186 protein-coding genes and 2 riboswitches (2 of these 188 only partly in view) are annotated in these 230,686 nt (G+C 67.0%); of the genes, 87 read left to right on the top strand and 99 right to left on the bottom strand.

All coding sequences use genetic code 11. The annotated features are described in order from the left end of the window. From BLS50_RS32215 to BLS50_RS32240, 6 genes are all read right to left on the bottom strand, one after another. A protein-coding gene (locus BLS50_RS32215; RefSeq protein WP_074807697.1) for an arsenic transporter crosses the window boundary here: on the bottom strand, positions 1-688 show its 5' portion. Its footprint begins 566 nt before the window's first position; 688 of the gene's 1,254 nt are visible here — the first part of the coding sequence; it begins with the start codon at positions 686-688; the stop codon falls past the left edge of the window. A gap of 37 nt (positions 689-725) precedes the next feature. Next, the gene (locus BLS50_RS32220; protein WP_074807699.1) at positions 726-1,991 is read right to left on the bottom strand and encodes an MFS transporter; all 1,266 of its coding nucleotides are present in this window, start codon (positions 1,989-1,991) and stop codon (positions 726-728) included. A gap of 21 nt (positions 1,992-2,012) precedes the next feature. Then, on the bottom strand, positions 2,013-2,561 hold the full coding sequence (locus tag BLS50_RS32225; RefSeq protein WP_074807701.1) for a hypothetical protein: 549 nt from the start codon (positions 2,559-2,561) through the stop codon (positions 2,013-2,015). Between the two features lie 42 nt (positions 2,562-2,603). After that, positions 2,604-3,176 carry a hypothetical protein gene (locus tag BLS50_RS32230; protein ID WP_244109193.1) on the bottom strand — a complete coding sequence of 191 codons (573 nt, stop codon included), beginning with the start codon at positions 3,174-3,176 and terminating at the stop codon, positions 2,604-2,606. A gap of 366 nt (positions 3,177-3,542) precedes the next feature. Beyond that, positions 3,543-4,919: a sigma-54-dependent transcriptional regulator gene (locus tag BLS50_RS32235; protein WP_074807705.1), complete on the bottom strand. Its 1,377-nt coding sequence runs from the start codon at positions 4,917-4,919 to the stop codon at positions 3,543-3,545. After that, positions 4,901-6,391: a sensor histidine kinase gene (locus tag BLS50_RS32240; protein WP_027809158.1), complete on the bottom strand. Its 1,491-nt coding sequence runs from the start codon at positions 6,389-6,391 to the stop codon at positions 4,901-4,903. The genes BLS50_RS32235 and BLS50_RS32240 overlap by 19 nt, the downstream gene beginning before the upstream one ends. Before the next feature lie 284 nt (positions 6,392-6,675). Here BLS50_RS32240 and BLS50_RS32245 point away from each other — a divergent pair, with 284 nt between their 5' ends. Beyond that, positions 6,676-6,981, top strand: a complete 306-nt coding sequence (locus BLS50_RS32245; RefSeq protein ID WP_027809159.1) for an alginate lyase family protein — start codon at positions 6,676-6,678, stop codon at positions 6,979-6,981. 36 nt (positions 6,982-7,017) lie between these two features. On the opposite strand, the gene BLS50_RS32250 is transcribed toward BLS50_RS32245, so the two are convergent. From BLS50_RS32250 to xylA, 5 genes are all read right to left on the bottom strand, one after another. Continuing rightward, entirely contained in the window at positions 7,018-8,217 is a 1,200-nt protein-coding gene (locus tag BLS50_RS32250) for a sugar ABC transporter permease (RefSeq protein WP_027809160.1), read from the bottom strand. Beyond that, the gene (gene xylG, locus BLS50_RS32255; protein WP_027809161.1) at positions 8,214-9,773 is read right to left on the bottom strand and encodes a D-xylose ABC transporter ATP-binding protein; all 1,560 of its coding nucleotides are present in this window, start codon (positions 9,771-9,773) and stop codon (positions 8,214-8,216) included. The genes BLS50_RS32250 and xylG overlap by 4 nt, the downstream gene beginning before the upstream one ends. 59 nt (positions 9,774-9,832) lie before the next feature. Beyond that, positions 9,833-10,861 carry a D-xylose ABC transporter substrate-binding protein gene (gene xylF, locus BLS50_RS32260; protein ID WP_011695050.1) on the bottom strand — a complete coding sequence of 343 codons (1,029 nt, stop codon included), beginning with the start codon at positions 10,859-10,861 and terminating at the stop codon, positions 9,833-9,835. A gap of 88 nt (positions 10,862-10,949) precedes the next feature. After that, entirely contained in the window at positions 10,950-12,428 is a 1,479-nt protein-coding gene (gene xylB, locus BLS50_RS32265; protein ID WP_074807709.1) for a xylulokinase, read from the bottom strand. Between the two features lie 4 nt (positions 12,429-12,432). Then, positions 12,433-13,755, bottom strand: a complete 1,323-nt coding sequence (gene xylA / locus BLS50_RS32270; protein WP_011549898.1) for a xylose isomerase — start codon at positions 13,753-13,755, stop codon at positions 12,433-12,435. A gap of 271 nt (positions 13,756-14,026) precedes the next feature. On the opposite strand from xylA, the gene BLS50_RS32275 reads away from it, so the two are divergent. From BLS50_RS32275 to BLS50_RS32310, 8 genes are all read left to right on the top strand, one after another. Continuing rightward, on the top strand, positions 14,027-15,220 hold the full coding sequence (locus tag BLS50_RS32275) for a XylR family transcriptional regulator (RefSeq protein ID WP_027809163.1): 1,194 nt from the start codon (positions 14,027-14,029) through the stop codon (positions 15,218-15,220). Positions 15,221-15,247: 27 nt separating this feature from the next. Then, positions 15,248-16,336 carry an aldose epimerase family protein gene (locus BLS50_RS32280; RefSeq protein ID WP_074807712.1) on the top strand — a complete coding sequence of 363 codons (1,089 nt, stop codon included), beginning with the start codon at positions 15,248-15,250 and terminating at the stop codon, positions 16,334-16,336. A gap of 175 nt (positions 16,337-16,511) precedes the next feature. Then, positions 16,512-17,471: an AraC family transcriptional regulator gene (locus BLS50_RS32285; RefSeq protein WP_074807715.1), complete on the top strand. Its 960-nt coding sequence runs from the start codon at positions 16,512-16,514 to the stop codon at positions 17,469-17,471. A gap of 122 nt (positions 17,472-17,593) precedes the next feature. Beyond that, positions 17,594-18,160, top strand: a complete 567-nt coding sequence (locus tag BLS50_RS32290; RefSeq protein WP_074807719.1) for a carboxymuconolactone decarboxylase family protein — start codon at positions 17,594-17,596, stop codon at positions 18,158-18,160. Beyond that, the gene (locus tag BLS50_RS32295) at positions 18,133-19,248 is read left to right on the top strand and encodes an acyl-CoA dehydrogenase family protein (RefSeq protein ID WP_074807721.1); all 1,116 of its coding nucleotides are present in this window, start codon (positions 18,133-18,135) and stop codon (positions 19,246-19,248) included. The genes BLS50_RS32290 and BLS50_RS32295 overlap by 28 nt, the downstream gene beginning before the upstream one ends. Continuing rightward, positions 19,245-20,039 carry an ABC transporter ATP-binding protein gene (locus BLS50_RS32300; protein WP_074807724.1) on the top strand — a complete coding sequence of 265 codons (795 nt, stop codon included), beginning with the start codon at positions 19,245-19,247 and terminating at the stop codon, positions 20,037-20,039. The genes BLS50_RS32295 and BLS50_RS32300 overlap by 4 nt, the downstream gene beginning before the upstream one ends. A gap of 16 nt (positions 20,040-20,055) precedes the next feature. Further along, the gene (locus tag BLS50_RS32305) at positions 20,056-21,246 is read left to right on the top strand and encodes an ABC transporter substrate-binding protein (RefSeq protein WP_074807727.1); all 1,191 of its coding nucleotides are present in this window, start codon (positions 20,056-20,058) and stop codon (positions 21,244-21,246) included. Next, positions 21,239-22,066 (top strand): ABC transporter permease, encoded by an 828-nt coding sequence (locus BLS50_RS32310; RefSeq protein WP_074807730.1) that lies wholly within the window; start codon positions 21,239-21,241, stop codon positions 22,064-22,066. The genes BLS50_RS32305 and BLS50_RS32310 overlap by 8 nt, the downstream gene beginning before the upstream one ends. 51 nt (positions 22,067-22,117) lie before the next feature. Here BLS50_RS32310 and BLS50_RS32315 read toward each other — a convergent pair whose 3' ends face one another. Continuing rightward, entirely contained in the window at positions 22,118-23,356 is a 1,239-nt protein-coding gene (locus tag BLS50_RS32315; protein WP_074807734.1) for an SfnB family sulfur acquisition oxidoreductase, read from the bottom strand. Between the two features lie 308 nt (positions 23,357-23,664). On the opposite strand from BLS50_RS32315, the gene BLS50_RS32320 reads away from it, so the two are divergent. Then, positions 23,665-24,936 (top strand): acyl-CoA dehydrogenase family protein, encoded by a 1,272-nt coding sequence (locus BLS50_RS32320; protein ID WP_074807737.1) that lies wholly within the window; start codon positions 23,665-23,667, stop codon positions 24,934-24,936. Further along, positions 24,933-26,333, top strand: coding sequence for an LLM class flavin-dependent oxidoreductase (locus BLS50_RS32325; RefSeq protein WP_074807740.1), 1,401 nt, complete (start codon positions 24,933-24,935; stop codon positions 26,331-26,333). Before BLS50_RS32320 ends, BLS50_RS32325 begins: the two co-directional genes overlap by 4 nt. A gap of 127 nt (positions 26,334-26,460) precedes the next feature. On the opposite strand, the gene BLS50_RS32330 is transcribed toward BLS50_RS32325, so the two are convergent. Continuing rightward, a complete protein-coding gene (locus tag BLS50_RS32330; RefSeq protein WP_074807744.1) occupies positions 26,461-27,888 on the bottom strand; it encodes an MFS transporter in 1,428 nt (475 codons plus the stop codon). 334 nt (positions 27,889-28,222) lie between these two features. Between BLS50_RS32330 and BLS50_RS32335 the strand changes: the two genes are divergently transcribed. The 3 genes from BLS50_RS32335 to BLS50_RS32345 are packed head-to-tail and all read left to right on the top strand — an operon-like array spanning position 28,223 to position 30,899. Continuing rightward, complete coding sequence (locus BLS50_RS32335; RefSeq protein ID WP_074807747.1) at positions 28,223-29,215, top strand: aliphatic sulfonate ABC transporter substrate-binding protein; 993 nt, start codon at positions 28,223-28,225, stop codon at positions 29,213-29,215. A gap of 17 nt (positions 29,216-29,232) precedes the next feature. Beyond that, complete coding sequence (locus tag BLS50_RS32340; RefSeq protein ID WP_074807751.1) at positions 29,233-30,090, top strand: ABC transporter permease; 858 nt, start codon at positions 29,233-29,235, stop codon at positions 30,088-30,090. Beyond that, positions 30,087-30,899: an ABC transporter ATP-binding protein gene (locus BLS50_RS32345; RefSeq protein WP_074807754.1), complete on the top strand. Its 813-nt coding sequence runs from the start codon at positions 30,087-30,089 to the stop codon at positions 30,897-30,899. Before BLS50_RS32340 ends, BLS50_RS32345 begins: the two co-directional genes overlap by 4 nt. A gap of 10 nt (positions 30,900-30,909) precedes the next feature. Here BLS50_RS32345 and BLS50_RS32350 read toward each other — a convergent pair whose 3' ends face one another. Continuing rightward, positions 30,910-31,818 (bottom strand): alpha/beta fold hydrolase, encoded by a 909-nt coding sequence (locus BLS50_RS32350; protein ID WP_074807756.1) that lies wholly within the window; start codon positions 31,816-31,818, stop codon positions 30,910-30,912. 88 nt (positions 31,819-31,906) lie between these two features. Here BLS50_RS32350 and BLS50_RS32355 point away from each other — a divergent pair, with 88 nt between their 5' ends. Both BLS50_RS32355 and BLS50_RS32360 read left to right on the top strand, forming a co-directional pair. After that, positions 31,907-32,293, top strand: coding sequence for a MerR family transcriptional regulator (locus BLS50_RS32355; RefSeq protein WP_074807759.1), 387 nt, complete (start codon positions 31,907-31,909; stop codon positions 32,291-32,293). Positions 32,294-32,382: 89 nt separating this feature from the next. Further along, positions 32,383-32,922, top strand: coding sequence for a P-loop NTPase family protein (locus BLS50_RS32360; RefSeq protein ID WP_074807761.1), 540 nt, complete (start codon positions 32,383-32,385; stop codon positions 32,920-32,922). Between the two features lie 27 nt (positions 32,923-32,949). Here BLS50_RS32360 and BLS50_RS32365 read toward each other — a convergent pair whose 3' ends face one another. Continuing rightward, positions 32,950-33,357 carry a VOC family protein gene (locus tag BLS50_RS32365; RefSeq protein ID WP_012336869.1) on the bottom strand — a complete coding sequence of 136 codons (408 nt, stop codon included), beginning with the start codon at positions 33,355-33,357 and terminating at the stop codon, positions 32,950-32,952. Positions 33,358-33,711: 354 nt separating this feature from the next. Next, a complete protein-coding gene (locus tag BLS50_RS32370; RefSeq protein WP_074807764.1) occupies positions 33,712-37,305 on the bottom strand; it encodes a YadA family autotransporter adhesin in 3,594 nt (1,197 codons plus the stop codon). Between the two features lie 1,128 nt (positions 37,306-38,433). On the opposite strand from BLS50_RS32370, the gene BLS50_RS32380 reads away from it, so the two are divergent. Next, on the top strand, positions 38,434-39,249 hold the full coding sequence (locus BLS50_RS32380) for a response regulator transcription factor (protein ID WP_074807770.1): 816 nt from the start codon (positions 38,434-38,436) through the stop codon (positions 39,247-39,249). A 21-nt stretch (positions 39,250-39,270) separates the two neighbouring features. Here the strand turns inward: BLS50_RS32380 and BLS50_RS32385 are convergent, their stop codons facing one another. Beyond that, on the bottom strand, positions 39,271-41,442 hold the full coding sequence (locus tag BLS50_RS32385; RefSeq protein ID WP_074807774.1) for a TonB-dependent siderophore receptor: 2,172 nt from the start codon (positions 41,440-41,442) through the stop codon (positions 39,271-39,273). Positions 41,443-41,721: 279 nt separating this feature from the next. Between BLS50_RS32385 and BLS50_RS32390 the strand changes: the two genes are divergently transcribed. Beyond that, on the top strand, positions 41,722-42,633 hold the full coding sequence (locus tag BLS50_RS32390) for a DUF72 domain-containing protein (protein WP_074807776.1): 912 nt from the start codon (positions 41,722-41,724) through the stop codon (positions 42,631-42,633). Between the two features lie 170 nt (positions 42,634-42,803). After that, a complete protein-coding gene (locus BLS50_RS36135) occupies positions 42,804-42,974 on the top strand; it encodes a hypothetical protein (RefSeq protein WP_006397039.1) in 171 nt (56 codons plus the stop codon). Positions 42,975-43,248: 274 nt separating this feature from the next. Here BLS50_RS36135 and BLS50_RS32395 read toward each other — a convergent pair whose 3' ends face one another. Both BLS50_RS32395 and BLS50_RS32400 read right to left on the bottom strand, forming a co-directional pair. Beyond that, entirely contained in the window at positions 43,249-46,680 is a 3,432-nt protein-coding gene (locus tag BLS50_RS32395) for a beta strand repeat-containing protein (protein WP_074807779.1), read from the bottom strand. 294 nt (positions 46,681-46,974) lie between these two features. Next, entirely contained in the window at positions 46,975-59,691 is a 12,717-nt protein-coding gene (locus tag BLS50_RS32400; RefSeq protein WP_074807781.1) for an autotransporter-associated beta strand repeat-containing protein, read from the bottom strand. Positions 59,692-60,427: 736 nt separating this feature from the next. Here BLS50_RS32400 and BLS50_RS32405 point away from each other — a divergent pair. Together BLS50_RS32405 and BLS50_RS32410 are read left to right on the top strand one after the other, a co-directional pair. Then, entirely contained in the window at positions 60,428-60,886 is a 459-nt protein-coding gene (locus BLS50_RS32405; RefSeq protein WP_074807784.1) for a (2Fe-2S)-binding protein, read from the top strand. A 21-nt stretch (positions 60,887-60,907) separates the two neighbouring features. Next, positions 60,908-63,400: a xanthine dehydrogenase family protein molybdopterin-binding subunit gene (locus BLS50_RS32410; protein ID WP_074807787.1), complete on the top strand. Its 2,493-nt coding sequence runs from the start codon at positions 60,908-60,910 to the stop codon at positions 63,398-63,400. Positions 63,401-63,499: 99 nt separating this feature from the next. Here BLS50_RS32410 and BLS50_RS32415 read toward each other — a convergent pair whose 3' ends face one another. Beyond that, positions 63,500-64,525 (bottom strand): AraC family transcriptional regulator, encoded by a 1,026-nt coding sequence (locus BLS50_RS32415; RefSeq protein WP_074807789.1) that lies wholly within the window; start codon positions 64,523-64,525, stop codon positions 63,500-63,502. 350 nt (positions 64,526-64,875) lie between these two features. On the opposite strand from BLS50_RS32415, the gene BLS50_RS32420 reads away from it, so the two are divergent. The 5 genes from BLS50_RS32420 (at position 64,876) to BLS50_RS32440 (ending at position 69,793) form a co-directional block, all read left to right on the top strand. Then, complete coding sequence (locus BLS50_RS32420) at positions 64,876-66,123, top strand: dienelactone hydrolase family protein (RefSeq protein WP_074807792.1); 1,248 nt, start codon at positions 64,876-64,878, stop codon at positions 66,121-66,123. 40 nt (positions 66,124-66,163) lie between these two features. Continuing rightward, positions 66,164-66,952, top strand: coding sequence for an SDR family oxidoreductase (locus BLS50_RS32425; protein ID WP_074807795.1), 789 nt, complete (start codon positions 66,164-66,166; stop codon positions 66,950-66,952). A 67-nt stretch (positions 66,953-67,019) separates the two neighbouring features. Further along, on the top strand, positions 67,020-68,258 hold the full coding sequence (locus BLS50_RS32430) for a styrene monooxygenase/indole monooxygenase family protein (protein WP_074807797.1): 1,239 nt from the start codon (positions 67,020-67,022) through the stop codon (positions 68,256-68,258). Positions 68,259-68,263: 5 nt separating this feature from the next. Then, the gene (locus tag BLS50_RS32435; RefSeq protein WP_074807799.1) at positions 68,264-68,791 is read left to right on the top strand and encodes a flavin reductase family protein; all 528 of its coding nucleotides are present in this window, start codon (positions 68,264-68,266) and stop codon (positions 68,789-68,791) included. A gap of 36 nt (positions 68,792-68,827) precedes the next feature. Further along, positions 68,828-69,793 carry a SphA family protein gene (locus tag BLS50_RS32440; protein ID WP_074808707.1) on the top strand — a complete coding sequence of 322 codons (966 nt, stop codon included), beginning with the start codon at positions 68,828-68,830 and terminating at the stop codon, positions 69,791-69,793. Positions 69,794-70,072: 279 nt separating this feature from the next. Here the strand turns inward: BLS50_RS32440 and BLS50_RS32445 are convergent, their stop codons facing one another. From BLS50_RS32445 to BLS50_RS32515, 15 genes are all read right to left on the bottom strand, one after another. Beyond that, complete coding sequence (locus BLS50_RS32445) at positions 70,073-71,047, bottom strand: type II secretion system F family protein (RefSeq protein WP_074807802.1); 975 nt, start codon at positions 71,045-71,047, stop codon at positions 70,073-70,075. 36 nt (positions 71,048-71,083) lie between these two features. Continuing rightward, on the bottom strand, positions 71,084-72,061 hold the full coding sequence (locus tag BLS50_RS32450; RefSeq protein ID WP_011695056.1) for a type II secretion system F family protein: 978 nt from the start codon (positions 72,059-72,061) through the stop codon (positions 71,084-71,086). A gap of 33 nt (positions 72,062-72,094) precedes the next feature. Beyond that, positions 72,095-73,459 carry a CpaF family protein gene (locus BLS50_RS32455; protein ID WP_074807806.1) on the bottom strand — a complete coding sequence of 455 codons (1,365 nt, stop codon included), beginning with the start codon at positions 73,457-73,459 and terminating at the stop codon, positions 72,095-72,097. Between the two features lie 18 nt (positions 73,460-73,477). After that, complete coding sequence (locus BLS50_RS32460) at positions 73,478-74,686, bottom strand: AAA family ATPase (RefSeq protein ID WP_011549049.1); 1,209 nt, start codon at positions 74,684-74,686, stop codon at positions 73,478-73,480. Positions 74,687-74,708: 22 nt separating this feature from the next. Continuing rightward, on the bottom strand, positions 74,709-75,152 hold the full coding sequence (locus BLS50_RS32465; RefSeq protein ID WP_011549050.1) for a TadE/TadG family type IV pilus assembly protein: 444 nt from the start codon (positions 75,150-75,152) through the stop codon (positions 74,709-74,711). After that, complete coding sequence (locus BLS50_RS32470) at positions 75,149-75,682, bottom strand: TadE/TadG family type IV pilus assembly protein (RefSeq protein ID WP_011549051.1); 534 nt, start codon at positions 75,680-75,682, stop codon at positions 75,149-75,151. Before BLS50_RS32470 ends, BLS50_RS32465 begins: the two co-directional genes overlap by 4 nt. Positions 75,683-75,695: 13 nt before the next feature. Next, complete coding sequence (locus BLS50_RS32475; RefSeq protein WP_074807809.1) at positions 75,696-76,967, bottom strand: pilus assembly protein TadG-related protein; 1,272 nt, start codon at positions 76,965-76,967, stop codon at positions 75,696-75,698. A gap of 25 nt (positions 76,968-76,992) precedes the next feature. After that, entirely contained in the window at positions 76,993-77,289 is a 297-nt protein-coding gene (locus tag BLS50_RS32480) for a hypothetical protein (protein WP_023477411.1), read from the bottom strand. A gap of 20 nt (positions 77,290-77,309) precedes the next feature. Then, the gene (locus tag BLS50_RS32485) at positions 77,310-79,253 is read right to left on the bottom strand and encodes a type II and III secretion system protein family protein (protein WP_074807812.1); all 1,944 of its coding nucleotides are present in this window, start codon (positions 79,251-79,253) and stop codon (positions 77,310-77,312) included. A 104-nt stretch (positions 79,254-79,357) separates the two neighbouring features. Further along, entirely contained in the window at positions 79,358-80,197 is an 840-nt protein-coding gene (gene cpaB, locus BLS50_RS32490; protein ID WP_011549055.1) for a Flp pilus assembly protein CpaB, read from the bottom strand. Between the two features lie 35 nt (positions 80,198-80,232). Next, complete coding sequence (locus BLS50_RS32495; RefSeq protein WP_027810920.1) at positions 80,233-81,633, bottom strand: P-loop NTPase family protein; 1,401 nt, start codon at positions 81,631-81,633, stop codon at positions 80,233-80,235. Between the two features lie 43 nt (positions 81,634-81,676). Next, a complete protein-coding gene (locus tag BLS50_RS32500) occupies positions 81,677-82,216 on the bottom strand; it encodes an A24 family peptidase (protein WP_011549057.1) in 540 nt (179 codons plus the stop codon). Between the two features lie 28 nt (positions 82,217-82,244). Further along, positions 82,245-82,451: a Flp family type IVb pilin gene (locus BLS50_RS32505; RefSeq protein WP_011549058.1), complete on the bottom strand. Its 207-nt coding sequence runs from the start codon at positions 82,449-82,451 to the stop codon at positions 82,245-82,247. An 82-nt stretch (positions 82,452-82,533) separates the two neighbouring features. Further along, the gene (locus tag BLS50_RS32510; RefSeq protein ID WP_011549059.1) at positions 82,534-82,725 is read right to left on the bottom strand and encodes a Flp family type IVb pilin; all 192 of its coding nucleotides are present in this window, start codon (positions 82,723-82,725) and stop codon (positions 82,534-82,536) included. A gap of 139 nt (positions 82,726-82,864) precedes the next feature. Then, entirely contained in the window at positions 82,865-83,056 is a 192-nt protein-coding gene (locus BLS50_RS32515; RefSeq protein ID WP_011549060.1) for a Flp family type IVb pilin, read from the bottom strand. A gap of 1,049 nt (positions 83,057-84,105) precedes the next feature. Here BLS50_RS32515 and BLS50_RS32520 point away from each other — a divergent pair. The 6 genes from BLS50_RS32520 to BLS50_RS32545 all read left to right on the top strand — a co-directional run bounded on the left by BLS50_RS32520 (position 84,106) and on the right by BLS50_RS32545 (position 89,588). Then, on the top strand, positions 84,106-85,344 hold the full coding sequence (locus BLS50_RS32520; RefSeq protein ID WP_074807815.1) for a glycosyltransferase family 87 protein: 1,239 nt from the start codon (positions 84,106-84,108) through the stop codon (positions 85,342-85,344). Further along, positions 85,341-86,720, top strand: coding sequence for a glycosyltransferase family 87 protein (locus BLS50_RS32525; protein ID WP_074807817.1), 1,380 nt, complete (start codon positions 85,341-85,343; stop codon positions 86,718-86,720). Before BLS50_RS32520 ends, BLS50_RS32525 begins: the two co-directional genes overlap by 4 nt. A gap of 24 nt (positions 86,721-86,744) precedes the next feature. Continuing rightward, the gene (locus tag BLS50_RS32530; RefSeq protein ID WP_074807819.1) at positions 86,745-87,788 is read left to right on the top strand and encodes a glycosyltransferase family 2 protein; all 1,044 of its coding nucleotides are present in this window, start codon (positions 86,745-86,747) and stop codon (positions 87,786-87,788) included. 12 nt (positions 87,789-87,800) lie between these two features. Then, a complete protein-coding gene (locus BLS50_RS32535; protein WP_074807822.1) occupies positions 87,801-88,184 on the top strand; it encodes a GtrA family protein in 384 nt (127 codons plus the stop codon). Between the two features lie 295 nt (positions 88,185-88,479). Then, on the top strand, positions 88,480-88,983 hold the full coding sequence (locus BLS50_RS32540) for an inclusion body family protein (RefSeq protein WP_006483191.1): 504 nt from the start codon (positions 88,480-88,482) through the stop codon (positions 88,981-88,983). 65 nt (positions 88,984-89,048) lie between these two features. After that, the gene (locus BLS50_RS32545; RefSeq protein ID WP_074807825.1) at positions 89,049-89,588 is read left to right on the top strand and encodes an AidA/PixA family protein; all 540 of its coding nucleotides are present in this window, start codon (positions 89,049-89,051) and stop codon (positions 89,586-89,588) included. 72 nt (positions 89,589-89,660) lie between these two features. Here BLS50_RS32545 and BLS50_RS32550 read toward each other — a convergent pair whose 3' ends face one another. Together BLS50_RS32550 and BLS50_RS32555 are read right to left on the bottom strand one after the other, a co-directional pair. Continuing rightward, the gene (locus BLS50_RS32550; RefSeq protein ID WP_074807828.1) at positions 89,661-90,602 is read right to left on the bottom strand and encodes an ABC transporter substrate-binding protein; all 942 of its coding nucleotides are present in this window, start codon (positions 90,600-90,602) and stop codon (positions 89,661-89,663) included. A 96-nt stretch (positions 90,603-90,698) separates the two neighbouring features. Next, entirely contained in the window at positions 90,699-91,820 is a 1,122-nt protein-coding gene (locus BLS50_RS32555) for a TauD/TfdA family dioxygenase (protein ID WP_074807831.1), read from the bottom strand. A gap of 395 nt (positions 91,821-92,215) precedes the next feature. Between BLS50_RS32555 and BLS50_RS32560 the strand changes: the two genes are divergently transcribed. Then, positions 92,216-93,658, top strand: coding sequence for an MFS transporter (locus BLS50_RS32560; protein WP_074808710.1), 1,443 nt, complete (start codon positions 92,216-92,218; stop codon positions 93,656-93,658). A gap of 51 nt (positions 93,659-93,709) precedes the next feature. Beyond that, a complete protein-coding gene (locus BLS50_RS32565; protein WP_074807834.1) occupies positions 93,710-94,978 on the top strand; it encodes an ATP-grasp domain-containing protein in 1,269 nt (422 codons plus the stop codon). Between the two features lie 18 nt (positions 94,979-94,996). Here the strand turns inward: BLS50_RS32565 and BLS50_RS32570 are convergent, their stop codons facing one another. Next, the gene (locus BLS50_RS32570; protein ID WP_074807836.1) at positions 94,997-95,872 is read right to left on the bottom strand and encodes a LysR family transcriptional regulator; all 876 of its coding nucleotides are present in this window, start codon (positions 95,870-95,872) and stop codon (positions 94,997-94,999) included. Between the two features lie 147 nt (positions 95,873-96,019). Between BLS50_RS32570 and BLS50_RS32575 the strand changes: the two genes are divergently transcribed. Both BLS50_RS32575 and BLS50_RS32580 read left to right on the top strand, forming a co-directional pair. Continuing rightward, entirely contained in the window at positions 96,020-96,964 is a 945-nt protein-coding gene (locus tag BLS50_RS32575) for a hypothetical protein (RefSeq protein WP_074807839.1), read from the top strand. A 37-nt stretch (positions 96,965-97,001) separates the two neighbouring features. Beyond that, positions 97,002-98,213: an ATP-grasp domain-containing protein gene (locus BLS50_RS32580; RefSeq protein ID WP_074807843.1), complete on the top strand. Its 1,212-nt coding sequence runs from the start codon at positions 97,002-97,004 to the stop codon at positions 98,211-98,213. Here BLS50_RS32580 and BLS50_RS32585 read toward each other — a convergent pair. Beyond that, a complete protein-coding gene (locus BLS50_RS32585) occupies positions 98,197-99,393 on the bottom strand; it encodes an MFS transporter (RefSeq protein ID WP_074807845.1) in 1,197 nt (398 codons plus the stop codon). The two genes, BLS50_RS32580 and BLS50_RS32585, sit on opposite strands and share 17 nt — an antisense overlap. Positions 99,394-99,488: 95 nt before the next feature. On the opposite strand from BLS50_RS32585, the gene BLS50_RS32590 reads away from it, so the two are divergent. Next, positions 99,489-100,382 carry a LysR substrate-binding domain-containing protein gene (locus tag BLS50_RS32590; RefSeq protein ID WP_074807848.1) on the top strand — a complete coding sequence of 298 codons (894 nt, stop codon included), beginning with the start codon at positions 99,489-99,491 and terminating at the stop codon, positions 100,380-100,382. Between the two features lie 66 nt (positions 100,383-100,448). On the opposite strand, the gene BLS50_RS32595 is transcribed toward BLS50_RS32590, so the two are convergent. Continuing rightward, positions 100,449-101,063, bottom strand: coding sequence for an NIPSNAP family protein (locus BLS50_RS32595; RefSeq protein WP_074807851.1), 615 nt, complete (start codon positions 101,061-101,063; stop codon positions 100,449-100,451). Positions 101,064-101,159: 96 nt separating this feature from the next. On the opposite strand from BLS50_RS32595, the gene BLS50_RS32600 reads away from it, so the two are divergent. Beyond that, complete coding sequence (locus tag BLS50_RS32600) at positions 101,160-102,080, top strand: LysR family transcriptional regulator (RefSeq protein ID WP_074807854.1); 921 nt, start codon at positions 101,160-101,162, stop codon at positions 102,078-102,080. 183 nt (positions 102,081-102,263) lie between these two features. On the opposite strand, the gene BLS50_RS32605 is transcribed toward BLS50_RS32600, so the two are convergent. From BLS50_RS32605 to BLS50_RS32615, 3 genes are all read right to left on the bottom strand, one after another. Next, positions 102,264-102,488, bottom strand: a complete 225-nt coding sequence (locus BLS50_RS32605) for a hypothetical protein (RefSeq protein WP_011549078.1) — start codon at positions 102,486-102,488, stop codon at positions 102,264-102,266. Between the two features lie 275 nt (positions 102,489-102,763). Continuing rightward, a complete protein-coding gene (locus tag BLS50_RS32610) occupies positions 102,764-102,967 on the bottom strand; it encodes a cold-shock protein (RefSeq protein ID WP_011549079.1) in 204 nt (67 codons plus the stop codon). 307 nt (positions 102,968-103,274) lie between these two features. After that, positions 103,275-104,378, bottom strand: a complete 1,104-nt coding sequence (locus BLS50_RS32615; protein ID WP_074807857.1) for an alpha/beta fold hydrolase — start codon at positions 104,376-104,378, stop codon at positions 103,275-103,277. A gap of 255 nt (positions 104,379-104,633) precedes the next feature. On the opposite strand from BLS50_RS32615, the gene BLS50_RS32620 reads away from it, so the two are divergent. Further along, positions 104,634-105,215, top strand: coding sequence for a TetR/AcrR family transcriptional regulator (locus tag BLS50_RS32620; RefSeq protein ID WP_175849094.1), 582 nt, complete (start codon positions 104,634-104,636; stop codon positions 105,213-105,215). 345 nt (positions 105,216-105,560) lie between these two features. On the opposite strand, the gene BLS50_RS32625 is transcribed toward BLS50_RS32620, so the two are convergent. After that, positions 105,561-106,481 carry a LysR family transcriptional regulator gene (locus BLS50_RS32625; protein ID WP_074807862.1) on the bottom strand — a complete coding sequence of 307 codons (921 nt, stop codon included), beginning with the start codon at positions 106,479-106,481 and terminating at the stop codon, positions 105,561-105,563. A gap of 81 nt (positions 106,482-106,562) precedes the next feature. On the opposite strand from BLS50_RS32625, the gene BLS50_RS32630 reads away from it, so the two are divergent. From BLS50_RS32630 to BLS50_RS32655, 6 genes are all read left to right on the top strand, one after another. Continuing rightward, positions 106,563-107,513 carry a ketopantoate reductase family protein gene (locus tag BLS50_RS32630; RefSeq protein WP_074807866.1) on the top strand — a complete coding sequence of 317 codons (951 nt, stop codon included), beginning with the start codon at positions 106,563-106,565 and terminating at the stop codon, positions 107,511-107,513. Further along, on the top strand, positions 107,510-107,902 hold the full coding sequence (locus tag BLS50_RS32635) for a VOC family protein (RefSeq protein WP_074807869.1): 393 nt from the start codon (positions 107,510-107,512) through the stop codon (positions 107,900-107,902). Before BLS50_RS32630 ends, BLS50_RS32635 begins: the two co-directional genes overlap by 4 nt. 2 nt (positions 107,903-107,904) lie before the next feature. Continuing rightward, positions 107,905-108,363 carry a MaoC family dehydratase gene (locus tag BLS50_RS32640; protein WP_011549085.1) on the top strand — a complete coding sequence of 153 codons (459 nt, stop codon included), beginning with the start codon at positions 107,905-107,907 and terminating at the stop codon, positions 108,361-108,363. Next, the gene (locus BLS50_RS32645) at positions 108,363-109,583 is read left to right on the top strand and encodes a CaiB/BaiF CoA transferase family protein (protein ID WP_074807872.1); all 1,221 of its coding nucleotides are present in this window, start codon (positions 108,363-108,365) and stop codon (positions 109,581-109,583) included. The genes BLS50_RS32640 and BLS50_RS32645 overlap by 1 nt, the downstream gene beginning before the upstream one ends. Beyond that, positions 109,583-110,416, top strand: coding sequence for a shikimate dehydrogenase (gene aroE, locus BLS50_RS32650; protein WP_074807876.1), 834 nt, complete (start codon positions 109,583-109,585; stop codon positions 110,414-110,416). The genes BLS50_RS32645 and aroE overlap by 1 nt, the downstream gene beginning before the upstream one ends. Before the next feature lie 177 nt (positions 110,417-110,593). After that, positions 110,594-111,826: an MFS transporter gene (locus BLS50_RS32655; RefSeq protein WP_027808449.1), complete on the top strand. Its 1,233-nt coding sequence runs from the start codon at positions 110,594-110,596 to the stop codon at positions 111,824-111,826. Between the two features lie 113 nt (positions 111,827-111,939). On the opposite strand, the gene BLS50_RS32660 is transcribed toward BLS50_RS32655, so the two are convergent. The 3 genes from BLS50_RS32660 to BLS50_RS32670 form a co-directional block, all read right to left on the bottom strand. Next, positions 111,940-112,989, bottom strand: coding sequence for a class I SAM-dependent methyltransferase (locus BLS50_RS32660; protein WP_229290909.1), 1,050 nt, complete (start codon positions 112,987-112,989; stop codon positions 111,940-111,942). 64 nt (positions 112,990-113,053) lie between these two features. After that, the gene (locus tag BLS50_RS32665; RefSeq protein ID WP_074807879.1) at positions 113,054-113,956 is read right to left on the bottom strand and encodes an NAD(P)-dependent oxidoreductase; all 903 of its coding nucleotides are present in this window, start codon (positions 113,954-113,956) and stop codon (positions 113,054-113,056) included. 57 nt (positions 113,957-114,013) lie between these two features. Continuing rightward, complete coding sequence (locus BLS50_RS32670) at positions 114,014-115,342, bottom strand: MFS transporter (protein ID WP_074807881.1); 1,329 nt, start codon at positions 115,340-115,342, stop codon at positions 114,014-114,016. A gap of 387 nt (positions 115,343-115,729) precedes the next feature. On the opposite strand from BLS50_RS32670, the gene BLS50_RS32680 reads away from it, so the two are divergent. The 4 genes from BLS50_RS32680 to BLS50_RS32695 all read left to right on the top strand — a co-directional run bounded on the left by BLS50_RS32680 (position 115,730) and on the right by BLS50_RS32695 (position 119,707). Further along, on the top strand, positions 115,730-116,650 hold the full coding sequence (locus tag BLS50_RS32680; RefSeq protein WP_074807886.1) for a LysR family transcriptional regulator: 921 nt from the start codon (positions 115,730-115,732) through the stop codon (positions 116,648-116,650). A gap of 303 nt (positions 116,651-116,953) precedes the next feature. Next, positions 116,954-118,057 carry a tartrate dehydrogenase gene (locus tag BLS50_RS32685; RefSeq protein WP_074807889.1) on the top strand — a complete coding sequence of 368 codons (1,104 nt, stop codon included), beginning with the start codon at positions 116,954-116,956 and terminating at the stop codon, positions 118,055-118,057. Between the two features lie 3 nt (positions 118,058-118,060). After that, the gene (locus BLS50_RS32690) at positions 118,061-119,509 is read left to right on the top strand and encodes an aldehyde dehydrogenase family protein (protein WP_074807892.1); all 1,449 of its coding nucleotides are present in this window, start codon (positions 118,061-118,063) and stop codon (positions 119,507-119,509) included. A gap of 48 nt (positions 119,510-119,557) precedes the next feature. Then, a complete protein-coding gene (locus BLS50_RS32695) occupies positions 119,558-119,707 on the top strand; it encodes a hypothetical protein (RefSeq protein WP_244109194.1) in 150 nt (49 codons plus the stop codon). 85 nt (positions 119,708-119,792) lie between these two features. Here the strand turns inward: BLS50_RS32695 and BLS50_RS32700 are convergent, their stop codons facing one another. From BLS50_RS32700 to BLS50_RS32710, 3 genes are all read right to left on the bottom strand, one after another. After that, on the bottom strand, positions 119,793-120,731 hold the full coding sequence (locus tag BLS50_RS32700; protein WP_074807895.1) for a PLP-dependent cysteine synthase family protein: 939 nt from the start codon (positions 120,729-120,731) through the stop codon (positions 119,793-119,795). Between the two features lie 46 nt (positions 120,732-120,777). Beyond that, entirely contained in the window at positions 120,778-121,308 is a 531-nt protein-coding gene (locus BLS50_RS32705; RefSeq protein WP_244109195.1) for an MAPEG family protein, read from the bottom strand. Positions 121,309-121,400: 92 nt separating this feature from the next. Further along, positions 121,401-122,267 carry an NmrA family NAD(P)-binding protein gene (locus BLS50_RS32710; protein WP_074807898.1) on the bottom strand — a complete coding sequence of 289 codons (867 nt, stop codon included), beginning with the start codon at positions 122,265-122,267 and terminating at the stop codon, positions 121,401-121,403. Between the two features lie 210 nt (positions 122,268-122,477). Here BLS50_RS32710 and BLS50_RS32715 point away from each other — a divergent pair, with 210 nt between their 5' ends. Beyond that, positions 122,478-123,398: a LysR family transcriptional regulator gene (locus BLS50_RS32715; RefSeq protein ID WP_074807900.1), complete on the top strand. Its 921-nt coding sequence runs from the start codon at positions 122,478-122,480 to the stop codon at positions 123,396-123,398. Positions 123,399-123,459: 61 nt separating this feature from the next. Beyond that, complete coding sequence (locus BLS50_RS32720; protein ID WP_074807903.1) at positions 123,460-124,512, top strand: RNA-guided endonuclease InsQ/TnpB family protein; 1,053 nt, start codon at positions 123,460-123,462, stop codon at positions 124,510-124,512. Positions 124,513-124,581: 69 nt separating this feature from the next. Here BLS50_RS32720 and BLS50_RS32725 read toward each other — a convergent pair whose 3' ends face one another. Further along, complete coding sequence (locus BLS50_RS32725) at positions 124,582-125,544, bottom strand: GlxA family transcriptional regulator (RefSeq protein WP_074807906.1); 963 nt, start codon at positions 125,542-125,544, stop codon at positions 124,582-124,584. A gap of 77 nt (positions 125,545-125,621) precedes the next feature. On the opposite strand from BLS50_RS32725, the gene BLS50_RS32730 reads away from it, so the two are divergent. Then, a complete protein-coding gene (locus tag BLS50_RS32730) occupies positions 125,622-126,620 on the top strand; it encodes an SDR family oxidoreductase (protein WP_244109196.1) in 999 nt (332 codons plus the stop codon). 167 nt (positions 126,621-126,787) lie between these two features. On the opposite strand, the gene BLS50_RS32735 is transcribed toward BLS50_RS32730, so the two are convergent. The 4 genes from BLS50_RS32735 to BLS50_RS32755 form a co-directional block, all read right to left on the bottom strand. Then, positions 126,788-127,528, bottom strand: a complete 741-nt coding sequence (locus BLS50_RS32735) for a GntR family transcriptional regulator (RefSeq protein ID WP_074807913.1) — start codon at positions 127,526-127,528, stop codon at positions 126,788-126,790. Then, positions 127,525-128,907, bottom strand: coding sequence for an aspartate aminotransferase family protein (locus BLS50_RS32740; protein WP_074807916.1), 1,383 nt, complete (start codon positions 128,905-128,907; stop codon positions 127,525-127,527). The genes BLS50_RS32735 and BLS50_RS32740 overlap by 4 nt, the downstream gene beginning before the upstream one ends. A gap of 10 nt (positions 128,908-128,917) precedes the next feature. Next, positions 128,918-130,252, bottom strand: a complete 1,335-nt coding sequence (locus tag BLS50_RS32745) for a glutamine synthetase family protein (RefSeq protein ID WP_011694940.1) — start codon at positions 130,250-130,252, stop codon at positions 128,918-128,920. A gap of 501 nt (positions 130,253-130,753) precedes the next feature. Further along, a complete protein-coding gene (locus tag BLS50_RS32755; protein ID WP_074807919.1) occupies positions 130,754-131,518 on the bottom strand; it encodes an SDR family NAD(P)-dependent oxidoreductase in 765 nt (254 codons plus the stop codon). Positions 131,519-131,658: 140 nt separating this feature from the next. Here BLS50_RS32755 and BLS50_RS32760 point away from each other — a divergent pair, with 140 nt between their 5' ends. Beyond that, on the top strand, positions 131,659-132,576 hold the full coding sequence (locus tag BLS50_RS32760) for a LysR family transcriptional regulator (protein WP_074807921.1): 918 nt from the start codon (positions 131,659-131,661) through the stop codon (positions 132,574-132,576). Between the two features lie 119 nt (positions 132,577-132,695). Here BLS50_RS32760 and BLS50_RS32765 read toward each other — a convergent pair whose 3' ends face one another. Further along, positions 132,696-133,619, bottom strand: coding sequence for a LysR family transcriptional regulator (locus BLS50_RS32765; RefSeq protein ID WP_074807924.1), 924 nt, complete (start codon positions 133,617-133,619; stop codon positions 132,696-132,698). 108 nt (positions 133,620-133,727) lie between these two features. Between BLS50_RS32765 and BLS50_RS32770 the strand changes: the two genes are divergently transcribed. Together BLS50_RS32770 and BLS50_RS32775 are read left to right on the top strand one after the other, a co-directional pair. Beyond that, positions 133,728-134,462 (top strand): SDR family NAD(P)-dependent oxidoreductase, encoded by a 735-nt coding sequence (locus BLS50_RS32770; protein ID WP_074807927.1) that lies wholly within the window; start codon positions 133,728-133,730, stop codon positions 134,460-134,462. A gap of 118 nt (positions 134,463-134,580) precedes the next feature. Then, positions 134,581-135,177, top strand: coding sequence for an NADPH-dependent F420 reductase (locus BLS50_RS32775; RefSeq protein WP_074807930.1), 597 nt, complete (start codon positions 134,581-134,583; stop codon positions 135,175-135,177). 67 nt (positions 135,178-135,244) lie between these two features. Here BLS50_RS32775 and BLS50_RS32780 read toward each other — a convergent pair whose 3' ends face one another. The 7 genes from BLS50_RS32780 to BLS50_RS32810 all read right to left on the bottom strand — a co-directional run bounded on the left by BLS50_RS32780 (position 135,245) and on the right by BLS50_RS32810 (position 145,174). Continuing rightward, on the bottom strand, positions 135,245-135,982 hold the full coding sequence (locus tag BLS50_RS32780; protein WP_074807933.1) for a transporter substrate-binding domain-containing protein: 738 nt from the start codon (positions 135,980-135,982) through the stop codon (positions 135,245-135,247). A 207-nt stretch (positions 135,983-136,189) separates the two neighbouring features. Then, positions 136,190-137,101 (bottom strand): ABC transporter ATP-binding protein, encoded by a 912-nt coding sequence (locus tag BLS50_RS32785; RefSeq protein WP_011694942.1) that lies wholly within the window; start codon positions 137,099-137,101, stop codon positions 136,190-136,192. A 45-nt stretch (positions 137,102-137,146) separates the two neighbouring features. After that, positions 137,147-138,121, bottom strand: a complete 975-nt coding sequence (locus BLS50_RS32790; RefSeq protein WP_023475128.1) for an ABC transporter permease — start codon at positions 138,119-138,121, stop codon at positions 137,147-137,149. A 64-nt stretch (positions 138,122-138,185) separates the two neighbouring features. Next, a complete protein-coding gene (atzF, locus tag BLS50_RS32795) occupies positions 138,186-140,057 on the bottom strand; it encodes an allophanate hydrolase (RefSeq protein ID WP_074807936.1) in 1,872 nt (623 codons plus the stop codon). Further along, positions 140,054-143,662, bottom strand: a complete 3,609-nt coding sequence (gene uca, locus BLS50_RS32800) for an urea carboxylase (protein ID WP_074807940.1) — start codon at positions 143,660-143,662, stop codon at positions 140,054-140,056. The genes atzF and uca overlap by 4 nt, the downstream gene beginning before the upstream one ends. Positions 143,663-143,750: 88 nt before the next feature. Continuing rightward, positions 143,751-144,407: an urea amidolyase associated protein UAAP2 gene (locus BLS50_RS32805; protein ID WP_074807945.1), complete on the bottom strand. Its 657-nt coding sequence runs from the start codon at positions 144,405-144,407 to the stop codon at positions 143,751-143,753. Positions 144,408-144,418: 11 nt separating this feature from the next. Continuing rightward, positions 144,419-145,174 carry an urea amidolyase associated protein UAAP1 gene (locus tag BLS50_RS32810; protein WP_074807948.1) on the bottom strand — a complete coding sequence of 252 codons (756 nt, stop codon included), beginning with the start codon at positions 145,172-145,174 and terminating at the stop codon, positions 144,419-144,421. A 57-nt stretch (positions 145,175-145,231) separates the two neighbouring features. Further along, positions 145,232-145,363: riboswitch (guanidine-I (ykkC/yxkD leader) on the bottom strand. Positions 145,364-145,795: 432 nt separating this feature from the next. Next, positions 145,796-145,920, top strand: a riboswitch (guanidine-I (ykkC/yxkD leader). 139 nt (positions 145,921-146,059) lie between these two features. On the opposite strand from BLS50_RS32810, the gene BLS50_RS32820 reads away from it, so the two are divergent. Continuing rightward, a complete protein-coding gene (locus BLS50_RS32820; RefSeq protein WP_027808423.1) occupies positions 146,060-147,082 on the top strand; it encodes an ABC transporter substrate-binding protein in 1,023 nt (340 codons plus the stop codon). A 148-nt stretch (positions 147,083-147,230) separates the two neighbouring features. On the opposite strand, the gene BLS50_RS32825 is transcribed toward BLS50_RS32820, so the two are convergent. From BLS50_RS32825 to BLS50_RS32840, 4 genes are all read right to left on the bottom strand, one after another. Further along, positions 147,231-148,031 carry a phosphodiesterase gene (locus tag BLS50_RS32825; protein ID WP_074807955.1) on the bottom strand — a complete coding sequence of 267 codons (801 nt, stop codon included), beginning with the start codon at positions 148,029-148,031 and terminating at the stop codon, positions 147,231-147,233. 342 nt (positions 148,032-148,373) lie between these two features. Then, a complete protein-coding gene (locus BLS50_RS32830; RefSeq protein ID WP_347879087.1) occupies positions 148,374-149,615 on the bottom strand; it encodes an MFS transporter in 1,242 nt (413 codons plus the stop codon). Positions 149,616-150,021: 406 nt separating this feature from the next. Further along, on the bottom strand, positions 150,022-150,633 hold the full coding sequence (locus BLS50_RS32835) for an ATP phosphoribosyltransferase regulatory subunit (protein ID WP_074807958.1): 612 nt from the start codon (positions 150,631-150,633) through the stop codon (positions 150,022-150,024). 527 nt (positions 150,634-151,160) lie between these two features. Next, positions 151,161-152,123: a LysR family transcriptional regulator gene (locus BLS50_RS32840; RefSeq protein WP_074808718.1), complete on the bottom strand. Its 963-nt coding sequence runs from the start codon at positions 152,121-152,123 to the stop codon at positions 151,161-151,163. 816 nt (positions 152,124-152,939) lie between these two features. Here BLS50_RS32840 and BLS50_RS32845 point away from each other — a divergent pair. After that, entirely contained in the window at positions 152,940-153,173 is a 234-nt protein-coding gene (locus tag BLS50_RS32845) for a hypothetical protein (protein ID WP_011549124.1), read from the top strand. Between the two features lie 216 nt (positions 153,174-153,389). Here the strand turns inward: BLS50_RS32845 and BLS50_RS32850 are convergent, their stop codons facing one another. Beyond that, positions 153,390-154,025 (bottom strand): hypothetical protein, encoded by a 636-nt coding sequence (locus tag BLS50_RS32850; RefSeq protein ID WP_143028397.1) that lies wholly within the window; start codon positions 154,023-154,025, stop codon positions 153,390-153,392. Positions 154,026-154,199: 174 nt separating this feature from the next. Then, positions 154,200-155,321 (bottom strand): sensor histidine kinase, encoded by a 1,122-nt coding sequence (locus BLS50_RS32855; protein WP_074807961.1) that lies wholly within the window; start codon positions 155,319-155,321, stop codon positions 154,200-154,202. Between the two features lie 395 nt (positions 155,322-155,716). Here BLS50_RS32855 and BLS50_RS32860 point away from each other — a divergent pair, with 395 nt between their 5' ends. After that, positions 155,717-156,832, top strand: coding sequence for an extracellular catalytic domain type 1 short-chain-length polyhydroxyalkanoate depolymerase (locus tag BLS50_RS32860; protein WP_074807963.1), 1,116 nt, complete (start codon positions 155,717-155,719; stop codon positions 156,830-156,832). Positions 156,833-156,879: 47 nt separating this feature from the next. Here the strand turns inward: BLS50_RS32860 and BLS50_RS32865 are convergent, their stop codons facing one another. From BLS50_RS32865 to BLS50_RS32890, 6 genes are all read right to left on the bottom strand, one after another. Next, on the bottom strand, positions 156,880-158,649 hold the full coding sequence (locus tag BLS50_RS32865; RefSeq protein ID WP_074807965.1) for a histidine kinase: 1,770 nt from the start codon (positions 158,647-158,649) through the stop codon (positions 156,880-156,882). 83 nt (positions 158,650-158,732) lie between these two features. Continuing rightward, positions 158,733-160,157 carry an HD domain-containing phosphohydrolase gene (locus BLS50_RS32870; protein ID WP_074807967.1) on the bottom strand — a complete coding sequence of 475 codons (1,425 nt, stop codon included), beginning with the start codon at positions 160,155-160,157 and terminating at the stop codon, positions 158,733-158,735. Between the two features lie 121 nt (positions 160,158-160,278). Then, entirely contained in the window at positions 160,279-160,734 is a 456-nt protein-coding gene (locus BLS50_RS32875) for a GNAT family N-acetyltransferase (protein ID WP_074807970.1), read from the bottom strand. 256 nt (positions 160,735-160,990) lie between these two features. Next, positions 160,991-161,395, bottom strand: a complete 405-nt coding sequence (locus BLS50_RS32880) for a hypothetical protein (protein WP_011549129.1) — start codon at positions 161,393-161,395, stop codon at positions 160,991-160,993. Between the two features lie 170 nt (positions 161,396-161,565). After that, complete coding sequence (locus BLS50_RS32885; RefSeq protein ID WP_074807973.1) at positions 161,566-162,804, bottom strand: dicarboxylate/amino acid:cation symporter; 1,239 nt, start codon at positions 162,802-162,804, stop codon at positions 161,566-161,568. Next, positions 162,788-163,450 carry a GntR family transcriptional regulator gene (locus BLS50_RS32890; protein ID WP_074807976.1) on the bottom strand — a complete coding sequence of 221 codons (663 nt, stop codon included), beginning with the start codon at positions 163,448-163,450 and terminating at the stop codon, positions 162,788-162,790. The genes BLS50_RS32885 and BLS50_RS32890 overlap by 17 nt, the downstream gene beginning before the upstream one ends. Positions 163,451-163,600: 150 nt before the next feature. On the opposite strand from BLS50_RS32890, the gene BLS50_RS32895 reads away from it, so the two are divergent. After that, positions 163,601-164,065, top strand: coding sequence for a GNAT family N-acetyltransferase (locus BLS50_RS32895; protein WP_074807979.1), 465 nt, complete (start codon positions 163,601-163,603; stop codon positions 164,063-164,065). Positions 164,066-164,830: 765 nt separating this feature from the next. Continuing rightward, positions 164,831-165,997, top strand: a complete 1,167-nt coding sequence (locus tag BLS50_RS32905) for a porin (protein ID WP_011549134.1) — start codon at positions 164,831-164,833, stop codon at positions 165,995-165,997. Between the two features lie 31 nt (positions 165,998-166,028). Here BLS50_RS32905 and gcvA read toward each other — a convergent pair whose 3' ends face one another. Continuing rightward, the gene (gcvA, locus tag BLS50_RS32910; RefSeq protein ID WP_175849098.1) at positions 166,029-166,973 is read right to left on the bottom strand and encodes a transcriptional regulator GcvA; all 945 of its coding nucleotides are present in this window, start codon (positions 166,971-166,973) and stop codon (positions 166,029-166,031) included. A 138-nt stretch (positions 166,974-167,111) separates the two neighbouring features. Here gcvA and BLS50_RS32915 point away from each other — a divergent pair, with 138 nt between their 5' ends. Together BLS50_RS32915 and BLS50_RS32920 are read left to right on the top strand one after the other, a co-directional pair. Further along, positions 167,112-168,332 carry an MFS transporter gene (locus tag BLS50_RS32915; protein ID WP_074807985.1) on the top strand — a complete coding sequence of 407 codons (1,221 nt, stop codon included), beginning with the start codon at positions 167,112-167,114 and terminating at the stop codon, positions 168,330-168,332. Then, positions 168,329-169,225 carry an oxidoreductase gene (locus BLS50_RS32920; RefSeq protein WP_074807988.1) on the top strand — a complete coding sequence of 299 codons (897 nt, stop codon included), beginning with the start codon at positions 168,329-168,331 and terminating at the stop codon, positions 169,223-169,225. The genes BLS50_RS32915 and BLS50_RS32920 overlap by 4 nt, the downstream gene beginning before the upstream one ends. Before the next feature lie 104 nt (positions 169,226-169,329). Here BLS50_RS32920 and BLS50_RS32925 read toward each other — a convergent pair whose 3' ends face one another. Continuing rightward, the gene (locus BLS50_RS32925) at positions 169,330-169,929 is read right to left on the bottom strand and encodes a DJ-1/PfpI family protein (RefSeq protein ID WP_012336965.1); all 600 of its coding nucleotides are present in this window, start codon (positions 169,927-169,929) and stop codon (positions 169,330-169,332) included. Positions 169,930-170,339: 410 nt separating this feature from the next. Between BLS50_RS32925 and BLS50_RS32930 the strand changes: the two genes are divergently transcribed. Then, entirely contained in the window at positions 170,340-171,497 is a 1,158-nt protein-coding gene (locus tag BLS50_RS32930) for a DUF4382 domain-containing protein (RefSeq protein ID WP_054928635.1), read from the top strand. A gap of 302 nt (positions 171,498-171,799) precedes the next feature. On the opposite strand, the gene BLS50_RS32935 is transcribed toward BLS50_RS32930, so the two are convergent. From BLS50_RS32935 to BLS50_RS32945, 3 genes are read right to left on the bottom strand one after another with little or no spacing between them, the layout of a single operon-like run. Beyond that, positions 171,800-172,261: a chromate resistance protein ChrB domain-containing protein gene (locus BLS50_RS32935; protein WP_027808404.1), complete on the bottom strand. Its 462-nt coding sequence runs from the start codon at positions 172,259-172,261 to the stop codon at positions 171,800-171,802. A 14-nt stretch (positions 172,262-172,275) separates the two neighbouring features. Then, positions 172,276-173,448 carry a chromate transporter gene (locus BLS50_RS32940; protein WP_012336968.1) on the bottom strand — a complete coding sequence of 391 codons (1,173 nt, stop codon included), beginning with the start codon at positions 173,446-173,448 and terminating at the stop codon, positions 172,276-172,278. Positions 173,449-173,467: 19 nt separating this feature from the next. Beyond that, a complete protein-coding gene (locus BLS50_RS32945; protein ID WP_074807990.1) occupies positions 173,468-174,430 on the bottom strand; it encodes a chromate resistance protein ChrB domain-containing protein in 963 nt (320 codons plus the stop codon). A gap of 362 nt (positions 174,431-174,792) precedes the next feature. Between BLS50_RS32945 and BLS50_RS32950 the strand changes: the two genes are divergently transcribed. From BLS50_RS32950 to rpsU, 4 genes are all read left to right on the top strand, one after another. Continuing rightward, a complete protein-coding gene (locus BLS50_RS32950) occupies positions 174,793-175,122 on the top strand; it encodes a hypothetical protein (RefSeq protein ID WP_011549144.1) in 330 nt (109 codons plus the stop codon). Between the two features lie 307 nt (positions 175,123-175,429). Further along, positions 175,430-175,714 carry a hypothetical protein gene (locus tag BLS50_RS32955; protein ID WP_027808401.1) on the top strand — a complete coding sequence of 95 codons (285 nt, stop codon included), beginning with the start codon at positions 175,430-175,432 and terminating at the stop codon, positions 175,712-175,714. A gap of 48 nt (positions 175,715-175,762) precedes the next feature. After that, entirely contained in the window at positions 175,763-175,972 is a 210-nt protein-coding gene (locus BLS50_RS32960) for a hypothetical protein (RefSeq protein WP_027808400.1), read from the top strand. Between the two features lie 33 nt (positions 175,973-176,005). After that, positions 176,006-176,218, top strand: a complete 213-nt coding sequence (gene rpsU / locus BLS50_RS32965) for a 30S ribosomal protein S21 (protein WP_011549147.1) — start codon at positions 176,006-176,008, stop codon at positions 176,216-176,218. A 213-nt stretch (positions 176,219-176,431) separates the two neighbouring features. Here the strand turns inward: rpsU and BLS50_RS32970 are convergent, their stop codons facing one another. Next, positions 176,432-177,709: an ATP-binding protein gene (locus BLS50_RS32970; RefSeq protein WP_074807995.1), complete on the bottom strand. Its 1,278-nt coding sequence runs from the start codon at positions 177,707-177,709 to the stop codon at positions 176,432-176,434. Then, positions 177,693-178,442, bottom strand: coding sequence for a response regulator (locus tag BLS50_RS32975; protein ID WP_143028398.1), 750 nt, complete (start codon positions 178,440-178,442; stop codon positions 177,693-177,695). Before BLS50_RS32975 ends, BLS50_RS32970 begins: the two co-directional genes overlap by 17 nt. Before the next feature lie 325 nt (positions 178,443-178,767). Here BLS50_RS32975 and BLS50_RS32980 point away from each other — a divergent pair, with 325 nt between their 5' ends. The 4 genes from BLS50_RS32980 (at position 178,768) to BLS50_RS32995 (ending at position 185,763) form a co-directional block, all read left to right on the top strand. Continuing rightward, positions 178,768-180,024, top strand: a complete 1,257-nt coding sequence (locus BLS50_RS32980; protein WP_074808002.1) for an efflux RND transporter periplasmic adaptor subunit — start codon at positions 178,768-178,770, stop codon at positions 180,022-180,024. A gap of 12 nt (positions 180,025-180,036) precedes the next feature. After that, positions 180,037-183,234 (top strand): efflux RND transporter permease subunit, encoded by a 3,198-nt coding sequence (locus BLS50_RS32985; protein ID WP_074808005.1) that lies wholly within the window; start codon positions 180,037-180,039, stop codon positions 183,232-183,234. Further along, on the top strand, positions 183,231-184,658 hold the full coding sequence (locus BLS50_RS32990; RefSeq protein WP_074808008.1) for an efflux transporter outer membrane subunit: 1,428 nt from the start codon (positions 183,231-183,233) through the stop codon (positions 184,656-184,658). The genes BLS50_RS32985 and BLS50_RS32990 overlap by 4 nt, the downstream gene beginning before the upstream one ends. A gap of 370 nt (positions 184,659-185,028) precedes the next feature. Then, positions 185,029-185,763 carry an ABC transporter substrate-binding protein gene (locus BLS50_RS32995; protein WP_074808011.1) on the top strand — a complete coding sequence of 245 codons (735 nt, stop codon included), beginning with the start codon at positions 185,029-185,031 and terminating at the stop codon, positions 185,761-185,763. 53 nt (positions 185,764-185,816) lie between these two features. On the opposite strand, the gene BLS50_RS33000 is transcribed toward BLS50_RS32995, so the two are convergent. Further along, the gene (locus BLS50_RS33000; protein WP_074808720.1) at positions 185,817-187,076 is read right to left on the bottom strand and encodes an aminotransferase class V-fold PLP-dependent enzyme; all 1,260 of its coding nucleotides are present in this window, start codon (positions 187,074-187,076) and stop codon (positions 185,817-185,819) included. 53 nt (positions 187,077-187,129) lie between these two features. Continuing rightward, complete coding sequence (gltP, locus tag BLS50_RS33005) at positions 187,130-188,458, bottom strand: glutamate/aspartate:proton symporter GltP (RefSeq protein ID WP_027808392.1); 1,329 nt, start codon at positions 188,456-188,458, stop codon at positions 187,130-187,132. Between the two features lie 176 nt (positions 188,459-188,634). Between gltP and BLS50_RS33010 the strand changes: the two genes are divergently transcribed. From BLS50_RS33010 to BLS50_RS33020, 3 genes are all read left to right on the top strand, one after another. Then, positions 188,635-189,552 carry a LysR family transcriptional regulator gene (locus BLS50_RS33010; RefSeq protein ID WP_027809824.1) on the top strand — a complete coding sequence of 306 codons (918 nt, stop codon included), beginning with the start codon at positions 188,635-188,637 and terminating at the stop codon, positions 189,550-189,552. Positions 189,553-189,866: 314 nt separating this feature from the next. Beyond that, positions 189,867-191,174, top strand: a complete 1,308-nt coding sequence (locus tag BLS50_RS33015; protein ID WP_074808014.1) for a dicarboxylate/amino acid:cation symporter — start codon at positions 189,867-189,869, stop codon at positions 191,172-191,174. Between the two features lie 13 nt (positions 191,175-191,187). Continuing rightward, on the top strand, positions 191,188-192,129 hold the full coding sequence (locus BLS50_RS33020; protein WP_074808017.1) for an amino acid ABC transporter substrate-binding protein: 942 nt from the start codon (positions 191,188-191,190) through the stop codon (positions 192,127-192,129). An 89-nt stretch (positions 192,130-192,218) separates the two neighbouring features. Here the strand turns inward: BLS50_RS33020 and uvrA are convergent, their stop codons facing one another. Continuing rightward, complete coding sequence (gene uvrA / locus BLS50_RS33025; RefSeq protein ID WP_074808021.1) at positions 192,219-198,113, bottom strand: excinuclease ABC subunit UvrA; 5,895 nt, start codon at positions 198,111-198,113, stop codon at positions 192,219-192,221. 272 nt (positions 198,114-198,385) lie between these two features. Continuing rightward, the gene (locus BLS50_RS33035; RefSeq protein WP_027805708.1) at positions 198,386-198,601 is read right to left on the bottom strand and encodes a DUF3820 family protein; all 216 of its coding nucleotides are present in this window, start codon (positions 198,599-198,601) and stop codon (positions 198,386-198,388) included. A gap of 159 nt (positions 198,602-198,760) precedes the next feature. Between BLS50_RS33035 and BLS50_RS33040 the strand changes: the two genes are divergently transcribed. Next, positions 198,761-198,949: a hypothetical protein gene (locus tag BLS50_RS33040; RefSeq protein ID WP_023475168.1), complete on the top strand. Its 189-nt coding sequence runs from the start codon at positions 198,761-198,763 to the stop codon at positions 198,947-198,949. A gap of 224 nt (positions 198,950-199,173) precedes the next feature. On the opposite strand, the gene BLS50_RS33045 is transcribed toward BLS50_RS33040, so the two are convergent. Continuing rightward, a complete protein-coding gene (locus BLS50_RS33045; RefSeq protein ID WP_074808024.1) occupies positions 199,174-199,836 on the bottom strand; it encodes an OmpA family protein in 663 nt (220 codons plus the stop codon). Between the two features lie 124 nt (positions 199,837-199,960). Beyond that, the gene (locus BLS50_RS33050) at positions 199,961-204,451 is read right to left on the bottom strand and encodes a YadA-like family protein (protein WP_074808027.1); all 4,491 of its coding nucleotides are present in this window, start codon (positions 204,449-204,451) and stop codon (positions 199,961-199,963) included. A gap of 140 nt (positions 204,452-204,591) precedes the next feature. Between BLS50_RS33050 and BLS50_RS33055 the strand changes: the two genes are divergently transcribed. The 3 genes from BLS50_RS33055 (at position 204,592) to BLS50_RS33065 (ending at position 209,085) form a co-directional block, all read left to right on the top strand. Continuing rightward, positions 204,592-204,927, top strand: a complete 336-nt coding sequence (locus BLS50_RS33055; protein ID WP_244109197.1) for a hypothetical protein — start codon at positions 204,592-204,594, stop codon at positions 204,925-204,927. 989 nt (positions 204,928-205,916) lie between these two features. Further along, positions 205,917-206,750, top strand: coding sequence for a response regulator transcription factor (locus BLS50_RS33060; RefSeq protein WP_074808030.1), 834 nt, complete (start codon positions 205,917-205,919; stop codon positions 206,748-206,750). Then, positions 206,743-209,085 (top strand): sensor histidine kinase, encoded by a 2,343-nt coding sequence (locus BLS50_RS33065; protein WP_074808033.1) that lies wholly within the window; start codon positions 206,743-206,745, stop codon positions 209,083-209,085. The genes BLS50_RS33060 and BLS50_RS33065 overlap by 8 nt, the downstream gene beginning before the upstream one ends. A gap of 40 nt (positions 209,086-209,125) precedes the next feature. Here BLS50_RS33065 and BLS50_RS33070 read toward each other — a convergent pair whose 3' ends face one another. The 7 genes from BLS50_RS33070 to BLS50_RS33100 all read right to left on the bottom strand — a co-directional run bounded on the left by BLS50_RS33070 (position 209,126) and on the right by BLS50_RS33100 (position 215,882). Continuing rightward, a complete protein-coding gene (locus BLS50_RS33070) occupies positions 209,126-209,413 on the bottom strand; it encodes a hypothetical protein (RefSeq protein ID WP_011549174.1) in 288 nt (95 codons plus the stop codon). A 33-nt stretch (positions 209,414-209,446) separates the two neighbouring features. Beyond that, entirely contained in the window at positions 209,447-210,535 is a 1,089-nt protein-coding gene (yjfF, locus tag BLS50_RS33075) for a galactofuranose ABC transporter, permease protein YjfF (RefSeq protein ID WP_011549175.1), read from the bottom strand. Next, complete coding sequence (locus BLS50_RS33080) at positions 210,532-211,575, bottom strand: ABC transporter permease (RefSeq protein WP_054928618.1); 1,044 nt, start codon at positions 211,573-211,575, stop codon at positions 210,532-210,534. Before BLS50_RS33080 ends, yjfF begins: the two co-directional genes overlap by 4 nt. Next, positions 211,572-213,086, bottom strand: coding sequence for a sugar ABC transporter ATP-binding protein (locus BLS50_RS33085; RefSeq protein WP_027812754.1), 1,515 nt, complete (start codon positions 213,084-213,086; stop codon positions 211,572-211,574). The genes BLS50_RS33080 and BLS50_RS33085 overlap by 4 nt, the downstream gene beginning before the upstream one ends. A gap of 60 nt (positions 213,087-213,146) precedes the next feature. After that, complete coding sequence (locus tag BLS50_RS33090) at positions 213,147-214,109, bottom strand: ABC transporter substrate-binding protein (protein ID WP_006481192.1); 963 nt, start codon at positions 214,107-214,109, stop codon at positions 213,147-213,149. A 281-nt stretch (positions 214,110-214,390) separates the two neighbouring features. Further along, on the bottom strand, positions 214,391-215,242 hold the full coding sequence (locus BLS50_RS33095) for a pirin family protein (RefSeq protein ID WP_074808036.1): 852 nt from the start codon (positions 215,240-215,242) through the stop codon (positions 214,391-214,393). Positions 215,243-215,276: 34 nt separating this feature from the next. After that, a complete protein-coding gene (locus BLS50_RS33100) occupies positions 215,277-215,882 on the bottom strand; it encodes an FMN-dependent NADH-azoreductase (protein WP_074808038.1) in 606 nt (201 codons plus the stop codon). A 118-nt stretch (positions 215,883-216,000) separates the two neighbouring features. Between BLS50_RS33100 and BLS50_RS33105 the strand changes: the two genes are divergently transcribed. From BLS50_RS33105 to proP, 3 genes are all read left to right on the top strand, one after another. Further along, positions 216,001-216,924, top strand: a complete 924-nt coding sequence (locus BLS50_RS33105; RefSeq protein WP_074808041.1) for a LysR family transcriptional regulator — start codon at positions 216,001-216,003, stop codon at positions 216,922-216,924. Positions 216,925-217,143: 219 nt separating this feature from the next. Continuing rightward, positions 217,144-218,172: a DNA topoisomerase IB gene (locus tag BLS50_RS33110; RefSeq protein ID WP_074808044.1), complete on the top strand. Its 1,029-nt coding sequence runs from the start codon at positions 217,144-217,146 to the stop codon at positions 218,170-218,172. Between the two features lie 279 nt (positions 218,173-218,451). Then, complete coding sequence (gene proP, locus BLS50_RS33115; RefSeq protein ID WP_074808047.1) at positions 218,452-219,921, top strand: glycine betaine/L-proline transporter ProP; 1,470 nt, start codon at positions 218,452-218,454, stop codon at positions 219,919-219,921. Positions 219,922-219,967: 46 nt separating this feature from the next. On the opposite strand, the gene BLS50_RS33120 is transcribed toward proP, so the two are convergent. The 4 genes from BLS50_RS33120 to BLS50_RS33140 all read right to left on the bottom strand — a co-directional run bounded on the left by BLS50_RS33120 (position 219,968) and on the right by BLS50_RS33140 (position 224,378). Then, positions 219,968-220,792 carry an alpha/beta fold hydrolase gene (locus BLS50_RS33120; protein WP_074808050.1) on the bottom strand — a complete coding sequence of 275 codons (825 nt, stop codon included), beginning with the start codon at positions 220,790-220,792 and terminating at the stop codon, positions 219,968-219,970. Between the two features lie 136 nt (positions 220,793-220,928). After that, the gene (locus BLS50_RS33125; RefSeq protein ID WP_006481185.1) at positions 220,929-221,921 is read right to left on the bottom strand and encodes a LysR substrate-binding domain-containing protein; all 993 of its coding nucleotides are present in this window, start codon (positions 221,919-221,921) and stop codon (positions 220,929-220,931) included. Positions 221,922-222,540: 619 nt separating this feature from the next. Next, positions 222,541-223,401: a ferritin family protein gene (locus BLS50_RS33135; RefSeq protein WP_074808724.1), complete on the bottom strand. Its 861-nt coding sequence runs from the start codon at positions 223,399-223,401 to the stop codon at positions 222,541-222,543. Positions 223,402-223,430: 29 nt separating this feature from the next. Continuing rightward, positions 223,431-224,378: a fatty acid desaturase family protein gene (locus tag BLS50_RS33140; RefSeq protein WP_074808053.1), complete on the bottom strand. Its 948-nt coding sequence runs from the start codon at positions 224,376-224,378 to the stop codon at positions 223,431-223,433. Positions 224,379-224,773: 395 nt separating this feature from the next. Here BLS50_RS33140 and BLS50_RS33150 point away from each other — a divergent pair, with 395 nt between their 5' ends. The 6 genes in view from BLS50_RS33150 to BLS50_RS33175 are tightly spaced (at most 13 nt apart) and all read left to right on the top strand, a layout consistent with a single transcriptional unit that may run on beyond the window. Then, on the top strand, positions 224,774-226,537 hold the full coding sequence (locus BLS50_RS33150) for a fatty acyl-AMP ligase (protein WP_244109198.1): 1,764 nt from the start codon (positions 224,774-224,776) through the stop codon (positions 226,535-226,537). Continuing rightward, positions 226,534-227,244: an ABC transporter ATP-binding protein gene (locus BLS50_RS33155; protein ID WP_074808059.1), complete on the top strand. Its 711-nt coding sequence runs from the start codon at positions 226,534-226,536 to the stop codon at positions 227,242-227,244. Before BLS50_RS33150 ends, BLS50_RS33155 begins: the two co-directional genes overlap by 4 nt. Further along, positions 227,216-228,433: an ABC transporter permease gene (locus BLS50_RS33160; RefSeq protein ID WP_074808062.1), complete on the top strand. Its 1,218-nt coding sequence runs from the start codon at positions 227,216-227,218 to the stop codon at positions 228,431-228,433. The genes BLS50_RS33155 and BLS50_RS33160 overlap by 29 nt, the downstream gene beginning before the upstream one ends. Next, complete coding sequence (locus BLS50_RS33165) at positions 228,430-229,182, top strand: outer membrane lipoprotein-sorting protein (protein WP_074808065.1); 753 nt, start codon at positions 228,430-228,432, stop codon at positions 229,180-229,182. The genes BLS50_RS33160 and BLS50_RS33165 overlap by 4 nt, the downstream gene beginning before the upstream one ends. Next, positions 229,172-230,500: a hypothetical protein gene (locus tag BLS50_RS33170; protein WP_074808068.1), complete on the top strand. Its 1,329-nt coding sequence runs from the start codon at positions 229,172-229,174 to the stop codon at positions 230,498-230,500. Before BLS50_RS33165 ends, BLS50_RS33170 begins: the two co-directional genes overlap by 11 nt. Positions 230,501-230,513: 13 nt before the next feature. After that, positions 230,514-230,686, top strand: partial view of a hypothetical protein gene (locus tag BLS50_RS33175; protein ID WP_074808071.1) — the 5' end (the start) only. Its footprint extends 925 nt past the window's final position; only the first 173 of its 1,098 coding nucleotides appear in the window; the start codon lies at positions 230,514-230,516; the stop codon falls past the right edge of the window.

The raw sequence follows: 230,686 nt of genomic DNA on the forward strand, positions 1-230,686 counted from the left end.
CCGTTGCGGCGATGCCCGCGAGCGCGATACGTCCGCCGCTCGTCAGCGGCTGCACCGGCAGCCCCGACTCGCAACGACCGGCAAGCGCACGTCGCTGCACGATCCTCAGCATGACGAACGTGCACGCGATCGACGCGACGGACGGCGCCGCGAAGTGCGCGAGCCAGACGCCGAGCGCCGGCATGTGCGCGCCGTACAGCACCAGGTTCGCCGGATTCGAAATCGGCAGCACGAAACTCGCGGCATTGGCGACGAGCGCGCAGCTGTACAGCAGCGGCATCGGGTCGGCCTTCGCGCGGCGAGCGGCGGCCAGGATCGCGGGTGTCAGCACGACGGCGGTCGCATCGTTCGACAGGAACACCGTGGTGACGACACCGACGCCGTAGATCAGCGCGAACAGCCGCCGCGGCGAGCCCTGCGCGAGATTGACGACGTGCGTCGCGACCCAGTCGAACAGCCCCTCGCGACGGGCCGCCTCGGACAGCAGCATCATGCCCGTCAGGAAGAGGTACACGTCGCCGCCTTTCGCGACGGCGTCCAGCGCCTGCGCGACGGGCAACAGGTTCAACACGACCAGCAGCAGCGCGCCGCTCACGGCCCAGATGGCCTCGGGCCAGCCGAACGGGCGCGTGATGACGCCCGCGGTGGCGAGCGCGGAAATCAGCCAGGCAAGCGAAACAGGATTCATGGGCACGTCAACGGAGGCATGAGAATCGAAAGGGCGTTCAAGACGACGCCGCCGACAGGTCGGCCGGCTTGCCGCACACGCTGCTCAGCGAGCGCGCATGACCGAGCCACAGCGCGAGCGAGCCCGTCGACACGGCGCCCAGTACGACGAACGCGGCCGGATAACCGAAGTGCTGCGCGAGCACGCCGCCCAGCACGGGGCTGAGCGCCGCGCCGATGCCCTGCGCGGTCGCGACGGCGCCCTGCCCGGCATTCACGCGGCCGGAGCCATGCAGCAAACGAACGACGAGCGCGGGCACGACCACGCTTTGCAGGCCGGCGCCGATGCCGTCGAGCACCTGCACCGGCCACACGCCCGCTTCGCTCATCCACGCCGCGGCGACCACCCCGCGCACCGGCAGCACGAGGTACGAGAACAGCAGCACCCGCCAGTACCCGTGCGAGCGAATCAGCCGAGGCGCGAGCCACGCCGCCGCGATCATCACGAACTGCGCGATGACGATGGTCTGTGCGGTGAACGCGCTCGGGTTGCTGCGATGCGTGACGACGACGCCCATCCCGTAGAGCGGCAGCATCGCTGCATTGCCGAGGTGAAACAGCGCGAGCGATGCACCGAGCAGTACCAGCGGCCGGTTTTCGGCGAGCGTGCGCAGACCGCTGACGTGCGACGTCGACGCTGTGCCGGACGCATCGGGATGCGCAGCATCCGTTCCCGGTGCGCCGCCGGCCGGATCGAGCCCTCGTGCGCTCGCATGATCGATCGCCTGCCCGGGAATCGCCAGCGTGCTCACGATGGCGAGGACCGTAAACACGCCGACGAGCGCGAACACCGCATCGAATCCGACATGCCAGCCGAGCCACCCCGCGAGCGCCGCCCCGACGACGTTGCCGGCGTGGTTCGCCATCTGGTTGCGCCCGAACTGCCGGTCGAACCCCTGCCGTCGCACGATGCCGAGCGTCACGCCCGCGACGGCCGGCGCGAGCGCCGCGCCGCTGACCGCGGCCAGGATCTGCGACGCCGCCACCGCCGGATAACCGTGGACGAACATCAGCGCGAGCGAGGTCAGTGCCGTCGCGGCGGCCGCGACGACGATCAGCGCCCGCTTCGCGCGCACCGCGTCGACGAGCGCGCCGGCCAGCGGCGTCGCGGCCATCGCGGCGAGCCCGGCCAGCGTCATGACCGAACCGATCGCGTCGGCGCCCCAGCCGCGCGACAGCAGGATGACGCCGATGAACGGGCCGATGCCGGCCTGCACGTCGGCCAGGAAGAAGTTGAGCGCTTCGAGCGCGCGTGCCGGCCTCATGGTCGCATCACCGTCGCACGATCATTCGGCATCCGCATCGACGAGCTCGGCGATCTCGCTCACGTCGAGCGTCGTGCCGTGCGGCGTGACGACGCCGTGCCCCCACGCCTGCACATGAACACCGGGACGCAGATAATCCTGCAGCGCTTCAGCCGCATGCGGCGGCACCCGCAGCGCGACGCCGCTCGTCAGCAACGCGCCGTTCAGCTCGCCCTTCGGTCCATGCAGCCCGAACGCGACTTCGCCGCTCGATTCCATCGGCTGTCGAGCAGCGTGCGCCGGCTTCGGCGGTGCAGCGTGCGCGGGCCCGTCGTCGACGATGCCGACGCCGTCGCGCCCGATCAGTTGCACGGCCGCGATCATCTCTGCGCGACGCGGCTTGACGCCCCGCACGCGGATGCGGTCGCCGACCGCGACACGGCGCGTCAGTTCGCGGCCCAGGTGCGGCGGTACGTGAACCTGCAGGTCGCCGTTCAGGATCAGGCCGTCGATTTCTCCGTGCGGATTGAGCAGGAACTGCGTGACGCGGCCGCGCGTTTCGGGCAGGCAGGCGGGATCGATCCAATGCATGGCAGGACTCCTTTCGATGGATTGAGGAACGACGTCACGCGATCAGCGCGCGACATCGTCATATAGATTCACGACGTGGCCCGGTGCGCCGAACGCCGTCGCCTGCAGCGCTTCGCCGTATGCGTTGCGCGTGCCGTAGCCGACCGCGGCCACGCGCTCGCCGGGTGCGAGCAGCGCACCGAATTGCTGGGCGGCCGGCACGGTCAGCTTGACAATCGCACCGCTGTCGAGCATCACACCGTCCGGCTCGCCGCGCGGCGCGCGCGTCACGCGGCGCACGACGCCGGACACGCTCAGGCGGGCAAGGTTGACCCCGCGCAGCGTGGGAGGCACGGGCGCGACGGGCGCGGGCGGCTGATCGGACAGCGACGCGCCGGTGCCGTCGTTGCGGACCACGCGTGCGCGGACTTCATCGTCGACGCGTCGTTCGCCGGCTACCGTCACGCGGTCGCCCGTTTTCACGAGCGCAGTCAGTTGCGAACCGAGATGCGGCGGCAGGCGGACGAGCGTGCCGTCGGTCAGCACGAATCCGTCGACCGCCCCTTCCGGATTGATTGTCAGGCGCGACAGCGTGCCGGACACCAGCGCGTCGGAGGCGGTGTCGTTTCCGGGCATGGCAGGCACAAGCGCACGAGGCCGAGGAGGAGGCGGCATGGCGCCGGCCGGGTCTTCCGCGCGCGGTGAGGGCGGCACCTGCGCCACGCTGACCGTTGCGACGGCAACGAGCGCGGCGGCGCAGAGCATGCGATACGAGCGGCGAACGGCAGCGCGGCGCCGCGGCCGCGATCGGACGACAGGCAGGCACGAGTTCATGGCGGGCTCCGGCGACGGGTTGCGATGCATCGGTATCCGCAATACCCGTGCCAACCTGCGGCGCACCGCGTGGCCGTGCGCCGAACGACGACGCGCGCCAAACGTGTCGGATTTCCCGACACATCGATTTGCCGGATGTCGTCGATCCCGACAGTTGACGCGGTGTGGCTAGTCGTCCCGCTCGATCCCGAGATTCGCCATACGCGCATAGAGCGACTGGCGGCCGATCCCGAGCTGCCTCGCGGCTTCCGCGCGATTGCCGTTCGCACGCTCGAGCGCGTGCACGATCGCCGCGCGCTCGACCGTCGCGAGCGCATCGGGCAGCGGCATGTCGAGCAGGTGCGCCGGCACCGCATCGGCGCCCGACTGGCGCGCCGGCACGGCGCCGAGGCCGAGATCGGCCGCGCTGACGGCCGGCCCGGGGGCGAGCGCGGCCGCCCGCTCCATCACGTTGCGCAGTTCGCGGACGTTGCCCGGCCAGCGGTGATCGAGCAGCGCGCGCTGAGCGTCGTTCGTCAGATGCAGCGCGCGCATGCCTGCCGCGTTGCCCAGGAAATGCGCGGCCAGCGGCAGGATGTCGGCTACACGCTCCGCGAGTGGCGGCAGGTGCAGCGGAATGACGTTGAGTCGATAGAAGAGATCTTCGCGGAACGTGCCGTCCGCGACGGCCGCGGCGAGGTCGCGATGCGTCGCGGCCACGACGCGAATGTCGATCGCCGTCGCGCGGTCCGCGCCGAGCGGCATCACCTGGCGCTCCTGGAGCGCGCGCAGCAGCTTGGCCTGCATCGCGGCGGGCATGTCGCCGATCTCGTCGAGAAAGAGTGTCCCGCCGTCGGCCTCGACGAGGCGCCCCGCGCGATCGGCATGCGCTCCGGTAAACGCACCGCGACGATGCCCGAACAACTCGCTTTCGAGCAGATCGGCCGGAATGGCCGCGCAGTTGACGGCGACGAACGGCCCCGCATGGCGGGCCGATGCGGCATGCAGCACGCGCGCCGCCACCTCCTTGCCCGTGCCCGTCTCGCCGGTCAGGAGCACGGTTGCGTCGCTCATCGCGGCCCGGCCGATCTGCTTTTGCACGTCGCGCATCGCGGCGCTCACGCCCAGCAATCGCGGTCGGTCCGCGGAAGGTTCGCCCGCGAAACCGCTGTCGGATGGCGCCGGCGCGGGCGGCTGATTCGCCGACACGATGCGTTCGAGCAGTTGCGCGATGTCCCGGCGCCCGATCGGCTTCGTCAGGTGATCGAATGCGCCGAGCCGCATCGCTTCGATCGTGTTGTCGCTGGTCGCGTGGGCCGTCAGCATGACGACCGGAATCGCGGCCAGCGCGGGATCGTCACGCAGTTGCGCGAGCACGGCCAGTCCGTCCAGATCCGGCAGGCGGAAATCCAGAAAGACGCATTCGATGCCGCCGCCGTCGCGCAGCGCGCTGAGCGCCGCCCGGCCGGATGCGGCCTCGACCGCCCGATGACCGAGATCGGCCAGCGTTTCGGCGAGGCCGTCGCGAAAGGCCGCGTCGTCGTCGACTATGAGGATGTTTGCCATGGAATTTCAATCACGAATGCGGCGCCCCCGTCGAGGCGCGCGTGCCCGCCGTGCGCCGCCGCCACTTCGCGGACGACGGCAAGGCCGAGGCCCGTGCCGTCCGCACGGCCCGTCACGAACGGCTCGAAGATCCGCTCGCGCTGCGCGGCCGGCACACCGGGGCCGCTGTCCGACACGGTGATGCACAGCCAGTCGCGCCCGGCGAACGCGCGCCGCTCGGCGGTGAGCGTGACCGCGCCGCCGTCGCCTGCGTGGTGCAGCGCATTGAGCAGCAGGTTGTCGAGCGCCCGGCGCATCTGGTCGGGATCGAAGGCCGGACGATCCGACGGCCACGCGAGCCGTTCGCCTTGCCCCGCGAGCGACACCGTCAGGTCAATCGCTTGCCGCTGCGCCAGCTCGCGGTGCGCGTCGACGGTCTGCGCGAGCCACGCGTCGACGTCGACGGGTGCCGCATGGGGGCGCACCGGCTGCGTCAGCGCGAGCAGGCTCGACAATTGCGCATCGATGCGCTCGATCTGCGCGAGGATCACGCGCAACGCGTCCTGCTGCCGCCGGCCGTCGCCGGCCAGCGCGTTTTCCGCCTTCAGCCGCATCGCGCCCATCGGATTGCGAATCTCGTGCGCGACCTGCGCGGCAAGCTTCCCCAGCATGCCGAAGCGCTCGGCCTGCGCGAGCCGCGTACGCAGTTCGTCGGCCTGCTGTTGCAGCCGGTCGGCGCGGCGCGCCCGCTCGTTGAACGCGTCGATGACGCGGTCGAGATCGGGTTCGCCGACGTACGGCAGGTGATGTTCGCGACCGTCGGGCCCCAGCCCGCTCTCGATCCGCGCGAGATTGCGTTTCCAGCGGCGCAGCGCCACGGCCAGCGCCGCCGCGATCGCCAGAATCACCGCGAGCACGGCCGCGAGCCCCGTGGCCAGCAATTCCCCGTGTCGGCCCAGCGGCGGGCGCGCACGCGTCAGCATCCAGACGTACAGCCCCGCACCGCCGCGTACCGGACAGGCCGCCGCGATCACGGCATCCTGCGCGCCTTCGACGACGTTCGTCGTCGCGGCATGCGTCGCGGCTGCGGCATGCAGCGTGCGGAGGATCAGCGGCGTTTCGGCTTCCGGAACGTCGCGTTTGACGCCGCTGCCCTGATAAGTGGGAAAGGAATACGCGAGAAAGCCGCTCGCCCCGGGCGCGGCGCCGGGCATCCAGAACCCGCCTTCCATGTCCGGCGCCCGCGAGAGCACGATGTCGAGGATCGCGTGCATCAGATCCGGGGCGGGCCCGGCGCCCGCCGACGCGGAAGACGCGCTGTAACGCGACGCGACCGCTTCGCAGGCCGACGCGCCGGCGGCCTTGGCACTGGCCACCTGCTGACTCTCGGCGGAACTCGCGGTGACCCAGACGACCGCGACCAGCGTCGCGCACAGCGCCGCGACGAGTGCCCAGAGCATGACGAGTTGGGTGGAGAACGACGGACGCTTCATCGGATCGGGCTGGCGGGTGAGGACGACAGAATAGCGTATTGCACGTCATGCGAAGCCGCCACGACCGCCATGCGTCGCACCGACGGCCGGCGGATCGGAACGGTAGCGGCTCGCCGTGGAAAGCCTCGCGAAAGCCCCGGAGGCTAGACTGCCTTCGGTCCCGATTCCGGCTTGCTGCCGGTACGCGAAGGCATTCGCGACATCGGCCCGGACGGTTCGCTCGCACGCGAGGTGAAGCGCGGCGACCGCGCGCTCCACTTCACACCTTCGCGCTGCTGCCGCTCGTGTTCGCGGCCGAACTCGTCCAGCGGCGCAACATCGATCTCTACCGCGAAAACGACGGCGCGATCGGCCGCCTCGCGAACCTCGTGATCGACGCGGTGGAAGATCCCGCAAGTTTCAGGAAGATCACGCCGATCAGGCAGGACCTGTTTCCGTGGACGTTCCGCGACGAACTGAGCTGGGTCGAGCCGTGCTACGCACGCTTTCACGATCGCCGCCTGCCGGCGATCATCGCACCGCGCCGCCCGTTCAGCGAATGGCGGCTCGGCGGCGACGTGACGGCGGCGTGGGGTGCGCCGCTGCCATGACGCGCTCCGCTATCGGACGCGCGACCGCGCCGCGCGTCACCGCCGGTTCGAGCGCGACACCACGTCGATCCACACCGCCAGCACCAGCACCGCGCCCTTGACGATCATCTGCCAGTACGCGTCGACGTCCAGCATCGACATCCCGTTGTCGAGGCTCGCCATCACGAGCGCGCCGATCAGTGCGCCGTAGACCGTGCCCGACCCGCCGCGCATCGAGGTGCCGCCGATGAAGCACGCGGCGATCGCGTCGAGCTCGCCCATCGTGCCGGCGGACGGCGACCCGGCCGCGAGCCGCGCCGTGTTGACGAGGCCGGCGAACGCGCACATCAGCCCCATCAGCGCGAAGATCGCGAGTTTCACGCGATCGGTGTCCACGCCCGACAGCCGCGTCGCCTCCAGGTTCGACCCCACCGCATAGATGCGCCGGCCGAATACCGTCTGCGTCGCGATCCACGAGAACACGCCGAGCAGCGCGAGCAGCAGCAGCACGGGCACCGGAATACCGCCGTAACGGTCGAGCGTCGCGACGAACGCGAACAGCACCGCCCCGGCGCCGACGATCTTCGCGACGTCCTGCCACAGCGGCGCGACCGCGAGCCGGTAGCGCCGCCGCGTGCCGCGCTGCCGCACCACCAGCAGCATCGCGACCACGAACAGCAGGACCGCGAGGCCGTCGCCGGCCAGGCGCGGCAGATAGCCCTGCCCGATGAACACGAAGCCGTCCGACACGGGCGCGATCGTCGAGCCGCCCGTCACGCCGAGCAGGATGCCGCGAAACGCGAGCATCCCGCCGAGCCCGACGATGAACGACGGCACGCGCCGATAGGTCGACCACCAGCCGTTGAAGAGCCCGATCAGCACGCCGAGCGCGAGCACGGCCGGGACCGTCGCCGCGACCGGCCAGTGGCGGTTGACGTCGAGGATCGCGGCGACGCCGCCGAGCAACCCGAGCAGCGAGCCGACCGACAGGTCGATCTCGCCCGCGATGATGACGAACACCATGCCGCACGCGAGCATGCCGGTGATCGACATCTGCCGCAGCAGGTTCGATACGTTGCGGGGCGTGACGAACGCGCCGTCCGTCAGCACCGAGAAGAATGCCCAGATCGCGACGACCGCGAACAGCAGCGCGAGCACCTTGTAGCGCGTGAAGACATGGCGCAATGGCAGCCGCGGCGCGCGGCCGGCGCCTGCATCCGGCGTCGCCGGGGTCGAGGAAGAAAGTTCGGAATTCATGTCGCACTCATTGCGGTGGGTTCGGCGGGCAGCCGCGCGGGCTTCAGCGCGGCGCCGAGAATCTGTTCCTGCGTAAGGCCCTCGTTGACGAAATCGCCGCGCAGCTCACCCTCGCCGATCACCAGCACGCGATCGGCCAGGCCGAGCACCTCCGGCAGTTCCGACGACACGACGATCAGCGCGACGCCGCGCCGGGCCAGCGCGAAGATCAGCCGGTAGATCTCCGCCTTCGCGCCCACGTCGACGCCGCGCGTCGGTTCGTCGAGGATCAGCACCTGCGGCTCGGTCAGCAGCATCTTCGCGAGCACCGCCTTCTGCTGATTGCCGCCCGACAGGCTCGCGATCGACAGGAACGGGTGCGCGGCACGCACCGACAGCCGCTGCATCTCGGTGCGGATCGTATCGAGCTCGGCGGCCGCGTCGATCCGCCCGCGCGCCGCGAAGCGCCGCAGCACCGCGAGCGTGATGTTGTGGCCCACGCCGAGCTGCGGCACGATGCCGTGGCGCTTGCGGTCCTCCGGCACCATCGCGATACCGGCGCGGATCGCGTCGGCCGGCGAGCGGATCGACAGCGGCTTGCCGTTCATCGTCACGCTCGCCGTGCACGCGCCCGGATACGCACCAAAGATCGCCTGCATCAACTCGGTGCGGCCCGCGCCGACGAGCCCGGCGACGCCGAGGATCTCGCCGCGCCGCACGCTGAACGACACGTCGTCGACGCGCTTGCGGCGTGCGTTCGTCACGTCGCGGCACGTCACGTGGCGCACGTCGAGCACGACGTCGCCGATCTCGTGCGGCTCGCGCGGATACAGGTCGCGGATCTCGCGGCCGACCATCATCGCGATGATCCGGTCGGTGGTCAGCGTGGCCATCGGCTCGGTCGCGACGTGGCGTCCGTCGCGGATCACGGTGACCGTGTCGCACACGGCCGCCACCTCGTCGAGCTTGTGCGAGATGTAGACGCACGCCACCCCACGGCGCTTCAGGTCGCGCACGATGTCGAGCAGGATGCGCGTCTCCGACGCACTCAGCGACGACGACGGTTCGTCGAGGATCAGCAGCTTCGCGTGCTTGTTCAGCGCCTTCGCGATTTCGATCAGCTGCTGGTGGCCGCCGCCGTAGTTCATCACCGGCTGCGCGACGTTGATCGTGTCGATCCGCAGCTCGCGCAGCAGCTCCTCCGCGCGCTGGACCATCGCCGCGAAGTTCATGCGCCCGCCCGGCAGCGTGATCTCGTTGCCGAGGAAGATGTTCTCGGCCACCGACAGTTCGGGCACGAGCATCAGTTCCTGGTGGATGATCACGATGCCCGCGCGCTCGGTGTCGCGCACGCCGGACGCCGCGAGCGGCGCGCCTTCCCAGCGGATTTCACCGTCCCACGTGCCGTGCGGGTACACACCCGACAGCACTTTCATCAGCGTCGACTTGCCGGCGCCGTTCTCGCCGCACAGCCCGACGCATTCGCCCGGGCGCACGGTCAGGTCGATGCCGTCGAGCGCCTTCACGCCGTCGAATGCCTTGACGATGCCGCGCATCGTCAGCAAGGGTTCCGTCATTCGTTCATGCCTCGCAGGATGCGCGCGGGCGGCCAATGAGCCGCCCGCGCGTCGTGCCGTTACTGGCTCGCCAGCTGGGCCTGAGTATAGAAGCCGTCCTTCACGACGACGTCGACGTTGCGCTTGGTCAGCAGCGTCGGCTGCAGCAGCACCGTGTCGACCTTCTTCTTGCCGTTGTCGTATTGCGCGTTGAACGCGGGCTTCGTGCCCTTCGCGAGATCGACCGCGAGCTTCGCGGCTTCGCTCGCGATCAGCTTCAGCGGCTTGTAGACGGTCATCGTCTGCGTGCCGGCGATCACGCGCTTGACCGCGGCCAGATCCGCATCCTGCCCGGACACCGGCACCTTGCCGGCCAGATGCTGCGCGGCGAGCGCCTGGATCGCGCCGCCGGCCGTGCCGTCGTTCGACGCGACGATCGCGTCGATCTTGTTGTTGTTCGCGGTCAGCGCGTCCTCGACGATCCGCAGCGCGGTCGACGCGCTCCATTCGGGCACCCACTGCTGACCGACCACCTTGATGTCGCCGCGGTCGATCGCCGGCTTGAGCACCTTCAGTTGTCCTTCGCGCAGCATCTTCGCGTTGTTGTCGGTCGGCGCGCCGCCCAGCAGGAAATAGTTGCCCTTCGGCTTCGCGTCGAACACGCCCTGCGCCTGCAGCTCGCCGACCTTTTCGTTGTCGAACGAGATGTACGCGTCGACGTCGGCGTCGAGGATCAGGCGATCGTACGACACGACCTTGATGCCGGCCTTGCGCGCTTCGGCGACGACGTTGCCGAGCGTCTTCGAGTTGAACGGCACGATCACGATCACGTCGACGCCGCGCGAGATCAGGTTCTCGATCTGGGAAATCTGCCGCGCCTCGTTCGCATCGGCCGACTGCACCGACACCTTCGCGCCGAGCTTCGTCGCGGCCGCGACGAAATAGTCGCGATCGCGCGACCAGCGCTCGACGCGCAGGTCGTCGATACAGAAGCCGATCTCGGGCTTGTCCTTGCTCGCGTGGGCGAGCGGCGAGCCCAGCGCGAGGATCGCCAGCGCGGCGGCGCCGGCAAGGGAATGCAATACGGTACGACGCGTCACGGTTTTCATGTCTCCAGACTCCTTGTTATGGAACCACCTCACGAACCGCGGGCGGCCGCCGGATTGCACCGCCCGCATCGAGTCACTGCAATGTGCGTCAAGCGCCCGTCGCAAACACCGGTTCGAGCGCACGGTACAGCGCGCGAAACGTCGGCCGCCGCGCGTCGCGATACCACGCGTGCCGCTCGGGATCGGGCTCGCGCACCGCGACGACGGGCGGCTGCGGGCACACGTCGCCGAGCCGCGCATGCGGTTCGAGCGCGAGATGCGCGAGGCGCGCGGCGCCGAGCGCCGGCCCCACTTCGCCGCCCGCGCGCAGCGTCAGCGCACGGCCGCTCAGGTCGGCGAGCATCTGCGTCCAGTACGCGCTGCGCGAGCCGCCGCCGATCACCGTGATGCTGTCGGGTGCAAGTCCGGCCGCATGCAGCGCGTCGATGCCGTCGAGCAGCGCGAAGCCGACGCCTTCGAGCGTCGCGTTCGCGAGATCGGCGCGCCGCGTGTCGGGCGTGAGCCCGTAGAACACGCCTTTCGCGTTCACGTCGTTATGCGGCGTGCGCTCGCCGCTCAGGTACGGCAGGAACCACGGGCGGCTCGCGCGTGCGTTCGTCTCGGCGTCGTCGAGCAGCGCCGCGACGCCGTCGTAACCGGCCAGTTGCGCGGTGAAGTCGACGCAGCCGGCCGCGTTCAGCATCACCGACATCAGGTGCCACGTGTCCGGCAGCGCATGACAGAAGCTGTGCACCGCCGATTCGGGATTCGCGCGAAACCCGTCCGACACCGCGAAATACACACCCGACGTACCGAGCGACAGCAGCGCGTCGCCGGGCCGCACGATCCCGACGCCGACCGCGCCGGCCGCGTTGTCGCCGCCGCCGGCCACCACCGGGATCTCGCGCAGGCCGAGCGCCCGTGCGACAGCCGGCAGCAGCGTGCCGGTAATGCGGTTGCCTTCGAATACGGGCGGCATCTGCGTGCGCGACAGCCCGCAGGCGGCGAGCAGCGTGTCGTCGTAGTCGCGCTTCGCGACGTCGAGCCACAGCGTGCCGGCAGCATCCGACGGATCGGTCGCGAACGCGCCGGTCAGCCGGTAGCGCAGATAATCCTTCGGCAGCAGCACGTAGGCGACGCGTGCGAACACGTCGGGCTCGTGACGACGCACCCACAGCAGCTTGGGCGCGGTGAAGCCCGGCATCGCGATGTTACCGGCCACCGTGCGCAATGCGGGCGCGAGCCGTTCGAGTTCCGCGCACTCGGCGTCCGCGCGGCCGTCGTTCCACAGGATCGCGGGGCGCAGCACGTCGCCATGCGCATCCAGCAGCGTCGCACCGTGCATCTGCCCGGTCAGCCCGAGTGCGTCGATGTCGCGCGGGTCGATGCCGGCCGTGCGCGCACCCGCGACCAGCGCGGCGAGCGCGCCGCAGGCGGCGTCCCACCAGTCGCGCGGCGCCTGCTCGGACCAGCGCGGCTGCGGCCGGCTCACCGTCAGCGGGCGGCTCGCGCTCGCGCGCACCGCGCCGTCGCGGTCGAGCAGCACCGCCTTCACGCCCGACGTGCCGAGATCGAGTCCGATGTACATGGCGTCAGCGCAGCCCGTAGATCGCCTGGTTCACGATGTTCTCCAGCCGCTCCTGCGCGCCGCTCGCATGCCGCGGGTTCACCCCACGCGCGAGCGCGTCGGCCGCCAGCGATTCCAGCGTATAGCCGCCGGACAGGATCTTGCGGCCGAACGCGTCGTCCCACTGCGCGTAGCGCTGCCGGCGCAGCGCGTCGAGCCGGTCGTTCTCGACCAGCACCGCCGCGCGTTCGAGCGCGAGCGCGAGCACGTCGATCGCGCCGACGTGGCCGTAGAACAGGTCTTCCGGATCGATGCTCTGGCGCCGCACCTTCGCGTCGAAGTTCATCCCGCCGGTCGTGAAGCCGCCGTGGCGCAGGATCTCGTAGAACGCGAGCGTCAGCTCCTCGACGCTGTTCGGAAACTGGTCGGTGTCCCAGCCGTTCTGCGGGTCGCCGCGGTTCGCGTCGACGCTGCCGAACACGCCGAGCGCGAAGGCGTTCGCGATCTCGTGATGGAACGAATGACCGGCGAGCGTCGCGTGGTTCGCCTCGATGTTCACGCGAATCTCGTTCTGGAGTCCGTACTGCACGAGGAAGCCGTGCACGGTCGCGACGTCGTAGTCGTACTGGTGCTTGGTCGGCTCCTGCGGCTTCGGCTCGATCAGCAGCGCGCCCTTGAAGCCGATCCGGTGCTTGTGCTCGACCACCATCGACAGGAAGCGGGCGAACTGGTCGCGCTCGCGCTTCAGGTCGGTATTGAGCAGCGTCTCGTAGCCTTCCCGTCCGCCCCACAGCACGTAGTTTTCGCCGCCGAGCCGATGGGTCGCGTCGAGCGCATGGCACACCTGGGTCGCGGCCCACGCGAACACGTCGGGGTTCGGGTTGGTCGCGGCGCCGGCCGCGAAGCGCGGGTGCGAGAACAGGTTCGCGGTGCCCCACAGGAGCCGCACGCCGCTTGCCTGCTGACGCTCGCCGAGATAGTCGACCATCCGCGCGAAATTGGCTGCGTAGTCGCGCAGGCTGTCGCCTTCCGGCGCGACGTCGGTGTCATGGAACGTATAGAACGGCGTGCCGAGCTTCGTGAAGAATTCGAACGCCGCATCGGCCTTCTGCCGCGCCCGCTCGAGCGCGTCGCCCGGCTGCTGCCACGGCCGCTGGAACGCGCCCTGCCCGAAGATGTCGTGGCCCGGCCATACGAACGTGTGCCAATAGCAGACCGCGATCCGCAGATGCTCGGCGAGCGTCTTGCCGAGCACGCGCTTGTCAGGGTCGTAATGGTGATAGGCGAGCGGGTTGTCCGACTGCGGGCCTTCGTAGCGAATCGCGGGAATGTGCTCGAAATACGACATGGCGTCTCCGTGAGGGTTCTTGTTGCAGCGCAACGCGCATCGCGACGACGCACGCGGCCGAATTCGGTTGACTGGATCGTGCCCGCGCGCCTATCGGCCGGCAATTGCGAAATTGCGCAGCCCGCTTGATGTTTCTTGCCAGCCGCTACGTGCGGCGCGCGTTCCGTCCTACAATCGCCGTACACCACGTACACCAGATATCGCGCGCCGCCGTCCGGGCGCGCCCCGGAGACAACGGCACGGCGCCCCGACGCGCTCACCCGACACCCAGATGACACGCGCCCCTTCCGCCCAGACACCGCACCGCATCGCGCTGCTGTTCAACGCGAACAAGGTCTACGACCGCGAGATCATCAGCGGCATCGGCCAGTACCTGCACACGACGCGCGTCGTGTGGGACCTGTTCCTCGAAGACGACTTCCGCTGCCGGCTCACCGGGATCGAGCGTTTCGACGGCGACGGCATCATCGCGGACTTCGACGACCCGGCCGTGGCCGACGCGCTCGCAGGTTCGCCGCTGCCGATCGTCGCGATCGGATCGTCGTACGAGGACCCGACGCAGTACCCGGACGATGTCCCATATATTGCGACGGACAACCCGAAGCTCGTGTCGCTCGCCTATACGCACCTGATCGGCGCCGGACTCGCGCACTTCGCGATGTACAGCCTGCCGGTCGCGCAGGAGAACCGCTGGGCGCAGCAGCGCGAACTCGCGTTCGACCGGCTCGCGCGCGCGGACGGGCTCGATGCGCCGATCTACCGCGGGCTGTCGACGAGTGCGTCCGGGTGGAATCACGCGATCGAGCAACTGATCGGCTGGCTGCATGCGCTGCCGAAGCCGGTCGGCGTGATCGCGGTGACCGATGCGCGTGCGCGGCATCTGCTGCAGGCGTGCCTGATCGCCGGCATCGCGGTGCCGGAACAGGTCGCGATCATCGGCATCGACAACGATCCGCTCACGCGCACGCTGACGCGCATTCCGCTGTCGTCGGTGATCCAGGGCACCGAGGAAATGGGCCGCACCGCCGCGCACCTGCTCCACCGGATGCTGCGCGGCGCGCGCTTTCCCGGGCAGCGCATTCTCGTGCCGCCGGTCGGCATCAACGTGCTCGAATCGACGCGCCACCAGCCGCTGGCGAGCCCGCACGTGATGCGTGCCCGGCATTTCATCCGCCAGTACGCGTGCCAGGGCATCAAGACCGAACAGGTCGCGGACTATGTCGGCGTGTCGCGCTCGCTGCTCGAGGAGCACTTCCGGCGCGAACTGCAACGCACCGTGCACCAGGAGATCCTGCGCCACAAGCTCGAAGCCGCGCAGGCGCTGCTCGCCGGCCGCCAGGCGTCGAGCGCCGAAGTCGCGATCCGTTGCGGATTCACGTCGCTTCAATACATGTACGCGGTGTTCCGGCGCGAACTCGGCTGCACGCCGCGCGAATACCAGGAACGCGCGGCCGCCCCCCACTGACATCCGCCGCCCATCCGACCTCCACCCATGCATATCGATACCGATTCCTCATACCTGACGCCCGGCGCGGCACGCGTGCTTTCTGAGCCGTGGGGCACGTTGCCCGACGGCGAGCCCGTGCGGCGCTATACGCTGCGCAACGCGCACGGAATGCGCGTCGTCGTCAGCGACCTCGGCGCGACCGTCGTGTCGTGGCTCGCGCCCGATCGCACCGGGCGCCTGGCCGATATCGTGCTCGCGCACGACACGCCGGCCGAGTACCTCGAATCCGGCGCCTATCTCGGCGCGACGGTCGGCCGCTGGGCGAACCGGATCGCCGGCGCGCGCTTCACGCTCGACGGCGTCGACTACCTGCTCGACCGCAACGAGAACGGCAACTTGCTGCACGGCGGCGCGAACGGTTTTCATCGCGCGCGGTGGGACGTGCTCGACGATGGCGGCGGGCTGACGCTGCAACTCGATTCGCCGGAAGGCGACGCGGGATTCCCCGGCAACGTGCGCGTGCAGGTGCGCTACACGCTCGACGACGACGGCACGCTGACGATCGACTATTCGGGGTGGACCGACACGCCGACGCCGCTGAACCTGACGAATCACAGTTACTTCAACCTGAACGGGCGGGCGGGCAGCGACGTGCGCGGCCATCTGCTGCACATCGACGCCGATGCGTTCCTCGAAGTGGACGACGCGCTGATCCCGACCGGCACGGCCGACGTGACGGGCACGGCCTTCGATTTCCGGCAAAGCGCGCCGCTCGGCGCGCGCCTCGACTGGCCGCATGCGCAACTGGCGCGGGCGCGCGGCTTCGATCACTGCTACGTCGTCGGCAACGGCGCGCGCGAGGTCCGGCCCGTCGCACGGATCTACGATCCGGAAAGCGGCCGCGAGTTGATCGTGTCGACCGACCAGCGCGGCCTGCAGCTCTATACGGGCAACTATCTCGACGGCCTGCGCGTGAGCGGCGGCACGCGCTGCGTGCCACACGCGGCGCTGTGCGTCGAGGCGGGCGGCTTTCCGGATCAGGTCAACATGGACGGCCTGCGCGACGACGTGATCGTTCGTCCGGGCGACGTGTACCGGCAGACCACGCGGTATCGGGTGGGCGTGCAAGCATAGCGCGCGGGCCGTATCGTCGGCACCCGGCCAGCGCCGCGCGCATCCCGGCCGAACGCCGGGCCGCGCCGCCTCGCGAGACATTGCGACGGCAGGAAAATGCTTTCTACGATTCGTTGGTTTGAGCGGCGCGGCGCAGCCCGTAGCATGGGCGCGTCACCCATCCTCCAGCATCGGAATGTCCGCGCAAACAGACAAGGTCGTCCATTGGCTGCTGTCCAGCCTGGAGCCGAAAAGCCAGCTTTTTCACGTCGGCCAGTATTGCGGCGACTGGCAGGCATCCACCGCCGGCCGGGCGAAAGCGAGCTTCCACGTCATCCTGCATGGATCGGCGTGGCTGCACTTCGCCGACGGGCGCGACAGCATCCCGGTCGCGGCCGGTGAAGCCGTGTTTCTGCTGCGTGACGTGCCGCACGGGCTGTCGCCGAGCCCGGTCAACCCGCAGGCCTGCGCGGTCGCGGGCGGCGACCCGCTCGAGCGGCGCGGGTCGATGCAACCGCTCGACCCGTCGGTCGACGGCAGCGTCGGGCTCGCCTGCGGTTTCATCGAATTCCACTCCGCCGTGTCGCGCGCGATCGTGTCGCTCTTTCCCGAGTACCTGATCGTGCGGCGCGGCGACGACGCGTATCGCGGCATCCACGGGCTGTTCGACCTGATTCGCGCCGAAGGCCGTCACGGCGTCGACGCGCCGTCCCCGCTGATCGACAAGCTGGTCGAACTGCTGCTGTTCTATGCGGTGCGGGACGCCGCCGGGCACGATACCGTGGCCAGCGGGCTCGCCACGCTGATGCAGCGGACCGGCTTCGGCACGCTGGTCGCCGCGATCATCGACGCGCCCGCCGACGCGTGGACCACCGACTCGATGGCCGCGTTCGCGAACATGTCGCGCACCGCGTTCTGCAAGCACTTCAGCGAAGCGTCCGGCCATCCGCCGATGCAGTTCGTCACGATGGTGCGGATGCGGCTCGCGGCGGACCTGTTGCAGCAGGGCCTGCCGATTTCGCGGGCGGGCGAACTCGTCGGCTATCAGTCGGAATCGGCGTTTGCGCACGCGTTCAAGCGCACGATGGGCATGCAACCCGGCGCATGGCGCCGCGAGCGCGACAACGCGTCGCAATCGGCGGCGCGCCTGCACTAGCAGGCGTCGTGAGGCCGCGGCGCGCGGCGCGGGACGAACGCACAGGAATCGCGGATGTTCGCGCATTGTCCGGCGGCGGCAGCGCCTCGACAATGATCTCACTGCCCTTTTCGGAGAATCCTGTGAGCCGCCTGCCGTTGCCCACCATCGAGACCGCCCCCGCGGCCAGCCAGCCCTTCCTCGAAAAATCGCAGCGCGCGAACGGCTTCCTGCCGAACCTCGTCCGTTCGCTCGCGAATGCGCCGGTCGCCCTCGAAACCTATCTGACCGTCGCGGAGATCAACGGCCGCGCGGGCCTCACGTTCGCCGAGCGCGAAGCCGTGCAGATCACCGCGGCCGCTGTCCACGGCTGTGCATTCTGCGTGGCCGGCCACACCGCCGCCGCACTGAAAAAAGCCCAGGTCGAGCGCGCCGACGTCGATGCACTGCGCGACGGCGAGCCGGTCGCCGAGCCGCGGCTGGAAGCCGTCGCTGCTTTCACGCGCGCCGTGATCGCGACGCGCGGCGCCGTGACCGACGACGCGCTCGCCGCGTTCCTGGCCGCCGGCTTCACCGAAGCGAACGCACTCGAAGTGGTGCTGGGCGTGAGCCTCGCGACGCTGTGCAACTTCGCGAACAATCTGTCGCGCAACGAACTCAACCCCGAACTGGCGGCATACCGATGGGAACCCCGGACACAAGCCGCCTGACGGCGCCCGCGCTCGACGCATCGCTCGTCGACTGGCTCGACGCGAACGCCACGCAGCTCGACACGAGCGCCGCGTTGAAAGCGGAAATCGTGCCGCGCCTCGCGGACGCCGGACTGTTCCGGACCGGCGTGCCGGCGAGCCTCGGCGGCGCGGGCGGCACGACCGCGGACGCCATTGCCGGCATCGCCGCGGTGGCCGAGCATTCGCTGACCGCGGCCTTCGTGCTGTGGGGTCAGCGCAGCTTCATCGAATACCTGCTGCAAAGCCCGAATACCGCGCTGCGCGAGCGCTGGCTGCCGGCGCTACTCGACGGCCGTTGCGCCGGCGCAAGCGGCTTGTCGAATGCGATGAAATATCTGTCCGGCATCGAGTCGCTTCAGATCGACGCGACGCCGCACGCGGAACGCGCCGACGACTGGCGGATGACCGGCAGGATGGCGTGGGTGACGAACCTGCGCACCGAACGGTTCGTGGTGGCGGCAGCGGTGGCATTTGGCGATGGCCGGCCGTCCGCGATCGTCGCGATTCCGGATGATGCGCCCGGCCTGACGCGCAGCCCCGATCTCGACCTGATCGCGCTGCGCGGCAGCAACACCGCCGCGCTGCACCTCGACGCCGTACCGGGCGACGCCGCGTGGCTGATCCATCCGGACGCACAAACCTTCCTGTCCGCTGTGCGACCAGCGTTCCTCGGCTTGCAGTGCGGGCTGTCGATCGGGCTCGCGCGGCGCTCGCTGGCCGAAGCGCGACGCGCGGCGGAAACGACGCGCGGCATTCTCGGCCCCGAAGTCGAATCCTGCGCGGCCGAACTGGCTGCCGCGTGTGCGCAACTGTCGGCCGGCATCGCGGACGGCAGCTTGCGCCTGCATCCCGACCGCCTGTTCGCGTTGCGCATCGCGCTCGCGACGCGCGTGGCCACGGCCGTGAACCTCGAACTCGAGGCGAGCGGCGGCCGCGGCTATCTGCGCGATGCGGGGCTCGGCTTCGAGCGACGCTGGCGCGAAGCGGCGTTCATTCCGATCGTCACGCCGAGCGTCGTGCAGTTGAAGGCGCAACTCGCCGCACGGACGCGGAGCATCGCCGCATGACGCCCCCGCTGCTGGACGCCCGCCATCTGACGCTCAGCTACGACGGCGAGCGGCGCAATACCGTGCTCGCCGATGTCTCGCTGTCGGTCGGGCGCGGCGAAATCGTCGCGCTGATCGGCCCGAGCGGCACCGGCAAGTCGAGCCTGCTGCGCGCACTGGCCGGGCTGGAGCGACCGCAATCCGGCACCGTGTCGATCGACGGTACGACGCTGCAAGGCCCGCACCCGAGGATCGCGATCGCGTTTCAGGACCCGTGCCTGCTGCCGTGGCTGTCGACCGAACGGAACGTCGCGTTCGGTCTCGCCTTCGAACATCAGGAGCGCCTCACGCGCAATCAGCAACGCGAACGCGTCCGCTCGGCGCTGCATGCGGTCGGGCTCGAAGCCGCCGCGTCGCTGCGCCCGGCCCAGCTTTCCGGCGGCATGGCGCAGCGCGCGGCGCTCGCCCGCGCGCTGGCGCGTCAGCCGCACGCACTGCTGCTCGACGAGCCGTTCTCGGCGCTCGACGAAGTCACGCGCGCCGCGATGCAGCAGTTGCTGGTGAACGTCGTCGCGACGACGCGCTGCGCGACGGTGCTCGTGACCCACGATATCGACGAGGCGCTGCTGGTGGCCGATCGCATCGTGCTGCTCGGCACGCAGGGCCGCTTCATCGACGCGTGGCACGTCGATTATCCGCACCCGCGCGACGCGTTCGTCAGCGAACTCGGCACGATGCGAATCGACATCCTGAAGGCGTTGCAGGCGGGCATGAAGCGCCCGCACGCGTCCGAACTCCAATCCCTGAACTGACCTGACCCGCCTATCCATGTGCCAGATTCCGATGTCGCGCCGCGAATGGCTGAAGCTTGCGGCCCTGTTCACCGCGACGGGCGCCGCCCCGTTGCTGTCGATGGCGAACGCGCAAGCCGCGGCCGAACCGGATGCGCCGGTTCGCATCGGCTACCTGCCGATCACCGACGCGGCCCCGCTACTGGTCGCCCACAACAACGGCTATTTCGCATCCGAAGGGCTGACGGTCGAGCAACCGAAGCTGCTGCGCAGTTGGGCGCAGCTCGTCGAAGCGTTCCTGTCCGGCCAGGTCAACGTCGTGCACCTGCTGTCGCCGATGACGCTGTGGGCGCGCTACGGCAGCCGCGCGCCGGCGAAGGTGGTCGCGTGGAACCACGTGAACGGCTCAGGGCTGACGGTCGCGCCCGACATCGATTCGCTGCGCGATCTCGGCGGCAAGACCGTCGCGATTCCGTTCTGGTACTCGATTCACAACGTCGTGCTGCAGGACCTGCTGCGCCAGCAGGGGCTTACGCCGGTGCTCAAGCGGCGCGGCACGCCCGCGGCGAACGAGGTCAACCTGGTCGTGATGGCGCCGTCGGACATGCTGCCCGCGCTCGCCGCGCGCCAGATCGCCGGGTATATCGTCGCGGAGCCGTTCAACGCGACCGCGGAATTGATGAAGATCGGCAAGATCCTGCGCTTCACCGGCGACGTGTGGAAGAACCATGCGTGCTGCGTCGTGTTCATGCACGAGAACGATCTGACGCAGCGCCCCGCGTGGTCGCAAAAGGTCGTCAACGCGATCGTGAAGGCGCAGCTGTGGGCGCGCTCGCATCCGCAGGACACCGCGCAACTGCTGTCGAAGGACGGCACGCACCGCTATTCGCCGCATACGCTCGCGTCGCTCGACCGCGTGCTGGTACCGTCGGCGTCGCTGGCCGATACCTATCGCGCAAGCGGCGCGATCCGTCATGCCGACTGGCACGCGAAGCGGATCGACTTCCAGCCGTATCCGTTCCCGAGCTATACCGAGGCGCTGGTTCAGCGGCTGAAGCGGACGGTGGTCGACGGCGACAGCACCTTCCTCGCATCGCTCGACCCGGCGTTCGCGGCCCGCGATCTCGTCGACGACCGGTTCGTGCGCAAGAGCATCGACGCGGTCGGTGGGCTGACCGCGTTCGGTCAGTCGGGCGCGTTCCAGCGCGAGGAGATCATCGTTGTCTGACGCGCTCGCCACTCGCCGCTCGTCCGCACCCGACACGCGCCGGGCCGGCGGCGCACGCTTCCCGGCACGCGTTGCCGCGGGCTGGCTCGGCGTGGCCGGGCTCGTGGCGACGGTCGCCGTCTGGTGGGCCGCGATCCACCTGTTGACCGAGCCCGGCTCACTTGGCCGGCAGTTCGCGCCGGACAGCGCGTTCGCCAGCCTGCGCGCGCTGTGTGCGGTCGATCAATTGCTCGAACACGCGCTCGTCAGCCTGCGACGCATCGGCGTGGGGCTCGGTGCGGCGCTGCTGGCCGGCGTCCCGCTCGGCTTGTTGCTCGGCCGCGTGCGGTGGGTCGAGCGGATGCTGTCGCCGACGTTCCAGTTCCTGCGCATGGTGTCACCGTTGTCGTGGATGCCGCTCGCGGTCATGTCGTTCGGCATCGGCGACCGCGCGATCTACTTCCTGCTCGGGTTCGCCGCGCTGTGGCCGGTGCTGATGAGCACGGCCGCCGGCGTCACGCAGATCGACCGGCGCTGGCTGCAGCTCGGCGCGAGCCTCGCGGCCACCCGCCGCGAGCTGCTGGTGCATATCGTGCTGCCCGCGATCGCAGGGCCGCTGCTCAACGGCATCCGGCTCGCGATCGGCATCCTGTGGATCGTGCTGGTGCCGGCCGAGATGCTCGGCGTCAACGCGGGCCTCGGCTACCTGATCCTCGATACGCGCGACCGGCTCGCGTATGCCGAACTGACGGCGGTGATCGTCGTGATCGGCGCGCTCGGCTTCACGCTCGATGGCATCGCGCGGGTGTTGACCCGCGCGCTGCTGGCGTCCGACCGCTAGCGCCGCCATGGAGACAGGCAACGCTCGGGCGGACCGTCTGCCGCCAGCGGCTCAATTCCACGCATGCCGCGCCGGGCGCGCGCCGTTCAGGTAGTAGTTGCCGACGAGGTGATATTTCCAGCGCACCGGATCGTGCAGCGTATGCGTGCGCGCGTTGCGCCAATGCCGGTCGAGGTTGTGCTCCGCGAGCGTCGACTGCGTGCCGGCCAGCTCGAACAGCTTCTCTCCGGCGAGCAGCGCGACCTCGGTCGTCAGCACCTTCGCTTCGCCGACCGCGACGGACGCCCGCGCGACGTCGTCCTCGGTCACGTCACCCTTGGCCGTGATCTCGTCGAGCGTGCGCGCCGCACGTTCGAGCAACGCGTCGGCCGCATGCAGCTGGATGTGCAGGCGGCCGATTTCGCGAATCGTCAGCGGATCGTCCACCGCCCGCTCGACGCCGCTGTCGACCCACGGCCGCGTGCGGGTCCGCACGAACGCGAGCGTATCGTCGATGGCCGCCTTCGCGATGCCCGCGTCGATCGCCGCCTGGATGATCTGCGACAGCGGGCCGTTGAGCGTCGGCACGTCCGACACGCGCTGCGCGGGCAGCACGTGCGACGCCGGGACGCGCACCGCGTCGAGCACGACCGTGCCGCTCGCGGTCGTGCGCTGGCCGAATCCCGACCAGTCGTCGATCACGGTCAGCCCCGGCGTCGGTTGCGGCACGTACGCAAGCCAGGCCTGCTGCACGTCGTCGAGCCCGAGCACCGGCACGTAATGCGCGAACAGCGCACCGGTCGAGTAGAACTTCGTGCCGTCGACCACATAGTCGTCGCCGTCGCGGCGCACGCGCGTCTTCAGGTCGAGCACGTGCTTCGTGCCCTTCTCCGAGAATCCGTTGCCGAACCGCTTGCCGCTCAGCACTTCGGCGAAGAAATGCCGCTTTTGCGCATCGGTGCCGACGAGCGTGATCACGTCGACCAGCCCGAAATGATTCTGCGGAAGCTGCCCGAGCGACGCGTCGGCCGCAGCGATGATCTTGATCACCTCGGTGAGCGTCACGTGCGACACGCCTGCGCCGCCATATGCCTTCGGCACCGTGATCGCCCACAGCCCCGACTGCGAAAACCATTCGATTTCCTCGCGCGGCAGGCGGCGCTCGCGATCGCGCTCGGCAGCCTCTTGCGCGAGGCGTTGCGCCAGCGCATGCGCGACCGCGATCGCTTCCGCATCGTCCGCAATCACGCGGGCCACCTGCGGTCGTGCATCGGCCGGCCGCTCCTGAATCGTCGCGCTCGTGTCTGACATCGGGCTCTCCTGTCGAATGGCGAAAGCGTTCAATCTAGCAGCGCCGCGCGAGCCGGAAAACCGAGCGATTCTCGGAACGATATTCCTTTGGAGAACAAACGACGTCGATCCCGACGCAGGTGAATCGGCGTTTTGACGTCGCAACGGATGCATAAACGTCGATGCGTCCCCGCGCGGTTGCGGTCGCGGTCTCGGTCGCAGTAGCGGTAATACGCAGCGACGATATCGATCCGAGAATCCGTTATTGGAACGCTCGAGTCACGCTTCCTATACTGGGCTCCCGGCGCACGCCCTTCGAGGAAACCCGCATGACTTCGTCGCACGCAGCTCCCGATCTTTCCACCGGTACCGATTACGATGCGCTCGCGAGCCGGTTCCGGCCGATCTTCGAGCGCATCGCCGCCGGCACCGCCGAGCGCGAACGCAACCGTGAACTCCCGCACGAGGCGATCGGCTGGCTGAAGTCGGCCGGCTTCGGCGCGATCCGGCTGCCGGCGAGTGCCGGCGGCGCAGGCGCATCGCTGCCGCAGTTGTTCCGGCTGCTGACCGAGCTGGCCGCCGCCGATTCCAATTTGCCGCAGGCGCTGCGCGGGCATTTCGCGTTCGTCGAGGATTGGCTGAACGCGCCGGCCGGGCCGCAGCGCACGACCTGGTTCGACCGCTTCGCGAGCGGCCAGCTCGTCGGCAATGCGTGGTCGGAGGCCGGCGACGTGCCGCTCGGCCAGACCGTTACCAAGGTGTCGGAGCAGAACGGCCGGCTCGTGCTGAACGGCCGGAAGTTCTACAGCACCGGCAGCCTGTTCGCCGACTGGATCGACGTGTTCGCGCAGCGCGCGCACGACGGCAGCGACGTGATCGTTGCCGTCGCGACCGCGCAGCCTGGCGTGATCCGTGAGGACGACTGGGACGGCTTCGGCCAGACCACCACCGGCAGCGGCACGACGCGTTTCGAGAATGCGGCGGTCGACGCGGACAACGTGATCGATTTCGCGCGCCGCTTCAAGTACCAGACCGCGTTCTACCAGCTGTTCCACGTCGCGACGCTGGCCGGCATCGGCCATGCGATCGTGTGCGACGCGGGCGAGCTCGTGCGCAACCGCACGCGCGTGTACAGCCACGGCAATGCGCCGCGCGCGGGTGACGACGCACAGCTTCAGCAGGTGATCGGCGAGATCGCGTCATGGGCATACGCGGCCGACGCACTCGCACTGCGTGCCGCGCAGCCGCTTCAGCATGCGTACGAAGCGCGCTTCGGCGGCGACGAAGCGGCCGAGCAGGCGGCGAACGTCGCGGCCGAAATCGAATCCGCGCAGAGCCAGCTCGTCGTGTCCGAACTCGTGCTGCGCGCGGCGACGCGCCTGTTCGACGCGCTCGGCGCGTCGGCCACCCGCAGCACGACCGCGCTCGATCGCCACTGGCGCAACGCGCGCACGGTGTCATCGCACAATCCGCTCGTGTACAAGGCGCGTATCGTCGGTGACTGGATCATCAACGGCCGCACGCCGCCGTTCGTGTGGCGTGTCGGCAACGGTGCGGACGCCAACGCGGGCGCCGGTGCGGAAACGGGGGTCGCGCAATGAGCAAGACGATCCGCTTCAACGCGTTCGAGATGAACTGCGTGGGCCACCAGTCGCCCGGCTTGTGGGCGCATCCGCGCGACCGCTCGTGGCAGTACAAGGATCTCGACTACTGGACCGACCTCGCGCGCGTGCTCGAACACGGGATCTTCGACGCGATCTTCATCGCGGACGTGATCGGCTACTACGACGTGTACAAGGGCAGCAACTATCACGCACTCCACCAGGCCGCGCAGATTCCCGTCAACGATCCGCTGCAACTGGCCGCGCCGATCGCGATGGCGACCGAGCATCTCGGCATCGGCATCACCGCGTCGACCACGTTCGAGCACCCGTACACGTTCGCACGCCGGCTATCGACCGCCGACCATCACACGAAAGGCCGGCTCGCGTGGAACATCGTCACGTCGTATCTGGAAAGCGGTGCGAAGAACGTCGGCGATCACGGGCTGCGCACGCACGACGACCGCTATGCGGTCGCGGCCGAATACGTCGAGGTGCTGTACAAGCTGTTCGAGGGTAGCTGGGAGGATGGCGCGGTGGTACGCGATCGCGATGGCCGCGTGTTCACGCATCCGGAGAAAGTGCACGAGATCGGCCACAAGGGCCGCTTCTTCGACGTGCCCGGCTATCACCTGTGCGAGCCGTCGCCGCAGCGCACGCCGGTACTCTTCCAGGCTGGCGCGTCGGGCCCCGGCAAGGCGTTCGCCGCGCAGCACGCCGAATGCGTGTTCGTCGCCGCGCCGACCCGCGACCAGCTCGCACGCTACGTGGCCGACGTGCGTGCGCAGGCCGCGGCCGCCGGGCGCGACCCGGCGAAGGTGCTGATCTACAACCTCGTCACGGTGATCGTCGACGAGACCGACGAGAAGGCGCAGGCCAAGTTCGACGAGTATCGGCGCTACGTGTCGTACGACGGCTCGCTGGTGTTCATGTCCGGCTGGACCGGCATCGACTTCGGCCAGTACGCGCCGACCGATCCCGTCCGGCGCGTCGAAACGAATGCGATCGTGTCGGCGGTCGAACACCTGTCGGGCGGCGACACCGCGTGGACGATCGAGGCGCTGGCGGCCTGGGGCGGCATCGGCGGGATGGGCCCGGTGTTCGTCGGCTCGGCGTCGACCGTCGCGGACATCCTGCAGGAATGGGTGGCCGCGACCGACGTGGACGGCTTCAATCTCGCGTATGCGGTCGCGCATGAAACCTTCGAGGACGTCGTGCGCCATCTCGTGCCGGAGCTGCAGCGCCGCGGCGTGTATCCGACCGCGTATGCGCCGGGCACGCTGCGCGAAAAACTCTTCGGCGGCTCGGCGCGGCTGCCGGACGAGCATCCGGCCGCGCAGTTTCGCGATATCGAACAGGTCAAGCGCGCGGCCGAGCGGGAGGCGGTCAGCGCGTAGCGTCGGGCAACGTCGAAGCCGGTCTGTCCGCATTCACGCGGCGGCCGGCTTCAGTACAAACGGCTTCGTGCAGTCTGACGAAGCCGTTTGTATTTGCCGGGGGACAACGAGCGCCCCGCGTCGACGGTTACGCCACGCTTTCGTCGTCGACGTCGTTCGCCGTCGGCTCATACCGAATGATCAGCAGGAACACGATCGGCGTGACCGCACTGATCGCGACGACCCAGAACATGTTGGTGCCGAGACGGGCTTGCAGGATCGGCAGCACGAACAGCGCCAGCGCCTGGCCGATCCCGCACAGCGACCGCCCGAAGCCGACGCCGGTGCCGCGGATCGTGGCCGGATACGACAGCGTCGGATAGATCATCATCTGCGCGCCCGGCCCGAAACCTTCGGCGAACAGCCAGGTGCCGAGCATCAGCAGCACGACGCCGACCGCCAATGCACCGTGCGGATGCCCCGCCAGCGCCAGCGCGACGAGCGCGACCGTTTGCAACGCAAACCCCGCGATCGCGACATGCCGTGACGGATAGCGATACGCGAGGCGCATGCCGAGCAAGCCGCCGGTGAACGCGAACAGCACGTTCAATGCGAGCGACGCCGCGATCGTCTCGAACACGCCCGCGCCGAGGAATTGCGACAGGATCGACGGCAGGAAGAACGCGATCGCCGTGTATTCGAACGGGATGCACAGGTTCATCACGCTGGCGACGATCGTGCGCCCCAGATACGGACGCTGGAACAGCACGCGAATCCGCACCGGCGGCGGGCTCGGTTCGCGCCGCGCATCGTCCGCTTCGTGCGCGTGAATGCCGTACGACTCGCGCAGGATGCGCGCTGCGTTGGCCAGGTCGCCCTGATTCGCGGCCCACAGCGGCGATTCGTTCATGAAGCGGTTGCGGAACAGGATGATGACGAGCGCCGGCACCGCGCCGAAGATCAGCGAGGCGCGCCACAGCCAGCCCGCATGCTCGGCCGGCAGCAGGAAATACAGCCCGAAGATCAGCAAAAAGCACACCGACGACGCGACGTACCACATCGGGCACCACGCGGCGAGCCGCGACGCCTTGTTGCCGCGGCCGTTGAACTTCGAGAATTCCGCGAGAAACGCCATCGCGACGGGCAGGTCGATGCCGACGCCGAGCCCCATCACGAAGCGGGCGCCGATCAGCACCCAGACGTTCGGTGCAAGCCCGGCCGCGATCGCCGCGACCACGAAGAACAGCATGTCGGCCATGAACACCTGGTAGCGGCCGATCCGGTCGGTCAGCCAGCCGCCGATCAGGCTGCCGAAGATCGTGCCGATCATGATCGCCGAGCCGACCAGCCCGGTCAGCGCGGGCGTCAGCCCGAATTCGCGCGCCACGTCGTCGATGCCGTACGACAGCGTCGTCAGGTCGTACGCGTCGAGAAACACGCCGCCGAGCGCCAGCAGCACGATCATCCGTGCGTGGCTCACCGAACTGTCCACCGTATTGATCAGGCGCGCGACGTCGCTGGCCGAGCGGATAGGGGAAGAAACCGGCGTGACTGAGCCAAGATCGATCGAACTCATCGGATTCCTTAGTTTGATGCCGAATGCACGGCAAGGTGATCGTGAAGCCGGGGAACCGGGCAGGCGCCTTCGCGACCATCGCGGCGTCGAGCGCATGCGGCCCCGCTGTCGCCAGGTTCCGGCAGCGGAAATTCTGTTCCCTCGATCCGGCAATCCCAAGCGATATAAACCGATAAATTAATCGGCGTGCGTCATAAAGTTGCACGGCGCGGGCTTAGCAGCAGCACGCATGTTCAAACGTGGATTTCTTCGTTAACGGATCGCTTGCGCTTCGTTACATTAGCCGGTCACCTGCCTGTTCGCGGCGCGTTGCCGCTCTTCCGGAGAATCCCCGATGAAGCCGTTCTGGTCCCGCGTGTGGCAATCCGCGGCCGTCGTCGTTGCCGCGCTTGCCGGCCTCATGTCCATGCAAGCGCAGGCGGCGACGCCTGCGGAAATCCGCGTCGACTACGCGTACTACTCGCCCGAGAGTCTCGTGATCCGCCACTTCGGCTGGCTCGACGACGCGTTCAAGGCCGACGGTACGTCGATTCGCTGGGTGCTGAGCCTCGGCAGCAACCGCGCGCTCGAATACCTGAACAGTGGCGCGGTCGATTTTGGCTCGGCCGCGGGGCTGGCGTCGGTGCTCGCGCGCGCGAACGGCAACCCGATCCACACCGTCTACGTGTTCTCGCGCCCCGAATGGACGGCGCTCGTGGTACGCAAGGATTCGCCGATCCGTTCGCTCGCCGATCTGAAGGGCAAGAAGATCGCCGCGACGCGCGGCACCGATCCGTTCCTGTTCACGCTGCGCGCGCTGCACACGGTCGGCCTGACGCGCGACGACGTCGAGATCGTCAACCTGCAGCATCCGGACGGCCGCACCGCGCTCGCGAACGGTCAGGTCGATGCGTGGGCCGGGCTCGATCCGCACATGGCCGCCGCCCAGCTCGACGACGGCGCGCGCCTGCTGTACCGCAACGTCGCGTTCAATACGTACGGGTTCCTGAATGTTCGCGACGCGTTCGCCAGCCAGTATCCGCAGGCGGTCGAGCGCGTGCTGAAGGTCTACGACCGCGCCCGCCAGTGGATCGTCGCGCATCCGGCCGAAACCGCGCAGATCATTGCGGACGAATCGAAGGTATCGCTGCCGGTCGCGAAGCTGCAGCTTCAGCGCAACGACTTCAGCGATCCGGTGCCGGGCGACACGCAGCGCGCGGCGCTGAAGGCCGCGGCGCCGGTGCTGACGGCCGAGCAGTTGACCAAACCGGGCGTCGATCCCGCGAAGATCGTCGATACGCTGATCGATCCGTCGTTCGCGCGCCCGATCGTCGCCGCGTCGCACTGAGACCGGGCGTGCCGCCGATGACGGACACCACCGCGCACGGCGACGCGCTCGCGTCGCACCCACCCGCATCGCCGCCTCCCGCGGCCCGGCGAGACCCGCTGCGCGCCTGGCGCATCGCGGGCCTCGCGCTGCCGTTCGCCGCGCTCGTGCTGCTGGAGGTCGTGGTGCGGCGCGGCTGGCTGCCCGATCATCTCGTGCCGGCGCCGAGCGAGATTCTCGATACGCTCGCGCGAATGGGCGTCACGCGGGTCGCACGTCACGTCGGCGCGAGCACGCTGCGCGTCGCGGCCGGGTTTGCGGCCGGCGCCGGGCTCGCGCTCGTCGTCGGCGCGGCGATGGGCCTGAGCCGCCGGATCGACGCGCTGTTCGAACCGACGTTCCAGGCGCTGCGCGCGATTCCGTCGCTTGCGTGGGTGCCAGTGCTGCTGCTGTGGCTCGGCATCGATGAAGCACCGAAAATCACGCTGATCGCGATCGGCGCGTTCTTCCCGGTTCACCTCGCGGTGGTCGCCGGCATTCGCGACGTCGACCGCAAGCTCGTCGAGCTCGGCGCGGTGTACCGGCTCGGCCCGCTCGCGCTGTTCCGCCGAATCCTGCTGCCGGCCGCGCTGCCGCAGATCGTCACCGGCCTGCGCACCGGCCTCAGTCTCGCGTGGATGTTCATGGTCGCCGCGGAGCTGATCGCGGCCACGCGCGGCCTCGGCTTCCTGCTGAGCGACGGTCGCGAAACCGGGCGCCCCGATCTCGTGTTCGGCGCGATCCTGCTCCTCGCGTTGCTCGGCAAGCTGACCGACGGCGCGATGCGCCGCATCGAGTCGCGCTGGCTCGGCTGGCGCGACGCGTTCGATGGCGCATCGCGCGAGGGCAGGAAATGAGCGCCTCACCTGCCGTCCACCCGACCGCCGGCATCGCGACACCGCTGCTCGATCTGCGGATCGCCCGCAAGCTGTACGGCGATCGCACGATCCTGGCCGACATCGCGTTGCAGGTCGCACGCGGCGAAATCGTCTGCGTGGTCGGCCCGAGCGGCTGCGGCAAGAGCACGCTGCTGCGGATCGTCGCCGGCCTCGACGCGGATTTCCGCGGCAGCGTGACGCTCGACGGCAGCGCGCTGGCCGGGCCGTCCGCGCGCGTCGGCGTGATCTTTCAGGAGCCGCGGCTGCTGCCGTGGCTGTCGATCGCGGACAATGTCGGCTTCGCGTCCGGCGCGCGGGGCGGCCGCGACCCGAGCGTCGCGCGATTGCTCGACGAGGTTGGGCTGTCCGGCGTCGCGCGGCAACTGCCGGCCACGTTGTCCGGCGGGATGGCGCAGCGCGCCGCGATCGCACGCGGGCTGTTCGGCGAGCCGGATTTGCTGCTGCTCGACGAGCCGTTCAGCGCGGTCGACGCGATCACGCGGATGCGCCTGCAGACGCTGCTGCTCGACGTCGTCCACCGGCACCGGATGGCCGCGATCGTCGTCACGCACGATCTCGACGAGGCGCTGTATCTCGGCGATCGCGTGCTGATGCTCGCGCCGAACCCGGGCCGCGTCGACGACGAAATCCAGGTCGACGTCGCACGGCCGCGCGACCGGCGCGATCCGGCGCTGGCCGCGCAGCGCGCGCGGCTCATCGATGCGTTCCAGCGCTTTCATGATCGCGCGGCGGGCGACCCGGCAGGCATCCCGGTCACGCCGGCCTGACAGCGCCACTTCATCGCGCGGACGTCGACCGGGCGAACGCGGCCAGATCGCGATTGAACCGTTCGGCTTCCTCGATGAACGGCGCGTGTCCGGATTCCGCGTACACCTTGCTGGCGATACGCGGATTCAGCTCGGCCGCGCGAGCCAGCGTCGCGTGCGTATCGACCAGCGCGTCGCGGCCGCCGTAGAGGAACAGCAACGGCACGCGCGCGTGGCCGAGCCCCGCGGCGGCGAATACCGACATCGTCGGGATGGCCTTTTGCATGTCCCACGACGCCATCGCGGCGTTGGCGAGCAAGCGCTCGAACGTGGCGGCGTCCGGCCGACGGTTGAAGCACAGGCCGACGAACGTGCGCTCGCCGTCGAGATGGGTTTTCAGATCCGGCGCGTTCATGTCCCGATACACGTCCGGATGATCGACGATCTGGCCCGGCGCAAGCTCGACCACGCCGTCGACATACACGGCGCCCGCGATCGCGCGATCGCCGTACCTGGCGAGGTAGTTCGAGATCACCACGCCGCCGAGCGACCAGCCGACCACGACGGGTTTGCGCGCATGCGTGCCGTCGATGACCGCGGCGAGATCGTCGCCCCAACGGGTTCCGTCGCGATACGGCTGCGCACCGGACGGCTTGTCCGACAGCCCGTGGCCGCGCAGGTCGTACGTGATGATCCGGAAGCCGCGCAGTTCGGGGCTCTGGACTTGCGCGTCCCAGTTCAGGCGGCTGCCGAGCAGGCCGTGGATCAGGATGACCGGCACGCCGTCCGGGTCGCCGCTTTCCTGAACGGCCAGCTTCACGCCGTCCGTCGACGTCACGGTATAGGTCAGCGGCGCGGCGGCCGCGTCGTACGCCAACGCGAACGGCGTCGCCCACCAGATCACGGCAATCAGCCAGCGGATCAGCACTCGGGTAGTCATGGGTTCTTTCTTCCAGGCATGAACGGATGCTCAGTCTCAACCCTCACACTGATGTGAGAGTCAAGCGAATCGTGCTAACCTGCCCTTCATGAAAAATCCGCCTACCCAGCCACTGCTGACCATCGGCAAACTCGCGCAGCTCACCGGCGCGAGCGTGCGCTCGATCCGGCACTACGACGAGCACGGCCTGCTCGCGTCGGTGCGCGCGGACAACAGCTATCGCCTGTTTCCCGACAAGGCTGTGACGCAGGTCAAGCAGATTCAGCGCATGATCGCGACCGGTTTCACCCTCGACGACATTCGCGGTTTTCCGGACTGCATGCTGTTGATCGAAGGTGCGCGTTCGTGCGATCAGATCACCGACGTCCAGCGCGAACGCCTCGAAGCGATCGACCGTCAGATCGCCGATCTCGAGAAGCGACGCGCAAGGCTCGTCAAGATGTTGCGGGATGGTGCGGTGCCGCCGCTCGATTGATCAGTGCGTCTTTCCCGCTACGGATGCGAGCCCATCCACGCGCATCGGGCACAATACGCGCCCTCACCTTTTTGCCCGTGGTCACACTCATGCGCGTCATCGTCGTCGGAACGAGCGGATCGGGAAAATCCACCTTCGCCAGCGCGCTGGCAACCGCCGCAGCGTGCCCATACATCGAACTCGATCGGCTCTACTGGGGCCCCGGCTGGACCGCCGTGCCGCCCGCGCAGTTCGAACATGCGGTGCTGGCGGCGACGGCCGGCGACCGCTGGGTCGCCGACGGAAACTACAGCGCGGTGCGCGACGTGCTGTGGTCGAGGGCCACGCACGTCGTGTGGCTCAACTTCGGCCGATGGACGGTGTTTTCCCGTGTGCTGCGGCGCACGATCGGCCGCGGGCTGATGCGCACCCGGCTCTCTCACGGCAACCGGGAATCGCTGCGGATGGCGTTCTGTTCGCGCGACTCGGTGCTGCTGTGGTCGTACACGACGTTCACGAAAAACCGCGTCAAGTTCGCCGGCTTGCGCGGTGACCCGAAATACGCGCATCTGCGATGGACGGAGATCACCGAGCCGTCGCGTACCCACGCAGTCATCGAGATGCTGGCCCACGCCGGCCGCTGCGACTGAACGCGGCACGACAACGGCCACCTCGCGTCAATCGTCGAAAGTGCCCTGATATTCCGGCGCGGCATCCGCGCGCGTGTTCAATTCGAACATCACGCCGCCCGGCGCGCGGCAAAAGAAGCGCGAGCCGCGCCCGTTGTTGAACACGTCCGTCTCCATTGCAACGCCCTCTTCCTTGAAGCGCGCGAACAACGCGTGCACGGCATCGAGGCTCGGCAGTTCGAAGCCGACGTGGAAATTGGTCGGCCATGCGGGCACGCCGTCGCCGACGTGATCGATCACGACGTCGAAGCCCGGGCGCTTGAGAATCCAGGATTTGTCCCAGCTTCCCGCGATCGTGAAGCCGAGGTATCGCTCGAAGAATCGGGCCGTCGCCAGCGTGTCGGCAGAGGGGAAGCTCAGGTGGTTGAGCTTCATCGTGGGTGTCGTTTCGGTCATGATCGCGCTCTCCGATGCGGTGGTGGGCGCAGGCCCCATGCCGTGCCGCCCGAGGACTTCAGAATACGAGCGCGGGCTCACATTCAACAACTCGCATTGAACGTTGCGCCGGACGCGGGCGAAACCCTTGCGGGGCCGGCCGTCGAGCGATGAAGGCGATCACGGCGGACGGCGCCACTCGCATTCGCGACAGGTGCCGTCGATGCGGATGACCGGTCGGACGAAGGCGCCAAACGACGACGGCCCGGGATTCGCAAACGAACCCCGGGCCACCGCTCGACCGCGGGTGCCGGGCATGACATGCGTTGCCCGGCACCCGCGCATCGCTCAACGCTCAACGCTGCGCAACCTGCATCAGAACTGATAACCCGCGCCGACCACCGCGCCGAAGTCCGAGCGCGTGTTGCCCGTCACCGATGCCTTGACGACCCAGCGGTTGCTCTCCGTCACGTACGAGTAGCCGGCCGCGAAGCCCTGCTGGCCGTGATAGTTCGACGTCGCCGCCGACACCATCGAGCGCCCCGCGCCGGTCGGCTGCGGCAAGCCGGCCACCGCCATCGCCGACGCGACACCACCGTACATGTCCTTCTTCAGGTCGTTGAACGAGTTGTACACCTGCCCGATGCGCTGGTCGGTATACCCCTTCGCCTGCGTCGACGCCGTCGCGAGGTTGTCGTTCAGCTGCTGCACGTTCACCGCATCGGTCGGCGCCGTGCCGGCCGCGACGTTCGTGATCTGGCGCTCGCTGCCCTTCGCGCCGACCGAGAACGAGTTGTCGCGATCGGCGACGGAGCCCTGGCCAACGGCCACCGCATTCTTGCCGGTTGCGGTCGCCGTCGAGCCGATCGCCCCCGCATCGGCACGCGCGATCCACGTGGTGTTCGCATCGGTCGCGGCCGCGCGGATCTTGTCGTTGGCCGCGACGTTCTGCAGCGCGGCGTTGAACTGGCCCACGTTGACCGCGTCGTTCGCGTTCACGCCCGCCGCGACGCCGGTCAGCACGCGGTCGCCCGCCGTGCCGGAGAAGTTCACGCTGGTGCCGCCCGAATCCTTTCCGACCGTGATCGCGCCGTTCGGGTCCTGCTGCTGCACGAGGCCGGCCTTGCCGTTCGCGATGTTGGTCACGCTGCCCTGCAGGTTGGAAATGTCGGTGGTGTTCTTCGACACCTGCTGGTTGGTCGCATAGAGCTGCGAGCCATTCACCGCGTCGGTGCTGGTGGCGCTCAGCGTGCCGGCCTGCACGTTGGTGATGCGCGTGCCGCCCGCGCCGCCGAGCGTGATCGTGCTCTTCGAGCTGTCGTCGTACTGCACCGCGAGCGCGCCGAGCTGGTTCAGGTTCGACTGCACGTCCTTCAACTGCTTCACGTTCACCGCGTCGGTATCGCTGGTGCCCGCCGCGACGTTCTTCAGCACGACCGCCGACGTGGCGTCGCCGCCGACGAGCGACACCGAATTCAGCCGGTTGCCGCTCGCGTCGACGTCGTACTTGACGACGTTCTTCACCGCTTCGCCGGCCTGGTTCGACACGTTGGTGATCTGCTGTTCGAGTGCGGTCTTCACGCCGGACAACTGGCCGCCGTTGACCGCATCCGTACTGCCCGCGGCGACGTTGCCGTCGGCCACGTTGGTCAGCTTCGTCGGTGCACCGCCGCGCGCGGCGTTGAACGCGCCGAGCGTCGGGTCGAATTGCAGCGCATCCTGTTGCAGCCCGGCGATCGCCGCCGTGTTGCCCGCGATATTCGTTTCGGCATTGTCGATGCGCGTTTCGTGATTCGCGAGCGTCGTCGTGTTGCTGCCGACCCGGCCGTCGAGGTTCGTCAGCGCGTCGCCGACGTTGTTGAACGCACTGCCGCCGATCTTGTAGTTCGGTGCGCCGATCGAGCCGTCCGGGTTCGCCGTCGCGCCGCCGCCGAGCGCGGCCGCGGTGCCGTCGGTCGCGCGCCGCAGTTGCGCGCCGTTCACCGCGTCGGTACTGCCAGCCGCGACGTTGCCTGCCGCGACGTTGGTCACGCGCACCGGATTGCCGCCGTTGCCTGCACCGAGCGATACCTGCTGCTTGCTCGCATCGTCGTATTTCACGGCGAGCGCGTCGAGCTGGCTCGTGCCGTCGTGAATCGCCGCGTTCAGTTGGTCGACGTTGACCGCGTCAGTGCCGCTCTTGCCGGCCGCGACGTTGCTGATCAGCTGCGGGCCGTAGCCGCCGTGGCTCGCATCGTAGGCACCGAGGCCCGGGTTCCATTGCAGCGCATCCTGCTGGAGCGCCGCGATGTTGCCGGTATTCGTCGTCACCTGGTTGCCGACGGTCGTGATCGACTGGTTGAGCGCGCCGGTCGCCTTGCCGAGCTGGCCGACGTTCACGGCATCGCCCGCCGCCACGCCATCCGCGACGTTGTGCAGGCCGACCGGCGCCGTTGCGCCCTTGCCGCCGAGCGTGACGCCGCCGTGTGCATCGTCGTCGTACTGCACCGCGTTCTTCGTCGCGTTGCCGATCTGGCTGGTGATCGACGTGCTCAGGTTGCCGAGCGTCGTGCTGAGGTTGTTCGTCACGCTCGTGCTGAGCGATGCAAGGCCGCCGTTCAACTGGCCGACGTTGACGGCGTCGTGCGCGTCCTTGCCGTCCGCGACGTTGTGCAGCGTCGTGCCGTTGGGGCCGGCGAACGTCACCGAGTCGAAGCCGCTCGCGCCGTCGTACTTGACGTTGCGCGTATCGGCCGCCTGCAGGCCGGCGATGTTCGAGGCCGCCGTGCTCAGCGAGCCGTTGATGCCGGTCACGCTGTTCTGCAGGTTCGTGATGTTCGACGACGCCGTCGAAATGGACGTTTGCAGCGGCGTGAGGCTGCCCTTCAACTGGCCGACGTTGACCGCGTCGGTATCGGCCACGCCGGCTGCCACGCCGCCGATCGTCGTGCCGGCGGCGCCGTCGAGCGCGATCGCCGCATGCGAGTCGTCGGTGTATTTGACGACGTTCCGGGTGGCCGTGACGATGCTCGTGCTCAAGCTGTTGCCGACGCTGGTCACACGCTGGTCGACGTTCGAGATCGTGGTCGACAGCGAATTGCCGACCGACGTCACGCGTGCGTCGACATTGCCGATACTCGTGCTCAGCGTACTGTTCACGTTCTTCAGCTGCTGGACGTTGACGGCGTCCGTATCGGCCGCGCCCGCCGCGACATTCTTGAGCTGGCGTTCGCTGCCGAGCGCGCCGAACGATACCGCGCCGCCGACCGGGGCGGCCGTGCCGCCGAACACCGGCGTGCCGCCGTTGTTCGCGCCGACGCTGCCCGAGCCGATCGCCACCTGGTTGTTGTCGTTCGTCTGCGCGCCGGCGCCGATCGCCACCGACTGCGCGCCGCCGGCACGCGTCTGCGTCGCCGCGTCGTACGATGCGCCGGCCGATACGCCGTCGCTCGACGTCGGGTTCGCGCCGCCGATCGCGACCGAGCGGTCGCCGCTGGCGAGCGCCGAGTGGCCGAGCGCGATCGAGCTCGTGCCGTGCGCATCCGCGACGTTGCCGAGCGCCATCGAGAAATCGCCGACCGCCGCCGACTGACGGCCGATCGCCAGCGCCGTATTGCCCTGCGCGACCGCCACCGTGCCGATCGCGGTGGCCGAGTTCGCCAGCGCCTGCGAGCCGACGCCGATCGCGATCGCGCCGCCGCTGCTGGTGCCGCCCTTGCTGCTCGCATTCGACTGGTCGCCGATCGCGATGCCGCTGGTGCCGGCCTTCGCATTGGTGCCTTGCGTCACGTTCGCGGTGCTGACCGCGACGTAGCTGCCGTTCTTCGTTGCCACGCATAGCGGGTTGGTGCCGTCGATACACTGGCCGTTCAGCGCGTTGTCCGGGTTGCCGCGGTCGACGAAATTGTCCGCGTGGGCGGCGCCGGCGATCAGCACACCCGCACCCGTGAACATCGCGGCGGCGAGCGCCGAAATCTGCTTCCTCTTCATGGTCTTCTGCTCCGTTGTGTAGCGTCTTGTTTGAATACGGACTACTTACTTTTATTGACAGCTTCGACTTCGATTACGGTTGAGACTTCTCTCGGAAGTGGATTCCACGCCCCGGACACAAGCCCTGTCGAGACGACACGTATCGCGCACGCTCGTTTCGACAGGGCGTTCGAAAGCCCCGGGCATGTCGTCGGTTCGACGTCCCGTTCCGCTAATCCGGCTATTGCATTAGGAATACGTATTGATTCTTATGGACGAGTCTTCCCCCGGCTGAATCCGGAAATTCAACCCGTCGTCATGAACATCCCCGACTTGTCGTCGCGCCGACCGCGACCCACCACGCTTCTTTTATTTCATCCCCGGCAACCGGGTTCCATTTCCGTGCAGCAAGCATGTGCCTGGGCGATCATCAATTGATGCGCAGGTCCCGGGTCTGACAACGTCCGTCGCCGCTTCCGGCACTTCCGCTGCCCTGCTCCACCCGTCATTCAAAGTTCGGACGAATTATGAGACACGAGATTAAATTATTAAAGCCGACATTCTTTATAGATTGTAAAATCTAAAATATTCAATGACTTACGTAAAATACACTCATCTCGCAAACGATTTCGCACCCACGCCGTTATTCAAAATCTTTTACCGGGCGGATAAATACTTTGCCAAAGCGGATTCAATTAAAAGACTTTCCGAAAAAGACAACCTCGAAACCGGCCGACTCGGCGCTTTTACGCCAGATATACGCGTAAACCACGAGCATTGACGCACATCGACGCTTCACGCTCCTGTCGCAAACCGCCATTTTCGATAATCGTAAAGGGTGAATCGTGCGAATAGGGCCGCCATGTCTGGCCGGATTCGAAATATGCTCCTACAATTCCGCTCGCACCGATTCCGGCAGTCGCGATCATTTCCACGCGAGCACGGCAATCCCTCGCGTGTCGACTGGCTCGGCGATCAAAACAACGAACGCCGTGCGATTGCCTGCCGCGCGGTTCCGCCCTGTACGGAGTCGATGCGAGCGTGCGATGCGATGAATGCATCGCCATAGAGCGGCTTCCGACGTTTCCTCCGCACCGGGCAGGCCACCCGCGGAAACGCAGTCAACCGCCTTTTCACAACAGGTGCACGATGTCTTCATCAATCTCCGCATTGAGCGACGCGCATATCCTGATCGTCGACGATCAACCCGACCAGCTAAGGTTGCTGATCGATATCCTGCGCAGCACGGGATGCCGGATCAGCATCGCATTCGACGGCACGCAAGCGTGCCAGCGCGCGCAGGCACTGATGCCCGACCTGATCCTGATGGACGTGCGCATGCCGCGCATGGACGGCTTCACCGCATGCCGTCTGCTCGCCGCCGATCCGCTGACGTGCGCGATCCCGGTCATCTTCCTGACTGTGGCCGACGCATTGCACGAGCGGCTCGAAGGGCTCGAGATCGGCGGCGTCGACTATGTGGTGAAACCGTTCGAGCCGGCGGAAGTGATCGCGCGGATTCGCGTGCAGCTCTCGCGCACGAAACGCGAACGACCGGCCGCGGCGGAACAGGCAGAAGGCTCGCCCGCGGGCGGTAAGGAAGACGACATCATCGTACGCGCGGCGATCCGCCACCTGTCGCGCACGCTGAACGATCCGCCGACGGTGGAAGAACTGGCGCGTGCGGTCGGCACGCACGAAAAGCGCTTGTCGCGCGCGTTTCGCGACAATCTCGGCCAGACGGTGTTCGAGTATCTGCGCTACGAGCGGCTGCGGATCGCGCAGGATCTGCTGGATTCCACCTCGCTCAGCATCGCCAGCATCGCGAAGGAAATCGGCTTTTCCACACCGGCCAATTTCGCGACCGCCTTTCGCGAACGGTTCGGCATCACACCGACCGAATGGCGCCGCCAGGGCCACGCGGGCGCGCGCGCCGCGGCCCGACAGCCGCAACGCCGCGCGTAGGCCGATGCAACACGAGTGCGCTTACCAGTTGTATTTCGCGCTGGCCAGCACGGTCCGCTCGTTGCCGAACACGCACACCGCGTACGACTGGCAACCGCTCACATAGCGCCGGTCGAACAGGTTCGCGACGTTCACCGCGAAACGCCAGCGCGGCAGGTCGTAATGGATCGCGAGGTCGTAAAGGGTTGCGCTCGGCACCGTCAGCGAATTGTCGGGCGCGCCCGCCGACGCGCTCTGGTAGCGCACGCCACCGCCGACGCCGAGGCCCGCCAGCGCGCCCGTATGCCAGGTCCAGTCGGCCCACATCGACGCCATCTGCCGCGGCAGCGGTACGGACACCGGCCAGTGGTTCAGCGATACGTCGTTCGCCTGCACGTTCTTGACGTCCTGATACGCATACGACGCGACGATCGACAGCCCGTGCGTCACCTTGCCGACCGCGCTCAGCTCGATGCCGCGCGAGCGCACCTTGCCGGTCTGCACCGACGTCGTGGCGGTCGGGTCGAGATTGACCGGCGTCGGCGTCACGACGTTGGTCTGGTCGATCTGATACACGGCCGCGTTCAGCATCAGGTTCCGGCCGGCCGGCTGCCAGCGCAGCCCGGCCTCCGTCTGCGTGCCGCGGGTCGGTTTCGGCAAGCCGCCGCCGAACATCCGCACACCGATGACGGGATCGAACGACGTCGAATAGCTGACGTAAGGCGACAATCCGGCGTCGCCGCGATAGGCGAGCCCGACCCGCCCGGAGAATGCGCTGACGTCCTGCTGCGCGTGCGTGCCGGCGGCGCGGTCGTCGAAGCGCGCATTCACGACATCCTCGCGGCCGCCGAGCGTCAGCGTCCAGCGTTGCCAGCGGATCTGGTCCTGCGCGTACACGCCGACACCGTTCATCGCGGTGTACTGATCGACGTGGCCGAGCGACGTCGGGCCGGAAAAGATCGCGGCCGTCACGGGCCGATAGACGGGGTGGTACAGGTCGAGCGACGGCGCGAGCGCGAGCCATACGCTGTTGGTCGTCGTCTGCCGGTCGAACTGCACGCCGAACAGCAGCGTGTGTTCGAGCGACCCCGTGCCGAAGCGCGCCTGCGCGTGGTTGTCGATGTCGAACCGGCTGTAGTTGAGCTGGAACAGCCCCGCGAAACGCATCATGTTGGTCGTGCTGCGGGGCGCGAGGCCGTTGCCGAACACCGTCGCATCGTCGAGCGACAGGTGCGACCAGCGCACGTCCTGGTGCAGCGACCAGATCGCATTCACGCGGTGTTCCAGCGCGTAGCCGAGCGACCATTGCTTCTTGCGATAGTCGTTGAACGACGGGTCGCCCATGTAGAGGTCCTGCGACAGGCGGCCGTTCGGGTTCGGCAGCACCGTGCCCGATGCGGGCAGGAAGTTCGACGAGATGTCGCCGCTGTCCTGCAGGAACGTCGCGGAAAGCGTCAGCGACGTGTCGGCGTTCGGCCGCCACCGGAACGACGGCGCGAGCGCGACGCGGCGGTCGCCGTTCGGGCCGGTCACCGCGTTGCCGTCGCGCGCGACGCCGACGAATCGGTAGGCGTACTCTGGATCAAGCCTGTCGCCGACGTCGAGCATGGCTTGCTTGCGCGCATCGTTGCCGATCTGCACGCCGGCTTCGCGCACGCGCTCGCCGTCGGCCAGCTTCGTATGCGCGTCGATGATCGCACCCGGCTCGCCCGCGCCGTACAGCACCGACGTCGGCCCGCGCAGCACCGCGATCGAGTCGATCGCGTACGGATCGACGCGCCAGTTCGCGATCACGGCCGTGTTCGGCGCCGGCAGGCCGTCGACGTACAGCGTCGGCGTGAAGCCGCGCAGCGCCGCATACCAGTCGGTGCGGCTGTCGGCGCCGAACGTCGCGAAACCCGGCACGTAGCGCAACGCCTGGTTCAGGTCGGCCGCGCCGGTCATGTCGATCTGTTGCGCGGTCACGAGGTTGAGCGTTTGCGGAATCTCGTCGATCGGCGTGTCGGTCTTGGTGCCGGTGGCGGTGCGCCGTCCGACCAGTCCGATGGACGAAGCAGCATCGGCCGGACCTCGCACGTCGATGGCCGGCAGCACCGCCACCGCCGCGCCCGGCGCCGATGCCTGCGCGTGCGCCGCGCCCGCGGCGGCCACGCACCACGCTCCGCCTGCCGCGATCGCCCGCGCGCGCCGCCCCGTCCCTGTCTCCATCCACATCGTTTCGATACTCCGTCGTGCTGGGTTGGCCCGTTCGGCCGGATCGGCGGACCGCGGGTCGCCGGGGTCCGTCCGGTGGTGTCGTGATTGCCGTGCTGGCGAAGGCAGTGATGCGTGGAGCGTCGGGATGCACCGTCCGGTCGCGCCGTTCGCGAGCGCAGCGATCATACCGGCCGAACGTGGCGCGGTCTTTAAAAAAATCAAATCGACGAAGGCGGAGGCACGCAGATTGCTCGTCGCACGGACCGCACCAGGAACCCGGCGCAACCGGGCATCGACGTGACACGCACATCCGGCAGGATTCACATCGGCATTTCAGGCTGGCGCTACCCCGGCTGGCGAGGGACGTTCTATCCCGCCGACCTGAAGCAAGCCAGCGAACTGCGGTATGCATCGGGCCGCATGCAGACGATCGAGATCAACGGCACGCATTACAGCTTGCAAGCGCCTGACAGTTGGCGGCGCTGGTACGCCGACACACCGCCCGGGTTCGTGTTCAGCGTGAAAGGCTCGCGCTACCTGACGCATATGCTGCGCTTTCGCGGCGAAACGGCCACGACCGCGTGCGCGATTTTTTTCGCTCAGGGGCTGTTCGCGCTGAAGGACAAGCTGGGGCCGCTGCTGTGGCAATTTCCGCCGTCGCTGCGTTTCGATCCGGCGCACATGGAACGCTTCCTGAGCTTGCTGCCGCCCGACACGGAAGCAGCGCTCGCGCTCGCCCGCCGGCACGATGCGCGGGTGCGTGAACCGTATCTGCAGATCGACCGCAAGCGAGCGTTGCGTCATGCGGTGGAAGTGCGGCACGACAGCTTCGTGGACCCGGCGTTCGTGAAGCTGCTGCGCCGCCACAAGGTCGCGCTCGTCGTGTCGGATTCGACCGAGGCGTGGCCGCAGTTCGAGGATCTGAGCGCACACTTCGTCTACATCCAGCTGCACGGCACCGAAACGAAGTATTCGGGCGAATACGCCGATGCAGCGCTCGAACGATGGGCGCGCAGAATCGAAGCGTGGAGCCGGGGCACGCAGCCGGACGATGCGCGTCTCGCCGCACCGGCGCTGCAACCGCCGCGCGCGGCGACGCGCGACGTGTACTGCTATTTCGACAACGACACGAAAACGCAGGCGCCGTTCGACGCCGGGAGGCTGATGGATCGGCTCGGGCTGCAGGCGCACGATGCGGCGCCGCAATGAAACGCTCGGCAGGCTGTGACCATCGGGAATGTCGTCCGCCGCCGCATGGGCAGGCGCGCAATATGCTCCTGCACTCGCGGATCGCGCCCTTCATCGCGCTCGCCACGCGCCGGTAAATTTTGCAAGACCGGCAACCGGCATCATGGGCCAATACTGCAAGGAGAAAAACGATGACCCTGCTTATCTATCTGGTCGGATGGATCATCTTCATCGGCGGCGTCGCCTGGGGTTTGATGACGCTGCACGTCTCTCAGCACATCATCGAGATCGTGGCCGTCATCCTGTTCGGCATCGCGGTCATCACCGGCGCGACGCGCGCCCGGAATCGCGACCGGTCGTAGTGTCACGGCGCGTCGCGCGCCGGTAGTCGCTCGTTGCGTCGGGTTCGACGTGCGAGCGTCAATCCGATTCTTCGCATTCCTTACGCTGCTGGTCGATCTAGCGTGGGACGTGGTGCGTCATCGCTACGGTGGCGATCTGCAATCGAATGCAACGCGGCGCGTCAGCGAAACGAGCGAGCGGGAATCCCGAATCGTGATCCCGCCGTGCTCGTACGTGACGCGCCCGAATGTTCCCGGCCACCCATTGACTGCGGCGGCCGGGTGCTCACGTCGCTTACTTCCTCGGCAGCGGCGCGGTCAGCGAGCTGACGAGCGACGTCACCGGCGCCAGCAGACCGCCGCCTGCCCCGGCACTGCCCCCTTGCGCGGAATCGCTGTTCAGCGAAACCGCCAGCGCCGGGAGCACGCCGGCCACCGATCCGACAGCCGAACCGACCGAATGCACCGCCGCGTTGGCGATCGTCGCGCCGCCGGAGACGAGCGCGCCGACTGCATTGGTCGCGCCGCCGACCGCACCGGCCGCCGTGCCGCCGTTGAGCGCGACACTCAGTGCCGGAAGCGTGCCTGCGATCGCGCCCGTCGTGCCGGTTACGGTGTTCGCCAGCGTACCCGTCAGGCCGGTCGTGACCGCCGCGAGGGAGCCGGCCGCGCCGGTTGCGCCCGTGAGAACGCCGGTTCCGGCGCCGGCGATGCCGCCCGCGCCGCTCGTGGCCGATCCGATCAATGACGTGACCGCCGATGCGAGCGGCGTGATCGCCGCCGTGCCGCTGCCGGCGACGCCGGTTACCGCGCCGGACACTGCGCCGATCGCGCCGGTGGCGGCACCGACCGGCAGCGATCCGCCGAGATTGCCGACGATGCTCGTGATCGGCGTGATCAGCGCGCCGCCGTTGCCCGCGACACCGGTGACGGCGTTGACGACACCCGTGCCGGTGTTGGCTACCGTGCCGACGATGTTGCCGAGACCGCCGGTCGCGCCACCGACACCGCCCAGTGTGCCAGTCAGTGTTCCGACTGCGCCCGTTGTCGTGTTCGCTACCGTGCTGACGACGCCGCCGAGACTGCCGGTGCCGCCTCCGACGCCACCCAGTGCGCCGGTCAGCGTTCCGACTGCGCCCGTTGCCGTGTTTGCTACCGTGCTGACGACGCCGCCGAGACCACCGGTCCCGCCTCCGACGCCACCCAGTGCGCCGGTCAGCGTTCCGACTGCGCCCGTTGCCGTGTTCGCCACCGTGCCGACGACGCCGCCGAGACCACCGGCCCCGCCTCCGACACCACCCAGTGCGCCGGTCAGCGTTCCGACTGCGCCCGTGGCCGTGTTCGCTACCGTGCTGACGACGCCGCCAAGACCACCGGTCCCACCTCCAACACCACCCAGTGCGCCGGTCAGCGTTCCGACTGCGCCCGTTGCCGTGTTCGCTACCGTGCCGACGACGCCGCCGAGGCCGCCGGTCCCGCCTCCGACGCCACCCAGTGCGCCGGTCAGCGTTCCGACTGCGCCCGTTGCCGTGTTTGCTACCGTGCCAACGACGCCACCGAGGCCGCCGGTCCCGCCGCCAACACCCCCCAGTGCGCCGGTCAGCGCTCCGACTGCGCCCGTCGCTGTGTTTGCTACCGTGCCAACGATGCCGCCGAGACCACCAGTCCCGCCTCCGACGCCACCCAGTGCGCCGGTCAGCGTTCCGACTGCGCCCGTGGCCGTGTTCGCTACCGTGCTGACGACGCCGCCAAGACCACCGGTCCCACCTCCAACACCACCCAGTGCGCCGGTCAGCGTTCCGACTGCGCCCGTTGCCGTGTTCGCCACCGTGCCGACGACGCCGCCGAGACCACCGGCCCCGCCTCCGACACCACCCAGTGCGCCGGTCAGCGTTCCGACTGCGCCCGTGGCCGTGTTCGCTACCGTGCCGACAACGCCGCCGAGGCCACCGGTCCCGCCTCCAACACCACCCAGTGCGCCGGTCAGCGTCCCGACTGCGCCCGTTGCCGTGTTCGCTACCGTTCCGACGACGCCACCGAGGCCGCCGGTCCCGCCGCCGATGCCGCCCAGTGCGCCGGTCAGCGTTCCGACTGCGCCGGTCGCCGTGTTCGCCACCGTGCTAACGACGCCGCCGAGACCGCCGGTCCCACCTCCAACACCACCCAGTGCGCCGGTCAGCGTCCCGACTGCGCCCGTTGCCGTGTTGGCTACCGTGCCGACGACGCCACCGAGGCCGCCAGTCGGGTTGCCGCCACCGATACCACCCAGTGCACCGGTTACCGTGCCAACCACGCCACCAAGACTACCGGTCGGATCGCCAACACCGCCCAATGCACCCGTTACCGTGCCGACTGCGCCGCTTGCCGCGTTGCCCACTGTCCCGACAACACCACCGAGACCACCGGCCCCGCTTCCGACACCGCCCAGTGCGCCGGTCAGCGTCCCGACTGCGCCCGTTGCCGTGTTGGCTACCGTGCCGACGACGCCACCGAGGCCGCCGGTCCCGCCGCCGATGCCACCCAGTGCGCCGGTTACCGTGCCGACCACACCACCAAGACCACCAGTCCCACCACCGCCGACACCGCCCAACGCACCCGTCACCGTACCGACTGCGCCGCTTGCTGCGTTGCCGACCGCTCCCACCACGCCGCCGAGACCACCGGCCCCGCCGCCAACACCGCCCAGCGCGCCAGTCAACGTTCCGACTGCGCCCGTTGCCGTGTTCGCCACCGTGCCGACAACACCGCCGAGGCCACCGGTCCCGCCACCGATACCACCCAGCGCACCGGTTACCGTGCCGACCACGCCACCAAGACCACCGGTCCCGCCGCCAACACCCCCCAGCGCCCCCGTCAGCGTCCCGACTGCGCCCGTCGCCGTATTCGCTACCGTGCCCACAACGCCACCAAGGCCGCCAGTCGGATTGCCACCGCCGATGCCACCCAGCGCACCGGTCACCGTGCCAACGACGCCACCAAGACCACCGGTCCCGCCACCGCCGACACCGCCCAATGCACCCGTTACCGTGCCGACTGCGCCGCTTGCCGCGTTGCCCACTGTCCCGACAATGCCGCCGAGACCGCCGGTCCCACCGCCAACACCGCCCAGCGCCCCCGTCAGCGTCCCGACTGCGCCGGTCGCCGTGTTCGCCACCGTGCCAACGACGCCCCCGAGACCGCCAGTCGGATTGCCACCACCGATGCCACCCAGGGCACCGGTCACCGTGCCAACGACGCCACCGAGACCACCGGTCGCACCGCCGCTGCCACCAATGCCACCCAACACGCCCGTCACGGCACCGACCGCGCCAGTGGCCGCGTTCGCCACCGTCCCGACGACACCACCCAGCCCGCCGGTCGCACCGCCACTTCCGCCGAGACCACCCAGCGCACCCGTCACCGTACCGGCCACGCCCGCGACCGGCTCGAGCAATCCGCTCCCGATACCAATGGCCGCGCTTCCCGTCCCCGTCCCGGCCAGCCCGATCGAGATACCGCCTGCATTCGGGTTGCCGACCGTCACCGCCCCATTCCCCCATCCCGTCACCGTGCCGATGAGTCCCCCGGGCGCCGGCGACGCGCCTTCGATGATCAAGCCGTCGGTGTTGCTGAGACTTCCCGGCACGGCGGTCACGACCACCGCCTGGGACGCCGTGGCGGCCAGGCTGAACACAGCCGTGACCGACAGGGCGATGCCCGTCAATTTCACGTTCATTTTCGTTTTCATGAGTAACCTCAGTTCGGTTGGACAACCGCGGAACAGCTCGAGCGATGACGCGTGAACCCTGTCGCCCGAAGGCGGCACGAATCGTTCGCGGACTGCCCGATACGGCAAAGCGTTGAAACAAGTTCGAACAGACCGATGCAACGGGATACCAAACACCGCGTGACGCGCTTCATGAAAACGATTCGCATCACGAAGTTTCTGAAATACGAACCTGAAAACAAACCACCACATAACCATCGATAAACGATCGGCCGCTCACGACGACTTCATCGCGAACGGCCGTCGCCCCTCCCTTTAGAACTTCCACAACAGATTGCCGTACAACGCGTGATCGCTGATGTGGCCGCCAAGCTGGCCGCTATACGACAGCCCAAGCGACAGGTTCTTGGTCACGGCCGCATCGACGCCGACCTCGAGCACCGCGGCATCACGCGCGACCGGCACGCCGGTCACGCTGAACGGCGAACCGCCGCTCGCGAACGACAGCGTCGACGCCGGCTGCGTATTGCCGAATGCATGGCGCCAGCCGACGGTGCCGAACGCCGTGACCTTGCCCTTCGTCGTGACGGCGACGTCGGTCGAGGCCCGCACGCCGAGCGTCGAGAAGCCGAGGCCCGTCGTGTCGGAATCGCCCTGCAGCGCCGCCGCGCCGCCGTTCTCCTTGAAGCCGCCGGTGTGCAGGCTCGCGAACGCAAGCCCGACGAACGGTTCGAGCGAGACGTTGCGAATGGCCGTCGAGTAGCCGATCTCGGTGAACACCTGCGTCGCGTTCGCGTCGTAGCTGGCGGTATCGTGGTCGGCGAAGCTGCCGAACGACGGATTGCGCTCGCTATGCACGCGGTACCACGACTGCGACACGCCACCGCGCACGTTCCATGCGTCGTATCGGCCGCTGGCGTACAGCGCGATCGTCCCGCCGTTGACCTTCGCCGACTCGTTCTGGTCGGTATTGAGCTGGCTGCGCGACGCGCCGCCCGCGATACCGACGCGCCAGTGGCTGCTGACTTCCGCATCCGTGCCGACGATGAAGCCATACAGGTTGCGATCGATCGACGTGACGCCGTCGCCGTTGAACCGGCTATGCGAGCCGTACAGCCGGCCCCACACCGCGGGCTTGTACGACTTGGCCGGCGTGCAGCCGTTTTCCGCGGCCATGCGCCGGTCGAGCGCCGCCGCATGGTCGTCCGCCGATACCGGCGCCTCGCATCCGCACAGCGCGCCGCCCGGCTGCGAACCGAGCCGCGCACGATCGAGCACCGCGTCGCGCACGTAGCGGCTGTCCGACAGCAGCACGCTACGCGTACTCGGATACAGATCGCCGGCCAGTTGCGTGAATGCGCGGTTCGCGGTCGTCGCATCCGACGTCAGCACCGTATCGAACAGCGGGTTGCCGGCGCCGAGCGTGCCGACCGCGCCCGCCACCGCTTGCCCGTCGGGCGTGGTCGCCACCGACGAGAACGGCGTGCCGTTCGGCGCCAGCGACATCAGTACCTGCGCCGGGTTGTACGTGAGCGTCGGCGTGAGGAACGCATACGTCGAGTTCACCGCGCTGAACTGCCCTTGCACGCCCGCGCCGGCATTCACGATGGTGTAGAGCTTGCCCGGCTGGTATTGCCCGGTCGCCGCGACGACCTGCACCGACCCACCGTTGAGCGTGGCGGAGCCGGTCACGTCGAGGCCGCCGCTCTGCTGCGGCGTGGCGCCGACCTGCAGCGTCGAGCCCGGCTGGAAGGTCGCGTTGCCCGCGACCTTCAGCGGCTGCCCGAGCTGGAGGACCGATGCAGTCCCGCCGCCCGACACGACCAGGCCGCCGATCGTGCCCGTCCCGGTGACGGTCGCGCCGCTGCCGACGGTCACCGGCGAGCTGGCCAGCGAACCGGTGACGGCGAGCGTGCCGCCCGTCACGTTCGTCGGCCCGGACAGCGTGTTCGTCCCGCTCAGCACCTGCGCGCCCGTGCCGGCCAGCGTCAGCGGGCCGGTACCCGACAGCGTGCCCGCGAACGAGCTGGTGCCGGCGGTATTGACCGTCAGCGGCGTCGCGCCGAGATTCACGGTCGAACCCGTCGTACCCGACAGCGTGCCGATCGACTGCGGCGCGGCCGAGGCCGCCAGGTTCAGCGTCGCGCCGCTGCCCGCGAGGATCACCGGGCTCGTCGGCGCGAGGCTGCCTGCACCGGCGAGCGCGAGCATGCTGCCGCTGCCGATCGTCGTGCCGCCGGTGTACGTGTTGGCGCCGGTCAGCGTCTGCGTGCCGCCGCCCTGCACCGCGAAGCCGCCGGTGCCCGCGATCGTGCCGCCGAACGAACCGCCCGCCGGACCGGCCACGGTCAGCGTATTGCCGCCGAGATTCACGGTCGAACCGGCGGCCCCCGACAACGCGCTCGCCGTCTGCGGCGTCGTGGCCGCGCCGACGTCGAGCGTCGCGCCGTTGCCGGCCAGCGTCAGGGCGCTGCCCGCCGACAGGCTGCCGTTGCCGCCGATCGCCAGCGTGCTGCCGTTGCCGATCGTCGTGTTGCCCGTATACACGTTCGCGCCGCTGAGGGTCGTCGTCGACGGGCCGCTCACCGTCAGATTGCCGCCGCCGGAGATCGGGCCGCTCAGGCCGAGGTTGTTCGCACCGCCGACCGTCAGCGTCGAGCCCGCGCCGAGATTCACCGCGTTGCCGAGCGTCGTGCCCACGACGCTGGTTCCGAGCGTGCCGCCGGTGCCGCCGACGCTCAGCGTGCCGCTGCCGAGTGCGGTCGGCGTGCCGGCCACCAGCGTGCCGCCGCCGGTGACGCTCGTGCCGCCGGTGTAGGTGTTCGCCCCCGACAGCGTCGTCGTCGCCGGGCCGTTGACCGCGAGCGTACCGCTCCCCGAGATCGCGCCGGTCAGGCCGAGGTTGTTCGGACCGCTCACCGTCAGCGTCGAACCCGTCCCGAGGTTCACCGCATTGGCGAGCGTCGTGCCCGGCGTGCCGGCTGCCAGCGTGCCGCCCGCACCGCTCGCATTGAGCACGCCGGTACCGAGCGCCGTGTTGCTGCCCGCGACCAGCGTGCCGCCACCGGTCAGGTTCGTGCCGCCCGTGTACGTATTCGGACCGGTCAGCGTTTCGGTGCCCGTGCCGCCCAGCGTCAGGCTGCCGCCCGTGCCGGCGATCGTGCCACCGAACGTACCGCTGCCCGATCCGCCGAGCGTCAGGTTGTTGCCGCCGAGGTTCACCGTCGAACCGGCGACGCCCGACAGCGCGGTCGTCGTTTGCGGCGTCGTCGCGCCGCTGACGTCGAAGGTCGCGCCCGCACCGGTCAGGCTCAGCGGGCTGCTGCCGGAGAGGCTGCCGCCCGCGCCGATCGCCAGCGTGCCGCTGTTGATCGTCGTCGCACCGGTGTACGTGTTGTTGCCCGTCAGCGTTTGCGTGCCGCTGCCCGACAGCGTCAAGCCGCCCGTGCCGGCCACGGTGCCGCCGTACGTGCCGTTACCGGCACCAGCCAGCGTCAGCGTGTTGCTGCCGAGATTCACGGTCGAACCCGACACGCCCGACACGGCGCCCGTGGTCTGCGGCGTCGTGGCCGCGCTCAGATCCAGCGTGGCGCCCGTACCCGACAGATCGACCGCGCTGCCCGACGACAGGCTGCCGCCCGCGCCGACCGCCAGCGTGCTGCCGTTGCCGATCGTCGTGTTGCCGGTGTACGTGCCGGCGCCGGTGAGCGTCGTCGTCGACGGACCGTTCACCGCGAGGTTGCCGCTGCCGCCGATCGCGCCGCCCAGGCCCAGATTGTTCGCACCGCCAACCGTCAGCGTCGAGCCCGCGCCGAGATTGATCGCGTTGGTCAGCGTCGTGCCGGCCACGCTGGTGCCGAGCGCGCCGCCCGCGCCGCTCGTGTTCAGCGCGCCCGTGCCGAGCGCCGAACCGTTGCCGGCGAGCAGCGTGCCGCCGCCGCTCAGGGTCGTGCCGCCCGTGTACGTGTTCGTCCCGTTGAGCGTTTCGGTACCCGTGCCCGCCAGCGTGAGGCTGCCGCCCGTGCCGGCGATCGTGCCGCCGAACGTGCCGCTGCCCGCACCGCCGAGCGTCAATGCGTTGCCGCCGAGGTTCACCGTCGAACCCGATACGCCCGACAACGCACCCGTCGACTGCGGCAACGTGGCCGCGCTCAGATCGAGCGTCGCACCTGCACCGGCCAGATCGAGCGCGCTGCCGCCGGACAGGCTGCCGCCCGCGCCGACCGCCAGCGTGCTGCCGTTGCCGATCGTCGTGTTGCCGGTGTACGTGCCGGCGCCGGTGAGCGTCGTCGTCGACGGGCCGTTCACCGCCAGATTGCCGCTGCCCGAGATCGCGCCGCCAAGGCCGAGATTGTTCGCACCGCCAACCGTCAGCGTCGACCCCGCGCCGAGGTTCACCGCGTTGCCGAGCGTCGTGCCGGCCACGCTGGTGCCGAGCGTGCCGCCCGCGCCGCTCGTGTTCAGCGTACCCGTGCCCAGTGCCGAACCATTGCCCGCGATCAACGTGCCGCCGCCGGTCAGGCTCGTGCCGCCCGTGTACGTGTTGACCCCGGTCAGCGTTTCGGTGCCCGGGCCGCCCAGCGTCAGGCTGCCGCCCGCACCCGCGATCGTGCCGTCGTAAGTACCGCTACCCGAACCGCCGAGCGTCAGGTTGTTGCCGCCCAGGTTCACCGTCGAACCGGCCACGCCCGACAGCGTGCCGGTCGTCTGCGGCGTGGTCGCGCCGCTCAGGTCGAAGGTTGCGCCCGCACCCGTCAGGCTCACCGGCGTCGTCCCCGACAGGCTGCCGCCCGCGCCGATCGCCAGCGTGCCGCTGTTGATCGTGGTGGCGCCCGTGTACGTATTGCTGCCCGTCAGCGTTTCCGTGCCGGTGCCCGACATCGTCACGCCGCCGGTGCCGGCGATGTTGCCTGCATAGGTACCGCTGGCCGACCCGCCGAGCGTCAGGTTGTTGTTGCCCAGGTTCACCGTCGAGCCGGCCACACCCGAGATCGCGCCGGTCGATTGCGGCGACGCGGCGCCGCTCAGGTCGAGTGTCGCGCCGGCCGCCGTCAGGCTGACCGGGCTGCTCGACGACAGGCTGCCGTTGCCGCCGATCGCGAGCGTGCCGCTGTTGATCGTCGTCGCGCCGGTGTAGGTGTTGGTGCCCGTCAGCGTTTCGGTGCCGGTGCCCGACAGCGTCAACCCGCCCGTGCCGCCGATCACGCCCCCGTACGTGCCGCTGCCCGCGCCGCCGAGCGTCAGCGTATTGCCGCCCAGGTTGACGTTCGTGCCCGCGCCGCCGGACAGCGCGCCGGTCGTCTGCGCGGAAGTCGCCGCGCTCAGGTCGAGCGTCGCACCCGTGCCCGACAGGTCGATCGCGCTGCCCGACGACAGGCTGCCGCCCGCGCCGACCGCCAGCGTGCTGCCGCCGCCGATCGTCGTGCTGCCGGTGTAGGTGTTCGCGCCCGACAGCGTCGTCGTCGAAGGACCATTGACCGCGAGGTTGCCGCTGCCGCCGATCGCGCCGCCCAGGCCCAGATTGTTCGCACCGCCAACCGTCAGCGTCGAACCCGCGCCGAGATTCACCGCGTTGCCGAGCGTCGTGCCGGGCGTGCTCGCGGCCAGCGTGCCGCCTGCGCCGCTCGTGTTCAGCGCACCCGTGCCGAGCGCCGAGCCGTTGCCTGCGACCAGCGTGCCGCCGCCGCTCAGGGTCGTGCCGCCCGTGTACGTATTGTTGCCCGTCAGCGTCTCGGTGCCCGTGCCCGACAACGTGAGGCTGCCGCCGGCCCCTGCAATCGTGCCGCCGTACGTGCCGTTGCCCGTGCCGCCGAGCGTCAGGTTGTTGCCGCCGAGGTTCACCGTCGAACCGGTGACGCCCGACAGCGTGCCCGTGGTCTGCGGCGTGGTCGCGCCGCTGACGTCGAAGGTCGCGCCCGCACCGGCCAGATTCACCGGGCTGCTGCCTGACAGGCTGCCGCCCGCGCCGATCGCCAGCGTGCCGCTGTTGATCGTCGTCGCACCGGTGTACGTGTTGGTCCCCGTCAACGTTTCCGTGCCGGTGCCCGACAGCGTCAGGCCGCCCGTGCCGCCGACCGTTCCGCCGAACGTGCCGTTGCCCGACCCGCCGAGCGTCAGCGTGTTGCCGCCGAGGTTCACTGCCGAACCGGCTGCGCCCGACAGCGTGCCGGTCGTCTGCGGCGACGTGGCCGCGCTCACGTCCAGGGTCGCGCCCGCGCCGGCCAGATCGATCGCACTGCCCGACGACAGGCTGCCGCCCGCGCCGACCGCCAGCGTGCTGCCGTTGCCGATCGTCGTGTTGCCGGTGTACGTGCCGGCGCCGGTCAGCGTCGTCGTCGACGGACCGTTCACCGCCAGGTTGCCGCTGCCCGAGATCGCGCCGCCGAGACCCAGGTCGTTCGCACCGCCAACCGTCAATGTCGAGCCCGAACCGAGATTGATCGCGTTGGTCAGCGTCGTACCGGCCACGCTGGTGCCGAGCGTGCCGCCCGCGCCGCTCGTGTTCAGCGCGCCCGTGCCGAGCGCCGAGCCGCTGCCCGCGATCAGCGTGCCGCCGCCGGTGAGATTCGTGCCACCCGTGTAGGTATTGTTGCCCGTCAGCGTTTCGGTACCCGTGCCCGACAACGTGAGGCTGCCGCCCGCGCCCGCGATCGTGCCGCCGTACGTGCCGCTGCCCGTGCCGCCGAGCGTCAGGTTGTTGCCCCCCAGGTTCACCGTCGAACCGGCCACGCCCGACAGCGTACCCGTGGTCTGCGGCGTGGTCGCGCCGCTGACGTCGAAGGTTGCCCCCGCACCCGCGAGATTCACCGGGCTGCTCGCCGACAGGCTGCCGCCCGCGCCGATCGCCAGCGTGCCGCTGTTGATCGTCGTCGCGCCGGTGTACGTGTTGGTGCCGGTCAGCGTTTCCGTTCCCGTACCGGCCATCGTCAGCCCGCCGGTGCCGCCGATCGTCCCCGCATAGCTGCCGTTGCCGGCGCCGGCCAGCGTCAGCGTGTTGCCGCCGAGGTTCACGTTCGTGCCCGCTACGCCGGACAGCATGCCGCTCGTCTGCGGCGTGGTCGCCGCGCTGATGTCGAGCGTCGCGCCCGTGCCCGCCAGGTCGAGCGCGCTGCCCGCCGACAGGCCGCCGCCCGCGCCGACCGCCAGCGTGCTGCCGCCGCCGATCGTCGTGTTGCCGGTGTAGGTGTTCACGCCCGTGAGCGTCGTCGTCGACGGGCCGCTGACCGACAGACCGCCGCTGCCCGAAATCCCGCCGCCCAGCCCGAGATCGTTCGCACCGCCAACCGTCAGCGTCGACCCCGCGCCGAGATTCACCGCATTGCCGAGCGTCGTGCCGGCCACGCTCGTGCCGAGCGAGCCACCCGCGCCCGTCACGTTCAGCGCGCCGGAGCCCAGCGCGCTGCCGTTGCCGGCGATGAGTCCGCCGCCGCTCAACGTGGTGCCGCCGTCATAGGTGTTCGTGGCGGTGAGCGTCGTGGTGCCCGCCCCGGTCTGCGCAAGCCCGCCGCTGCCGGAAATCGTGCCGCTCAGGCCGAGATCGTTCGCGCCGTTCAGCCCGAGCGTCGCACCCGCGCCGAGCGTCACCGCGTTGCCGAGCGTCGTGCCGCTCACGCTGGCGTTCAGCGTGCCGTTGCCGGTCACGTTCAACGCGCCGGAACCGAGCGCCGTATTGCTGCCCACGCTCAGTCCGCCGCTGTTCAGCGTCGTCCCGCCGCCGTAGGTGTTCGCGCCGCCGAGCGTGGTCGTGCCCGAGCCGGACTGCACCACGCCGCCTGCACCGGAAATCATCCCGTTCAGGCCGAAGTCGAACGCGCCGCCGAGATGCAGCGTCGAGCCGATGCCCAGATCGACGGCGTTCGCCAGCAGCAGGTTCGCCGTGCTCGCACTGAGCGCGCCGCCGCTGCCGGTGACGGTGAGTGCGCCCGTGCCGAGCGCCGTATTGCTGCCGACCGACAGACCGCCGGCGCCAAGCGTCGTACCGCCCGTGTACGTGTTCGCGCCGGTGAGCGCGGTCGTTCCGCTGCCGGTTTGCGCGAGACTGCCGCCACCGGCGATGATGCCGCCGAGGCCCAGGTCGTTCGCGCCGCCGAGCGTCAGTGCCGAACCGGCGCCGAGATTCACCGCGTTGTTCAGCGTCGTGCCGGCGATGCTCGCGGCCAGCGTGCCGCCGGCGCCGGCGACGTTCAACGCGCCCGTGCCGAGTGCCGCACCATTGCCCGCGACCAGCGTGCCGCCACCGGCGAGGTTCGTGCCGCCCGTGTACGTGTTGGCCCCGTTCAGCGTTTCGGTGCCCGTGCCCGACAGCGTCAGGCTGCCGCCTGCGCCCGCGATCGTGCCGCCGAACGTGCCGCTGCCGGCGCCGCCGAGCGTCAGGCCGTTGCCGCCGAGGTTCACCGTCGAACCGGCCACGCCCGACAGCGTGCCGATCGCCTGCGGCAACGCCGCGCCGCTCAGGTCGAACGTCGCGCCGGCGCCGCCCAGGTTGACTGCGCCGCCAGCCGCCAGGCTGCCGCCCGCGCCGATCGCCAGCGTGCCGCTGTTGATCAGTGTGCCGCCGGTGTAGGTGTTGGTGCCCGTCAACGTTTCCGTGCCGGTGCCGGCGAGCGTCAGCCCGCCCGCACCACCGATCGTGCCGCCGAACGTGCCGTTACCGGAGCCGCCGAGCGTCAGCGTATTGCCGCCGAGATTCACCGCCGCGCCGGCCGTGCCGACCAGCCCGCCCGTCGTCTGCGGCGACGTGGCCGCGCTCAGGTCGAGCGTCGCGCCCGCGCCGGTCAGATCGAACAGGCTGCCGCCCGACAGGCTGCCGCCGGCACCCACCGCGAGCGTGCTGCCGTTGCCGATCGTCGTGTTGCCGGTGTAGCTGCCCGCCCCCGTGAGCGTCGTGATCGACGGGCCGCTGACCGACAGATTGCCGCCGCCCGAAATCGCGCCGCCAAGGCCGAGATTGTTCGCGCCGCCGACCGTCAGCGTCGCGCCCGCGCCGAGATTCACCGCGTTGCCCAGTACCGTGCCACCGACGCTCGTGCCGAGCGAGCCGCCCGTGCCGGCCACGTTCAACGCGCCCGTGCCGAGCGCCGAGCCGTTGCCCGCGATCAAGCCGCCGCCGCTCAGCGTCGTGCCGCCCGAGAACGTGTTCGCCCCGAGCAGCGTCGTCGTGCCGCTGCCGGTTTGCGCAAGGCCGCCGTTGCCGCCAATCACGCCGCCGAGGCTCAGATCGGCCGCGCCGTTCAGCCCGAGCGTCGCGCCCGCGCCGAGGTTCACCGCGTTGCCGAGCAAGGTACCGGCGACGTTCGTGGCGAGCGTGCCGCCCGCCCCGGTCACGTTCAACGCGCCGGTGCCGAGCGCCGCGCCGGTGCCGGCGATCAGTCCGCCGCCGCTCAACGTGGTGCCGCCCGAGAACGTGTTCGCCCCGAGCAGTGTCGTCGTGCCGCTGCCGGTTTGCGCGAGCCCGCCGTTGCCGGCGATCGTGCCGCTCAGGCCGAGATCGTTCGCGCCGTTCAACCCCAGCGTGACGCCGGCGCCAAGATTGACCGCATTGCCGAGCGTCACGCCCGGCACGCTCGCGCCGAGCGACGCCGAGCCGTTGACGTCGAGTGCGCCGAGGCCGAGCGCCGCGCCGCTGCCGACGACCAGGCTGCCGCCCGTCAGCGCGGTGCCGCCCGCATACGTGTTGTTGCCGGTCAGCGCCTGCGAGCCGGTGCCGGCGAGCGTCAGCCCGCCCGCCCCGCCGATGTTGCCCGCGAAGACGCCGCTGCCGCTGCCCGCGAGTGTCAGGTGGTTCCCACCAAGATCGATCGTCGAACCGGCGACACCCGACAGCGTGCCGATCGACTGCGGCGTGGTCGCCCCGCTGATATTGAACTGCGCACCGGCGCCGGTCAGGTTGACGGGGCTCGACGCGGCGAGGCTGCCGCCCGCGCCGATCGCGAGCGTGCCGCTACCGATCGTGGTGCCGCCGGTAAACGTTTCGGCCGCGGTGAGCGTCGTCGTGCCCGGGCCGCTCACGGACAGGCCGCCGCTACCGGAAATGATCCCGCCCAGCCCGAGATCGTTCGCACCGCCAACCGTCAGCGCCGCGCCGGCGCCCAGCTGGATCGCGTTGCCGAGCACCGTGCCGCCGACGGTCGTGCCGAGTGAGCCGCCCGCGCCGGTCACGTTCAGCGCGCCCGTGCCCAGTGCCGCGCCGTTGCCGGCGAGGATGCCGCCGCCGCTCAGCGTCGTGCCGCCCGAGAACGTGTTCGCGCCGGTCAGCGTCGTGATGCCCGAGCCGATTTGCGCGAGACCGCCGTTACCGCCGATCACGCCGTTCAGGCCGAGATCGTGCGTGCCGGTCAAAGACAGCGTCGCGCCCGCGCCGAGGTTCATCGCGTTGCCCAGCGCGATGCCGTTCACGCTCGCGCCGAGCGCACCGCCCGCACCGGCGACGTTGAGCGCGCCGCTGCCGAGCGCCGTATTGCTGCCGGCGAGCAGCGTGCCGGCGCTCAGCGTCGTGCCGCCGCCGAAGGTGTTCGCGCCGGACAGCGTCGTCGTCCCCGTGCCGCTCAGCACGAGACCGCCGCTGCCGCCGATCGCGCCGCTCAGGCCGAGGTCGTTCGCGCCGTTCAGCGTCAGCGATGCGCCGTTCAGGTTGATGCCGTTCGCGAGTGCCGCGCCGGCAGCCAGATCTGCGCTCAGCGAACCGCCGAGGCCGCTCACGTTCAACGCGCCGCCCACGCCGAGCGCCGTGTTGCCGCCGACGATCAGGCTGCCGCCGCCCGTCAGGCTCGCGCCGCCCGTAAACGTGTTCGCGCCGGACAGCGTCGTCGCGCCGGTACCGCCGAGCGCCAGGCCGCCCGCGCCCGAGATCGCGCCGTTCAGGCCGAGATCGGCGGCGCCGTTCAGACCGAGCGTTGCGCCCGCACCCAGATTCACTGCATTGCCGAGTACGGTGCCAGCGACGTTCGTCGCGAGCGTGCCGCCCGTGCCGGATACGTTCAGCGCGCCCGTGCCGAGTGCCGCGCCGTTGCCGGCGATCAACCCGCCACCGCTCAGCGCCGTGCCGCCCGTGAACGTGTTCGCGCCGAGCAGCGTCGTCGTGCCGGCGCCGCTTTGCGCCAGGTGGCCGCTCCCGCCGATCACACCGCCGAGGCTCAGGTCGGCCGCGCCGTTCAGGCCGAGCGTCGCGCCCGCGCCGAGGTTCACTGCATTGCCGAGCAGCGTGCCGCCGACGCTCGTCGTGAGGGTGCCGCCCGCACCGGATACGTTCAGCGCGCCCGTGCCGAGCGCCGCGCCGTTGCCGGCGATCAACCCGCCGCCGCTCAACGCGGTGCCGCCCGAGAACGTGTTCACGCCGAGCAGCGTCGTCGTGCCCGTGCCGCTTTGCGCGAGGCCGCCGTTCCCGGCGATCGTGCCGCCGAGGCTCAGGCCGGCCGCGCCGTTCAGGCCCAGCGTGGCGCCTGCATCGAGATTCACCGCATTGCCGAGCAGCGTGCCGCCCACGTTGGTCGCCAGCGAGCCGCCCGCGCCGGTCACATGCAGCGCGCCGGTGCCGAGCGCCGTGCCGGTACCGGCGATCAGCCCGCCGCCGCTCAGCGCCGTGCCGCCCGAGAACGTGTTCGCGCCGAGCAGCGTCGTCGTCCCCGCGCCGGTTTGCGCAAGACCGCCATTGCCGGCGATCGTGCCGCTCAGGCCGAGGTTGGCCGAACCGTTCAGGCCGAGCGTCACGCCGGTGTCGATATTCACGGCATTGCCGAGCAACGTGCCGCCGATGCTGGTGCCGAGCGTGCCGCCCGCGCTGCTCACGTTCAGCGCGCCCGTGCCGAGCGCCGTGCCGGTGCCGACGACGAGCCCCCCGCCGCCCGTCAGATTCGTTCCGCCCGTGAACGAATTGGCGCCGTTCAGCGTCAGCGTGCCAGTGCCGCTCGCGTTCAGCGCACCGCCGCCGCCGATCGTGCCCGACAACGCGAGCCCGTTCGCGCCGTCGACCGTCAGGCTCGTGCCGAGCGCCACGTTGTTGAGGAGGTTCACGCCGGCCGCGCCGGCCTCGAGCGTGCCGCCGCCGGCGACGATCGTGCCGGTGCCCAGCGCTCCGGCGCCGTGGACGATCGCGGTGCCGCCGGTCAGCGACGCGTTCGTCGCGGTCGATGCGCCGGTGAGGTCCCACGTGCCGCCCTGCACGCCGAGGTTGTTGAAGTTGCCGTACGTATCGACTGCAATGGTGCCGTTCGCCGGGCTGCCGGCAGCCGTGTTCAGTTGCAGGTTGAGCGTGTTGTTGCCGCCCAGCCCGGCATCGACGCCGAGCCCGACCGACGACCCGGTCTGCGCATTGAACGTGTTCGACGTGCCGAGGGCCGCGCCCAGCGACACGTTGCCGGTAACGGTGCCGGCGTTGGTGAACGTGTTCCCCGCGCCCGGCGTCCCGCTGGGCGCGAGCACCACCGAACCGTTGATCGCGCCGCCGCTCGCGTTGGTGAAGTTGACCTGTGCGCCGCCCGACGTGGTCACGACCTGCGCGGTCGGGCCGGCGCTGAAGCCCAGCAAGCCGGTCGTACCGATCGTGCCGGCATTCGTGATGTTCGTCGTGCCGCCCGTGCCGTTGTATACCGTCAGCGCCGGCCCGTTGAGCAGCGAGCTCGTCGACCCCATCATCACGCCCGAGCTGGCGTTCGTGACGTTGACGGTGCTCGCCGACCCGACATTGCCGACCACCGTGCCGTTCGACACGAGGCTCAACCCGGACAACGCGGGGTCGATCCTGCCGTTGTTGGTCAGCGTGACGCCGCTGCCGGTCAGCGACAACGCGGTGCCGCCGAGCAACGGCACCACGGATACGGTCGCCAGCGGCGCAACGGTCAGGTTGAGATTGTTGGTGCCGTTCGAATAGGACGTGGTGGCTCCGGTACAACTGACGGTCGTCGTTCCGGTGCAGGCGGCCAGCGCGTCGACGGGGACGATCCCGGCGCCGACCAGCGCGACCAGCATGCCGGTCGGGACGAGGAGTTTCGGACGTGCTTCCGCGCGCTTTTTGTTCGAGCCCATGCGCATACGCATAATCACACCTTCCCATAAGAGAATCGACGACACCGGGTATTGCCTCGACGCATTTAAAATGCCGAAGACAAATACTGGGATTCGCTATTCGATGTTTTTTAGAAAAACACCGCCCCGCCACCAATCCGAAGTGGTTGACTGGATTAAAAACCAATGAGAATGAATCGCTGAGTATTATTGAATCGGCATATTTTACTTTTAAGCCCCCTTCGTCACCCGGTAAGTTTTTCGCTAATCAGAAACAGTTGTTTTCATATAGCCGGAAGCACTGCCCGGGGGAGCACAGTCGAACCCCGTCCGTCCCTGCAGGCCAACACCGCCTCCCCGCCGAAATCCCGTATGTACGGAGCCTTCCGCCCGACAATCAAACGCCGGACCTGCCCGGTCGGGCAACCGTACCGCCGTCGCCCCGCCTACCCGTTCGTCAGTACCTGCCGTCCGATTCTCATGTCTCCAGGCGTGATCGCGAGACAAATATAGGCTCGACTCGCAAACGTTTTCCATGGGCCGGATATTTTTTTGGCAAAACTCAACATTCTTTCATCCCGATTAACTCATTTACGCCCGAGATGAAAATGATTCTCTTTAAGTAAATCGCGAAAATCATTAAGAAAGGCAAAATAATCAAATTTCCGGATGCCGACTTTTTACCGGATCTGCTTTAATTGATTCAGATCCGCCGCATTGCCTTTCCGATTCGCGGGCGATAACGAGGTGTCCAAGGGAGAACTTCACGATGGTGACGTTGAACATCAACAACCGGCCGGCCGAGATCGATGCCGATCCGTCGACGCCGGTGCTCTGGGTGCTGCGCGACAACCTCGGGCTGACCGGCACCAAGTTCGGCTGCGGCACCGGCGACTGCGGCGCCTGCACCGTTCATGTCGACGGCCGGGCGGCCCGAAGCTGCACGCTGGCGCTGTCAGCGGTCGGCAGTGCGCGCATCACGACGTCCGAACATCTCGCCGACGATGCGCTCGGCAAGGCCGTCCTCGACGCGTGGCTCCGGCACGACGTCGCGCAATGCGGCTACTGCCAGAGCGGTCAGATGATGAGCGCGGCCGCCCTGCTGCGCGGCAACAAGGCGCCGACCGACGCCGACATCGATCGCGCGATGGCCGGCAACCTGTGCCGCTGTGCGACCTACCAGCGCATCCGCGCCGCGATTCACGATGCGACCAGCGCGCTTGCCTGAGCCTGCCGGGAGACATTGATCATGCGTATTCGCACTGCCGGCCGCCCGGCGAGCACCGACGCCCCCCACCCCGACGCTTCGCCGGTCGCCGGAACAGGTTCTCCGACGCTCGGCCGGCGCGGCTTCCTGAAGCTCACGATGGCGGCGAGCGGCTGCCTTGCACTGGGCATCGCGCCGACCCGGGCCACGGCCGAAGCCGGCAAAGCCCTTCCGTCTTCGCCACCGCAAGCATTCCTGATCATTGCGCCGGACAACACGGTGACGGTCGCCGTCAACCGGACGGAATCCGGCCAGGGCGTCAGCACCGCGCTGCCGATGGCGCTGGCCGACGAACTGGATGCCGACTGGCGCAACGTACGCACCGTGCTCGCACCGGCCGGCGAGCCGTACAAGGACCCGGTGACGGGCATCCAGATGACCGGCGGCGCGACGTCGGTCAATCACTCGTTCGCGCAATATCGCGAACTCGGCGCGTCCGCGCGCGCGATGCTCGTCGCCGCGGCCGCGCGGCGCTGGAACGTCGATCCCGCCGCGTGCCGCACCGCGAACGGTGTCGTGACGGCCGGCAACCGCAGCGCGACCTACGGCGAACTGGCGCCCGACGCGATGGCGATGCCGGTGCCGCAGCGGGTGCCGTTGAAATCGCCGGACCAGTTCCGCATCATCGGCAAGCCGACACCGCGCATCGACGCACGCGCGATGCTCGACGGCACGCTCAAGTACGGGATGGACTGGCGCCTGCCGGACATGAAGGTGGCCGTGGTCGCGCGCCCGCCGCGCTTCGGCGGGCAGGTCGCGAGCTACAACGCGGCCGCGGCCCGGGCGGTCAAGGGCGTGGTGGAAGTCGTCGAGATCCCGGTCGACCGCGGCGGCACCGGCGTGGCCGTCATCGCCGATGGGTACTGGCCGGCCAAACTCGGGCGCGATGCGCTGCAGGTCACATGGAAAGACAGCGGGTCGAGCGTGTCGTCAGCGGAACAGATGCGCGCTTACAAGCAGCTCGCCGCCTCGCCCGGCACCGTGGTGCGGACAGCGTCGAGCGGCAGTGCGCCGCCACCGGCAACACGGATTCAGAAGGAATACGAATTTCCGTATCTCGCGCATGCGCCGATGGAGCCGCTCAGCTGTACGGTGGACGTCGGCCCGGCGAGCTGCGCGTGCGGGATCAAGATCTGGGGCGGATCGTCGCTGCAGACGGCCGATCGCGCCGCGGTCGCGAAGGCGCTCGGCGTGGCGCCGGCCAAGGTCCAGATCTTCACGTTGACGTCGGGCGGCGACTACGGCCGGCGTTCGACGCCGACGTCGGACTACGTGGTCGAAGCCGCGCGCGTATCCGCCGCCTATCTGGCGGCCGGCCACCTCGGCCCGGTCAAGACGATCTGGACGCGCGAGGACGATCTGCGCGGCGGCTATTACCGCCCGATGGTGCTGCATCGCGTCGACATCGGCGTGGACGGCAACGGCGCCGTGCACGACTGGCAGCACGTCGTCGTCGGCCAGTCGGTGCTGAAGGGCTCGCCGCTCGAGCGCACGACGATTCGCAAGGGTGGCGTCGACCCCGCGCTGACCGAAGGCGTCGCCGACAGCCCGTACGGCTTTCCGATGCAGGTGTCGGTCCATCAGACGGACGCGGACGTGCCGGTCCAGTCGTGGCGCTCGGGCGGCCATACGCATACGGCATTCGTGATGGAGACGCTGGTCGACGAGCTCGCGCACGCGGCGCGACAGGACCCGGTCGCGTATCGGATGGCACGGCTGTCCGGCCCCGAGCACGCGCCCCATCGCCAGGCGCTCGCGCTCGCCGTCGACAAATCCGGCTACGGCACGCGCACGCTGCCTGCCGGGCACGCATGGGGCACGGCCATGCATGAATCGGCCGGGACGGTCGTGGCTTACGTGACGGAGGTCTCGATCGAAGCGCAGCAACCGCGCGTGCATCGCGTGACGGCCGGCGTGTATGCGGGCCGCATCGTCAACCCGACTGGCGCGGAAGCGCAGATCCAGGGCGGCGCGCTGTTCGGCCTCGCGACGACGAAGCCGGGCTTCGCGATCGACGTCGACCATGGCGCGGTGCGCAACGCCGGTTTCGCCGACTATCCACCCGTGCGCATGCAGGAAGCGCCGCAGGTGGATGTCTTCTTCGTTCCGTCGGACGCGCATCCGACCGGGTTGAGCGACGCCGGCGTACCGCCGATCGCACCGGCGGTGGCCAACGGTGCGTTCGTCCTGACCGGCGAGCGGATGCATGCGTTGCCGTTCGCGCCGATGCTGGTCGCGGCCGCCGCCCCGGCGATGCCGGCGGCCCCCGCGGCAGCCGTCGACGACGATCCGTACGGCGACCTGGCGGCCGGCGGCTGCCGGATGCCGCGCAAGGCCAAGCCGGCCGCGTTGAAGCCCAGGACCGATCAAAGTCACGCAGGCGTCGGCCAGGCGCCCTCGGTGCCGAAATTCCTGCGGCCGAAACGGCGCGCCGGCATCCCGTGCATCGACGATCTGAAGAAAGGCACGGTGTAACGTAGACGATCCGGCCAGCGGCTGCGCCCGGCACGCCCGCCGGGCCGGGCCAGCCGCATGGACCGTCGCGACGGCGGGACAGCGCGCCCGCCGTCGCGTTCACCCCCGCACGCGCCGCATCCTGAGCGTGGCCGACGGCGATTCGCCGAACGCGCGCTTGTACTCGATCGCGAACCGCCCGAGGTGCGCGAAACCCCATTTCAGCGCGACATCGGTGACCGACGCGAGCCCCGGCGTATCGTCGGCCAGCAGTTCGTCGCGTACATGTTGCAGCCGCAACTGCCGCACGAAGCCCATCGGCGTGATCCCGTGGCGATTGCGAAAGCCGGCGAACAGCGTGCTCGGGCTAACGCCGGCAAGATCGGCGAGCCGTTCGATCGTCAGCGGCTCGTCGAGATGCGCGCGAATGTATTCCTCGACGCGCCGCACGTAGAACGGCGCGAGCGCCGTCGGCAGGCGCCGCGTGCCGTCGCGTGCGCTGTTCGGGTGGCCGTGCAGCAGCAGGTTGAGCAGCGTCGATTCGAGCTGCTCGAACGCAAGCGGATGACGCAACGGATGCGCGTCCGTCGCGATCGCGCCAGCGAGCACCGGCAGCAACTGTGCGAGACAGGTGCCCTGCGGCGACGACAGGCTGAATTCCGGTTCGAATTCGACGCTCACACGCCGGTCGTCGCCGAAATGCCGCTGCGCGTGGCGCTCCATCACTTCACGCTCGATGCGCAGGATCACTTGCGGGCACGCATCGCCCCAGCGCATCTTCAACGGCAGCGTCGGCGAAAGCAGCGACGCGGTGCCCGGCGACGACACGAAGCGCGTCGCGCCGCACTCGATCTCGGCGTCGCCGCGCAGCGGAATCTGCAGCAGGAAGAAATGCTCGAGCGGCCCCGGCTCGATGCTGACGCCGCCACCGTAATCGAGCAGGTTCAACGACAGGTTGCCCCAGCGCGCATGGTGCATGCAGCTGTGCAGCGCACGCGATTCGCCGGTCGGCGTGAGCCGGTGCGGCTTGAACACATCGGCCACGCGTGCGCGCACCTCGTCGACGTCGTTCGACTGCAGCAGCAGCGTGTCGTGATTGAAACAGGCGGCATCGGCCAGCCAGCCGGTTTCGAAAAATTGCGCCATCGAAGTTCTCCCGTCGTGCTCGATCGCACTCGCGCCGTGCATGCATTCCCGCTATCGGGGAATCCGTCGCACGATCCGGACAGCGCCTGGAGTATCCGGACAGTCCGTCCTACGAAACACGCAAGTCCCGCGCAAGCCACGCAAGAAGCGGACCGTTCGCGCATCGTAGAAAACTGTGCGGGCCTTCCGCATCCGCACATACCCGCACTCGGCCCCGGCCCGCCAGCCCGCGGCAGCCGCTGCCGCAGGTTTCCGGAATTCGCGGATACCGGCCGAAGAAAGCGGATAGAAACGCCCATTTCGGCCGCCAATACTGGGCCGTCACCGAAACCAACCGCATGGAGGGACCCATGAACGGACGTCACATCGAGATTCCAGCGCCGGACGGCGGCGCGTTCCGCGCGTACCTGAGCACGCCGGCCGGCGGCACCGGGCCGGGCATCGTGCTCTGTCACGAGATCTTCGGCGCGAACGCGACGATGCGCGACGTGGCCGACTATTACGCCGAGGAAGGCTATACGGTGCTCGTGCCGGACCTGTTCTGGCGCCAGGCCCCGGGCATCGAGCTCGGTGATACGGCGGCCGATTTCGAGCGCGCGATGGCCCTTTATCGCGAATACGACGAAAACAAGGGCGTCGAGGACATCGGCGCCGCGCTGGACGTGCTCCGCCGGCGGCCGGAATGCACGGGCGAAGCCGGCGTGCTCGGCTACTGCCTCGGCGGCAAGCTCGCGTATCTCGCCGCGTGCCGGCTGCGGGGCGTGGCCGCAGCGGTCAGTTACTACGGCGTGGGCATCGAGCACGCGCTGGACGAAGCCGCGCACCTGCACGGGCGACTCGTGCTGCAGATCGCGGAGCTGGACCGCTTCTGCCCGCCCGACGCGCAGCAGCGCATCACGGCTGCGCTGGCGGGCCGCGGCGGCGTCGAAGTCTACGTCTACCCCGGCGTCGATCACGCATTCGCTCGCGCCGGCGGCGATCATTTCGACAAGGCCGCCGCGGTCATGGCCCACCAGCGCGCGATCGCCGCGTTCCGCGCCGCGCTCGGCCCGCGCTACGACCTGTCCGCGCTGTGGGAAACGCACCTGAAGCACGAGTTCGACACGCGCAACGTCGACGCGACGATGGCCACGATGGTCGCCGAGCCGTACGTCAACCATATTCCGACGCTGACGGGCGGCGTCGGCCACGACGAACTGAAGCGCTTCTACACGCATCACTTCGTGCATGCGAACCCGCCCGACACGACGATCACGCCGATCTCGCGCACGATCGGCGCGAGCCAGATCGTCGACGAGCTGCTGTTCCGCTTCACGCACACCACCGAGATCGACTGGATGCTGCCGGGCGTCGCACCGACCGGCAAGCGTGTCGAGATTCCGCTCGTCGCGATCGTCAAGTTTCGCGGCGACAAGCTCTATCACGAGCACATCTACTGGGATCAGGCGAGCGTGCTCGTGCAGATCGGCCTGCTCGACCCGGCCGGCCTGCCGGTCGCGGGCGTCGACACGGCCCGCAAGCTGCTCGACGAAACCGTGCCGTCGAACGGCCTGATGCGCCGCTGGCACGACAGCACGCCATCGACGGATGCGCACTGACGCGGCTCTTCCCTCACCCCACGATTCCCGGAGGCACCCCATGAATGCCCTTGCTGGCAAAGTCGCGCTCGTCACCGGCGGCGCCACGCTGATCGGCGCCGCGGTCGCGCAGGACCTGAGCCGCGCCGGTGCGTGCGTCGCGATCCTCGATCTCGATGCGGACAACGGCGCACGCGTGGCCGCGTCGCTCGGCGAACGGGCGCTGTTCATCGCGCTCGACATCACCGACGATCGTGCGATCGAGCGCGCGGTCGCGACGATCGTCGAGCGGTTCGGCGCGATCGACGTGCTCGTCAACCTCGCGTGCAGCTATGTCGACAACGGCATCCACGCGACCCGCAACGACTGGCTCGCCGCGATGGACGTCAACGTCGTGTCGGCCGCGATGCTCGCGAAGGCCGTGCATCCGCACATGGCCCGGCGCGGCGGCGGCGCGATCGTGAACTTCAGCTCGATCTCCGCGCAGTGCGCGCAAACCGGCCGCTGGCTGTATCCGACCTCGAAGGCCGCGATCCGCCAGCTCACGCGCAGCATGGCGATGGATCTCGCGCCCGATCGCATCCGCGTCAACTCGGTATCGCCGGGCTGGACCTGGTCGCGCGTGATGGACGAGATGACGCACGGCGACCGCGCGAAGACCGATCGCGTCGCCGCGCCGTTCCACCTGCTCGGGCGCGTCGGCGATCCGTCGGAAGTCGCGCAGGTCGTCACGTTCCTGTGCAGCGACGCGGCGAGCTTCGTGACCGGCGCCGACTACGCGGTGGACGGCGGCTATGCCGCGATGGGCCCCGAACAGGCGGTGCCGGCGATTCCACGGCTCGCGGAGTGACCGTGCCGCGTCGCCGCTGCTTCCCGCAACCATTCCGGCCGTCACACGGCCAACCGAGGACATCCCCATGAGACGCATCGCTATCGTCGGCGCCGGCCAGTCCGGCCTGCAACTCGCCTTCGCCCTGCTCGACCAGGGCTACCACGTCACGCTCGCGACCAACCGCGATGCGGAGCAGATCCGCACGGGCAAGGTCATGTCGAGCCAGTGCATGTTCCACACGTCGTTGCAGATCGAGCGCGATCTCGGCCTGAATACGTGGGAGGAAGCGTGCCCGGCCGTCGAAGGCATCGGCATCGCGGTGCCGCACCCGGACGGCAATGGCCGCAAGGCGATCGACTGGTCGTCGCGGCTGACCCGCTACGCGCAGTCGGTCGACCAGCGCGTGAAGATGGCCGACTGGCTCGACGGCGTCCGCCGCCGCGGCGCGGACGTGCGCATCGCCGACATCGGCGTGCCCGAACTCGAGGAACTCGCCCGCAGCCACGACCTCGTGCTGCTCGCGGCCGGCAAGGGCGACATCGTCGGCCTGCTCGGCCGCGACGATGCGCGCAGCCCGTTCGACCGCCCGCAGCGCGCACTGGCCCTCACCTACGTGAAAGGGATGACGCCGAGCGAGCCGTATTCGCGCGTACGCTTCAACCTGCTGCCGGGCATCGGCGAGTATTTCGTGTTTCCCGCGCTGACCACCACGGGCCCATGCGAAATCATGGTGTTCGAAGGCATCCCGGGCGGCCCGCTCGACTGCTGGGCCGACGTGAAGACGCCCGAGCAGCATCTGGACCGCAGCCTGTCGTTCCTGCAGCAGTACGTGCCATGGGAATTCGAACGCTGCCGCAACGTCGAACTCACCGATCCGAACGGCACGTTGGCCGGACGTTTCGCGCCGACCGTGCGCAAGCCGTTCTTCCGGCTGCCGTCGGGCCGCACCGTGTTCGGGATGGCCGATGCGGTGGTGGTCAACGATCCGATCACCGGCCAGGGCTCGAACAACGCCGCGAAATGCGCGAACGCGTATTTCGACGCGATCGTCGCGCGCGGCACCGCGCCGTTCGGCGAAGACTGGATGCAGCAGACCTTCGAAGGCTACTGGGCCTATGCGCAGCATGTCGTGCGCTGGACCAACTCGCTGCTCACCCCGCCGCCGCCGCACATCCTCGAACTGCTCGGCGCGGCCGGCCAGTCGCCGTCGCTCGCGAAAACGATCGTCGACGGCTTCGACGATCCGCGCCGGTTCGCGCCGTGGTGGTTCGAGCCGTCGGCATGCGCGGCGCTGATCCGCGAACACAGCGTGCGTGCGGAGTAACCGCCATGGAAACGACCGTTACCGACCGCGCGGCCCTCGACCCGATGCAGTTGCGCGCCGCGTTCGGGCAGTTCCCGACCGGCGTCACCGTGATCACCACGTGCGCGGCCGACGGGCGCAAGGTGGGCCTCACCGCGAATTCGTTCTCGTCGCTGTCGCTCGATCCGCCGCTCGTGCTGTGGAGCCTGCGCAAGGTCGCGCCGAGCCGCCCGGATTTCGTCGCGGCCACGCACTTCGCGATCAACATCCTCGCGCACGACCAGATCGACCTGTCGCGCCGCTTCGCGACGCCCAGCGCCGACAAGTTCGACGGCGTGCCGCACGTGGCATCGGAGAGCGGCGGTGTGCCGTGCCTCGGCGGCGCGAGCGCGCGCTTCGTGTGCCGCAACGTCGGCCACTACGAAGGCGGCGACCACCTGCTCTTCATCGGCGAGATAGAACGGTTCGACGCATTGGGCAAGGCGCCGCTCGTGTTCCATGCGGGCCAGTATCGCGCGATCGCCGACCATCCCGATCTTTTACGTGCCGTTTAATTAGCCATACGAACAAATAACCAGGAGGTGGTGAACATGAAACTCGGCTCTCGCCTGCTCGTCACCGCAGGCTTCACGATCGCCGGCCTCGCCGGCCCCGCCAGCCACGCGCCGGCCCACGCGGCCGACCTGCCCGCGGTCAACCTCGGCATGACCAGTTTCCTCGACGGGATGCCGCCGGCCGGCGCCGGCTGGTATGGCACGCAATACCTGCAGTACTACACGGCCGGCCGCGTCAACGACAATGCGGGCAACAAGGTCGGGTTGCCGAAGCAGGACATCGACCTGTTCGCCGGCTTGAGCCAGCTCGTCTATCAGTCGCCGCTGACGTTCGCGGGCATGCATCCGGGCCTCGACGTGATCCTGCCGTGGATTGCGTCCGCGCGCACCGACGACGGCATCGGCAACGTCGCGCTGAATGCGCGTGCCGGCTTCGGTGATCTGCTGATCGGCCCGTTCATCCAGTTCGACCCGGTGATGGGCGCGCAGGGCCCGCGCTTCGCGCAGCGCGTCGAATTCCAGTTCATCGTGCCGACCGGCGCGTACGATCCGTCGCGCGCGATCAATCCCGGCAGCCATTTCTGGTCGTTCGATCCGTACTGGGCCGCGACGCTGTGGCTCACGCCGAAATGGACCGTGTCGTGGCGGCTGCACTATCTGTGGAACGCGACCAATCATCAGCCGGCCACGGCACTCGGCCCGGACGTGACGTCGACGCAGGCCGGCCAGGCGCTCCACGTGAACTTCGCGACCGAGTACGAAGTGCGGCCCGGCCTGCGGCTGGGGCTCAACGGCTACTGGCTGCGCCAGACCACCGACATGAAGGCCAACGGGCAGGACGTGCCGGGCACGCGCGAAGCCGTGTTCGCGATCGGGCCGGGGGCGATGGTCAGCTTCTCGCCGCACGATCACCTGCTGTTCAACGCGTACTTCGAGACCCATGCGCGCAACCGGCCGCAGGGCACGCGGATGGTGCTGCGCTACGTGCATCATTTCCAGTGACGCGCGGCGCGCCGGCTGCCCCGCCACGGGGCACCGCCGCTTCAACGGGTTAGCAGTAGGGGGCAGCCGTGAAGGCGGTGGACTACGGCTTGTTCCATGGCCGACCATGGGTCCAGGATGCATTGACGCCGCTATGGTCGACCTGTCTCGCGGCGCCGCCTGGGGAGGGAGCCTCCATGAAGCCTGTTGCCGTGCCGGCCGCCGGATGGCCACCGCGTGGCCCCGGGGCCGGCACATCCGGCCTTTATCGATGCGCGCGCAGCCGCATCCGCGCGCCGCTCACGGCGCGACGCCAACGAACGTCGGCAGCAGCACGCGATAGACGTGAATCATCGCCGGGCCGAGCAGCACCATCATCAGCGCGGGAAAGATGCAGAAGATCAGCGGAAACAGCAGCTTCAGCGCGATCTTCGCCGCGCGTTCCTCCGCGCGCATCCGGCGCCGCGTGCGCAGCATGTCCGACAGCACGCGCAGCGATTCGCTGATGCTCGTGCCGAACCGGTCGGCCTGGATCAGCATCGCGCAGAACGATTCGATGTCCTCCACGCCGGTACGCAGCGCGAGATTGCGCAGCGCCGTCTCCTTCGTGAAGCCGGAGCGCATCTCGAGCAGCAGCAGGTCGAGTTCGCTCGCGACCACGTCGCTGCGAAACCGCAGCTCCTCGCTCACCTTCATCAGCGCCGCGTCGAGCCCGAGGCCGGCTTCGACGCACACCGTCAGCAGGTCGAGCGCGTCCGGAAAATCCTCGAAGATCTTCCGCTGGCGCACCTTGACCCGCTGCGACAGCACGATGTTCGGAATGTAATAGCCGATGCCGGCGAGCGCGACGAGGATCAACGACAGCAGCGCACGCTCGTCGCCGAGCGACGTGGTGATCAGCGCCAGCAGCGCGGCGCACGGCAGGCCGAGCGCGAGCATCGTCTTCGCGGTGAAGTACACCGCGGCCGCGCTCTGGTTGCGCCAGCCGGCATTCATCAGCCGGATGCGCAACGGCGAATTCTCCCAGCCCTCCTTCGGCACCGACAGCTTCGAGATCGGGCTGGACAGCTCGACCAGCTTCGCGACCCAGCGCGACGCCATGTCGTCGCCGTCTCCCGCGCCGGCGACGCCGCCCGCCCCGGTCCCGCCGGCCTGCTGGAGCCGGCGCTGGATGCCGCGCGGCGCGAACAGCAGCATCGCGACGAGCACGCCGCCGGCCACGAAGATGAACAAGCCGCCCAGCATCACGGCCTGGACCACGCTCAGGTTTTGCATGACAACCTCGCAACGGTTCGTTATTCGGCTCGCGCGTCAGACGCGAATGCGCACGATTCGGCGGATCCAGAACAGGCCGAACAGCATCGACACCAGCATCGTGCCGACCATCCGGATCCCCGCCGGGTCCTCCCAGAGCACCGACAGGAATTCGCGGTTCAGCAGCGCCATCACCGCCGCGGTGCCGAACGGCAAGAGCCCGAGAATCCACGCCGACAGCCGCCCTTCCGCCGACAGCACGCGCACCTTGTCGAACAGCTTGAAGCGCTCGCGGATCAGCCCGGCGATGCTCTCGAGCAACTCGGCCAGGTTGCCGCCCGTCTCGCGCTGGATCAGCACCGCGATCACGAAGTAGCGCAGGTCCTGCACCGGCACGCGCGTCGCGAGATTCGTCAGCGCGTCGTGCAGCGACACGCCGTAGTTGACCTCGTCGAACGTGACGCGGAATTCGCCGCCCATCGGCTCGGAAAACTCGTCGCCGACCATCCCGAGCGTGCTCGTGAACGAATGGCCGGAACGCAGCGCGCGCGCGATCATGTCGCAGATGTCCGGCAACTGCCGCTCGAGCTTGCGCATCCGCTTGGCGCGGCAGCGCAGCACGTACGTCATCGGCAGCCACCCGGCGACCAGCGCGACCGGCACCGCGGCGAGTTGCGGCAAGCGGGCGAAGCTCGCCACGAACCACGCGAGGGCCGCGAACGTCGCGCTGAGCGTGATCAGCTTCGGCAGCGTCCAGTCGAGGCCCGACTGCTGGATCACGAGATCGAGCGCATGCACGCGCGGCAGGCGCAGCAGCAGCCGGTCGAACGGCTTCGACTCGTCGAGCATGCGCTTCTTCAGGATCGACAGCCGCTCCTGCTGGACGTTGCCGCCGGCCGACATCGCGCGAATGCGCGATTCGATCCGGCGCGCGGCGGCACCGTGCCGCGCGTTCCACCATTGATAGATGCCCTCGATCGACAGCACGACCGCGACGAAGGTAAGAATCACAAAACCGTAAAAGATCGCATTCATGAGGCCTCCCCGGCAGCGCACGGCGCCCTGGCGTCAGTCCGTCTCGTAATGCACGGACGGGTCGTACAGCGAATCCGGCAGGTTGATGCCGAATGCCTGCAGCCGTTCGGCGAACTTCGGCCGCACGCCGGTCGCGCAGAAGTGGCCGCGCACCGCGCCGTCGCGGTCCACGCCCGTGCGCTTGAACGTGAAGATCTCCTGCATGTTGATGATGTCGCCTTCCATCCCGGTCAGCTCCTGGATGCTGACGATCTTGCGCTTGCCGTCGGTCAGGCGCGCCGCCTGCACGACCACCGAGATCGCCGACGCGATCTGCTGGCGCATCGTCTTCGGCGGCAACGTCAGGCCGGACACGCTGACCATGTTCTCGAGGCGCGTCAGCGCGTCGCGCGGCGTGTTCGCGTGGATCGTCGCGAGTGAGCCTTCGTGGCCGGTGTTCATCGCGTTGAGCATGTCGAGCGCTTCGGCGCCGCGCACTTCGCCGAGGATGATGCGGTCCGGGCGCATCCGCAGCGCGTTGCGCACCAGCGTGCGCTGCGTGATCTCGCCCTTGCCCTCGATGTTCGGCGGGCGCGTCTCGAGCCGCAGTACGTGCGGCTGCTGCAGTTGCAGCTCGGCGGCGTCCTCGATCGTCACGATCCGCTCGTTGCGCGGAATGAAGCCGGACAGGATGTTGAGCAGCGTCGTCTTGCCGCTGCCGGTGCCGCCCGACACCAGCACGTTCACCTTCGCGCGCGACAGCGCGTCGAGCAGCTCGGCCATCGGCGGCGTGAGGCTGTGGTAGCGCACCAGGTCGTCCATCTTCAGCGGGTTGACCGCGAAGCGCCGGATCGACATCAGCGGCCCGTCGATCGCGGACGGCGGGATGATCGCGTTCACGCGCGAACCGTCCGGCAGCCGGGCGTCGACCATCGGGCTCGATTCGTCGATGCGGCGCCCGACGCGCGACACGATCTTCTCGATCACCTTCATCAGGTGCGCGTCGTCGTAGAACGTCACGTCGGTCAGTTCGAGCTGGCCGCAGCGCTCGACGTAGACCTGCCGGTACGTGTTCACGAGGATGTCGGAAATGCCGGGGTCGCGCAGCAGTGCTTCGAGCGGGCCGAAGCCGAACATCTCGTCGTACACGTCGATCGCGAGCTGGCGCCGCTCGATGTCGTTCGCCGGCAGCCGCTCCTCGTCGAGGATGCGCGCGATCAGCGCGCCGATTTCCATGCGGATCTGATCCTGATGCAACCGGGACAGGCGCTCGAGCTCGACGCGCTCGAGCACGGCCAGGTGAATTTCGCGGCGCAGCTTCTGGTATGCGTCGCGCACCGACGAATGCGCCGGGCCGGCCGCTTCGCTGGCCGCCAGCGGCTGGGCCCGGTGCAAGGACATCTGTTCGCGCAATGACATGATGGTTCCCCGAAAGAATTACATCGACTTGAGCTTCGGCGTGGCCTTGCGGCCGAACAGCCGGGACATCAACGGTTCGCTGTGCGTCGCGCCGCGTCCCGCGCGCACTTCGCCGTCGACGAGTTGCTTCGCACAGCCCTGCAATGCCCGGACGACCGCCGAGCCGCGCGCGAGCCGCGACACCGGATGGCCCTGGTTGATCGCTTCGAGCACGGTGTCGGCGTCGTCGGGAATCGTGCAGGCCGCGTGCAGGCCGAGCACTTCCTCGAGCGCGGCGCGGGTCCGCTCGCTCGCGCGGGTCGTGCGGTTCACGATCAGCCGCAACTGGTCGGTCGAGTAGCCGAGCGACACGAGAATTTCCAGCAGCCGGCGGCCGGCGCGCACGTGCGGCATCGCGGGCTGCAGCACGATCTGGATCTGGTCGCTGCGATCGAGCGCGACCATCGACAGCGGGTTGATGCCGACGCCGACGTCGAAGATCACGAAGTCGTAGCGCGGCGCGGCGACGCCGAGAATCCATTCGAGCGCGTCCTCGCGCATCTCGGCGGCCTTGACCGGGTCGCCGGCGCCCGCCAGCACGTGGAAGTTTTCCGTCACGTGCGCGACGCTCGCGTCGAGAAACGCGCCGTCGAGCCGCTCGATCTGTGCGCACAGTTGCGGCAGCGTCGACGGCGGCGTTTCGTCGCTGACGAGGAATGCCGCGTCGGCGAACTGCTGGTTCAGGTCGATCAGCAGCACGCGGCGCTTGAAGCCCTCGGCGATCTCGAACGCGATGTTGCCGGCCGCGAAGCTCGTGCCGACCCCGCCCTTGCACGACATGAACGACACGATCCGCGTGTCGTCGGTATCGCGCCGCGTGCTTTGCGCGGCCGCCCGCCCGAGCGCGTTGCCGAGCGCCTGCGGATCGAGCGGCCACTGCAGCACGTCGCGGGCGCCCGCGCGCATCGCGTCGAGCAGCACGTGCGGCGATGCGTCGGCCGTCACGAGGATGCAGGTCAGGCCCGCATGCGCGCGGCAGATGCGCTCGATCGCCGACAGCTCGGACGGCTCGAGCGACGTGCCGTCGATCAGCAGGATGTCGAACGCATCGAGGCCGTCGGTGCGATGCTCGATCTGCGACGGGCGGCCGGTGGCGCGCGTCGTGCGATAGCGTCCGCAGTCGGCCACGAGACGCGCGATCTGCGTGAGCCGCGCGGTATCGTCGGAAGCTACGAGGATGTTGATCATGTCGTGTGCCTCGTCTTTTCGATTAGTTGCAGGCGGAGCCGCCCGTCGCGGAATTCAGGCTTTCGCGCGGCAGTGTCGTCGTGAACGGCGGCATCCTGACCGTGACGTTCATGAACGGGATCATGGTCTTGACGGTGACGTTCGTGACGCTCACCGTCACGAACGAGCACGTGTTCACGTCGCAGCTCGACGGCGTGTAGTTGACCGACACGTTCGCGCTCGACAGCAGCGGCAGCAGCGATCGCACGCGCTTCACGACACCCGCGGCGTTCACGTCGCAAACCACCGCGGTGCGCGCGCCGAGACGCACGGCCTCGCTCGCGGTGTTCCAGTAGAACAGCACGCGGCCGAACTCGAAGATGCCGATCAGCAGCATGATCAGCACCGACGCGATCAGCGCGAATTCGACGATCGCCACGCCGCGCTGCGCGCGCCGGCGGGACAGCGGAAAATGGCGCGCGTTCATGACACTTGCCTCATCACGGTGACGATGTTGCCGAAGGTGATCGACGGCAGCCACGGGTACGCGGGGATCGGCTGGTACTGGTAGCCCGAGATCTTCACTTCGACGACGTTGATCGCGCCCGTGGCCGTGCCGCTCGCCGCGTTGTTGTTCGAATCGTAGGTCGGCAGGTTCGCGAACTGCGACGGGTCGGACGCATCGCTGCAGCCGGTCGTGCGCTGTGCGTCGCAGATCGTGACCATCGACGTCGTGAGCCCAGGCACCAGCTCGGTGCCCGACGAGCCGCACGTCGTGCTGCCGTACACGACGAGACATTGCGCCTGCGACACCGGATACGCGCTGTCGGTCGGCAGCCAGACCGACAGGTAGCGTGCCGCGTCGCGCGTGGCCTTGGTCAGCGTCTCGTACTGGTAGATCGCGCGACCGAACTCGGCCACGCCCGTCGCGAGCATGATCATCGGCATCAGCACGAGCGCGAACTCGACGGCGACGACGCCACGGGTGCGCGAACGACGAATCGGCGGCTTCTTCATGATCGTCTCTCCGCTATTGAACGAGCATCGGCACCTGGGTGCCCGACGCACTGCCGCTGCCGGGCAAGCCATGCGTCGCGCACGGGTTGTTGCCCGAGACCGACGAGCCGAGGTATTCGAGGTGCGCGACGACGGCGCCGCTGCCCGCGCTGAACGGGAGCGGATCGAGCATCAGCACGCAATCCCATTGCGTGACGTGCACCTTGCCGCTGCTGCCCTTCAGCGTCGAACAGTCGCCTTCCGGCGCGAGCGCGAGGCGCCGGTCGCTGCCGTACGTCGAGTAGTTGCTCGCCGTCGCCGTGCCGTTGGTGGCGATGCCGCTGCCCGACGGCGGCGCGCCGTCGCCCTGGTAAGACTTGAAGCTCGCGCGGTCCGCCACGAACTGCGTGTATGCGTCACCCTTGATGCCCGCCGTTCCGGGCGGCCCGTAGTCCGGCCCGACGTACGCGTAGCCGGTGAAATCGGGCTGGCCGCTCGAACCGTTCGCGCCGTTCGTATAGATGCCGAAGCGCGTATTCCACGCACGCTGCGACGCCGACTTCATGCCCGTGGTGGCCAGATCGGGCGGACTCGTGATGTTGCAGGTATTGCCCGACAGCTCGCTCGCGAGCGTCGTCTCGTTCGTCGAGCCGTCGAGCGCCGCCCAGCCGAAGTTGCCGGGCCCGTAGGTCGACGACGACCCGGACGGCGACGAGATCCAGTCGCCGACCTTGTAGGCCGGATCGGACGGGCCACGGCACACGAACACCGGAATCGCGCAGGTGGTCTGCCCGCCGCCGACGGTCGCGATCGCGCTCGCCGACACTTCCGCCGCATTCGCGAGCTTCGTGCCCGGCAGCACGTTCAGCACCTCGATGAACCAGTGCGCGATGTTGCTCAGCGTCGCGGTGCACTGCACGTACTTGATGTTCGCCGGCGTCGTGACCGCGTTCTTGGTCAGGAACGGGTTGGTCAGCGAATCGCTGAACGTGACGTTCGCGTTCGTCGACATCTGTACCGACGTCTTCTGGAAAAACACGAAATTCAGATGGCCGGCGGCGATGCCGTCGGCCTCGGCGACCGACAGGCTGATCGCCGACGTCAGGTCGCGCGCGGCGGACAGCGCGCAGGCATCGGCGCTGTTCTGCAGTTCGCTGCGCGTGACGTACAGCTTGCCGAGATCCAGCGCGAGCCCGACGAACCCGATCATCACCGCCAGTGCGAGACCGACGATGATCGCGACGGCACCGCGCTGGCGGTGCAGGCTGCGACGTGTGACTTTCGGATAGCGGGCTGCGCGGTTCATGGCGTTCTCCCTGAGCGTGCCGTCGTTACTGGGTCGACTTGCCGATGCCGATCACGAACGCATTGGTGGGCGGCTGGACCTGCTTGAACGACTTGTCGTAGTTGTCGAGCGCAGACGCGGCGGCGCTCCCGTCGACGCCCGATGCCGATACCGGACGTTCGCCGGCATGCGGATCGATGATCTGGGCGTGCATCACGGTGCGGACCGAGTCGCCGAAGCGGCTGTCCCACACCGGGGTCGACGACATGCAGCCGGCAAGCGCGAACGCGAGCGGGGCGGCGAGCGCCGCGCGGCGCACGAATACGAGGTAGGCGGATTTCATGAGCTTCCCCTTGGACGGTTTCAACGATCGGTGGACTGGGGTTCCGCGCCGGCGCGCGCAACCTGCGCTTTCGGCGCCGCCGCGATCCGGTGCTTCGGTCGCGCCGCCGGCTGGGCCGACGGTTCGGGGCCGGCGGCCGCGAGGCGCGCGGCGGTGGCTTCGATGCGCGCGACACGCGCCACGGTGGCCGCGTCGGACTGCGGGGCGGCGGCCGCGACCGGCGCCGGCGCCTTCGGCGGCTCGGCCGGCACCGGCGGCTGCACGTCCGCGTCTTGCGGCGCGCGCGGTGCGGGCAGCGCGGCCGGCGCGACCGGTGCTTCCGATTTCGGCGCCGGAGCAGGTGCCGGCGCCTGGGCCGGCGCCTGGGCCGGCGTCTGCGGCGCGGCGGCTGCGCCGTTGGCGGGCTGCATCGGCTGCGCGCCTGCCTTGCGCACGCCGCCACGGCCTTCCATGTTGCCGGTCGCAAAGACGTCGACTTCGTTCGGCTTCGAGAAGCTGTCGGTCGGCAGCGCGACGTCCGCGGTCTGCAGCGGCTTCACCAGGTGCGGCGTGATCAGAAAGATCAGCTCGGTGCGATCCTGCTGGAACGACGTGCTGCGGAACAGCGCGCCGAGCACCGGCACTTCGCCGACGCCGGGGATCGCCTTCAGCGCACCGCTCGCGTTGTCCTTGATCAGCCCGCCGATCGCGAACGATTCGCCGTCGCTCATCTGCACCGTCGTCGACGCGCGCCGCGTCGTGATCAGCGGCAGGATCGACGTGCCGCCGATGTTGGACGCGCTCAGCGTGACACCCGTCTGCGACAGTTCCGACACTTCCGGCGCGACCTTCAGGCTGATCCGGCCGTTGGCCAGCACCGTCGGCGTGAACTTCAGCGCGACGCCGAATTCCTCTTCCTGCAGCGTGATCGACGAGACGCCGTTGCTGCCGCTCTGCGGAATCGGGATGAAGATCTTGCCGCCCGCGAGGAACGTCGCTTCCTGGCCGCTGATCGTCACGAGGTTCGGCTCCGCGAGGATCTTGACGAGGTTGTCGGTGTTCTGCGCGTCGGCCGCGATGCTGAACGGCTTGTTGTTCGCCTTGTTGAACACGGCGCCGCTCGCGACGCCCGCGAGCAGGTTGCTGACCAGCGCGCCGCTCCACGAACCGAACCCGCCCTGGATGTTGAACGCGCTGCCCATCTGGTTGATCAGCGTCTTCGACACCTCGGCCACCTTCACCTCGAGCATCACCTGCTGCGGCGACGTGACGTTCAGCATGTTGAGCACGCCGCCGCCCTGCTTGCCGCCTGCCGCATCGCCCGCGCTGTCGCCGTACGCATGGGCGATCTGCACGGCCTGCTGCGCGGCCTGCGAGCTCGACACGGTGCCGGCCAGCACGATTGTGCCGGCCGCGGTCGACACATGGATGTCGCGCTCGTTCGGCATCAGTTGCAGCAGCGACGCCTGCAGGCCGCCGGCGTCCGCGCCGACCGCGACGTCGATCACGCGGCATGCGCCGCTCCTGCCCTGCACGATCATGTTGGTCGTGCCGACCGCAAGCCCGAGGATGTACAGCGTCTGCGGCGACACCATCGTCGCCTGCGCGACGGCCGGGTTGCCGATCGTCCGATTGCGGACCGGCTCCGGCATCGGCACCAGCAGCGACTTGCCGAGCGGCACCGCGACGCTGGTCGATTCGCGCACGGCGCCGACGCAGTTCGGCCCGCGCAGCGGCCCCGCCGACGCGGCGGGCGCGGCGGCCGGCACCGGCGCCATGCTGATCGTCATCTGCATCGGCCCCTTGCCGACCGCGGCCGGCGCGCTGGCACCGCCCTTCGTCAGCACCGCCGACTCGATGCCTTCCTGCGCGAGTGCGCCATACACGGTCAGCCATCCCGAACAGAGGATCGCGGCCATCATCGTGCCCCGTGCGACGCGTGTGCGCAGCGGGCCGGTACCTGTGCGTTGCGGTTTGATCTTCATTTCGTCTGATCCCCCGAGAGACCGGCGCCGTGCCGGTTATCGACTTCCAAGGCCGCCGCGCGATGACGGCGGCCGGTTTGTTGGTCTGGCTATCTGCATTCGTTTCAGAAACATTCGACGCTGCCCTTCACGCCCGTCAGCACGCCGACGCAGTCGCGCCGGACTTCCGGCGCCGCGTGCGACGCGACGTGCACGCGGACCGGCCGCACGTGGACGGGCGCCGGTGCCGCTTCCGGCACGGGTTCCTTGCCGAGCAGCGTCAGCTTGGTCGCGCCGCCGGTGGTCAGCGTCTTCTGGTCGACCTGGTTGCGCAGCACGAGCGACAGCGTGCCGACGCTGCGTGCGAGATCGAGCCGTTCGGCCTGGTCGGGCGTGACTTCCAGCGTCACCGCGTTGACCACCTTCGGCGCCGTGTCGTCGCGGCTGACCTGCTGCGCGACGGCCAGCACGAGGATGTGCTCGAGCACGATCTTCGAGATGCTCTGCCCGTCGGTCTTGCCCTGCTGTTCCTGCGTGTTGACGATCACGTCGACGTAGTTGCCCGGCAGCGCGAAGCCCGCGACGCCGACCACGTCGTTCACGCGCACCGTGATCGCGCGGCTGCCGTCGGCGATCACCGCGGACAGCCCGCCCTTCGTGCCGACCGGCGCGAGCTTCGACTCGATCACCGGCTCGCCGCGCGCGAGGCTGGTGCGCACGACGCGCCCTTCGAGCGTTTTCGTATCGGTGAAGGCGCCGGTCGGCACGCTGCCGGCCGGCCAGCTGACCATGTGGATCTGGTTCGGCCCGAGCGGCTCGCCCAGGTTCAGGTCGGTGGTGGCCACCGCGACGGACGTGACCGAGCTCGTGGACGTCTGTACCAGCCAGCGGGACGCGAACACGACCGCGGCGAGACCCGCGACCATCGCGACGACCAGCATCATGAGCGCTCGACTGTTTTTCATGGCAATGCTCCTCGACGAATCGTGAAAGAAACGGCTCAACCGGTGATGAACGTGCGGCCTCCGCGCTCGACGGGCGGCGGATGGCTGCCGTCCCGTTCAGGCGCCGCGCCGAAATAACTCGCCCACGCGTCGTACAGCGCGTCGTGCGTCACCTCGGGCGGATCGCCGCGGTAACGCGCGCCGGCGGCCACGAGGCGCAGCAGGTCCGCCGGAAAGCACGCGAGAAACGCCTTGCCGGTCGGCAGGTGCAGCCGATGCAGCAGGAAGTCGAAGGCATCGCTCGCCGACACGAGCCCGAGCGACGCGCAGGCCGCGTCGTACACCGCGCGGTAGTCGTCGATCGACATCGCGCCGACGTGCAGCTTCGAGCCGAGGCGGCGCATGAACGCGTCGTCGCAGAACTGCTCCGGCGCCAGGTTGCTCGAGAACACCGGCCACACGTCGAACGGCATCACGAAGCGGTTGCCGGATTCGAGCGTCATGAAATCGACGCCGCGATCGAGCGGCCGCAGCCAGCGGTTGAGCAGGTCGCGCGGCTCGACGCGTTGGCGGCCGAGATCGTCGACGACGTACATGCCCATGTTCGCCTTCATGTGCGGCGGCGCCTGGTAGAAGCCGGCCGCTTCGTCGCGACGCAGGTCGAGCTCGTCGAGCGTCAACTCGCCGCCCGACATCACGACCGGCCGCTCGCACAGGCGCCAGCGGCGATCGACCGACTGGCCGCCGGCCTGCGACCCGACGTCGACATGCACGAGCGGGTCGTAGACCTCGATCACCTCGCCGGCCGCGCAGATCGCGTACGGGATCGGCACGCGGCCGTGCATCAGCGCGCCGAGCCGCTCGGCGAGAAAGGTCTTGCCGCTGCCGGCCGGGCCGTAGATCAGCAGCGGCCGGCCCGCGTTCAGCGCGGCGGCCGCCGCATCGAGCACCGCCGTGTCGATCACGATGCCTTCGAACGCCGCCCACACGTCGCTCTGGCCGATGTGCAGCTTGCGCACCGAATGCGCGGCCACGCTCGCGAGATACGCGTCGAGCGTCACCGGCGCGGGCCCGCTGTAGCCGCTGCGCTCCCGTTCCTCGAGCGCGAGCACGCGGCCCGCATCGGTCAGGCGGAACGTCACGTCGAGATCCGTCGCGCCGCGATGGGTCAGCTCGACGAGATGCTCGCGCACCAGGAACGCAAAGACTTCGTCGAGCACCGCGAGCGGCAGGCAGTGCCGTTCGACCAGATCGCCGTACGACGGGCGGCCGAGCACCAGCGTCGACTTCAGCACGAGGCCGCCGACGAACGCCATGCTCAGGCCGGTTTCCGCGAGCGAGCGCGGCGCCGGCGGCAGCTGCGCGCCCGGCTTCGTATGGGCCTCCCGCGACGGCGGCGGATCGGGCAGGCGTGCCACCTGCGCATCGCGTCTCGGTTCGGTGTGGTTCGTGTTCATGATCGTTGCGTCCTCGTTGCGTTCTCGTTGCGGGTCCGCCGCGCTATGCGCACGACGCGAACAGCGTGCCCAGCGTGCCGACCGCGATCGCCACGCCGTACGGCAGGGTGCCGACCGATGCGATCTCGACGGGGCCGTCGTCGGCCTCGGCGCGCGCCGCCTGCGAGCGCCGCACGATCAGCGTGCGCACGTTCGTCCACATCTGGCGCATCCGCCCGCGCAGCAGCGCGTAGGCGATGGCGCCGATCCCGCCGGCCAGGAACGTGGCCAGCACGATGTAAAACGTCATTTCCGCGCCGACCCATGCGCCGATCGCGAGCATCAGCTTCACGTCACCCGCCGCCATGCCGCGCAACAGGTAGAACGGCAGCAGCAGGCCGAAGCCGGTCGCCGCGCCGGCGAGCCATCCGAGCACGCCCGCCGGCACGCCCTGCAGCAGGCACTGCGCAACCAGCGCGCCGGCCAGGCCGAGCAGGACGAGACGGTTCGGAATGCGACGGGTCGCGATGTCCGTGCTGGCCGCGGCGACCGCGAGCAGCGTCACGCACAACGGAACCGGGTAAGGCGGCGCAACGGGAAGCATGGCGAACCTCGCGTATCGAATCGGTGGATCAGGAAACCATGGACAACGCGGTGCTCACGGCGGCCGTCACGGCCGCGGCGATCATCTCGTACGCATCGCCGAGCGAGCCCTTCAGCGTGACGACGCTGCCCAGCACCGCGACGGCGAACATCGACGCGAGCAACGCATACTCGATCGACGTCACACCCTGTTCGTCGGCGATCCAGCCACGTGCGACACGCATGATGGTTTGCATGACGGTCTCCGGTTTCCGGTTGACGGAATCGCCGGGGACGGCTCGAACGCTGCACCAGCCGAGCCGCCCGCGGCACGGTCCATCAGATCGCTGCGACCGCCGAATCGAGGTCGTCCGCGATCGTGGTGAACACGGTCTTGAGGTCCTTGCCGACCGTCGACAGCGCGGCAATGATGCCGATGGCGATCAGCGCGGCGATCAGGCCGTATTCGATGGCCGTCACACCGTCTTCATCGCGGACGAAACGGCCGACTTGTTGAATGAACTTGGACATGATGATCTCCTTGCGTAGTCACTTTCGAAGCCTCGGGTGCCGGCTGGATCGGATGATCCGGCATCGATACGTCGAGGCAGGTTGTTGATGCCGTGTGGTGCCGACGAACAATCCGGAGGGTCGTTCGTCGTACCGTTCGTCAAATGGCTGCTACGACCGAATCCAGATCGTCGGCGACCGTGTTGAAGACGGTCTTCAGATCCGTACCGACCGTCGTCAGCGCACCGACGATGCCGATCGCGATCAGCGCGGCGATCAGGCCGTATTCGATGGCCGTCACACCGTCCTGATCCTCGACGAACCAGGCGATCTTTTCGATGATTCTCGACATGAGCACTCTCCTTTCGGACTGCTATGAAATACCCTTCGTCGGTCAGGACGTCGGGAGCTGGCACCACCGGCACTACTCTGGAAATCGGAAGCCGACGATCAGTCGCGGAAACGGGGTGGACCACCCCTGTCCGTGCGAACGGGTATCGGCGAGACGGAGCATGAGAGACGCGCGTACGGTTCGACCGGCCGGATGAACCGGGCAAGTCGAGCGACTGGAACGGCACGACTGCCGTTCGACGCATGGAATTCGGTTGAACGAGAGATGAACTCCCGGCAAAGCTGCAATGTGTCTTTAACGCGGCTTGCGATCCGCGATGTGCTGTGGTCTTTCATTTTTATTCCCCATGTACTGCCATGCCGATTTCTTATTGCCCGGAAGCTATCGGGTCTCGTTGGTCGTTCGACGACGGTTACCGCGGTTGATCGACCTGGAGCGGCGTGTTCCCCGACGCGCTCCGGCCCGTCTTTTCCACAGGTGATTCTCGAGCCGGTTCGTCTGCTGTTTGCCTGAACCGCCCGGTCGTCACGTCGTCGACTGCCGTGCCAACGCTTACGCAAAGAGCGGACCATCCCGGGCGGAATCGAGGCGCACCAAGGGTTCCGGCGATCCACACGGCCCCCCGTCAAACGCCCGGCAGCCGAAATGTTTCAACTTTGATATATGCGGTGCCGACGAATGCAGCCGGCATGAAACGCCGTCGCCGCGCTGCACAAAGGGCCTAAAAAATTTTCTCGGGATTTTCCCGAACGCCGCGAGCCGCTCGGGCGTCGCGGGTCCGGCGGCATGCACAGCCGGTAAAAATCGCGGAATGTTTCAGGCCAGAAACACGAATCCCGGCGGCGGCGTTTTCTCATACCAGAAATGGCGGTTTTCACCCGAATCGCTGAACACATTCAATGTCGGCGGACCATGCGCGGTTTGCATCACGCGATTTTTTCTTCAACAATGAATTCACGGACAACGCCATTTCAGAGCGATCGATCCGCAGGCACGACAACATCAAACGGCTGCGACAGACCACGCGGCCACACGACAGACGGGGCATCATGTACACAGCCAATCGTGGAACGCGCGATCGCGCAATACGCTGTGCTCAATGGCTAACGGCCGACCGGATCATTCCGTACAGCTGCATCATGCTGATGCTCTTCGCTGCGCTGGTGATCGTCTGGGGCGTCGTCACCAACGGCTTCACGTCGAACGCCACGGCCCGCCCCGGCACCGACTTCTCGGTCTTCTGGACCGCATCGCATCTCGTGTTGCAAGGCCATGCCGCATCGGCCTACGACGCTTCGTCATTCGTGCAGGCCGAGTTCGCGCACTTCGGTGCGTTTCTCCAACACCGGCCGCTTCCCTGGCTCTATCCGCCGACGATGCTGCTGTTCATCGCGCCGGTTGCCCTCGTGCCTTTCCTGCCCGCTTACTTCCTCTTTTTCGCGGGCAGTCTTTTATGCTACGCGCTCGCCGTCTCGCGGTTGTCGGGATTGCGCGCGCATCTTCCCGTGCCGCGCGCCGCGATGGTGGTCGTCATCGCGTATTCGGCGGTGTGCATGTCCGCGCTGTTCGGTCAGAACAGCATCCTGACCGCCGGCCTCGCGGCACTCGCGCTGCATCTGCTCGGCAAGCGTCCGGTGCTCGCGGGCGTGCTGATCGGGCTGCTCGCGATCAAGCCGCAGCTCGCGGTCGTGTTCCCGTTCGTGCTGATCGCGACGCGTGCATGGCGCACCTTCGCGGCCGCGGCGATCAGCGCGACGCTGTTCGCCGCGGCCGGCGTCGCGCTGGCCGGCCCGGCCGCGCTGCACGGGCTGGCTCGTGCGATGTCGACGGTACGCGAGCAGCATTTCATGCTCGCGTCGTACTGGCTCGCGTCGCCGACGCCGTTCGCGGCGCTGCGGCTCGCGGGCGCACCGGTAGCCGCCGCGCTTGCCGCCCAGGCCGCGGTCGCGCTGCTCGCGATCGCCGCGGCCGTCAGCGTGTGGCGCAGTACGCACGACATGCGCCTGCGCGGCGCGGTGCTGGCGGTCGCCACGCTTCTGACGACACCGTATCTGTGGCACTACGAACTGACGTGGCTCGGCATCGCCATCTTCTGCCTGATCGCGCACGGTCTCGACGAAGGCTGGCTCCCCGGCGACCAGGGCATCCTCGTGATCGCATGGCTGCTGCCGATCTTCGAGATGTTCAATCGGTTGATGAAGCTGCCGCAGATCGGGCCCGTCGTGCTGCTCGCGGTGCTGTTCGTCGTCGTGCGTCGCACGGCACTGGCGTCGCGAGGCAAGCAATGAAAGCGCCTTCGTTCGCCCGCCACGCGCATTCCGCCGTCGACGTGCATCCTGAACTCCCGATCGCGGGCCCGCGCCGCCATCCGCACTGGCTCAATCGCGACCGCGTGCGCGTCTATGCGGCCGCCGTGCTACTGACGGAACTGCTGTTCATCGCCCTCTACCTGACCCGCGTGATCCTGTCGAAGCACGGCGCACTCGAACCGCTGTCTCCCGATTTCTCGCCGATCTGGAGTGCCGCGTGGCTCGCCGCGCACGGGCACGGCGCCGACGCGTGGCATTACGCCACGCTGTTCGCGATCGAAAAATCGGCGGTTCCGACGATCACGCTCGCAAACGGCACGCAGCCGTGGCTTTATCCGCCGACGATGCTGCTGCTCGTGCTGCCGCTCGGCTGGCTGCCGTACACGCTGGCGCTGGTGCTGTGGCTCGGGCTCACGTATGCGCTGTTCGCGGCGGCGATTCACGCGACCGTGCAGCGCGATGCCGCGTGGCTGTGCGCGCTGGCGTTCCCCGGCGCATTCCTCACGGTGATCGTCGGGCAGACGAGCCTCTTCACCGCGACGTTCGCCGCCGTCGGCCTGCTCGCGCTGAACCGCCGCCCCGTCTGCGCCGGGATCTGCTTCGGGTTGCTGACGCTGAAGCCGCAGCTCGCGGTGCTGTTCCCGCTCGCGCTGCTGTGTGCCGGCCAATGGCGCGCGCTGGCCGCATGGGCCGCGACGATCGCGGTCAGCGCCCTGCTCGCGACACTCGCGTTCGGCGTCGGCCCGTGGGTCGCATTCACGCACGTGATCGCCGACGTCTACGCCATCGTCGGCACCGGCCGTGCACAGCTCGCGCGCATGCCGACCCTGTTCGCGCTCGCCACGATGGCCGGCTGGCCCGCGCTCGTCGCGCGCGGCCTTCAACTGCTGTCGGCGGCGGTTGCCGCGATCGCGGTCGTCTACGCGTGGCGCGGCGCGTGCTCGTACGCACTGCGCGCCGCGACCCTCGCATGCGCATGCCTGCTCGTCAGCCCCTATCTGTACGACTACGACCTGACCTGGTACGGCATCGTGATCGCGTGGTACGCGCGCTATGCGTGGACGCGCGGCTGGCGCCACTTCGACCGCGAATGGCTGATGCTGCTGTGGCCGATGCCGCTCGCGGGCCTCGCGGTCGTGCCGCACCTGTCGTTCCAGTTCATGCCGCTCGTGACGCTCGCGTCGCTCGCGCTGCTCGTCAGCCGGATCGCTCACGAACGACGCGACGTGCCGTCGATGCCCGACGCGCGCGACACCTCGACCGAGACCGGGTTCGCCCATCCGGCCCGAGCGCACCACCGCCCGGCGCACGGCATGCGCCGCACCGGCCGCCCGACGCTCGGCGCCGGCCGGTAAGACGACATCACAAGGGGAATCATCATGCGGGAATCCATCTACACGCCGCTCGTCTCGCTGGTCGTGCCGTTCTACAACGAAGGCGAAGCCGTCGAGCGCTTCTTCGACGTCGTGATTCCGTTGCTGAGCGCGATCGACGCGATCCGCTTCGAGATCGTCTGTGTGAACGACGGCAGCCGCGACGACACACTGGAACGCCTGGTCCGGATCGGCGCCGCCGAGCGACGCGTGCGCGTGATCGACCTGACCCGCAACTTCGGCAAGGAGGCCGCGCTGACGGCCGGCCTCGACGAAGCCGCCGGCGATGCGGTGATCCCGCTCGACGCCGACCTGCAGGACCCGCCGAGCCTGATCCCGGTGATGATCGAACACTGGCGCAACGGCGCGGAGGTGGTCGCGGCGAAACGCAGCAACCGCGCGTGCGATTCGTTCGCGAAGCGCACCGCCGCCGCGCTCTACTATCGCGTGCACAACCTGCTGTCGGACGTGAAGCTGCCCGAGAACGTCGGCGATTTCCGGTTGATGGACCGCAAGGTCGTGAACGCGCTGCGCAACCTGCCCGAGCGGCACCGCTTCATGAAAGGGCTGTTCGCGTGGGTCGGCTACAAGACCGTGATCGTCGAGTACCAGCGCGATCCGCGCAGCGCCGGACACTCGAAATTCTCCGGCTGGAAGCTGTGGAATTTCGCGCTGGAAGGGATCACCAGCTTCAGCACCGTGCCGCTGCGCAGCTGGACCTACATCGGCGTCGGCATCGCGGCGCTCGCGTTCGTGTACGGCGCGTTCATCATCCTGCGCACGCTGCTGTTCGGCAACCCGGTGCTCGGCTACGCGTCGCTGATCTCGGTCACGCTGTTCATCGGCGGCATCGAGCTGATCGGGATCGGCGTCGTCGGCGAATACGTCGGGCGGATCTACGACGAATCGAAGCAACGGCCCGTCTACCTGATCCGCCGCCGCTACCAGGCGCACGGCAAGGTGATCGAACTGCCGGTCGCGCGCGACGCACGCCGGCAGTCGGCTCGCCGGCGCGCGCAGCCGGTCCGGGCGCGCATCGGCGCGCGCTGACCCACGCCTGCCATGAGCACACTGCTCCAGGCCGAGCGCACGCGGCTCGTGCGCTTCGGCGTGTCCGGGCTCTGCTCGACCGCGATCCACGTGCTGGTCGCGACGACGCTGTTCGCGCGCCTCGATGCGGCGCCGGTGACCGCGAACGCGATCGCATTCCTCTGCGCCACCGCATTCTCGTACCTGGCGAATACGCTGTGGAGCTTCTCGTCGACGGTGCGCACCCGCAACGCGATGCGCTTTCTCGCGGTCACGCTCGCCGGCTTCGTCGAAACGATGCTCATCGCGCGCGCCGCCGAGGCGCTGGATGCGCCGCGGGCAATGGGCGTCGTCGCGATCGCGCTGCTGATCCCGCCGACGACGTTCGTGCTGCATCGGCTGTGGACCTACCGGTAAGCGCCCCTTCTTCCATCCCCCCGCATCATCGGCCAATCAATTAACAGATTCAATGTCGTGATATTCATGTCACGCATCGAATCGATTGATTCCGATTTTAAAATTAACTCGATAAATCATTTTATCGACCTGTTTACTTTTACAGCTTCCACGTTTAACCAAACGGGATAATCTGCATTCGCCGTCGCCTCCGCATGTGCCGATACCGGCGAAAAGCCTTGCAGAACAAGGCGATGGCGGCCGCACGAAGCAATTCGCGCAACGATAAGTCCCATTACTTCAAACGGGAGCTTCTATGTCACGCGTTACCGATGTGCTCGTTTCGTTCGATACCGAAACCATTCTCAAAAAATATCCGAATCCCAGCAAGAATCCGGCGGCGCCGACGCTGATCGACTGGCGCTACGTCTACATGGTCACCAACCAGGACAACGTCATTTCCGGGCAGGCGGGCGGCGAGCTCGACCTGAAGGCGCAGGTCGGCGACCTGATCCGCTGGCGCGAAACGAGCCTGTCGCTGGGCTTCGAAAACCAGGTGGTGTTCTACAAGTTCATCGGCAACGTCGGCAACGACCTGATCTCGACGCCGACGCCGCGGGTCGCGGAGGCGTCGATCCCGGTGCCGAACACCAGCAAGCCCGAAGTGCCGACGTGTCAGAAAGTCGCGAACTACTACTGGTCGTCGGAATGCCTGAAGGTCGGCCGCGTGACCTACCACTTCCAGTTCCAGATCATCGATCGCAATTGCCAGAGCCAGGGTTGCTTCTCGTGGGACCCGTTCATCTCGATCCATAACTGATCGCGGCATGCGGGCGGCCGCACGACGGCTGCCCGCGCCGCTCCCTTGTTGCCGAGGAGGTGCTCATGTCTGGTGTTCGTTGCGATGCGCTCGCGATCGTCGACGCCGTCACGCTGCTGTCGGCCTATCCCGAAGCGAGCCGGGACGCCGACGCGCCGACCGTGATCGACGGCCGGCACATCTACGTGTTGAGGCCCGGCGACGCCGGGCAGGTCGGCCACAACGACAACCGGCTCTTCGCCGGCCTGTCGCCGGGCGACCAGCTTCATCTGCGCGAAACCGCGCTGGCGCTGCGTGCGGAGGTCACCGTGCTGTTCGTCCGGTTCGCGTTGAAGGATACGGGCATCGTCACGCCGATCGAAGCGGAAATCCGCGACGCCGCCACGCCGGTGCCGGACGGCGATGACCTGCTGCATCCATCGTGCCGGCCGATGAAAGACCATTTCTGGCACAGCGAGGTGCTGGCTCCGGGCAGTACCACGTGCATGGCCGATTTCGCCGTGCTCGATCGCGACGGCGCCGTATCGGGCTACTTCCGCTGGGAAACGACGATCGAGATTGCGGGCAATCGACCGGGCACGAAACCGCCCGACGTCAAACCGTAGCCGGATCGCAACCGCCGTTTCACGTTGCAGCGGAACAGTGGCCGTTCGCCCAAGCCTCGCCATGTGCCGTCGTCAGGTGCGCGGCAGCCCCGGCGGATTGGTCTGCGAGCGCTCGATCGCCTCGGCATCCAGTTGCCAGTGATCCAGCGCCTTCCGGTAGCTGCCGTTCGCGATCAGCGCATTGATCGCGAGCGTCAGCGGATCGGCGAGGCCGCTGCCCTTGCGGGTCGTGATCGCGATATCCGCGGTGCGCGGCCAGCCGCCGCTGACGGTGCCGATCAGTTTCGCATCGCCGCGCAGCGACGCCTGGTACGCAAGCATCGAATTCACGCTGAAGATCGTGTCGACCCGGCCCGACTGCAGCGCGACCCAGCGCTCGGCCGCATCCGCGTAATACTGGATCTCGACCGGCGCGAGGCCGCGCGCGACGTTCTGCCGGTTCCATTCGAGCAGGATCTTTTCCTGGTTCGTGCCCGAATCGGTCACGACGCGCAGCCCCGCGACGTCTTTCGGCTCGCGGATCGCGGCCAGCTTGCTGCCGGTCTTCACGTAGAAGCCGAGCTGGTCCTTCCGGTAAGTCGAGAAATCGAACTTCTCCTTGCGCTGCTCGGTCACCGTCACGTTCGAGATCACCGCATCGACCTTGCCCGACTGCAGCGCAAGCGGCCAGTCGGCCCACGCGAGCGGCACGATCTTCAGCTTGCGGCCGACGCTGTCCGCGATCAGTTGCGCGAGATCGGGATCGAAGCCCACCACCGTGCGTGCGTCGGTCGCATAGGTACTGAGCGGCGGCAGGTTCGGTGCGATGCCGATCGTCAGCGTGTTCGCTTCGGCGAACCGGAAACCGGCCGGCAGCGCCTGTTCGACGGCCGGGTTCACGGTACCCCGCTGCCGGGCCGGCTGCTCGGGGCTCAGGTCGAACGATGCGGCGTGCGCGGCGACGGCGCTCCCGGCGATCAGCGCGGCGGCCAGCACGCGGGCGATGCATGTAACGGCAAAGGCGGTTCTGCTCATGTCTTGTGGAATCCTGTTTTTATTCGAGGATGCATGGAGCGAGGGCGGGCAGCGGGTCGGCAACGGCCGGCGCCGGCCGCTGCCCAGCCGGATCGATCACGCAGGCGTCGCTTCGAGTTCGACCGCGGCCGCACGTTGCGGCGCCGGTTGCACGACGGGCGACGGCTGCCTCGCCTGCACCGACTCGCCCGCATACAGCGCCTTCGGGTCGAACACACGCGCCTGCAGCGGCGTGAACGCGCGGAAATTCCACAGGCTGCGCGCGACGAACACGCGCTGCACCCAGCGGAACGCGCGGTCGTTCTCGTCGTACTGCGGATCGAAGCGGTCGCGCGAATGCAGCGTGAAGTGGTTGTTGATCAGCACCAGCTTGCCCGGCGACACCTGCACGCCGAACGACACCTCGCGCACCGCGCGATACAGGTTGGCCAGCGCTTCCTGCGCGCGCGTGTTGACCGCCAGCACCATGTCCGGATAGAACGCGACCGTCACGCGCGGCGCATCGAGCGGCCCCGACAGCACGGCGCTCAGGTCGGTGTTGTCGCGCGGCGTGGGCGCCGCACCGCGCCACCGGTACGGCACGCGGATGATGTAGTGCTCGCCGTAGAGTTGCGCGATATCGTCCGGCGACAGCAGTTGCAGCGCACGGCGCGCATCGGCGAGCCGCGTGTACGGGCCCCCGCCGGCCTCGCTGCGCACGCCGAGCAGCAGCAGCGCGAACGGCGACGTGTCGCCTTCCGGCATGTGCGCCTGCGCGGCGTTCTCGATATGAAAGTCGAGCTCGACCTCCGAGCCGAGGCCCGTGTAGTCGCGCGAGGTCGCCTTGTGCGGCGTCAGGTTGTTCACCAGCTCGCGGCCCTCGTGTGCGATCGAATAGGGCTCGCCGGCCAGCGTGCTCAACGCGACCAGCACGTTCTCGCTCAGCACGCCGGCCTTGAACGAGCGGCCGGTTTCCTCGAACCGCGGGCTGCCCTTCACGTCGTCGTCGATCGGCAGGTTGTCGATCTCGATCGAGCCGTGTGCGTCCGCGGTCGGCGCCTTGGCACGATCGAATGCGTCGACGATCCGGTCGGGAAACGCGTTGTAGGCCAGCTTGCGGACTGCGCTGATATAGCCTGCGCCGCCGGCCGGGTCGTAGGCCAGCGCGCCGAGCGTCTGGCGAATGTGAGCGGATTCCGCTGCCGTCAAAGCGATGCGTGCATCTGCGAGATAGGTCATAGGTCTCTCGTATAAAGATCTGGTTCGAAGAGCGGCGTGGCACACCGCCGCGCTCCACCGTCCTCGGGGCGAAGCGCTCGACAAGACTAGGAGACCGTCATTGCATTTCGAAATGATATTAATTCGATTGCAAACAAAAATTATCGATATAAGTTCAGCAATCCTCGCGGAACCGGTTCACGTCCATGGCGTCATCCCTTAACACGAATACTTGTTAAAAAATCGCTGCTTATTATTTGTATTCGCCAACGGGTCGGTGCTAGTTTTCTGTCGGATTCGACGATGCAGCCAGCGCCCGACGGGTAGCCGGCTTCCTTCATCCGCCATACGGAAACCCGCCCGATGAATCGATACCGCCTGCCGCCGCACACTTGCCGCCCGCCCCGGGAGCCGCGATGAGCGACCGTGCCCCGACGCTCGACCGCATCGACCGCGTGCCGACCGCCGCCGCGGATTCGCCCCGCACGTCGCTGCGCGCGATCTTCCCGACCGTCGCGGCCGCGAGCCTCGGCTTCGCGATCGTCCAGCTCGACGTGACCGTCGTCAACGTCGCGATTCCGAGCCTCGGCCACGCGTTCGGATCGAGCATCCACGGGCTGCAGTGGATCGTCGATGCGTACACGCTGTCGTTCGCCGCGCTGCTGCTGACCTCCGGCACGCTGGCCGACCGCTTCGGCAGCCGCCGGCTGTTCGCGTACGGCCTTGCGCTGTTCCTGCTCGCGTCGCTCGGCTGCGCGCTCGCGCCGTCGCTGGCCGCGCTGGTCGCCGCGCGGGTCGCGCAGGGCGTCGGCGCCGCGATGATCCTGCCCACGTCGCTCGCGCTCATCACCCATGCCTGCGCCAACGATGCCGCCGCCCGCGTGCGAGCCGTCGCGTGGTGGAGCGCGACGGGCGGCGCGATCAGCGCGGCCGGGCCGACGCTCGGCGGCCTGCTGATCGATTCGCTCGGCTGGCGCGCGATCTTCTTCATCAACCTGCCGATCTGCGCGCTCGGGCTGTGGCTCACGCTGCGCCACGTGCGGGATTCGGCCGCCGCGCGCACGCGGCTGTTCGATCCGGCCGGCCAGTTCGTCGCGGTGCTAGTGCTCGGGCTGCTGACGGGCGGGATCATCCGGGCCGGCGCACATGGGTTGGGTGACCCGTATGCGGCCGGCGCGCTGATCGCGTCGGCCGTACTCGGTGCGTTGTTCGTCACGATCGAACGGCGCGTGGCCGCGCCGATGCTGCAGCTCGCGTTGTTCCAGGTCCCGCGCGTGCCGGGCGTGCTCGCGATCGGTGCGGTCACGAATGCGGCGTTCTACGGGCTGATCTTCTCGCTCAGCGTCTATTTCCAGAACGCGCGCGGCTTCACGGCGACCGAATCGGGGCTCGCGCTCGCGCCGCTCACGATCATCATGCTCGCCAACATCGCAAGCGCGCGGCTCGCGGTCCACTACGGCTTCCGCGCGACCGTCATCATCGGCCTCGCCGTCTCGCTCGCCGGCTACCTGTGGCTGTGGCAGACGCTCGCCGCGCACACACCGTACCTGCTGCTGGCGCCCGGGCTCGCGGCGATGGCGATCGGCGGCGGCATCGCGATTCCCGCGCTGACGTCGACGATGCTCGGCAGCGTCGAGGCCGGCCGTTCGGGCACCGCGTCCGCGATCCTCAATACCGCGCGCCAGGTGGGCGCCGCGATCGGCGTCGCGGCACTCGGCGCGCTGGTCGCCGGCCAGGGCGCGGCAATCGTGGCCGGCGCAGCGCATGCGTTTGCCATCGCGGCCGTGCTCGTCGCGATCTGTGTCGTGCTGGCCGTACGCTGGCCCCGCGACGCATCCGGTACCGGCACGCGGCCCTGAGCGCGCCGTCGCCGACCTCCTTCAACCGATCCCCATCCGAGCGAGGAATCCATGCAGCATCGCTTCATCGATACCGTCCTGATCGTCGACGGCGCATCGACCGCCGCCTACCTGGCCCCCGCGTTTCGTGCATACGGCATCCGTTGCGTGCATGTGATCAGCGACCCCGATCTGCCGGAAATCTACCGGAACCAGTTCGTGCCATCCGACTACATCCGCCAGGTCCAGCATCGCGGCGACATCGACGCGACACTCGCGCAGTTGAGCGATCTGCGGATCGGCGCCGTACTGCACGGCCTCGATGCGGCGCTCGAGCTGGCCGACACGCTGGCCGAGCGGCTCGACGTGCCGTCGCGCAACCCGCTCGCGACCTCCGCCGCGCGGCGCGACAAGTTCGCGATGAACGAACGCATTCGCCAGGCCGGGCTGCGCGCGCCGGCGCACTTCCACAGCACGTCGGTCGATGAGGCGCTCGATTGGGCGCGCGCGCACGGCACGCTGCCGCTCGTCGTGAAGCCGGCGCGCAGCGCGGGCGTGGCCGGCGTGAAGATCTGCCGGACGCTCGAGCAGGTCGAGGCCGCCGCGCGCGACGTGCTGGCCACCCGTTCGCTGTACAACCAGCCGAACGACGACATCGTGATCCAGAGCTATTCCGAGGGGCAGGAATACATCGTCGACTCGGTATCGTTCGAAGGCCGGCACCGCGTGGTCAGCCTGTGGGAAGTGCATCGCGACCGCACGCACGCGCCGCGGCTCGACAAGATGCTGGTGCTGAACCACGCCGACCCGCGCTACGCCCCGCTGCTCGACTACGCGGCCGATGTGCTCGACGCGCTCGACGTGCGTTTCGGGCCGACCCACCTGGAGCTGTTCGATACGGCCGACGGCCCGACGATCGTCGAGCTGAATGCGCGGCTGCACGGCAGCCTCGATCCGCGGCTGACGAGTGCGGTCAGCGGCGAGAATCACGTGTCGGCCGCCGTCGAAGCGGTGCTGCATCCGGAGCGGCTGTTCGGCGACGTCACCGCACCGACGGATTTTCGCGGGTACTGCGGGCACGTGCTGCTGCTGTCGTCGCGCAATGGCGTGCTGCGGCAGGATTTCACGTGGCAGGCGATCCAGGCGCTGCCGTCGTTCGTCGGGCTCAAGCAGTGGATCAAGGTCGGCGACACGCTGCGCGTGACCACCGACCTGCAAACCGCGCTCGGCACGGTCGGCCTGTACAGCCCGACCTTCGAGCGGCTGCTCGAGGATTGCCGGCGGATTCGCGAGATCGAGGCCGATTTCTTCGCGGACGAAGGCGCGGTTGCGCCGGCCTAGGGCCGCGTCATGCGTGTATCAGCGCGCGAGCAGCGCCCCCGCCTGCCGGCCGAGCACCGCGCGCAACGCGTCGAGCTCGGGCAAGGCAGGCGCTTCGTCGGGCGTGACGAGGTAGGTGGTCACGCTGTCGAGATCGTCGAACGCATGCGTGCGCACTTCCTTGCGCGCCACGTGTTCGGTCGTGATCCGCTTCGGCAGGATCGCGACGCCCATCCCGGCCGCCACGCAGCCGAGGATCGCGCCGAACGTGCCGAACGACGACACCGATTCGATCGCGACGCCGCGCGCCTTCAGCCAGTGCTCCGCGACCGCGCGATACGGGCAGCCATCGTGAAACGCGAGCAAGCGCACCGTGTTGTCGGCCAGCAGTTGCCGGCGCGTGACGGTCGCCGCGCTCACCAGCACCATGTCTTCCGCGAACGCGGGCTCGTAACGCAACCCGGGCCGGACCACCGCCCGTGCGGTCAGCGCCGCGTCGATCCGGCCGCGCAGCAGCGCCTCGGCCAGATCCGGCTCGCTGCCGATCTGCACCGCGAGGCCGAGCGCCGGATCGCGTTCCTTCAGCGCGGCGGCCAGCGCCGGCAGCCGCGTGGCGGCCGTGCTTTCCATCGAACCGAGCCGGAAGCTGCGGGCAACCGGCGTTTCGCGCACCACCTGCGTCGCTTCGTCGACGAGGCGCAGGATGCGATCGCAATACGGAATCAGCCGGCGCCCGGCATCGTTCAGCACCAGCCGCTTGCCGTGCCGGTCGAACAGCGGCGCATCCAGCGACTCCTCGAGCTGACGCAGCCGCGCCGTGACGTTCGATTGCGTGCAGCCGAGCCGTTCGGCCGCACGCAACGCGCTGCCTTCCTGCACGACGGCCCGGAAAGTTTCGAGCAGAGGGATGTTCATATCGATTTCTCTTGTTACCGATTCAGTTTATATCATTTTACTTCGCCCATCATCCGGATTAGCCTAGGGCATGTTCCGAGGAATCCGCATGCCATCCGCTGCCTGCTCCGGCTTCACGCCCGTTCGCCGCCCGCCCGAGGTTCGTCCGTGCGTACACTGATCGCCGCGCTGGTGCGGCGCGGTCCGACCGTGCTCGCGTGCGGCGTCGGCCTCGGGCTGCTGGTGCCGCCGCTCGCGGCGCTCGCGCGGCCGCTGATGCCCGTTACCGTGTTCGTGTTCGTGCTCGGCACGCTGCTGCGCGTCGAACCGAGCGCCGTGCGCGCGGTCGCGCGACGGCCCGCGGTGTCGCTGCTGCTGCCCGCGATGACGATGATCGCGTGCCCGGTCGCGCTCGGCGTCGCCGCGCGGCTCGCCGGCCTGCCGTACGACTGGGTCGTGGCACTGGTGATCGCCTACTGCGCGCCGCCGTCGAGCGGCACGTCGACGATCGCGCGGATGCTGTCGCTCGACGCCAGTGTCGCGCTCGTCGCGACCCTCGCGTCGATGGTGTTCGTGCCGCTGACCGCGCCGCTGCTGACCGCCTGGTTCAGCCACGACGCGGCGGTGTCGATCTCGCCGTCGAGCCTCGCGCTGCGGCTCGCGCTGCTGATCGGCAGCGCCGAGGGCGTCGCGCTGCTCGTGCGGCGCTTTGCGGGCGCACGGCTCGCGCGCCATGCGACACCGATCGACGCCATCGTCGTCGTTGCGCTACTGATATTCGCGCTCGGCACGATGGCCGGCATGCAGCAGTCGATCGTCGACGCCCCGCACCGCGCGTTGACCGCGATCGCCCTCGCGTTCGCCGTCAACGCGGGTTTTCAGATCGTCGCGTACGGGCTCACGCCCGGCGACGTCCGCACGCGCCTGAACGTCGCGCTGATCGTCGCCAATCGCAACGTCGGGCTGATGTGGGCCGCGCTCGGGCTGGCCGCGACGCCGACCATGGCGCTCGTGTTCGCGTGCGCGCAGTTGCCGATCTATACGCTGCCGCGCGTCGTCCAGCATCTGCTGCCGCGCCTCGAGGCGCAGCGCCTGCGTCGGCGCGCACGCTAGCCGGCTTCCCCCTTCCGCCCTCGATCAAGGATTCCTCATGAAGCGACTCATCGTGATCGGCGCACGCGCCACCGGCAGCAGCATCGCGCTGGTGCGCGCCGCCCTCGCACGCCAGGTGGCCGTGACCGTCATCACCGCGCCCGGGCATCGTCTCGACGGCGTGTTTCCCGACGGCGTCGAGACGGTCAACCTCGCGCCCGACGCCGGCCAGCTCGCCGGCTGGCTGCGCGCGCACTTTCCGGACGAACTCGACACGCTGCGCGTGACGACCGTGCACGATACCTATGCGCGCACCGCGGCATGGGTCGCCGATGCGCTCGGGTTGCCCGGCCCCGATGCGCGGCATGTCGCGTATGCGGTGTCGAAGTCGAACCAGAAAGCGCTGCTCGCCGAGCACGGCATCCCGGCCGCGCAGTTCGTCGCGGGTACGCTGGCCGCGCCGGCGGCGCTCGCGGCGGCGGCTGCCCCGTTGCGCTTCCCGGTCGTCGTCAAGCCGTCGGAAGGCTCCGCGAGCGACGGCGTGCGCCGCTGCGAGGACATCGCCGCCGTGCGCGCGCAGCTCGACACGCTCGCCGCCGCCGCGCAGGCCGACGCACCCGCGCTTGCAACCGAACGCGTCGTCATCGAGGAGTTCCTGACGGGCAGCGAATATTGTGTCGAGTATTTCGACGGCCGCTACGTCGGCGCGCTGCGCAAGCTGAAGCGGCATGGTGCCGGTTTTCTCGAGCGCGGGTATACGTCGGAACTCGATCTCGACGCCGACACGCTACGCGCGCTGATCGACGTCGGCACGCGCGCGACGGCCGCCGCCGGGCTCACGTGGGGGCCCGTGCATCTCGACTGCATCGTGCATGATGGCGTGCCGCACGTGATCGAACTGAATCCGCGGATCGCAGGCAGCTTCATCTGCGACATCGTGCGCGACGGCTACGGCTTCAACGTGGTCGAAGCGTTGCTCGACAAGCTCGACGGAAAGGCGGTGACGATCCCCGAGCTGTTCGAGCCGCACGCGTATGCGCGCGCCGAATTCCTGCTCGACAGCGATCCCCGTGCGTGGCGTTTCGCGCAGGCGGGCGAGCTCGACGATGGCGCGGTCAGGATCAGCTACGGGCCGCAAGTGCTGCCCGATCGCGAGCGGCGTGCGTTTCTTTATGTGCGGGTTGCGTTGCCGGCAGCACACGGTGCGGCGAACGGCGCAGGAGCGGCGGCTGAGCGCCGTGAATCGAAGTCGACTACCGAGTCAGCCTGACTTCAGGTGAGCGTGGTTTGCTTGCGCCGGCGGGAGGCGTCCCGCGCCAGAAGAAAAACACGAGCGCGCCTGCGATCGCCTGCGCTACGACGACGAATGCGACGCAGCCCACCCAGCCCCACCGATTCCATGCGGGAACGGGCAGGACCGAGCCGAGACTGCCGCCAAAGTAATAGAAGGACAGGTAGACGCCAATCGCCGTCGATCTTGCACCCGGTGCCGCGCGCGAGATGAACGCATTGGCCGACGCCTGCTCGACGAACACCGCGGTTGAACTGAGCGCGAGACCGGTCAGGATCGCGACGATACTGCCCGACAAGGTCAGCAATGCACCGACCATCGCGAGCCCGGTCGCCGCGAGCGCGAGATCGCGCGGGCCGCGTTTCGCCGCGACGCGGCCCGCGAGCGGCGTGACGACGACCGCGACGAGAAACACCGCATAGATCGCGCCGATCTCGACCGTATTGAAGCCAAATGGCGCGCGGGCCAGCCGCAGTCCGACGAAGGTGAACGTCGCGACCTGCGAGGCGAGCACGCATGCGCCGACCAGAAACGAGGCCAGCAGCGGGCCGCGCGTCAGGAGCTTCCAGCGCGGTGTCGACGCTCCCTCGCCTTCCGGACGCGCGGCGCCGGACGACGGCAGGCACGCGTGGATCGCGAGGCCCGTTGCGAGACACAGGAACGCGATGAAATCGAGCGCGTGACGCCAGCCGAACCCGGACGTCAGCACGTTGGTCACGAAGCGTCCGGCGAAGCCGCCGAGTGTCGTGCCGGCGACGAAGAGTGCGCTGACCTCCGTCGCCGCGTCGTGGCTGAAGATCTCGCCGATGCAGGCGATCGAGATCGCGAAGATGAACGGCATCAGCATGCCCGCCGCAAAGCGGGCGGCGAGGAACGATGAGAAGCTCGCCGCGTGTGCCGACCACACGACGGGAAGCACACACGCCACGGCAGCCCACGAAATCACCGTTCGGCGATCGAAGCGGGCAGCCAGCGCACCGACGAACGGCGCGATAATGGCAACCGCCAACGTGGTGGCGCTGATGCCCTGGCCTGCTCGTTCCGCGCTCACGTTGAAGGCCGCGGCGAGTTCGTGCAGGATGCCCTGCGTCGAATAGAGATTGAGAAAAGCCGCGAAGCCGCACAGGAAAAATGCGAATCGGATGGTTCTGTTGCCCACTGGTGACGCCCTCTCTGGTGTGGGTGACAGTCTGACGAGTGGACGACACGCGTGCCAATACTGATTTCGTGGCCATTGATACCGAAACGACAAGAATGCTCGACCTACGCCGCCTCCGCTATTTCGTGACCGTCGCCGAAGAATTGCACTTCGGACGCGCGGCGTTGCGTTTGCGTATCGCCCAGCCGCCGTTGACGCGCCATATCGCCGCGCTGGAAGCCGACCTCGGTATCCGGCTGTTCGAACGATCGACACGTGCGGTGCAGCTCACGCCGGCAGGCGCGCTGTTCCTCGAACACGCGAGGAGCGTCATTCATGCAGTCGACGAGGCGGAGGCAACGGCGCGCAAGATGGCGCAAGGTGTGGTCGGTCGCGTCGTGATCGGCTATGCGAGTTCCATTCCGATGTCCGACGCGTTTTCGGACATCATCCGCAATGCGAGCCGCAGCATGCCGGAAGTCGAGCTGGCGTTTCGGGAAGTATCGACCGCCACTCAGCGCCAGCAGATCGCCGACGGCACGATGGACGTCGGATTCGGCTGGTCAGCGGCGAAGGCACCCGGGGAGCGCATCCGGTCCCTCGTCGTGTCGCGGGAGTCGCTCGTCGCCGCGGTTCCCGCCCGGAGCAAATACGCGGACAAGGCGACGATCGAGTTCCGTGAACTGGTCAAGGAGAACTTCGTCACGTTTCCCGCGGGTTACGGTTCCGCGCTGAACGCCGCGCTCGAGGATCTGTGCGCGCAAGAGGGCGTTACGCCGCGGACAGGGCCGACCGCGTCGCAGATCACGACGCTGGTGTCGCTGGTGGCCGCGGAACGCGGCGTCGCCATCGTGCCCGGCTTCACGTCGACGTTGCAACGCTCGGGCGTCGCTTACGTGCCGCTGGCGAGGCCGCACGTTCTGGAATTGGTCGTTACGTGGCCCGAACCGTTCTCGTCGAGCTGCGTCGAGCAGTTCATCGAGTTTGCCAGGTCGATCACGCGCGGCTAGGTCCTGTTGACACAAGCCCCGATCACCCGAGCGGAAAATACGTGACATCCAGCGCGAGCGGCGCATTCAGCGCAACGGCGACCACGTCTCCGGCAAGCCGATCGTCGACGTCGCCCTTTCGATCTGTTCCGGCCCGCCTGCCGGCGGCCACAGACCCTCGGCGTAGTGCCGCTTTCTCAACGCCATGCGTTCTTCCAGACTCGAGAATCCCCAGATGTGCGTGATGCGTGGCGGTCCATCGAGCGCGTACATGTTGCAGACGAGATGCGACGTATAGGCCTTGGCCGGGCCCACCGCACGTTCCCACGCGGCCATGGTCGGCGCAATACCGCCGGCTTTCAGCCAGTAACGACGAATCTCGTAAAAGCCGCCGAATGCACCCGGTTCGATGTCGGGTAGAAAAGGAAAAAGTGCATAGCTTTCCATCGTCAATCGAACGGACGCGCTTTCAATTCCGAAAGGTCGCGCGGCGCTCAACGCCCGATCGCGTTCATGCTGCAATTCATCCATCGTCTCGAAGCCACGCAGCACGACAATCCGCGATAGCTCACCGATTTCCGTGCGCCATGCGCCAAGCAGCCGCCCTTGCGCGCCGGCATCCGATACCCAGCGATGCGCATGGCCGGACACCCTGTCCTGGTCCAGAAGCGGACACGACAACGTTGTGAGTTCATACGGCATTTCTGCTCTCCTTTCGCTCGTCTATCGCACTGTATTTCCAAACCGGTGGCCGATAAACGCGCCGCACCTTGAAACAGAATCCAGTAGCATTGCGTAATGGATCTCCTCAAGGCGATGGCAGTATTCGTCCGTATCGTGGAAACGGGTAGCCTGACGGCGGCCGCGCAAGCGTCCGATCTGTCGCCGACCATGGTCGGCAACTACCTTCAGACTCTGGAAAGCCGGCTGGGCGCGGTTCTCGTGCACCGCACGACCCGCAAGCAGAAAGTCAGCGCGTTCGGCCACGCTTACTACGAGCGATGCGTCGAAATTCTCGGTCTGGTCGACGACACGGAACAGCTCGCGCTCGCTCACCTGAAGCAGCCACGAGGGCGTTTGCGCGTGACCGCGCCTGTCGTGTTTACGAACGAGTGCCTGATTCCCGCGCTCGCGGACTATTACCGGCGCTACCCCGAGATCAAGCTCGATATCGTCGCAACCGATTCGCTCGCCGATCTGTTCGACGAAGGCTTCGAGGCGGCCATTCGCATCGGCACGCTCGCCAACCCGGATGTGGTGGCGCGTCCGCTGGCGCCATATCGGCTGGTGCTGTGTGCGTCGCCCGCTTACGTTCACGAACATGGCGCGCCGGCTACGCCGCACGCGCTAGGCGAGCATCATTGCCTGACCTATGCATATCCGCCCCGATCGGAATGGCACGCGGCGCAAACCCAATGGACGCTGGAAGGCCCGGATGGGCCGATGAGCCTGTCCGTGGACGGCAGACTGAAAATTGACAATGCGGACGCGTTGCGCCGGGCGGCGCTGAGAGGGCTGGGTATCGCGATGCTTCCTTCCATCTTGATACGCGACGACATTCGCGAGAAGCGCCTCATCGAGATCATGCCGGACTTCGCCGGCCCCGAACGGACGATGAATCTGCTTTATCTTCAGGAGAGGCAGCAATCACCGAAGCTTCGCAGCTTCACTGAATTCGTGGTCGACCGGTTCGGCGCCGAAACGGCCTGTCGGACGTGAGGCGGTGACCGCCGGTCGGGCAAGGCGTCGTATTTCATCGACACCTCGCGATTTCGACCCGATGCGCGTTTCCGCCTTCACCCACCGTGGTCGTTCGTCTGCACCGGCCTGCGACGGAATGGCGCCGAAGCGACGGTGCTCGAATCGGATCGCGCCGCCTCCGCCGACTGCAGGGCGTTGCCGTTAGCCGCGCGAATCGACCCAGTTGCGTGCCCAGCGTGCCGAATGCGCGAGCGCCTGTGCCTCGCTCGTGAAGTAATCGAGCGAATAGAACTGATAGCGGCCTTCGTCGTGCGTGCTATCGGCGCGTTCGAGCAGGAGGTTGGATGAAAAACTACCGTCGGGCAAGCGATGCGCCGAGGGTTGGACGGCATAGCCGTTGTATTGTTGAATTCGTTTGTTGTGCATTTTAATTTTAATGATGTTCGAGTGCGCGCGTGCCGTGCGAAATGCGCACGGATACACCGATTCAAAGCCATTGCGGACTGAATCTGACGCAGTCGGAAAGCGAAAATAAGGCGTTGCGGCCGGAGGGGGAATGAAGTGCAACGAGACGTGTGACGCTCGGCCAGCTGAATCACTCGATACAGCTCAAGGCGATCGCGCCAACTTGGGGAGGCGAAGCTCCGTTGGGATGTCGCTGCGACCCGGCGTCCGTCGTGGGAGGCCGGGCCCTTCAAACTTTACAGCGGCTTGATGTTCGCCGCTTGCAGACCCTTCGGGCCTTGCTTCGTTTCGAAGCTCACTTTTTGATTTTCAGCCAGCGTCTTGAAGCCGTCGGCACGAATTTCGGAGAAGTGAGCGAACAGGTCGTCGCCGCCCTTGTCCGGAGTAATGAAGCCAAAGCCTTTGCTGTCGTTGAACCACTTGACGATACCGGTATCCATGAAGATTCCTTGAGAAAAAAATACGAAGAGTTGCTCTGATGAAGAGCGCGTGAAGCGTCAAGGAGGGAGAGGACAACGAATACCGCTGAGGAGGAGCAGCAATTGATGAACAGCAATCGGACTTCTTGGACTTCGGTGCATACACTAACGGCAGGCGATGGCTGCGTCAACGACTATCTTGTAACTGTGTGACATCCAGCTCGACGCGCCGACATCGAGACGCCCTTCCGCATCGCAGACGTGACTCCCCGACCGCGGGCAGCGAAGCCGGAGGCTGTCGTCACGACTGGACCCACACCGCCCCGCTTCACGCCTTCGCGAAGGCGAGCAGCAGCTCGCCGAGTTTGCCCGGTTGCTCCTGCTGGATCCAGTGACCTGCGCCGTCGATCAGCTCGATGCCGCGCATGCTCGTCGCCGCCTTCGTTCTCATCAGATCGAGCGCGCCCGGCGCCGAATAGGTGCCCCAATCGCGCTTGCCGCCAATGAAGAGCGACGGGACGTCGATCGTCCTGCCCGAAAACAGGCGCAACTCAGCATTCAGGTCGGGATCGGACAAGACACGATAAGCCTGAAGCGCGCCTTGAAACCCGGTGCGGCCATACTCCGCCGTGTATACGCCAAGTTCCGCGTCGGTAAGCCATGTGCAGGCAAGGATGTCGGCGGCGGACGGCTGGAATGGCGCGACGGTTTCGGGCATCGTCTTGCCGAGATCCATCACGTAGTACGTGGGCATTTGCGCCAGCTCCGCGGCCGTGAGCGCCTTCAGCGGATGCGGCTTGTTGCCCGGCCAGTCGGCGCTCTTCACGTGGAAAAATGCACGAAGAAACGCTGATAGACCTTGGGGCGGGTGCCACATGTCCCGGTTGGCGTTCCGTGTGCACAGGTATTGCTGGTAATACGCTCTCGGCGGATCGAGCGCGGCAAGTGCGGCCGCCAACTTCCGGCCTTCGCTGTTCGGTTGAGCCGACGATGTCTCGTTTCGCGCCGTGTCGAATGGTAGCGCCGGCGGACCAGGGAACGGCGCACTCATCAGCACCACTGACGGAAAGACGTCCGGCCGCGCCAGCGCGCAATACGCCGCCACGGGCGAGCCGAGGTCGTGCCCGACCAGCATCGACGTATGCCGATACCCCAACGCCGATACCAGTCCGAGGGCGTCGCGCGTCATATTCAGGAGGCTGAAGGGCCCGAGCGGGGCGTCATAGTCGTTCGCCCAACCGGTGGTACGTCCATAACCGCGCTGGTCGGGTGCCACGACGTGGTATCCCGCGTCGGCCAGGATGGGCATGAGATGCCGCCAGCCGTAGGCCAGATCCGGAAAACCGTGCAAAAGCAACGCGAGCGGCCGGCCGGCACTTTCATGACCGGCTTCGAGAATGTGAACATCGAGGCCGTTCACCCCATGGATCATGCGCGAGCGCACTCCTTTCGGAAGCGTTCCTGCACCGTATGTCGGCGTGGCCAAATCACTCTCTCCTGTCGGGGTTGCGCGCGCAGGTCGAAGCAAGGCAGCAACCAGGCCGACCGCGCCCATCGCCAGGACGGTTCGTCGCGGCGCCGATGGTTTGCTCTTGTCGACGGGCATCGTCGAGCTCCGAAATATGGTGATCACCATAGTATGGCGATCGCCATAGACCGGTCAAGCGGAACGTGGTACTTTTCCCGCATGACACGCAAGACTGACGCTCGCGCTCGCGCGATTGCCACGGCCGAACGGCTGTTCCGCATCCAGGGCTACACGGCGACCGGGCTGACCCAGATCCTCGAGGAAAGCGGCGCGCCCAAAGGGTCGTTCTACTTTCACTTTCCTCGCGGCAAGGCCCAACTCGCCGAGGAAGCAATCGATAACTACGTCACCCATCGAATTGCCGTCTTGCAGAACATCTCGGCTGATACGACCGGCCATGCGCTGGATTTTGTTCGCCAGATCTTCAGCGCATTTGCGGCCGAAATGGTCGCTACCGATTTTCAGTACGGGTGTCTCATGCAAAACCTGGCAAACGAACTGCCCGCGCTCGACGCCGAGTTGACCCAGCGGGTGGCGCGAGGGTTTGCCGATTCGACCGAGGTGATTGCGGCGCATTTCAGGGGGTGCGGTTTCGCTGCCGCACGCGCATCCTCGGCCGCGACCGCGTTGGTCGCCGCGCTCGAAGGCGCCCGCACGGTCGCGCGCCTGGAACGCTCGCCGGCCGTGTTCGACGCGCTGGCAGATGTCAGCAGCCAGGGATGGGGCGCTTCCGAGGGGTGATCCGGCCCAATGTTCTCGTCATGCGTCGTGCCTTGCGCACATCACGGGGAAATTGCCCGTTGCCGTGATGCCGCACCGGTTCGGTATCCGCGAACGCACGACGTGCCGCGAATTCTCTCGACCGCGTTAGCTCGAACTGTGCAGCGGTAACCGGGCAACGTGAACGCGTGGAAACCGGCAAGCAGCCGCACGAGTACCCCGAGTTCCGAAGCATGGCCAGGTCGATCAAGCATGACCTCGCCGCGCAGATCGTCTATCGATGATCTGATTGCATGCGTGGCCGGGGCGGAAACACCCGAAAACCACGAAACCTCCGGCCGCCATCGCGAACGCCCAAACCGCAAGTCAATGCGAAGCACCGAACAGTCGAATCACGACGCCGCGCAGCCACCGGTTGCCGGCCTCGTGGTGATAGCGCGCATGCCAATGCTGCCGCACCGCGAAGCCTTCGACGGGAATCGGGCACGCATGAACCGCCAGATCGTTGGCCTGGGCCAGCGTCTCGCCGATATGACGGGGTAGCGTCGTGATCAGGTCGGTCGTCTGAACGATCGCCCCCAGCCCCAGAAAGCCCGGCAATTCCAGCACCACGTCTCGCTCGATGCGCGCCTGCCGCAGCGCCTGTTCGAGGAGTTGCGCCCCCGTTCCCGCCGTAATGGCGACATGCCCTTCCGAACGATACTGCTTGGCCCCGAGCCGACCGCGAATCCTCGGGTGATGCCGATTCACCAGACAAATCCAGTCCTGGTCATACAGCTTCTGCTGATAAATGCCGCCGCCCAGCCACGGCACGTAGCCGATGGCGAGATCGGCTTCGCCGGATTCGAGCGCCCGCTCCGTATTGCCGTCGATCCGTGCCGCTTCCAGCCGGACGCCCGGCGCCTGCGCCCGGACATGGGCCAGCAGCCGCGGCAGCAGCGTGACGTGGCTCGCGTCGGTCATGCAGATGCGAAAGCGTCGCTGGGCGGTCGCGGGATCGAACGCGATCTCCCACGCAGTGAAGCGCCGCAGCGATTCGAGAATTTCCCGGCAGGGCCCGATCAGCGCGTCGGCTTGCGGTGTCGGCGCCATGCCGCCGGGCGTGCGGATGAACAGCGGATCGTGCAGGTGTTCCCGCAAATGCCCGAGCCAGATGCTGACGGTCGGCTGGCTCTGGCCGAGCTGCTCGGCGACGCGCGTGACGCTGCGCACGTCGTACAGGAGATCGAATAGCTGAAGCAGCTTCAGGTCCGGCAGATCGGCAGGCATCGTCGCATTATTGTCCATGGCAATGACGTCATTGTACTCATTGCATTGTCGGTATGAGCGGCGGCTCCTATCGTGAGGCCATACGTCAAGGAGACACCATTGAAAATCGCGATTCTGGGAGCCGGCGCACTGGGTTGTGCGATCGGCGCCACCCTCACCGAAGGCGGTCACGAGACCTGGTTGATCGACCGCTCGCCCGCACACGTCGATGCGATGCGTCGCGACGGCCTGCGGATCGACGACGCCCGCGGCACCCGCCAGGTACACGTACACGCGACGACGCAGGCGGCCGAAGTCGGCACGGCCGACGTGGTCGTGGTGCTGGTCAAGTCGTTCCACACTGACGCGGCGATCCGCGGCGCCCTGTCGCTGGTGGGGCCCGATACCGTCGTGCTGTCGCTGCAGAACGGCCTCGGCCACGAGGACATCCTGAGCGACGCCGTCGGCCGCGAACGCGTCCTCGCGGGCAAAACCTACGTCGGCGGCGTGCTGCGCGGGCCGGGTCATATCGAATCCGGCGTGATCGGCAAGAGCACCTACATCGGCGAACTCGACGGCCGCATCACACCGCGCGTGCAGGCGATCGCCGCCGCGTTCGATACCGCCGGCCTCGCGACGACGATCAGCGACAACATCGTCGGCACGATGTGGGACAAGCTGCTGGTGAATGTCGCGACGGGCGCGCTGACCGGCCTCACCGGCCTCACCTACGGGCAGCTCTACGACGAGCCGCTGTTGAAGGCGACGTCGCTCGCGGCGGTCGCCGAAGCGATCGCGGCGGCGCAGGCAGCCGGCGTCAAGCTGTCGATGACCGATCCCGAACAGGCCTGGACCCTCGCCGCCGAGGGGCTGCCCGCCGCCTTCAAGACCTCGATGCTGCAAAGCCTGGAGAAAGGCTCGATCACCGAGATCGACTTCATCAACGGTTCGGTCGTGCGCGCCGGGCAGCGCCATGGCGTGCCGACCCCGGTCAATGCCACGCTCGTCGCCTGCATCAAGGGGCTGGAGCGTGCGATGGCCGATCGCCAACGTGAGGAGGCCGCCGCATGAGCGCCACGAAAGCCTATCTCGAACACGTTGCGATCTGGGTGAAGGACATCCACTGGCACATCCGTTTCTTCGAGGACGTGCTCGGCATGACACTGCGCGAAGTGGACGGCCCGCTCGACGCACCGCGACAGTACTGGACGCTCGGCGGCATGCAGTTCATCCACGCGCCCGAACATGACGGCCCGGAAGGCCGGCTCGCCCATCTCGGCGTGATGTGCGAGGACCTGGAGGCCGCGCTGGCCGCGGCGCAGCGATTCGACGTGACGGAGATGCCGCAGGGGCGCAACTGGATTCGCCTGCCCGACGGGCTCGCCGTCGAACTGATTCAGGCCAGGCCGGCTTCATGCGTCGCGCAGGCGCTGGCGATCAACCCGCGCGCGGAGGCATGACCATGACGATCGTCGAGAAATACTGGGACGATGCCCGCGAGGGCGACACGTGCACGAGCCCGACCTACCTCGTGACCAAGGAACGCATTCTCGCGTACGCCGACCTCACCGGTGACCATACGCCCGTTCACGTGGACGAGGAATACGCGAACGCCAGCCATTTCGGCTGCCTCGTCGCGCACGGGCTGTTCGGCCTGTCCATTGCCGACGGCCTGAAGACGCAGAGCGACTATCGCTTCCTGCCGGGCATGTCGCTCGGCTGGACCTGGGATTTCCTGCTGCCGATCAAGGTCGGCGACGTGCTGCACGTGACGTTCCGCGTCGGTTCGATGCGGGCCAGCAAGAGCCGCCCGGACTGGGGCATCGTCGTGCTGCCGTCGGAGCTGATCAATCAGGACGGGCAGGTCGTTCAACGCGGCGAACATCGCCTGATGGTGCCGCGCCGTCCGGAGGCACTGTGATGCAGGCACGTCCCCTCGAAGGCATTCGCGTCGTCGACTACAGCCATTTCCTCGCCGGCCCGTATGTCGGGCGCTGTCTCGCGGCGCTCGGTGCCGAAGTGATCAAGGTCGAGCGCCCGGGCACCGGCGACGCCGGACGCCAGCACGCGACCGTGCTCGACGACCAGCAAAGCGGCTACTTCCTGCAGCTCAACATGGGCAAGCGCGGCGTGAGCGTGAACATGAAGGACGCGCGCGGCAAGGCCTTCATGCAGCGGTTGTGCGACTCCGCCGACGTCTTCATCGAGAACTATCGGCCGGGCGCGCTGGACAAACTCGGGCTCGGCTATGAAGAACTGTCGGCGCGCAATCCGGGCCTCGTCTACTGCTCGATTTCGGCGTACGGTCACACTGGTCCCGACGCACATCGTGCCGGCTTCGGGCTGATCGCCGAAGCGAAGAGCGGGATCATGCAGATGGTCGGCACGCCCGGCGAGCGGCCACCGCTGCTCCGCATATCGCTCGGCGACATGTACACCGGCATTCATGCGGTCGCGGCGATCAACGCCGCGCTGCTGGGGCGCGTGAAGAGCGGCCGCGGGCAACACGTCGACATGGCGCTGTACGACACGCTGGTGTCGATGCACGAGTATGCGGTGCAGTGCTACACGCTGAAGGGCGTGCTGCCCGAGCAGACCGGTCACGACATGCCGACCTCGACACTCTATGGCGTGTTCCGTGCCGCCGATGGCGATCTCGTGATCGCCGCGCAAGTCGACGACGCATGGAAGCGCTTTGCACAACTGATCGAAGCACATGGCGGCCCGGCTAGCTTCGGCGCGGACACCCGATTTCACGACAGCACCGGGCGCAACGCGCATCGCGCGGAGATCCTGTCGATGGTCGAGCCGTGGGTGGCCGCGCGTTCCGTCGCGTCGGTACTGGACCTGCTGGACGGCATCGACGTTCCGTGCGCGAAGGTGCAGCGCATCGACGAGGTATTGAACGATCCGCAGATCCAGGCCCGAGGCATGGTCGTCGAGCAGCAGCATCCACGCTACGGGACGCTGCGCCTGCCCAACCTGCCGTTCCGGTTTTCCGATTGCGATACGACGATTCGCGAGGTCGCGCCCGATCTCGGCCAGCACAACGCGGAAGTCGCGCGGTCCCTCGGGTTCGATGCGGCCGAAATCGACGCGATGCAGGCCGACGGCGTCCTCTATTCAAAAGTGAGCCAATGATGACCGACCAATACGCGGTGATCGGCAATCCGATCGGACACACCAAATCCCCGCTGATTCACGGCCTCTTCGCGCAAGAGACGCAGCAGGACCTCCGCTATACGGCGATCGAGGGCCCGCTCGAGCCGGCAGGCGCTTTTGCTGCCACTGTTCGTGCGTTTTTCGACGGCGGCGGCAAGGGCATCAACGTCACCGCACCGTTCAAGCTCGACGCATTCGCGATGTCGGACGAACGCAGCGAACGGGCGCAGCTCGCGGGCGCGGCCAACGCGCTCAAGTTCGACGGCGGCCGCATCCTGGCGGACAACTTCGACGGCATCGGACTGGTTCGCGATATCGAGGCGAACCTCAATCTGCCGATGGCCGGCAAGCGTGTGCTGGTGCTCGGAGCGGGCGGCGCAGCGCGCGGCGCGCTGTTGCCGTTCCTCGAAGCCGGCCCGGCGGAACTCGTGATCGCGAATCGCGACGTCGACAAGGCGCGCGGGCTGGCCGCGCAGGTCGCCGGACGCGGCCCCCTTGTTGCCAGCAGCTACGCGGACCTCGCGCGGATGGGATGTTTCGACCTGGTCGTCAACGCGACGTCGGCCAGTTTGACCGGTGACCTGCCGCCTGTCCCGCCGAGTGTGTTCAGTCCAACGGGCACCGCCTACGAACTCGCCTATGGCAAGCGGCTCACGCCGTTTCTCCGGCTCGCGAAAAACGCGGGCGTGCACGGGATCGCGGATGGTGTCGGCATGCTGGTCGAGCAGGCAGCCGAGGCGTTCGCATGGTGGCGCGGCGTGCGGCCCGCGACCAGCGCGGTGATCGACCGGCTGGCCGTGCCGTTCGACTGAACACGCAATGGGGATCGGCATGCAGGCGATCCCGATGCGCCAAGGCATCGATCGCGACAGTGTCGGCGGGCGCGATCCGGTAGACTCGGCGGGCGCGTCCATACGAACGAGCTGCGCCGAGCAATCTCGCATTACCGCTGTCCTCCGTCCACGCCCGATACCGTGCCGAACACCGTCATGCCGGACACCACGCGCCCCGCTCGCCTGAACTTCGCGCTCATGTTGCCGCTGCTGCTGGCGGCCCAGCCGGTGGCGACCGACAGTTACTTGCCGGCCCTGCCTGAAATCGCCGCGACGCTGGGCTCCGCCAGCGTCAGTCTCACGGTTTTCGCATTGATATTCGGTGTCGGACAATTACCGATGGGCGGTCTTTCCGACCGAATCGGCCGTCGTCCCGTGTTGCTGACCGGCCTTGCGCTCTATGCGTTGAGTGCACTGGCGGCGGCGCTCGCATCGAGCGCCGCGATGCTGGTGGCCGCGCGTGCGATGCAGGGCTTTGCCATGGCCGCGATCCTGGTATGCGCCCGCGCGACGGTACGCGACCGGTATTCGGCCGGCGACGGCCCGTACGTGATGGCGCGCGGTTTCATGGGAATGGGGATGATGGCGTTTCTTGCCCCGATTCTCGGTGCGTATGTCACGCAGTACGCGGGCTGGCGATGGGTACTCGCGGGGATGAGCCTGTATGCGTTCGGCTTGCTCGTCATGTGCTGGTACGGATTCGAGGAAAGCGCCGCCAGAATCGCGCCGGGCCGGAACTCGACCGGGGACGTGCGCGAGATATTCGGCAACGCCCCGTTCAGGGTATGGACGCTGCTGGCCGCGTCGACGTACACCGGCATGTTCTGTTTTCTGCTGCTTTCTCCGACGATTTACATTCGGCAGCTCGGCATCTCGCCCCAGCGATACGGCTGGATACCGGCGAGCGGGACGCTCGTCTATGTCCTCAGTACCGTTGGCTGCCGGCACTTGCTGCGACGTCAAAGCATGCTGCGAACGGTGCGCCAAGGCGCAACGTTGAGCCTGTCAGGCGCGGTGATCCAGGCATTGGGGTGCGCGCTGCTTCCCGGCAGCATCTGGCCGCTGCTCGTCGGACATGGCGTGTATTGTCTCGGGCACGGAATCCATCAACCATGCGGACAGGCAGGCGCGGTCAGTGGCCTGCCTCATCTTGCCGGCCGCGCGGTATCGTGGTCCGGCTTCATCATGATGTTCTTCGCTTTCAGCGTGGGACAGACGGCGGCGGTTTTCACCGATCCGCGCTATCAGTCGGGCGCGTGGCCGATGGTGGTGCCGATGCTTGGCGTCGGCGTTACGCTGGTTACGATTGCGTTTGTGTGGTTGCCGAGAATCGGTGGCGCGAATTTGGGTGTGGCAGCGGTTCCGGCGCGGGCGGTGGACGGGCGGTGAGTTGTGGTGGGAACTCGGTGGAAAGCGGCGGGATGGGTGTCCAGCGCATCTCTTGTGACCGCCAAATGGACTTGGTGAACGTGATACTCGACAAGGACGCTACGAGCGAGCATCTAGGCAGCAGTGGCCTGAACAAGACGCAGGCCCCATCCAGTTTGCAACGTACCGTCTTCGCCTTGCATGGGCGCGAACGCCGACAACAGTTCACTTTTGAACTGTGCGCGCGCTGCCTCCGACATCCGGTCGGCATCGTAGGTGTCGAGCATGTCCAACCACAGCTGCTCGGGTGTAGGTGTCCAGTCGATTTCGATGTCTTCAAAAGCCACATCAACAAAATCGGGCTTGAGTAGTTCTTGCCACCCCGCTTCACCGCGTGTACGCGCATCACCGAGTCGCAACTCTGTGAGCTGATCCTTCGCGATTGGCTTGAAGATGTCCAAAAAGACTTCGCCGACCTTGCCAGTCAAAAAGCTCCGCCCGACGATAGCGGAAAAACTGCCGCCGTCACGCAATACCCGGCGAATCTCTCGAACAACTTGTTCGATATCATCCATCAACATCAGAGCCATATGTGACAGCACGTAGTCTACTGAACCGCTATCGAGCGACAGTTCTTGTGCACGCTCGTTGAGCAATCGTATTTCGTGCGGCAATATTCCCCGAGCCACGCTCAACTCGCCATCGCTGATGTCTATGCCAATTAGCTTCGTTGCTGCATGCCCCCTGTCGTTCAGAATTTGCAGCAATGGCCCATCACCACACGCCAGATCGAGCACAGTCCGCGACATCGCATCGTTCGGTACACGAGTCGCCAGTGCGTGATAGGAGGACGGGTATGCTGCCTGCGCAGATCGTGCAGGCCGATTACCGTAGGCTCGACGCGTTGCTCCTGCCCGGCGGCGATGAAAATCTTTCAAATATATTTCTGCGTACGAGGTCATTCTCGCGCCATTCGATTGTTCGCTAGTTGGGAGCACTCGTGACTCTCGAGCCTGAACCCCAAGCGGATTGTCGACGAACCAGACCACGATGTCGAACGTCTCAAAATGGCCGGCAGCCACCACCCGGCGCCGCTCGACCGACAACGTCGGACCGTGGCTATGCAGCTCGGCGTCCAGCTGTGTGACGGGGCAGTCGATGTCGGCGGATGGCGTGCTCACCATGCGCTGAGCACGCTGCCCCTCCCGACGTCGATCCAGCCCCACACGAACGGGGCCACACAACGCATCAACGCGACGTACCCTCGTCGCCCGCGCCCCCCACCATCAGCACATCCGACAGCTTCAACACCGGGCAATGCGCCCCCGCGCCCGCAACGGCATCACGATACGTATCCGTGACAGCCGCCGCGATCCCATGAGCCGCGTCGACACCTTCGGCCATCGCCGAGTAGTACGACAGGTCCTTGAGCGCGTTCGCCATATGGAACGGCAGCGCGGACGTGTCGCCGGTCTCCAGAAACGGACGCAGCCGGTTCAGCGCGGCGCCGCCGCCACCGCCGTTGGCGAGCACGTCGGCGAGCACCGCGACGTCCACGCCCGAGCGCTTCGCGCACGCGACAGCTTCCGACAGCAGCGCGATGGTCCCGAGCGACACATAGTTGTGCAGCAGCTTCATGCTGTGGCCGGCCCCGACATCGCCGACGCGCGTGATGTTTTCCGCGAAGCACGCGAGCACCGGCCTGACCTCCGCGAACAACCCGGGCGTCGCGCCGACCAGCAGGTTCAGCCGGCCCTCGTGCGCCTCCTTGGCGCCGCGCGTCATCGGCGCGTCGACGAAGCGCCCGCCTGCCGCTTCGACGAGTCGCGCCATTCTGACGGTCGATTCGGGAACGGCGGTCGAACAATCGACGACGATCGCGTTGTCCCTCAGGCCGGCCAACACGCCGTCCTCACCGGTGAGCACCGCTTCCACTTCGGGGGACCCCGTCACGCACAGGATGATGACGTCCGCTTGCGCAGCCAGTTCGCGCGCGGTCCGCACCGTCCGTACGCCGTCGCGCAGCAGCTCGTCGAGCGGCTGATTGCCCGGATGCTCGACGACCGTGAGCGGATAACCGTGCTTCAGCACGTTGCGCGCAATACCATGCCCCATCAAACCCACGCCGATCAGGCCAATCTGCTGTTTCATGTCGTTCCCGTCAAAAGATCGCACCGCGGCGCAGCGCCGCGGCGAAATGGATAGTCGTTACCGGTCGACGAGCCGTGCCGGCAGCAGCATCGTGAGGACGAGGCCCAGCAACAGGCACCCGACCATCACGAACAGCGGCGCGGCAAGACTGCCGGACGCCTGCTTCAGGTAGCCGACCGCATAGGGCCCGAAGAAGCCGCCGAGGTTCCCGAACGAGCTGATCACCGCGATGCCCATCGATACCGACGCGGTGCCGAGCGCCGCGGTCGGCATGCTCCAGAACAGCGGCGGAAACGAGATGAGCCCCGCGTTCGCGATGCAGAGGGCGAACATGCCGAGCCACAGCTGATCGTGCCAGACGACCGACAGCCCGAGCCCGGTCGCGCCCATCAGCAAAAGGGCGGCGACGTGCAGCCGCTGCCGGCCGCGCCGGTCCGCGCTGCGTCCGAACAGGACCATCACGACCACGGCCACCGCATTCGGCAGCGCGGCGAGCAAGCCGATGGCGAAATCGCTGCCGATGCCCATCTGCTTGATCATCGTCGGCGCCCAGAATGTATAGCCGTAAATCGCGAACACGTCGAGAAAGTAGATCACGCAGAACGCCCATACGAGCCAGTTGGAGAACAGACCGCGGTGCTTGACCGACTCGGTCGTCGCACGATCTTCCGCCAGCACGCGTGCCAGGACGGCGCGCTCCGCTGGCGAGAAACGCCCGCTGCGCGTGACGTCGTCGTCGAGGCCCTTCCATACATACAGCGCAGCCACGAATGCGGGCAGCGACTCGAGAATGAAGATCCATTTCCAGCCGGGGATCTGCATCGCCCCGTCGAAATACTGCAGGATGAAGCCGGTCAACGGCGAGCCGATCAACCCGGCCAGCGCGAGCGCCGCATAGAACATCGACAGAATCCGCGCGCGCCGCCGCCCCGGGAACGAACGGGCCATGTAGAGCACGATGGCCGGGATGAAGCCGGCCTCGGCGACGCCGAGCAGAAAGCGCATCACGTAGAACTGCATCGGCGTGGACACGAACGCCGTCAATCCCGACACGACACCCCACGACACGACGATCCGGGTAATCCAGCGACGCGGCCCGACGCGCACCAGCAGCATGTTGCTCGGCACCTCGAAGATCACGTAACCGAGAAAGAATATCCCTGCACCGAAGCCGAACACCGCATCGGAAAAGCCCAGGTGCTGGCTCATCTGCAGTTTGGCGAAGCTGACGTTCACGCGATCGATGTACGACGTGACGTACGCGAACATCAAAATAGGCAGGATTTGCACGGCGAGCCGGCGGAAGATCCGGTCCTCCTGTGCGAGGTCGTGCGCCGATGCCGGGGCGGCGAGGTCGCCCGGATTGCAGGCCGCGTCGATTTCCACGTTTGTCTCCGAAAGTTCATGGATGGCCCCGCGTGCGTGCTTGCGTCGTCACGCGTGCAGTCGCTGTCGAGATAGGTGTGTGCGACAGGAGGCGGTTCGAATCTACCGGCTGCCCCGCCCACCCGATATGCGAAATCCTTCAAGCGGCACTTCGAATATCTCGAACGCCCGCGCGGGCCGGCCATCATACGGTGCAATGCACAAGCCCCGGAAGAACGGGGTCCGGCCGCCGACCACTCGCTCGATACGGGCCATCGCGGCGTGACGGCGGTGTCGCGGTGTGCGGCGCACCATTCGCGGCCAGTCAGGGTTAGCACCACTTCGCCCGATACCGTGGCGCGCGGCGATGAATGACATACTTGCCGCAGTTTCAACCGGAGCCTGCGCTTGTTCGATCTCACGTCCCTCGCCCTGTTCGTCCGTGCAGCCGAGCTGGGCAGCCTGTCGCGCGCCGCGCAGCAGTCCCACATGTCGCTCTCCACCGCGAGCCGCCGGATCGCGCTGCTCGAGCATCACTTTCGCGTGGTGCTGCTGAACCGCACGGTGGCCGGCGTCGAACTCACACCCGCCGGCGAAGCGCTGTTGCGCCACGCGACCGACCTGCTGCTGCGCACCGATGCGATCTACAGCGAACTGTCCGACTATACGAAAGGCGCAGTCGGCCGCGTCCGCGTGTTCGCGAACATCTCGGCGATCAGCCAGGATCTGCCCGATCAGTTGCGCACCTTTGCGCAACGCTATCGCGACATCAAGCTGCAGATCAGCGAACTGAGAAGTTCCGACATCCTGCAGGCGCTGCGCGAAGGCCGCGCGGACGTCGGCATCGTCACGTCGCGCACCGCGCCCGAGGGCATCCACCTCGCGCCTTACTGCATGGATCGGGCCAGCGTGGTCGTCCCCGACGACTACCCGCTCAGCGGCGATTCGATCGATTTCAGCGCGTTGCTCGACCACGATCTGGTCGCGCTCGACGACCGCTCGGAACTCACGCGTTCGCTCGTCAGGGAAGCGGCGCTGCTCGGCAAGTCGGTCCGCTTCCGCGTGCAGGTGCAGAGCTTCGAAGCCATGTGCCGGCTGATCGCGGCAGGGCAAGGCATCGGTATCCTGCCCGAACGCGCGGTCGCGCTGTTTCGCGAACCGATGCGCCTGCGTTTCATTCGCCTCAACGATCCGTGGGCCAATCGCGTCATGTCGGTCGGCATCCGCGCCGGCGCCGTGCCGCTGCCGACGCGCAAGCTGTTCGAGTTTCTCGCCTCGTTCGCGCCGCCTTCGCTCGTCTCCGGTGAAGCCGGGCAATCGAACGACTGACTGCGCCGCCACGCGTGTGTGCACGCCGGCGTGTTGCAGATTTTCGAAGGTCCCGTTCACGAATCCGCACTTCCTGCCGATGCCGGCGACGCAGTAGATTCGACGGACAGATTCAATAGTCCGCCGGTTACCGCAACGGAAGAGACACGGGAGACATGCCGACGCGATCCGAGGGGAATCGAATGCAGCGTTGCGTATCAAAGGCCGCCGCGCAGCAAGTCGATGCGGCTCGGCTCACGCACCCTCCCCGTGTCTGCCCCTCCCGTGCGGGACGCCAGCTTCATCATGGAGGCTTCCCGCAACATGAAGAACCCGCACCGCATCGCGGTCATCGCCGGCGACGGCATCGGCAAGGAAGTGATGCCCGAAGGCCTGCGCGTGCTGCGCGCCGCCGCGGATCGCTTCGACATTCCGCTGGCGTTCGACGAGTTCGGCGACTGGTGTACCGATCACTACGTTCGCCACGGCACGATGATGCCGGCCGACTGGGCGCGGCAGATCGGCGCGCACGACGCCATTTTCTTCGGGGCCGTCGGCGCGCCCGATATCGTGCCGGACCACGTCGCCGTGTGGGAATCGCTGATCAAGATCCGGCGCGAGTTCGATCAATACGTGAACCTGCGCCCGGTGCGCCTGATGCCGGGCGTGCCCGCGCCGCTCGCCGGGCGCCAGCCGGGCGACATCGACTTCATCGTCGTGCGCGAGAACACGGAAGGCGAGTATTCGTCGGTGGGCGGCCGGATGTTCACCGGAACCGACCGCGAGATCGCCGTGCAGCAGTCGGTTTTCTCGCGGGTCGGCGTCGACCGCGTGCTCAGGTTCGCATTCGAACTCGCCCGCTCGCGCCCGCGCAAGCAGCTGACGGCGGCGACGAAATCCAACGGCATCTCGATCACCATGCCGTTCTGGGACGAACGCCTCGCGGAAATGGCCCGGTCGTTCCCGGACATCGAAACGCGCAAATATCACATCGACATACTGTGCGCGCACTTCGTCCAGAATCCGGATCGCTTCGACGTCGTCGTCGCCTCGAACCTGTTCGGCGACATCCTGTCCGACCTCGGCCCCGCGTGTACCGGCACGATCGGCATCGCGCCGTCGGCGAATCTGAACCCGGAGCGGCGCTTTCCTTCGCTGTTCGAGCCGGTGCACGGCTCGGCGCCCGACATCGCGGGCCGCGGCATCGCGAATCCGATCGGGCAGATCTGGTCGGCCGCGTTGCTGCTTCAACACCTCGGTCGCGGCGAATCGCGCTACGAAGCCGCGGCCGCCGAAATCGTCGCGGCGATCGAATCCGTGCTCGTCGCCGGCCCGCGCACCCGCGACATGGGCGGCACGGCCAGCACCGAAGAACTGGGCGCCGCGATTGCACACGCCATCGCGAACCCCGCATCGATCGAGGAATGACCCATGCAATTTGATCACTACATCGACAACGCCCGCGTCGTGCCGAATACCGGCGAGCGGATCGACGTCGTCGACCCGAGCACCGGCGAACCGTTCGCGACGATCGCGCGCGGCGATGCGACCGACGTACAGCACGCCGTTTCCGCGGCCCGGCGCGCGATGGGCGACACGCTCGACGGCCCGTGGGCGAAGCTGTCGCCGGTCGAGCGCAGCAACCTGCTGTTCGCGTACGCCGCGGCCGTCTCGCAGCATGCGGACGAACTCGCGCAGCTCGAAGCGCGCGACACCGGCAAGGCGTTGAATACCGCCCGTACCGATGCCGCGGTACTCGCGCGCTACCTCCAGTACTACGCCGGATGCGTCGACAAGCTGCACGGCGACACACTGCCCTACACCGCCGGGTTCACGGTATTGACGGTGCGCGAACCGATCGGCGTGACCGGCCACATCATTCCGTGGAATTACCCGATGCAGATCTACGGTCGCTCGGTCGGCGCGTCGCTCGCCGCCGGCAATGCGTGCGTGGTCAAGCCGGCGGAGGACGCGAGCCTGTCCATTCTGCGGCTGGCGGAAATCGCGGCCGAGGTCGGCTTTCCGGCCGGCACCGTCAACGTCGTCACGGGGCTGGGCGGCGAAGCCGGCGCGGCGCTGTCGGCTCATCCCGGCATTCGTCACATCTCGTTTACCGGGTCGACCGGGACGGGCGCGCTGGTCGGCCGCGCGGCCGCCGAGCGTCACTGCCCCGCGGTGCTGGAACTGGGCGGCAAGTCGCCGCAATTGCTGTTCGACGATGCCGATCTCGACCAGGCGCTGCCCGTCATCGTCAACGCGATCGTGCAGAACGCGGGGCAGACCTGCTCGGCCGGCAGCCGGCTGCTCGTCCAGCACACCGTCTACGAGCGCGTGCTCGATCGTCTCGCGCAGCAATTCGAGCGGCTGCGTTCGGGGCCGCCGTCGATGAATCTGGAGATGGGGCCGCTCGTCAATGCGAAGCAGCATGCACGGGTGCGGGCCATCGTCGAGCGCGCGCAGGCCGACGGCATTCGCGTGGCGGCGCGCGGCACCATCGCGGCCGGCGCATCGGGCGCAGGCTACTACCAGGAAGCGGTGTTGTTCCGCGACGTGCCGCCCGACAGCGAGCTCGCGCAGGAAGAGGTATTCGGCCCCGTGCTCGCGGCCATGCCGTTCGACGACGAAGAGACGGCGGTCGCCCTCGCGAACGGCACGCAGTATGGCCTCGTCGCGGGTGTCTGGACCCGCGACGGCGCCCGCGCGCTGCGGCTCGCGCGCAAGCTGCAGGCCGGACAGGTCTTCATCAACAACTACGGCGCGGGCGGCGGCGTGGAGCTGCCGTTCGGCGGCGTGAAGGCAAGCGGATATGGCCGCGAGAAAGGCTTCGAGGCATTGCTCGGCTTTACCGCGCTGAAGACCATCGCGATCAGGCACGATTGATCGCCGCCACGCTGCGACGGTCGTTCGGGCCGTCGCCGGAGAATCGCCATGTCCCGACTGGCCATCGTGGGTGCCGGCCGCGTCGGCAAGACGCTCGGCAACCTGATCGTCGCGAACCGTATCGTCGACGCGGGGCAAATCTACGATCGTGACATCGCGTGCGCGCACGCCACCGTGGCATTCGTCGGCGCCGGCTGACCGGTCGATGATCTCGATCGGGTCGAGCCCGCCGACATCTGGCTGCTGTCCGTACCGGACACCCGGATACGATCCCCCAAAACCATCAACCGATCGTTTGCGCGAACGACTTCAGATACTTCATGCCCGTGTCGCACATGATCGTCACGATCGTGGCGTCCGGGCCGAGCCGTTCGGCGAGTCGCAATGCGCCGGTTACGTTGGCGCCGGTCGACGTCCCGCAGAACAGCCCCTCCTCCGCGGCCAGTCGGAACGCCATGGCTCTCGCGTCCTCCGTCGAGACGCGCTCGAGTTCGTCGGCGATGCCGTCGCGCCAAAGCGGCACGACATAGCCCGCGCCGATTCCGTCGATCTTGTGCGCGCCGGTCGGCCCACCCGACAGCACCGCCGATTCGGCCGGCTCGACACCGGCGATCCGGATACGTGCGTCGTGTTCGCGCAAGCGCCGCGAAATCCCGCGCAGCGACGCAGCCGTACCGACGCGCTGGACGAAACCGTCGAGACGGCCGCCGGTCTGCTCCCAGATCTCGTCGGCCATCTTCGTATAGGCGTCGAGCTGATCGGTGTTTTCCATCTGCGCGGTGATGTATGCGCCCGTCTCGCCGGCAATCCGATGCGCTTCGCGAATCATGTCCTTCGTCAGCTTCTCGGTTTGCTTGCCGTTGTCGCTCGGGACGAGCGTCAGCTTCGCGCCAAGCAGGCGCATGTGATCGAGCTTCTCCTTCGAGAACGCATCCGACGAGACCAGATGCAGCGGATGCCGCTTGACGGCGCACACCAGCGCGAGCGACACACCCGTGCTGCCGCCGGTGTACTCGACCACCGCGCCGCCGGGCTTCAGACGCCCATCGCGCTCGGGCGCTTCGATCATCGCGAGCGCGATCCGGTCTTTCATGCTGCCGGTCGGATTCTGACTTTCGAGCTTGACGAACAGACGCGCGCCGTTCTTCGGGACAACGTGTCGTAACGGGACGAGCGACGTGTTGCCGATCGTGTCGAGGATGCTGCCGGGAGTCGATTTCATGTTGACCTCTGAAGTGAGCGAACGGGCAAGACCGGGCGGGTAGCCGTCAGGTCGCGTGACCGAGCAGCGCGACAGCGAACGTGAGCGTTGCCGCGAAGCCGGTCAGGAAAGCGATCGTGCGAACAACCGGAATGCCGGCGGCGTAAACGACGTAGTGAACCAGCCGGGCACCCAGATAGAGCCTGGCCGAGAACACCGTCGCCGGGCTGCTCGCCCCCGTCATTGCGCACATCAATACGAGCGGGGCGAACACAGCGAGATTCTCGATCGCGTTCGCATGCGCGCGCCGTGCGCGTTCCGCCCACGGCGGATCGGGCGGATGGGACGGATCGGGATTGCTCAAGGCCGCCATCAGGCCGCGCGTCATGATTCTGGCCAGCATGTAAGGAATCCACATCAGCAGCGTCGCGATCGCGGTCAGCGTCAGCAGGTGAAGTTCTGGCGAAAATGTCATCGGATTGGCCTCTATCGGACTGAGCCGCAGGAGGAATCTGCGGATGCCGGAAATGCTTCGCAGTCTAGACTCGGGACGAGGCCGCTCGCCATAGTCATAAATGACATTAATAGCGACATTCACGACACCCGTTCGACATGAAAGACGCTATCCGTCCGACCGGAAATCCGATGCATGGGGCGGGCGTAGCGCAACGCGCCGCCCGCTGCATTCAATCAGACCGTACGCGACACGAGCTCGCCCAGAACCGTGTCCAGTGCGACATGGCCGTGCAGGATTTCTTCAGGATCACTTTCGAAATCGATCCAGCCTTCGTTGAAGCCGTCCAGCATGCGCATGCGGGGGAGCGGATGCTTCATGCCCTGCGCGCGAAACAGCGCTTCCCACGTTCGTCTGTCGACGGCTTCCGCGCGCACGTCCCGGCCCAACACGCGAGCGAAGGCCAGCGCGAGATCGTTGGGGCTCACCCGGCGTGGGCCTTCGAGCTCGATGACACGCACACCGTGCCACGTCTGCTGGAGCAGTTGCGCCGCCACGCGGCCGACGTCCGCGGTGGCGACCATCGGCACAGGCTTGTCGAGCGGCTGCAGGTAACTGGCGACGACGCCCTCGTCGCGCGCGGACGCGACATCCCATGCGGCGTTCTCCATGAACCAGCCGGGCCGCAGGAACGTCACCGGCATCGGCATCTCGCGCAGCGCCTGCTCCATCAGCGCGAGTTGCGTGAGCAGATTGGGCTCGTCGGCCTGCGCGCCGATCGTCGACAGACACACGACCCTGTCGGGGCGCGCCTTCAGTAGCGCGGCGGACACGGCCTCGATCACTTTCCGCGCTTCGGGCAACCCGGGCGCCGGATCGAACACCGGCGGCAGCAGGATGAAAACGCCCGTCGCGCCTGCGAATGCGTCGGCGAGCGACGCCGGGTCTTCCATGAAAGCCGTCGCGATCTCGCACCCGCGTGCCGCCCATGCCGCTGCCCGCGTCGCGTCGCGCACGACCGCGCGCACGGGCCGACCCGAGGCCAGCAGTTCACTGGCCAGTGCGCCGCCGACCTTGCCGGTGATTCCTGTGATTGCATACATTGCTCGTTCTCCATGTGTGAATACGTGGGTCGCATTCTGGACAAACGCCAACCAAAACAAAACGACATGGATGGCATCAGATAAGTGACAATGTGTCATCAATTCGGCATGATCGACACGGACGCCCGGCATGGCTACGCTGTGCGGCGTCGGCGTGTCGGCCTTCAGTGGGTCGTGCGCGATCCGCCACCCGTATTCAGTCGAACCACCATGAGATCCAGTAGCGAGAAGCTGTCAGGCAGCATCAGCGTGTTCGCCGCCGTCGTCGATGCCGGGACGTTTTCGGCTGCCGCCGACGTCATCGGCATGACGCCGCCGGGCGTCAGTCGCGCGATCGCGCGGCTGGAAAGAAAGCTGAACATCCGGCTGTTCAACCGAACGACGCGGTCGGTGTCGCTGACCGAAGAGGGCCGCCGCTTTTACGAGCAGGTCATGCCCCATCTCGCCGGGCTGGAGGAAGCCGCCGCGGCGGCCGCGGGCGGCGCCTCCGCGGTGCGCGGCAAGCTGCGCATCAATCTGGATCCGGTCGTCTACCGGGCCATTCTCGGGCCACGGCTCGATGCGTTCATGGACGCGCATCCCGAACTCGAAATCGAGCTCATCGCGCGAGACAGCCTGGGCGACCTCGTGATGGACGGCTTCGACCTCGCCGTGCGCTTCGGCGAACCGCGGGCATCCAGCCTGATCGCGAGAAAGCTGCTCGATACCGGCGTCGTGACGGTCGCGGCGCCCTCGTACATCGCGCGCCGGGGACGGCCGGCCAAACCCGAGGACCTCGAAGACCGGCACCACCGCTGCCTGGAATTTCGCAATCCGGAGACCGGCAAGCCGTTCGCGTGGGAATTCCATCGCAAGCGCAAACGCATCGTGGTCGACACTCGCGGACGCCTCACGGTCAACGATCCGGGCGCGCTGCTCAACGCGTGCCTAGCCGGCTCCGGCATTGCGCAGATGCTGCTGCTCGGTGCCGAGCCGCTGATCGCCGACGGCCGGTTGATCAACCTCTTTCCCGAATGGGCCGACGAGCGGTATCCGCTATACGCGTATTACCCGTCCCGGCATCACGTGCCGGCCAAGACCCGCGCGTTCCTGGATTTCATCAGAATTTGCTCCGAGAAACCCCGCCATTGATGCCGGGAAGGAAAGGAGTGCTGTTGACAGACAGCTTCTTCCACGGGTTAGGATCACCTGCATGATCCTCGTCTACCGCTACCGCGTGAAGTCGCTCAACGGACTGCTTAACAAGCAGAGCCGCGCGGTGAACTACGTCTGGAACTTCTGCAACGACACGCAGAAGCACGCGCTCAAGTGGAGCAAGAAATGGCCGACCGGATTCAACCTGAACGTGCTGGCGACCGGCAGCAGCAAGGAACTCGGTATTCACTCCGGCACGGTCAACGCGACGTGCGAGCAATATGCGAAGTCGCGCAGTCAGCGCCGTCGGCCCTACCTGCGCTATCGCGGCAGGAAATCGTTGGGCTGGGTGCCGCTGAAGGGGCGTGACCTGAAGCGCGAGGGTGACGCGTTCCGTTTCGCCGGCAACACGTTTCGGGTGTTCAACAGTCGACCGCTTCCCGAAGGCAAGATCAAGGACGGCACCAACTTTGCGCAGGATGCACGCGGCAACTGGTTTCTCAACATCGTGATCGAGATGCCCGATGTGCAGGCCCGCCCGATCCGTTCCGGCGTCGGTATTGATCTCGGCCTGAAAGACTTCGCCACACTTTCGACCGGCGAGAAGCTGCCCAATGACCAGTTCGGTCGACGAGCGGCGGAAAAGCTGGCGAAAGCGCAACGGGCGCGAAAGCACAAGCGGCATATCGCGAAGCTGCACGCCAAGGTCGCGAATGCGCGTGCCGATTTCCAACACAAGCTCGCGCTCGATCTGGTGCGGCGCTTCGATTACATCGCGGTCGGCAACGTGTCGGCTGTCAAACTCGCCAGAACCAGGATGGCGAAGAGCGTCTACGACGCGTCCTGGTCGTCCTTCCGAAACAAACTCCGTTACAAAGCGGTCGCGCACGGGGCCACGTTCGAGGAAGTGGACGAAAGCGGTTCCACCCAGTCCTGTTCGTCGTGCGGGTCGAAAGACAGCGCGACGCGGCCGAAAGGTATCGCGGGACTGCGAGTAAGAGAATGGGCCTGCAGTGGATGTGGTGCCGAGCATGATCGTGATATCAACGCTGCGCTGAACATTCTCCGATGCGGACGTGCATCGCCAGGTGTGGGAATCCGCCGCCTTTAGGCGGTGGAGGACGTCAAGGTCGAACTGACGGGTATTCACGGGGGCGTCGGCGCGCGCTAGTGGTGTTCGCTACCGATTGTCGGCACGCAATTCCCGCACGCCTCGACCGAGCCTGCGACGCAGCAAGGCCCGCAACGTCGCCGAATCCGCGTAACCCACTTCGCTTGCGATCGTCTCCAGGTCGTAACCCATCGACACGAGGTTCTGCGCCCGTTCGATTCGGAGATCCTGGAAGAACGCCAAGGGCGACTTCCCGAGTACCGCCTCGGTACGGCGCTGCAACGTGCGTGGTCCCACGGTCAATGCAGCCGCCGCTGTCTGAAGCGAGAAACCCAGGGAAAGGTTCTCGCGGGCCCAGCGCTCGAATCGCGCGATCAATGGATCGGCGTGTGCAAGGTAATCCGGAATGATGTATTCGGCCTGCGACGAACGCTTGTCGATCAGCATGAAGCGGGCCACGAGCGTGGCCAGCTCGGGACTCGCCTGACGCAGCAACCACAGCGCCAGGTCGAGATGACCCATCGCCGATCCTGCCGTGACCACGCGATCCGCGGCGACGACCATGCGCGAATCGTTCAGATCGACTGCCGGATAACGTTGACGGAAAAAAGGCGACAGCGACCAGGTGGTCGTCGCCTCGCGATGATCCAGCAGCCCGGCTTCGGCCAGCAAGAACGTACCGATACAGGCGGCGGCGACGCCGACGCCGTCGGCATGCCACGCACGAAGGTGCGCCATCGCATCGCACACGTCCCGACGCTGCAGCGTCTCGATCAGGCGCTCCGGCTCCCTGATACCGGGCGCGGGCACGGCCACCCAGTCCGGGCGACGCACGCTGCTGGCCGGTTCCACCAGCATCGACAGTCCATGCGTGGTGCGGATGCGTTTGCGCACGCCAACCACCGTCACGTCGAACGGCGGCGCGGCAAAGCCCTGGGCTGCAGCCAGTTCGTTGGCCATCGCAAAGGTATCCAGCAGTACCGTCAGCCCGGTGTCGAACAGACCCTCGAGGGCCAGGATCGTCAATCTCATGTCGTAAACATCTCTATTAATGTCATTTACGACTATAGCCCGATTTCGGGGCAAAGCCTAGACTGCATGGCAACGTGGTGAAGACATCAGCTGCCTCGGTTTTCAATGACGTCACACGTTTCATCCCAACCGCATCGGAGCCGCACGTACGGATGCGGTTGCGGTCCTCTAACCTCATTGGCTGGGAAACACTCAACATGTCCAGAACCATTCTGATCACCGGCGCCAGCAGCGGCTTCGGCCGCGACACCGCGGAAACACTCTCACGTGCCGGACACCGGGTATTCGCGTCGATGCGTGACGTCGCCGGCCGCAACCGGCCGCATGCCGATGCGCTGCGGGCGAGCGGCGTACAGGTCGTCGAACTCGATGTGACGGGCGATGCGTCCGTCGAGCGCGGCGTCGCCTCCGTGCTGGAACATGCCGGGCGTCTCGATGTCCTGATCAATAACGCCGGTATCGGGTCGGCCGGCGTTTCCGAGGCGTTCACGACGAAGCAGGTACAGGCACTCTTCGACGTGAACGTATTCGGCATCCAGCGCATGTCGAGAGCGGTATTGCCGACCTTCAGAACGCAGGGTGAAGGCCTGATCGTGAACGTCGGCTCGATACTCGGCCGCGTGACGTTTCCGTTCTTCGGTCTCTATGGCGCATCGAAGTTTGCGATCGAAGCGTTGACCGACAGCTACCGCTACGAATTGTCGACGTTGGGCATCGACGTCGTTCTCGTTCAACCGAGCAACTATCCGACGAATATCTTCGGCAGCGCGCAGCGGCCCGCCGACGCCGCGCGCGTGCCCGGCTACGGTGAAGCCGGTGCGATTCCGGACAAGATGGTCGAGACGTTGATGACGTTGTTCGCGAGCGACCACGCGCCGGACCCGCACGACGTCGCCGAAGCCATCGCTCAACTCGTCGAGCAAGCACCGGGCACGCGCCCCGCGCGTTGGGTCGTGGGTCAGTCATTCGGCGCCGACGCCCTCAACGCTCAAGCCGCAGCGATTCAGGCGCAGACACTGGAGAGCCTCGGGCTCGCGCACCTCGTCGGGCTGCAAGGACAATCCGCGGCGGCGTGAAGATACGTTCGCGGCAGAAAACGTCCGTCGACGCGATGCTCCACCGACAACGCGTCGGACACCGATGACGATGAACCGCACATCCGCGAACGCTCGCTGGACAGCGTATCGCGGTCTCTCCCATACGACGCTCTATGCACCGACCATGCCGACCGTCACACCCATGGTCAATCGCGTTTTAGTGTCGACCTCAGAAACTGTCCCGCCACGAAGATGTCGCGCTCCACTGCGCGTCGCGCCGCGGCGGCATCCCGCCTGTCCAGCGCATCCATCAGGTCTTCGTGGGCGTCGTTCAACACGGCGGAGGCTTCGGACGTGTCGAAGAGGCGGTTCGAGATCGGGCCGGCCTTCAGCCACAGCGTATCGATCAGCTCGAACAGCAACGGCGAGCCGGCCGCCTTGTAGAGCAGGACATGGAAGTCTTCGTTGGCGGCGAGGTAATCGGTGGCTTGGTCGGCCTTCAACGAAACGGCGGCCTGCTTCAGCGTTGGTTTGTCTCCCGCGGACTTCCTGGCGCGAGCCGGCTGATCCGCAGGGTGTTTCAACGCCTTCGCCATGCGCTGGCAAAGCTTGCGCAGCGTTGCGAGTTCGGCCGGCTCCAGCCTCAGGCAGCCGCGCTCGGCGGCCTCGCCTTCGAGCAGCATGCGCATTTGCAGCAGATCGTCGAACTCGGGCGCCGTCAGCCTGGGGACGATCATGCCGGCGTTGGGCACGTTCAGCAGCGCGCCTTCGGCAGCCAGACGCTGCAGCGCGGCGCGCACCGGCATCTGCCCCACCCCCATCTCGGCTGCCACGTTGCGGATCTTCAAGCGCTCGCCGGGAAGGAAGCGGCCTACGGTGACCCATTGCCGCAACGTGGCGTAGATCGTGTCTTGCTGAGTGGTGGTGGGTTCGATGTCGTGACTCATGAATCGGCAGCGGCGGTGAGCGAAGCCAGCACGGTGTCGAATGCGGCGAGCAGGCGCTGCACGTGCATCCGGGTCGTGTCAGGGCAGACGAGCATCATATTGTGAAAAGGCGTGATCAGTACGCCGCGGTTCAGCAACGCCAGATGCAGCGCGTGCTCCAGCTCGGCATCCATCACCGCCTCGGCCTGGCTGCCGTTGCGCGGCGGCTGCGGGCAGAACTGGAACTCCACCCGGGCGCCCACCTGGGTGACGCACCAGGGCAGGCCGTGGCGGGCGATGATCGTGCGCAGCCCGGCGGCCAGTTGCTCGGCCAGCGCGTGCATCGGGGCGAAGACTTCGGGCGTCATCAGGTGCGTGAGCGTGGCGCGCATCGCCGCCATGGCCAGCAGGTTGGCGGTCAGCGTGGTGCCGATGCCCGAGTGGCCCGGCGGTGCCGTGCGCTTGGCGGCCTCGGCGCGCTCGGCCAGTGCGGCGCTGAAACCATAGGCTGCGCACGGCATGCCGCCGCCCAGCGCCTTGCCCACCACCACGGCATCGGGCTGCAGGCCGTGAGCGCGCGCATAGCCGCCGGGGCCGCTGCTGAGCGTGTGGGTCTCATCCAGGACCAGCAGGCTGCCGTGGCGGCGGATGAGGTCTTGCGCCCGCGCCCAGTAGCCCGGTTCGGGCAGCACCATGCCGATGTTGGTCATCACCGGCTCGGCCAGGACGCAAGCGACGTCGCCCGGGGCCAGCGCGGCTTCCAGTGCGGCCAGGTCGTTGAATTCCACCACGCGCGTGGTGGTGGTGAGATCGTGCACCTGGCCCAGCAGGCTGGCGCGTTGCGTGGGTTGGCCGTCCACCAGGTCGACGAAGACGTCATCGACCGTGCCGTGGTAGCAGCCGTTGAACACCAGCAAGGTACGCCGCCCGGTGGCGGCACGTACCCAGCGCAGCAAGAAACGGTTGGCGTCGCTGGCCGTCATCGCGAACTGCCATTTCGGCAGACCGAAATGCCGAGCCAGCAATTCACCCACGACGGATGCGTCCTCGTTGGGCAGCATGGTGGTCAGGCCCTGCCGTGCCTGGGTCGCCAATGCCTCGGTCACGACGGCGGGCGAATGGCCGAACATGGCGCCCGTGTCACCCAGGCAGAAGTCGGCCAGCGTGTGGCCGTCCACGTCGGTGAGTTGTGCCCCCTGGGCCTGGGCCACGTGCAGCGCGAAAGGCGTGGACCAGTCGTTCATCCAGTGCAGCGGCACGCCGAACATCAGCTGCGGCGCGGCGCGTGCGGACATCACTTGCGACTTCGGGTTGCGTTGCGCGTACTCGGCGCGCTCACGGGCGAGCAAGGCCTGTACGCGTTCGTGCTCGATGCCGGTATGTGGAAGGGTGCGGTTCATGACGGACTCCTCAAACCAGCAGTAACAGGTGCTCTCGTTCCCACGAACTGATCACCCGGTTGTAGGTGGAAAATTCCAGTTCCTTCACCGCGCAGAACGCGTCGACGAAGGTTTCGCCCAGTACCTCCTTCATCGCATCGCAGGCGCGCATGGCCTCGATCGCATTTTCGAGATGGCGCGGCAGTTCGTGGGCGACGTTCCACGCGCTGCCTTCGGTGGGCTCGCTGGGATGCAGCCGGTCGCGCATGCCAATGTAGCCGCAGGCCAGCGTGGCGGCCATGGCCAGATAGGGATTGGCATCGACGCCGGGCACGCGGTTTTCAACCCGGCGGGCGCCGGGGCCGGACTTGGGGACGCGGATACCGCAAGTGCGGTTGTCCTGGCCCCAGCGCACATTGATGGGTGCCGACATGTAGGGCGCCAGCCGCCGGTATGAATTGACGTAGGGCGCCAGCATCGGCATCACCTGCGGGATATACGTTTGCAGTCCGCCGATGAAGTGGTGGAAGTGTTCGCTGGCGGTGCCGTCGGTATTGCTGAAGATGTTGCGGCCTTCGCCGTCGTTGATGCTCTGATGAATGTGCATCGCGCTGCCGGGTTCACCCTCCATCGGTTTGGCCATGAACGTGGCAAATACGCCGTGGCGCAGCGCCGTCTCGCGCACCGTGCGCTTGAACAGGAAAACGCGGTCGGCCAGGTCGAGCGGTTCGCCGTGGCTGAAGTTGATCTCCATCTGCCCCGGGCCGGCCTCGTGGATCAGCGTTTCCACGCCTAGCTGGTGCTGGTCGCAGAAGGCGGACAGTTCCATGAAGAAGGGATCGAAATCGTTCACCGCATCGATCGAGTAGCTCTGCCGCCCCACCTCGGGCTTTCCGGTGCGCCCCAGCGGCGGCTGCAGCGGCTCGTGCGGGTTCTGATTGCGCGCCACCAGGTAGAACTCCATCTCGGGCGCCACGACGGGCTGCCAGCCGCGTGCTTCGTACAGCGCCAGCACGCGGCGGAGTACCGCGCGCGGCGAGAGTTGCACCGGCTGGCCGTCCCACTCCAGGCAGTCGTGGATGACCACGGCCACCGGTTCGGCGGCCCAAGGCACGATGCGCACGGTGGCGGCGTCGGGCTTGCAGACCATGTCGGGATCGGTATCGCCCACGAAGGGGCTGTTGTCCGGCTGTTGCCCGTTCACGGTATTGAGCAGCACGCTCTTGGGGATGCGCATCTCGCCCGACGCCGTGAACAGATCGCGCGGCAGGATCTTGCCGCGCGCGATGCCCGTCATGTCGGGGATGACACACTCCACCTCGCGGATGCGGTGCCGGGTCAGGAAGTCGCTCAAAGCGTCGTTCATCGCATGTCACTCATGATGTGATCACAACATTGGGTGCTTATGGATGATATCTCGAAAATAATCACACTTGTGATCACAAATTTAGCCCGATGCACTACAGGACAACTCGCGACAGCGCGAACACCTCCGGTCGCAGGTCCATGAGCATCCCTTGGGTACGGTTGTGCTGACCGACCCTCTCCAGCCGTTTTCAGCGTCGAATAGCAAATGGCCGGTCTGAATGCAGAGCCGGCCATTTCTTTTTATCGGCCATTGATTGCCAAGGCCGAGGTCCGGAAAGGGACCTACCGTCGGATTTCCGAGTGGAGCAGTCGTTTGGCCGTCAGGTTCGGAGAGGGAACTGCCGGCTGCTTCCGGCCGGCAACCGCGGGTCGATCACACCGTCGCTTCGCCGCCGAGCACGGTCGGCGGCACCGCGACAACGCGCACCGACGCGCTCCTGCCGGCACTGAAGACGATCGACGCGACCGCATGCACCCCGTCGCGCCGATCACCCCCCGCTCAAATCTGCTGCTGGCCGCCATCGACGAACAATTCGATGCCGTTCACGAAGCTCGCGTCGTCCGACGCCAGGAACAGCGCCGCGCCCGCAATCTCGCCCGGCTCGCCGAGGCGCCCCATCGGAATCTGCGCCGCCAGATAATCGGCAAGCCCCTGTCGCTGACCCGCATCGTCGCCGGCGAGATCGAGCAGGCCGGGCGTGCGGGTCGCGCCCGGGCTGATCGTGTTCACGCGGATGCGTCGGTCCTTGAGGTCGAGAATCCAGCTACGCGCAAACGCACGCACCGCCGCCTTCGAAGCCGAATACACGCTGAACGCAGCGGTGCCCGCGCTGCCCGCCGTCGAGCCCGTAAGAATCACCGATGCGCCATCGGCGAGCAGCGGCAGCGCTTTCTGCACGGTGAACAGCACGCCCTTCACGTTGCGATCGAAGGTGTCGTCGTAGTGCGCTTCGGTGATGCTGCCCAGCGGCAGCATCGAACCGCCGCCGGCGTTGACGAACAGCACATCGAGGCGCCCCTGTTCTTCCTTGATTTGCGCATACAGCGCGTCGAGCTCATTGAGCTTCGTGGAGTCGGAACGCACGCCGGTGGCCGTGCCGCCGGCTTCACGGATACCCGCCACGGCGGCATCGAGTTCGGCCTGACGGCGGCCCGTGAGATAGACGTGCGCCCCTTCAGCGGCGAAGCGTTGGGCGGTGGCCAGGCCGATGCCGCTGGTTGCGCCGGTGACGAGTGCGATCTTGTTGTCGAGCTTGCGTGCCATGGTATTGCTCCTTTCGTTTGATCAGTGGCGTTTCGGTTGGGTGTTACGTGCTGCGATGTGAGGAGAATATCGACCGCTCGATCTTTTCGAAATAGAATCAATCGCAATCTAACGTTGCATAAATGAAAAGATGAGGGGAAATGGCGTACCTGCCTGATTTCGAAGGGCTCGCGATGTTCGCGAAGGTGGCCGAGCACGGGTCGTTTGCCGCCGCGGCGCGCGCGACCGGGGTGTCGGTCGCTACCGTCTCGCGTGGTGTGGCCCGTCTGGAGGACCGGCTCGGCGCGCGGCTGTTCAACCGCACGTCGCGGCAGCTCTCGCTGACCGAGTTCGGCCGGACGATCAGCGAGAAGGCCGGCGAGATCTACCGTCAGGCCGAGGAGGCGGAAAGCTCGGCGCGCGAGATGTCGGTGCAGCCGCGTGGGCTGGTGCGTCTGGCCGTACCGATGTCGTTCGGGCTGCGCTGGGTCGCGCCGCTGCTGCCGGGCTTCTTTCGCGCGTATCCGGAAGTATCGATCGACCTGCATTTATCGGATGCGTCGGTCGATCTGATCGCCGATGGGTTCGACGCGGCGCTGCGTATCGCCGCGCTGCCGGATTCATCGCTGGTCGCGCGTCGGCTGTGTGCGGTCACGCAATTCGTGGTGGCGGCGCCGGAATATCTGAGGCGCGAAGGGCGCCCCACGCATCCGCGCGAATTGGCGGATCGCCCTTGCCTCCCGTACGCGTATCGCGCGCGCAGTGCCGTATGGCGCTTCACGAACGACGCAGGCGATGAGGAGTCGGTGATGCCGACGGGCCCGCTACGCGTCACCAACGCCGATGCGCTGTTGCCGACGCTGCTCGATGGTCTTGCGATCGCCGAACTGCCGGAGTTCATCGCGGGCGAATATCTGGCTGATGGCCGTCTCGAAGCCATTCTCCCCGACTGGTCGCTGACGACGGGCGGGCTTTATTTCGTTACGCCGTCGGCGCGGGCGCGACCCGCGAAGGTGACGGCGTTGTCCGACTACTTCGCCGAACATCTGGGCAATCCCGTCTGGCGATGGCCAAAGTGATGTTTCGGTGAGTGGCCGCGTCAGGCCTTCTGCTCGATGACCACACTGCCACCGGATCGGATGCCTTGACCGCGACCGCCCGATAAACGATCGCTACCATTCCCGAACGCGGCCGCACGTTACGTCGACTTCCCTCTTCGCCCCCTTCGCGAAGGACACTGGCCAAGGAGTTCGACCAGCCGCGTCTCGCATCCGGAAAACGCGTATCCGCGCCGCTGCGAGACCATGAACGTGAGGGGCCGCATGTGCCACGCGCGCCGCTGGAGCTCGACGAGCGTGCCCTTCGCGAGGTCCGCGTCGACCATATGACGCGGCATGTGCCCCCAGCACAGACTCCCTCTGAGCAGGTCGTGCTTCGCGCCGAGATCGTTCACCCACCACTGGCGCTCACTGGCGACCCCTTGCTGGGTCTTTTCCGCATCCGGCTGATTGTCAGTGACGACGAGCTGGATGTGCCGGCCGAATTCCTCCCGCGGGATCGGCTTCGCCATGGCGGCCAGCGGATGCGCCGGCCCACATACGGTCACCATTTGCGCATCGAATAAATGATGCCGTTCGATGGTGCCCGGGCTCAGCTCGGGCACGTCCGTGATCGTCACCGCCAATGCGCACGTGCCCTGGAGCACCAGACGCTCGCCGCCCTGCATGGTCGTCATGCGCAGATTGATCGCAACCGTTGGAAATTCCGCCTGCAGCGTGCGCAGGCATTCGATCAGGTGCGTGCGCGAAAAATAGGTGTCCACGGCAATCGACACCTGCGGGACGCCGGTTTCGGCGATCGCAACCGCACGCATCTTCATTTCCTCGGTGCGTGAGATCACCCCGCGCGCATCGGGCAGCAGGCTGCGGCCGGCGGCGGTGAGCGTCGCCTTGCGCGTGTTGCGCTCGAACAGCATCACGTCGAAGGCGCTTTCGAGCGCGCCGATCGCGTGACTGATCGCCGACTGCGCGCGCCTCAGTTCCCTTGCCGCTCCGGAAAAGCTTCCCTGGTCACACACGGCGACGAACGCCCGAAGTTGATTGATGGTGACGTTGTCGAGCATAGATATATCTAAAAAGTAGATGGTATTTATAGATATTCAGTCAATTTGCTTCATGAATCAAGCGCGCCAGAATCGGGTTTCCCGCTCTTGTTTCGAAGGACGCACGACATGAACAGACTGAATGGCAAGACCGCCGTGATCACCGGCGGCGCAACCGGCATCGGCCGCGCCGCGGCAAGGCGCTTCATCGACGAAGGCGCGTTCGTCTTCCTCTTCGGCCGCCGGCAAGAAGCGCTCGACGCGGCGGTGGCCGACCTGGGGCAGCATGCCCGCGCGGTGAAGGGCTCGGTCTCCGACCCGGCCGACCTCGACCGGCTCTACGCGGCGGTGAAAGCCGAGCGCGGAACCCTCGACATCGTCTTCGCCAATGCGGGGACGGGTAGCCCGCTTCCGCTCGGCCAGATCACCGCCGCGCACATCGACGACACGTTCGACACCAATGTGAAGGGGACGATCTTCACGGTCCAGAAGGCGCTGCCGCTGATGGGCGCGGGCGGCTCGATCATCCTGACCGGGTCGAGCGCCGGCACCACCGGCGCGCCCGGCTTCACGGCCTACAGCGCGAGCAAGGCCGCGGTGCGCAACCTCGCGCGGACCTGGGCGGAAGACCTGAAGGGCACCGGCATCCGGGTCAACGTGCTGTCGCCCGGTGCGACGGCGACCGAACTGGCCAAGGAAGCGCTGGGCGAAGCAGGCCAGAAGGCCTACGGCGCGCTGACGCCGCTCCAGCGGATGGCCGATCCCGCAGAGATCGGAGCGGTGGCCGCCTTTCTTGCGTCGCCGGACAGCAGCTTCATGACCGCCAGCGAGGTCGCCGTCGACGGCGGCCTGGCACAACTCTGAGGAGAACGACCCAATGACTCAATCTCTGAAAGGCAAGACCGCGCTCGTGACCGGCCAGACGATCGAGGCGAGCGGCGGTTACAAGCTCTAAGCACACCGGGAAACGAAGGAGAAACCCATGCGTTACGCAATCATCGGCTTCGGCAAGATCGGCCATGCGCTTGCCAGGGCATTCGCCCGCAACGGCATCGAAGTGGCCGTTGCAACCACGCGCGATCCGCAAAGCTTTACGGCCGATGCGGCCGCGATCGGACCGACGATCATTCCCGTTACCCTGGCGGAAGCGGTCAAGGCGGACATCATCTTTCTGGCGGTTCGTTTCGAATCGCACCCGGCGGTCGCCAAAGCGCTGGCCGACTGGAACGGAAAGACCGTCATCGACGCGATGAACACGCAGGCCCCGCTGGACGAACTGGACGGTCTCCCGTCCTCGGCCTTCGTCGCGAAAGCGTTCACCGGCGCCAGGCTGGTGAAAGGCTTCAACCATCTGGCCGCTGGCGTTCTTGGCCAGGACCCGGCCGTCCACGGCGGCAGGCGAGTCGTGTTTCTGGCGAGCGACGATGACGAGGCCGCGGCGGAAGTGGGTACGCTTGCGGAACAACTCGGTTTCGCGCCGATCCAGCTTGGCGGGCTGTCGGAAGGCGGATGGCTGGTACACGCGCGCGGAAAAAACTGGGGGCGCCTGATCTTCAAGGACCTGGTCAGGTTCGACTGATCGACGTCGGCTTTCAGCCATTTCGCCGAGTCGAATGGACGGTTGCCGTTCACAGCCGGGCGGCGACCTATCCTGTCGGCGAGACGGCTGGATCGATCTCGCGATCGGTCAACCCGAATCTCGCCATGCGCGCGCGATGGTCCGGCGAGCCGACATACGCGCGCAGTTGCCGATTGAACGCCGTCAGCAGATCCCGGTTTTCCCGGTTGAATGAAAACGCGCCCAGCGGAGGCGTCCGCTGGCTGCCGTCGCCATCCGGCTCGTGCGCGACGGCCTCGATCATCGCGCTGCCTATCCGGCCCGCCACGATGCGATTCCCCAAAGCGGTGCTCGCATAGGCGTCGATCACGCCGGAGAGCACGGCCGCGATCGCGTCGGCTTGCTGTTCGAAGACGACGATTTGCCGCCGGCTCACGCCTGCCGCCATCGCTGAATCATGCTGTACCTGTCCGGCGATGATGCCGAGGCGCGCATCGGGACGTTCGGCGATCGACGCATAACGCCTGAGCGCCTTCGGGTTGCCGGGCCGCACCAGGAAACCGTCCTCGATTCCCCACACCGGCACGCTGAACGCGACGGTATGGGCCCGCTGCGGTGTCACGAAGAGCGGCACGTTCATGTCCCAGTGACCTGATGCAACGCCGGGCAGCAACTCGCTGAACGTCGTCGGGCAATACTCGATCCGGGTGACGCCTATCTGCCGAAGGATCGTCGCCGCGAGCTCGAGATCGGCACCTCTCGCGGTGCCATCCGCTTCGGTCCATCCAAACGGAGGTTCCTCGATGTACGCAATGGTTACCTTCATCGCTTTCTCTCGCAAGCCGAAGAATCGATCAGGAATGCATCAGCTTACCGTGGGAAGTCGAGGTCCGCTAAACGTGGACAAAATTAATCCGGGTGTAATCAAGTTGACGACATTATTTTGGTGCGGCTGTCAGTGAAGTCGTCAACTCGAGCAGCAGGGGTCCGGTACGACATGGATCGCGGCGTGACGGAATGAATCGGCTCGACGCTATTCGACGTTATCCGCCACGTCCGTCATCCGGATCATGTGCGGCTTGATGCCGTCGTCCTCGGCAGTCGCGGCCTCCTTCGGGTGAATCAGCGCTTCGAGCCGCGCCTTCGTCGCGACGAACTCCGGCGTATTGACCTGCGAATAATCGCGCGGCCGCGGCACCGGCACTTCGATCAGCTCCTGCACCCCGCCCGGATTCGCCTTCAGCACCAGAATCCGGTCGGCCAGAAAGATCGCCTCGTCGAGGTCGTGCGTGATGAACAGGATCGTCACGTCGATGTTGCGCCAGATGTCGAGCAGATGCGTCTGCATCCTGGCCCGCGTCTGCGCGTCGAGCGCGCCGAACGGCTCGTCCATCAGCAGGATGCGCGGACGGTTCGCGAGCGCGCGGGCAATCGCCACGCGCTGCTTCATGCCGCCCGACAACTGGTGCGGATACACGTCGGCAAAGCGCGTCAGCCCGACGAGATCGAGCCACTGCAGCGCCTCGCGCTCGGCCACGCCGCTGCTGCTGCCGTTCATGCGCAGGCCGAACATCACGTTCTTCTTCACGGTGAGCCACGGAAACAGCGTATAGCCCTGGAACACCATCCCGCGATCGGCGCCCGGCCCGTCGACCGGCTTGCCGTCCAGCAGCACGTCGCCGCTCGTCTGCGCGTCGAGCCCGGCGAGAATCCGGATCAACGTCGACTTGCCGCAGCCGGACGGGCCGATCACGCACACGAACTCGCGCCGGTGCGTGCGAAAACTGATGTCGTCGAGCGCGACGCACTCGCCTTGCGGCGTCGTGAAACGCTTGCCGACGTGTCGCACGTCGAGGATCACGTCGCGGGCCTTCAGCCGCGCGAAGCGCTCGCGCACCGCGTCGGATTGAATCAGGTAATCGGGAACGGCTTGCGGGTTCTGCATGATGCCCTCTGCGGAAATCGGTCGATGGGGACGTACGGGCGGCGCTCACGCTTTCAGCGTGCGGTCCCACGGAAAGAGCCGGCGGCCGAGCAGCCCGAGCACGATGTCGGTGCCGAGACCGATGATCCCGATCATCAGGATCGCCGCATATACGTTGTCGAAATGCTGATAGCGCGCCTGCTGGCTGATGTACCACGTGATGCCCGAGCTCGTGCCGACCAGCTCGGCGACGATCAGGTAAGTCCACGCCCAGCCGAGCAGGATGCGCTGATCGCGATACAGGTCCGGCAGCACGCCTGGAATCACGACGTGCGTGAGCAGCTTCAGCTTCTTCGTGCCGAGCGTCATCGCGGCCTCGAACAGCCCATATTCGAGCTTGCGCGTGGTGTTCGCGATGATCAGCACCTGCTGGAACAGCGTGCCGATCACGATGATCGCGATCTTCGGCGCGTCATAGATGCCGAGAATCGCGACCATCAGCGCGCCGAACGCCGGCGCCGGCAGGTAGCGGAAGAACTCCAGGAACGGCTCCTGCAGCCGCGCGAGCGCACTGAAGGTGCCGCAGACGATGCCGAGCGGCACGCCGATCGCGGACGAAATCACGAAGCCCCAGAAGATGATGCGGATGCTGTGCCACAGGCTTTCGTGCAGCCACACGCCGTCGCGCGACGCGGGCGGTGTCGTGAACGCCGTGTAGAACGCGCGCAAGACCTGGTGCGGCGCCGGCAGGTAGACCGGATTCGCGCGCTCGCCCTCGGGCACCGCCGCGTGCGCGGCCCGCGCATGCGCGAGCTCGTCGTCGAACACGTCGCGATCGATCTGCATCCCGGTCTGGAAATAGTCGACGCTGCCCGGGTTCGTGATGCGCATCTGCGGATGCCAGACGAACGGCACATAGCTGATCAGGCACCAGACGGCGAACGGCAGCAGGAAGGACGCCAGCGCGAGCGTCCATTTGCCGCGCGTCGTCAGCTCGCGGCGCACCGCGAGCCAGCCGGTCGTGTTGCGGGTCGTTGTCATCGGAATCTCCGTATCGTTTCGGGTGCCGGTCGCGCGAATGCCGCGGCATCGCGCGACCGTGCGTTCATTGCAGCGCGCCGCTGGCGGCCTGCGCGCGGTAAGCGCGCCAGCCGCCGAAGCGCGTGATGTCCTGCGCATCGTCGAGCGCCACGCTTTCGCACAGGAAGCCCTGCACGCGCGCACCGTCGGCGAGTGTCAGCGTGCCGATGCCGAGCGGCGCCGCGATACCGGCGACGAAGCTGCCGTACGCGTCGACCGGCATCTCCCAGACCTCGACCGCGATCGGTGCGCCATCGTTCGGCACACGCACGAGGCCCGGTTTCGCGACGCCGCCGCTTGCCTCCGCGGACAGCGCATAGAGGCGATAGGCCGGCGCAGTCGTGGTCGCGGTGACGAAGCGCGCGCCGCGCCGCGTGAGCTGCCCGTTCAACGGTTCGCCGCGCAGATGCGCGCCGACGACGGCCACGCGCACGACCGCCGTGGCTGCGGCACGCGCCGACATCGCGGCCGCGGGCGGCCGAACGTCGTCGACGGCGTCGGCGCCCTCGCCCCACGCCTGTGCGAGATCCAGCAGCCGCGCATCGTCGTGCGCACGCCCGACGAACGTGATCCCGAACGGCAAGCCCGCATGCGGCCCGGTTGCGCAAGTGCCCGCAGGCACCGCGATCGCCGACAGGTCGAGCAGGTTCACGAAGTTCGTGTAGTAGCCGAAGCGCGAATTGATCGCGATCGGATCGGCTTCGAGCGCATCGACGGTCGCGGTCGTCGCCGAGGTCGGCATCACGATCGCGTCGAGGCCGTCCCACGCGCGGGCCGCATCGACGCGCAGCGCCGCAAGCCGGTCGAACGCGGTGAACGCATCGGCGGCGCTGAAGCGTGCCGCGCCGCCGACGATTTCGCGGATCACCGGATGCAGCGCATCGGGCTCGCGCGCGGCGAATGCGCCGATCGCGGCCAGCCGCTCGGCGACCCACGGGCCGTCGTACAGCAGCCGCGCGGCGGCCAGGAACGGTTCGAAATCGATCTCGACGACCCGCGCGCCGGTCGCGCGCAGACGTTCGAGCGCCGCGCCCCAGGCCGCGCGATACGATGCATCGCCGAAGAATTCGAGCTGATCGGCACGCGGCGTGCCGAAACGCAATTGCGCGAGCGGCCGCGCTGGCTGCGCGCGCAACCCGTCCGCACCCAGCAGCGGTTGCCATGCGCGCCCGTACGGATCGCCGTCCGTCACGCCGTGCGCGGCGGCGAACACGGTGCGCGCATCGTCCGCCGAACGCGCGAACACCGACACGCAATCGAGCGACCGGCAGGCCGGCACCACGCCGAGCGTGCTCAGCACGCCCCGTGTCGGCTTGAGCCCGACAAGCCCGTGGAAGGCGGCCGGCACGCGCCCGGAGCCCGCCGTGTCGGTACCGAGCGAGAACGTCGCGACGCCGAGCGCGACGGCCACCGCCGACCCGGAACTCGACCCGCCCGACGCATAGCGCGGGTCGAGCGCATTGCGGCACGCGCCGTAAGGCGAGCGCTGCCCCGAGAGCCCGGTCGCGAACTGGTCGAGATTGGTCTTGCCGACGGGAATCGCGCCGGCCGCGATCAATCGCTCGACCACCGGCGCGCTGCATGCCGGCGTGTACGCGTAGGCGGGGCAGCCTGCCGTCGTCGGGATGCCGGCGAGGTCGATGTTGTCCTTGATCGCGAACGGCACGCCGTACAGCGGCAACGACACGATGTCGCGTCCGGCCAGCGCGTCGGCATACGGCATCATCTCGTCGCGCGTGAGCGGCCTGATCCACGCATGATGGGGGTCGCCTGCGTCGAAGTGCGCGGCGATCGCGTCGACGAGCGCATGCGGCGTCAGGTCGCCCGCCTCATAGCGGGCACGCAGCGCGGCAATCGAGCGCAGCCCGGGCAGCACCGGGCGGTCCGTCGTGCTCATGCGACCTCCTCGGCGGCGCCCGCCTTCATCACCATCAGCCGCTGGCCGGCCACCACCGCCGCGCCTGGCGCGCAATCGATCGTCTCGATCGTGCCGTCTTCCGTTGCCGTCACCGCCACCTCCATCTTCATCGATTCGACGATCGCGACGACCTGCCCTTCGGTCACGCGCTCGCCGGCCTCCACCAGCACCTTCCACACGCTGCCCGACACGTCGGCGGCAATCGCCCGCTGCGTGTCGTCGAGCGCGCCCGCTACCCGGTCCGCTTGCGCGTCGCCCGGCTCCGCGTCGCCGACGTATTCCGCGTGGCCCGCCGCGCGCCAGCGCTCGCGCTCCGCGTCGAACGCGGCCTGCTGCGTCGCTTTGAACGCGGCGATCGACTCCGCCTCGTCGTGCAGGAAGCGGTTATAGGCGCGCAGATCGAACACCGATTCCTCGATCTTCAGCGTCGCGCGGCCCGCGATGAAATCCGCACGCAGCGCGGTCAGTTCGGCCTCGCTGACTTCGTAGAAACGGATCTCGTCGAAGAAGCGCAGCAGCCACGGCTTGCCGGCCTCGAATTCGCTCGTGGTGCGGTGGCGATTCCACATCTGCACGGTCCGGCCGACGAACTGATAGCCGCCCGGCCCTTCCATCCCGTACACGCACAGATACGCGCCGCCGATGCCGACCGCGTTCTCCGGCGTCCAGGTGCGCGCGGGGTTGTATTTCGTCGTCACGAGCCGGTGCCGCGGATCGAGCGGCGTCGCAACGGGCGCGCCGAGGTAGACGTCGCCGAGGCCCATCACCAGATAGCGCGCGTCGAACACGATGCGCTTCACGTCGTCGATGCTCGCCAGGCCGTTGATGCGCCGGATGAACTCGATATTGCTCGGGCACCACGGCGCATCGGGCCGCACCGACTGCATGTAGCGCTCGATCGCAACGCGCGTCGACGGGTCGTCCCACGACAGCGGCAGATGCACGATGCGGTTCGGCACACGCAGGTCCGCCACGTCGGCGAGTTCGCGCTCGGCGGCCTGCAGATGCGCGAGCAGCGCGTCGAGCGGCAGCGTCCGCGCGTCGAACTGCACCTGGAGCGAGCGGATGCCCGGCGTCAGGTCAAGCATGCCGGGCAACCGGTGCGCGTCGAGCCAGCCCATCAGGGCATGCACGCGAAAGCGCAGGTTCAGGTCGAGCACGAGCGGCCCGTATTCGACCAGCACGTTGCGGTCGCCCGAGCGCCGGTAGACGACGCCGATGCCGCCGCCGGCCGACGGGTCGCGATGCAGCACGCAATCGTCGGATGAGCCGGATGCGGCTGCAGCAACGTCACGTGTCGCTTCCACGACCGCCGCAGTCGCTATCCCGGCCGACACGCCCGCACGCACGAACTGCACGGTATCGCCCGGCCGCAACTGCCCGAGCTTCCACAGCTCGTCACGCACGACCGTCACCGGGCACACGAAGCCGCCGAGGCTCGGCCCGTCCGGGCCGAGAATCACCGGCATGTCGCCGGTGAAATCGACGGCGCCGATCGCATACGCGTTGTCGTGGATGTTCGACGGATGCAGCCCGGCCTCGCCGCCGTCCGCACGGGCCCATTGCGGCTTCGGGCCGATCAGCCGCACGCCGGTGCGGCTGGAGTTGTAATGGACGGTCCACTGCGTGCCGTAGAGCATCGCGATGTCGTCCGGCGTGAAGAAATCCGGCGCGCCATGCGGACCGTCGAGCACGCCGAGCGTCCATGCATGCGTCAGCGCGGGAATGTCGGCCGCGGCCAGCGTCGCGCCGGCGTCGCCGCGCCCGGCGTCCGCATGCAAATGCAGCACGTCGCCCTTGCGCAGCGCGCGGCCGGCATGGCCGCCGAACTGGCCGAGCGTGAAGGTCGCCTTGCTGCCGAGATAGTCGGGCACCTGCAGCCCGCCCTTGACGGCGAGACACGCGCGCACGCCCGCGCCGGTCACGCCGCCCAGTTTCAATACCGCGCCCGGCCGGGCTCGCACGACCTGCCAGAACGGCACTGCTTCACCGTCGAGCGTGGCCGCGAGCGGTGCACCGCCGAGCACGAACAGCGTCGCGGTATTGAAGCGCAGCGTCGCGCCGACCATCGTGAATTCCAGCCCGGCCGCGTCGCGCGCGTTGCCGAGCAGCGCGTTCGCGAGGTCGAACGCGCGATCGTCCATCGGGCCCGACGGCGGTACGCCGACGCTCCAGTAGCCAACCCGCCCGGGCGCCTGCTGCACGGTGGTCTGCACGCCGCCGTCGAGCACGTCGATCGTGTGCGGCGCGAACGCGAAGCGCGACAGGAAGGCAGTGGTCGGCGCGCCGCGCGCGAACGTGTCGGAGCCGACGACCGCACGCAGGTAGTCGAGGTTGGTCTCGATCCCGTACAGCCCGGTCTGGTCGAGCGCGGCCCGCAGCGCGGCCAGCGCGTCGCGCCGCGTGTCGCCGCGCACGATCAGCTTCGCGAGCAGCGGATCGTAATGCGCGCTGATCTCCGTGCCTGCGTCGATCCAGCCGTCGACCCGCACGTCGTCGGGAAACGCAACGTGCGTGAGCAGTCCGGCGCTCGGCTGGAACTGCTTGTTCGGGTCCTCCGCATAGAGCCGCACCTGGATGCTCGCGCCGCGCGGTACGACGGCGAGCGTGTCGAGCGGCGGCAGGTCGCCTTCGGCCTGCAGGATCATCCATTCCACGAGATCGGCGCCCGTCACGGCCTCGGTCACGCAATGCTCGACCTGCAGCCGCGTGTTTACCTCGAGGAAATAGAATTGCCGCGTGCTCGCGTCGAACACGAATTCGACCGTGCCGGCCGACGCGTAGCCCACCGCGCGCGCGAGCCGCACCGCGCTCGCGTGCAGCGCGTCGCGCTCGGCGGCGCTCAGGTCGGGCGCGGGCGTTTCCTCGATCACCTTCTGGTTACGCCGCTGCACCGAACAATCGCGTTCGCCGAGCGCGATCGCGCCGCCGCGGCCGTCGCCGAAGATCTGCACTTCGATGTGCCGCGCGTGTTCGACGAACTTCTCGAGATAGACGCCCGCATGCGCGAAGTTCGCGGCGCCGAGCCGCACGACGGATTCGAACGCCGCACCGAGCTGCGCCGCATCGCGGCACAGCGACATGCCGATGCCACCGCCGCCCGCGGTGCTTTTCAGCATCACCGGATAGCCGATCGCGTCGGCTTCGGCAAGCGCCGTCGTCACATCGTCGAGCAACCCGGTGCCGGGCAGCAGCGCGACGCCGTGCGCGGCGGCGAGTTCGCGCGCGGTGTGCTTGAGGCCGAACGCGCGCATGTGATCGCCGCGCGGCCCGATGAAGCGCAGGCCCGCCGCTTCGCACGCGTCGGCGAAGCCCGCGTGCTCGGACAGGAAACCGTAGCCGGGGTGCACGGCCTGCGCGCCGGTCGCGCGCGCGGCGGCGAGGATCGCCGCGACGTTCAGATAGCTGTCGGCCGCCGGGGCGGGCCCGACCCGCACGGCTTCGTCGGCGAGCGCCACGTGGCGCGCATCGCGGTCGACGTCCGAATAGATCGCGACCGACGCGATGCCGAGGCGCTTCAGCGTGCGGATCACGCGGCACGCAATTTCGCCGCGGTTCGCGACGAGGACTTTGGCGAATCTCATGTTGCCTCCCGCAGCGAACGTGTCGGCCCGGAGTAGCGCTTCAGCGCGTACTCCGGCCCCATGCAAAGCAAATGAGCGCGGGGGCCGTTCATTCCGCCTCCCACACCATGAGGCGCACGGGCGTCGGGTTGTAGCCGTTGCACGGATTGTTGAGTTGCGGGCAGTTGGAGATCAGCACCGTGACGTCCATCTCCGCACGCATCTCGACGTACTTGCCGGGCGCCGAGATGCCGCCCTCGAACGTGAGCCCGCCGAGCGGCGTGACGGGCACGTTCATGAAGAAGTTGACGTTGCCGACCAGGTCGCGCTTGGTCAGCCGCGCGCCGGCGCCGCACGTGCAGTGCGAGATCGCGTTGAGGAAGCTGTCGCGGCAGTTGTGCATGTAACGCTTGTCGAGCGCATAGCGCACCGTGTTGCTCTCGGCCGCGCACGCGCCGCCGAGCGTGTCGTGACGGCCGCACGTATCGGCGACGATCGTCGCCATCGGGTTGCCATGGCTCGACATGAGCACGCTGCCCGCGCTCAGGTACAGGTTGCGCTGCGCGCGGATCGTGTCCTGCGCGCTGTAGCGCTCTTCGGGATCGTCGGTGCGGTAGAACAGCGTGTCGACGGCCTGGTTGCCCTCCAGGTCGAGAATGCGGAAGGTCTGCCCGCGCTTCAGGTCGCGCAGCCACGGGTCGCCGGCGTTCAGCGTGACGTCGTGGATCGCGTCGCGCGGGTCGAGACGGCTTTCGATGATCGGCATGGTCTCGCTCCTCATGCGAACAGACGGTCGGTGTTGGCGAAGCCGCGCATGTTCTCCGCGCATGCGCGCCGGCACGGGTCGTCGTCGGGCGCCGCGCCGTCGGCCGGATACGCGCGGTACGCGATCAGCTTCACGGCTTTCGGCGCGTAGTCCGGGCGCGGATCGAGCGGATGCGGCGCGGTCGAGAACGCCGCGAGCGTGTTCATCTCGAAGCGCAGGTCGAACGCGCTGCCGGCCGGCGAATGTCCGGCGACGAACTCGAGCGCGCCGTCGTCGCGTGTATCCAGCTTGCTGAAGAAGTTGACGTTCGCGGCGAGGTCGCGCGCCGACAGGCCGTATTTCGCGAGCTCGAGCACGAGGCTGTCGCGGCCGTTGCGGATCATCGCGTTGCGATCGGCCTGGTACGACGACGTGCCGTACTTGTGCGCGAACAGCCGCGCATCGCCGACGCCGCCGAGCGGGTCGTGCCAGCCGAGCGTGTCGGCCGTGATCGACGCGATCACGCGGCCCATGTCCGTATACAGCGCATGGCCGCGCGTGAGATGCGCGGTGTGCTGCGCCTTCAGCGTATCGGCCATGTTGTAGCGTTCGAGCAGGTCTTCCTGGCGATGAAAGACGGCGGACAGGTTCGCGCCGCCGTCGACGTCGACGATGCGCAGCGCGAGGCCGCGGCGCAGGATGCCGGACCAGTGGGTTCCGGCGGGAATCAGCGTTTCCCACGCGACGTGCGGCGGCGGGGCAAGAATGGCTTGGGGGCTCGGCGACATGGCGGCTCCGGGGTCGGTTGGATAAAAGGCGTGAGAGGGCGACCGAACGACATCGCGACCTCCCGGGCTTTTATCCCTCCGTGGAGCCTCGCCGTTTCCTCTCGTCGAGGCGAAGGCAAGACCGGATTGCTCTCGGACCAGGCATCGCGCGGCACACGCCGCACGACCGGAACCCTAGCGATCCTGAAGATGATGCAAATTGCTTCGCACCTCTCGGGCATCGAATAAGCGAGTTGCGTGCCAGCCGCCGCTCGATGACCGCACGACGCGGCCCGGCGGCGCAATGCCGCGCGACATCCGAATGACCGACGCATTCGTTTGCCCTCGCGGCGGGCGCGCGGCGCACCATGCGCACGCAAGCGCGCACCGGTGCAGTGCGCATCGCGTGCTCGCCCACCGGCCGATGCGTGATGGCATGGGCATTGCTGAACCCATGCACCGTCACCTCATATCCGATCCTTCATGAACAAGCTCGACCTGCTCCGGCGCGTACTGCACGCGCTGTTCGCCGCCCGCTTCATCGAACTTCAGCGCGCCACCCGCCGCCGTTGAATCGCCTTGCCGCGCGCCGTTGGCATGCTTCTCGCTCGGCATGACGCCGAGAGGTGCGGCGGCGTCGCATCTTAGGGGTGCTAGGGTTCCGGTTCATCATCGAACGTCTGGTCCAAGAGCAGCCCGGCGCGAGTTCGTCCGGTCGCAAGACCGGATGCACGCGTGCTACACGGCGGGACAAAAGCCCGGGAGATTGGCGATGGCAACGGCCGTCGCGCCTCTCCGTGGCCGCTCGTCCGTTCCGCATCCGCAGGAACCGGTCACGCAGCCGGACCATGTGCTCGCGCACGGTCCGTATCGACGATCCCGATCCCGGTCTCCTGGAGAACAACGATGACCCGTCCCGCCCCGGCGCTTCGCCACCTGCCGTCCTTCCGTTTCATCCGTCATGCGTTGGGCGCCGCCGTCGCGGCCGCCACGCTATGGGCGGCGCCTGCCGCGCACGCTGCCGCACCGCTGAAGATCGGCTACAGCGACTGGCCCGGCTGGGTCGCGTTCCAGGTCGCGCTCGACAAGGGCTGGTTCAAGGAGGCCGGCGTCGACGTCGATTTCGAATGGTTCGATTATTCGGCGTCGCTCGACGCGTTTTCCGCAGGTAAGCTCGATGCGGTCGCGGCGACCAACGGCGATGCGCTGGTAACGGGCGCGTCCGGCGCGAAGAACGTGATGATCCTGCTGACCGACTATTCGGCCGGCAACGACATGATCGTCGCGAAGCCGCCGCTGCGCACCGTCGAGGCGCTGAAGGGCAAGAAGGTCGGCGTGGAACTCGGCCTAGTCGACCACCTGCTGCTCGAAACCGCGCTGCAGAAGCACGGGCTCAAGGACGGCGACGTCACGCTCGTGAATGCGAAAACCAACGAGCTGCCGCAGGTACTCGGTTCGTCGGCCGACATCGCCGCGGTGGCCGCATGGCAGCCGAACGCCGGCGAGGCGTTGAAGCGCGCGCCGGGCGCACGGGCGATCTTCACGTCGGCGGATGCGCCGGGGCTGATCTACGATGCGATCACCGTCGCGCCGGCGAGTCTCGCCGCGCGCCGCGCCGACTGGGCGAAGGTGATCAAGGTCTGGTATCGCTGCGTCGCGTACATCAACGATCCGAAGACGCAGGCCGATGCGGTCAAGATCATGTCGGCGCGCGTCGGGCTCGCGCCGGCGCAATATCTTCCGCTGCTGAAGGGCACGCATCTGCTCGACGAGGCGGCCGCGAAGCGCGCGTTCCGCAAGGGCGACGGGCTCGATTCGATCTACGGCTCGACGCGCAACGCGAATGCGTTCAACGTGCGTAACGCCGTGTACAAGCAGTCGCAGGACGTCGACGCGTATATCGATCCGCGGCTCGTCGACGCGCATTGAGGGCGGCGCGCCTGCCGGCGCGGCAGTACGCCGCGCCGGTGTGCGACCCTGATGCGCTCACGTGCTCCGAGGTCGCAAGCGGTCATGGCCTGTCCATGCCGTGCCAATGCCTCGTACGTCATCGTCCGCCGTATCTTGACGGGGACGCTTACGCGAAGGGGAACGGTCCCTCGAAGTGCCCCACGTAACACAAGTGGGAGACCGCTGGCTGATCTCGACCTGCCCAGCGATGCAGCATGTATGCAGGGGGTTCGAGAAAAGAAGCGGGCTGCGCGTCCGCTTCAACGCGCAGCGCAATCTGAGTGGTCGTGCTCGGGCAGGTGAGTACCGGAACACGTCCAAGACGTGTCTGCATCGACCGGTGGACGTGCCCGGCAAGAATGCGATCTACGTTGTCGTGGCGCGCCAGAACCGCGGCAAATGCCTCCGCATTTCGCAACCCGTAGATGTCCAGATAAGGAATACCGGTCATGAACGGTGGATGGTGCATGACGACAACCGCGGTCCGATTGCGATGCTCGGCAAGTTCAGTGTCGAGCCACGCCAGGGTTTCGGCGTCCAGTTCACCGTGATGTAGCCCTGGAACGGAGGTGTCCAACGCCACGAGGCGTAGTTCGCCCACGTCCAGCGCGAACGAGAGTGCGCCCTCGTCCGGAAGCCACGCGTGATCCGGGAACGCGGCTCGCAGATTGTCACGGTCGTCATGATTACCCGGCAGAACCACGAACGGTCGCCTCAACTCGACGAGCAATTCGCGAAGTTTTCGGTACTCGTCTTCGGTGCCCTCGTCCGTCAGGTCGCCGGAGATGACGACCAGGTCTGGCTCAGGTCGAATGCGGTTCAGCGAATCGACGGCTGCCGAAAACATGACATTGGAATCCACGGCGTCTTGATACAGGACACCGTGAGGCCGGACATGAATATCGGAAAGTTGTGCGATGACCGTCACTCAGCGCTCCGTTGGCTTTGACCTGCCCGTACATCGATCGAGGAGATTTTAGGCCAGACAAAATTCGCCCATCGACAGATGGCCTTCCGTGACAACGGTCGTGCGCCACGCGCGCTCGATTGCGCGTCCGCGTGGCTGATTCGGGATGACAAGCAGACGCAGACGCCGGGTGGCGAAGCACGAAAGGCGGCTTCTGGCCGAACGCGGCCGGCCGCCGCCCCGTGACGCGCGACCGGCGCAGATCGACCCTGACCGGTCGATTAAATCGCTACAAAGCGGTCACTCGATCATGTCTCGGGTTAATACTAACCCGCACATACATATGGCATTTCTTGACACGATCTACACAGTCGGTCTCGATTCGGGCACCGTGGGTGATTCGAATGCATGGGGATATTCGTGCCGAAACCAATCTTTCACCTGATCGTGGTTGAGCGCAAAGAATTCGCGCGATCGTGGTATGAGGACAAAACCAAAAGCGAGCAGACAAGTGGCAAGGCCGAAGCATGTATAAACCTCGCCCACCGGCCAATGCGTGAGCGCCGCGCCCGCGATCATCGGTCCAAGGATGCCTGCAATCTGCGTGGTCATCATGCTGGCGGCGAGAATGCGCACGCGGAAATTCTGCGGGATAGCCAATGAGCGGTGAGTCGCGCCAACGAGGCCCACCGACGCGTTGGCGAAACCCACACATGTGAAGGCCAATACGAGAACGATGGGTGAATGGACCCAGCCCGAAGCAGCAAGAGCCAGCCCTTCGCACATAGCGGCCCCCACCCGGACGTTGAATCGGCCGAAACGACTAACGAGTGCATCAGAACCACGAAAGCTTCCGAGTAGTAAACCTATCGATAAGGCCGCTTCACAAGCACCTAGCCAGAGACCCGACAGTCCAAGTGATTGCACTTTGAGCGGGATCAGCATGCCGACTGCGGGGCCTTGGAATATCCAGACGAGGAAGTTTACAAGTGTCCAGCCGCGCTCCAACGGGACGATCCATTTAGCATGCAGTCCGGCGCGCAGGTCTTTCCACCAACGGGCTAAACTGCGATGGTGTTCGCGATGCTGAGATTGGGCCGGAAGCTGCAAAGTCACGTAAGCAGCGACGCCGAGTAATATGCCGTTCATCCAAAATGTTGCGGCGATACCGCCCAAGGCCAGTGTCGCGCCAGCCAATGCTGGACCTAAGGCACGGCCGGCCGCTTGCGTCGATTTACGAAGACGAAGCGCTTCCGCCAAACGATTCGCCGGAAGAAGTTCGGCCGAAATGGTGGAACTGGCCGGATCGATGAAAGCTTTGGCTATGACACTGACCACGCCTATGCAGATGAGAGGCATAAGTCGGTAGTCGGACAGCGAGGCGAGCGTAGCGAGGGTAAAGGCGACCACCATCAGGGTGCATAGACCCCATGCAATCTGCGATCTCTTTGCGTAGCGCTCCCCTAGCGGCGAAAGCAGTGGCATTGCAAAAATCGTGATGATGGCAACGCTTACGCTGTAGGTCGCCAAGTCGTGCGCGCCACCCCGGTGAACGATCCACCAAGGGAGCGTGATATAGCCAACCATTTCTGCCAGAATCCTCATCAGATCGCTTAGAAGCAGACTGGCGAGAGGGACGCTGATTGAGTTTATGCGTGCTTTGATTTCCCGAAACACCGCCTTCCCCCTGTTGAGTTCGATGATGCTACCTCAACATTTTTCTCGCCGTTTAGATGCACGTCTCCAGAGGCCGACGTTTTATTAGTGGCGACATACAGGGCCGATTCGCGACTGGCGACGCTTCGGATAGCGATGGTCAGCAATTCACGTAGGTATGTCGAGCGTCCCTTCCTGGCCGTATGCCGCCCGACGCGTTCGGCTGTAGTCGACCCACAAGGAGCAGTCGAGATCGCGGAAAGCCGACATTCGCGCCATCGCTTTACTACATGTAGCTGGTGATATGGCGCTTGCGACTGTCCGGAGCCGCAAGCCGCACCGGCATTGGATTTCGCTACACGAGCCCCTGAGCGGTCATCGCTAACAATAGTCGCTCAGCGCCGATGCCGAAACCGGCTCCCTGCTGATAGGTGCCGCCACCCACCACTTGCTGTTGGGCTCCGAGTTCGGTACAGCGTATTTCGAAGCCCCGACCATTCAGATAGTAGCTGAGGCCTCTGCGGGCCGAATCGTCGAGTTCATAGCGAAGGCCGAGTGAATCGAAAAAGCCCATCGCCACCTCTTGGCTGCGTTTGACCGCGGATTCCGGGTCGGGGCATAGATACTCAAATCCCAGTTGGGAGAATTCTCGGTAGCGACCGGCTTGGGGTCGTTCGTAGCGGTAGCATCGAGCGATATAAAACAACATCCGCTCCCGTTGTCGGCACAGCAGCTCGCTGCATCGCTCCTGGAACAGCGCCGTTGCCTCAGGAATCAGGCAGCAAGCGCGTCCCTTTTTGTCGGGAAAGGCCCACATCTGGCCGATGATCTCACTGCCCCCGGCTTTTTGAATGAATGTATCTTGCGACCACAACGCCGGGACAATCGCCTCCTCTGCTCCAGCGTTAATGAAGATAGCTCCGGAATTGGGTTTCCAGAGCGCGAATTTGTGCAGCTTCCTCGCCAACGATGAAACGTGTTCCGCGAATCATGGTCATGAGAGTCTCCTCGGGGTAAAAAATAAAAAAGGCGCCGTAGGCGCCTTGGTCGTTTGTACAGGAAGGGGAAACTGCAACCCCGGATGTCCTGCTATGGACGTAACGAACCACGGCGCATCGAGTGACGACCGTGATGATGACGAGATTGGTTCGGGACGTTACGGAGTTCCATGCTGGCCATATTGGCACATTAATTTTGATTTGTGAACCGATCCACATGTCTCGGAGGCCCCGACGTGATCTCAAGGACCAAAACGAGTCACGTGGCTAAAGATCGTCGACAGTCTATCCTCTGTTGCCGACCGACCGGTTCTGGCCGAACATGGCCAGCCAATGCTCTGCAATGTGCGGCCGTCGCAGTTCGACCCGCTGCAGCCATTGGATGCCTCGGCAACTCAACGGCAAGGTTCAGTGCCAAGCTGATCTTCGGATGTCCAACTGCATGCACCGGCGAAGATCCTCGGACATTAGCACTGATGGGCTGTTACGCCGCGCTTTAGTAACGGACTGCGCAAGTGGCCGTCCCGGGCTGCCCTTTACTCTCTTGACGCGGCGTCAAGAGCCGTTCAAGCAGATCGGCGCTGTCTAGTTGCGCAATCCACCAGTTTAAAGCGTTCCCTACCTTGTCCTCGCGCCAAGCGAGGTAGCCATTCGTGAACTCGCGCACACCCACAATGCGACGCGCGACCAGCCTGCCTTCGTGTATCGGTTCTTTCGCTACGAAATCAGGCAGCATCCCGACAGCGATACCTTCACACAGTGCTTGCAGTTTAGCTGCGAGCGTCGGCACGATGACCAGTGGCTGTCCGTCACGGGTGGCCACAGATTGCGGTTGCAGTTCGCGAGAAGTGTCACTGATGACAACACCTCGATATCCTGCGATCGTTTCGCTCTCCAACGGCTCGGGGATGCGGGCGAGTGGATGGTCCGGAGCCACGACAAAAACGTGCCGGAGAGTTCCGATTGGCCGGGCCGCAATATTGGCGGCATGCGGCGGCTCACCGAACGCCCCTATCGCGAGATCGGCACGCCGCGTAACCAGGGCATCCCACACGCCCCCTAGCACCTCGGTGGAAAGACTTAGCTGGGTATTCATCTCCAGGTCGTAGAAGGCGTGGACATACGGCCATAAGGACTGGATTGGCAAGATTGCATCGACGCATAGTCGAAGCTCCGATTCCCAACTGTCTCGAATGCCTTTTGCTTTGGCCTCCAGGTGTCGAGCCGCATCTAAAAGTCGACGCCCATCTTCCACAACAGCACGACCCGCTTCCGTGAGTCTCGTCCGTCTGCCGCTGCGATCGAACAGCTCGACATCCATGTCGCTTTCCAGCTTTTGCACAAGGTAAGTGAGCGTGGACGGAACTCTATGCAACAACTCGGCCGCCTCGGCGAATGTACCGGTCCGGTCAATTGCATCCAAAACTTCGAGAACTTCAAATGACAGCTTGGTCGCCATACAGCATCCTTGGATACTTCTATCGTTCACAGGCTTCACCGCGACGGCCGAGCGGCTTTGCCGCAGCAACGCTTCCATGCGGTTGCCCAACCTTTCGGGACTCGCTCGGATGCTGATCAAATGGACAAAGGCGATGTCGTCCCTGACTCGGATGCTCTCGTTGACGAAGCCTCCGGCCACTCGATGGTCATTGCGGCAAGAGTCTAAGGTACACGCTGCCGTTTGTCTGCTCGTGGCGTGACGCACGGTCAGCCAGGCGCATGATTCTGCTCGCGTCAATTTAGTTGTCGCCCGCCAGCGCAGCCACGGGCCGTTTATCGGTAGCGGCGAGCGGCGACCGAGTCGCATTCCGGGTCAAGCGCCACGGCATCGACCGGTGTCCGGTGTGCGTGTCCCAAGACGATCGGACGCGCCCATATTCGCGCCTTCGCGTTCAGGGCGTGGCGTGCCGCGACGGATACGATTGGCACGCGTGTGTCCCTTGGCAAGGTACAGTCGACGTTCGAATGGCTGCTTGAGAGCGATTGCCTACGACTGTCGAGGCCGACTGCTGCCCGACATGGGCGGCAACAGCCGACCCAGAACGGCCCTTCAGACTTATCCAAAGCGGCCAATCGTTGTGACCTGCGGCGGGATTTTATAGCCTCGCTCGATGAGTATCTTGGCCTCGGCGCGACTGCGAAATCATTCCCGATTAAATCGCTTCTCCCGCAGCGTGCCGTTGGAACCTTCAACGGAGTCGTTCTGCCAAGGGCGGCAAGAACGGACACAGCGTGTAGGATCTGGTCTTCAAGAAAACCATCCAAGGAGAGAGGAATGAATCCGGAACAGGCCCGAGCCGAAGAAACCCAGGCGATGGAGCGCATGGTGGCCGCCACGCTGCGCGTGCAGAGTACGTTCGCCTCGATGCAGAAGCAATTTCCGCCGCAAGGCAGCGGCGAGCCTTCGCCGTTCGCGCTGCAAACCTTTGATGCCGCCCTGCAGGAACTTGAAGACGCACAGGCCGCGTTCGATGCGCTGCTGAACGATCTGATCGACGGTAACCGCTAAAGGCTACGCCCTTATCCGCACCGATTGCCGACGATCTAAAAAGCTGTGTCGAACGGCCGTTCGTGGCCGACCACCGCCCGACGATGCCGTCGAGCCGCGGCTGGGTCAGCGGATGGCGCGCGTCGACCCGAAGCAGCCATCGGGCTATCCCGGAAGCAGCCGTTCGCGGGACGCAGAGCAGCGACAGGAGCAATCGTGGCTCTCCTTTCTTACGAGCTACTCGTTCCTCAGCTGGCTCAAAGAACCCCAGATATAGAAAGTCGGGGTGCCCCGCCGAATCCCCAAACGATAGATGCCGATGCCGCTCGTCAGATGGCGATCACCAAGGTGCGGGGCCTGCAATTGCCACGCGTTCCATAGAACTTCTGATTCGTTGAACGCATAGCCGTCCTGCGCATAGCATACCGTCGGCGGCTTCTGGCTGCCCTTTGGACCGAAAGGCGCGAGGTAGATGGCTGATGTTTTTAGAAGCGAAGCATCATCGCTTGGGTTTTGATGGCCTCGTGCCTGGGCGACCTGTTGAGCCAGTTGCGATAGAGATGCGGGCCTTTGGTCATACCAGTTCAACAATTCGAACTGCGCGTAGGCCAAGGGAAGATCTGGCCTGTGAATGCTGGCCTCGAGCTCAGTGTATTCATCGGTTCGCAGATAGTGCGCTCGTGACAAGAACAAGGGGCGTCGCACGCGGTAGTAGCTAAAGGTGCCGGACAGGTTCTCCATGCCCCAAGCTTGCTTGTGTGGCCACCAAGCGTCATACATGACCACCTCTGCATCAAACGCGATCACGCGAATAGGATGCTCTGTCCAGTCCGTTTGGAAAACAGCACCACGTTCAAGTGGAGGGTGGTTCATGTCTGACTAGGCACCTCATACGGTTTCGCGACTGGGAGTGGCCAAAGACCCATACGCAAATCGTCAACGATCTGGACGTTGAAGTCGACCGACCGGTTGCGGCCGGTAGCGGCCTCTCGCCACCGCCGACCGCAAGCCCGACGGCGAATCATCCCCCGGCCCGCGCTCCCCGCTTCATACACCTCTCGGCAGCCGCACCGCGAACACGGTTTCCGTCTGATCGGACCGCGCATCGATCCGGCCACGATGCGCCTTGGCGATTTCTCTCGCGATGAACAAGCCGAGCCCCAAGCCGGCATCGTCACCCTTCCTTCCCTGACGCTCTTCCCCGCGCTCGAGCGGATCGAAAATGCGGTCGAGCGTGCGCGGATCGATCGCCGGCCCGCTGTTGCCGACCTCGACGAACACTTCATCGCCGGTCGTCGTGGCCACCACCCGCACCGGTGTATCGCGCGCGCCATACTTGATGGCATTGCTCACCAGGTTGCTCAGCAGCTGCTGCATTCGCTGGTCGTCCCACTCACCCCGGAGATCACCGCGCATATCGACGGTAATTTCGCGATCCGGATGACCGGCCCGCAACTCGTCCACCACATTGTCGAGCACATGTGCGAGATCGATATTGCGGGGAACGACGTTGATGCCCAGCCCGAGCTGGGTGCGATTGAAATCGCAGAGATCGTCGAGAAGGCCCTGCATGCGGCCGCCGCTTCTGATCAGCCGAGCGGCGGCCTCCGATACGGCCTCGCCCGCATTGAGGGCGGCAAGATACGACGCCGTGAGCTGGATGGTCTGCAGCGGCGTGCGCATGTCGTGACTCAGCATGCCGAGAAGCAGGTTGCGAGCCTGTTCGACCTGTTCGGTAAAAAAAGAGACTGATTCGGCCAGCGCTTGATCGATCGCTTCGTTGAAGCGGATCATGTCGTCCATATCGGGCGCGGCCGGCTGACACGCGTCGATCCACAGCCGCAGCACGCTGGCACGCAGCGCCCGATACTCGGCTGCCAGCTGGTTGATGTTGAAGCCCCGTCGGGCGCGCAGAACGGCATGCGTCTGGGCGGCCGTCTCGCTGGCATTCGCCGGCTCGGGGGCGCGTCCCAGCGATTTTTCGTGTTGCGCTTCCCGCGTTTGCGGCGTCGCGATGTCCTTGGCGACGGCGGTCAGGATTTCGCGAGCATGGTCGCGTAGCCCCTGCGAGTTCATGTGCCTCGCGGCCGGTAGCAACGTGGCGGCAAACGCTTCCCACTGCACCAGGATCGTTTCCATGTTCCGTACGATGAAATCAGCAAGACGCATATCGCCCCTCACAACGGAATGAACGTTGAACGCTTCTGTCGAACCGCACGATATCACTGAATAACGGCGTTATCCGACGATTCGATCGCCGCCGTCGTCATTTCCGGCTGCGCGGGCGACGAATGCCCGGCGGCCAGGGCCCGGCGGGCCGGACGACTCCGGATGCACCATGGTCCTTTCCAGGGCCGAAGTAGGCTTCGATTCGCACGCCCGTCACGTCGGGCGGCTAGCATCGCAGATAATCGATGCGCGTCACCCCCGTTCCGCCGGGCGCCGCCTTTCGGTTGCCGCGGCACCGGCAGCACGAACCTTGCTTCGCGCCCGTTCGACTTCCATCCGACGGTGGAGTCGGCCGCCTCTTCCCGTCACGGCCGGCCGCCGGCACGAAACTGCACATGCCCAGGAAAAAATCCAGCCTCTGGCTGCGGCATCTCGAACTGTTTTCCATCGCGACCGGTGCGCGGCCGAAGAAGCGGGCCGGCAAGCCGCGACCGGCCGCCAAAAAAGCCGCCGCGAAGGCCACTCAACGGCCCGCCAAGCCGGCCGCCCCCGCCCGCGCCGCCAAACGGACAGGTGCCACGCATACCGCACGCACACCGTCGGCCCAACCGCCCGGCACCTGGCTGCGCTCGTTTCATTCCGCCAGCCCGAGCGCCGGCCGGCTCGTGAATCATCTTGCGTACGCGCTGTATCTTCCCGCCGCACCGGCCAAGACAGCGGGCATGCCGGCGGTCGTCATGCTGCACGGCTGCAAGCAGACCGCCGAATCGTTCGCCGCGGGCACGCGCATCTGCCGTCTCGCCGAGCGCGCGGGGTTCGCCGTGCTGTTTCCCGAACAGGCCAAGGCGACCCATGCGCACCGCTGCTGGCACTGGCATGGCGACGCGACCGAGTCCGAAGCCGCGGCCGTCGCGTCGCTGGTCGACGCCATCGTGCAGCGCCACGGCTTCGATCGCGACCGGATCTACGTGGCCGGCCTGTCCGCCGGCGCCGGGCTCGCCGCAGCGCTGGCGCTCCGGTATCCCGACCGTTTCGCGGCCGTCGGCCTGCATTCCGGCCCGGCCATCGCGCCGCCGTCGTCGACGATGGCCGCGATGAGCCTGATGCGTCGCGGGCTCCGCGACGATCCGGTCGCCGCGCTCGACGCGTGCGCCGACGTCGCGTCCTATCCCGGCATGCCGGCCCTCGTCATCCACGGCGCGCTCGATACGGTCGTGACCGACCAGAACGCGACGCAACTCGGCATCGCGTTCGCGCGGCTCAACCGGCTCATCGACGAACACGGTGCGATCCGCGTCGGCGAGCAACGCAGCTACGCGCAGGACGATGCGGACTACGTCGATTATCTGAAGGGTGGGCGGCTGGTCGTCAGGGTGTGCATCGTCCGCCGGCTGCCGCATGCATGGAGCGGCGGAGACCCGAGCGAGCCGTTCCATTCCGCCAAGGGGCCGGACGCGACCGCGATGTTCTGGCATTTCTTTCGTCGTCAGCGCCGCAAGCGATTGGCGTGACGCACGACGCTCGCAGCGGCCGCTCGCGAGCGTCCGCCGTCATGACGTCATGCCCGCTGCTCCAGCGCTGCCGCGCTCGCACGCTCGCCGGCACGCCGAACCGGCAACCGTATCCGGAACGTCGTGCCGCGCCCCGGCTCGCTGGTCACGTCGATGGTGCCGCGATGACGCTCGACGATGCCGTGCGATACCGACAGCCCGAGCCCCGTGCCCTGCCCGACCGGTTTCGTGGTGAAGAACGGATCGAAGATCCGCCGGACGACGTCGGGCGTCATGCCGGCGCCGGTATCGCTGATCGCGATCGACACCTGATCGCCGTCGCTCGACGTGCGGATCGTGATCACGCCGCGCTCCGGAATCGCCTGCGCCGCGTTGACCAGCAGGTTCATGAAGACCTGGTTCAATTGCGACGGCAGGCATTCGACGTGCGGGACATCGCCGTAATCGCGCACGATGTCGGCCTTGTACTTGAGCTCGTTGTGGACGACGTTGAGCGTGCTCTCGAGGCCCGCATGCAGATCGACCACGCTCCATTCGTCGCTGGCCGGGCGGGAAAAATCGCGCAGGTCCTGCACGATGCGCCGCACGCGCAGCGCGCCGTCGATCGACTCGTCGATCAGCATCGCGATCTCGTCGCGGACGTAGTCGAGATCCGCCGCGCGGTGCACGGCCGTCAACGCGTCGCGGGTGGCCGGATCGAGCTGCGGCAGCGCGGCTTCATGCGCGGCGACCACGTCGAGCAGGCTGCGCACCCACGTCTTCAACGTGTTGAGGTTCGCGCTGACGAAGCCGATCGGATTGTTGATCTCGTGCGCGACGCCGGCCGCGAGCTGGCCGATCGACGCGAGTTTTTCCGACTGCAGCAACTGCTCGTGGGTTTCCTCGAGCGCATGCAGCAGGCGCCGCTGTTCGTCCTTCTCCTGTTCGAGCAGCGCGTGCGCGGCCTTGCGCTCGTCGATCTCGGCCGCCATGTTCTCGCGCGTGCGTTGCAGCATCTGCGTCGTTTGCTCGTAGCTGTACAGCGCGCGTTCGAGTTCGCCGGTTCGCACCCGCACGAGCCGTTCGAGCGTGTCGGTCATCCCGCGCAGGAAAGTCGTGCGCGCATCGAAACGGCACACCAGCAGCGTGACGACCAGCGTCGCCATCGTAAATAGCGCGACGGTGGTCGCGAGCCACGGCGCGTCGACGCCGTTCGCGGCGCCGCACCGCGCATCCGGCGCGAAATGCGCGGCCGCCATCGCCGTGTAGTGCATGCCGGTAATCGCGAGGCCCATGATGACGGCCGCGCCGATACGTTGCGCGGTCGCGTGGCGCGCCTGCTGCATGCGCAACGCCTGTGCAATCCACAACGCGGCCGTCGATGCGATCACCGCGATGCCGATCGACGCGGCGAACAGCGCGGCATCGTAGCGAATGCCGGGCTGCATGTGCATCGCGGCCATCCCCGTGTAGTGCATGCCGGCGATCCCGCCGCCCATCAACACGCCGCCCATGCCCAGCCGCCGCCAGCCCAGCCGTGCGCGCGTGACGACGTTCAGCGCGAAATATGATACGAGCACCGCGATCGCCAGCGACGCGCCCGTTTCCTGCCACGCATAGCCGAGCGGCACCGGCAACGAAAACGCGAGCATGCCGACGAAATGCATCGACCAGATTCCGGTACCCATCGCCGCCGCGCCGCCGCCGAGCCACGCACGCTTGAGCTTCGGATTGTCGAGCAGCGAGATGAACGCGGCGAGGTCGAGCGTCGTATACGACGCCAGCGTCGCGATCGCGAGCGACAGCACGACGAGCGGAAGGTTGTAGATGCCATGCATGATCGGGCGCCCGCAACGGGTTGAGTGCATCGCCGCGGTAGGGGCAGGCGCCCGTCCCGCGGCCATCTTGCCGACGTTCGATGTCAGGCCGGCGGCGCGCCTGCGTTGGGTGCGTGCGCATGCGCGGCCGTCCCGGCCAGCACGAGAATGTCGAACGGCGTGCCCTCCCGCGTTTCGAAGCGACGCACGAGCTCGATCTGATGCGCGGACATCACGCTGCCTTTCGTCATCAGCAACACGCCGCGATGCGTGCGCAGATCGTCGGCGAGTTCCATCCCTTCGCGCAGTTGCGCCGAGCGGATTTCCGCGACGGACGCCGCGATGCCGAGGCTCGCCGGGTCACGCATCAACTCGATGAAGCCTGCAACCAGTTGCGGGTCGTAACGCACGCTCGCCTGCGAGCGCAACACGTCGATGGCCTGCTCGATCGAATGCGGCGCACCGATTTCGCCGTGGCGCAACCCTTCGAAGTCGCGCGCGATCGCGACGATCCGCGACCCGACCGGGATCGCATCGCCGACCAGCCCGTCCGGCGTGCCGCGGCCGTTGAAGCGCTCGTACTGGTGCAGCACGATCGACGCGACCTTGTGCAACTGGGCGACCGGCGTCAGCACCATCTGCGCACGCAACGGATGCTCCTGAAACACGCGGTGCTCGTCCGTCGTCATCCGCGCGAGCGGCTTGTGCAGCAATTCGTCCGGCAGCGACAGCTTGCCGATGCCGTGCAACAGCCCCGCGAAGTAGACGTCCTGCGCATGCAGTTCGCTCATCCCGGACGCCAGCGCGAGCCGGCGCGCGATCTCGCCCACCCGCATCGCATGCCCGCTCGCGGCCCCGCAGCGCAGCTCGATCATGCTTGCGCACACCTGAACCATCGCCGTGAAACTGCTTTTCAGGTCGCTTTGCGCCGCTTCGAGAAACATCACCGTCTGGCCGAGTTCCTCGGTGCGCGCGCGAACCTGCGTTTCGAGGTCCGTATTGAAACGGCGCAGTGCTTCGTTCTGCGCCTCCGTCAGCGCCGCCAGCCGGGCCGCTTCGCGACGCAGACGGCGCTGCTCCAGTGCCTGCTCGATGGTCAGCAGCAGGTCGTGATCGTCCCACGGCTTGTTCAGGTAGCGATACACGCCGCCTTCGTTGACGGCCTGCACGACCGACGCGAGCTCCGCATAGCCGGTCAGCAAGATGCGCATCGTGTCCGGGTACAGCGCCCGTGCACGCGCCAGGAATTCCGCGCCGCTCATGTGCGGCATCCGCATGTCGGACACGATCAGGTCGATGTCGGTCGACGCCAGGATCTCGAGCGCCGTCTCGCCGCTGTCGGCAATCACGATGTCGTAGCCGGTGGGCCGGAATACGCGCCGGAGCGCCGACAGCACGTTCGGTTCGTCGTCGACCAGCAGGATCGACGGGACGCGGGGCACTTCAACGGATGCGGCTGCGGCTGCGGCTGCGGTGTCGGACGTTTCGGGCGGCACGGCATTCACGCCGTTCGTTGCAGATGTCGTCATAATCGGCCTCGGATCAATTATTTACGCCCTCTCTGCAACATCGGCCGACTTCGCGTTTTCCGCATGGGTGAAAACGCTAATACGTGCGTGCCGATTTCAACCGGAATGCATCACGCGAACGCTACGTCGCTGCCGTGCCCGGTTCGCGCCGATAGTAGATGTCCCATTCCGCTTCATCGGTTCGCACGAAGCCGTGCCGTTCGTAGAAGCGGTTCGAGTCGCTACCGCGCAATGCGCCGACGCGAACGGGCATCCGTCGTTCGTCGGCGGCAGCAAATATCTCGCGCAGCACGGCGGCGCCGATACCCTTGCCCTGATGCGCGGGCACGATATACAGGTGGTCGAGCAACCAGTGATCCGCCATCGGGCGGAGCGTATAGAAACCCGCACGCGAATGGTCGGCTTCGATGAAGCGGCAGAGCGCCGGGTCGAACGACGCGAAAAACCGGTCGCGCGCACGCTGCGGATCGAAACGGCCGATGCGCTCGAGGCTGTCGCGCATCGCGGCGATGCGGATCGCGACGAGGGCGTCGGCGTCGGCCGGCGTGACGGGGAGGAAGGTCAGGGTCGTTGTCATCGAGCGGCGGGATTCGTGCGGGAGCGCGTACCCGGCGTGGCGCGGCAGCGCCAGCCGGGTTCGACGGGGACTTCGGTGCAGCACGTCACACCCCCGATCCGTGAGCGTGACGCAAGCGAGCCGATGCAATCGGCTCAAGGAATAAAAAGCGCTGGCCGATGCCCTGGCCAGCAAAACGGTTCTGGCGATCCGAGGTTGGTGTGTGCCAGAACCACATGCATTGAACGGCGTACGCCCGACAATCTGTGATCGCAGTTTAGGCCAGGCTAAGCGATGCGATCAGGTCCGCACCCGCGCCCGTTGACCTGAACGCATCGTCGGGCTTCGGTACTTCCCATGTTGCGATCATCTCGTCAGTCGGAAGATAGTCGGGATCGGCCGACGCGACACCGACCCACACGCCTTGGGATACCTGCCTGCCATGGAGATAAAAGTGCAGCTCCCGGCCAGCGCGTTCGCACGTACACCTGATCCGCTCCACCGACTGACCCAGTCTTCTGATCCGCGCGACCTGGTTGCGATCCAGTTCGAACATGGCACTCATCACGCCGTCGCAATCGCCGATGCCGAGCATGTTGCTGTCGTCAGTGAATGCCCACGAAGGATGCGGTGTGCCTAGGCGCAGCATGAAAAAAGCTGCGGACTCTGAACCAATCATCATGTTTCTCCGGCAAAAAATACGTCGTTCCACCCACTGAAACTTGATAAGAACGTACGTTCATCCCATCCTGCTTTCCCCGCCTGCCTCAAGGTTCGAATAGACGTACGCCAGCGCCTGGCAATGGGCGGGCGCGACATTGAAACGCGCACCGCCCGTCGCTTCCGAAGCCCCTACACGCTTGCCTGCCGGGGTACGGTTTCCGCGGCGATACTGTCCGAACCGGACAGCCTCACCGCAACTGCGGCGGCGGCCGAGCTCCCGTAGACGTTGAGGGCGGTTCGCCCCATGTCGAAAAAGGCATCGACGCCCAGCAGCAGCAACACTGCATCGGCCGGCAACCCGATCGACGTGAGAACGATGGTGATGGCGACGATCGCCCCGGAGGGCACATTGGCCGCGCCGTCGATGGTGATGATCGTCAGGATCAGGATCGTGATCACCAGCGGCCAGGACCAGACGAGATGATAGGCATCGGCCAGATAGCCGACCGCAAGGGCCGTGTAAAGTACCGCGCCGTCGCGATTGAAAATGTAGGCCAGCGGCAGAATCGTGGACGCCACGCCGTGGGGCACCCCCAGTTCGACCAGCTTCTTCAGGTGCAACGGGTAGGTAATTTCGGACGAACGCGTCGTGAAACCCAGGATCAGCGGCTCCTTCACCTTCCTGAGAACGGCGAGCGGCGACTGACCGGCGACGCGAATGACGAGGGTGAGGACGACCGCCAGAATCGCCATGCCGAGATAGGCGACGCCCAGAAGCTCGACAAGCGAGTGCGCGCCGGTGAACCCCTTGGCCGACAACAGCTGCGCGATCGCGGCAAAGATCGCGAGCGGCGACCATGCGATCACCCACTGGACCATCTTGAACAGTCCCGACAGCAGCGCCTCGAAAACGGCAATCGCGGGCTCGGCACGCTCCGGCGCCGCCGCCAGGGCCGCCCCGAAAATCACCCCGAAAACCAGCACGGGGAGCGAATTCCCCGCGGCGAGCGCAGCGACGATGTTGGCGGGGATCAGGTCGACGAGGAATTTCGTCCAGTCGATACTGGACGCGAGCGCGGCGGGCATCGATCCGGACTGAACCATGCTCGCCCCGAGACCCGGTCGAAATGCAAAGTTGAGCAGCAGGCCGAGCGAGGCGGCCAGACCCGTCATCAACACGAAGAAGCCGATACTCGATAGTGCGACCTTGCCGAGCCGCTCGCGAAGCCGGCCCGCACGAAAGACCCCGACCGTGACCGACAGGAAAATCAGCGGCATGACGACCATCTTGATCGCGTGGCCGAACATCGCGCTCAGAAAGCCCAGCTTCGCGGCAAAGCCTGGAGCAAATACGCCGCAAGCGGCGCCCAGGACGAGCCCGCCAAGCATTTGCATCGGGAGGGAAAGCCCTTTATTTTTCGTGTTCATGCCGTGCCTTTAGCAGTTTGATCCGTGCCGGCGTACCGTCAACGATGTGATTCCACATATGCTGACGCGCCAGCTCGCCGTCGTTCGCTTCGATTGCGTGAAAGATGTGCAGGTGCTCTATCGTGCCGCGCCGAACGGTTTCGGCGTCGCCACGCGGAAGTTCGTTCAGGGCCAGGGTCTGGGCTCGCAATAGACCATACGCCGATGAGATACGCACGTTCCGTGCGGCGGCGAACAACTCCTGATGAAATACCCAACCGATACGTTGCTCGAGCATGATGTCCGCGACGTCCCGGTCAAGCAGTTCCTGCATTTTTGCTGCCGCCTCGCGAAGGCCTGCCGTCACGCCCGACCTCGCAGCCAGAAACGCCGCGGTACTCTCCAGGGCCAGCCGCATTTCGAAAATTTCGCGGAGATCGCTGGTAGTCGGCGACGCAACATAGGTGCCACTCTTTTCGATGACGACGACCAACCCTTCGGATTCGAGCAAATGCAATGCGCTGCGCACGGGCATTTGGCCGAAGCCGAGTTCGTCGGACAGGCCCCGGTGGGATACTTTCTGCCCGGGCGCAAAGCGGCCGTCAAAGATCCTCGCTCGGATCTCCTCGTAGGCAAGCTCTGCATCTGTCGAGACTTTCGACGTCATCTGTGATCGCAGTTAGCGTATGATTGTAAAAGAGGTGACGGATAGGAAATTACCCTTACTGGTAACGCACGGCAACTGCTAATTTTGCGAGTGGGTATACCGAAAGAAAACTGGAAGAAAATCTGCGTCACGAAGAGAGCCGATAATTATATGACTTCACAAGATGTGCGCTTTACCATCTGTGCCGTCCGTGCGGAAGAAACCTATCCCCTCAGGGCCGCGATCCTGATGGCGGGAGATGAAGAGGGAAGCGCTTTACACGGAGATCACGCGCCAACCACCCTGCATTTTGCCGTTCGTGACAACAACACTATTGTTGCCGTGGCATCCGTGTGTAAAGAAGGACAATCCGGCGTGCCGAACGCGGAAGCCTGGCGCCTGCGCGGCATGGCCGTCCATCCGTCGGTCCGCGGTCTGGGGTTCGGCCGTCTGCTGGTCAATCTGTCCATTCGCCACGTGCGCGAACAGCGCGGCACGCTGCTCTGGTGCACGGCACGCGAGTCGGCCTACCAGTTCTATGAAATGCTCGGCTTTAATCGCGATCCGATTCCGATTTCGCTGCATGGCCGCGACGACATGAAATTCTATCTAATGCAGCGCCCGATCGAATGCTGAGTTTCGTCCACGACTGACGTTCGTTCGAACGCAATTCGGGGGCCGATGTCACGCAGTTGGCTACCGGCCCGAAAACCCCGTTCAACCGGCGCCCGCCTGAGCCGGTTCGGCCGCGCGAAGATCGAGATCGCTTGCGGCGCCTTTTCCCCACAGAAGAATCACCCGAAGCTATCCGCCGCTGTATCACATGCGGAAAGCGCTTACGGCTTATACGGACACGCATTCAACAATCGCGCCCCTTCATTTCGATTATCTCAATCCGGAAGCAAAATGAAACGGTAACCACCGGTACTGCCGGATTGTTGCTCGCGATGGCTGTTCCTTGCAGTCGATTATCGTCCCCACACCACCTGAATTCGCTTGCCGACGTCGGGCGCATCAGCGTAATGACGCGAACTTCGATAACACATCGCCTACGTGCGGGTTCTTATAGGGAAAACCCTGTAATGCGCGCGACTATCAAACGAGATTAACTTATACCAAACAAATTTTGACGGGAATTTATGTTCCTGATATGGTTTTTGCACCTGCAAAGTGCGGCCACGCAGGGGGTGCAGGACACATCGAGCAGTACGAGCAGTACGACGTTCCCCATACAAAATTGTAAGGATCACGAAATGAGCGAAGCCGGCATGCCGATGTGGCAAATATGACGCCGGCCGCTGCGACCGTGACGATGCGCAGGCCGCGCGCCGTCACCTGCATTCGAATACGACACAAGCCGTTTCAACCCATCCCGAAACCACTCCTGACAGTGAAATGCAGATGAAAAACAAGAAGATCAACATCAGCGTTATCGCTGTTGCCGCCTTCGCAGCATCCTCGGCAGCAATGGCGCAGTCGTCGGTCACCCTGTATGGCATGCTCGATGCGGGCATCGGCTATACGTCGAACATCAATGGCCACAGCCGGTTCGGCCTCGATGGCGGCGCTGCGGGCTCGAACAAGTGGGGCCTTCGAGGGCAAGAGGACCTCGGTGGCGGCCTCCAGGCGGTATTCAAGATCGAGAATGGTTTCAACATCGCGACAGGCGGCATCGGCGGCCAAGGGCCGATCGGTACCACGCGTTCGCTGTTCAACCGTCAGGCCTACGTGGGCCTCGCATCCAGTCAGTACGGCGCGTTGCGCATGGGGCGCCAGCTCGACGCCGTGACGGAAATGGTTCAGGTCCTGACGGGCGACGCCATTTCCGCGTCGACCTTCTCGACGCCAGGCGACGTCGACAACAACGACAACACGACGAACCAGAACAACGCCGTGAAGTACATCTCGCCGATCATCCACGGCTTCCAGGCTGAAGCCGCGTACTCGTTCGGCGGCGTGGCCGGTTCAACGGGGTCGGGTCAATCGTGGTCGGCGGCCGCGACCTACGCTCAAGGCGGCCTGACGGTCGCCGGCGGCTACTTCCGTGCGGCCAACCAGGGCGAGAACGGATGGACGAACGCAACGGCACAACCGAGCTTCGGCGGCGCACTGGGCTATCCGAGTTCGGGCTACAACGGCGGCAATGCGTTCAAGAGCGCGGGCATCGCGCAAGTCGCCGCGCAATACGAGGTGGGGCCGTACACGGCCGGCCTGCGCTACTCGAACGCCCAGTACAAGGGTAACGACGGCCAGCCGTCGATCCACTTCAACGTGCTGGGTGCGCTGCTGCAGTACCGGGTCACGCCGGCGCTGTCGCTGGCGACGGGTTACACGTACGTCTACGGCTCCGCGGCCACGCCCACGCAAGCAGCCGAAGGACGCACGATGGCCTCGATCAACCAGGTGTCGCTGGGTGCGACGTACTCGCTGTCGAAGAGTACCGCGCTGTACGCGATGGGTGCCTACGTTCATGCCAAGGGCGCGCAGGCTTCGGCGGCCGACTTCGGCAACACCTCATCGGGCGGCAACCAGGTTCAGGTCAACATCGGCATGTTCCACGGCTTCTGATCGTCGACTCGCAGCCGGGGTAGTGGCCGCACTACTCCGGCGTCGCGCCGCTCTCCCGACTCGCCATGCCTTCCATCCATTCCTCGAACGCGGACACCGCGGCATCGTCGGCGCGATCGGCGTTCGTCACCAGCATGTAGTCGTCAGCGCGCCATACGGGCGATGCGATGGGACACACGAGGCGCCCCTCGGCGAGATCGCGCCCGATCAGCGGCAGCGACGCCAGCGCGACGCCGAGCCCCTCGATGGCCGCGCCAAGCTGAAGATTCACGTGATCGAATTCGACATGGCGCGCGACCCGCAGATCGGACGCGCCCGCCTCCTTCAACCAGTGCGACCAGGCGGAGCGCGTCGTGGCCGAATGCAGCAGCGTGTGATGGCGCAAGTCGGCCACGCTCTGTATCGGATGCTGGCGCAGCAACGCGGGATTGCAGGCCGGCACCCGCAGGTCGGGCATCAACGGGCGCGAGACGACGCCCGCGCCTTGCTCGGGACCGGAGCGGACACCGATATCGAAAGCGTCGGCGACATAGCGCAGCTTGCGCGATGTCGTCGACACCCTGACGTCGATGTCGGGGTACCGCGCATGGAAATCGGCGAGCCGCGGCAGCAGCCAGCAAAACGCAAAGCTCATCGGCACGTTCACCCGCACGACGCCTGAGATCCGGTGCGTGAACGTGTTGTGGCGCAGCCGCACCACCGCGGTACCGAGGCGCTCGAACGCGTGGCTGACGTCATTCAGCAACGCCGCCCCTTCGTCGGTCAACGCGACACCGCGTGGACGACGGTCGAACAACGGCAGGCCGAACCAGTCCTCCAGCAACCTGATCTGCTTTCCGACGGCCCAGTGGGTCACATGCAGCTCGGCCGCGGCACCCGCGAAGCTGCCGTGCCGCGCGACCGCATCGAACGCGCGCAGCGCATTGAGCGGGGGCAACTCGCCCCGGTGCTTCGCAACATCCCGGCTTTCGCTCATGACGTGACTTTTTCTCTCCATTGACGCGATTTTAGCTCAATTGAAATGGCGGTCCCCTCAGCCCTAAAATCGATACATCGAGGCTGAAAGCGATACCACGAGCGCCTTCCATTCACCGCTCGCTCGGAGCGAATAACGATGCGCCTGCCGGTTTTTTCCCCTCCCGTCCTGCGGGAAACCGCGCCACCCCGACGGCGCGCGCTGTGGCTATCGTGCGTTGCACACGCCATGCACGATGGTTATACGGACATGATCTACGCGTTGCTGCCCGTGTGGCAGTCGGAATTCGGGCTCGACTTTGCGGCCCTGGCCATCCTGCGCGGCGTCTATGCCGGCACGATGGCGACGCTGCAGTTGTCCGCCGGGCGTCTCGCGCAACGCCTGGGCAGCCGCGCGACGCTCGCACTCGGTACGCTGCTCGCCGCGCTCGGCTATGCGCTCGCGGGCATGTCGGGTGGCCTGCTCGGGCTGGGCGTCGCGCTGGCAATCTCGGGCGGCGGCTCCAGCACGCAACATCCGATCGCATCGGGCGCCGTCTCCCGCTTCTATGGGCGCGACGCGAGAGGCCCACTGAGCATCTACAACTTTTCCGGCGATCTCGGGAAATCGGCACTGCCGGCCGCCATTTCGCTGCTCGTGACCCTGATGCCGTGGCGTCATGCGCTATGGATCGTCGCCGGACTGGGCTGCGTCGTGGCCGCCGTCATCGCGCTCTGGTTTCCCGCCGTGCCGCGCGGCGGCGCGAACACGACGGCGAAAGAGCATGCGTCCGCTCAACGCGGCGGCACGGGAAAAAGCGGATTCTCCGCGCTGTTCTCCATCGGCGTGCTCGATACGGCCGTACGCATGGGACTGCTTACCTTTCTGCCTTTCCTGCTGAAGGCAAAGGGCGTCTCGCCTCAACTGCTGGGAACGGCCCTCGCACTCGTTTTCATTGGCGGTGCGGCCGGCAAATTCATGTGCGGCTGGCTCGGCGCGCGCCTGGGTATGGTGAGGACAGTGCTGCTCACGGAGGGCGGGACGGCGGCGTGCATCATCGCGGTGATGTATCTCCCGTTGGCGCCGAGCATGGTGCTGCTGCCGATTCTGGGTATGATGCTCAACGGCACTTCGTCGGTGCTGTACGGAACCGTCCCCGAGCTGTCCGCGCCCGAGCGCACCGAGCGCGCATTCGCGATTTTCTATACGGGGACGATCGCATCGGGCGCGCTATCGCCCGTTCTCTACGGTTTCCTGGGCGACAGGATCGGTGTGCACGGCGCCACCTATGCGACCGCGTTGACCGCCCTCGCGATTTTTCCGCTCGCCCTCGCACTGCGCCCGCATCTGACGGATGACCCGACAGGAGGAACACCATGACGAAATCCGGCTACCCGTCCGTCGCGCTCGTCGGTCCGGGCGCAATCGGCACGACCGTCGCCGCGGCCCTTCACGAAGCCGGCCGCACGCCGGTGATCTGCGGCCGCTCCGCGCACGCGGCATTGAAATTGCGCTTCGATGGCGGCGAGATCGTCGTGCCCGGGCCGGTCCTGACCGACCCGCAAGCGGTCAAGGAAAAGGTCGATCTCGTGTTCGTTGCGGTCAAGTCGACGCAGACGGCGAGCGCGGCACCGTGGGTCGCCGCGCTATGCGGTGCGAATACCGTCATCTGCGTGCTGCAAAACGGCGTCGAGCAAAAAGCCGCTTTCGCACCGTATGCGGCCGGCGCCGCGATCGTGCCGTCGGTCGTCTGGTTTCCGGCGCAACGCGAATCGGGCGCGTCGGTGTGGCTGCGGGCCAAGCCTCGCCTCACCCTGCCCGATACGCCGGCGAGCAACGTGGTGGTGTCGGCCTTGCGCGGCACGCGCTGCGCACCCGAGGTGGCGGAGGATTTCATCTCGCTCGCGTGGCGCAAGCTGTTGCAGAACGCCGTGGCCGGGCTCATGGTGCTGACCGGTCGCCGCGCCGGCATGTTCTCGCGAAGCGACATCACCGAACTGTCGCTCGCCTACCTGAAGGAATGTCTCGAGGTCGCGCGTGCGGAAGGCGCGAAGCTCGGCGATGAAGTGCCGCAGGAGATCGTCGACGGATTCCACGGCTTTCCGCCGGATTTGGGTACGTCGATTCTTGCCGACCGGCAGGGCAACCATCCGCTCGAATGGGACTGCCGGAATGGCGTCGTGCAGCGATACGGACGAACGCACGGCATTCCGACGCCGATCAGCGATCTGGTCGTGCCGCTGCTCGCGGCAGCGAGCGACGGGCCGGGCTAATAGCGAGGCATGCTCTATTCAGTCCGACCAGCGTGAATCCGCGCGGGAGACGGACCGGATGAGAGACGCCATGGCGGCCTGGCGGCTCACCGTGTCCTGTCGAGCTACCGCAAGTAGGGCTTGATGTTCGTCAGCGCGCGGGAAACATACTCGTCCTTCTCCCCGACCGGCGCGACATAGTGCAGCGCGCCGCGCGCGGCGTCCTCCCCTTCGAGACGCGCGATGAGCCACGCGGCCAGATACGGCGAAGCAAGGCAGCCGCCCGCCGTGGCGACGTTACCTCGGGCGAAGAAGGGTTGATTCAGGACCTCGACACCAGCCTCGATCACCCAGGGTTTGGTCGTGAGATCGGTGCAGGCCGGGATCGTGCCGAGCAACCCGAGCTTCGCCAGAATCAACGTGCCCGAACATTGCGCGCCGATCAGCTGCCGGGCAGGGTCGAACCTGAGCTGCGCCATCAGTGCCGCATCGTTGACGACGTCCCGGGTTTGAATACCGCTGCCGATGATGACGGCATCGGCCGTGCAAGCGTCCGCCAACGTCGATTGCGCGTGTACGGTTACCCCGTTCATCGACGTGACGGAAGGCTCCGGGCAAGCAAGGGTGACGCGCCAGCCGGGCTTCCTGATTCGATTGAGCACACCGAGCGCAATGAGGGAGTCGAGCTCGTTGAAGCCCTGGAAGGTTACGATCGCGATGTGCATGGGGCACCCTGTCTCCAGTTAGTCGACGCATCTTGCCAGATTGCCGCCACCCGCGGCCCTGCTTTACCGACAACTCAGTGTTACAGCCGGCAAGCCTCCTGCCCTCACCGTCAACTTCATACTCGTCCATTCGAGCCGCAGGCGAACTCGCGCCGCCAAAGCAATTTCTTGCCTTCACGTGAGCGCCCCGTGTCGAAAGCGACGCTAACGTATGACAAAAGAGCTTCCTCCCGCTCGGTACGAAGCAATCCCCCTCACCACCCGCGGCGCGCTCCAAAGCACCCCGAATCCGGTAAAGATTTACCAATCGAACAAATTGTTACGGCCCGTTTCAAAGATGTTCAAATAGTAGGCTGCAGCCCCGCTATTCTTCCGTCACCCACAATAACGATCCCAATGGGGGGTGACATATGAACAACATCATCAAGAGCGCCCTGTGCGCCGCCTTCGTACCATTCGTCCTCGCTGGTTGCGGCGGCGGCGACGACGGTGGCGGCACGCAAACCGGTACGCTGCACGTCGCGATGACCGATGCGCCATCGTGCGGTTTCGACCATGTGTACGTCACCGTCTCGCAAGTCCGCGTCAACGCCAACGCGAACGCCGCCGACAACGACGCCGGCTGGTCGACCGTTTCCCTCGCGACGCCGCAGAAGATCGACCTGCTGTCGCTGACCAACGGTGTGCTCGCCGATCTCGGCCAGACCGCGCTGCCTGCCGGCCAGTATCAGCAAGTTCGGCTGGTCCTCGCGCAGAATCAAGGTAACAACCTCGCAAACTCGGTCGTCCCGACCGGCGGCGTGGAACAGGCGCTCGCCACCCCGAGTGCGACGCAAAGCGGCTACAAGATCATCCAGCCGTTCACGGTCCAGCCCAACACGCTCGTCGATCTCGTGCTCGACTTCAACGCGTGCAAGTCGATCGTGCAGCGCGGCAACGGCTCGTATGCGCTGAAACCCGTCGTCACCGCGATCCCGACCGTCGTGAGCGGCGCGATCTCCGGCTACGTCGCCTCGGCCGAAGCCGGCGCGACCGTTTATGCCGAACAAGGCGGCAAGGTCGTCCGCGGCACGGTGGCCGACAGTTCCGGGAAGTTCGTGCTGTCGCCGCTGATCCAGAGCTCGACGCAGGGCAACTACGATGTCGTGATCGTGCAGAACAACTTCGCGTCGGGCATCGTCCGCTCGGTGCCCGTGGTCGTGAACACGACCACGGCGGTGTCGGCCTCGACCGCACCGATCACGCTGCCTGCGTCGACGATGAGCACCGTCAGCGGTACGGTGACGGCCAGCGCGAACGCATTCGTGCGGGCGCTGCAGACGGTCGATGCGAACGCATACGAGATCACGTCGATCAACGCGAACATGGACACCGGCGCCTATTCGCTGTCGGTGCCCGCGGCGGCGCCGATCGTCGGCACTTACTCGGGTTCGCTGCCGGTCGCACTGGCCGCGGCGCCGGCCGCCGCCGGTCAATATACGATCGAGGCCGACGCGGCATCGGGCGCGACCCAATCGGCAAACGTCAACGCAACGACCAGTCAGTCCAACGTCAACTTCGGTTTCTGACGCGCCGACGGCATCATCGAAAGGGCCGAACGGCCCTTTCCTCTCAACGGGAGAACGAAGTGAAAAAAGGGGTTATCGCATTGCTCGCAGCGGCGAGCATGGTGGGTGCGCTCAGCGGGTGCGTCGCCTACGTTCCGGGCCCGCCGGTCGTGGTCGCGCCGCAAGGCGGGCCGGGGAATGGATTCTGTCCGCCGGGACAGGCCAAGAAAGGCAACTGCTGACGAAATGCCCGCGCCTCGCGGGCATTTTTTCATCCGTCGAGGGCGCCGGACGGTGCGATGAATGCCCCGTTCTCCGCGTCGTCACTCCGCCATCTTCGGCGGCCACGCATGGCCTTCGGCCTGGCAATGCCGGCACCACGCATACAGCGCGTCGTACATCACCAGACCATGCTCGAGCATGTCGTGATCGTCGGAAAACATGTCCGACAGCCCGAGCGAAATCGCATAAAGCCCGCTGGATTGCGGCGTCAGATCGAGCCGCGACGTATCCGCGCCGCGAATGATACGGGCCATGTGCTGCAGCGCCCGATCGTCGGCCAGACCATACTTGTCGAGAAACGCATCGAAACTGCATTGCTCGCCGACATGCGTCAATTCCACGCCCGGAATGTCGTACGGAATCGCACCGGTCTCGTTGGCGATCCGCAGCACGTCGCCCGGCGGGACGTACAGAAATTCGGGCGTCTCGTCGATAAAACGGGCAATGAGCCAGGGGCAGGCAACCCGGTCGATTTTGGGGCGTTGTCGCGTAATCCATTGCATGGCGGCCTCCACGATCAGTGATGCAGCAGCGGGTACACGATCAGGCCGATCACGGCGGCCCCGCCCACGACCACCGGCTCCGACAGCTTCTTGAACCTGACCAGCAGCACGATCGCCGCGAGCGCCATCAAGGCGGTGGGCACATCGACGATCGAACGTCGGGCCAGCACGATCACCGACCCCGTGATCGCGCCGACGGCCGCGGCCGTCACGCCGTCGACGAATGCCAGGATCGCCGGCAGCCTGCCGTACTTCTTGAAGTACGGGGCCGGCAACACGGTGAACAGGTAGCACGGCAGGAACGTGCCGGCCGCCGCCACGCATGCGCCCGGCAGCCCCGCCACCAGATAGCCGATGAAGCCCACCGTGATGACGACCGGGCCCGGCGTGATCATCGCGACGGCCACGGCATCGACGAACTGCTTCTCGTTGAGCCAATGGTGCTCGGTGACCACGCCACCATAGAGGAACGGCACGATCGCGAGCCCCGAACCGAATACGAAGGCGCCGGCCTTCGCAAAGAACGCGGCGAGTTGCGCGAGCTGCGGCCAGTCGACGATACCGAGCCATGCCCCGGTCGCGGAGACGGGCAACGCCACGGCCGCATCGACGCGCCGCTGGCGTAACCACCCGGGCGGCGCGCGCGTGAACCAGACGACCAGGCCCGCCGCGAGAAACAGCCACGCCACTTCCGATTCGGTGATCACCGTCACCGCAACCAGCGCGAGATAGATCGCCCACAGCAGCTTGTCGTGACCGATGCTTTTCGCGGTCAGCTTGCGCGCGCTGATCGCGATGATGCCGATCACCGCCGCGCCGACGCCGTAGAACACCGACTGCATCCACGTCAGGCCGCCGAATCGCGTGTATGCATAGCCGAGCAGCACCACCATCAGAAACGACGGCAGCACGAACGCGATCCCGACCAGCGTGGCGCCGACGATGCGGTAATGCACGTAGCCGAGATAGATCGCCAGTTGCGCGGCAAGCGGGCCCGGGGCGAGCTGCGCGAGCGCCAGGCCTTCCTTGTAGTCCGCGTCCGCGATCCATCCGCGCGTGTCCACGAGATCCCGATGCATGTAGCCGGCGAGCGCGACCGGCCCGCCGAAACCGGTCGCGCCGAGCCATGCGAAGTACCGGGTCAGTTGCCACAGCGTATAGGCCGGGCGGTCGCGATGTGTATTCATGTCGAGGCGGGCAGCAAGGTCAGGGGTTTCGATTGCCACGGAAATGCACGTACAACGAATCGAGTACGGCGCCGATCTCCACCAAGAGCGCATCGTCGTCGGCAAGACGCTTGCGGGCGCCCGCGAGAATGGCCTCGAATCCGCCGGCTTCCGGCACGGTGGCGCCGCCCACGTCCAGCGCATGCACCATGGCGCCCAACCGGACGAGGCCCGCGTTGTCGTCGAGTCCAAAGCTCGCGATCAGGACCTCGAACGACACGCGATCGCCCACATGCGTGAACGGGGCGCCGTCGAAATCGAAGCCCAGCGCGTCAGCCGGACAATCGGCGAGGTTGTCCAGCCACACGAAGCGCGCATGCGGATCGATGAAACGCCGAATCAGCCACGCGCTGGCGACGCGATCCACCCACAGGTGACGGCGCGTCGCCCACAGCCTGCCCTGATATTGCGCAGGGTCGCGACGCGGGATGCCGCGTTGAGCGGCATGCGGCTCGCCGGGAGAGCGCAACGCTTCGATCGCGGCGGTGAAATCCCGCCATTGCGCCTGCGCGCGCAGCGAGGTTTCGCCGGGAAAGAAATCGATGCTTCGGATGGCCTCGTACGTGCGAGCGTGGCGGCGTTGCAGGCGATTGAGATCGGCTGCCGCCAGATCCGGCAGCGTCTGGCGGGCCTCCGAAAGCTCGGCAAGCCACGCTGCGTAGTCGCCCGCGCGATCGAACAGCCGTTTGTACGCGTCTTCGTCGGCAGGATCGTCCGCACGGACATCCAGCAACCACGCCTGCCCGTCGCCGTTACGGGCCTCGTCGGCGAGCTCACGCAACTGCGCCGCCTGCTCGGCATGCGCCGGCAACAGGTAGGCACCGTCCCGCAGCGCACCACAGCCCAGCGCCTTGACGGTACGCCAGATGCGCATGCGGGCAGTCGCACCGGAGGTCGGCAGACTCACGATCAACAGCAGCCAGGAAGTCGGGACGGGATTCATGACGGCAGCATAGTGGGTCGTCACGAACACTGCAATTCAGTAGAGATCGCTACAACTTTTTGGCGGTAGACGGCTCCGCTCGATGCGTGGAGCAGGAACACAGCCATGACGACAGTCAAAACTCCAGCGCCATCCGGACCGATATATCGGGGAAATGGTCAGAACGTCCGGTATCACGTGAGCGCCCAAGTCGCGCGCGACGACATCGGAGCCCGCGCATTGTGCCGTCATCGAGCGCGTGACCGACGCCGCAGCAGATGGTTACGATATTCTGCGAATCGAGCGGTTCAACGCATACACTGAAAGCACGCGACGACGAACTCCCGTCGATCCGTCGCACGCTTTCTCCGACACCGTTCCGAATGCAACTGGACGGCAAACGCAGGCCCGCCCACGAAACCGCTCCAATGACAATCGATCCCGGTTCCATTCCTTACTATCTGGTTCTTCGTGCGGGCTGGCCGCCCTACGTGCTGAATTCGGATCGTCAGGTGCTCCGCCGTCAGGCGAGCCCGCTCTTGCTGGCGTTCGCGCGCACGCGCGGAGCGATCGCACATGTCGACGACAGCGCGTGGAACGGCTTCTCCGACAGCGAAGGGCTCACGGTAGTCGAGCGTCGCGAAACCGGGTTCTTCTCGCTGGTCGCGGGGAACGAGACTGAACGTCAGTTGCAATTGCTGACGACCCTCTGACGTCGCCGCCCGCGCCGCGCCTGCGATCTGACCACTCGTCCATCGCATCGTGTACCGTGTGCCGGATGCGTGCTTGCGCCAACCCGGAATAAATCGACCGCTCGGCAAACGATGCGCGTATGATGGGTTCATTCGAGCGATCAGCCGTTCTTTGAGCGTTCGCCCCTCCACCCGCCCGCTTGCTGCATCGCCCCTCCCTCGCGCTGCAACGTTGTCCCCTTCACCCATCGGCCCGCCCCTCGACGGGAATACTGGCCGGATGTGTTCGCCCATGCGACTCGTCGTGGCCGAACGCCAGGAGTTCGTCATGAGCATGCACGTCTATCGTGGATTCGAGATTTATCCATTGATCTACCCTCACGTGGCTGCGCCGCAGGGCTGCCCGCACAACTACGACGCCGGGTTCGACGCGGCGGTCAAGATTTGCCTGCGCGGCACCACCGATACGCTGACGCAGAGCCAGACTTTCCGGTTGCGCGACACCGCCCCGTTCGACAACGCCGGTGACGCCCGTCGTGCGTCAGTGCGCTATGCCGAGAACATCATCGACGACAATCGCGGCAAACAGGGGTTCTTTTCGAGCGCGGGCTGACGCGTGCTCGCCGGTGCAACGCAATTTTTCGGCATTTTGGAGGACGAAATGATCATCGACGAACTGCTCGGCTTGATCAGACGAAATGAAGTCACCCGGATCGACACCGTCGTACCCGCCAGAATCGCCGATTCAGCGATGTGCCATCAACCCGAGCTGCACATGTTCATGGCGGTACGCGCGCTATCGATCGGAGCAGGATATTCGGAATTCGAATCCGACGAGATTGCAAGCGCCGTCATGACGCGGCTCGGCTAGCTTTCCGTTGCAACCTTTCCTGACAGGATCTACATGACGACAATTACGCTGAAGCTGAACGAACCGATCGACGTCGCGCTGCGGCGATTCCGGCGTGACATCGAGAAAACCGGGTTGATTCGCGAGTTGCGCGCTCGCACCGGCTACGAGAAGCCCACGACGGAGCGCAAGCGGAAAAAGGCCAGCGCCGTGGCCAGACAGCGCCTGCAAGCGAAGCGCCTGCTGCCGCCCCGAAAAATGTACTAGGTTCTGTTTTTGCGAAGCAACGATGTCGATTCGCAGGCCGTCGTTTAGCTGACCGCAGGTGGCCGATGAGAGCGTCGACGAAGTGAACTTGGCGGCGGCAGGATCGGTCTCGGAATACTTTTGAGCACGTTCCGTTGGCAAGCGTGGCTATTTGTGTCGCGTTGCCGACCTTGGCGGCGCACGCAAACGGGTCTCCACACCGGGTGCGGCGCTTCATTGCGCGGCGCTGCGCTTCGGAAACCTCATCACTATGACAAGCCCGCCATCTGCCGCGTTGGACATGTGCAGCGTGCCGCCGTGATGGCGAACGAGGCGGTGAACGATGGCCAGGCCCAAGCCGCTGTGAGAGGTGCCGCCGCGAGCGGGATCGAGCCGGACAAACGGACGCAGCACGCGATCCAGATCAGGCTCGGATACGCCGGGCCCGTGGTCTCGTACCACGAGTTCGTAGTGCTCGCCACGCGCTCGCGTGGCGATCTCCACGGGCGGCTCGCCGTAGGTGAGCGCATTTTCGACGAGGTTCGAGAGCATGCGGTCGATATCGACCGCGGGTAGCATGAAGTCGGGCCCCGCGTGAAGATCGAGCGTGACGAGCGCATCTCGGTGCGCGTCGCCGCTCGGACTCAACGCTTCGGTGTAATCGCGACGGCAATGCGTGTCCACGCTGATCAGCGGCGAACCTTCGGGGATCTCACGCGCAAAGTCGAGAAACTGCGTGATGACACGCGACATGGACTCGGTATCGCGCAGAAAACCCTCGCGATCGCCACGATCGGTCAGCAGGTCTGCCCGCACCTGCATGCGTGTGATCGGTGTGCGCAGGTCGTGCGCGATACTCGCCAGCATCACGGCGCGCTCGCGCTCGGCCACGGCCAGCTCGCCGGTCATGTCGTTAAAGTCGCCGATCAGCTCGCGCAATTCGCGCGGCCCGCGCTTGCGCACGATGTTCAGGTGGTGGCCGGTGCGATGTTCGCGCGCGGCTGCGGCAAGATCGCGAATGGGGCGATTCAATTGCCAGGCAAGCACGACGGCAACCCCGATAGCGAACACCAGCGTCAACGCCAGCACCCCGGTGAAGCGGCTCACCGGCACCTCGGCTCGCGGCAGCACGATGCCACGTGTGCTGCCCGCGCGGAGCACGCGCAGCGTGCCGTCGTCGTCCATTGCCACGTGGGTGCCCGGCGGCAGCACATGCCGCAATTGCCGTTCGATGGGCCCGTTCGTGTCGCCGCGAAAGCGCTGCGCGTCGGCGGTCGGCAGTTGCTTCAGGTCCACGAACGAAATACCGAGAATATCCGCCACGGACCGCTCGCCGCCGCTGTCCTGGCCGCCCATGCTGGCGGCAGCCTCCACGACGCGCGAAATATGGAAGGCGGCGAGGCTCGCGCGCGTTCGCTCGATCAGCAGCAGCGACGTAAGATGAACCACCACCAGCAGGCCCACCGTGGTGATGACGAGCCGGCCGAACATCGTGTCAAGCGGATTCTTCATCGGCCGGGTTGTCGGGAATGAACATGTAGCCGATCCCGCGCACGGTTTGCAGCCGTCGGGGATTGGACGGGTCGTCCTCGATCAGGCGGCGCAGGCGCCATACCGGCACGTCGATGCCGCGCTCGGTCACTTCGGCGTCCGGGCCGTGGAGCAATTCGATGAGCCGCGTACGCGAAAGCGTTTCCATGGGGTGCGAGGCCAGCACCTCGAGCAGCGCGTACTCGCCGCCAGTGAGCTTCACGGGCGTGCCTTCGCGCAGCAGCGTGCGCGTCGAGAAATCCAGTTCGAAGCGGCCGAACCGGCACGGGGTGGGCTTCTCCCGCACCGCCGCGGTTCTCGGTGGCCCTTGGCGGCGCAGCACTGCCTGGATGCGCGCGAGCAGTTCCTGGGGCATGAACGGCTTGCCCAGATAGTCGTCCGCCCCGAGTTCGAGCCCGAGCACGCGGTCAATGCCTTCGGCGCGCGCGGTCAGCATGATGACGGGAATCGTGTCGCCGCTCGCGCGCAGTTGCTTGAGCGCGGTGAGGCCATCCACGCCCGGCATCATGAGGTCCAGCACGATGATGGCGGGTCGTTCGCGCTCCAGCCGCCGCACGAGATTCGTTGCGTCGTGCAGAACGGAGAACTCGATGCCGCGCTGCTGGAAGAACCTGCGCAGCAGGTCGCGCAGTTCCGCATCGTCGTCCACGAGCAGGACTTGCGGCGCGGAGTCGAGGATGGAAGGTGGGTGCATTTCAGGTATTCAGGGCGGCGTGAGGACGCAATGATGGTAGCCCGGATACGGCCTGACTGGCTTTCGGAATATTACTGTGATTTGCGATCGCTGACGGAACCGGCACAAGGGCCGGGCCGCGCGGGTATTACGTACACCGAAAGCCTGATTCTCCTTTCCCTGTCGGGGCGCTTCACTGGACAGTAAGTTTCCGTAAGCACAAAAAAATGCGCCATCAGTAGCGTTACGCCTTGTCCAGCACCGGTACCGCCGAGGTACCCCTGAAGCGTCCGGTGCCGTCCCGTTCTCGCATCGAGCGACATCGCGATGCCCAAACAGGTCAAAGATGAAGACGCCCATTCTCCCGAACCACGCGCACCACCCCATGACGTGCAGGCCGCGCCAGCTGTTTGCCACACTCTCGATACTTGCGATAGTCGGAACCGCCGGCTGCAACAGGCAGACCGGCGTACCGGCCGGCGGCTCCGCCGCGCAGACCGCACAGGTAGGCGTGCTCTCCCTCGCGCCGCAGCGCATCGTCGAAACCACCGAACTCTCCGGCCGCCTTTCCTCGCAGAAGGTCTCCGACGTGCGACCGCAGGTGAGCGGCATCATCCTCAAGCGCTTGTTCGTGGAAGGCGGCGACGTGAAGGCGGGCCAGGTGCTCTACCAGATCGATCCGGCCACCTACCAGGCTGCCTACGACCAGGCGCGCGGCACGCTGGAAAACGCCCGCGCCACGCTGGCTTCGGCGAGGACGAAAGCGGACCGCTTCACCGAACTCGTGAAGATCAACGCCGTGAGCAAGCAGGACTACGACGATGCCGTCGCTGCGGTTCGCGAAGACGCCGCGAACGTCACGGCCGACGAGGCAGCGCTCGAATCCGCGCGCGTGAACCTCGAATACACGCGCGTGCGTGCGCCCATTTCCGGACGCATCGGCGCATCGACCGTGACAGAAGGCGCGCTCGTCACCTCGAACCAGACCACCGTGCTCGCCACCATCCAGGCGTTCGACCAGATGTACCTCGACGTCACGCGCCCCAGCACGGAATGGCTGAGGCTTCGCAAGGCCTTCGCTTCCGGGCGCCTGAAGAAGACAGGCAGCGACAGCGCCGCCGTCACGCTCGTGATGGAAGACGGTACCGAATATGCCCACCCCGGCGCGCTGCAGTTCTCCGGCGTCACGGTGGACGCCACCACGGGTTCGGTCACGCTGCGCAGTACGTTCCCGAACCCCGAACGCGAATTGCTGCCCGGCATGTTCGTGCGCGCCAGCCTGGAAGAAGGCGAGAACGACAACGCGATACTCGTACCGCAGATGGCCGTGACGCGCGCGTCAGACGGCAAGGCGAGCGTCTACGTCGTGGATGCGGCCGGCAACGCGCGGCAGGTGCAAGTCACGGCCGACAACGCATTCCGGGACCAATGGATCGTGACCTCAGGCCTGCACACCGGCGACCGCGTGATCGTGAGCGGCCTGCAGAGCGTGCATGCGGGCGCGCCGGTCAAGGTGGCGGCCGATACGCCGCAGACGCAGGCGAACGCGGCACCCGCGGCACCCGCGACGGACACGGCCTCGACCGTGTCGGCACAACGCTAGGCGGAGAACGGCATGGCAGAGTTCTTCATCAAGCGTCCCATTCTCGCGTGGGTCATGGCCATCGTCATCATGCTGGTGGGCGCGGCGGCGGTCACGAGTCTTCCCGTCGCGCAGTACCCCACCATCGCGCCGCCCTCGGTGCAGGTGACAGCCACTTACCCCGGCGCCTCCGCCGACACCGTCGCTGCAACCGTGACCCAGGTGATCGAGCAGAAGCTGAGCGGCATCGACAACGTGCTGTACATGTCGTCCACGAGCAGTTCCGCCGGGCAGGCCACCATCACGCTGACGTTCAATCCCGGCACGAATCCCGACATCGCACAGGTGCAGGTGCAGAACAAGGTGACGCAGGCCACGCCGACCCTGCCCCAAACGGTGCAGGAGCAAGGGGTGCAGGTCGCGAAGGCGTCGACGAGCTTCCTCATGATCGTCGCGCTCTCGTCGCCGGGCGGCACCTGGAATTCGGTGGATCTCGGCAACATCATCGCGACCCGGATCGAAGATCCGCTCGCGCAGTTGAACGGCGTGGGCGACGTGACGCTGTTCGGCGCGCAGCACGCGATGCGCATCTGGCTCAACCCGGTGAAGCTGCACAGCTTCGGACTCACGCCCGCCGACGTGACCACGGCCATCACGAACCAGAACGTCGAGCTTTCCACGGGGCAGGTCGGCGGCTCGCCGGCAACGGATTCGCAGGCCATCAACGCGACCATCCGCTCGTCGAGTCTGCTGACGACCGCCGACCAGTTCGCCGACATCCTGCTGCGCGTGAACAGCGACGGCTCGCGCGTGCTGCTGAAGGACGTGGCGCGCGTGGAGGTGGGCGGCGACAGCTACGACACCTCGTCGCGTCTGAACGGCAAGCCGGCATCCGCGCTCGCCATCAAGCTCGCCACCGGCGCCAACGCGCTGGACGCAGCCAATGCCGTGCGCGCGAAGCTCGCCGAGATCCAGCTGCAATTGCCGAAGGACGTCGCGATCAGTTATCCGTACGACACCACGCCGTTCGTTCGCATCTCGATCGAAGAGGTCGTGAAGACGCTGTTCGAAGCGGTCGTACTGGTCTTCCTCGTGATGTACCTGTTCCTTCAGAACGTGCGCGCCACGCTGATTCCGACCATCGTGGTGCCCGTTGCGCTGCTCGGCACGTTCGGCGTGATGTCGATGATCGGTTTTTCGATCAACGTCCTCTCGATGTTCGCGATGGTGCTCGCCATCGGCCTGCTCGTGGACGACGCCATCGTGGTGGTGGAAAACGTCGAGCGCATCATGAGCGAGGAGAAGCTCGGCCCGAAGGAAGCCACGCACAAGGCGATGGGGCAGATTACCGGCGCCCTGGTCGGCGTGACCACCGTGCTCACCGCCGTCTTCATTCCGATGGCGTTCTTCGCGGGCTCCACGGGCGCGATCTACCGGCAGTTCTCCATCACCATCGTCTCGGCGATGCTGCTGTCGGTCATGCTCGCGCTTACACTCACGCCGGCGCTGTGCGCCACGCTGCTCAAGCGCGCCGACGTGGAGCACCACGAAAAGCGCGGCTTCTTCGGCTGGTTCAACCGGTGGTTCGCCAAGAGCAATGCGGGCTACAGTTCCTCGCTCGCACGCGTGGTCGCGCGACCCGCGCGTTACATGCTCCTCTACGGCGCGATCGCCGGCGTCGTGGCGCTGCTCTACGTCACGTTGCCCTCCTCGTTCCTGCCTGACGAAGACCAGGGCTACTTCATCGTGTCGATCAGCGCGCCCGCAGGCACGCCGGCCTCGCGCACGCTGAAGACGGTGGAGGCCGTGGAGCAGTACGTGCTGAAAGACGAGCCGGGCGTCACGCAGGTCATCGCCATCAACGGCTTCAGCTTCAACGGCCAGGGGCAGAACAACGCCATCGCGTTCGTGACGCTCAAGGACTGGAGCCTGCGCGGTTCGCGCGACAGCGCGCCGGCCATCATCGCGCGCGCCAGCCAGCATTTCGCCGGCAATCGCGACGCGCGCATCTTCGTGCTGAATCCGCCCGCCATTCAGGAACTGGGTACGCAAAGCGGCCTCGACTTCGAGATAGAAGACCGCGGCGGCGCAGGCCACGACAAGCTGCTCGCGGTGCGCAACCAGTTTCTCGGCATGGCGTCGAAGGAACCGACGCTCGCGATGGTGCGCCCGTCCGGCCTTGAAGACACCCCGCAGCTGCAGGTGGACATCGACCGCGAAAAAGCCAACGCGCTGGGGCTTTCCATCTCCGACGTCAACGACACGCTGCAGACCGCGTTCGGTTCGTCCTACGTGAACAACTACATCGACACGGGGCGCGTGCAGAAGGTCTATGTGCAGTCGGACGCGCCGTATCGCATGATGCCTGCCGACCTTGGCGACTGGTATGTGAAGGCAGGCAGCAGTTCGTCGGGTTCGTCGTCCTCGTCGTCCTCGAGCACCACCACGAGCACGACAGGCTACGACGCCACGATGGTGCCCTTCTCGTCGTTCGCCAAGAGCCACTGGACGTTCGGGCCGCCACAGATCGAGCGCTACAACCGGCAGCTCGCTGCGGGCATGTCGGCCGCCACGCGGCCCGGCGTGAGCACCGGCGAGGCGATGACGGCAGTCGAACAGCTTGCGCACAAGCTACCGCCCGGTTTCGCCGTGGAATGGACGGGCCAGTCGTATCAGGAGAAGCAGGCCGGCTCGCAAGCCACGGTGCTCTATGCGATCTCGCTCGTCGTCGTGTTCCTGTGCCTTGCGGGCCTCTACGAAAGCTGGTCGATTCCGCTTGCGGTGCTGCTCGTCGTGCCGCTCGGTGTGCTGGGCGCGTTACTGGCCGCTCACGGGCGCGGGCTTTCGAACGACATCTATTTCAAGGTGGGGCTGCTGGCCACTATCGGTCTGTCCACGAAGAACGCCATCCTGATCGTCGAGTTCGCGAAGGATCTGCAGGCGCAGGGGCACAGCCTCGTGGACGCCGTACTCGAAGCCGCCCACATGCGGCTGCGCCCCATTCTCATGACTTCGCTCGCGTTCGTGTTCGGCGTGCTGCCGCTCGTCATCAGTACGGGGGCCGGCGCCGGCGCACGCCACGCCATCGGCACCGGCGTGACGGGCGGCATGATCGCGGCCACGGTGCTCGCCATCTTCTTCGTACCGGTCTTCTTCGTCGTGGTGCGCAGACTGTTCAACGAACACGGTCACACCACGGACTCCGCCGACATCAACGAGGGCAACGCATGAAACGCACACTGATCGCCCTTGTTTGCACGGGCGTGCTGGCAGGCTGCACGCTGGACCCGACGTACCAAAGGCCCGCCGCACCGGTCGACGACACCTGGTCCACCGTGCCCGCGCTGGCGCAGCCGAAGGCCGCGCAGGGCACGGCTGCGGCACCGCCGGGAGCCGACCTCGGCTGGCGCGATTTCTTCAAGGACCCGCGACTGCAAAAGCTGATCGAACTCGCGCTCGCGAACAACCGCGACATGCGCGTGGCCGCGCTCAACGTCGCGCAGTACGAAGCGCAGTACCGCATTGCGCGCGCCAACGTCGGACCGGCCATCAACGCATCCGGCTCGGTCACGCGCGAACGCGTGGCCGGCTCCACGAGCGCATACAGTTCGAGCAGCGCGAGCGTGGGTCTCACGTCGTGGGAAATCGACTTCTTCGGCCGCCTGCGCAGCCTCAAGCGTCAGGCGCTGGAGCAGTACCTCGCCACGGACGCCGCGCGCACCAGCACGCAGATCAGCCTGATCGCGACCGTCGCCACCGACTATCTGCAACTGCTCTCCGACGAGACGTCGTTGCAGATCGCGCAGAACACCGTGGATGCGGACCAGCACACCTACGACCTCACGGTGAGCATGATGAAAATGGGCAGCGCGTCGCTGCAGGACGTGCGCCAGGCCGAAAATTCGCTGGCGAGCGCGCGGTCGAGTCTCGCCTCGTACACGCGTGCGGTCGCGCAGGACCGCAACAACCTGGTGGCCGAAATCGGTGCGCCGCTGCCCGACGATCTGCCGCAAGGCCCTTCGCTGATGGAAAGCGAGAACACGTTCGCGGACATCGGCGAAGGCGTGCCGTCGGACCTGCTCGCGCGCCGGCCCGACATCGTCGAAGCCGAGCACACGCTGAAGGCCGCCAACGCCAACATTGGCGCGGCGCGCGCCGCGTTCTTTCCGAAGATCGAGCTGACGGCTTCCGCGGGCACCACGAGCGGCAGCCTCTCGAACCTGTTCAAGGCGGGCACGGGGGCGTGGACGTTTGCGCCGTCCATTTCGGTGCCCATCTTCGACTTCGGCTACAACCGCGCCACGCTGGACGTGGCGAAAGTCGAGAAGGACATCGACATCGCCAACTACGAAAAGGCCATCCAGACGGCGTTCAAGGAAGTGTCGAATGCACTCGCGGGACGCACCACGTACGTCACCCAGGTAGCCGCGGACCGCGACTACGTCAACTCCGCGCAGCAGTACTACGACCTCGCGCAGGCACGCTACCGCAGCGGCACCGACAGCTTCCTGACCCTGCTCGACGCGCAGCGCACGCTCTACACCGCGCAACAGCAACTGGTCACGGACATGCTCGCCAAGCAGTCCAATCTCATCACGCTGTACAAGGTGCTGGGCGGCGGCTGGCGGGAAACGAGCGCGGTGGCGCAGCGGTAGCCTCCGTACGCCCGTGAACGACGCGCTTTCCCACATCACGGGCGTCTTGCTATCGATGCTTCGTTCCCCCGCGACGGGCTGCTGGAAACAGCCGTGCGCACGACGGATCGCACGCGGTTCTCACGAAAGAGCAGCGTACGGAGGCGTCGCCGACCCTGTCGCCGATCACCGATGCACTGCGCCATCGACGCTGGCGCGGCGTCTCCCGCTCTATCGCGCGCCGCCCCGTCGCCACGGTGCGCCCCCGGCCCGAACGCACCGGCACGCCGGGCGACACGCTCCGTCCAACGCCCAGGTGATAAGCTCGGCATCGACGCGCTGTCGCACAGCCCGTCGCCCGACCGACCCTACGCCTCCCGCGAGTCCACTCATGCCCATCGCTCCTGCTGTCGTCTCCGCCTTCACGCCCACCGGCAAGCTTCGCGCATCGATCAACCTCGGCAACCCCATCCTCGCGAACCGCGACCCGACAACGGGCGAACCGTTCGGCGTATCGATCGACCTCGCCCGTGCCTTCGCCGAGCGCCTGTCGGCCGACCTGGAACTGGTCGTGTTCGACGCCGCCGGCAAATCGGTGCAGGCGCTGACCGACGAGCGCGCCGATTTCGGCTTCTTCGCGGTCGATCCGCTGCGCGGCGAAACGGTCGCGTTCACCGCGCCGTACGTGCTGATCGAAGGCTTCTATCTCGTGCCGGATGCATCGCCGATCCGCACCAACGCGGACGTCGACCAGCCGCACAACCGCGTGGCCGTCGGCAAGGGCAGCGCGTACGACCTGTTCCTCACCCGCGAACTGAAAGCCGCGCAGATCGTGCGTGCGCCGACGTCGCAAGCCGTCGTGCCGACGTTCGTCGAACAGCGGCTGGAAGTGGCGGCCGGCGTGAAGCAGCAGCTCGAAACCGACGCCGCGAAAACGCCCGGCCTGCGCCTGCTCGACGAGCGCTTCATGGTGATCCGGCAGGCGATGGGCGTACCGAAGAGTCGCGGCGATGCGGCCGCCGCGGTACTGGCCGCGTTCGTCGAGGACATGAAGGCGTCGGGCTTCGTCGCCGATTCGCTGCGCCGGCACGGCATCACGGGCGCATCGGTCGCACCGGCGGGCTGATCGACAACCGCGCCGAAACCGGTACGGCCCGGCCAATCGGGCCGTGTCGCCGATCAGCGCTGTACCGCGAGCGCTTCGGTGATCGCGAGGAATCGTGCGATATCGTCCGGCGCATGACAATGGAGCGGCGAGATCCGCACCGCGCCGGCGAGCCCGAACGATTTCAGCATCCGGCCCGAGTACAGGCTCGACGCAACGCGCTCGTAGACGATCACACCGTGCTTCTCGTATTCCCGCACCGCTTGAGTCGGTTCGAGATGCGCGAAGCCGATCCCGACGATCAGGTCGCGCTGCGTCAGGTCGGCATGATCCCAATAGACCTCGACGCCGTCGATCGCGCGCAAGCCGTCGAGCAACGCGGCGAGCAGCGCGCGTTCATGCAGCTCGATCCGGTGCATACCCTCGACGAACAGCGTGCGCCGGTCGTCGGAATCGGTGAAATACCGGCCGATCCACGCCACGTAATCGACAATCGACGATACGACCGCAAATTGCGCGGGTGCCGGGCTGCCGAGTTCCCATACGCCGTTCTCCTTCGCGGCGAGCCGATGATGCGGCAGCGCGGCCGCACGCGGCGACAGCCACGACATGCCCGAGCCGCGGCATCCGAAAAACTTGTACGGCGCGAAGTTGATCCCGTCGACCGGCGTGCGCTCTAGGTCGATGACCCCGTGCGGCGCATGCTGGACCGCGTCGACGACGATGAACAGGTCGGGCTTCTTCTCTCTCGCCCGCGCGACGATCGTCTCGATGTCGAATTTCGCACCGGAGATGTTCGACGCCGCCATCACGCTGAGCAGCGCGGTATCGGCGTCAACCAGCGCCACGATCGCGTCGACGTCCACGCCGCCGGTCTCAGGATTGCTCGGCGCGATGCGCAGCGTCTTGCCGGTCCGTTCCGCGTAAACCGTCATTGCATCGTAGGACGATGGATGCTCGAGCATGGTCGTCACCGCGTTGGTGCCCGGCACGTTCTCCATGATCGCGCGCACCATGTCGAACATCGCGCCCGATGCGGTCAGCGACGCATACACGGTGCCGCCCTGCGCGTTCAGGATCGTGCGAACGTCGTCCTCGCCGCGCGACTGGATCGCCTGCAGATCGAGCGCCCGCGCATGGATACGCTCCGGGCAATCGGGCAGTGCATCGACCCGCGCGTACGCGTCGACTGCCGCCTTCAACCGGAACGACCCGCCCGCGTTGTCGAAGAACAACCGCTCGCGGCCGTCGACGTCGCGATCGACGTGATGAAAGCGCGACTTGATCTGCTGCATCAACGCGTCGGGAAAAAGTGCGCCACGGGGACTGCTCATCTTCGATGCTCCTGTTTGCTTCGGAATGTTGTGCGATGCGTGCATGGCAGCGTTCAGCCGCGCAGCGATTCGACGTACGCGCGGCCCTTTTCCGCGTCGTACCGGCCTTCCCATTTCGCGATGACGAGCGGCGCCAGCGCGTTGCCGACGACGTTCAGCGCGGTGCGGCCCATGTCCATGATCCGGTCGACGCCGGCAATGAACGCGAGCCCTTCGAGCGGCAATCCCGCGCTCGCGAGCGTCGCGAGCATGATCACGAACATGAAGCCCGGCACGCCGGCGGCGCCCTTCGACGTGACGACCATGGTCAGCGTCAGCAGCACCTGCTGCTGCCAGCCGAGGTGCACGCCATACAGCTGCGCGACGAACAGCGTGCCGATGCCGAGATAGATCGACGCGCCGTCGAGGTTGAACGTGTAGCCGGTCGGCACCACGAACGTCGTGATGCTCTTCGGCACGCCGTAGTCCTCCATCTTCTTCATCAGTTGCGGCAGCACGGTCGCCGAACTGCAGGTCGAGAACGCGATGATCAGTTCGTCCTTGATCACGCGCAGCAGCGTCAGGATGCGGAACCCGAACAGCCGCGCGGTCACGCCGAGCACGGCGATCGCGAACAGCAGGATCGCGAAGTAAGTGACGGCGACGAGTTTCAGCAGCGGCAGCAGCGATCCGAAGCCGAAACTTGAAACGGTCACCGCGATCAGCGCGCACACGCCGACCGGCGCATAGCGCATCACCATGTTCGTCACCTTGAACATCGCGTCGGCGACGCCCTTGAGCATCGCGAGCACCGGCTTGCGATGTTCTTCCGGCACCGACTGCAGCCCGAGCCCGAACAGCAGCGAGAAAAAGATCACCGGCAGCAGGTCGCCCTTGGCCATCGACGCGACGATGTTGTCCGGGATGATGCCGAGCACCAGCGCCATCAGCCCGTGGTGCGCCTGCTGCACCTGTTGCGTGGTCTGCTGGTAACGGGAAATGTCGGTGTGCCCGAGTTGCGACATGTCGGTGCCGACGCCCGGCTGCAACACGTTGCCGATCACGAGCCCGAGCACGATCGCGATCGTCGTGATCACCTCGAAATAGAGCAGCGTCTTGATGCCGAGGCGTCCGAGCGACTTGCCGTCGCCCACACCGGCGATGCCGATCACCATGCTCGTGAATACGATCGGCACGACGATCATCCGCACCAGCTTGATGAAGATGTCGCCGGCCGGCTGCAGCAACCCGGACACGGCCGTGTCGCGCAGTTGCGGAAACCGGTTCAGCACGAGCCCGGTCGCGATGCCGATGACGAGGCCGATGAGGATCTGCCACGCGAGCCCGACGCGCGGCTTGCGGGCCGCGCCGACGACGGGCGGGGAGTCGATGACGGTGTCCATGCAATCTCCAGAGAATGGGGGTTCGATTGAACGCTGGGTGCGATGCGGCGCGTTTTCTGATGAACGCACTCGCCAGGCGACGCAACGGGAGCACCTTAAACAGCCTAAATATGTAAAAAAAGCGATTTTTTGACATGAGAACATATCGCTTTTATTCATCTATCGAGTGACACGCGATGCTGACGTTCAAGCAGATGGAAGCGCTGTACTGGATCGTGCAGCTCGGCTCGTTCGACGCGGCCGCGACGCGCCTGAACACGACGCAGTCGGCCGTATCGAAGCGCATCCAGGAGCTCGAACGCGCGTTCGACCTCACCGTGTTCGATCGCGCGCATCGCAGCGCGCGGCTCACCGACAAGGGCGCGGAGCTGTTCGACCATGCGAAGGCATTGCTCGAACAGCGCGACCGCGTGGTCGAGCGGATGAGTTCGAAGGAAGCGCTGGTGCGGCATGTCCGGATCGGCGTGACCGAACTGACCGCGCTGACGTGGCTGCCGCGCCTGATCGCGGCGATCCAGGCCGCCTATCCGCGCGTGCACGTGGAGGCCGAGGTGGACCTGACCGCGACGCTGCGCGACCGGCTCGCGGCCGACACGATCGATCTGATCGTGGTCCCGCAGATTCATGCGACGGACGCGTTCACGGCGACGGTGGTCGGCGAGGTCGACAACGCGTGGATGTGCGCGGCCGGATTCATGCCGACGTCCCGGGCCGCCCTTGCGTTGACGGAGATCGCACGGTTTCCGCTGATCCTGCAGGGGAATCTGTCGGGCACCGGGCATCTGTACACGCGCTTTCTGCAGGAACACGGCGTCGCGACTCAGCGCGTGCTGTCGAGCAACAGCCTGCTCGCGCAGATCGGCCTGACGCTGTCGGGCCTGGGCATCAGCTATCTGCCGAAGGCGTGCGTCGCGCACCTCGTCGCTTGCGACGCGCTGGAGATCGTGCGCACGCAGCCGGCGCTGCCGCCGGTTCGCTACGTCGCGCTGCACCGGGCCGAACGCGCTCAATCGCTGACCGCCGAGATCGTCCGGCTCGCGGAGCAAGCGTGCGATTTCAGCACGAGCCTGCTGGACCCGCGGGCGCACGACTAGCGCCTGTTCACGGTGGCGCGGCATCCCGGCACCGCAACATCGTCGATGGCGCAGGACACGGACGGGCGAAATGGCGCGGCGCAAGTTTCCGCCATCCGGCGTCCGTCGAACAGGCAACGTGCTGCGTCGCACCAATCCTCACCCGGTTGCGCCGGCGCACGGGCACGCAGCGCCACCCCCGCCATCACCGTCGCCCCATCGGCCATGATCCGGCGCTAGCGCAAACCCGAACCCGGTTGCACTGTTCAGCGCGATTCTGGTCCTGTATCGTCCTTCCATCCCCGATTGCGAAACCGCTGCATGGGAGGCTTACGATGCGAAAAAAGAATGCTGCAGCCGTCTGGATCCTGGTCGCGATGGCGGCAGGCATCGCGATCGGCTACATGGTCTTCACGAGCTTTCCGGACAAGAAGGCCGCCGCCGAAGTCGCCGGATACATCTCGCTCGTCTCCGACGTGTTCCTGCGTCTGATCAAGATGGTGATCGGGCCGCTCGTCTTCTCCACGCTGGTCGTCGGCATCGCACACATGGGCGACGCGGCCTCGGTCGGGCGCGTATTCGCGAAATCGATCACGTGGTTCATCACCGCGTCGCTGGTCTCGCTGCTGCTCGGGCTGCTGATGGCGAACCTGCTGCGGCCCGGTGACAATCTCGGCCTGCCGCTGCCGGACATCGGCGCCTCCGCGAACCTCGCGACATCCAAATTCACGCTGAAGGACTTCGTCGGCCACATGGTGCCGAGGTCGTTCGCCGAGGCGATGAGCAACAACGAAATCCTGCAGATCGTCGTGTTCTCGATGTTCTTCGGCGTCGCGCTCGCCGCGCTCGGCGAGCGTGGCAAGATCCTCATCGCCGCGATCGACCAGCTGTCGCACGTGATGCTGAAGATCACCGGCTACGTGATGAAGCTCGCGCCGCTCGCGGTGATGGCCGCGATGGCCGCGACCGTCGCGGTCAACGGGTTATCGGTACTGCTGAAGTTCGCGGTGTTCATGGGCGACTTCTACGTCAGCCTGTTCCTGCTCTGGGCGTTGCTCGTGTGTGCGGGGCTGGTGTTCCTCGGGCCGCGGGTGTTCAAGTTGCTGGTGCTGATCAAGGAAGCGTTCATGCTGTCGTTCGCGACGGCCAGCTCCGAAGCCGCGTACCCGAAGATCCTCGACGCGCTCGACCGCTTCGGCGTGAAGCGCAAGATCTCGAGTTTCGTGATGCCGATGGGCTATTCGTTCAACCTCGACGGCTCGATGATGTACTGCACGTTCGCGTCGCTGTTCATCGCGCAGGCGTACAACATGCACCTGTCGCTCGGCACGCAGATCACGATGCTGCTGGTACTGATGCTCACGTCGAAGGGAATGGCCGGCGTGCCGCGTGCGTCGCTCGTCGTGATCGCGGCCACGCTGCACCAGTTCGGGTTGCCGGAGGCCGGGCTGCTGCTGATTCTCGGCGTCGACACGTTCCTCGACATGGGCCGCTCGGCCACCAATGCGGTGGGCAATTCGATCGCGAGCGCGGTGGTCGCGAAATGGGAAGGCCAGCTCCTGCCGGAAGCAGAAGCCGAAGCCAACGCGGCGCGCATCGAAGCGGAACAGGAAGCGACGATCGCACATCCGACGGAAGTCTGACGGAGGCCCGGCGATGAAGATGCAGCGATTCTGGCGTGCGCTCGCGCTCGCGGGCCTGCTTGCGACGGGCGCGGCCGCGCGTGCGGACGATGCGCCGTCGACGCCGCCGCGCGTCGAGCCGTTCGCGCCGGCCCAACTGACCGGCACGCTCGCGAAGGTGCGCGGCAGCGGCACGATCGCGCTCGGCTATCGCGACGCGTCGATCCCGTTTTCGTACCTGAATGCGCGCAACCAGCCGATCGGCTATTCGATCGAGCTGTGCAAGGCGCTCGTGGCGTCGATCGAGGATGCGATCAACCAGAGCCTGACGATCCGCTGGGTGCCGGTCACGTCCGACAACCGCATCGACGCGGTGGTCAGCGGCAAGGTCGATCTGGAATGCGGCTCCACGACCAGCAACCTCGAGCGCCAGAAACGCGTGGCGTTCTCGCCGATCTTCTTCGTGGCCGGCACGAAGGTGATGGTGAAACGCGGCGCGCCGATCCGCTCGTTCCGCGATCTCGCGGGCAAGAAAGTCGCGGTGACGGCCGGCACGACCAACGAGAAGGCGCTGCTCGACCTGAATGACAAGTTCCGGCTCGGGGTCCAGCTACAGGTGGTGCCGGACCATGCGCAAGGCTTCGCGCTCGTCGCGAACGGCAGCGCCGACGCGTTCGCGACGGACGACGTGCTGCTGTACGGCCTGATCGCCGAGAATGCGAGCAAGGGTGGCCAGTACGACGTGGTGGGCGATTTTCTATCCTACGACCCGTACGGCATCATGTTCCGCAAGGACGATCCGCAACTCGCGCAGATCGTGAAAAGCACGTTCCAGGAATTGGCCGCCGACGGCGAGATCGCGCGTCAGTACAAGCGCTGGTTCCTGCGCCCGCTTCCGTCCGGCTTGAGTCTGAACCTGCCGATGAGCCCGCAACTGGAGACCATCATCGAGGCGATCGGCGTCAACGCGAATTGAGCGCGGCGCCATCGTCGGCGTGAAGGACGAAACGAGAACGGCCCTGATGCCTCACCAGGCGTCGGGGCCGCTCGCCGGATGCGACGCGTTCAGCCCACCCGCGCCGCGCCCTGCTGCTCCGCTTCGGCGTCTTCGCTGGCCGTTCGGGCCAGCACCGGCTTCAGCGCTTGCCCGGTATGGCTGGCCTTCACCTGCACGAGCCCTTCCGGCGGCGCCGCCGCGACGATCGTGCCGCCGCCCACGCCGCCTTCCGGCCCGAGATCGATGATCCAGTCGGCTTCCGCGATCACGTCGAGGTCGTGCTCGATCACGACGACGCTATGCCCGGCATCCACCAGCCGGTGCAGCACGCGGATCAGCTTCGCGACGTCGGCCATATGCAGGCCGACCGTCGGCTCGTCGAGCACGTACAGCGTGTGCGGCGCCTTCTGGCCGCGCCGCGTGATGTCGTCGCGCACCTTCGTCAGCTCGGTGACGAGCTTGATGCGCTGCGCCTCGCCGCCGGACAGCGTCGGCGACGGCTGGCCGAGCGTCAGATAGCCGAGCCCGACGTCCTTCATCAACTGCAGCGGATGCGCGATGTTCGAGATCGGCGCGAAGAACTCGACCGCCTCGTCGATCTCCATCGTCAGCACGTCGCCGATGTTCCGGCCGCGCCACGTGACGGCGAGCGTTTCCGGATTGAAGCGCTGCCCGTGGCACACGTCGCACGGCACCTTCACGTCCGGCAGGAAGCTCATGCCGATCGTGCGCACGCCTTGCCCTTCGCACGCTGGGCAGCGCCCGTCGCCGGTATTGAACGAAAAACGCGACGCCGTATAGCCGCGTGCGCGCGCTTCGAGCGTATCGGCGAACAGCTTGCGGATCGTGTCCCACACGCCGATATAGGTGGCCGGGCACGAACGCGGCGTCTTGCCGATCGGCGTCTGGTCGACTTCGAGCACGCGATCGATCTGCTCCCAGCCGCTCAGCGACTCGCAGCCTTGCCACGCATGCGTGACGTTCAGCGACGGCCGCGGTGCGCTGCGCGCGAGCACGCTCGAACGACGGTTGGCGGCCGGCGTGTCCTGCTGCGCGGCCTTGCGCGCACGCCGCGTGGCGGGCGACGACAGCACCGAGCGGCCGACCGCGTCCAGCAGATTCGTCATCAGCACGTCGCGTGCGAGCGTCGACTTGCCCGACCCGCTGACGCCGGTGACCGCGACGAGCCGCGCGAGCGGAATGCCGACCGTGACGTCGCGCAGGTTGTGCAGCCGCGCGCCATGCACGGTCAGCCAGGCTTCCGGCACGGCTTCGCCGCCCTTCTTGCCCGGCAGACTCACGCTGCGGCGGGGCTGCAGCGGGTGCGTCATCGGCTGCGCGAGCAAGCGGCCCGTCACCGAATCGGTCTGCGCGGCGAGATCGGCCACCGCGCCTTGCGCGACCAGCGTGCCGCCGCGCTTGCCGGCGCCCGGGCCGACGTCGATGATGTGATCCGCGCGGCGGATCGTATCTTCGTCATGCTCGACGACGACCAGCGTATTGCCCTTGTCGCCGAGCTTGCGCAATGCGTCCAGCAGAATCTGGTTGTCGCGCGGATGCAGGCCGATGGTCGGCTCGTCGAGCACGTAGCACACGCCCTGCAGGTTGCTGCCGAGCTGCGCGGCCAGCCGGATGCGCTGCGCTTCGCCGCCCGACAGGCTCGGCGCCGCACGGTCGAGGCTCAGGTAGCCGAGCCCGACTTCCTCGAGAAACGCGAGGCGGCTGCCGATCTCGCTGACGATGTCTCGGGCGATCTGCGCGTCGCGCCCGGTGAGTTCCAGCGCGTCGATCCAGCGGCGCGTGTCCGACACCGTCCACTGCGCGACCTCGACGATCGGATGCGCGTCGAACGTGACCGCGCGCGCGGACGGGTTCAGCCGCGTGCCGTGGCAATCCGGGCACGGCTCGTTGCCGACGCCTTCCGGCTCCTGCTCGTCCGACGGCAGCGTCTGTTCGCGGCCGCGATCGTCGCCGGCGAGCACCGTGTCGTCGTACGCGGCGCGCTGTTCGCGGGTGAGCGTGACGCCGGTGCCGACGCAGGTCGTGCACCAGCCGTGCTTGCTGTTGTACGAGAACATCCGCGGGTCGAGCTCCGGATAGCTCGTGCCGCACACCGGGCACGCACGCTTGACCGACAGCACCTTGACCGCGCCGACCTGCGCGGTCGAATGATCGTTCTGCATCGCGTGGTGCAGCCCGTCGAGCGGCGCGAGCAGGTGCATCACGCCCTTGCCGAGCTCGAGCGTCTCGTCGAGCCTGCGCCGCAACTCGGCCTCGTTGTCCGGCGACACGACAATATCGGCCACCGGCAATTCGATCGTGTGCTCGCGGAAGCGGTCGAGCTTCGGCCACGGATCGACCGTGACGAATTCGCCGTCGACGCGCAGATGCGTGCTGCCGCGCGCCTTCGCCCACTTCGCGAGATCGGTATAGACGCCCTTGCGATTGACGACGAGCGGCGCGAGCAGCCCGACGTGTTCGCCGCGATGATCGCGCAGCAGTTGCGCGGCGATCAATTCGACGGATTGCGACGTGACCGGTGTGCCGTCGTGGATGCAATGCTGCAGACCGAGCTTCACATACAGCAGCCGCAGGAAATGCCACACTTCGGACGTGGTCGCGACCGTGCTCTTGCGCCCGCCGCGCGACAGCCGCTGCTCGATCGCGACGGTCGGCGGAATGCCGTACACCGCGTCGACCTCGGGGCGGCCGGCCGGCTGCACGATCGAGCGCGCATACGCGTTCAGCGATTCGAGGTAGCGGCGCTGGCCTTCGTGGAACAGGATGTCGAACGCGAGCGTCGACTTGCCGGAACCCGACACGCCGGTGATCACGTTGAACTTGCCGTGCGGGATGTCGACGTCGAGCGACTTCAGGTTGTGCTCGCGCGCGTTGACGATCCGCACGACGTCCTCGCCTTCGATCGCACGGCGCGCGCGCGCCGCATTCAGCGCGGCCTGCAGCGGCACGCCTTCGTCGGCAGCCGCGGCTGCGCCCTCCATCTCGCGGTCGTACTGCAGCAGCGCCACGCCGGTATGCGATTCGGCGCAGGCCTTCACGTCGTCGGGCGTGCCCGCGCACAGTACCAAGCCGCCGCCGTCGCCGCCTTCCGGGCCGAGATCGATCAGCCAGTCGGCCGCGCGGATCACGTCGAGATTGTGCTCGATCACGATCAGCGAATGGCCGGCCGCGAGCAGCTTGCCGAACGCCTGCATCAGCTTCGCGATGTCGTCGAAGTGCAGCCCGGTGGTCGGCTCGTCAAACATGAACAGCTTCGCGCGGGCGATGCGCGCCTCTTCCGTCGCGACCCGGCGCCCGTTGGCCGCCGCCGCGGATTCGGCGAGGAAGCCGGCGAGCTTCAGGCGCTGCGCTTCGCCGCCCGACAGCGTCGGCACCGGCTGGCCCAGCTTCACGTATTCGAGGCCGACGTCGACGATCGGCTGCAGCACGCGCAGCACCTCGGCATCGGTCGCGAAGAACGCGGCCGCTTCGCTGACGGTGAGATCGAGCACGTCGGCGATGTTCAGCGCGCGGCCGTCGCGCTCGATACGCACTTCGAGAATCTCGGCACGGTAGCGGCTGCCGTCGCAATCCGGGCAACGCAGGTAGACGTCGCTCAGGAACTGCATTTCGATGTGTTCGAAGCCCGAGCCGCCGCAGGTCGGGCAACGGCCGTCGCCCGAGTTGAAGCTGAACGTGCCGGCGCCGTAACCGCGCTGAAGCGCGAGCGGCGCCTTCGCGAACAGCTTGCGGATTTCGTCGAACGCGCCGACGTAGCTCGCCGGGTTCGAGCGCGTGGTCTTGCCGATCGGCGACTGGTCGACGAACACGACGTCGCCGACCTGGTCGGCGCCCGTGAGGCTGCGGAACGCGCCCGGCGATTCGGTCGCCTTGCCGTGGTGCCGCGCCATCGCCGGATACAGCACGTCCTGCAGCAGCGTGGATTTGCCGGAGCCGGATACGCCCGTCACACACACCAGCCGCTGCAGCGGGATCTCGACCGTGACGTCGCGCAGGTTGTGCTCGGTCGCGCCTTCGAGCACGATGCGCGGCGTGTTCGCGTCGACCACGCGGCGCGCCCAGTTCGACGCATGCGCGACCTGCTTGCGGCCGCCGAGATATTCGCCCGTCAGCGTGTGCGCCGAGCGGATGTCGCCGGGCGTGCCGTCGTACACGATCGTGCCGCCGCGCTCGCCCGGGCCGGGGCCCATGTCGATCAATCGATCGGCCGCGAGCATCACCGACGGATCGTGCTCGACGACGACCAGCGTGTTGCCCGCGTCGCGCAGCCGCTGCATCGCCTCGACGATCCGCGTGAGATCGCGCGGATGCAGGCCGATGCTCGGTTCGTCGAGCACGAACAGGGTTTTCGTGAGCGACGTGCCGAGCGCCGTCGTCAGGTTGATCCGCTGGACCTCGCCGCCCGACAGCGTGCGGCTTTGCCGGTCGAGCGTCAGGTAGCCGAGCCCGACGTCGCACAGGTATTTCAGGCGCGTGCGCACCTCGGCGAGCAGCAGCTTCAATGCGTCGTCGAGCAGCGCGCTCGGCAGCACGATGTCGTCGAAGAAGCGCCGGATGCGCTCGATCGGCAGCAGCATCAGATCGTGCACGGTCAGGCCCGGCAGCGCTTCGAGCTGCGCGCGGCTCCAGTCGACGCCGCGCGGCATGAAGCGGTCGGCCGGCGCGAGCACGGCGTCGGCATTCTCTTTCGAGCCGAGCCGCCATTGCAGCGACTCCGTCTTCAGGCGCGCGCCGCCGCACACGTCGCACGGCGTGTAGCTGCGGTATTTCGACAGCAGCACGCGGATGTGCATCTTGTACGCTTTCGATTCGAGGTAGCCGAAGAAGCGCTTCACGCCGTACCACTGGCTCTGCCACTTGCCGTTCCAGTCCGGCGAACCGTTGACGACCCAGTCGCGCTCGGCGTCCGTCAGCTCGGACCACGCCACGTCGCGCCGGATGCCGGCCTTCGCCGCGTAGCGCATCAGGTCGTCCTGGCACTCTTTCCACGCGGGCGTCTGCATCGGCTTGATCGCGCCGCCGCGCAGCGTCTTGCGCGCGTCGGGAATCACGAGACCGAGATCGACGCCGATCACGCGGCCGAAGCCGCGGCAGGTTTCGCACGCGCCGTACGCCGAGTTGAACGAGAACAGCGCCGCCTGCGGCTCCGCGTAGCGCAGGTCGCTGTCGGGATCATGGAGCCCGGTGGAAAAGCGCCAGATCAACGGCTCGGCCGTTGCGTTTTCCGCGTCCGCGGCCAGCACGTATACGTTCACGCGACCGCCGCCGCGCTTCAGCGATGCCTCGATCGCCTCCACCACCCGCGCCTTGTCGGCCTGCTGCACGCGAAAGCGGTCGGCCACCACGTCGAGCATCTTGCGCGGCCCGGTGGGCGACGCGACCTCGCGCTGCGCCTGCACGCGCGTGTAGCCGCTCGCCGACAGCCACTGCGCGATTTCCTCGTCGGACACAGCTTCCGGCAATTCGACCGGGAACGTGACGACGACGCGCGGATCGTCCGCCTGCGTGCGCGCGACGAGTTCCGCGTAGGTCGTCTCCGGCGTGTCGTGCCGCACCTGCCGCGCGGTCTTGCGGTCGAACAGCTCGGCCGCGCGCGCGTACAGCAGCTTCAGGTGGTCGTTCAGCTCGGTCATCGTGCCGACGGTCGACCGCGAACTCCGAACCGGGTTGGTCTGGTCGATCGCGATCGCGGGCGGCACGCCGTCGACGCGCTCGACCTGCGGGCGGTCCATCCGGTCGAGGAACTGCCGCGCGTACGCGCTGAAGGTTTCGACGTAGCGCCGCTGGCCTTCCGCGTACAGCGTGTCGAACACGAGACTCGACTTGCCGGAGCCCGACGGGCCGGTCACGACCGTCATTTCACCGGTGCGCAGGTCGAGATCGAGATTCTTGAGGTTGTGCTGACGTGCTCCGCGAATGCGGATCAGATTGCTGGATGACAATTTGCCTACCCGTCTGAATGAGTTAGCCGGAATTCACGGTGCCGGAACGCTGCGGCGGATGCCCGCAGGCGCGGCGCACGTGCCGCAAGGGTTGGACCTGTGCGGCTCGAGTTCGACGGGTACTATACTGTATATTCATACAGTTTTCCATGACGACCCTGCGGGCTTCATGGGCAGGCGGCCGGGGATTCCCCGTCGGCATCGGCTATCCGGAAATCGCGCGCCTGCGATGCGCGGACGAAACAGCGGCTTCAGTGGCGCGCCGCCCTGCACTAGCCGCGCTTGCGCAGCGGGTCCAGCAAGCCTCTCAGGCCGTTGTGGTCGATTTCGTGCATCAGCGCGAGCTGCCGGCCGAGTTCGCCGCGCGGAAACCCTTCGCGGGCCAGCCAGTTGAGATAGTTGCCGGGCAGGTCGGCAAGAAGCCGGTCCTTGTATTTACCGAAGGGCATGGTGACGGTAACGAGGCATTCGAGGTCGGGGGATCGCATGCGGGTATTGTGCACGGCTTTCCGCTTCCGCCGCATGCAGGCCGATCAGGGCCGACCGACGGTTGTAAAACCGCCCCGTCGCGCGTGCCGAAAGCGGACCGCCGCCCCGCTTCCTGCCTGCTAGACTGGAATTTCCCCCTGCAAACCCTGGAGGGAATCATGATGTCCATCTATGTCGTGAAGACCGGCGAGCAGTTCCTCTGCACCGCCGAGGACGGCGATATCGGCATGGCGCCGGCCATCGAGGATGCCGCCTCCTTTGGTTCGTATGACGAAGCGGAGCAAGCCGCGAGCGCGAATGCCGACCCCGGGTACGAGATCGTGGCCGTGTGCATGATCCGACACTGAGCGCCATCCACGGCCCGGTACGGATGTTGCGCGTAGCGCAACGACGGATCCGTCCGCGTGCCGGACGCCAGTCGTCGCTCGGCGGCGGCGCCGCTGCGACGGACACCGCGTGCGCACGCCGTAACGAGCCTTGCCCGCTGCCGTTGTCCGCGGCGAGCACGCCTTGCCGCAAGCGAGCCGCCTGGCTTCGACGGTCACGCTTGCGGCAACCTGGCCGCCGCGTCCTACTTCTGCAGCGAGATTTCCACGCGACGATTGCGCGCGCGCCCTTCGGCGGTATCGTTCGATGCCGCAGGATTGGCTTCCCCGTGACCGGCTGCGGCGAACGAATCCGCTTTCAGCCCGTGCTCGCGCAAATACCCGGCGACCGCATCCGCACGGCGCTTCGACAGCACCTGATTATGGGCATCCGACCCGGTCGCGTCGGTATAGCCGTCCACTTCCACGCGTGCGAAATGCCGGTCGGCCTGCTGGTTCAGCAGCGTGTCGAGCGCGGCGGTGGCCGCAGGCGTCAGCGCGGCCGAGTCCGTCGCGAAATACGCATCGCCGGTCAGGCTCACCTTCTCGACCGGCGCGGGCGCCGGCGCAACGGCTGCGGCCGTCGGCGCGGGGGCCGCGCCGCACTGGAACACGATCGAATGCGGATCGGCGCCGTCGCGGTACGGCGTCGTGGTGTCGACCAGGCGCACGGGCTCGTTGCCGCACATGCGCGTCGCGACCTTCATGCAGGTCTTCGCGGTCGACAGGATGCCGTGGCAATCGACCTGGAACGTCCGGATGCCGTTTCGCGACTGCAGCTCGTACGCGTTGTACGTCGGCCCCGACGCACTCGAACAGGCCGCGAGGGAAACGACGGACGCCAGCAGAACAAGATGGATGTTTTTCACTTGATGACTCCGAGAATGCGATGAGCACGGCGCGTGCGGCGCGATGTCGCGACGCCTCCGCGCACGTTGGCGTTCGGCGCGGTCCGTTCCGGCCACGCGGGCCGGAACGAACCGCTGCGCACGATCACTTCCACTGATACAGCATGCCCGCGCCGACGACGCGCTGGCTGCCGGCGAAACCGCCGTTCAGCGTCGCCTTCAGGTTCTCCGTGACGCGCGCCTGCACGCCGACCGCCATGGCCTTCTGGCCCTGGAACGTCGCCGTGCCGACCCCCATCGCGAAGTTCGAATCGCGGTCCATGTGCGGAATCGACGCCATCGCGGCGGTCGCGGCGATCCCCTCGCGGGCCATCGAATCGGTCTGCTGGATCTGCTGCTGCATCTGCGTGAGCTGGTTGTTGACCGTGTTCAGCGACTGCGTGAACTGGTTCGATACCGCGTTCAGCTGGTTCACGTTCACCGCGTCGGTGCCCTGCGTGCCGGCCGCGACGTTCACGACCTGACGCGCCGAATCCGCCGAGCCGACCGCGACCACGTTCGAGCGCCCGCCGTCGTTGCTGCCCGTGCCGATCGCGGTCGAGTTGTTGCCCGCTGCCGTGGCACCCACGCCGATCGCGGAAGAGCCGTTGCCCGATGCGAGCGCATTGTTGCCGACCGCCGTGCTGTTCGAGCCCGATGCGACCGCCCCCGAGCCGCCCGCCGACGAATTCGACCCGCTCGCGCCCGGCGGCACGTTCGCGCCGTTCGGGTTCGTCGTGTACTGTCCGCCGAGGTTGGCCGTGCGCTGGTCGATCAACGTCGTCAGCTGGTTCGCGACCGAATCGAGCTGCGACACGTTCACCGCGTCGGTGCCGTTCTTGCCGGCCGCAAGGCCGGTGATCTGGCGGTTGCCGACATTGATTTCGCCGGCCGACGACTGCGGGCTGCTCAGGCCGTACGCGACATAGTTCGTCAGCGCACCGACCGTGGTCAGCGAACCGGCGCCGAGCGCGACGCTGTTCGCAAACGTCGCCGACGCACCGGCGCCGAGCGCGAGCGCATCGGTCGCGGTGCTGCGCGCGCCCGAACCGAGCGCGACGCTGCCGACACTGACCGCCACCGCATTCGCGCCTTGCGCGACCGACTGCGCACCGGTCGCCGTCGCGCCGCTACCCAGCGCGATCGCGTCGGACTGCGCGGAGCTCGCCGCCAGGCCGATCGCGATCCCGCCCGGTGCGGTCTGGTCGACGATCGCGCCGTTGCCGATACCCACGCCGTTGTCGCCGTTGACGACCGTCGTCGGCCCGACCGCGACCGATTCCGCGCCGACCGCGAGCGAATCGGCTGCCGTCGAATTCGCGTGGAAGTACTTCTGGCCGGTGACCGCGAACGACTGCAGCGCGCCGGTCAGCTGGCGCACCGTCACCGCATCCTGCTGGCCGGTGCCGTCCGCGACGTTGGTGATCTGGCGATACGTCTTGTTCGTCGCATCGCCGACCGACACCGCGCCGAGCAGCGTCTGGTCTGTCGTGTCGAACGGGATCGACGCACTGCCGTTGCGGAGGATGCCCGACGACGGCACCACGGCGCGATCGGCCACCGAACCGGAGCCGAGCGCGATGCTGCCGTCCACGCGCGAGATCGCGTTCGGTCCGATCGCGACGCTGTCCAGGCCGAGCGCCTGGCTGTCCGGCGCGGTCGAGTTCGCGTGGAAGTATTTGATGCCGTTCGCGTTGATGTTGTCGATTGCCGAGCCGACGTTGTTGTTGATCGTCGTCGAGCCGTCGCTGTTGTACGTCACGTACGACGGCGCCGAGATCGTGCCGGTAGTCGGATCGTAGGTGGCCCCGCCGCCGATCGCGCCGGCCGTGCTGTTGCCGAGGTTCGTGTTGTTGCTCGCGATCGAGCTGAGGCCCGTCGACAGCGAACTGATCCCGGTCGACGTGGCGGTCGACAGCGAGGTCAAATTGCTGTTCGTCGAACTCAGGCCGGTGGACAACGAACCGACGACCGTCGACGTCGACGTGGACAGCGACGTGATCGAGCTGTTGGTCGAACTCAAGCCGGTGGACAGCGAGCCGACGACGGTCGAGGTCGACGTGGACAGCGAGGTCAGGTTGCTGTTGGTCGAGCTCAGGCCGGTGGACAACGAGCCGACGACCGTCGACGTCGACGTGGACAGCGACGTGACCGAGCTGTTGGTCGAGCTCAAGCCGGTCGACAGCGAGCTGATGCCCGTCGACGTCGATGTGGACAGCGACGTGACCGAGCTGTTGGTCGAACTCAGGCCGGTCGACAACGAGCTGATGCCCGTCGAGGTCGACGTGGACAACGACGTCACCGAGCTGTTGGTCGAACTCAAGCCCGTGGACAACGAGCCGACGACCGTCGACGTCGACGTGGACAGCGAGGTCACCGCACTGTTGGTCGAACTCAGGCCGGTGGACAGCGAACCGATACCCGTCGACGTCGAGGTGGACAGCGACGTGATCGAACTATTGACCGACGACAGCCCCGTCGATGTGGACGTCGACAGCGACGTCACCGTGCTGTCGGTCGAACTCAGCCCGGTGGACAACGAACCGATGCCCGTCGAGGTCGAGGTGGACAACGACGCGATCGAACTATTGGCCGACGACAGCCCCGTCGATGTCGACGTCGACAGCGACGTCACGGTGCTGTCGGTCGAACTCAGGCCGGTCGACAACGAGCTGATGCCGGTCGACGTCGACGTGGATAGCGATGTCACCGCGCTATTGGTCGAGCTCAGCCCCGTCGACAGCGAACTGATCCCGGTCGACGTCGAAGTCGACAACGACGTCACCGCGCTATTGGTCGAACTCAGACCGGTCGACAGCGACGAAACCCCGGTCGACAACGACGTGATGCTCGACGCCGTCGACGTCGACAATGAATCGAGCGCCGTGTTCGTCGCCGCGAGTTGCGACCCGTTGATCGCGTCCGTACTCGACGAACTGATCCGCCCGGCCGCGACGTTGGTGATCTGACGCTCGGCGCCGACGTTCCCCACGCTGACGACGCTCGCCGGATTGATGCCGTTGAAGTTGTACGTGACGCCGCCGATGACCGCGCTGGCCGTCGGATTCGGCGCGGCCGTCGTCGATCCCGAGCCGAGCGCGACATCGTTTGCGTTGTTGGCCACGGCCGACGCGCCGAACGCGACGGCGCCCGCCGCCGCTGCCGTCGACGTATTGCCGAGCGCCAGGGAACCCGTGCCCTGCGCGTTGTTGGTGTTGCCGATCGCTACCGCGCCGTCGCCGTTCGCGGTGTTGTTCGACCCCATCGTGACCGCGCCGGTGCCGATCGCGGTGCTCGGATCGCCGATCGCGACCGCGCCGTTGCCGCTCACCGTCTGGCCATAGCCCAGCGCGACGGCGCCGACACCGCCCAGCACCTTCGAGCCGTAGCCGCCCGCGACCGAACCCGCGCCTGCCGCCGCGGCAACCGAGTTGGAATCGCCGATCGCCACGGTCGACGTCGCCGCCGCGACGCTGTTGATACCGACCGCCGTCGCATTCGTGGCCGACGCCGTCGCCCCGGGCCCCAGCGCGCTGGAGGAAACGCCGGTCGCCAGCGACAGATTGCCGAGCGCGGTCGCGAACTGCTGGGTCGCGGTCGACTGCACGCCCATCGCGATCGAACTGACGCCCGACGCATTGGCGTTCAGGCCGAAGGCCAGCGCCTGATCGGCGCCGGCATTCGTGTTCGAGCCCATCGCGATCGAACTCGTGCCGAGCGACTGCGTGCCCGACCCGGGCACGCCCGCGGTGCCGCCCCAGCCGATCGCGATCGACGCGGTGCCCTTCGCACCGCTGTTCACGCCCATCGCCACGCCGGAATTCCCGGTCGTCAGCGCACCGCTGCCGACGGCCACGCCGGCCGCGCCCGAACTGGTCGACTGGTTGCCGAGCGCGACGGAGCCCGTGTTCGTGGCATGCGACGCATAGCCGAGCGAGACGCTCTGCGCGCCCGCCGCGCTGGCACCGAGCCCCATCGCCGCCGCGTACTGGCCGGACGCCAGCGCGTTGTTGCCCAGCCCGACGGCGGAAACACCGGTCGCCGCCGCGCCGCTGCCCATCGCGACCGCGCCGCTTTGGGTCGCGCTCGACAGATTGCCGATCGCGACCGAATAGTCGCCGGAACCGATCGCCTGCACGCCGAGCGCCGAACTGTTGACGCCGGTCGCCTGCGAGTTGATGCCGACGGACGTCGAACCATCGCCCATCGCATGTGCGCCCGGGCCGAGCGCCGTGGCCGACAAACCCTGCGCCGTCGACAGGTTGCCGACCGCGGTGGAATTCTGCTGCGCGGCAGTCGAACCGAGGCCGATCGAGATCGCCGTCGTGCCGCCCGACGCGGTACCGCCATCCTGCGCGTATTGCGCATGCGCACTCGCATGGAACAACCCGAGACAAGCGGTCGCCGTCAGCACCGCCAGTTTCAACACCGAAGGCGCCGACGGTATGCCCGCGTGCATCGCGGCTTCTCCGTGCGCGGCGCATTCCGGCGCGCGCGTCGACGACGCAACACGCTTGCCGCGTGCGCGGTCAAGCTCCGAAGCCGCAACCCAGGCCCCCAGTGCTTCGTTCCAGATCGACTTGAACGACTTGTTCATCTTGTGTTCCCTCGGTTCTCATGTGCTGGATGACGCAATAGCGAACGCGGCGTCAGGCGAAGCGCGGACCCGCTCCGTTTTCGCCTGCCTCGTGCCGCCCGTCTCTCACTTCGCATTACTAATAAACACTACGAACAGCGTTGCCCGGCATGCTCGACCCACATCGCGCGTGCACGACCGATCGCCGCGCATGCCCGTTCGGCACGATGCGCGACGGCGAAAAGCCGGTTATCGATTCACGGAAGTCGACATCGCCGGCCCGGCGGCGGCATGGCGCACGACGCGTCGCCATGCCGCACGCGCGCACGCCATCATTCCCGCCGAACGACGACGTCGAATCTCATTGGAAAAGCGTCGCTCGGACGCTGGACGAACGGATGCCGGCCCGCATCGCGGGCGGCCCGTCATGTTTCATTCAGGCGGCGAAAGGCGCCATGTGGTCCCCGGATCTGAAGCATGCGCCGCCGGATCGCTGACGCTGACAGCCGGCGCCGGATCGATCGACCCGACGCCCTGACCTGCCACGCTTGTCGTATTCATATTTTTCGTATCCGCCTGATTCGATAGAGCACCGCGCGCGGCTGCCGGGTCGATCAAACCGCCCGGCTACCCACGCAAAGTCGCTCACCCCTTTCCGTCCGGCGCGCGACCGGTTTTTTCCGGAAATCCGGAAAAAACCGGTCCCTCACCGCACGGCCCCGGCATCGAATTAATCGATCGAATTGATTTGACGATTTCTTCTCGCTCGATGCCCTGCCCTCAGCCCCATCCCGTCATTTCGCGATTCATCTTGTATATCGAACCTCGCCGCGAATCATGACGATTGCATTACCCTCGTGCCCGTTATCCTTTTGTTACTGCCATCCCACGATCCGGGAATTACATCATTCAATGTGACATTGAATATCGACTGCCATGAAAGCGACGGCAACAGCAATTTTGGCGGCAACCGGAGCCGGCAAAAGAACCGATTCCAGCCGCGCCGTGGCTAGTTTGCAGGCATTCGTCCAAGCAAACCTTTTCCGCAGCGGAAAAACCCTTTTCCGGAGCGGACGACAGTTACATTCATACACATTTGCAGGAATCCGGATTTTATAGAAATGGAAATAGCCAAACTGCATCGATGAAAAACTTAATCTTCACGACAATGAATTAGCAGATTCCATTTACGCGGCACCATCTAACGCTCGACACCTCGCGCATGAATTCATCATCCGGGCCATTCAAATTTCAAAAACCCATCAACCGGAAATAAAGACCGGAATTTTATTAATGGACTCGGCACAATTTTCCGAAGCACCGACACTCCCGCCGCGCATCCGCCATGCCCTGCGACAAGCCCACACGCGCCGCACGGAATCCTCACAATCGACGCTGTTGTCGACATATAATTTTTCGCAACAATCGTACAGATTGCGATGCCGCCGACCTGACAGGCCCACTCCCTTCCAACGCGTTCGCAACCATGTCATCCCGCTTGCCCAGTTCGGCGTCGCCACGCACCACGCCGGATCTCGCTGGCGCCCATATCCTGATCGTCGACGACCGCCCGAACGACCTGCGGCTCCTGACCGAAATCCTGCGCACCGCGCGGTGCCGGATCAGCGTCGCGTTCGACGGGCTGCAGGCCTATCACCGCGCGCAGGCCATCGCGCCCGATCTGATCCTGATGGACGTCCGCATGCCGCGCATGGACGGTTTCGCCGCAAGCCGGCTGCTGGCGTCCACACCATCGACGCAATCCATTCCGGTGATCATCCTGACGGCCGCCGGCGATCTCGAGGATCGCATCGCGGGGCTCGAAACCGGTGCGATCGACTACATCGTCAAGCCGTTCGAACCGGCGGAAGTCATCGCACGAATTCGCAATCACCTGAAGCGCACGCGGCGCAGCCAGCCGTTCGCACACCTGCCCGAATTGCCCGACAACCCCGACGCCGCCCTCGTGCGCGCGGCGAGCGAGGTACTGCTGCGCGACCTGCGCCATCCGCCGGCGCTCGAGGAGCTCGCGAAGCAGGTCGGCACGCACGAAAAGCGGCTGTCGCGCGTGTTCCGCGATCATCTCGGCCAGACCGTATTCGAATACCTGCGCGATACGCGGCTGCGCGCCGCGATGCACTTCCTGTCGGAAACGTCGATGGGCATCGGCGACATCGCCGAGGAAATCGGCTTTTCCACGCCCGGCAATTTCGCGACGGCATTCCGCGAACGCTTCGGCATCACGCCGTCCGACTGGCGGCGCCAGCGCCACGCGGTCGACGCGCCGGCCGCGCCGGGGGGGCACCACGGCGATGCGTAGGCACGACGCGGCATGGACGGCGGGATGTCGCGTGTTGCTCCTGCTGCTGGCGGCGCTGGCCGTCACGTGCGCGACGGCCCGTGCCGCAACGGCGCCGAATCCCGCGCAACTCGAAGCGGTATCGGTTTTGGAGGACGCCGGCACGACGCTATCGGCCGACGAGGTCGCCGCGCGGTTCGCCGATCCGTCGCGTCACGCAGCCACCCCGGCCCGCACCGCGTTCAACGTGACGTTCTCGCGCTCGGCGTGGTGGGTCCGCGCGACGCTGATCAACCGCGACAGCGAGACGCGCCCGCTGGTGCTCGCGATTCGCGATGCGCGCGTCGACCGGGCCGATTTCTATGTCGGCCGGAACGACCAGTGGACGCTCGAGCGCAGCTTCCCGACCGATCGCGGCGACGCGCTCGATGCGCCGTCGCGCTACCCGACCCTCGACGTCACGCTGCGCGCGGGCGAACAGCTGCCCGTGCTGATCCGCATCACGTCGCGCAAGGAAATGCGGCTCGCGCCGGTCGCGTTCACCCGCGACGGGTGGATCGCGCAGGAATTGCACGCGTCGATGTGGAACTTCGGGTTCTTCGGCGGGCTGCTCGCCCTCGTCTGGTGCGCGCTGCTGATCGGCTTTTTCTCGCGCAGCGGCGTGTTCCACGTGCTGGCCGCGCTGACCCTGAACACCGCGCTGTTCGAAGCGGCGTATCGCGGCTATCTCGCGATGGCGCTGTCGCCCGCCGCGCGCGAGTGGTCGACGCGCGGCGAAACGATCTTCGCGTACCTGTCGGTCGCGTGCTTCATCGTCTTCATCCTGATGGTCGCGCACCGCGAAAAGGCCAGGATGCCGATGCGCGCGGTGTACGTGGCGTTTCTCGCGCTCGAATGCGTGGGGATCGCCGGCGCGGCGTTCGGCGATCTGGCGACCTTCGCGTGGTTCTGCCTGTGGCTGAACACCGTGCTCGCGATCGTCAACATCAGCCTGGCGCTGATGCTCGTGATCCGGCGCACGCCGACGGGCCGCGTGATGCTGATCGCGGTCGCGTTCGCGACGTTCAACATGCTGATCCGCATGCTCGACGGCCGCGATGCGCTGCCGCCCGTGCTGTCATGGATCCGGTCCGACGTCTTTCCGAACCCGGTCATCGCGATCATCGGGCTCGCGACGCATCTGCTGGTGCTGGCCGCGTGGATTCACCACGTGGGCCGGCAGCGCACCGAGGCACGCAAGCGGCTCGAACACTGGCAGCTCACCGAACAGGACCGGCTGCGCGACGAGGTCGCGCGGCGCACGGTGGCGCTCAACGACGCGTTGCAGCAGTCGAAGACGCACATGCAGCAGAAGATCGAGACGCTCGGCTATGTCAGCCACGACCTGCGCGCGCCGCTGTCGACGATCAACGGCTATGCGAAGCTGCTGCTGGAAGGCGCGACGCGCGGCCAGGCGCGGCTGATCCGGTCGATCGACCGCAGTATCCGCTACCAGCTCGCGCTGATCGACGAATTGCTCGCGTTCACGAAGGCCGAACTCCAGCCGCTCGGCGTCGCGCCCGACCGCACCGACCTGCCCGGGCTGCTGGACGACATCGGCCACTACGCGGTCGCGCTGTGCGCACAGCAGGACAACCGGTTCGTCTACCGGCCGGTCACGGCGCTGCCGCGCACGGTGCTGATCGACGGCATCCGGCTGCAACAGGTATTGCTGAACCTGCTGTCCAACGCATCGAAATTCACGCGCAACGGTACGGTCACGCTGTCGATCCACGCGTCGCGCGAAGGCGATGCATGGCGCCTGCTGTTCGAGGTCGCCGATACGGGCATCGGCATCGACATCACCACGACCACCGACATCTTCCGCGCGTACCAGCAGGTGCAGGCGGTGAACGGCGGCACCGGGCTCGGCCTGTTCATCGCGCAGCGCATCGTCACCGCGATGGGCGGCGAGCTGGCCGTCGCGAGCCAGCCGGGCGTCGGCACGACGTTCTCGTTCGCGGTCGTCGCACCGGCCCTCGGCCATGCGCTCGCACCGGCGTCGGGGCTCGTCCGGCAGTTTCATCCCGACGACGAAGCGGAGCCGGCACACGCGGCGCCGGCGATGCGCAGCCCGCCCGCCGACGCGCTCGCCGAGCTGATCGCGCTCGCCGGCGAAGGCCGGCTGACCGATATCGAGGAATGGCTCGGCCAGTACGTGGACGAGCCGGGCCATGCGCCGTTCGTGCAGGAAATGCGCGAGCACCTCGATGCGCTGGACCTGCACGCGATCGAAAAACTGGCCGGCTCGCTGAAACGCACGCGGGTCGCGGATACGCCTTTCGACACCGAGGCGGACGCGACCGGGCCGGCCTGACGGCACGGCCCCACCCGCAGCCGGCATGCGGCCGCCCGCATCATTCCATCGCGGTTCGCTCGCGCTGCCGATCGGCCCGCTCGACCACGCGGGCCAACCGAATGATGTCGGTCAAGCCGAATTCGCCGGCATCCGGGCGCGGGCGGCCGTGCTCGTCAGCCACGCGCATCGCGAACGCCAGCGCTTCCGAGCGCTCGCGCAGCAGCACCCGCAGCGCATCGGCCACGATTCGGCAGTCGCGCGCGTCGCCGAGATCGAGCAGCGGCCGACGGCCATGCTCGACGGCCAGCGCATCGGCCACGCCCGCTGTCATGTCATCGCGCTTCATCTCGTTCTCCTCGCGCCAGGGTAGTCGGTCGCACTACGATCGCCGCATCGTCGATACCAGCCCAATGTCCTCCTTGGGCGGCGCCGGCCGCGCGGGCGCGGCAGCCTGCGTCGGCCGCTGCGCGCCGAGCCCGGTGCCGCCGGTGCGACGCCGCGTCGCGTGCCGCTCGATCACCCGCTGCAGCACGCAGAACACGCACAGCAGCGCGCCGATCACGATCCGCGTCCACCACGAACTCAGCGTGCCGTCGAACGTGATCAGCACCTGGATCGTGCCGAGGATGCCGACCCCGAACACCGAACCGATCACGTAGCCGACGCCGCCCGTCAGCAGCGTGCCGCCGATCACGGTCGCGGCGATCGCGTCGAGTTCCATCCCCTGCGCCTGCAGCCCGTAGCCCGACAACACGTACAACGTGAACACCACGCCGCCGAGCGCCGAGCAGAAGCCGCTCAGCGCGTAGACGCCGATCTTCGTGCGCGCGACCGGCAAGCCCATCAGCAGCGCCGAGCGTTCGTTGCCGCCGACCGCATAGACGTTGCGGCCGAAGCGCGTGAAGTGCGCGACGTAGATCGCGACGGCCAGCGTCGCGAGCGCGATCAGCGCACCGGCACTCAGCATGCCCCCGCCGAGCGGCACGCTGATACCCGCAATCGCGTGGAACGCCGGCGCGTTGATCGTGATCGACTGTGTCGTGATCAGGAAGCACGCGCCGCGCGCGAGAAACATCCCGGCGAGCGTGACGATGAACGGCTGCAGCTTGAAGTAGTGGATCAGCGCGCCCATCGCCGCGCCGTACAGCGCGCCGAACGCGAGCACCAGCGGCACGATTACCCACACGGGCCAGTGCAGCCGTTCGGCGCCGACCGCGCAGAAGATCGTCGTCAGCGCAACGACCGAGCCGACCGACAGGTCGATGCCGCCCGATACGATCACGAACGTCATCCCGATCGCGACGATCAGCAGGAACGCATTGTCGACGAGCAGCCCTGTGAGCACCTGCATCGAGAAAAAGCCCGTGTACATCACGGACCCGAAGCCGAACAGCGCGGCGAACAGCACGATCGTCACGACGATCGGCAGCGTGCGCGGATCGGCGAGGCGGCCAAGGAAACGGTTCATCGCGGCGTCGCTCCGGTGGTGGTGGCGCGCGATCGCGCGGAAGGCAGCAGCCGCGACGCGTGCCGCACCAGCAGCGCACGCGCCGCGTCCGACTGGATCAGCGTCACGACGATCACGACGACCGCCTTGACGACGAGCGTCGCCTCCGGCGGCACGCCGATCGAATAGGTCGTGTAGGTGAGCGTCTGGATGATCAGCGCGCCGAGCACCGAGCCCGCGAGGCTGAAGCGGCCGCCGAGCAGCGACGTGCCGCCGAGCGTCACCGCGAGGATCGCGTCGAGTTCGAGCAGCAGCCCCGCGTTGTTGCCGTCGGCACTGCGCACGTTCGAGCTCGCGAGGATGCCCGCGAGCGCCGACATCACGCCCGAGCACAGATACACGCCGAACACGACCGCGCCCGAGCGCAGCCCGACGAGCCGCGTCGCGACCGGATTCACGCCGATCGCGCGAATGAACAGCCCGAGCGCCGTACGGTTCACCAGCAGCGCGGTCGCGCCGATCGTCGCGAGCGCAATCCACACCGCGCACGGCACGGTCGCGAGATAGCCGCCGCCGAGCGCAAGGTAGCCGGGCGCGCCGATCGGGATGATCTGGCCGCCCGTCAGCAATTGCGCGACGCCGCGGCCGGCCACCATCAGGATCAGCGTCGCGATGATCGGTTGCATCCCGACGAAGGCGACCAGCAGCCCGTTCCACGCACCGGCCAGCAGCCCGACGCCGAGCGCGGCGGCCAGCGCCGTGCCGACTTGCGACGGGTCCGCCTCGAGCACGGTCGCGGCCGCCGCGCCGGCGATCGCGACGATCGCGCCGACCGAGATGTCGATCCCGCGCGTCGCGATCACGAGCGTCATCCCGAGCGACACGATCACGAGCGGTGCCGCGCGGTTCAGGATGTCGATCGGCGCGCCGAACAGGTGGCCGTCGAGCAGCGCGATCGACAGGAAGCCGGGACGATACGCGACATCCAGCGCGAACAGCAGCGCGAGCGTCAGCACCGGCCACGCGAGCGAATGACGGAACAGCGTGCGTAGCCACGTCATGACTGGCCTCCCGCGATCAGCCGGTAAACCTGCTCCTCGGACGCATCGGCGCCGCTCAGCTCCGCGACCTTGCGGCGGTCGCGCAGCACCGCGATCCGGTGGCTCACGCGCACGACCTCGCTGATCTCCGACGAGATGAACAGGATCGCGAGCCCCTGCGCGCACAGCGCGAGCACGCGTTCCATGATGTCGAACTTCGCGGCGACGTCGATGCCGCGCGTCGGCTCGTCGAGAATCAGCAGCTTCGGGTCCGTCGCGAGCCAGCGCGCGAGCAGCACCTTCTGCTGGTTGCCGCCCGACAGCAGCCCGATCGGCTGCTCCGCGTCGCGCGCCTTGATGCCGAGCCGGGCGATGTACGTGTCGGCGATCTCGCGCTGGCGCGCCCGCCCGATCAGCCGCCACCAGCCGCGCCGCGCCTGCAGGGCGAGCACGATGTTCTCGCGGATCGACAGCGCGGCGACGATGCCCTCTTTCTTGCGGTCTTCCGGGCAGTACGCGATGCCGCTGCGCACCGCGTCGTGCGGCGACGCGAGCCGCTTGCGCGCGCCGTCGATCTCGATCGCGCCGGTATCCGGGCGCGCGGCGGCGAACGCCAGTTGCGCGGTCTCGGTGCGGCCCGAGCCGAGCAGCCCGGCCAGCCCGACGATTTCGCCGGGGCGCACGTCGAGATCGAGCGCGCTCATCATCCCGCGCCGGCCGACCTGCTGCATCGACAGGAACGGCGCGGTGGTCGCGGTGTCACGCTCGACCGCCGCGGCGCCCGCCTGCAGCGTCTCGGACATGCGCTCGCGGCCGGTCATCTTCGCGACCAGCACGTCGACCGGCAGGTCGCGCGCGAGATACTCGCCTTCGCGCTCGCCGTTGCGCATCACGGTGATGCGGTCGGACACCGCATAGGTCTGCTCGAGAAAATGCGTGACGAACAGGATCGCGATGCCCGATGCCTTCAACCGGCGCAGCACGTCGAACAGCCGCGCGACCTCGCCATCGTCGAGGCTCGAGGTCGGTTCGTCGAGAATCAGCACGCGCGCGTCGACCGACACCGCCCGCGCGATCGCCACCATCTGCTGTACCGCGATCGGATACGAATCGAGCGAACGCGTGACGTCGAGCGCCAGGTCGAGTTCGGCGAGCGCGTCGCGCGAGCGTGCATGGATCGTCTTCCAGTCGATCGCGCCGCGCCGCATCGGCTGCCGGCCCGCGAAGATGTTCTCCGCGACCGACAGGTTCGCGCACAGGTTCACTTCCTGGTAGAGCGTCTGGATGCCGGCCGCCTCGGCCTCGCGCGGCGCGGCGAAATTCACCGGCGCGCCGCCGACGCGAATCTCGCCCGCATCGTGCGCATGCACGCCGGTGAGCACGTTGATCAGCGTCGACTTGCCCGCGCCGTTCTGGCCCATCAGCGCGTGGATTTCACCCGGAAACAGCCGGAAGTCCACGCGCTGCAGCGCGCTGACGCCCGGAAACGACTTGTCGATGCCGATCATCTCGACCACCGGCGGACTCTGCATGCAACCTCCCTCGAAGCGCCGCCGGACGGTGGCCGCGAGGCCGCCGCCCGGGCGGACAGGTCAGTACTTGCGGGTCGGCAGCACCTGCGCCGCGACGTTCATCGGGAACACCGTCTCGTTGGTCACGATGCGCTTGGGCAACTGCTTGCCGGCGACGACGTCTTTCACCGCGGTCATCAGCTGCGGGCCGAGCAGCGGGCTGCATTCGACGTCAACGTTGATCTTGCCGGCGACCATCGCCTGGAAGCCGCCCTTCGTCGCGTCGAACGACACGACGCTCACGTCCTTGCCGGGCTTGATGCCGGCTTCTTCCATCGCCTGGATCGCGCCGAGCGCCATGTCGTCGTTGTGCGCATAGACGACGTTGATCTGCTTGCCGTAGGTCTTCGCAAACGCTTCCATCACCTGCTTGCCGCCGGCGAGCGTGAAGTCGCCGCTCTGCGACGCGATCACCTTGAATTTCGGATTGTTCTTGATCACTTCGAGCAGGCCCGCGCGGCGATCGTTGGCCGGCGCGGAGCCGACCGTGCCCTGCAATTCGACGATGTTGATCGGGCCTGCGTCGTTCTTGTAGCGCTCTTCCAGCCAGTGGCCGGCGCGCCGCCCTTCCTCGAGGAAGTCGGAGCCGATCATCGTCACGTACAGCGACGGGTCCTTCACGTCGACCCCGCGGTCGGTCAGGATCACCGGGATATGCGCGGCCTTCGCTTCGGTCAGCACCGGCTCCCAGCCCGATTCGACGACCGGCGAGAACGCGATCACGTCGACCTTCTGCGCGATGAACGAGCGGATCGCGCGAATCTGGTTCTCCTGCTTCTGCTGCGCGTCGGAAAACTTCAGGTTGATGCCGGCGTCCTTCGCCGCGCCCTTCACCGATACGGTATTCGCGGTGCGCCAGGCGCTTTCCGCGCCGACTTGCGAGAACCCGAGCGTGATCGGCTTTTGCTGCGCGTGCGCGCCGCCTGCCAGCACCGTCGCCGCGGCGACGATCGCGCCGGCCGCCAGCTTCCTGATGAATGTCATGGTCCGTCTCCGATGATGTCGTTGTGTGCCGCGGCGCTGTTGTGTTTCTGCGTGGCGCTGGCGCGGATCGGGCTGCGCCGGCCGGCGTGTGCGGCCGGCGCGGTATACATGCCCCGCATCAGTCTAGAAACAAGTCCGATAACCTTCCAATGAAATATTGGATTGTGCCGATGTCGAAATCGGCATACGTATAAACACCTAAGCGCGAGACCCCGCGGGCGCGGCGTCTCGGCGCGCCGGCCGCCTTGAACGGAGGCCGGATATCGACGAAGACGAAAGCATCAGCGCATCACGCCCCTGGCGCGCAGTTCACGGCCGACACGTACGATTTCGCGCTCGCCTTCCACCAGCGCGGCGGCGCTCGTATGCACCGAGTAGGCGCCCAGATGAAGATCGTGCGGATGCGGAATCGCGGTACCGACCACGAAGCGCGCGTCGGTCACGGCCTCGAATTCGATCGGCGCGTCGGACGCGTCGAACACGACCAGCTCGCCCCGCCCGACCGGGTCCGGCGTGCGCAGGCGGCCGTCCATCACGGCGGTCCAGCCGACCCGGTAGCCCTGCGGCGGCCGGCAGGTCCAGCGCTCGCCCGCCGCCAACTGCACGACGACGTAGTTGATGCCCGGCGGCGCATCGACCGGGCTGACCGCGTCGCCGTGGCGGCCGAGCAGCACGCGGGCCGGCCCGTCCGTCGGGATGTCGTCGATCGACAGGTGCTGACTGAACGCCGGCGCCAGCTCGCGCCCCGGCGGCAACGCCACCCACAGCTGGAACGCCTTGACCGGCGGCACCACGGAACCCGTATGCCAGACGCCGCGCCCCGCGCTCATCCATTCGATGTCGCCGGCCCCCATCGGGCCTTCGTGGCCCGTCGATTCCACGTAGGTGCCGTGCCCGTCGATCATGAGCGTCAGCGTGGCGATGCCCGAATGCGGATGCCAGCCGAAGGCCGGCTTGCCGAGCGGCGCCCGCGTATCGATCAGGTCGAGGAACACGAACGGCTTGATCATCTCGCCGACGTCGGACGGGCTGACCATGCGGACGACCGGCCCGTGCGCGTGGCCGCGCGTGCGGAACACGACATGACGGCCGGCGACGGTGGTCGAGGGAACGGAATCGAGGGTATTCAACATGGGTTCTCCGGTGGCCGGTAGCCGGCGCGTTGCGTCAGGCCGCGAGAGCCGCTGCCGCTTCCTTCGCCGATGCAATGGCGCCCGTGCGCTTGTCCGGCCCCATCGCGACGCCTTCGGCACGAATGAACGTGATGTCGGTGATGCCGATGAACGCGAATGCATCTTTCAGATAGGTTTCCTGATGATCGAGCGACGCCACCGGCGACCCTGCGCTGTACACGCCGCCGCGCGACGATGCGATGACCAGTTTCTTGCCGCCGCACAGGCCTTCCGGTCCGTTCTCGTCGTAGCGGAAGGTCTTGCCGGCCACCAGGATGCGGTCGATCCACGCCTTCAGTTGCGACGGGATGCCGAAGTTGTACATCGGCGCGCCGATCACCACGATATCCGCGGCGAGGAACGTGTCGAGCGCGTGCTGGCCGGTGTCGACGTCCGCCTTCAGCGCGTCGTCGACCGGCGCGCCTTGCGCGGCGGCAAGGTGCTCGGCGGCCAGATGGCCGATCGGCGTCGCGGCGAGGTCGAGGTGCGTGACCGTGAGGCCGGGATCGCGGGCGCGGAAGCGGGCGACGATTTCCGCCGACAGTTCGCGGCTGACCGAGCCCTGGCCGAGGATGCTCGAATCGATGTGCAGCAGTTTCATGCAGATTCTCCTTGAGACGGATGGATTCGCCGGTAGCGTGAGACCAGTATGGAGATCGATTCAGCTTTACACTAGATGGATAAACAGGATTTGATTAATCCATTTTTGGAGTAATCCCATGCTCGATCTGAATGATCTCGCGCTGTTCGTCCAGGTCGTCCGCGCCGGCAGCTTTTCGGAGGCCGCACGACGCCTGCGCATGCCGGCCAATACGCTGAGCCGGCGCATCGACCAGTTCGAAGGGCACATCGGCACGCGCCTGCTGCATCGCTCGACCCGCAAGCTAGCGCCGAGCACCGAGGGCCTGGCGCTGTTCGAGCGCTACGCGCCGGCACTCGACCGGATCTTCGAGATCGAGCGGCAGCATGCGGACGGGCAGGAACCGGCCGGAACCGTGCGCGTGGCGGCGATGGCCGGCCTGTTCGAAGTGATCAAGCTGGAATGGCTGGCCGAGTTCTACGCGCGCTATCCGCGCATCAGCATCGACTTCCTGCTCGACGACACGCCGTCCGACCTGATCGCCGAGCGCATCGACCTCGCACTGCGGATCGGCATCGAGACCGGCGGCAGCTTCCGCGTGCGCCGGATCGCGCCGGGCACGATGATCCTCGCCGCCAGCCCCGCTTATCTCGAACGACGCGGCACACCGCGCACGCCGCGCGAGCTGGCCGACCACGATTGCCTGACGGTGTCGAGCCGCCAGGGACGCAGCATGTGGCGCCTGCAGGGGCCGCGCGGCACGCAGGAGATTTCGATCGACAGCCGTTTCTCGGTCAACGACATGCGCGTAGTCATGCAGGCGTGCCTCGCCGGCCTCGGCATCGCGCTGGTGCCGCAGGTGCTCGCCGCGGTGGCGATCGACGAAGGCAAGCTGGCGCGCGTGCTGCCGACCTACCAACGCTCCGGCGCCGGGCTCGGGCTGCAGCTCGTCTATACGAGCCGCCCGCCGCTGCCGCCCGCGGTCACGGCCGTCGCCGAGTTTCTGCTGGAGAAGCTCGACCAGGGGATGTCGAGGTGTCCCGAGCCCGCGGCCGGCCGATGACGTTTCGTCGTCGCCGCGAACGGCATTTCCCGGCTGCTCCGCCGTCGCGTCGTACGGCCGGCCGGCGCACGATTCTTGCTCCCGTTCCGCGACGACCGCTCATGCCGTGCTGCAGGTCGCCGTCCGGGCCCATTACGAACAAGGGAGCAAACACATGACCGCAGCCTGCGAGCACGGGTCGCCATCCGTCGCCATCGCCGTCAACCGGCACACGAGCGCATGAAGCAGCCCGCTTCGAGCGCGGCCGCGGCGCTGCGCCACGTCGACGACCGCCAGCCCGGCTACACGCGCCGCCGCCTGCGCAACGGCTTCGCGTATTACGCGCAGGACGGCACGCGGATTCGCGATGCCGCGGAAATCGCCCGCATCGACGCGCTGGCGATTCCACCGGCCTACACCGACGTGTGGATCTGCGCCGACCCGCTCGGCCACTTGCAGGCGACGGGCCGCGACGCGCGCGGCCGCAAGCAGTATCGCTATCACCCGCAGTGGCGGGAAACACGCGATGCGAACAAGTACGCGCGGATGGCCGCATTCGCGCGGGCGCTGCCGCGCATCCGCGCACGCGTCACCCGCGATCTGGCGCTGCCGGGCATGCCGCGCGACAAGGTCGTCGCGACGATCGTCCGCTTGCTCGACACGACGCTCGCACGGATCGGCAACGCGGAATACGCGCGTGAAAACGGCTCGTACGGGCTGACGACGCTGCGCAAGCGCCATTTGAAGATCCAGCCCGGCCAGGTGCGGCTGCGCTTCGCCGGCAAGAGCGGGATCGAACACGACGTGACGGTCGACGACGCGCGGGTCGCGCGGATCGTGCGACGCTGCGCGGAGCTGCCCGGGCACGAGCTGTTCCAGTATGTGGACGACGACGGCGTGCGCCATCCGGTCGGGTCGTCCGACGTGAACGACTACCTGCGCGAGGCCGGCGGCGCCGATTTCACCGCGAAGGATTACCGGACCTGGGCCGGCAGCGTGCACGCGCTCGGGTTGCTGCGGCGCATCGAGCATCGCGGCGTCACGCATGCCCGCAAGCAGATCGTCGAGACCGTGCGCGCGGTGGCCGAGCTGCTGCGCAACACGCCGGCCGTGTGCCGGCGCTGCTACATCCATCCGGCCGTGCTCGACGCGTTCGAGGCGGGCACGCTCGCCGCACTGGCGGTCCGGCGTACGCCGCGCGGCCTGCGCGCGGACGAAGCGGCATTCGTCGCGTTGCTGGTATCCGCGCGCCGGCGCACGGCGAGATGACCGCCCACGCCGCGCGTTCGCTTCCCGAGGCCACGCGCGACCGACACCGCTCCCCGCGTGTCGTTTACCACCGGGTTCCGGGCGCATGACCGATAGCCGCTCCCGCCCGTTTCTCTAAACTGGTTCGCACAACACACCTGCCCGGTGTCGTCCGCCGCGCGCGTCACGCCACCGGCATCGAGGCATCCCCGAGACATCCGCCTTCGCTGTCCGTCGGCCCGCGTGCCCCCGGCCGCATTCCCGCCGGCCGCGCCGCCAAGGCAACTCCAGGAGAGAACATTGAGCCCGTCGCAAGCGCGCCCCGCGAAAACCCGGTCTTCGCGCCAGTCCATCAAGCTGAATGACATCACGATCGTCGACCCGGCCGTCCTCAAGCGCGCGGTCGGCGCGATGGCGTTCGGCAACGCGATGGAATGGTTCGACTTCGGCGTCTACAGCTATATCGCCGTCACGCTCGGCAAGGTGTTCTTCCCGTCCAGCAGCCCGTCCGCGCAGTTGCTGGCCACCTTCGGCACGTTCGCGGCCGCGTTCCTCGTGCGCCCGCTCGGCGGCATGGTGTTCGGCCCGCTCGGCGATCGCATCGGCCGCCAGCGCGTGCTCGCCGCCACGATGATCATGATGGCCGTCGGCACCTTCGCGATCGGCCTGATCCCGAGCTATGCGTCGATCGGCATCATGGCCCCGATCCTGCTGCTCGTCGCCCGCCTCGTGCAGGGCTTCTCGACCGGCGGCGAGTACGGCGGCGCGGCCACCTTCATCGCCGAGTTCGCGACCGACAGGCGTCGCGGCTTCATGGGCAGCTTCCTCGAGTTCGGCACGCTGATCGGCTATACGCTCGGCGCGGCCACGGTCGCGCTGTTGACGGCCACGCTGTCGCAGGAAACGCTGCTGTCGTGGGGCTGGCGCGTGCCGTTCTTCATCGCCGGGCCGCTCGGCCTCGTCGGCCTCTACGTGCGGCTCAAGCTGGAGGAAACGCCGGCCTTCAAAAAGGAAGCCGAAGCGCGCGAAGCGGACGAACGCGCGCGGCCGAAGCAGCGCTTCGCGACGCTGCTCGTCGAACAGTGGAAGCCGCTGCTGCAATGCGTCGGCCTCGTGCTGATCTTCAACGTGACCGACTACATGGCGCTGTCGTACCTGCCGAGCTACCTGTCGGCGACGCTGCACGTGCGCGAATCGCACGGGCTCTTCATGGTGCTGCTCGTGATGGTGCTGATGATGCCGATGACGCTGTACGCCGGGCACCTGTCGGACAAGGGCGGCCGCAAGCCGGTGATGATGGCCGGCTGCGTGGGCCTGCTCGTGCTGTCGGTGCCGGCGCTGATGCTGATCCGCACCGGCGGCACGCTGCCGATCTTCGGCGGGATGCTGATTTACGGCGTCCTGCTGTCGACGTTCACGGGCGTGATGCCGTCGGCGCTGCCCGCGCTGTTCCCGACGCGGATTCGCTACGGTGCGCTCGCGATCGGCTTCAACGTGTCGGTGTCGCTGTTCGGCGGCACGACGCCGCTCGTCACCGCGTGGCTGGTCGATCGCACCGGCGACCTGATGATGCCCGCCTACTACCTGATGGGTGCGTCGTTCATCGGCATCGTGTCGGTGCTCGCGCTGCGCGAGACCGCGCGTCAGCCGCTGCCCGGCTCCGGGCCGTGCGTGGCGAGCCGCGCGGAAGCATTGAACCTCGTACGCGGCGGCGCCGACGAAGCGCGTGTGCGCGACCGGAAGTTCACGCCGGTCAGCGAGCGTGCGTGACGCAGGTCGATGCGACGCCGCGCGGGCGTCGCCGTTCGCGTGACCGTCAGTTCGACGGCAGTCGCTGCGCGTCGAACCAGTCGAGCAGCGTGCGCGTGACGAACGCGGGATTCTCCAGGTTCGAGATATGGCCGGCGTCGGGCACCAGCGCATGCGCGCAGCCGATCACGCTCGCCATCTTCACGGTTTCCGACGGCGGCCGCGCCATGTCGCCCGCGCCGCACATCAGCAGCGTGCGCGCGGCATCGAGTTCGGCGAGGGTCGCGAGCGTGTCGGGCCGGCCGAAGATCAGCCGGCCGAGCGGCGCGATCGATTGCCGCAGCCGGTCGGCGGGCACGTTCGCGAGCGCTTCGCGAAACGCGGTCGGCACCGGGTCGTCGAGATCGACGTCCGGCCGGAAGAACAGCGGCACGATCGCATCGAGCAGCGGCGGCGCGATGCGGCCCGCGGCCTCGATCGCATCGAGCATTCCGAAGTAGCGGGCACGCGTCGCATCGGGTTCCGCTTCGAGCGACGCGTCCATGATCACGAGCGAGCGCACGCGCCACGGCTCGCGCAACGCGAGCCGGGCGCCCCACATGCCGCCCACGCTGAGCCCGACGATCGCGCACTGGTCGATCTCCAGCGCATCGAGCAGCGCGCTCGCCTGCGTGGCGAGATCGTCGAGCGTATGCGTGCCGTCCGGCAGCGCGCCCGATTCGCCATGCCCCCACAGGTCCGGCACGATCACGCGATACCGGCGCGACAGCGCGTCGATCTGCGGCGCCCACATCGTCGCGTCCCACAGATAGCTGTGCCCGAGCAGCACCGGAAACCCGGCGCCGCGATCGAGGTAATGCAGGGTACTGCCTTGAATGCCGTGTACGGGCATGCTGTCTCCGGGATGTCAGGACTCGGCGGTGGCCCGGAGGCGCGCGCCGCGGTCGGCGGCGTTCTGCGACGAACGCGAAGCGGCGCATCATCGCACAGGTTGCAGGTGCCGCGCACGACGCATCCGCCGCGCCGCGCTATCCGACGCGATACATCGGCAGCACGTTGCTGCCGGCCGTATCCTGCTCCGACGCGAGCGGCTGGCACGCTTGTTCGAGCAGCCAGTTGGTCAGCACCGCGATATCGAATTCGTTGCACGCATCGGGGTTCTGCACGAGCACGTAGCTGCCCGATGCAACGGTGCAATGCGGGAACAGTTCGACGAGCCGCCCCTGCTTCAGCAGCCCGTCGACCAGCGGCCGCCTGCCGATCGCGATGCCGTGCCCGTCGACGGCGGCCTGGACCAGTTGATCGTACTGGCTGAAGTGCAGCGCCCCGGCCGGCCGCAGCCGCGGCACGCCGAGCGCCTTCAGCAGATGGCTCCAGCCGTGCCACGGCCATTCGCCGCGCGGGTCGTCGAGATGCAGCAGCACGTGCTTGTCGAGGTCGGCCGGCTGCATCGACGCGGCGTCGCCCGCCGCCGTCATCAGGCTCGGGCTGCACACCGCCACGACACGCTCGCGAAACAGCACGTCGGTATCGTCGGTCGACGTATACGGGCCGGCGTAGCGCACGGCCAGGTGCAAACGTTTGCGTTTAAGATCTTCGATTTCGCTCGTTGCCGACACGCGCACGTCGATGTCCGGATAGCTGGCGCGGAACGAACCGAGGCGCGGAATCAGCCACAGCGCGGCGAACGAGACGGTGGTCGACAACGAGATGGAACGCTGGCCGACACTCGACGACAGCTTGCCGACCACCGATTCCAGATCGGACAACGCGAACGAGATCGCGTCGTACAACTCACGCCCCTTGTCGGTCAGCGTCAGGGAACGAATATGCCGGTGAAAGAGCTCGATCCGGAGCTGCTCTTCGAGCGCCTTGACCTGGCGACTCACGGCCGATTGCGTGACGTTGAGCTCCTGCCCCGCACGCGTGAAACTCAAATGGCGCGCCGCACATTCGAAGCCTCTCAGGAAATCCAGCGAAGGCAAACTTCTCAATCGCTTTGCCAATCTCACATTAGCCATACCGCCGCCTCAAAGTTGCACCCCTCGACAGATAAGTTGCCGTTCGTCTCCCTGTACCGTTTCTCCTATCTGGATTCGGAAACGATTTTATCTTGAAGCATGGTTACATATCATTCTTATTTTCAATCATGACACTCGTATTTATCTATCGATTTTCATCGCATCAATATGCTTACATCAACATTATCAAGTAGTGATTTTGTAAATTAATATGCGAACGAATCGAGCATACCAAAATGGTTGATAAATTCTCGTAAAAACAGGCGATTTCCGGCAAAGTTCGACATCATCACGTCGATTTCTCCGTCACGACAGAGGTAGCGCCCAATGCCTACAATTCAATTTCAACCAGCCGACTTTTCACCGAATTTCCCGGATTGCGAAAAACAAACAGTCGGCAACAGACATGCAAAATGCCACTTTAATCCGGGAGCGAGTGTTTATTAAAATATACTAAACGGATGAATTTTGATATCGTCATGCGTTTCAAGAAATGGATGAGTCGATTATTTCCGGAAATGAATAATCCGCCGGCCGGCAACGCCGGTCGGCATGCATCGGGTTCGCCCGTCGGCCGGAATTCGGCCCGCGCCGCGCGACAACGGAACGTGTCGATCCGCTACGCGTGGTCCACCGTGCCATTCGCCCGCGCGGTCACTTCGCGGCGATAGCGGTTCAGCTCCTGCGCGGTCGCGAACGTGCGCTCGAACAGGATCGACAGGTTGTGCAGAATCCGCTCGACCACCTTCTTCTCCCATTCGCCGTCGAAACGGATCTGCTCGTCGAGCCAGCGCTCGAGCCATGCCGGATCGGGCAGGCGCGACTGCACGGTGTCGCGCGGAAACAGCGCCTGGTTCACGTGCAGGTTGGTCGGGTGCAGCGGCTTCTCGGTGCGGCGCGCCGACGCCATCAGCACGCCGATCTTCGCGAAGGCGGCCCGTGCGACGTCGCCGCAGTCGTTCAGCGCTTTCTTCATATAGCGCAGGTACGCGCCGCCATGACGCGCTTCATCGCGCGAAATCGTTTCGTAGATCTGCTTGATGACGGGCTCGGTATGCCAGTCGGCCGCGCAGCGGTACCAGTGGTTCAAACGGATTTCGCCGCAGAAGTGCAGCATCAGCGTCTCGAGCGGCGGCGCGGGATCGAACTCGAAGCGCACCGCGTGCAGCTCCGCTTCGGTCGGCACCCTCTCCGGCCTGAAGCGGCGCAGGTATTCCATCAGCACGAGCGAATGCTTCTGCTCCTCGAAGAACCACACGCTCATGAACGCGGAGAAGTCGCTGTCGTGCCGGTTGTCGCGCAGGAACATCTCCGTCGCGGGCAGCGCCGACCATTCGGTGATCGCGTTCATCCTGATCGTCTCGGCCTGCTCGTCGGTGAGCAACGCGGAATCGAACCGGTTCCACGGGATGTCCTTCTCCATGTCCCAGCGGACCGCTTCGAGCGACCTGAAAAGTTCCGGATAGAGCATCGTCGTCACCGTCGTGGCAAGGCGTTCGGCACCGGCGCTCACGCCGATTGCGTGGACGCCGGCGCAGCCGCTTCGGCATCGGGCTCGCAATCGTCCCGATCGTCTTCCACCGAGCGCGGCGACAGCCGGCCGCGCAGCAACGCGTAGTAGAACTGCCGATACGTGCGGTGGTAATAGCGGATGCGCGGTGCGATCGCGCCATGCAGATCGTGCAACCGCTCGATCGGCAGGCTCGGCATCATGTGATGCTCGACGTGATAGTTGTTGCCGTTCGTGAACCACGTCATGAACGCGTTGCTCTCGATCGTCCGCGTGTTGCGGAACGGGTCGGTACTCGTCAGGTCGCAGCGATAGTGCTCCGGCATTTCGACCAGCGCATGCACGGGCGCCGCGACGAACACGAGCGGCACGACCCACACCCAGACGACGCACCACGTGTGCAAGGCGAACGACAGCGCGGCCAGCAGCGCGATCGCCGCGGCCATCAGCAGATAGTCGCGGCGGATCGCGCGCGACACGAGCGCGTTGTCGCCGAAGCGCGCGCCCGGCACGACGAGCTTCGCGACGTTCTTCGCGAACTGGATATAGTGCGCGGCCATCGACAGCCGCCAGGCCCACAGCCCGACATTGACGACGGGGCTCGCGCCGTACTGGTCGCCGTAGTCGAAGAACTCCTTGTTCTCCGGCGTGCCGAGCAGCCGGTGATGACGCAGGTGGCTGTCCTGGTACGCATGGAACGACACGAGCATCGGCATGCCGAGCAGCACGCCGAACACCATGTTCAGACGCTTGCTGCGAAACCCCTGGTAATGCAGCGCCTGGTGCTGCAGTTCGACGCCGTGCGCATACATCGCACCGATCAGCAGGATGCCGACGATCTTCAGGATCACGAGCGCCGACAGCGCGAACATCATCCCGTGCGCGATGAGCGCTGCGTAGACCACCAGCTTCAGCGAGAAGACGACGCCGCTCGGGCGGCTCTTCATGTCTGCAACCGGTTTCGATCGGGCGACAAGCGATGAGGTGACGGACAAGACGCTCTCCTTGAGCCGGGCCCTGCCCGGCACGATGACGCGGCGACGCTGGCGCGCTGCCGGGATGCAATTCTTCTGTGAGTCGATGTTTCGGACAAACGAATTTTCCGAACGCATTGCATGACGCACGCGCATGAGCGCACCACATCGTGAACTAGACGACCGGTCGAATGAGACCGACCAGTCACCTAGGAACCGTTCGCGAGTGGATGCGCTGCGCTCATGCATAGCGTGCATAGATTCCGTTTGTCGCGGCGAATCGATCCGGCAAGAATCCACCTCACTCGACGAACGGCGCCGCCGGCACCGTGGCGCGAGCGGCCGTGTTCCTCAAGGGGAGAACCCTCGTGACGAAGTACGCATCCACCATTCACCGCCTGATCGAATCGCTCGAGGACGTGGCGGGCGCCATGCATCGCATGACGTTCGTCGACGACGCGGGCCACGAAGCGGGCATCACGTACCGGCACTTCGCGGAAGAGGTGTTTCGCCAGGCCGGCGCGCTGCGCGAGCTCGGGGTACGCGAGAACGATCTGGTGATGCTCGCGCTGCCGGCGTCGGTCGAGCATGCGGCCGCGATGATGGCCTGCGTGATGACGGGCGCGCTGCCCTGCACCGTGCCCGTTCCCGTGCGGCGTGCGGCGGCCGGGCGACAGGTCGCGGACGTCGCGTGCGAGCTGTACCGGCCGCGCCTCGTGGTTGCCGCGGACGCGCAAGCCGCGGCCTGGCGCGACGATGCGTTTCCCGCGGCCGCCACGCGCGTGGTCGATCTCGCGACGCTATCGAGCGCGGCCGACGCCGGCGCGCGCGCACTGATCAGTTCGAAGAGCGGCCGCGATCCGCATCATGTGCAGCTCACGTCCGGTTCGACGTCGCATCCGAAGGCCGCGGTGCTCAGCCACGAGAACGTGATCGCGAACGTGCTCGGCATCGGCGGATCGGTGCGATTCGACATCGCGGCCGGCGACGGCACCGCGTCGTGGCTGCCGCTCTATCACGACATGGGGCTGCTCACGCTGCTGTCGAACCTGCATTACCGCGCGCCGCTGCTGATGATGCAGCCGAACAGCTTCATCCGGAATCCGCTCGGCTGGCTGAAGCGCATCGCGTCGGCGCGCGCGACGACGACGTCGGTGCCGACCTTCGCGCTGCGCTACTGCGTGCGCCGCTTCAACGCCGCCGCGATGGACGGCGTCGATCTGTCCGCGTGCCGCAACATCTTCATCGGCGGCGAGCGCGTGGACGACGCGACGCTGCGCGATTTCGCCGCGACATTCGCGCCGTACGGGCTGGCAGAGTCGGCGCTGCAACCGTGCTACGGGATGGCCGAATCGACGCTCGCGGTATCGATGCATCGTGCATGGCACGAAGGCGCGGTCGACGGCGCGCCGTACGTGATCGCCGATACGCTCGACCGGCGCGCGCTGATCGAGCGCCGCGACGCGCAGCCGGCCGCCGCGAACGACGGCCAGGACACGGAGACCGAAACGGTGCTCGCGATGGGCACGCCGATCGACGGGATGGCGTTCCGCATCCTCGACGACGGCGGCCATGCGCTGGCCAACCGCGCGGTCGGCGAAGTCGCGATCCGCGGCACGTCGGTGATGCTCGGCTACCTGAACCCCGACGACGGCACGATCGCCGCGCCGCTGACGGCCGACGGCTGGTTCCGCACCGGCGACATCGGCTACGTCGCGGACGGCCAGCTGCATATCCTCGGCCGCAAGAAGGAAGTCATCATCATCCGCGGCAGCAACTATTTCCCGCACGAGATCGAGGAGGCACTCGCGTCGCACAGCGCGCTGCGCAAGAGCACCTGCATCGCGTTCGGCCTGCCCGATCCCGAAACCGGCACCGAGCGGCTGGTCGTCGCGATCGAGGCGCGGCCCGTCGACGCGACGCCGCAAACGCGCACCGAGTGCCAGCAGTTGCTCGCGTCGCGCATCGGCTTCGCCGCGCAGGATCTGTGTTTCGTCGAACCCGGCTCGCTGCCGCGCACGACGAGCGGCAAGCTGCAACGCCTGAAGTGTCGCGATCTCTATGCGAACGGCGCGCTGCCCGTGATTCCCGCGTCGGCCGCCGTCGAAGCAGTCCAGGGAGCGCTCGCATGACGGCCGCGTCCCTCGCCCCGGTGCTCGAACTGCGTGACGTCACGCGCACATACGAAGGCGCGGGCCGCGTCGTCGCGGTGCGCGGCGCGACGATCTCGATCGGGCAGCGCGACGTCATCGCGCTCGTCGGGCCGTCAGGCAGCGGCAAAAGCACGCTGCTCAACCTCGCCGGCTTTCTCGACGTGCCGACGAGCGGCGAACGCTGGCTCGAAGGCCGCCGCATCGACGACGCGCCGGACACGCTCGAACGGATTCGCCGCGAACGCATCGGCTTCGTATTCCAGCAATTCAACCTGATTCCGGTGATGTCGGCGCTCGAGAACGTCGAGCTCGGCTGCTTCGCATGGGGTACGCCGCGCACGCGGCGCGAACGCGCCCGCGCGATGCTCGACGCGGTGGGGCTCGCCGCGCGCGAGCGGCACCGCCCCGGTGAGCTGTCCGGCGGCGAACAGCAGCGCGTCGCGCTGGCCCGCGCGCTCGCCAAGGAGCCGGCGATCGTGATCGCGGACGAGCCGACGGCGAGCCTCGACAGCACCAACGCGCGGGCGGTCGCCGAGCTGATCCTCGACACCAACCGCACGCTGGGCACCGCCTTTCTGATTGCGTCGCACGACGATCGTCTGTGCGCGCACCTGCCGCGCCGCATCGAGATGCGCGACGGCGTACCGGGAGTGAATCGTGAACTGGTCGACGTTTGCGTGGCGTAACCTCTGGCGCAACCGGCGCCGCACCGTGCTGACGATGGCGATGATCGGCGTCGCCGCGTTCGCGTCGAGCCTCGCGCTCGGCTACGTGATCGCGACTTTCGACGCGGTCCGCGAAGGGTCGATCGACAGCGGCGTCGGCCATGTGCAGGTGCTGCATCACGGCTACCTCGACCTGATCGGCGAACGGCCGCTGCAATACGGGCTGACCGCGGACGAGCAGACCGCCGCCACGCAGGCGATTGCCAGGCTGCCCGGCGTCGCGACGACCGCGCGCGGCATCGACTTCGACGGGCTCGTGTCGAACGGCGATCTCAGCTACGGCTTCGTCGGCGAAGGCATCGAGCCGAACCGCGAGCCGCCCGGCTTCTTCGACTATCACACGGTGCTGTCGGGCCGCTATCTGTCGCCGACGAACGCGGGCACCGAAGTCGTCGTCGGCGCCGAACTCGCGCGCAAGCTCGGCGTGCACGTCGGCTCGGTCGTGCAGCTGATGGCGTCGACCGCGCACGGCGGCATCAACGCGACCGACGCGCAGATCGTCGGCGTGATGAGCACCGGCAACAAGGACGTCGACGAACGGATCGTCAACGTGACGTTCACGGCCGCGCAGACGCTGCTGCGCACCGACCGCGCGTCGCGCATCGCGGTGTTCCTGTCGGATACCGCGCACACGCCGGCCGCCGCCGCAGCGCTGCGCGCGGCGCTGCCGACGCTCGACGTGAAGACCTGGGATCAGCTCGTGTCGCTCTATCACCAGGTCGTCGCGCTGTACAAGAACCAGTTCTCGGTGTTCGGCGCGATTCTCTGCGTGACGATCCTGCTGTCGATGAGCAACTGGATCCTGATGAGCATCGTCGAGCGCCGCCGCGAGATCTCGACGCTGCGCGCGCTCGGCGTGCCGGCCGCCACGGTGCGCGGCGTGCTGATCCAGGAAACCGCGCTGCTCGGCCTGCTCGGTGCGGCCGCCGGCATCGCGCTCGCGCTGCTGACGATGGTCGCGCTCAATCACGCGCAGATCCACCTGCCGGCGCCGCCCGGCCGCGTGAAGCCGATCCTGCTCGAATTCACCGTGTCGCCCGTCGCCGTGGCCGCCGTCGAAGCCGCGTTCGTCGTGCTCGGCGTGGCCGCGGCGCTGCTCGCGACGCTCGGGCTCGCGAAACGCAACATCCTCGAAGGACTCGCCCCATGAATCGCATTCGCCTCACGTTCGCCGCATTCGCCGCGCTCGTCGTGTGCGCGCCGCTCGCCGCGCAGGCGGCCGACGCGCCGACGGCCCAGACCATGCTCGCCCGCGCCGACGCGTATCGCAGCACGGCCGCCGATACGCAGACGAACATCCAGATCACCAACGAAGTCGGCGGACAGTCCGGCGACGCGACGCGCTATCTCGTCTACACGCGCGGCAACGGCGACACGCTCGCGCTGACGCGCAGCGGCGAGAACGACGGCCAGAAGTACCTCGCGACGACGCGCGGGCACTGGTTCTACGTGCCGAACACGCGCAGCGCGGTACGCATCAACGGGATGCAGCGGCTGCAAGGGGAAGTCGTGATCAGCGACATCACGCGCACGCACTGGGCCGACAGCTATCGCGCGACGGCCGCGCCCGGCACGACGCCGATCGCCGGCAAGCCGGCCACCGAGCTCGACCTGACCGCGACCGATCCCGACAACGTCTACCCGACGATCAAGCTGTGGGTCACGCCCGATACCGACGTGCCGGTGCGCGCGCAGTTCTTCCTGGCGAGCGGCCTGCTGTTTCGCAGCGCCGATTTCTCCGCGCCGGTCGACGCGAACGGCCGCAAGGTGATCCGCAAGATCACGTATCGCAACGAGGTCGAGAAACAGCGCGCAAGCGTCGTCGACATCCTCGACGGCCAGCCGCGCAAGATTCCGTCGGGCTGGTTCAACCCCGACACGCTCGCCGATGGCCAGTGAGTACGACGCCGATGCCGACGCTCATCGTGACCGCCTCCATTCATCGCCCGAACGCGCCCGCCGCGGCTGGCCCGGTGTCGCGCTTGCCATCCCGCTCGCGCTCGGCTGCACGCTTGCGCACGGAGAATCGCTGATGGACCAGCTCGGCACGCTCAACGGCATCGGCTACGCGCGCACCGTCGACAGCATGGACGGCCGCGCGCTGCTCGGCCGCCTGATCGGCGATTCGCCGCGCAACCAGCAGGAAGCCGGCCTGCTCGCACGCATCGACGGCGAGAACCTGTTCGTGAATGCGCGCGTGGTCGCGAGCAATCACTCGCTCGGCGCGCAGGCGAGCCGCTTCAACGAAGCCGGCGTGCGCTACGCGTTCGACAACGGCATCACGCTCACGGCCGGCAAGCGGATCGATACGCTCGACACGTCGCAGGCGTTCTTCCCGCTCGGCTTCTTCCAGAAGCGGGCCGCGACGGCCGACATCTACGATCGCTACGGCGACGTCGAAGGCACGTCGCTCGTCGAAGCGAAATGGGCCGGCGAGCAGACCACGCTGCAGTTCATCGCCGGCGAGAACCACACGCTGCGCAACGACGTCGACAACCGCGACGTGCAGGGCGCGACGCAGCTCGTACGCGGCGCCTACAACTGGTCGGGCGGCTCGGCCGCGCTGCTCGCCGGCCGTCACGCGGGCCGTGGCGGCACCGGCGCGACGCTGTCGTTCGACGTCGCGCGCTCGAACACCGTCTATGCGAGCGCGTGGGTCGAGCGCGGCACGACGCGGCCGCTGCCCGCTTTCATCGCGAACGGCACGCCGCTCGATACGGCGGCCGCGTACGACGCCGTCGATCGCCGCAACGATCGCCAGTACATGTGGCGCAGCGCGCTCGGCATGCAGAGCGCGCTGCCGGGCAACCTGTCGCTGATCGTCGAGTGGTCGCACGACGAAGCGCGTTACGACGCGAGCCAGTGGCGCCGGATGGTCGGCGCGGTGCAGGCGAACAACGCGCTGCTGCCCGTCGCGCCCGGCGCCGCGCTGGCCGGCCTCCGCGGCACGGCCAATTTCGTGAGTGTCGACGGCAGCCTGCGCGACTACCTGTTCGCGCGGCTCGGCAAGAAAGTCGGCCGCGTCGAGTATTCGCTGCGCGGCGTCTATTCGCCGCAGGACAAGGGCCTGCTCGCGATCGCGCAGGTCGTCGCCGACGTGAACCAACGCGTGAGCGTCGATGTCGCGCTCACCCACGCCTTCTCCGACAGCCAGTCCGAGTACCGGATGGTCGGTCTCGGCACCCGCATCGACGCCGCCGTGCGCGTGCGTTTCTGACAGGAACCCTGCCATGTCCACGCTTTCCGTTCCCGCTTCGACCGCCACGCCGCTCGCGCCGCCGCTGCTGCTGCGAGTGGCCGACCAGGCCGCGTATCCGGTGCTGCGCCACCTCGACGCGATCGGCACGCCGCCGCATGCCGCGGCCCGGCTCGTCGAGGCTGCCGCCGTGCGGCTGCTCGACAG

The sequence above is a fragment of the Burkholderia orbicola genome (assembly GCF_900100915.1).
GTDB lineage: Bacteria > Pseudomonadota > Gammaproteobacteria > Burkholderiales > Burkholderiaceae > Burkholderia > Burkholderia orbicola.

What these genes read in the sequence shown, in the direction of transcription:
- BLS50_RS32220 (WP_074807699.1), bottom strand. Translation starts at nt 1,991, where the DNA reads ATGAGGCCGGCACGCGCGCTCGAAGCGCTCAACTTCTTCCTGGCCGAC.
- BLS50_RS32225 (WP_074807701.1), bottom strand. Translation starts at nt 2,561, where the DNA reads ATGCATTGGATCGATCCCGCCTGCCTGCCCGAAACGCGCGGCCGCGTC.
- BLS50_RS32230 (WP_244109193.1), bottom strand. Translation starts at nt 3,176, where the DNA reads ATGCCCGGAAACGACACCGCCTCCGACGCGCTGGTGTCCGGCACGCTG.
- BLS50_RS32235 (WP_074807705.1), bottom strand. Translation starts at nt 4,919, where the DNA reads ATGGCAAACATCCTCATAGTCGACGACGACGCGGCCTTTCGCGACGGC.
- BLS50_RS32240 (WP_027809158.1), bottom strand. Translation starts at nt 6,391, where the DNA reads ATGAAGCGTCCGTCGTTCTCCACCCAACTCGTCATGCTCTGGGCACTC.
- BLS50_RS32250 (WP_027809160.1), bottom strand. Translation starts at nt 8,217, where the DNA reads ATGAATTCCGAACTTTCTTCCTCGACCCCGGCGACGCCGGATGCAGGC.
- xylG (WP_027809161.1), bottom strand. Translation starts at nt 9,773, where the DNA reads ATGACGGAACCCTTGCTGACGATGCGCGGCATCGTCAAGGCATTCGAC.
- xylF (WP_011695050.1), bottom strand. Translation starts at nt 10,861, where the DNA reads ATGAAAACCGTGACGCGTCGTACCGTATTGCATTCCCTTGCCGGCGCC.
- xylB (WP_074807709.1), bottom strand. Translation starts at nt 12,428, where the DNA reads ATGTACATCGGACTCGATCTCGGCACGTCGGGCGTGAAGGCGGTGCTG.
- xylA (WP_011549898.1), bottom strand. Translation starts at nt 13,755, where the DNA reads ATGTCGTATTTCGAGCACATTCCCGCGATTCGCTACGAAGGCCCGCAG.
- BLS50_RS32275 (WP_027809163.1), top strand. Translation starts at nt 14,027, where the DNA reads ATGACACGCGCCCCTTCCGCCCAGACACCGCACCGCATCGCGCTGCTG.
- BLS50_RS32280 (WP_074807712.1), top strand. Translation starts at nt 15,248, where the DNA reads ATGCATATCGATACCGATTCCTCATACCTGACGCCCGGCGCGGCACGC.
- BLS50_RS32285 (WP_074807715.1), top strand. Translation starts at nt 16,512, where the DNA reads ATGTCCGCGCAAACAGACAAGGTCGTCCATTGGCTGCTGTCCAGCCTG.
- BLS50_RS32295 (WP_074807721.1), top strand. Translation starts at nt 18,133, where the DNA reads ATGGGAACCCCGGACACAAGCCGCCTGACGGCGCCCGCGCTCGACGCA.
- BLS50_RS32300 (WP_074807724.1), top strand. Translation starts at nt 19,245, where the DNA reads ATGACGCCCCCGCTGCTGGACGCCCGCCATCTGACGCTCAGCTACGAC.
- BLS50_RS32305 (WP_074807727.1), top strand. Translation starts at nt 20,056, where the DNA reads ATGTGCCAGATTCCGATGTCGCGCCGCGAATGGCTGAAGCTTGCGGCC.
- BLS50_RS32315 (WP_074807734.1), bottom strand. Translation starts at nt 23,356, where the DNA reads ATGTCAGACACGAGCGCGACGATTCAGGAGCGGCCGGCCGATGCACGA.
- BLS50_RS32320 (WP_074807737.1), top strand. Translation starts at nt 23,665, where the DNA reads ATGACTTCGTCGCACGCAGCTCCCGATCTTTCCACCGGTACCGATTAC.
- BLS50_RS32325 (WP_074807740.1), top strand. Translation starts at nt 24,933, where the DNA reads ATGAGCAAGACGATCCGCTTCAACGCGTTCGAGATGAACTGCGTGGGC.
- BLS50_RS32330 (WP_074807744.1), bottom strand. Translation starts at nt 27,888, where the DNA reads ATGAGTTCGATCGATCTTGGCTCAGTCACGCCGGTTTCTTCCCCTATC.
- BLS50_RS32335 (WP_074807747.1), top strand. Translation starts at nt 28,223, where the DNA reads ATGAAGCCGTTCTGGTCCCGCGTGTGGCAATCCGCGGCCGTCGTCGTT.
- BLS50_RS32340 (WP_074807751.1), top strand. Translation starts at nt 29,233, where the DNA reads ATGACGGACACCACCGCGCACGGCGACGCGCTCGCGTCGCACCCACCC.
- BLS50_RS32345 (WP_074807754.1), top strand. Translation starts at nt 30,087, where the DNA reads ATGAGCGCCTCACCTGCCGTCCACCCGACCGCCGGCATCGCGACACCG.
- BLS50_RS32350 (WP_074807756.1), bottom strand. Translation starts at nt 31,818, where the DNA reads ATGACTACCCGAGTGCTGATCCGCTGGCTGATTGCCGTGATCTGGTGG.
- BLS50_RS32355 (WP_074807759.1), top strand. Translation starts at nt 31,907, where the DNA reads ATGAAAAATCCGCCTACCCAGCCACTGCTGACCATCGGCAAACTCGCG.
- BLS50_RS32360 (WP_074807761.1), top strand. Translation starts at nt 32,383, where the DNA reads ATGCGCGTCATCGTCGTCGGAACGAGCGGATCGGGAAAATCCACCTTC.
- BLS50_RS32365 (WP_012336869.1), bottom strand. Translation starts at nt 33,357, where the DNA reads ATGACCGAAACGACACCCACGATGAAGCTCAACCACCTGAGCTTCCCC.
- BLS50_RS32370 (WP_074807764.1), bottom strand. Translation starts at nt 37,305, where the DNA reads ATGAAGAGGAAGCAGATTTCGGCGCTCGCCGCCGCGATGTTCACGGGT.
- BLS50_RS32380 (WP_074807770.1), top strand. Translation starts at nt 38,434, where the DNA reads ATGTCTTCATCAATCTCCGCATTGAGCGACGCGCATATCCTGATCGTC.
- BLS50_RS32385 (WP_074807774.1), bottom strand. Translation starts at nt 41,442, where the DNA reads ATGTGGATGGAGACAGGGACGGGGCGGCGCGCGCGGGCGATCGCGGCA.
- BLS50_RS36135 (WP_006397039.1), top strand. Translation starts at nt 42,804, where the DNA reads ATGACCCTGCTTATCTATCTGGTCGGATGGATCATCTTCATCGGCGGC.
- BLS50_RS32395 (WP_074807779.1), bottom strand. Translation starts at nt 46,680, where the DNA reads ATGAAAACGAAAATGAACGTGAAATTGACGGGCATCGCCCTGTCGGTC.
- BLS50_RS32400 (WP_074807781.1), bottom strand. Translation starts at nt 59,691, where the DNA reads ATGCGTATGCGCATGGGCTCGAACAAAAAGCGCGCGGAAGCACGTCCG.
- BLS50_RS32405 (WP_074807784.1), top strand. Translation starts at nt 60,428, where the DNA reads ATGGTGACGTTGAACATCAACAACCGGCCGGCCGAGATCGATGCCGAT.
- BLS50_RS32410 (WP_074807787.1), top strand. Translation starts at nt 60,908, where the DNA reads ATGCGTATTCGCACTGCCGGCCGCCCGGCGAGCACCGACGCCCCCCAC.
- BLS50_RS32415 (WP_074807789.1), bottom strand. Translation starts at nt 64,525, where the DNA reads ATGGCGCAATTTTTCGAAACCGGCTGGCTGGCCGATGCCGCCTGTTTC.
- BLS50_RS32420 (WP_074807792.1), top strand. Translation starts at nt 64,876, where the DNA reads ATGAACGGACGTCACATCGAGATTCCAGCGCCGGACGGCGGCGCGTTC.
- BLS50_RS32425 (WP_074807795.1), top strand. Translation starts at nt 66,164, where the DNA reads ATGAATGCCCTTGCTGGCAAAGTCGCGCTCGTCACCGGCGGCGCCACG.
- BLS50_RS32430 (WP_074807797.1), top strand. Translation starts at nt 67,020, where the DNA reads ATGAGACGCATCGCTATCGTCGGCGCCGGCCAGTCCGGCCTGCAACTC.
- BLS50_RS32435 (WP_074807799.1), top strand. Translation starts at nt 68,264, where the DNA reads ATGGAAACGACCGTTACCGACCGCGCGGCCCTCGACCCGATGCAGTTG.
- BLS50_RS32440 (WP_074808707.1), top strand. Translation starts at nt 68,828, where the DNA reads ATGAAACTCGGCTCTCGCCTGCTCGTCACCGCAGGCTTCACGATCGCC.
- BLS50_RS32445 (WP_074807802.1), bottom strand. Translation starts at nt 71,047, where the DNA reads ATGCAAAACCTGAGCGTGGTCCAGGCCGTGATGCTGGGCGGCTTGTTC.
- BLS50_RS32450 (WP_011695056.1), bottom strand. Translation starts at nt 72,061, where the DNA reads ATGAATGCGATCTTTTACGGTTTTGTGATTCTTACCTTCGTCGCGGTC.
- BLS50_RS32455 (WP_074807806.1), bottom strand. Translation starts at nt 73,459, where the DNA reads ATGTCATTGCGCGAACAGATGTCCTTGCACCGGGCCCAGCCGCTGGCG.
- BLS50_RS32460 (WP_011549049.1), bottom strand. Translation starts at nt 74,686, where the DNA reads ATGATCAACATCCTCGTAGCTTCCGACGATACCGCGCGGCTCACGCAG.
- BLS50_RS32465 (WP_011549050.1), bottom strand. Translation starts at nt 75,152, where the DNA reads ATGAACGCGCGCCATTTTCCGCTGTCCCGCCGGCGCGCGCAGCGCGGC.
- BLS50_RS32470 (WP_011549051.1), bottom strand. Translation starts at nt 75,682, where the DNA reads ATGAAGAAGCCGCCGATTCGTCGTTCGCGCACCCGTGGCGTCGTCGCC.
- BLS50_RS32475 (WP_074807809.1), bottom strand. Translation starts at nt 76,967, where the DNA reads ATGAACCGCGCAGCCCGCTATCCGAAAGTCACACGTCGCAGCCTGCAC.
- BLS50_RS32480 (WP_023477411.1), bottom strand. Translation starts at nt 77,289, where the DNA reads ATGAAATCCGCCTACCTCGTATTCGTGCGCCGCGCGGCGCTCGCCGCC.
- BLS50_RS32485 (WP_074807812.1), bottom strand. Translation starts at nt 79,253, where the DNA reads ATGAAGATCAAACCGCAACGCACAGGTACCGGCCCGCTGCGCACACGC.
- cpaB (WP_011549055.1), bottom strand. Translation starts at nt 80,197, where the DNA reads ATGAAAAACAGTCGAGCGCTCATGATGCTGGTCGTCGCGATGGTCGCG.
- BLS50_RS32495 (WP_027810920.1), bottom strand. Translation starts at nt 81,633, where the DNA reads ATGAACACGAACCACACCGAACCGAGACGCGATGCGCAGGTGGCACGC.
- BLS50_RS32500 (WP_011549057.1), bottom strand. Translation starts at nt 82,216, where the DNA reads ATGCTTCCCGTTGCGCCGCCTTACCCGGTTCCGTTGTGCGTGACGCTG.
- BLS50_RS32505 (WP_011549058.1), bottom strand. Translation starts at nt 82,451, where the DNA reads ATGCAAACCATCATGCGTGTCGCACGTGGCTGGATCGCCGACGAACAG.
- BLS50_RS32510 (WP_011549059.1), bottom strand. Translation starts at nt 82,725, where the DNA reads ATGTCCAAGTTCATTCAACAAGTCGGCCGTTTCGTCCGCGATGAAGAC.
- BLS50_RS32515 (WP_011549060.1), bottom strand. Translation starts at nt 83,056, where the DNA reads ATGTCGAGAATCATCGAAAAGATCGCCTGGTTCGTCGAGGATCAGGAC.
- BLS50_RS32520 (WP_074807815.1), top strand. Translation starts at nt 84,106, where the DNA reads ATGTACACAGCCAATCGTGGAACGCGCGATCGCGCAATACGCTGTGCT.
- BLS50_RS32525 (WP_074807817.1), top strand. Translation starts at nt 85,341, where the DNA reads ATGAAAGCGCCTTCGTTCGCCCGCCACGCGCATTCCGCCGTCGACGTG.
- BLS50_RS32530 (WP_074807819.1), top strand. Translation starts at nt 86,745, where the DNA reads ATGCGGGAATCCATCTACACGCCGCTCGTCTCGCTGGTCGTGCCGTTC.
- BLS50_RS32535 (WP_074807822.1), top strand. Translation starts at nt 87,801, where the DNA reads ATGAGCACACTGCTCCAGGCCGAGCGCACGCGGCTCGTGCGCTTCGGC.
- BLS50_RS32540 (WP_006483191.1), top strand. Translation starts at nt 88,480, where the DNA reads ATGTCACGCGTTACCGATGTGCTCGTTTCGTTCGATACCGAAACCATT.
- BLS50_RS32545 (WP_074807825.1), top strand. Translation starts at nt 89,049, where the DNA reads ATGTCTGGTGTTCGTTGCGATGCGCTCGCGATCGTCGACGCCGTCACG.
- BLS50_RS32550 (WP_074807828.1), bottom strand. Translation starts at nt 90,602, where the DNA reads ATGAGCAGAACCGCCTTTGCCGTTACATGCATCGCCCGCGTGCTGGCC.
- BLS50_RS32555 (WP_074807831.1), bottom strand. Translation starts at nt 91,820, where the DNA reads ATGACCTATCTCGCAGATGCACGCATCGCTTTGACGGCAGCGGAATCC.
- BLS50_RS32560 (WP_074808710.1), top strand. Translation starts at nt 92,216, where the DNA reads ATGAGCGACCGTGCCCCGACGCTCGACCGCATCGACCGCGTGCCGACC.
- BLS50_RS32565 (WP_074807834.1), top strand. Translation starts at nt 93,710, where the DNA reads ATGCAGCATCGCTTCATCGATACCGTCCTGATCGTCGACGGCGCATCG.
- BLS50_RS32570 (WP_074807836.1), bottom strand. Translation starts at nt 95,872, where the DNA reads ATGAACATCCCTCTGCTCGAAACTTTCCGGGCCGTCGTGCAGGAAGGC.
- BLS50_RS32580 (WP_074807843.1), top strand. Translation starts at nt 97,002, where the DNA reads ATGAAGCGACTCATCGTGATCGGCGCACGCGCCACCGGCAGCAGCATC.
- BLS50_RS32590 (WP_074807848.1), top strand. Translation starts at nt 99,489, where the DNA reads ATGCTCGACCTACGCCGCCTCCGCTATTTCGTGACCGTCGCCGAAGAA.
- BLS50_RS32595 (WP_074807851.1), bottom strand. Translation starts at nt 101,063, where the DNA reads ATGCCGTATGAACTCACAACGTTGTCGTGTCCGCTTCTGGACCAGGAC.
- BLS50_RS32600 (WP_074807854.1), top strand. Translation starts at nt 101,160, where the DNA reads ATGGATCTCCTCAAGGCGATGGCAGTATTCGTCCGTATCGTGGAAACG.
- BLS50_RS32605 (WP_011549078.1), bottom strand. Translation starts at nt 102,488, where the DNA reads ATGCACAACAAACGAATTCAACAATACAACGGCTATGCCGTCCAACCC.
- BLS50_RS32610 (WP_011549079.1), bottom strand. Translation starts at nt 102,967, where the DNA reads ATGGATACCGGTATCGTCAAGTGGTTCAACGACAGCAAAGGCTTTGGC.
- BLS50_RS32615 (WP_074807857.1), bottom strand. Translation starts at nt 104,378, where the DNA reads ATGATCCATGGGGTGAACGGCCTCGATGTTCACATTCTCGAAGCCGGT.
- BLS50_RS32620 (WP_175849094.1), top strand. Translation starts at nt 104,634, where the DNA reads ATGACACGCAAGACTGACGCTCGCGCTCGCGCGATTGCCACGGCCGAA.
- BLS50_RS32625 (WP_074807862.1), bottom strand. Translation starts at nt 106,481, where the DNA reads ATGGACAATAATGCGACGATGCCTGCCGATCTGCCGGACCTGAAGCTG.
- BLS50_RS32635 (WP_074807869.1), top strand. Translation starts at nt 107,510, where the DNA reads ATGAGCGCCACGAAAGCCTATCTCGAACACGTTGCGATCTGGGTGAAG.
- BLS50_RS32640 (WP_011549085.1), top strand. Translation starts at nt 107,905, where the DNA reads ATGACGATCGTCGAGAAATACTGGGACGATGCCCGCGAGGGCGACACG.
- BLS50_RS32645 (WP_074807872.1), top strand. Translation starts at nt 108,363, where the DNA reads ATGCAGGCACGTCCCCTCGAAGGCATTCGCGTCGTCGACTACAGCCAT.
- aroE (WP_074807876.1), top strand. Translation starts at nt 109,583, where the DNA reads ATGACCGACCAATACGCGGTGATCGGCAATCCGATCGGACACACCAAA.
- BLS50_RS32655 (WP_027808449.1), top strand. Translation starts at nt 110,594, where the DNA reads ATGCCGGACACCACGCGCCCCGCTCGCCTGAACTTCGCGCTCATGTTG.
- BLS50_RS32660 (WP_229290909.1), bottom strand. Translation starts at nt 112,989, where the DNA reads ATGGTGAGCACGCCATCCGCCGACATCGACTGCCCCGTCACACAGCTG.
- BLS50_RS32665 (WP_074807879.1), bottom strand. Translation starts at nt 113,956, where the DNA reads ATGAAACAGCAGATTGGCCTGATCGGCGTGGGTTTGATGGGGCATGGT.
- BLS50_RS32685 (WP_074807889.1), top strand. Translation starts at nt 116,954, where the DNA reads ATGAAGAACCCGCACCGCATCGCGGTCATCGCCGGCGACGGCATCGGC.
- BLS50_RS32690 (WP_074807892.1), top strand. Translation starts at nt 118,061, where the DNA reads ATGCAATTTGATCACTACATCGACAACGCCCGCGTCGTGCCGAATACC.
- BLS50_RS32695 (WP_244109194.1), top strand. Translation starts at nt 119,558, where the DNA reads ATGTCCCGACTGGCCATCGTGGGTGCCGGCCGCGTCGGCAAGACGCTC.
- BLS50_RS32700 (WP_074807895.1), bottom strand. Translation starts at nt 120,731, where the DNA reads ATGAAATCGACTCCCGGCAGCATCCTCGACACGATCGGCAACACGTCG.
- BLS50_RS32710 (WP_074807898.1), bottom strand. Translation starts at nt 122,267, where the DNA reads ATGTATGCAATCACAGGAATCACCGGCAAGGTCGGCGGCGCACTGGCC.
- BLS50_RS32715 (WP_074807900.1), top strand. Translation starts at nt 122,478, where the DNA reads ATGAGATCCAGTAGCGAGAAGCTGTCAGGCAGCATCAGCGTGTTCGCC.
- BLS50_RS32720 (WP_074807903.1), top strand. Translation starts at nt 123,460, where the DNA reads ATGATCCTCGTCTACCGCTACCGCGTGAAGTCGCTCAACGGACTGCTT.
- BLS50_RS32725 (WP_074807906.1), bottom strand. Translation starts at nt 125,544, where the DNA reads ATGAGATTGACGATCCTGGCCCTCGAGGGTCTGTTCGACACCGGGCTG.
- BLS50_RS32735 (WP_074807913.1), bottom strand. Translation starts at nt 127,528, where the DNA reads ATGAGTCACGACATCGAACCCACCACCACTCAGCAAGACACGATCTAC.
- BLS50_RS32740 (WP_074807916.1), bottom strand. Translation starts at nt 128,907, where the DNA reads ATGAACCGCACCCTTCCACATACCGGCATCGAGCACGAACGCGTACAG.
- BLS50_RS32745 (WP_011694940.1), bottom strand. Translation starts at nt 130,252, where the DNA reads ATGAACGACGCTTTGAGCGACTTCCTGACCCGGCACCGCATCCGCGAG.
- BLS50_RS32755 (WP_074807919.1), bottom strand. Translation starts at nt 131,518, where the DNA reads ATGGCACGCAAGCTCGACAACAAGATCGCACTCGTCACCGGCGCAACC.
- BLS50_RS32760 (WP_074807921.1), top strand. Translation starts at nt 131,659, where the DNA reads ATGGCGTACCTGCCTGATTTCGAAGGGCTCGCGATGTTCGCGAAGGTG.
- BLS50_RS32765 (WP_074807924.1), bottom strand. Translation starts at nt 133,619, where the DNA reads ATGCTCGACAACGTCACCATCAATCAACTTCGGGCGTTCGTCGCCGTG.
- BLS50_RS32770 (WP_074807927.1), top strand. Translation starts at nt 133,728, where the DNA reads ATGAACAGACTGAATGGCAAGACCGCCGTGATCACCGGCGGCGCAACC.
- BLS50_RS32775 (WP_074807930.1), top strand. Translation starts at nt 134,581, where the DNA reads ATGCGTTACGCAATCATCGGCTTCGGCAAGATCGGCCATGCGCTTGCC.
- BLS50_RS32780 (WP_074807933.1), bottom strand. Translation starts at nt 135,982, where the DNA reads ATGAAGGTAACCATTGCGTACATCGAGGAACCTCCGTTTGGATGGACC.
- BLS50_RS32785 (WP_011694942.1), bottom strand. Translation starts at nt 137,101, where the DNA reads ATGCAGAACCCGCAAGCCGTTCCCGATTACCTGATTCAATCCGACGCG.
- BLS50_RS32790 (WP_023475128.1), bottom strand. Translation starts at nt 138,121, where the DNA reads ATGACAACGACCCGCAACACGACCGGCTGGCTCGCGGTGCGCCGCGAG.
- atzF (WP_074807936.1), bottom strand. Translation starts at nt 140,057, where the DNA reads ATGAGCACGACGGACCGCCCGGTGCTGCCCGGGCTGCGCTCGATTGCC.
- uca (WP_074807940.1), bottom strand. Translation starts at nt 143,662, where the DNA reads ATGAGATTCGCCAAAGTCCTCGTCGCGAACCGCGGCGAAATTGCGTGC.
- BLS50_RS32805 (WP_074807945.1), bottom strand. Translation starts at nt 144,407, where the DNA reads ATGCCGATCATCGAAAGCCGTCTCGACCCGCGCGACGCGATCCACGAC.
- BLS50_RS32810 (WP_074807948.1), bottom strand. Translation starts at nt 145,174, where the DNA reads ATGTCGCCGAGCCCCCAAGCCATTCTTGCCCCGCCGCCGCACGTCGCG.
- BLS50_RS32820 (WP_027808423.1), top strand. Translation starts at nt 146,060, where the DNA reads ATGACCCGTCCCGCCCCGGCGCTTCGCCACCTGCCGTCCTTCCGTTTC.
- BLS50_RS32830 (WP_347879087.1), bottom strand. Translation starts at nt 149,615, where the DNA reads ATGAGGATTCTGGCAGAAATGGTTGGCTATATCACGCTCCCTTGGTGG.
- BLS50_RS32840 (WP_074808718.1), bottom strand. Translation starts at nt 152,123, where the DNA reads ATGGCGACCAAGCTGTCATTTGAAGTTCTCGAAGTTTTGGATGCAATT.
- BLS50_RS32845 (WP_011549124.1), top strand. Translation starts at nt 152,940, where the DNA reads ATGAATCCGGAACAGGCCCGAGCCGAAGAAACCCAGGCGATGGAGCGC.
- BLS50_RS32850 (WP_143028397.1), bottom strand. Translation starts at nt 154,025, where the DNA reads ATGAACCACCCTCCACTTGAACGTGGTGCTGTTTTCCAAACGGACTGG.
- BLS50_RS32855 (WP_074807961.1), bottom strand. Translation starts at nt 155,321, where the DNA reads ATGCGTCTTGCTGATTTCATCGTACGGAACATGGAAACGATCCTGGTG.
- BLS50_RS32860 (WP_074807963.1), top strand. Translation starts at nt 155,717, where the DNA reads ATGCCCAGGAAAAAATCCAGCCTCTGGCTGCGGCATCTCGAACTGTTT.
- BLS50_RS32865 (WP_074807965.1), bottom strand. Translation starts at nt 158,649, where the DNA reads ATGCATGGCATCTACAACCTTCCGCTCGTCGTGCTGTCGCTCGCGATC.
- BLS50_RS32870 (WP_074807967.1), bottom strand. Translation starts at nt 160,157, where the DNA reads ATGACGACATCTGCAACGAACGGCGTGAATGCCGTGCCGCCCGAAACG.
- BLS50_RS32875 (WP_074807970.1), bottom strand. Translation starts at nt 160,734, where the DNA reads ATGACAACGACCCTGACCTTCCTCCCCGTCACGCCGGCCGACGCCGAC.
- BLS50_RS32880 (WP_011549129.1), bottom strand. Translation starts at nt 161,395, where the DNA reads ATGATGATTGGTTCAGAGTCCGCAGCTTTTTTCATGCTGCGCCTAGGC.
- BLS50_RS32885 (WP_074807973.1), bottom strand. Translation starts at nt 162,804, where the DNA reads ATGAACACGAAAAATAAAGGGCTTTCCCTCCCGATGCAAATGCTTGGC.
- BLS50_RS32890 (WP_074807976.1), bottom strand. Translation starts at nt 163,450, where the DNA reads ATGACGTCGAAAGTCTCGACAGATGCAGAGCTTGCCTACGAGGAGATC.
- BLS50_RS32895 (WP_074807979.1), top strand. Translation starts at nt 163,601, where the DNA reads ATGACTTCACAAGATGTGCGCTTTACCATCTGTGCCGTCCGTGCGGAA.
- BLS50_RS32905 (WP_011549134.1), top strand. Translation starts at nt 164,831, where the DNA reads ATGAAAAACAAGAAGATCAACATCAGCGTTATCGCTGTTGCCGCCTTC.
- gcvA (WP_175849098.1), bottom strand. Translation starts at nt 166,973, where the DNA reads ATGAGCGAAAGCCGGGATGTTGCGAAGCACCGGGGCGAGTTGCCCCCG.
- BLS50_RS32915 (WP_074807985.1), top strand. Translation starts at nt 167,112, where the DNA reads ATGCGCCTGCCGGTTTTTTCCCCTCCCGTCCTGCGGGAAACCGCGCCA.
- BLS50_RS32920 (WP_074807988.1), top strand. Translation starts at nt 168,329, where the DNA reads ATGACGAAATCCGGCTACCCGTCCGTCGCGCTCGTCGGTCCGGGCGCA.
- BLS50_RS32925 (WP_012336965.1), bottom strand. Translation starts at nt 169,929, where the DNA reads ATGCACATCGCGATCGTAACCTTCCAGGGCTTCAACGAGCTCGACTCC.
- BLS50_RS32930 (WP_054928635.1), top strand. Translation starts at nt 170,340, where the DNA reads ATGAACAACATCATCAAGAGCGCCCTGTGCGCCGCCTTCGTACCATTC.
- BLS50_RS32935 (WP_027808404.1), bottom strand. Translation starts at nt 172,261, where the DNA reads ATGCAATGGATTACGCGACAACGCCCCAAAATCGACCGGGTTGCCTGC.
- BLS50_RS32940 (WP_012336968.1), bottom strand. Translation starts at nt 173,448, where the DNA reads ATGAATACACATCGCGACCGCCCGGCCTATACGCTGTGGCAACTGACC.
- BLS50_RS32945 (WP_074807990.1), bottom strand. Translation starts at nt 174,430, where the DNA reads ATGAATCCCGTCCCGACTTCCTGGCTGCTGTTGATCGTGAGTCTGCCG.
- BLS50_RS32950 (WP_011549144.1), top strand. Translation starts at nt 174,793, where the DNA reads ATGCAACTGGACGGCAAACGCAGGCCCGCCCACGAAACCGCTCCAATG.
- BLS50_RS32955 (WP_027808401.1), top strand. Translation starts at nt 175,430, where the DNA reads ATGAGCATGCACGTCTATCGTGGATTCGAGATTTATCCATTGATCTAC.
- BLS50_RS32960 (WP_027808400.1), top strand. Translation starts at nt 175,763, where the DNA reads ATGATCATCGACGAACTGCTCGGCTTGATCAGACGAAATGAAGTCACC.
- rpsU (WP_011549147.1), top strand. Translation starts at nt 176,006, where the DNA reads ATGACGACAATTACGCTGAAGCTGAACGAACCGATCGACGTCGCGCTG.
- BLS50_RS32970 (WP_074807995.1), bottom strand. Translation starts at nt 177,709, where the DNA reads ATGAAGAATCCGCTTGACACGATGTTCGGCCGGCTCGTCATCACCACG.
- BLS50_RS32975 (WP_143028398.1), bottom strand. Translation starts at nt 178,442, where the DNA reads ATGCACCCACCTTCCATCCTCGACTCCGCGCCGCAAGTCCTGCTCGTG.
- BLS50_RS32980 (WP_074808002.1), top strand. Translation starts at nt 178,768, where the DNA reads ATGAAGACGCCCATTCTCCCGAACCACGCGCACCACCCCATGACGTGC.
- BLS50_RS32985 (WP_074808005.1), top strand. Translation starts at nt 180,037, where the DNA reads ATGGCAGAGTTCTTCATCAAGCGTCCCATTCTCGCGTGGGTCATGGCC.
- BLS50_RS32990 (WP_074808008.1), top strand. Translation starts at nt 183,231, where the DNA reads ATGAAACGCACACTGATCGCCCTTGTTTGCACGGGCGTGCTGGCAGGC.
- BLS50_RS32995 (WP_074808011.1), top strand. Translation starts at nt 185,029, where the DNA reads ATGCCCATCGCTCCTGCTGTCGTCTCCGCCTTCACGCCCACCGGCAAG.
- BLS50_RS33000 (WP_074808720.1), bottom strand. Translation starts at nt 187,076, where the DNA reads ATGAGCAGTCCCCGTGGCGCACTTTTTCCCGACGCGTTGATGCAGCAG.
- gltP (WP_027808392.1), bottom strand. Translation starts at nt 188,458, where the DNA reads ATGGACACCGTCATCGACTCCCCGCCCGTCGTCGGCGCGGCCCGCAAG.
- BLS50_RS33010 (WP_027809824.1), top strand. Translation starts at nt 188,635, where the DNA reads ATGCTGACGTTCAAGCAGATGGAAGCGCTGTACTGGATCGTGCAGCTC.
- BLS50_RS33015 (WP_074808014.1), top strand. Translation starts at nt 189,867, where the DNA reads ATGCGAAAAAAGAATGCTGCAGCCGTCTGGATCCTGGTCGCGATGGCG.
- BLS50_RS33020 (WP_074808017.1), top strand. Translation starts at nt 191,188, where the DNA reads ATGAAGATGCAGCGATTCTGGCGTGCGCTCGCGCTCGCGGGCCTGCTT.
- BLS50_RS33035 (WP_027805708.1), bottom strand. Translation starts at nt 198,601, where the DNA reads ATGCGATCCCCCGACCTCGAATGCCTCGTTACCGTCACCATGCCCTTC.
- BLS50_RS33040 (WP_023475168.1), top strand. Translation starts at nt 198,761, where the DNA reads ATGATGTCCATCTATGTCGTGAAGACCGGCGAGCAGTTCCTCTGCACC.
- BLS50_RS33050 (WP_074808027.1), bottom strand. Translation starts at nt 204,451, where the DNA reads ATGAACAAGTCGTTCAAGTCGATCTGGAACGAAGCACTGGGGGCCTGG.
- BLS50_RS33060 (WP_074808030.1), top strand. Translation starts at nt 205,917, where the DNA reads ATGTCATCCCGCTTGCCCAGTTCGGCGTCGCCACGCACCACGCCGGAT.
- BLS50_RS33065 (WP_074808033.1), top strand. Translation starts at nt 206,743, where the DNA reads ATGCGTAGGCACGACGCGGCATGGACGGCGGGATGTCGCGTGTTGCTC.
- BLS50_RS33070 (WP_011549174.1), bottom strand. Translation starts at nt 209,413, where the DNA reads ATGAAGCGCGATGACATGACAGCGGGCGTGGCCGATGCGCTGGCCGTC.
- yjfF (WP_011549175.1), bottom strand. Translation starts at nt 210,535, where the DNA reads ATGAACCGTTTCCTTGGCCGCCTCGCCGATCCGCGCACGCTGCCGATC.
- BLS50_RS33080 (WP_054928618.1), bottom strand. Translation starts at nt 211,575, where the DNA reads ATGACGTGGCTACGCACGCTGTTCCGTCATTCGCTCGCGTGGCCGGTG.
- BLS50_RS33085 (WP_027812754.1), bottom strand. Translation starts at nt 213,086, where the DNA reads ATGCAGAGTCCGCCGGTGGTCGAGATGATCGGCATCGACAAGTCGTTT.
- BLS50_RS33090 (WP_006481192.1), bottom strand. Translation starts at nt 214,109, where the DNA reads ATGACATTCATCAGGAAGCTGGCGGCCGGCGCGATCGTCGCCGCGGCG.
- BLS50_RS33095 (WP_074808036.1), bottom strand. Translation starts at nt 215,242, where the DNA reads ATGTTGAATACCCTCGATTCCGTTCCCTCGACCACCGTCGCCGGCCGT.
- BLS50_RS33100 (WP_074808038.1), bottom strand. Translation starts at nt 215,882, where the DNA reads ATGAAACTGCTGCACATCGATTCGAGCATCCTCGGCCAGGGCTCGGTC.
- BLS50_RS33105 (WP_074808041.1), top strand. Translation starts at nt 216,001, where the DNA reads ATGCTCGATCTGAATGATCTCGCGCTGTTCGTCCAGGTCGTCCGCGCC.
- BLS50_RS33110 (WP_074808044.1), top strand. Translation starts at nt 217,144, where the DNA reads ATGAAGCAGCCCGCTTCGAGCGCGGCCGCGGCGCTGCGCCACGTCGAC.
- BLS50_RS33120 (WP_074808050.1), bottom strand. Translation starts at nt 220,792, where the DNA reads ATGCCCGTACACGGCATTCAAGGCAGTACCCTGCATTACCTCGATCGC.
- BLS50_RS33125 (WP_006481185.1), bottom strand. Translation starts at nt 221,921, where the DNA reads ATGGCTAATGTGAGATTGGCAAAGCGATTGAGAAGTTTGCCTTCGCTG.
- BLS50_RS33140 (WP_074808053.1), bottom strand. Translation starts at nt 224,378, where the DNA reads ATGAAGAGCCGCCCGAGCGGCGTCGTCTTCTCGCTGAAGCTGGTGGTC.
- BLS50_RS33155 (WP_074808059.1), top strand. Translation starts at nt 226,534, where the DNA reads ATGACGGCCGCGTCCCTCGCCCCGGTGCTCGAACTGCGTGACGTCACG.
- BLS50_RS33165 (WP_074808065.1), top strand. Translation starts at nt 228,430, where the DNA reads ATGAATCGCATTCGCCTCACGTTCGCCGCATTCGCCGCGCTCGTCGTG.
- BLS50_RS33170 (WP_074808068.1), top strand. Translation starts at nt 229,172, where the DNA reads ATGGCCAGTGAGTACGACGCCGATGCCGACGCTCATCGTGACCGCCTC.